The 225,018-nt window shown below is 69.3% G+C and carries 206 protein-coding genes, 2 tRNA genes and 2 pseudogenes (1 of these 210 cut by a window edge); 107 read left to right on the top strand and 103 right to left on the bottom strand.

Annotation, left to right across the window (positions count from 1 at the left end; genetic code table 11):
• The first annotated feature begins 98 nt into the window (after window positions 1-98).
• Complete coding sequence (gene rho, locus V6S85_RS04995) at window positions 99-1,544, top strand: transcription termination factor Rho (protein WP_334348227.1); 1,446 nt, start codon at window positions 99-101, stop codon at window positions 1,542-1,544.
• Window positions 1,545-1,808: 264 nt separating this feature from the next.
• Here the strand turns inward: rho and V6S85_RS04990 are convergent, their stop codons facing one another.
• On the bottom strand, window positions 1,809-2,774 hold the full coding sequence (locus tag V6S85_RS04990) for a quinone oxidoreductase family protein (protein ID WP_334348226.1): 966 nt from the start codon (window positions 2,772-2,774) through the stop codon (window positions 1,809-1,811).
• Window positions 2,774-3,466 (bottom strand): dienelactone hydrolase family protein, encoded by a 693-nt coding sequence (locus tag V6S85_RS04985; RefSeq protein WP_116569339.1) that lies wholly within the window; start codon window positions 3,464-3,466, stop codon window positions 2,774-2,776. The genes V6S85_RS04990 and V6S85_RS04985 overlap by 1 nt, the downstream gene beginning before the upstream one ends.
• Window positions 3,467-3,581: 115 nt before the next feature.
• On the opposite strand from V6S85_RS04985, the gene V6S85_RS04980 reads away from it, so the two are divergent.
• The 6 genes from V6S85_RS04980 (at window position 3,582) to V6S85_RS04955 (ending at window position 9,669) form a co-directional block, all read left to right on the top strand.
• Window positions 3,582-3,827 carry a DUF6489 family protein gene (locus V6S85_RS04980; RefSeq protein ID WP_101720421.1) on the top strand — a complete coding sequence of 82 codons (246 nt, stop codon included), beginning with the start codon at window positions 3,582-3,584 and terminating at the stop codon, window positions 3,825-3,827.
• 4 nt (window positions 3,828-3,831) lie between these two features.
• A complete protein-coding gene (mnmE, locus tag V6S85_RS04975; RefSeq protein WP_334348225.1) occupies window positions 3,832-5,169 on the top strand; it encodes a tRNA uridine-5-carboxymethylaminomethyl(34) synthesis GTPase MnmE in 1,338 nt (445 codons plus the stop codon).
• A 172-nt stretch (window positions 5,170-5,341) separates the two neighbouring features.
• The gene (mnmG, locus tag V6S85_RS04970; protein WP_334348224.1) at window positions 5,342-7,210 is read left to right on the top strand and encodes a tRNA uridine-5-carboxymethylaminomethyl(34) synthesis enzyme MnmG; all 1,869 of its coding nucleotides are present in this window, start codon (window positions 5,342-5,344) and stop codon (window positions 7,208-7,210) included.
• Window positions 7,210-7,875: a 16S rRNA (guanine(527)-N(7))-methyltransferase RsmG gene (rsmG, locus tag V6S85_RS04965; RefSeq protein WP_334348223.1), complete on the top strand. Its 666-nt coding sequence runs from the start codon at window positions 7,210-7,212 to the stop codon at window positions 7,873-7,875. Before mnmG ends, rsmG begins: the two co-directional genes overlap by 1 nt.
• Window positions 7,859-8,665 (top strand): ParA family protein, encoded by an 807-nt coding sequence (locus tag V6S85_RS04960; RefSeq protein ID WP_058347086.1) that lies wholly within the window; start codon window positions 7,859-7,861, stop codon window positions 8,663-8,665. The genes rsmG and V6S85_RS04960 overlap by 17 nt, the downstream gene beginning before the upstream one ends.
• 101 nt (window positions 8,666-8,766) lie before the next feature.
• Window positions 8,767-9,669, top strand: a complete 903-nt coding sequence (locus tag V6S85_RS04955; protein ID WP_334348320.1) for a ParB/RepB/Spo0J family partition protein — start codon at window positions 8,767-8,769, stop codon at window positions 9,667-9,669.
• A 248-nt stretch (window positions 9,670-9,917) separates the two neighbouring features.
• Here V6S85_RS04955 and V6S85_RS04950 read toward each other — a convergent pair whose 3' ends face one another.
• On the bottom strand, window positions 9,918-12,740 hold the full coding sequence (locus V6S85_RS04950) for a [protein-PII] uridylyltransferase (RefSeq protein WP_334348222.1): 2,823 nt from the start codon (window positions 12,738-12,740) through the stop codon (window positions 9,918-9,920).
• A 78-nt stretch (window positions 12,741-12,818) separates the two neighbouring features.
• Window positions 12,819-15,521 carry a DNA mismatch repair protein MutS gene (mutS, locus tag V6S85_RS04945; protein ID WP_334348221.1) on the bottom strand — a complete coding sequence of 901 codons (2,703 nt, stop codon included), beginning with the start codon at window positions 15,519-15,521 and terminating at the stop codon, window positions 12,819-12,821.
• A 98-nt stretch (window positions 15,522-15,619) separates the two neighbouring features.
• Here mutS and V6S85_RS04940 point away from each other — a divergent pair, with 98 nt between their 5' ends.
• Window positions 15,620-16,405 carry an energy transducer TonB family protein gene (locus tag V6S85_RS04940; protein WP_334348220.1) on the top strand — a complete coding sequence of 262 codons (786 nt, stop codon included), beginning with the start codon at window positions 15,620-15,622 and terminating at the stop codon, window positions 16,403-16,405.
• A 69-nt stretch (window positions 16,406-16,474) separates the two neighbouring features.
• Here the strand turns inward: V6S85_RS04940 and dnaJ are convergent, their stop codons facing one another.
• From dnaJ to V6S85_RS04925, 3 genes are all read right to left on the bottom strand, one after another.
• Window positions 16,475-17,629, bottom strand: a complete 1,155-nt coding sequence (gene dnaJ, locus V6S85_RS04935) for a molecular chaperone DnaJ (protein WP_116569348.1) — start codon at window positions 17,627-17,629, stop codon at window positions 16,475-16,477.
• A 158-nt stretch (window positions 17,630-17,787) separates the two neighbouring features.
• Window positions 17,788-19,695, bottom strand: coding sequence for a molecular chaperone DnaK (gene dnaK / locus V6S85_RS04930; protein ID WP_116569349.1), 1,908 nt, complete (start codon window positions 19,693-19,695; stop codon window positions 17,788-17,790).
• Window positions 19,696-20,008: 313 nt separating this feature from the next.
• Window positions 20,009-22,648, bottom strand: a complete 2,640-nt coding sequence (locus V6S85_RS04925) for a M1 family metallopeptidase (RefSeq protein ID WP_334348219.1) — start codon at window positions 22,646-22,648, stop codon at window positions 20,009-20,011.
• A 92-nt stretch (window positions 22,649-22,740) separates the two neighbouring features.
• On the opposite strand from V6S85_RS04925, the gene V6S85_RS04920 reads away from it, so the two are divergent.
• Window positions 22,741-23,358, top strand: coding sequence for an alpha-ketoglutarate-dependent dioxygenase AlkB (locus V6S85_RS04920; protein ID WP_334348218.1), 618 nt, complete (start codon window positions 22,741-22,743; stop codon window positions 23,356-23,358).
• 202 nt (window positions 23,359-23,560) lie between these two features.
• Here the strand turns inward: V6S85_RS04920 and dnaA are convergent, their stop codons facing one another.
• From dnaA to mutM, 5 genes are all read right to left on the bottom strand, one after another.
• Window positions 23,561-25,048: a chromosomal replication initiator protein DnaA gene (gene dnaA, locus V6S85_RS04915; protein WP_116569352.1), complete on the bottom strand. Its 1,488-nt coding sequence runs from the start codon at window positions 25,046-25,048 to the stop codon at window positions 23,561-23,563.
• 428 nt (window positions 25,049-25,476) lie between these two features.
• Window positions 25,477-25,752 (bottom strand): 30S ribosomal protein S20, encoded by a 276-nt coding sequence (gene rpsT / locus V6S85_RS04910; protein WP_116569353.1) that lies wholly within the window; start codon window positions 25,750-25,752, stop codon window positions 25,477-25,479.
• Window positions 25,753-25,890: 138 nt separating this feature from the next.
• Window positions 25,891-26,676: an enoyl-CoA hydratase gene (locus V6S85_RS04905; protein ID WP_116569354.1), complete on the bottom strand. Its 786-nt coding sequence runs from the start codon at window positions 26,674-26,676 to the stop codon at window positions 25,891-25,893.
• Window positions 26,677-26,708: 32 nt separating this feature from the next.
• On the bottom strand, window positions 26,709-27,569 hold the full coding sequence (locus V6S85_RS04900) for a TraB/GumN family protein (RefSeq protein ID WP_334348217.1): 861 nt from the start codon (window positions 27,567-27,569) through the stop codon (window positions 26,709-26,711).
• Between the two features lie 49 nt (window positions 27,570-27,618).
• Window positions 27,619-28,482, bottom strand: coding sequence for a bifunctional DNA-formamidopyrimidine glycosylase/DNA-(apurinic or apyrimidinic site) lyase (gene mutM / locus V6S85_RS04895; RefSeq protein ID WP_116569356.1), 864 nt, complete (start codon window positions 28,480-28,482; stop codon window positions 27,619-27,621).
• 83 nt (window positions 28,483-28,565) lie between these two features.
• On the opposite strand from mutM, the gene V6S85_RS04890 reads away from it, so the two are divergent.
• The gene (locus V6S85_RS04890) at window positions 28,566-29,324 is read left to right on the top strand and encodes a class I SAM-dependent methyltransferase (protein WP_116569357.1); all 759 of its coding nucleotides are present in this window, start codon (window positions 28,566-28,568) and stop codon (window positions 29,322-29,324) included.
• Between the two features lie 24 nt (window positions 29,325-29,348).
• Here V6S85_RS04890 and V6S85_RS04885 read toward each other — a convergent pair whose 3' ends face one another.
• Window positions 29,349-30,032 (bottom strand): sulfotransferase family 2 domain-containing protein, encoded by a 684-nt coding sequence (locus V6S85_RS04885; RefSeq protein ID WP_334348216.1) that lies wholly within the window; start codon window positions 30,030-30,032, stop codon window positions 29,349-29,351.
• 222 nt (window positions 30,033-30,254) lie between these two features.
• Between V6S85_RS04885 and ubiB the strand changes: the two genes are divergently transcribed.
• Window positions 30,255-31,736: a 2-polyprenylphenol 6-hydroxylase gene (ubiB, locus tag V6S85_RS04880; protein WP_442885642.1), complete on the top strand. Its 1,482-nt coding sequence runs from the start codon at window positions 30,255-30,257 to the stop codon at window positions 31,734-31,736.
• A 61-nt stretch (window positions 31,737-31,797) separates the two neighbouring features.
• On the opposite strand, the gene V6S85_RS04875 is transcribed toward ubiB, so the two are convergent.
• Together V6S85_RS04875 and V6S85_RS04870 are read right to left on the bottom strand one after the other, a co-directional pair.
• Complete coding sequence (locus V6S85_RS04875; protein WP_334348214.1) at window positions 31,798-32,223, bottom strand: HIT domain-containing protein; 426 nt, start codon at window positions 32,221-32,223, stop codon at window positions 31,798-31,800.
• On the bottom strand, window positions 32,216-33,262 hold the full coding sequence (locus tag V6S85_RS04870) for a MaoC family dehydratase (protein WP_334348213.1): 1,047 nt from the start codon (window positions 33,260-33,262) through the stop codon (window positions 32,216-32,218). Before V6S85_RS04870 ends, V6S85_RS04875 begins: the two co-directional genes overlap by 8 nt.
• A 132-nt stretch (window positions 33,263-33,394) precedes the next feature.
• On the opposite strand from V6S85_RS04870, the gene mdh reads away from it, so the two are divergent.
• On the top strand, window positions 33,395-34,357 hold the full coding sequence (gene mdh, locus V6S85_RS04865; protein WP_116569362.1) for a malate dehydrogenase: 963 nt from the start codon (window positions 33,395-33,397) through the stop codon (window positions 34,355-34,357).
• Between the two features lie 235 nt (window positions 34,358-34,592).
• Here mdh and V6S85_RS04860 read toward each other — a convergent pair whose 3' ends face one another.
• Together V6S85_RS04860 and V6S85_RS04855 are read right to left on the bottom strand one after the other, a co-directional pair.
• On the bottom strand, window positions 34,593-35,024 hold the full coding sequence (locus tag V6S85_RS04860) for a CBS domain-containing protein (RefSeq protein ID WP_116490873.1): 432 nt from the start codon (window positions 35,022-35,024) through the stop codon (window positions 34,593-34,595).
• 91 nt (window positions 35,025-35,115) lie between these two features.
• Window positions 35,116-36,006, bottom strand: coding sequence for an NAD(P)H-binding protein (locus V6S85_RS04855; protein WP_334348212.1), 891 nt, complete (start codon window positions 36,004-36,006; stop codon window positions 35,116-35,118).
• A 174-nt stretch (window positions 36,007-36,180) separates the two neighbouring features.
• Here V6S85_RS04855 and V6S85_RS04850 point away from each other — a divergent pair, with 174 nt between their 5' ends.
• Both V6S85_RS04850 and V6S85_RS04845 read left to right on the top strand, forming a co-directional pair.
• On the top strand, window positions 36,181-36,567 hold the full coding sequence (locus V6S85_RS04850; protein WP_116490871.1) for a winged helix-turn-helix transcriptional regulator: 387 nt from the start codon (window positions 36,181-36,183) through the stop codon (window positions 36,565-36,567).
• 208 nt (window positions 36,568-36,775) lie between these two features.
• Window positions 36,776-37,282, top strand: coding sequence for a DUF1993 domain-containing protein (locus V6S85_RS04845; RefSeq protein WP_116490870.1), 507 nt, complete (start codon window positions 36,776-36,778; stop codon window positions 37,280-37,282).
• Window positions 37,283-37,614: 332 nt separating this feature from the next.
• On the opposite strand, the gene V6S85_RS04840 is transcribed toward V6S85_RS04845, so the two are convergent.
• Together V6S85_RS04840 and V6S85_RS04835 are read right to left on the bottom strand one after the other, a co-directional pair.
• Complete coding sequence (locus V6S85_RS04840; protein ID WP_334348211.1) at window positions 37,615-38,490, bottom strand: bifunctional helix-turn-helix domain-containing protein/methylated-DNA--[protein]-cysteine S-methyltransferase; 876 nt, start codon at window positions 38,488-38,490, stop codon at window positions 37,615-37,617.
• A 53-nt stretch (window positions 38,491-38,543) separates the two neighbouring features.
• A complete protein-coding gene (locus V6S85_RS04835) occupies window positions 38,544-39,020 on the bottom strand; it encodes a DUF2244 domain-containing protein (protein WP_334348210.1) in 477 nt (158 codons plus the stop codon).
• 52 nt (window positions 39,021-39,072) lie between these two features.
• On the opposite strand from V6S85_RS04835, the gene nth reads away from it, so the two are divergent.
• On the top strand, window positions 39,073-39,783 hold the full coding sequence (gene nth / locus V6S85_RS04830; protein ID WP_334348319.1) for an endonuclease III: 711 nt from the start codon (window positions 39,073-39,075) through the stop codon (window positions 39,781-39,783).
• Window positions 39,784-39,787: 4 nt separating this feature from the next.
• On the opposite strand, the gene V6S85_RS04825 is transcribed toward nth, so the two are convergent.
• Complete coding sequence (locus V6S85_RS04825) at window positions 39,788-40,966, bottom strand: MFS transporter (RefSeq protein WP_334348209.1); 1,179 nt, start codon at window positions 40,964-40,966, stop codon at window positions 39,788-39,790.
• 85 nt (window positions 40,967-41,051) lie between these two features.
• Between V6S85_RS04825 and V6S85_RS04820 the strand changes: the two genes are divergently transcribed.
• Window positions 41,052-41,564 (top strand): MarR family winged helix-turn-helix transcriptional regulator, encoded by a 513-nt coding sequence (locus tag V6S85_RS04820; protein ID WP_243410640.1) that lies wholly within the window; start codon window positions 41,052-41,054, stop codon window positions 41,562-41,564.
• Window positions 41,565-41,575: 11 nt separating this feature from the next.
• On the opposite strand, the gene V6S85_RS04815 is transcribed toward V6S85_RS04820, so the two are convergent.
• The 5 genes from V6S85_RS04815 to V6S85_RS04795 all read right to left on the bottom strand — a co-directional run bounded on the left by V6S85_RS04815 (window position 41,576) and on the right by V6S85_RS04795 (window position 45,089).
• The gene (locus tag V6S85_RS04815) at window positions 41,576-41,917 is read right to left on the bottom strand and encodes a DUF2218 domain-containing protein (RefSeq protein ID WP_116569366.1); all 342 of its coding nucleotides are present in this window, start codon (window positions 41,915-41,917) and stop codon (window positions 41,576-41,578) included.
• A 28-nt stretch (window positions 41,918-41,945) separates the two neighbouring features.
• A complete protein-coding gene (locus V6S85_RS04810; protein WP_058347114.1) occupies window positions 41,946-42,527 on the bottom strand; it encodes a PadR family transcriptional regulator in 582 nt (193 codons plus the stop codon).
• An 89-nt stretch (window positions 42,528-42,616) separates the two neighbouring features.
• A complete protein-coding gene (locus tag V6S85_RS04805) occupies window positions 42,617-43,117 on the bottom strand; it encodes a hypothetical protein (protein WP_116569367.1) in 501 nt (166 codons plus the stop codon).
• 87 nt (window positions 43,118-43,204) lie between these two features.
• Window positions 43,205-44,101 (bottom strand): hydrogen peroxide-inducible genes activator, encoded by an 897-nt coding sequence (locus V6S85_RS04800; RefSeq protein WP_116569368.1) that lies wholly within the window; start codon window positions 44,099-44,101, stop codon window positions 43,205-43,207.
• Window positions 44,102-44,222: 121 nt separating this feature from the next.
• A complete protein-coding gene (locus V6S85_RS04795; RefSeq protein ID WP_334348208.1) occupies window positions 44,223-45,089 on the bottom strand; it encodes an ATP-grasp domain-containing protein in 867 nt (288 codons plus the stop codon).
• Window positions 45,090-45,210: 121 nt separating this feature from the next.
• Here V6S85_RS04795 and V6S85_RS04790 point away from each other — a divergent pair, with 121 nt between their 5' ends.
• From V6S85_RS04790 to V6S85_RS04765, 6 genes are read left to right on the top strand one after another with little or no spacing between them, the layout of a single operon-like run.
• Window positions 45,211-46,200: an adenosine kinase gene (locus tag V6S85_RS04790; RefSeq protein WP_334348207.1), complete on the top strand. Its 990-nt coding sequence runs from the start codon at window positions 45,211-45,213 to the stop codon at window positions 46,198-46,200.
• Between the two features lie 36 nt (window positions 46,201-46,236).
• Complete coding sequence (gene hisB, locus V6S85_RS04785; RefSeq protein WP_334348206.1) at window positions 46,237-46,827, top strand: imidazoleglycerol-phosphate dehydratase HisB; 591 nt, start codon at window positions 46,237-46,239, stop codon at window positions 46,825-46,827.
• 10 nt (window positions 46,828-46,837) lie between these two features.
• A complete protein-coding gene (hisH, locus tag V6S85_RS04780) occupies window positions 46,838-47,479 on the top strand; it encodes an imidazole glycerol phosphate synthase subunit HisH (protein ID WP_334348205.1) in 642 nt (213 codons plus the stop codon).
• A complete protein-coding gene (gene hisA, locus V6S85_RS04775; RefSeq protein WP_165799427.1) occupies window positions 47,467-48,201 on the top strand; it encodes a 1-(5-phosphoribosyl)-5-[(5-phosphoribosylamino)methylideneamino]imidazole-4-carboxamide isomerase in 735 nt (244 codons plus the stop codon). The genes hisH and hisA overlap by 13 nt, the downstream gene beginning before the upstream one ends.
• Window positions 48,201-48,983: an imidazole glycerol phosphate synthase subunit HisF gene (gene hisF / locus V6S85_RS04770; RefSeq protein WP_334348204.1), complete on the top strand. Its 783-nt coding sequence runs from the start codon at window positions 48,201-48,203 to the stop codon at window positions 48,981-48,983. The genes hisA and hisF overlap by 1 nt, the downstream gene beginning before the upstream one ends.
• Window positions 48,980-49,303 (top strand): phosphoribosyl-ATP diphosphatase, encoded by a 324-nt coding sequence (locus tag V6S85_RS04765; RefSeq protein WP_334348203.1) that lies wholly within the window; start codon window positions 48,980-48,982, stop codon window positions 49,301-49,303. Before hisF ends, V6S85_RS04765 begins: the two co-directional genes overlap by 4 nt.
• A gap of 78 nt (window positions 49,304-49,381) precedes the next feature.
• On the opposite strand, the gene V6S85_RS04760 is transcribed toward V6S85_RS04765, so the two are convergent.
• The 3 genes from V6S85_RS04760 to timA are packed head-to-tail and all read right to left on the bottom strand — an operon-like array spanning window position 49,382 to window position 51,724.
• On the bottom strand, window positions 49,382-49,957 hold the full coding sequence (locus V6S85_RS04760; RefSeq protein WP_116490856.1) for a Smr/MutS family protein: 576 nt from the start codon (window positions 49,955-49,957) through the stop codon (window positions 49,382-49,384).
• Between the two features lie 4 nt (window positions 49,958-49,961).
• The gene (gene mltA / locus V6S85_RS04755) at window positions 49,962-51,122 is read right to left on the bottom strand and encodes a murein transglycosylase A (protein ID WP_334348202.1); all 1,161 of its coding nucleotides are present in this window, start codon (window positions 51,120-51,122) and stop codon (window positions 49,962-49,964) included.
• Window positions 51,122-51,724 carry a TIM44-related membrane protein TimA gene (gene timA, locus V6S85_RS04750; RefSeq protein ID WP_116569376.1) on the bottom strand — a complete coding sequence of 201 codons (603 nt, stop codon included), beginning with the start codon at window positions 51,722-51,724 and terminating at the stop codon, window positions 51,122-51,124. The genes mltA and timA overlap by 1 nt, the downstream gene beginning before the upstream one ends.
• A gap of 165 nt (window positions 51,725-51,889) precedes the next feature.
• Here timA and secB point away from each other — a divergent pair, with 165 nt between their 5' ends.
• Window positions 51,890-52,384: a protein-export chaperone SecB gene (secB, locus tag V6S85_RS04745; protein ID WP_101720463.1), complete on the top strand. Its 495-nt coding sequence runs from the start codon at window positions 51,890-51,892 to the stop codon at window positions 52,382-52,384.
• A gap of 79 nt (window positions 52,385-52,463) precedes the next feature.
• Here secB and V6S85_RS04740 read toward each other — a convergent pair whose 3' ends face one another.
• A complete protein-coding gene (locus V6S85_RS04740) occupies window positions 52,464-53,150 on the bottom strand; it encodes a response regulator transcription factor (protein WP_058347127.1) in 687 nt (228 codons plus the stop codon).
• 66 nt (window positions 53,151-53,216) lie between these two features.
• Between V6S85_RS04740 and V6S85_RS04735 the strand changes: the two genes are divergently transcribed.
• On the top strand, window positions 53,217-53,729 hold the full coding sequence (locus tag V6S85_RS04735; RefSeq protein ID WP_334348201.1) for a L,D-transpeptidase family protein: 513 nt from the start codon (window positions 53,217-53,219) through the stop codon (window positions 53,727-53,729).
• A 148-nt stretch (window positions 53,730-53,877) separates the two neighbouring features.
• On the opposite strand, the gene V6S85_RS04730 is transcribed toward V6S85_RS04735, so the two are convergent.
• A complete protein-coding gene (locus V6S85_RS04730) occupies window positions 53,878-54,522 on the bottom strand; it encodes a YggS family pyridoxal phosphate-dependent enzyme (protein WP_334348200.1) in 645 nt (214 codons plus the stop codon).
• Between V6S85_RS04730 and V6S85_RS04725 the strand changes: the two genes are divergently transcribed.
• Entirely contained in the window at window positions 54,521-55,147 is a 627-nt protein-coding gene (locus V6S85_RS04725) for a thiamine phosphate synthase (protein WP_334348199.1), read from the top strand. The two genes, V6S85_RS04730 and V6S85_RS04725, sit on opposite strands and share 2 nt — an antisense overlap.
• Before the next feature lie 184 nt (window positions 55,148-55,331).
• Here V6S85_RS04725 and V6S85_RS04720 read toward each other — a convergent pair whose 3' ends face one another.
• Window positions 55,332-55,754, bottom strand: a complete 423-nt coding sequence (locus V6S85_RS04720; protein ID WP_243410642.1) for an NtrZ family periplasmic regulatory protein — start codon at window positions 55,752-55,754, stop codon at window positions 55,332-55,334.
• 252 nt (window positions 55,755-56,006) lie between these two features.
• Between V6S85_RS04720 and V6S85_RS04715 the strand changes: the two genes are divergently transcribed.
• From V6S85_RS04715 to V6S85_RS04660, 12 genes are all read left to right on the top strand, one after another.
• Entirely contained in the window at window positions 56,007-56,534 is a 528-nt protein-coding gene (locus V6S85_RS04715) for a DUF3576 domain-containing protein (RefSeq protein WP_116569381.1), read from the top strand.
• Window positions 56,535-56,770: 236 nt separating this feature from the next.
• Window positions 56,771-59,362 (top strand): leucine--tRNA ligase, encoded by a 2,592-nt coding sequence (gene leuS / locus V6S85_RS04710; protein ID WP_334348198.1) that lies wholly within the window; start codon window positions 56,771-56,773, stop codon window positions 59,360-59,362.
• Window positions 59,363-59,365: 3 nt separating this feature from the next.
• Window positions 59,366-59,860 (top strand): LPS assembly lipoprotein LptE, encoded by a 495-nt coding sequence (gene lptE, locus V6S85_RS04705; protein ID WP_116569383.1) that lies wholly within the window; start codon window positions 59,366-59,368, stop codon window positions 59,858-59,860.
• A gap of 10 nt (window positions 59,861-59,870) precedes the next feature.
• Window positions 59,871-60,920, top strand: coding sequence for a DNA polymerase III subunit delta (holA, locus tag V6S85_RS04700; protein WP_334348318.1), 1,050 nt, complete (start codon window positions 59,871-59,873; stop codon window positions 60,918-60,920).
• A gap of 223 nt (window positions 60,921-61,143) precedes the next feature.
• Window positions 61,144-62,778 (top strand): murein biosynthesis integral membrane protein MurJ, encoded by a 1,635-nt coding sequence (gene murJ / locus V6S85_RS04695; RefSeq protein ID WP_334348197.1) that lies wholly within the window; start codon window positions 61,144-61,146, stop codon window positions 62,776-62,778.
• Between the two features lie 173 nt (window positions 62,779-62,951).
• Entirely contained in the window at window positions 62,952-63,995 is a 1,044-nt protein-coding gene (gene trpS, locus V6S85_RS04690; RefSeq protein WP_334348196.1) for a tryptophan--tRNA ligase, read from the top strand.
• A 218-nt stretch (window positions 63,996-64,213) separates the two neighbouring features.
• The gene (locus tag V6S85_RS04685; RefSeq protein ID WP_116569557.1) at window positions 64,214-64,786 is read left to right on the top strand and encodes a NifU family protein; all 573 of its coding nucleotides are present in this window, start codon (window positions 64,214-64,216) and stop codon (window positions 64,784-64,786) included.
• Between the two features lie 111 nt (window positions 64,787-64,897).
• Window positions 64,898-65,485 carry a malonic semialdehyde reductase gene (locus V6S85_RS04680; protein WP_334348195.1) on the top strand — a complete coding sequence of 196 codons (588 nt, stop codon included), beginning with the start codon at window positions 64,898-64,900 and terminating at the stop codon, window positions 65,483-65,485.
• 70 nt (window positions 65,486-65,555) lie between these two features.
• The gene (locus V6S85_RS04675; protein ID WP_334348194.1) at window positions 65,556-66,227 is read left to right on the top strand and encodes a DUF1131 family protein; all 672 of its coding nucleotides are present in this window, start codon (window positions 65,556-65,558) and stop codon (window positions 66,225-66,227) included.
• Between the two features lie 2 nt (window positions 66,228-66,229).
• Entirely contained in the window at window positions 66,230-66,874 is a 645-nt protein-coding gene (gene tsaB / locus V6S85_RS04670) for a tRNA (adenosine(37)-N6)-threonylcarbamoyltransferase complex dimerization subunit type 1 TsaB (RefSeq protein WP_334348193.1), read from the top strand.
• The gene (locus V6S85_RS04665) at window positions 66,871-67,323 is read left to right on the top strand and encodes a GNAT family N-acetyltransferase (RefSeq protein WP_334348192.1); all 453 of its coding nucleotides are present in this window, start codon (window positions 66,871-66,873) and stop codon (window positions 67,321-67,323) included. Before tsaB ends, V6S85_RS04665 begins: the two co-directional genes overlap by 4 nt.
• A gap of 47 nt (window positions 67,324-67,370) precedes the next feature.
• Complete coding sequence (locus tag V6S85_RS04660; RefSeq protein WP_101720476.1) at window positions 67,371-67,778, top strand: Fur family transcriptional regulator; 408 nt, start codon at window positions 67,371-67,373, stop codon at window positions 67,776-67,778.
• A gap of 55 nt (window positions 67,779-67,833) precedes the next feature.
• Here the strand turns inward: V6S85_RS04660 and trmB are convergent, their stop codons facing one another.
• The 9 genes from trmB to ppa all read right to left on the bottom strand — a co-directional run bounded on the left by trmB (window position 67,834) and on the right by ppa (window position 76,416).
• Window positions 67,834-68,514: a tRNA (guanosine(46)-N7)-methyltransferase TrmB gene (gene trmB / locus V6S85_RS04655; protein ID WP_334348191.1), complete on the bottom strand. Its 681-nt coding sequence runs from the start codon at window positions 68,512-68,514 to the stop codon at window positions 67,834-67,836.
• A gap of 114 nt (window positions 68,515-68,628) precedes the next feature.
• A complete protein-coding gene (gene metK, locus V6S85_RS04650) occupies window positions 68,629-69,852 on the bottom strand; it encodes a methionine adenosyltransferase (RefSeq protein WP_101720478.1) in 1,224 nt (407 codons plus the stop codon).
• Window positions 69,853-70,015: 163 nt separating this feature from the next.
• Window positions 70,016-70,441 (bottom strand): helix-turn-helix domain-containing protein, encoded by a 426-nt coding sequence (locus V6S85_RS04645; protein WP_116569391.1) that lies wholly within the window; start codon window positions 70,439-70,441, stop codon window positions 70,016-70,018.
• Between the two features lie 33 nt (window positions 70,442-70,474).
• Window positions 70,475-72,073 (bottom strand): apolipoprotein N-acyltransferase, encoded by a 1,599-nt coding sequence (gene lnt / locus V6S85_RS04640; RefSeq protein WP_334348190.1) that lies wholly within the window; start codon window positions 72,071-72,073, stop codon window positions 70,475-70,477.
• Entirely contained in the window at window positions 72,070-72,972 is a 903-nt protein-coding gene (locus V6S85_RS04635; protein ID WP_334348189.1) for a hemolysin family protein, read from the bottom strand. Before V6S85_RS04635 ends, lnt begins: the two co-directional genes overlap by 4 nt.
• Window positions 72,973-72,984: 12 nt before the next feature.
• Window positions 72,985-73,458, bottom strand: a complete 474-nt coding sequence (ybeY, locus tag V6S85_RS04630; protein WP_334348317.1) for an rRNA maturation RNase YbeY — start codon at window positions 73,456-73,458, stop codon at window positions 72,985-72,987.
• A gap of 11 nt (window positions 73,459-73,469) precedes the next feature.
• On the bottom strand, window positions 73,470-74,417 hold the full coding sequence (locus V6S85_RS04625) for a PhoH family protein (protein WP_101720481.1): 948 nt from the start codon (window positions 74,415-74,417) through the stop codon (window positions 73,470-73,472).
• Window positions 74,414-75,766, bottom strand: a complete 1,353-nt coding sequence (gene miaB / locus V6S85_RS04620) for a tRNA (N6-isopentenyl adenosine(37)-C2)-methylthiotransferase MiaB (protein WP_334348188.1) — start codon at window positions 75,764-75,766, stop codon at window positions 74,414-74,416. The genes V6S85_RS04625 and miaB overlap by 4 nt, the downstream gene beginning before the upstream one ends.
• Window positions 75,767-75,882: 116 nt before the next feature.
• Window positions 75,883-76,416: an inorganic diphosphatase gene (ppa, locus tag V6S85_RS04615; protein ID WP_058347149.1), complete on the bottom strand. Its 534-nt coding sequence runs from the start codon at window positions 76,414-76,416 to the stop codon at window positions 75,883-75,885.
• Window positions 76,417-76,709: 293 nt separating this feature from the next.
• On the opposite strand from ppa, the gene rimP reads away from it, so the two are divergent.
• The 8 genes from rimP (at window position 76,710) to V6S85_RS04575 (ending at window position 87,017) form a co-directional block, all read left to right on the top strand.
• The gene (gene rimP / locus V6S85_RS04610; RefSeq protein WP_334348316.1) at window positions 76,710-77,399 is read left to right on the top strand and encodes a ribosome maturation factor RimP; all 690 of its coding nucleotides are present in this window, start codon (window positions 76,710-76,712) and stop codon (window positions 77,397-77,399) included.
• A 2-nt stretch (window positions 77,400-77,401) separates the two neighbouring features.
• Window positions 77,402-79,081, top strand: a complete 1,680-nt coding sequence (gene nusA / locus V6S85_RS04605) for a transcription termination factor NusA (protein WP_334348187.1) — start codon at window positions 77,402-77,404, stop codon at window positions 79,079-79,081.
• 53 nt (window positions 79,082-79,134) lie between these two features.
• Window positions 79,135-79,785, top strand: a complete 651-nt coding sequence (locus V6S85_RS04600) for an RNA-binding protein (RefSeq protein ID WP_116490831.1) — start codon at window positions 79,135-79,137, stop codon at window positions 79,783-79,785.
• Between the two features lie 206 nt (window positions 79,786-79,991).
• Window positions 79,992-83,075 carry a translation initiation factor IF-2 gene (gene infB / locus V6S85_RS04595; protein WP_334348186.1) on the top strand — a complete coding sequence of 1,028 codons (3,084 nt, stop codon included), beginning with the start codon at window positions 79,992-79,994 and terminating at the stop codon, window positions 83,073-83,075.
• A 164-nt stretch (window positions 83,076-83,239) separates the two neighbouring features.
• Entirely contained in the window at window positions 83,240-84,358 is a 1,119-nt protein-coding gene (locus V6S85_RS04590) for a hypothetical protein (RefSeq protein WP_334348185.1), read from the top strand.
• A 54-nt stretch (window positions 84,359-84,412) separates the two neighbouring features.
• Complete coding sequence (locus V6S85_RS04585) at window positions 84,413-84,925, top strand: DUF2939 domain-containing protein (protein WP_334348184.1); 513 nt, start codon at window positions 84,413-84,415, stop codon at window positions 84,923-84,925.
• A complete protein-coding gene (locus V6S85_RS04580) occupies window positions 84,922-85,482 on the top strand; it encodes a hypothetical protein (RefSeq protein WP_116569401.1) in 561 nt (186 codons plus the stop codon). The genes V6S85_RS04585 and V6S85_RS04580 overlap by 4 nt, the downstream gene beginning before the upstream one ends.
• 269 nt (window positions 85,483-85,751) lie before the next feature.
• A complete protein-coding gene (locus V6S85_RS04575; protein WP_334348183.1) occupies window positions 85,752-87,017 on the top strand; it encodes an aminotransferase-like domain-containing protein in 1,266 nt (421 codons plus the stop codon).
• Window positions 87,018-87,244: 227 nt separating this feature from the next.
• Here the strand turns inward: V6S85_RS04575 and V6S85_RS04570 are convergent.
• A tRNA-Ala gene (locus tag V6S85_RS04570) sits at window positions 87,245-87,320 on the bottom strand.
• A 210-nt stretch (window positions 87,321-87,530) separates the two neighbouring features.
• Complete coding sequence (locus tag V6S85_RS04565) at window positions 87,531-88,001, bottom strand: TIGR02300 family protein (RefSeq protein WP_116569403.1); 471 nt, start codon at window positions 87,999-88,001, stop codon at window positions 87,531-87,533.
• Window positions 88,002-88,118: 117 nt separating this feature from the next.
• On the opposite strand from V6S85_RS04565, the gene aroA reads away from it, so the two are divergent.
• The 6 genes and pseudogenes from aroA to mscL all read left to right on the top strand — a co-directional run.
• Window positions 88,119-89,459 (top strand): 3-phosphoshikimate 1-carboxyvinyltransferase, encoded by a 1,341-nt coding sequence (aroA, locus tag V6S85_RS04560; RefSeq protein ID WP_334348182.1) that lies wholly within the window; start codon window positions 88,119-88,121, stop codon window positions 89,457-89,459.
• Window positions 89,460-89,462: 3 nt separating this feature from the next.
• Complete coding sequence (gene cmk, locus V6S85_RS04555; protein ID WP_334348181.1) at window positions 89,463-90,095, top strand: (d)CMP kinase; 633 nt, start codon at window positions 89,463-89,465, stop codon at window positions 90,093-90,095.
• 150 nt (window positions 90,096-90,245) lie between these two features.
• Window positions 90,246-91,955 carry a 30S ribosomal protein S1 gene (rpsA, locus tag V6S85_RS04550; RefSeq protein WP_101720493.1) on the top strand — a complete coding sequence of 570 codons (1,710 nt, stop codon included), beginning with the start codon at window positions 90,246-90,248 and terminating at the stop codon, window positions 91,953-91,955.
• Window positions 91,956-92,094: 139 nt separating this feature from the next.
• On the top strand, window positions 92,095-94,059 hold the full coding sequence (locus tag V6S85_RS04545) for a DUF3857 domain-containing protein (RefSeq protein ID WP_334348180.1): 1,965 nt from the start codon (window positions 92,095-92,097) through the stop codon (window positions 94,057-94,059).
• An 87-nt stretch (window positions 94,060-94,146) separates the two neighbouring features.
• The gene (locus V6S85_RS04540; protein WP_058348974.1) at window positions 94,147-94,428 is read left to right on the top strand and encodes an integration host factor subunit beta; all 282 of its coding nucleotides are present in this window, start codon (window positions 94,147-94,149) and stop codon (window positions 94,426-94,428) included.
• An 81-nt stretch (window positions 94,429-94,509) separates the two neighbouring features.
• A pseudogene (gene mscL / locus V6S85_RS04535) lies at window positions 94,510-94,920 on the top strand (large-conductance mechanosensitive channel protein MscL); the annotation flags it as partial.
• 283 nt (window positions 94,921-95,203) lie between these two features.
• Here mscL and V6S85_RS04530 read toward each other — a convergent pair.
• Window positions 95,204-95,440, bottom strand: coding sequence for a DUF1674 domain-containing protein (locus V6S85_RS04530; protein ID WP_334348179.1), 237 nt, complete (start codon window positions 95,438-95,440; stop codon window positions 95,204-95,206).
• 190 nt (window positions 95,441-95,630) lie between these two features.
• On the opposite strand from V6S85_RS04530, the gene V6S85_RS04525 reads away from it, so the two are divergent.
• The 3 genes from V6S85_RS04525 to V6S85_RS04515 all read left to right on the top strand — a co-directional run bounded on the left by V6S85_RS04525 (window position 95,631) and on the right by V6S85_RS04515 (window position 99,389).
• On the top strand, window positions 95,631-96,914 hold the full coding sequence (locus V6S85_RS04525; protein ID WP_116569407.1) for an RsmB/NOP family class I SAM-dependent RNA methyltransferase: 1,284 nt from the start codon (window positions 95,631-95,633) through the stop codon (window positions 96,912-96,914).
• Window positions 96,915-96,983: 69 nt separating this feature from the next.
• Window positions 96,984-97,643, top strand: coding sequence for a ribulose-phosphate 3-epimerase (rpe, locus tag V6S85_RS04520; RefSeq protein WP_334348178.1), 660 nt, complete (start codon window positions 96,984-96,986; stop codon window positions 97,641-97,643).
• A gap of 9 nt (window positions 97,644-97,652) precedes the next feature.
• Complete coding sequence (locus V6S85_RS04515) at window positions 97,653-99,389, top strand: heparinase II/III family protein (RefSeq protein ID WP_334348177.1); 1,737 nt, start codon at window positions 97,653-97,655, stop codon at window positions 99,387-99,389.
• 141 nt (window positions 99,390-99,530) lie between these two features.
• Here V6S85_RS04515 and V6S85_RS04510 read toward each other — a convergent pair whose 3' ends face one another.
• The 5 genes from V6S85_RS04510 to V6S85_RS04490 all read right to left on the bottom strand — a co-directional run bounded on the left by V6S85_RS04510 (window position 99,531) and on the right by V6S85_RS04490 (window position 107,641).
• Complete coding sequence (locus V6S85_RS04510) at window positions 99,531-101,198, bottom strand: MFS transporter (protein WP_334348176.1); 1,668 nt, start codon at window positions 101,196-101,198, stop codon at window positions 99,531-99,533.
• 76 nt (window positions 101,199-101,274) lie between these two features.
• Complete coding sequence (locus tag V6S85_RS04505; protein ID WP_116569411.1) at window positions 101,275-103,944, bottom strand: PAS domain S-box protein; 2,670 nt, start codon at window positions 103,942-103,944, stop codon at window positions 101,275-101,277.
• A 199-nt stretch (window positions 103,945-104,143) separates the two neighbouring features.
• Window positions 104,144-106,498, bottom strand: coding sequence for a TonB-dependent receptor (locus tag V6S85_RS04500; protein ID WP_334348175.1), 2,355 nt, complete (start codon window positions 106,496-106,498; stop codon window positions 104,144-104,146).
• A 175-nt stretch (window positions 106,499-106,673) separates the two neighbouring features.
• On the bottom strand, window positions 106,674-107,453 hold the full coding sequence (gene cysQ, locus V6S85_RS04495; RefSeq protein WP_116489155.1) for a 3'(2'),5'-bisphosphate nucleotidase CysQ: 780 nt from the start codon (window positions 107,451-107,453) through the stop codon (window positions 106,674-106,676).
• Entirely contained in the window at window positions 107,450-107,641 is a 192-nt protein-coding gene (locus tag V6S85_RS04490) for a DUF3553 domain-containing protein (protein ID WP_101711171.1), read from the bottom strand. The genes cysQ and V6S85_RS04490 overlap by 4 nt, the downstream gene beginning before the upstream one ends.
• Before the next feature lie 138 nt (window positions 107,642-107,779).
• On the opposite strand from V6S85_RS04490, the gene chpT reads away from it, so the two are divergent.
• The 3 genes from chpT to V6S85_RS04475 all read left to right on the top strand — a co-directional run bounded on the left by chpT (window position 107,780) and on the right by V6S85_RS04475 (window position 109,793).
• Complete coding sequence (gene chpT, locus V6S85_RS04485) at window positions 107,780-108,466, top strand: histidine phosphotransferase ChpT (protein WP_243410645.1); 687 nt, start codon at window positions 107,780-107,782, stop codon at window positions 108,464-108,466.
• A 122-nt stretch (window positions 108,467-108,588) separates the two neighbouring features.
• Entirely contained in the window at window positions 108,589-108,966 is a 378-nt protein-coding gene (locus V6S85_RS04480; RefSeq protein ID WP_164467293.1) for a response regulator, read from the top strand.
• A complete protein-coding gene (locus V6S85_RS04475; RefSeq protein WP_116569414.1) occupies window positions 108,963-109,793 on the top strand; it encodes a CheR family methyltransferase in 831 nt (276 codons plus the stop codon). Before V6S85_RS04480 ends, V6S85_RS04475 begins: the two co-directional genes overlap by 4 nt.
• On the opposite strand, the gene V6S85_RS04470 is transcribed toward V6S85_RS04475, so the two are convergent.
• The 5 genes from V6S85_RS04470 to nepR form a co-directional block, all read right to left on the bottom strand.
• Entirely contained in the window at window positions 109,790-110,890 is a 1,101-nt protein-coding gene (locus tag V6S85_RS04470) for a hypothetical protein (protein WP_334348174.1), read from the bottom strand. The two genes, V6S85_RS04475 and V6S85_RS04470, sit on opposite strands and share 4 nt — an antisense overlap.
• Before the next feature lie 212 nt (window positions 110,891-111,102).
• Entirely contained in the window at window positions 111,103-111,240 is a 138-nt protein-coding gene (locus V6S85_RS04465; protein ID WP_116489159.1) for an entericidin A/B family lipoprotein, read from the bottom strand.
• A 66-nt stretch (window positions 111,241-111,306) separates the two neighbouring features.
• The gene (gene phyK, locus V6S85_RS04460; protein ID WP_334348173.1) at window positions 111,307-113,025 is read right to left on the bottom strand and encodes a sensor histidine kinase PhyK; all 1,719 of its coding nucleotides are present in this window, start codon (window positions 113,023-113,025) and stop codon (window positions 111,307-111,309) included.
• Entirely contained in the window at window positions 113,022-113,627 is a 606-nt protein-coding gene (locus V6S85_RS04455) for a sigma-70 family RNA polymerase sigma factor (protein WP_101720508.1), read from the bottom strand. Before V6S85_RS04455 ends, phyK begins: the two co-directional genes overlap by 4 nt.
• Before the next feature lie 2 nt (window positions 113,628-113,629).
• Entirely contained in the window at window positions 113,630-113,815 is a 186-nt protein-coding gene (nepR, locus tag V6S85_RS04450; protein ID WP_101720661.1) for an anti-sigma T factor NepR, read from the bottom strand.
• A 231-nt stretch (window positions 113,816-114,046) separates the two neighbouring features.
• Between nepR and phyR the strand changes: the two genes are divergently transcribed.
• The gene (gene phyR, locus V6S85_RS04445) at window positions 114,047-114,838 is read left to right on the top strand and encodes an anti-anti sigma factor/receiver protein PhyR (protein WP_116489161.1); all 792 of its coding nucleotides are present in this window, start codon (window positions 114,047-114,049) and stop codon (window positions 114,836-114,838) included.
• A 111-nt stretch (window positions 114,839-114,949) separates the two neighbouring features.
• On the opposite strand, the gene V6S85_RS04440 is transcribed toward phyR, so the two are convergent.
• From V6S85_RS04440 to V6S85_RS04425, 4 genes are all read right to left on the bottom strand, one after another.
• Window positions 114,950-115,222: a hypothetical protein gene (locus V6S85_RS04440; protein WP_334348172.1), complete on the bottom strand. Its 273-nt coding sequence runs from the start codon at window positions 115,220-115,222 to the stop codon at window positions 114,950-114,952.
• Between the two features lie 9 nt (window positions 115,223-115,231).
• A complete protein-coding gene (locus tag V6S85_RS04435; RefSeq protein ID WP_116569418.1) occupies window positions 115,232-115,432 on the bottom strand; it encodes a hypothetical protein in 201 nt (66 codons plus the stop codon).
• A gap of 294 nt (window positions 115,433-115,726) precedes the next feature.
• Window positions 115,727-116,197, bottom strand: a complete 471-nt coding sequence (locus V6S85_RS04430) for an OmpA family protein (RefSeq protein ID WP_116569419.1) — start codon at window positions 116,195-116,197, stop codon at window positions 115,727-115,729.
• A gap of 118 nt (window positions 116,198-116,315) precedes the next feature.
• On the bottom strand, window positions 116,316-116,657 hold the full coding sequence (locus V6S85_RS04425) for a glycine zipper domain-containing protein (protein ID WP_058348995.1): 342 nt from the start codon (window positions 116,655-116,657) through the stop codon (window positions 116,316-116,318).
• A 145-nt stretch (window positions 116,658-116,802) separates the two neighbouring features.
• Here V6S85_RS04425 and V6S85_RS04420 point away from each other — a divergent pair, with 145 nt between their 5' ends.
• Both V6S85_RS04420 and V6S85_RS04415 read left to right on the top strand, forming a co-directional pair.
• On the top strand, window positions 116,803-117,660 hold the full coding sequence (locus V6S85_RS04420) for a diacylglycerol/lipid kinase family protein (protein ID WP_334348171.1): 858 nt from the start codon (window positions 116,803-116,805) through the stop codon (window positions 117,658-117,660).
• Window positions 117,657-118,481, top strand: a complete 825-nt coding sequence (locus tag V6S85_RS04415) for a metallophosphoesterase family protein (protein ID WP_243410646.1) — start codon at window positions 117,657-117,659, stop codon at window positions 118,479-118,481. Before V6S85_RS04420 ends, V6S85_RS04415 begins: the two co-directional genes overlap by 4 nt.
• 60 nt (window positions 118,482-118,541) lie before the next feature.
• Here V6S85_RS04415 and V6S85_RS04410 read toward each other — a convergent pair whose 3' ends face one another.
• From V6S85_RS04410 to V6S85_RS04400, 3 genes are all read right to left on the bottom strand, one after another.
• Complete coding sequence (locus tag V6S85_RS04410; protein WP_116569421.1) at window positions 118,542-119,153, bottom strand: superoxide dismutase; 612 nt, start codon at window positions 119,151-119,153, stop codon at window positions 118,542-118,544.
• A 76-nt stretch (window positions 119,154-119,229) separates the two neighbouring features.
• Window positions 119,230-119,607: a hypothetical protein gene (locus V6S85_RS04405; protein ID WP_334348170.1), complete on the bottom strand. Its 378-nt coding sequence runs from the start codon at window positions 119,605-119,607 to the stop codon at window positions 119,230-119,232.
• Window positions 119,608-119,624: 17 nt separating this feature from the next.
• Window positions 119,625-119,975 carry a hypothetical protein gene (locus tag V6S85_RS04400; protein WP_116569423.1) on the bottom strand — a complete coding sequence of 117 codons (351 nt, stop codon included), beginning with the start codon at window positions 119,973-119,975 and terminating at the stop codon, window positions 119,625-119,627.
• Between the two features lie 230 nt (window positions 119,976-120,205).
• Between V6S85_RS04400 and V6S85_RS04395 the strand changes: the two genes are divergently transcribed.
• A complete protein-coding gene (locus tag V6S85_RS04395) occupies window positions 120,206-122,041 on the top strand; it encodes an HWE histidine kinase domain-containing protein (RefSeq protein ID WP_334348169.1) in 1,836 nt (611 codons plus the stop codon).
• A 100-nt stretch (window positions 122,042-122,141) separates the two neighbouring features.
• Here the strand turns inward: V6S85_RS04395 and V6S85_RS04390 are convergent, their stop codons facing one another.
• Complete coding sequence (locus V6S85_RS04390) at window positions 122,142-122,996, bottom strand: acyl-CoA thioesterase (protein ID WP_116569425.1); 855 nt, start codon at window positions 122,994-122,996, stop codon at window positions 122,142-122,144.
• A 93-nt stretch (window positions 122,997-123,089) separates the two neighbouring features.
• Here V6S85_RS04390 and V6S85_RS04385 point away from each other — a divergent pair, with 93 nt between their 5' ends.
• Window positions 123,090-124,040 carry a histone deacetylase family protein gene (locus V6S85_RS04385; protein WP_442885641.1) on the top strand — a complete coding sequence of 317 codons (951 nt, stop codon included), beginning with the start codon at window positions 123,090-123,092 and terminating at the stop codon, window positions 124,038-124,040.
• A gap of 8 nt (window positions 124,041-124,048) precedes the next feature.
• On the opposite strand, the gene V6S85_RS04380 is transcribed toward V6S85_RS04385, so the two are convergent.
• The 4 genes from V6S85_RS04380 to V6S85_RS04365 form a co-directional block, all read right to left on the bottom strand.
• Window positions 124,049-126,478, bottom strand: a complete 2,430-nt coding sequence (locus V6S85_RS04380; protein ID WP_334348167.1) for a TonB-dependent receptor — start codon at window positions 126,476-126,478, stop codon at window positions 124,049-124,051.
• Between the two features lie 284 nt (window positions 126,479-126,762).
• Window positions 126,763-126,861, bottom strand: coding sequence for a hypothetical protein (locus V6S85_RS04375; RefSeq protein ID WP_243410648.1), 99 nt, complete (start codon window positions 126,859-126,861; stop codon window positions 126,763-126,765).
• Between the two features lie 248 nt (window positions 126,862-127,109).
• Window positions 127,110-127,529, bottom strand: a complete 420-nt coding sequence (locus V6S85_RS04370; protein WP_058347561.1) for a PaaI family thioesterase — start codon at window positions 127,527-127,529, stop codon at window positions 127,110-127,112.
• Entirely contained in the window at window positions 127,526-128,026 is a 501-nt protein-coding gene (locus V6S85_RS04365; RefSeq protein WP_116569428.1) for a PaaI family thioesterase, read from the bottom strand. Before V6S85_RS04365 ends, V6S85_RS04370 begins: the two co-directional genes overlap by 4 nt.
• Window positions 128,027-128,052: 26 nt before the next feature.
• Here V6S85_RS04365 and V6S85_RS04360 point away from each other — a divergent pair, with 26 nt between their 5' ends.
• From V6S85_RS04360 to V6S85_RS04345, 4 genes are all read left to right on the top strand, one after another.
• Window positions 128,053-129,087: a ligase-associated DNA damage response exonuclease gene (locus V6S85_RS04360; RefSeq protein WP_334348166.1), complete on the top strand. Its 1,035-nt coding sequence runs from the start codon at window positions 128,053-128,055 to the stop codon at window positions 129,085-129,087.
• Window positions 129,087-130,694, top strand: a complete 1,608-nt coding sequence (locus tag V6S85_RS04355; RefSeq protein ID WP_334348165.1) for a cisplatin damage response ATP-dependent DNA ligase — start codon at window positions 129,087-129,089, stop codon at window positions 130,692-130,694. Before V6S85_RS04360 ends, V6S85_RS04355 begins: the two co-directional genes overlap by 1 nt.
• Window positions 130,695-130,856: 162 nt before the next feature.
• Complete coding sequence (locus tag V6S85_RS04350; protein ID WP_334348164.1) at window positions 130,857-132,566, top strand: type I secretion system permease/ATPase; 1,710 nt, start codon at window positions 130,857-130,859, stop codon at window positions 132,564-132,566.
• Window positions 132,563-133,912: an HlyD family type I secretion periplasmic adaptor subunit gene (locus tag V6S85_RS04345; protein WP_116569432.1), complete on the top strand. Its 1,350-nt coding sequence runs from the start codon at window positions 132,563-132,565 to the stop codon at window positions 133,910-133,912. The genes V6S85_RS04350 and V6S85_RS04345 overlap by 4 nt, the downstream gene beginning before the upstream one ends.
• 38 nt (window positions 133,913-133,950) lie before the next feature.
• Here the strand turns inward: V6S85_RS04345 and V6S85_RS04340 are convergent, their stop codons facing one another.
• The 4 genes from V6S85_RS04340 to V6S85_RS04325 form a co-directional block, all read right to left on the bottom strand.
• Complete coding sequence (locus V6S85_RS04340) at window positions 133,951-135,153, bottom strand: multidrug effflux MFS transporter (protein WP_334348315.1); 1,203 nt, start codon at window positions 135,151-135,153, stop codon at window positions 133,951-133,953.
• Window positions 135,154-135,300: 147 nt separating this feature from the next.
• A complete protein-coding gene (locus V6S85_RS04335; RefSeq protein WP_116569433.1) occupies window positions 135,301-136,185 on the bottom strand; it encodes a hypothetical protein in 885 nt (294 codons plus the stop codon).
• The gene (locus V6S85_RS04330) at window positions 136,185-136,955 is read right to left on the bottom strand and encodes a hypothetical protein (protein WP_116569434.1); all 771 of its coding nucleotides are present in this window, start codon (window positions 136,953-136,955) and stop codon (window positions 136,185-136,187) included. Before V6S85_RS04330 ends, V6S85_RS04335 begins: the two co-directional genes overlap by 1 nt.
• Before the next feature lie 67 nt (window positions 136,956-137,022).
• Window positions 137,023-138,183 (bottom strand): DegT/DnrJ/EryC1/StrS family aminotransferase, encoded by a 1,161-nt coding sequence (locus V6S85_RS04325; protein ID WP_334348163.1) that lies wholly within the window; start codon window positions 138,181-138,183, stop codon window positions 137,023-137,025.
• Window positions 138,184-138,452: 269 nt separating this feature from the next.
• Between V6S85_RS04325 and V6S85_RS04320 the strand changes: the two genes are divergently transcribed.
• Window positions 138,453-139,436, top strand: coding sequence for a mechanosensitive ion channel family protein (locus tag V6S85_RS04320; protein ID WP_334348162.1), 984 nt, complete (start codon window positions 138,453-138,455; stop codon window positions 139,434-139,436).
• Here V6S85_RS04320 and V6S85_RS04315 read toward each other — a convergent pair.
• From V6S85_RS04315 to V6S85_RS04270, 10 genes are all read right to left on the bottom strand, one after another.
• The gene (locus tag V6S85_RS04315) at window positions 139,363-140,538 is read right to left on the bottom strand and encodes a trans-sulfuration enzyme family protein (RefSeq protein WP_116569437.1); all 1,176 of its coding nucleotides are present in this window, start codon (window positions 140,536-140,538) and stop codon (window positions 139,363-139,365) included. The genes V6S85_RS04320 and V6S85_RS04315 overlap by 74 nt on opposite strands.
• Before the next feature lie 13 nt (window positions 140,539-140,551).
• Window positions 140,552-140,881, bottom strand: a complete 330-nt coding sequence (locus V6S85_RS04310) for a type II toxin-antitoxin system RelE/ParE family toxin (RefSeq protein WP_116569438.1) — start codon at window positions 140,879-140,881, stop codon at window positions 140,552-140,554.
• Window positions 140,882-141,145, bottom strand: a complete 264-nt coding sequence (locus V6S85_RS04305) for a type II toxin-antitoxin system ParD family antitoxin (RefSeq protein WP_334348161.1) — start codon at window positions 141,143-141,145, stop codon at window positions 140,882-140,884.
• A 60-nt stretch (window positions 141,146-141,205) separates the two neighbouring features.
• Window positions 141,206-142,618 (bottom strand): pyridoxal-phosphate dependent enzyme, encoded by a 1,413-nt coding sequence (locus tag V6S85_RS04300; RefSeq protein ID WP_116569440.1) that lies wholly within the window; start codon window positions 142,616-142,618, stop codon window positions 141,206-141,208.
• Window positions 142,619-142,704: 86 nt separating this feature from the next.
• The gene (locus V6S85_RS04295) at window positions 142,705-142,938 is read right to left on the bottom strand and encodes a hypothetical protein (RefSeq protein ID WP_334348160.1); all 234 of its coding nucleotides are present in this window, start codon (window positions 142,936-142,938) and stop codon (window positions 142,705-142,707) included.
• 152 nt (window positions 142,939-143,090) lie between these two features.
• Window positions 143,091-143,744: a fructose-6-phosphate aldolase gene (gene fsa, locus V6S85_RS04290; protein WP_101720534.1), complete on the bottom strand. Its 654-nt coding sequence runs from the start codon at window positions 143,742-143,744 to the stop codon at window positions 143,091-143,093.
• Between the two features lie 72 nt (window positions 143,745-143,816).
• Complete coding sequence (gene rfbA / locus V6S85_RS04285) at window positions 143,817-144,692, bottom strand: glucose-1-phosphate thymidylyltransferase RfbA (RefSeq protein WP_101720535.1); 876 nt, start codon at window positions 144,690-144,692, stop codon at window positions 143,817-143,819.
• Window positions 144,689-145,573 (bottom strand): dTDP-4-dehydrorhamnose reductase, encoded by an 885-nt coding sequence (gene rfbD, locus V6S85_RS04280; RefSeq protein WP_334348159.1) that lies wholly within the window; start codon window positions 145,571-145,573, stop codon window positions 144,689-144,691. Before rfbD ends, rfbA begins: the two co-directional genes overlap by 4 nt.
• Window positions 145,570-146,619 (bottom strand): dTDP-glucose 4,6-dehydratase, encoded by a 1,050-nt coding sequence (gene rfbB, locus V6S85_RS04275; protein ID WP_334348158.1) that lies wholly within the window; start codon window positions 146,617-146,619, stop codon window positions 145,570-145,572. Before rfbB ends, rfbD begins: the two co-directional genes overlap by 4 nt.
• The gene (locus tag V6S85_RS04270; protein ID WP_334348157.1) at window positions 146,616-147,164 is read right to left on the bottom strand and encodes a D-glycero-alpha-D-manno-heptose-1,7-bisphosphate 7-phosphatase; all 549 of its coding nucleotides are present in this window, start codon (window positions 147,162-147,164) and stop codon (window positions 146,616-146,618) included. Before V6S85_RS04270 ends, rfbB begins: the two co-directional genes overlap by 4 nt.
• Before the next feature lie 100 nt (window positions 147,165-147,264).
• Between V6S85_RS04270 and V6S85_RS04265 the strand changes: the two genes are divergently transcribed.
• Window positions 147,265-148,419: an AGE family epimerase/isomerase gene (locus V6S85_RS04265; RefSeq protein ID WP_334348156.1), complete on the top strand. Its 1,155-nt coding sequence runs from the start codon at window positions 147,265-147,267 to the stop codon at window positions 148,417-148,419.
• Here V6S85_RS04265 and V6S85_RS04260 read toward each other — a convergent pair.
• Window positions 148,403-149,722 carry a mannose-1-phosphate guanylyltransferase/mannose-6-phosphate isomerase gene (locus V6S85_RS04260; protein ID WP_334348155.1) on the bottom strand — a complete coding sequence of 440 codons (1,320 nt, stop codon included), beginning with the start codon at window positions 149,720-149,722 and terminating at the stop codon, window positions 148,403-148,405. The two genes, V6S85_RS04265 and V6S85_RS04260, sit on opposite strands and share 17 nt — an antisense overlap.
• Before the next feature lie 105 nt (window positions 149,723-149,827).
• On the bottom strand, window positions 149,828-151,855 hold the full coding sequence (locus V6S85_RS04255; RefSeq protein WP_334348154.1) for an NAD(+) synthase: 2,028 nt from the start codon (window positions 151,853-151,855) through the stop codon (window positions 149,828-149,830).
• A 201-nt stretch (window positions 151,856-152,056) separates the two neighbouring features.
• Here V6S85_RS04255 and tkt point away from each other — a divergent pair, with 201 nt between their 5' ends.
• Window positions 152,057-154,024: a transketolase gene (tkt, locus tag V6S85_RS04250; RefSeq protein ID WP_116569448.1), complete on the top strand. Its 1,968-nt coding sequence runs from the start codon at window positions 152,057-152,059 to the stop codon at window positions 154,022-154,024.
• A 45-nt stretch (window positions 154,025-154,069) separates the two neighbouring features.
• Here the strand turns inward: tkt and V6S85_RS04245 are convergent, their stop codons facing one another.
• Window positions 154,070-154,927, bottom strand: coding sequence for an FkbM family methyltransferase (locus V6S85_RS04245; RefSeq protein WP_334348153.1), 858 nt, complete (start codon window positions 154,925-154,927; stop codon window positions 154,070-154,072).
• Between the two features lie 386 nt (window positions 154,928-155,313).
• Here V6S85_RS04245 and fcl point away from each other — a divergent pair, with 386 nt between their 5' ends.
• The 8 genes from fcl to V6S85_RS04205 all read left to right on the top strand — a co-directional run bounded on the left by fcl (window position 155,314) and on the right by V6S85_RS04205 (window position 165,077).
• The gene (gene fcl, locus V6S85_RS04240; protein WP_101720543.1) at window positions 155,314-156,258 is read left to right on the top strand and encodes a GDP-L-fucose synthase; all 945 of its coding nucleotides are present in this window, start codon (window positions 155,314-155,316) and stop codon (window positions 156,256-156,258) included.
• Window positions 156,259-156,306: 48 nt separating this feature from the next.
• Entirely contained in the window at window positions 156,307-157,530 is a 1,224-nt protein-coding gene (locus V6S85_RS04235) for a hypothetical protein (protein WP_334348152.1), read from the top strand.
• An 8-nt stretch (window positions 157,531-157,538) separates the two neighbouring features.
• Window positions 157,539-159,065: a glycosyltransferase gene (locus V6S85_RS04230; RefSeq protein ID WP_116569451.1), complete on the top strand. Its 1,527-nt coding sequence runs from the start codon at window positions 157,539-157,541 to the stop codon at window positions 159,063-159,065.
• A gap of 12 nt (window positions 159,066-159,077) precedes the next feature.
• Entirely contained in the window at window positions 159,078-159,641 is a 564-nt protein-coding gene (locus V6S85_RS04225) for an NUDIX domain-containing protein (protein ID WP_116569452.1), read from the top strand.
• Between the two features lie 122 nt (window positions 159,642-159,763).
• On the top strand, window positions 159,764-160,603 hold the full coding sequence (locus V6S85_RS04220) for an FkbM family methyltransferase (protein WP_116569453.1): 840 nt from the start codon (window positions 159,764-159,766) through the stop codon (window positions 160,601-160,603).
• A gap of 69 nt (window positions 160,604-160,672) precedes the next feature.
• Window positions 160,673-162,490 (top strand): hypothetical protein, encoded by a 1,818-nt coding sequence (locus V6S85_RS04215; protein WP_334348151.1) that lies wholly within the window; start codon window positions 160,673-160,675, stop codon window positions 162,488-162,490.
• Window positions 162,487-164,136, top strand: coding sequence for a hypothetical protein (locus tag V6S85_RS04210; RefSeq protein ID WP_334348150.1), 1,650 nt, complete (start codon window positions 162,487-162,489; stop codon window positions 164,134-164,136). The genes V6S85_RS04215 and V6S85_RS04210 overlap by 4 nt, the downstream gene beginning before the upstream one ends.
• Window positions 164,137-164,180: 44 nt before the next feature.
• Window positions 164,181-165,077: a hypothetical protein gene (locus tag V6S85_RS04205; RefSeq protein ID WP_334348149.1), complete on the top strand. Its 897-nt coding sequence runs from the start codon at window positions 164,181-164,183 to the stop codon at window positions 165,075-165,077.
• A gap of 81 nt (window positions 165,078-165,158) precedes the next feature.
• On the opposite strand, the gene V6S85_RS04200 is transcribed toward V6S85_RS04205, so the two are convergent.
• From V6S85_RS04200 to V6S85_RS04180, 5 genes are all read right to left on the bottom strand, one after another.
• On the bottom strand, window positions 165,159-165,641 hold the full coding sequence (locus V6S85_RS04200; protein WP_334348148.1) for a hypothetical protein: 483 nt from the start codon (window positions 165,639-165,641) through the stop codon (window positions 165,159-165,161).
• An 80-nt stretch (window positions 165,642-165,721) separates the two neighbouring features.
• Window positions 165,722-165,916 carry a hypothetical protein gene (locus V6S85_RS04195; protein WP_334348147.1) on the bottom strand — a complete coding sequence of 65 codons (195 nt, stop codon included), beginning with the start codon at window positions 165,914-165,916 and terminating at the stop codon, window positions 165,722-165,724.
• Window positions 165,917-165,983: 67 nt separating this feature from the next.
• On the bottom strand, window positions 165,984-169,826 hold the full coding sequence (locus V6S85_RS04190; protein ID WP_334348146.1) for an FG-GAP-like repeat-containing protein: 3,843 nt from the start codon (window positions 169,824-169,826) through the stop codon (window positions 165,984-165,986).
• Window positions 169,827-169,996: 170 nt separating this feature from the next.
• Window positions 169,997-173,584, bottom strand: coding sequence for an FG-GAP-like repeat-containing protein (locus V6S85_RS04185; protein WP_116569460.1), 3,588 nt, complete (start codon window positions 173,582-173,584; stop codon window positions 169,997-169,999).
• A gap of 206 nt (window positions 173,585-173,790) precedes the next feature.
• Window positions 173,791-174,762, bottom strand: coding sequence for a GDP-mannose 4,6-dehydratase (locus V6S85_RS04180; RefSeq protein ID WP_334348145.1), 972 nt, complete (start codon window positions 174,760-174,762; stop codon window positions 173,791-173,793).
• Window positions 174,763-175,097: 335 nt separating this feature from the next.
• On the opposite strand from V6S85_RS04180, the gene gmd reads away from it, so the two are divergent.
• From gmd to V6S85_RS04135, 9 genes are all read left to right on the top strand, one after another.
• A complete protein-coding gene (gene gmd / locus V6S85_RS04175; protein ID WP_116569462.1) occupies window positions 175,098-176,132 on the top strand; it encodes a GDP-mannose 4,6-dehydratase in 1,035 nt (344 codons plus the stop codon).
• Window positions 176,133-176,228: 96 nt separating this feature from the next.
• Window positions 176,229-177,593, top strand: coding sequence for a glycosyltransferase family 4 protein (locus tag V6S85_RS04170; RefSeq protein WP_116569463.1), 1,365 nt, complete (start codon window positions 176,229-176,231; stop codon window positions 177,591-177,593).
• 1 nt (window position 177,594) lies between these two features.
• Window positions 177,595-178,815, top strand: coding sequence for a glycosyltransferase (locus V6S85_RS04165; protein ID WP_334348144.1), 1,221 nt, complete (start codon window positions 177,595-177,597; stop codon window positions 178,813-178,815).
• A 20-nt stretch (window positions 178,816-178,835) separates the two neighbouring features.
• A complete protein-coding gene (locus V6S85_RS04160; protein ID WP_116569465.1) occupies window positions 178,836-179,525 on the top strand; it encodes a hypothetical protein in 690 nt (229 codons plus the stop codon).
• 67 nt (window positions 179,526-179,592) lie between these two features.
• Complete coding sequence (locus tag V6S85_RS04155) at window positions 179,593-180,402, top strand: ABC transporter permease (protein WP_116569466.1); 810 nt, start codon at window positions 179,593-179,595, stop codon at window positions 180,400-180,402.
• Window positions 180,403-180,448: 46 nt separating this feature from the next.
• Window positions 180,449-181,123, top strand: coding sequence for a hypothetical protein (locus V6S85_RS04150; RefSeq protein WP_116569467.1), 675 nt, complete (start codon window positions 180,449-180,451; stop codon window positions 181,121-181,123).
• A complete protein-coding gene (locus tag V6S85_RS04145) occupies window positions 181,120-182,022 on the top strand; it encodes a hypothetical protein (protein ID WP_165829021.1) in 903 nt (300 codons plus the stop codon). The genes V6S85_RS04150 and V6S85_RS04145 overlap by 4 nt, the downstream gene beginning before the upstream one ends.
• Before the next feature lie 113 nt (window positions 182,023-182,135).
• Window positions 182,136-182,813 carry an ABC transporter ATP-binding protein gene (locus V6S85_RS04140; protein ID WP_334348143.1) on the top strand — a complete coding sequence of 226 codons (678 nt, stop codon included), beginning with the start codon at window positions 182,136-182,138 and terminating at the stop codon, window positions 182,811-182,813.
• Between the two features lie 77 nt (window positions 182,814-182,890).
• Window positions 182,891-184,093, top strand: a complete 1,203-nt coding sequence (locus V6S85_RS04135) for a threonine ammonia-lyase (protein ID WP_116569470.1) — start codon at window positions 182,891-182,893, stop codon at window positions 184,091-184,093.
• 173 nt (window positions 184,094-184,266) lie between these two features.
• On the opposite strand, the gene galU is transcribed toward V6S85_RS04135, so the two are convergent.
• Window positions 184,267-185,136, bottom strand: a complete 870-nt coding sequence (gene galU, locus V6S85_RS04130; protein WP_334348142.1) for a UTP--glucose-1-phosphate uridylyltransferase GalU — start codon at window positions 185,134-185,136, stop codon at window positions 184,267-184,269.
• Between the two features lie 172 nt (window positions 185,137-185,308).
• On the opposite strand from galU, the gene V6S85_RS04125 reads away from it, so the two are divergent.
• Entirely contained in the window at window positions 185,309-185,830 is a 522-nt protein-coding gene (locus tag V6S85_RS04125; RefSeq protein WP_116569472.1) for an FKBP-type peptidyl-prolyl cis-trans isomerase, read from the top strand.
• Between the two features lie 157 nt (window positions 185,831-185,987).
• Window positions 185,988-188,123: a TonB-dependent receptor domain-containing protein gene (locus V6S85_RS04120; RefSeq protein ID WP_334348141.1), complete on the top strand. Its 2,136-nt coding sequence runs from the start codon at window positions 185,988-185,990 to the stop codon at window positions 188,121-188,123.
• Window positions 188,124-188,181: 58 nt separating this feature from the next.
• Here the strand turns inward: V6S85_RS04120 and purU are convergent, their stop codons facing one another.
• On the bottom strand, window positions 188,182-189,024 hold the full coding sequence (gene purU / locus V6S85_RS04115; protein WP_116569474.1) for a formyltetrahydrofolate deformylase: 843 nt from the start codon (window positions 189,022-189,024) through the stop codon (window positions 188,182-188,184).
• A gap of 158 nt (window positions 189,025-189,182) precedes the next feature.
• On the opposite strand from purU, the gene argE reads away from it, so the two are divergent.
• Complete coding sequence (argE, locus tag V6S85_RS04110; RefSeq protein WP_334348140.1) at window positions 189,183-190,361, top strand: acetylornithine deacetylase; 1,179 nt, start codon at window positions 189,183-189,185, stop codon at window positions 190,359-190,361.
• Here argE and V6S85_RS04105 read toward each other — a convergent pair.
• Window positions 190,324-191,346 carry a glycosyltransferase family 2 protein gene (locus V6S85_RS04105; protein WP_334348139.1) on the bottom strand — a complete coding sequence of 341 codons (1,023 nt, stop codon included), beginning with the start codon at window positions 191,344-191,346 and terminating at the stop codon, window positions 190,324-190,326. The two genes, argE and V6S85_RS04105, sit on opposite strands and share 38 nt — an antisense overlap.
• A 69-nt stretch (window positions 191,347-191,415) precedes the next feature.
• Here V6S85_RS04105 and V6S85_RS04100 point away from each other — a divergent pair, with 69 nt between their 5' ends.
• Both V6S85_RS04100 and rfbC read left to right on the top strand, forming a co-directional pair.
• Window positions 191,416-192,651: a glycosyltransferase family 4 protein gene (locus V6S85_RS04100; RefSeq protein ID WP_334348138.1), complete on the top strand. Its 1,236-nt coding sequence runs from the start codon at window positions 191,416-191,418 to the stop codon at window positions 192,649-192,651.
• The gene (rfbC, locus tag V6S85_RS04095) at window positions 192,651-193,217 is read left to right on the top strand and encodes a dTDP-4-dehydrorhamnose 3,5-epimerase (protein WP_334348137.1); all 567 of its coding nucleotides are present in this window, start codon (window positions 192,651-192,653) and stop codon (window positions 193,215-193,217) included. Before V6S85_RS04100 ends, rfbC begins: the two co-directional genes overlap by 1 nt.
• Here rfbC and queG read toward each other — a convergent pair.
• From queG to V6S85_RS04065, 6 genes are all read right to left on the bottom strand, one after another.
• Window positions 193,205-194,287, bottom strand: coding sequence for a tRNA epoxyqueuosine(34) reductase QueG (gene queG, locus V6S85_RS04090; RefSeq protein WP_334348136.1), 1,083 nt, complete (start codon window positions 194,285-194,287; stop codon window positions 193,205-193,207). The two genes, rfbC and queG, sit on opposite strands and share 13 nt — an antisense overlap.
• The gene (gene fzlA, locus V6S85_RS04085) at window positions 194,268-194,954 is read right to left on the bottom strand and encodes an FtsZ-binding protein FzlA (protein ID WP_116569480.1); all 687 of its coding nucleotides are present in this window, start codon (window positions 194,952-194,954) and stop codon (window positions 194,268-194,270) included. The genes queG and fzlA overlap by 20 nt, the downstream gene beginning before the upstream one ends.
• 230 nt (window positions 194,955-195,184) lie before the next feature.
• A complete protein-coding gene (gene rfaE1, locus V6S85_RS04080) occupies window positions 195,185-196,639 on the bottom strand; it encodes a D-glycero-beta-D-manno-heptose-7-phosphate kinase (RefSeq protein ID WP_334348135.1) in 1,455 nt (484 codons plus the stop codon).
• Between the two features lie 206 nt (window positions 196,640-196,845).
• Window positions 196,846-197,733 carry a cation diffusion facilitator family transporter gene (locus tag V6S85_RS04075; protein WP_334348134.1) on the bottom strand — a complete coding sequence of 296 codons (888 nt, stop codon included), beginning with the start codon at window positions 197,731-197,733 and terminating at the stop codon, window positions 196,846-196,848.
• 38 nt (window positions 197,734-197,771) lie between these two features.
• Window positions 197,772-200,633, bottom strand: a complete 2,862-nt coding sequence (locus V6S85_RS04070; RefSeq protein WP_116569483.1) for a TonB-dependent receptor domain-containing protein — start codon at window positions 200,631-200,633, stop codon at window positions 197,772-197,774.
• A 171-nt stretch (window positions 200,634-200,804) separates the two neighbouring features.
• Window positions 200,805-201,899: a citrate synthase/methylcitrate synthase gene (locus tag V6S85_RS04065; protein ID WP_334348133.1), complete on the bottom strand. Its 1,095-nt coding sequence runs from the start codon at window positions 201,897-201,899 to the stop codon at window positions 200,805-200,807.
• A gap of 76 nt (window positions 201,900-201,975) precedes the next feature.
• On the opposite strand from V6S85_RS04065, the gene V6S85_RS04060 reads away from it, so the two are divergent.
• Window positions 201,976-203,124, top strand: coding sequence for a citrate synthase family protein (locus V6S85_RS04060; RefSeq protein ID WP_334348132.1), 1,149 nt, complete (start codon window positions 201,976-201,978; stop codon window positions 203,122-203,124).
• A 236-nt stretch (window positions 203,125-203,360) separates the two neighbouring features.
• Here V6S85_RS04060 and gltB read toward each other — a convergent pair whose 3' ends face one another.
• Both gltB and V6S85_RS04050 read right to left on the bottom strand, forming a co-directional pair.
• Complete coding sequence (gene gltB, locus V6S85_RS04055; protein ID WP_116569486.1) at window positions 203,361-207,884, bottom strand: glutamate synthase large subunit; 4,524 nt, start codon at window positions 207,882-207,884, stop codon at window positions 203,361-203,363.
• A gap of 18 nt (window positions 207,885-207,902) precedes the next feature.
• A complete protein-coding gene (locus tag V6S85_RS04050) occupies window positions 207,903-209,351 on the bottom strand; it encodes an NAD(P)-dependent oxidoreductase (protein WP_334348131.1) in 1,449 nt (482 codons plus the stop codon).
• 245 nt (window positions 209,352-209,596) lie between these two features.
• Here V6S85_RS04050 and V6S85_RS04045 point away from each other — a divergent pair, with 245 nt between their 5' ends.
• A complete protein-coding gene (locus V6S85_RS04045; RefSeq protein ID WP_334348130.1) occupies window positions 209,597-210,397 on the top strand; it encodes an undecaprenyl-diphosphate phosphatase in 801 nt (266 codons plus the stop codon).
• A 186-nt stretch (window positions 210,398-210,583) separates the two neighbouring features.
• On the opposite strand, the gene V6S85_RS04040 is transcribed toward V6S85_RS04045, so the two are convergent.
• The gene (locus tag V6S85_RS04040; protein WP_116569563.1) at window positions 210,584-211,555 is read right to left on the bottom strand and encodes a complex I NDUFA9 subunit family protein; all 972 of its coding nucleotides are present in this window, start codon (window positions 211,553-211,555) and stop codon (window positions 210,584-210,586) included.
• Between the two features lie 142 nt (window positions 211,556-211,697).
• Here V6S85_RS04040 and V6S85_RS04035 point away from each other — a divergent pair.
• The 9 genes from V6S85_RS04035 to ptsN all read left to right on the top strand — a co-directional run bounded on the left by V6S85_RS04035 (window position 211,698) and on the right by ptsN (window position 218,169).
• Window positions 211,698-211,784, top strand: a tRNA-Leu gene (locus tag V6S85_RS04035).
• Between the two features lie 150 nt (window positions 211,785-211,934).
• Window positions 211,935-212,552: a ribonuclease D gene (locus V6S85_RS04030; RefSeq protein WP_101720588.1), complete on the top strand. Its 618-nt coding sequence runs from the start codon at window positions 211,935-211,937 to the stop codon at window positions 212,550-212,552.
• A 13-nt stretch (window positions 212,553-212,565) separates the two neighbouring features.
• Entirely contained in the window at window positions 212,566-213,195 is a 630-nt protein-coding gene (gene lptC / locus V6S85_RS04025; RefSeq protein ID WP_334348129.1) for an LPS export ABC transporter periplasmic protein LptC, read from the top strand.
• A gap of 42 nt (window positions 213,196-213,237) precedes the next feature.
• Complete coding sequence (locus V6S85_RS04020) at window positions 213,238-213,768, top strand: LptA/OstA family protein (protein WP_243410651.1); 531 nt, start codon at window positions 213,238-213,240, stop codon at window positions 213,766-213,768.
• Window positions 213,769-213,776: 8 nt separating this feature from the next.
• On the top strand, window positions 213,777-214,538 hold the full coding sequence (lptB, locus tag V6S85_RS04015) for an LPS export ABC transporter ATP-binding protein (RefSeq protein ID WP_116569490.1): 762 nt from the start codon (window positions 213,777-213,779) through the stop codon (window positions 214,536-214,538).
• 193 nt (window positions 214,539-214,731) lie between these two features.
• Window positions 214,732-216,231: an RNA polymerase factor sigma-54 gene (gene rpoN / locus V6S85_RS04010; protein ID WP_116569491.1), complete on the top strand. Its 1,500-nt coding sequence runs from the start codon at window positions 214,732-214,734 to the stop codon at window positions 216,229-216,231.
• A 91-nt stretch (window positions 216,232-216,322) separates the two neighbouring features.
• Window positions 216,323-216,934 (top strand): exopolysaccharide biosynthesis protein, encoded by a 612-nt coding sequence (locus tag V6S85_RS04005; RefSeq protein ID WP_334348128.1) that lies wholly within the window; start codon window positions 216,323-216,325, stop codon window positions 216,932-216,934.
• A 52-nt stretch (window positions 216,935-216,986) separates the two neighbouring features.
• Window positions 216,987-217,616 (top strand): ribosome hibernation-promoting factor, HPF/YfiA family, encoded by a 630-nt coding sequence (gene hpf / locus V6S85_RS04000; protein WP_116569492.1) that lies wholly within the window; start codon window positions 216,987-216,989, stop codon window positions 217,614-217,616.
• A gap of 85 nt (window positions 217,617-217,701) precedes the next feature.
• Window positions 217,702-218,169, top strand: a complete 468-nt coding sequence (gene ptsN, locus V6S85_RS03995) for a PTS IIA-like nitrogen regulatory protein PtsN (RefSeq protein WP_334348314.1) — start codon at window positions 217,702-217,704, stop codon at window positions 218,167-218,169.
• Between the two features lie 6 nt (window positions 218,170-218,175).
• Here the strand turns inward: ptsN and V6S85_RS03990 are convergent, their stop codons facing one another.
• Together V6S85_RS03990 and V6S85_RS03985 are read right to left on the bottom strand one after the other, a co-directional pair.
• Complete coding sequence (locus V6S85_RS03990; RefSeq protein WP_334348127.1) at window positions 218,176-218,721, bottom strand: hypothetical protein; 546 nt, start codon at window positions 218,719-218,721, stop codon at window positions 218,176-218,178.
• 33 nt (window positions 218,722-218,754) lie between these two features.
• Window positions 218,755-219,147 (bottom strand): acyl dehydratase, encoded by a 393-nt coding sequence (locus V6S85_RS03985; RefSeq protein WP_116569494.1) that lies wholly within the window; start codon window positions 219,145-219,147, stop codon window positions 218,755-218,757.
• 123 nt (window positions 219,148-219,270) lie between these two features.
• On the opposite strand from V6S85_RS03985, the gene V6S85_RS03980 reads away from it, so the two are divergent.
• The 3 genes from V6S85_RS03980 (at window position 219,271) to V6S85_RS03970 (ending at window position 223,165) form a co-directional block, all read left to right on the top strand.
• A complete protein-coding gene (locus tag V6S85_RS03980; RefSeq protein WP_334348126.1) occupies window positions 219,271-221,469 on the top strand; it encodes a protein-disulfide reductase DsbD family protein in 2,199 nt (732 codons plus the stop codon).
• A 98-nt stretch (window positions 221,470-221,567) separates the two neighbouring features.
• A complete protein-coding gene (locus V6S85_RS03975; RefSeq protein WP_116569496.1) occupies window positions 221,568-222,167 on the top strand; it encodes a sulfotransferase family 2 domain-containing protein in 600 nt (199 codons plus the stop codon).
• 65 nt (window positions 222,168-222,232) lie between these two features.
• The gene (locus V6S85_RS03970) at window positions 222,233-223,165 is read left to right on the top strand and encodes a right-handed parallel beta-helix repeat-containing protein (RefSeq protein WP_116569497.1); all 933 of its coding nucleotides are present in this window, start codon (window positions 222,233-222,235) and stop codon (window positions 223,163-223,165) included.
• A 36-nt stretch (window positions 223,166-223,201) separates the two neighbouring features.
• Here V6S85_RS03970 and V6S85_RS03965 read toward each other — a convergent pair whose 3' ends face one another.
• Window positions 223,202-223,948, bottom strand: coding sequence for a DUF1353 domain-containing protein (locus V6S85_RS03965; RefSeq protein ID WP_165829026.1), 747 nt, complete (start codon window positions 223,946-223,948; stop codon window positions 223,202-223,204).
• A 190-nt stretch (window positions 223,949-224,138) separates the two neighbouring features.
• On the opposite strand from V6S85_RS03965, the gene V6S85_RS03960 reads away from it, so the two are divergent.
• Window positions 224,139-224,741, top strand: a complete 603-nt coding sequence (locus V6S85_RS03960) for a redoxin domain-containing protein (RefSeq protein WP_116569498.1) — start codon at window positions 224,139-224,141, stop codon at window positions 224,739-224,741.
• Between the two features lie 26 nt (window positions 224,742-224,767).
• A pseudogene (locus V6S85_RS26545) lies at window positions 224,768-224,915 on the top strand (hypothetical protein); the annotation flags it as partial.
• Window positions 224,916-224,933: 18 nt separating this feature from the next.
• On the opposite strand, the gene V6S85_RS03955 reads toward V6S85_RS26545, so the two are convergent.
• Window positions 224,934-225,018 carry the 3' end of a hypothetical protein gene (locus tag V6S85_RS03955; RefSeq protein WP_116569499.1) on the bottom strand. 407 nt of this gene lie beyond the right edge of the window, so the window shows 85 of its 492 coding nt (coding positions 408-492); the start codon falls outside the window, past its right edge — the gene reads right to left on this strand; the stop codon is at window positions 224,934-224,936.

Below are 225,018 nucleotides of genomic sequence, written 5' to 3'. Positions count from 1 at the left end.
CGCCGTCGTCATGGCGCGACCCCATCGCCGCCTTCGCTTGAAGCCGGCTGAATTTCTATCCAAGCCCGGATCGTATCCGGGCGACCGCGAGTCTATGCATGACTGAAGAAACCGATCCCCAAGCCCCGCTCGAGCTGGACGCCCCCGTGGACGCCCTTGGGGAAGCCACGGAAGAGGCCGCCGTCGAGATCGTGTCCGAGACCGATGCCGCCATCGAGGCGGGCGCTGACGACGAGGACGACAACGCCGAGATCACGGCGGCCATCGCCGCCATGGGCCTGACGCGCATGTCGCTGCAGGAACTGAAGGAAAAGTCCCCGGCCGACCTGCTGGCGTTCGCCGAGACCTTCGAGGTCGAGAACGCCAACTCCATGCGCAAGCAGGACATGATGTTCGCCATCCTGAAGACCCTCGCCGAGGAAGGCGTGGAGATCTTTGGTTCGGGCACCATGGAAGTGCTGCAGGACGGCTTTGGCTTCCTGCGCTCGCCGGAAGCCAACTACCTGCCGGGTCCGGACGACATCTACGTTTCGCCCTCGCAGATCCGCAAGTTCGGCCTGCGCACCGGCGACAGCGTCGAGGGCGCGATCCGTTCGCCGCGCGAAGGCGAGCGTTACTTCGCCCTGACCAGCGTCTCGAAGATCAACTTCGAGAGCCCGGAGAACGTGCGCCACAAGGTGCACTTCGACAACCTGACGCCGCTCTATCCCGAAGAGCGCCTGAACATGGAACTGCCCGATCCGACCATCAAGGATCGCTCGGGCCGCGTCATCGACATCGTCGCGCCGCTCGGCAAGGGCCAGCGCTGCCTGATCGTCGCCCCGCCGCGCGTGGGTAAGACGGTGATGCTGCAGAACATCGCCAAGTCGATCGAGACCAACCACCCCGAGTGCTATCTGATCGTCCTGCTGATCGACGAGCGCCCGGAAGAAGTGACCGACATGCAGCGCACGGTGAAGGGCGAGGTCATCGCCTCGACCTTCGACGAGCCGGCCACGCGCCACGTGCAAGTCGCCGAGATGGTGATCGAGAAGGCCAAGCGCCTGGTCGAGCACAAGCGCGACGTCGTCATCCTGCTGGACTCGGTCACGCGTCTGGGCCGCGCCTACAACACCACCGTCCCGTCGTCGGGCAAGGTGCTGACCGGCGGTGTCGACGCCAACGCCCTGCAACGTCCCAAGCGCTTCTTCGGCGCCGCGCGCAACGTGGAAGAGGGCGGCTCGCTGTCGATCATCGCCACGGCCCTGATCGACACCGGCAGCCGCATGGACGAAGTCATCTTCGAAGAGTTCAAGGGCACCGGTAACTCGGAAATTGTCCTGGACCGCAAGGTGGCGGACAAGCGCATCTTCCCGGCCATCGACGTGCTCAAGTCGGGCACCCGCAAGGAAGAGCTCATCACCCCGCGCGACCAGCTGCAGAAGACCTACGTGCTGCGCCGGATCCTCAATCCGATGGGCGCTTCGGACGCCATCGAGTTCCTGCTCGACAAGCTGCGCCAGTCGAAGACGAACGGCGATTTCTTCCAGAGCATGAATACTTAAGCTTGGTGTTTCACGTGAAACACGAGAAAGGCCCCGGAGCGATCCGGGGCCTTTTTTGTTGGTCGGTGGTGTCGAGATCCTCCCCTTTTGGGGGAGCTGGCCCGGAGGGCCGGAGGGGGACTTCCACGGTCGGCGAGCGGCCCTCGTCCTTCGACAAGCTCAGGATGAGGACCAAGGGCCAGCGTGGTGGAAACTTGGCGCCGTCGCCCCAGTCGAAAGCCTCGTCCTGAGCTTGTCGAAGGACGAGGCTTTCTCACCGTGGAGCTAGGGCGCCAACACCGTCGCCCCGGTCGTCTTCCGACCTTCCAGCGCCTCGTGCGCCGCGCGGGCCTCCGCCAGCGGGAAGCGCTGGCCGATCTCGATCTTCACCGCGCCCGAGGCCAGGACCTCGAACAGGGCCGCGGCGCTCTCGTCGAGCTCCTCGGTGGTGACAATGTAGTCGAACAGGCGAGGACGGGTGATGAAGGCCGACTTGGCGCCGAGCTCCAGCGGGGCGAAGGGCGGCACGGGCCCCGAGGCGTTGCCGTAGGTGACCAGCACGCCGCGGCGGCCAAGGCTCTTGAGGCTGCCCTGGAAGGTGTCCTTGCCCACGCCGTCATAGACGACCGGCACGCCGGCCCCGCCGGTGATCTCGGCGACCCGGGCCGCGACGTCCTCGTGGTCGTAGAGGATCACGTGGTCCGCGCCGAGCTCGCGAACGACCTGCGCCTTGGCCTCCGAGCCCACCGTGGCGATGACGCTGGCGCCCAGGGCCTTGACCCACTGCACCAGGATCTGGCCGACGCCGCCGGCGGCCGCATGGACCAGGACGGTCTGGCCAGCTTTCACGGGGAAGCAGCGGCGGACCAGGAACTCGGCCGTCATGCCTTTGAGCAGGACCGCGGCGGCGACCTCCAGCTCGACGCCTTCAGGAACCTTCACCGCTCTATCGGCGGGAACCACCGAGGCCTGCGCATAGGCGCCCATCGTGCCGTTGTAGGCGACGCGGTCGCCGACGGCGAAGCGGGTGACGCCCTCGCCGACCGCCTCCACGTGACCGGCAGCCTCCAGGCCGAGCACCTGCGGGTACTTCACCGGATAGAGGCCCGAGCGGTGATAGGTGTCGATGAAGTTCAGACCGACGGCCGCATGGCGGACGAGGATCTGGCCGGGGCCGGGCGAGGGGAGGTCGCGTTCGACGACCTCCAGCACCTCGGGGCCGCCGGCGGCCTTGGCTTCGACGGCCAGCATCAGGCGAGGGTCTTCTTGAAGAAGGCCAGGCTGCGGCCGTTGGCCAGGGCGGCGTCGGCGGCGTCATAGTGCTCGCCGCCTTCGCGGGCGAAGGCGTGGTCGCGGCCGGCATAGGTATGCAGCGTGATCTGCGGGTGATCCTTCAGGGCGGCGAAGATCACCTGCTGGGCTTCCTTGGGCACGAACTTGTCTTCCTCGGCCACGTGCAGCAGCAGTGGCTTTTCCAGCTTCTCGGCCTCGCCGACATGCTTCTCGAGGCCGACGCCGTAATAGGAGACCGAGGCGTCCGCGTCGGTGCGGGTGGCGGTCAGGAAGGCGAGCAGGCCGCCCAGGCAGTAGCCGACCGCGCCGACCTTGCCCGACGTCTGCGGGCGGATGGCGTCGATGGTCGCGTCGATGTCGGCGACGCCGGCGTCCACGTCGAACGCGTTGAACAGTTCGAAGGCCTTCTTCCACTCGGCTTCCGACTTGTCGGTGATGTCGATGCCGGGCTCGATCCGCCAGAAGAGGTCGGGGCACACGGCCAGGAAGCCTTCGCCGGCCAGCTTGTCGCAGATGTCGCGCATCACCTGGTTGACGCCGAAGATCTCCTGGATGACGACGATGGCCGGCGGATTGTCTCCCGTGGCGGGACGCGCCACATAGGCCGAGAAGTCGCCATCGGGCGTGTTGATCGTGAGGGTCTCGCTCATGGGGCTCTCCACATACAATAAGCCGTCGATGGGACTTTCGACCGAAGCGCTCTAACCTGCCCCGAGCAGTGCGCGGCGTCACAATCTCGTGGCCTGCCGCCAGGGAACTTTTTCGATGAAGATGACGATCGAGATCGACTGCACCCCGGTCGAGGCGCGGGCCTTCCTGGGCCTGCCCGACGTAAGCGGATTGAACGACCATCTCGTGAAAGAGATGCAGGCCCGCATGGACGCCAACATGGCGATGCTGGCGCCCGAGGAGCTGATGAAGAACTGGATGGCGTTCGGGGCCGGGGCCCAGGACAGCTTCCGCAAGCTGATGACGGCCGCGGCCGGAGCGGCGGTCGGCAAGCGCGACTGATCTGATGGTCGATACGATCTACGCGCCGGCGACGGCGGCCGGCCGCGCCGCCGTGGCGGTGATCCGCGTCTCGGGTCCGGCCAGCGGCGAGGCCGTGCGCGCCCTCACGGGAAACCTGCCCAAGCCGCGCCAGGCCGCCCTTCGCACCCTTCGCCATGACGGCGTCGCGCTCGACGATGCGCTGGTGTTGTGGTTCCAGGGCCCGGCCAGCTACACCGGCGAGGACGCTGCGGAGTTTCACGTGCACGGGGGCAGGGCGGTCGTCGAGGCCTTGCTCGGCGCGCTGTCGGCCCTGGGCCTGCGCCTGGCCGAACCGGGGGAGTTCACCCGCCGAGCCTTCCAGCACGGCAAGCTCGACCTGGCCCAGGCCGAAGCCGTGGGCGACCTGATCGACGCCGAGACCGAAGGCCAGCGCAAGCAGGCGCTCGGTCAGTTGGGCGGCGCGCTGGGGCGGCGGTACGACGCCTGGCGCGACCTGCTGGTCCAGGCCCTGGCCATGCTGGAGGCCGCCGTCGACTTCCCCGACGAGGAGCTTCCGGAAGACGTGGCGGCGCGGGCGCGGCCTGGCCTCGAGACCCTCAAGGCCGAGATCGACGCGGCCCTGGCGGACGTTGCACGTGGTCGCCGGGTGCGCGACGGCTTCCGCATCGCGCTGGTCGGCGCGCCCAACGCCGGCAAGAGCACCCTGCTCAACGCCCTGGCCGAGCGCGACGCCGCCATCGTCACCGCGACGCCGGGCACCACGCGGGACGTCATCGAGGTCCCGTTGGTGCTGGGCGGCTATAAGGCCTTGCTGGCCGATACCGCCGGAATCCGCGAGACCGCCGACGATATCGAAGCCGAGGGGGTGCGTCGGGCGAGGGTCTGGGCCGAGGAGGCGGATCTGCGATTGTGGGTCGTCGACGCCGGCGAGTTTCACGTGAAACATTCCGAACACCACGCAATCATCCGCTCGGGCGACTGGCTGGTGATCAACAAGACCGATCTGGTAGCGCCGACCGTGGTGGCGGTCATACGCGAGCAGACGGCCGAGCTCGGGTTGCACGTGGCGGCGCTGTCGGCGCGGGAGCAGGGAGCCGACCCGATCCGCGCTGTCCTGACCGATCACGTGGTCCAGGCGCTGTCGGGGGCGGAGTTTCCGGCCGCTACGCGCATACGCCACGCGGAGCGTCTTGGAGAGGCGAGGGCCTATCTCGAGCGCGCCTTGGCGGAAGTAGACGACGTGGAGCTGGCGGCTGAGGACGTTCGCCTCGCTTCCCGTGCATTGTCTCGGATCACAGGCCGCATCGATCCGGAAGACGTGCTTGACCGCGTCTTTTCAAGCTTCTGCATTGGGAAGTGAATGTTTCACGTGGAACAGGGTCTTGAACCGTCCACAGCCTGACCACAGATACGCGCACCGCGTTTCACGTGAAACGCCCCGGACTCGACTCGCCCACAGGGCGGCTTGAAGCTATAAGTCAGGCACGCGCTCGCTGGGTCGGGCGCGTTCCGCATTGAGGCGCGTTTCTCCCTTGTCCAGCTCTTCGCCCCAGTCCTGGGACGTCATCGTTATTGGCGGCGGTCACGCCGGTTGCGAGGCCGCGGCGGCCGCCGCGCGCACCGGCGCGCGCACGCTGCTGCTGACCCACAAACGTGAAACCGTCGGCGAGATGTCGTGCAACCCGGCCATTGGCGGCCTGGGCAAGGGCCACTTGGTGCGCGAGATCGACGCCCTGGACGGCCTGATGGGCCGCATGGCCGACAAGGCCGGCATCCAGTTCCGCATGCTGAACAGGTCCAAGGGCCCGGCCGTGCGCGGGCCGCGCTCGCAGATCGACCGCAAGCTCTATCGGCAGGCCATGCAGGCCGAGCTGTTCGCCTATGCCAACCTCGACGTGATCGCCGCGGCGGCCGAAGACCTGATCGTCGAGGACGGCCACGTGGCCGGCGCCGTGGACGGGGAGGGGACGATCTACCGCGCCCCGAAGGTGGTGCTGACCACCGGCACCTTCCTGAAGGGCGTCATCCACCAAGGCGAGACCCGCATCCCTGCCGGCCGCGTCGGCGACCAGCCGTCGATCGGCCTGTCGGACCGCCTCTACGGGCTGGGCTTCGACATGGGTCGCCTGAAGACCGGCACCCCCGCTCGCCTGGACGGCAAGACCATCGCCTGGGACCGCCTCGACATGCAGGCGGCTGACGAAGAGCCCGTGCCGTTCTCGTTCCTCAACGACAAGATCGAGGTCCCGCAGATCCGCTGCGGCATCACCTTCACGACCGAGGAAACCCACAAGATCATCGCCGAACGCCTGGGCGAGTCCGCCGTCTATGGCGGCCGCGCCACGGGGATCGGCCCGCGCTACTGCCCGTCGATCGAGGACAAGGTCGTCCGCTTCGCCGACAAGACCAGCCACCAGGTGTTCCTGGAGCCCGAAGGCCTGGACGACGACACCGTCTATCCGAACGGCGTCTCGACCTCGGTCTCGGCCGAGACCCAGCTGTTGTTCCTGCGCACCATCCCCGGCCTCGAGGCCGTGGAGGTGGTCCGCTACGGCTATGCGATCGAATACGACTATGTCGATCCGCGGGAGCTCTATGCCACGCTGGAGACCAAGCGCCTGCCGGGGCTCTACCTGGCGGGCCAGATCAACGGCACCACGGGCTATGAAGAGGCCGGCGCGCAAGGCCTGGTCGCCGGCATGAACGCCGCGCTCTCGGCGCTGGGCCGCGAGCCCGCCGTCTTCGCGCGCGACGAGGCCTATATCGGCGTGATGATCGACGACCTGGTCACCCGTGGCGTGACCGAGCCCTACCGCATGTTCACCAGCCGGGCCGAGTTCCGCCTCACCCTGCGCGCCGACAACGCCGACCAGCGCCTGACCGAGCGGGGCGTGCAGTTGGGCGTCGTCGGCGAGGTTCGCGCCGGCGCCTGGGCCGCCAAGAAGGCCGAGCTGGACGCCGTCCGCGCCCGCGCTCGCGCCCTGAACATGACCCCGGCCGAGGCCGTGAAGGCCGGCTTCAAGGTCAATGCCGACGGCCAGCGCCGTGACGTCCTGGCCATGCTGGCCTATCCGGACGTCGGCCTCGACGACCTGGTCCGCGTGTGGCCCGAGATCGCCGCATGGAGCCCGATGGCCCGCGAGCAGATCGAGATCGAGGCGGCCTATGCCGGCTATCTCGACCGCCAGCGCGCCGACGCGGAATCCCTGCGCAAGGACGAGGACCTGCGCCTGCCCACCGACCTGGACTACCGCGAGATCGGCAGCCTCTCCAACGAGGTGCGCGAGAAGCTGATCCGGGTGAAGCCCCTGACCCTGGGCCAGGCCGCCCGCATCGAGGGGGTCACCCCCGGCGCCCTGACGGCCCTGCTGGCCCACGTGCGACGGGGCCGGGCCGCCTGATGGCCGACGCTTTGTCTGAACTCGTCATCGAAACGCTCGACCCGGTCGACGCCGCGGCCTTCCAGGGGCTGACGGGGGCGACCGACGTTCAGGTCGCCGACCTGGCCCGCTACCAGCAGCTGCTGGCCGAATGGAACGCGGTGATGAACCTGGTCGGCCCGGCCTCGATGGCCGCCTACTGGAACCGCCACGCCTGGGACAGCGCCCAGCTGCTGGCCTTCGCGCCGCAGGCCAAGGTCTGGGCCGACCTGGGCGCCGGCGCCGGCCTGCCCGGCGTCGTGCTAGCCATCCTTCTGAAGGGTGTTCCCGGGGCCAAGGTCCACCTCGTCGAGAGCATGGCCAAGCGCTGCCGCTTCCTCGACGCCGTCTGCCGCGAGCTCGACCTGCCGGTCGAGATCCACAACGCCCGTGCCGAGAGCCTGGACCTGAAGGTGCAGGTGGTCACGGCCCGGGCCTGCGCGCCGATGCCGCGCCTGCTGGAATATTCGCAACCCTATTTCAAGCGCGGCGCGGTCGCCTGGTTCCTGAAGGGCCAGGAGGTCGCCGCCGAGATCGCTGAAGCCAAGAAGACCTGGAAGTTCGAGTCGGACGTGCGGAGCTCCAAGAGCGACCCGCGCGGCCATGTCGTGCAAATCAAGGGGCTGAGCCGTGTCCGCAAAGTCTGAGCTGAGAGTCCTGGCGGTCGCCAACCAGAAGGGCGGGGTGGGCAAGACCACCACGGCCATCAACCTGGGGACGGCGCTGGCCGCCTGCGGCGAGCGCGTGCTGTTGATCGACGCCGACCCGCAGGGCAACTGCTCGACGGGCCTGGGGATCGGGCGCCTGCAGCGCAAGAAGACGCTGTACGACGTCCTGATGGGCGAGGCCCCGGTGATCGAGGCCGCCGTGCAGACCTCGCTGCCGGGCCTGGACGTGATTCCGGCCGACGCCGACCTGTCGGGGGTCGAGCTGGAGCTGGGCCAGGTGGCGCGGCGCTCCTACCGCCTGCGCGACGCCCTGGAGCCTCTGCGGGCCAACGGCCCCTACACCTATGTGCTGATCGACTGCCCGCCGTCGCTGAACGTGCTGACGGTCAACGCCATGACCGCGGCCGACGCCGTGTTCGTGCCGCTGCAGTGCGAGTTCTTCGCGCTGGAGGGCCTGACCCAGCTGATCCGCACCATCGAGCGCGTGCGGGGCAGCCTGAACCCGCGCCTGGAGATCCAGGGCGTGGTGCTGACCATGTACGATCGCCGCAACAGCCTCTCCGAGCAGGTGGCCCGCGACGTGCGCGAGCACTTCGGCGACAAGGTGTACGACGCGGTCATACCGCGGAACGTCCGGGTGTCGGAGGCGCCGTCCTTCGGCAAGCCGGTGCTGCTCTACGATCTGAAGTGCGCCGGTTCGCAGGCCTACCTGCGGCTGGCCCGCGAGGTGATCAGCCGCGAGAGGGATCGCCAGGCCCAGGCCGCCTGATCCTTAAGGCCTACCCATTTGAGCGCCGACCTGAGGATACGGGTCGAAGTCATTATTGAAGTTGAAGTTTCGAGGAGACGGTCGTGGTCGGTGAAGCGGGGATGTCGGAAGGCCGTCGGGGTCTGGGTCGCGGTCTGTCGGCGCTGCTGGGCGAGGTCGAGGCCGCCCCGGCCCAGGCGCCGGGCGACAATACCGGCGGTTCGCGCGAGGCGCCGATCGAGCTCCTGAAGCGTAATCCCGAGCAGCCCCGCCGGACCTTCCGCGAGGAAGACCTGGTAGAACTTTCCAACTCCATCGCCGAGAAGGGCGTGCTCCAGCCCATCTTGGTTCGGCCCGCGCCGGGCGCTCCGGGCGAGTACCAGATCGTCGCCGGCGAGCGTCGCTGGCGCGCCGCCCAGCGCGCCGGCCTCAGGACCGTGCCGATCATCGTGCGCGAACTCGACGACCTGGCCGTGCTCGAGATCGGCATCATCGAGAACGTCCAGCGCTCGGACCTTAACATCCTCGAAGAGGCGCTGAGCTACCGCGTGCTGATGGACAAGTTCGGCCGCACCCAGGACGCCATCGCCCAGACGATCGGCAAGAGCCGCAGCCACGTGGCCAACACCCTGCGCCTGCTGGCCCTGCCGGAAGCGGTGCAGCAGCACCTGGTCACCGGCGCCCTGACCGCCGGCCACGCCCGCGCCATCGCCACCGCCGCCGACCCGGGCGCGCTGGCCCAGCAAGTCATCGACGGCGGCCTGTCGGTCCGCGAGACCGAGACCCTGGCCCGCGTCGCCCAGACCGGCGACGCGACCCCGCGCGCCAAGAATGGCGGCTCTGCGCCGCCGCGCGCGCCACGCGCTAAGGACACCGACACCCAGGCCCTCGAAGCCGACCTGTCGTCGGTCCTGGGCCTCGACGTCGAGATCGACCATCGCGGCGGCGCCGGCTCGATGATCGTCCGCTATGCGACGCTCGAGCAGCTGGACGACCTGTGCAACCGCCTGACGCGCGGCGTCTGATCGACCCGATTTTCGGGGTCTCCTGTGGCGCATGAAGAAGGGCGCGGCCGTATCCTGGGTCGCGCCATTCGCCACAGGCGAGGGCGGGAAGGGCGAAATTTTCGCCTAATCCCTTGTCCTGTAAGGAAAAACCTATGGCCGGGGCGCTGAGTTGAAAGCTCCGGCGGCGGAATTTTTCCACAAGCGGGTGACGCTGTCGTCGCCGAACTGTTTGACCGGGATCTCGAATCGCTTTCCGTGCGCCGTTCCTAGCGCGCGACGCTGGCCCGGGCGCGCTTGAGGCCCGGACGGGTGCTCGGGGCGCCGGCCTCGTTCTGCTCGAGCGCCGACAGCAGGTCGGCCTTCAGCGCCGAGACCTTGCGGCCGTCGGCCAGTTTCCCGCCCTCGGCCGTCTGCACGTAGAAGGCGTCGACCGCCCGCTCGCCATAGCCGTCGATGTGGGCCGACTGGATGGACAGGCCATTGTCGGCCAGCGTGCGGGCCAGGGCCTGCAGCAGGCCGGGGCGGTCTCGGCCCGAGGCTTCCACCACCGTGGCCTCGTGCGAGGCCTCGTTGTCGATGACGACGGTCGGGGCGATGGCGAAGGCGGCGGTGCGGGCCAGCTCGCCGCCGCGCCGGGCCTCGACATTGACGCCCTCGCCGCGACCGGCCGCTTCCAGGGCGTCGGCCAGGCGGCGCAGGGCGCGAGGGTTCTCGCAGCCCAGCGCCGAGCCGGTGACGTCCTGCACATAGAAGACGTCCAGCGCCTGGCCCTGGCGCGAGGTGAAGACCCGGGCGCCGACGACGTTGCCGCCCAGCGACGAGATGGCCAGGGCCAGGTCCGCGAACAGGCCGCGACGGTCTCGGGCGGCGACGACGATCTCGGCGGCGTTGGCGCCGGGATTGACCTTGCCCTCGGCGGCCGCGCCGCCCTGGATGGCGGCCCGGCGGGCCAGGGCGGCGTGGTCGAGCAGGTCCTGCGGACCGAAGGCGCCGAAATAGGCGTCCTCCATCGCCGCGGCCCAGCCCTTGGCGGCGGGGTCGGCGGCGATCAGGGTCTCGCGTGCGGCGGCCGCCGCGGCCTCCTGGTGGCGTTGGACGTTGGCGGTGGCGTCACTGCCCCGGCCGCCCCGGAAAACGGCCTCTGTGGCGTTGTAGAGCTCGCGCAGCAGCTGGCCCTTCCAGCCGTTCCACACGCCGGGCCCCACGGCCCGGATATCGGCCACGGTGATGACCAGCAGCAGGCGCAGGCGCTCGGGGTTCTCGACGATGCGTGCGAAGGCGGCGACGGTGCCGGGATCGGAGACATCGCGCTTCTGGGCGAAGTCGCTCATGACCAGGTGGTTCTCGACCAGCCAGGCGACCAGCTCGACCTTGCTGCGCTCGACCCCCAGGCGCTCGCAGGCGCTGCGGGCCGATCGGGCCCCGGCCTTCTCCTGGCCGCCCACGCCGCCCTTGCCGGTGTCGTGCAGCAGCATGGCCAGGAACAGGGCCTCGCGGTCCTCGATCAGCGGCATGATCGACACGGCCAGCGGATGGTCTTCCGACAGGCGCCCGGCGGCCATGTCGCCGATCAGGCCCACCGCGCGCAGGGTGTGCTCGTCCACCGTGTACGAGTGGTACATGTTGAACTGCATCTGGGCGACGACGCGGCCGAACTCGGGGATGAAGCGGCCCAGCACGCCGGCGTCGTTCATCAGGGTCAGGGTGCGATAGCTGCGCTTGCCGCGCGCCAGGAGGTCGAGGAACGCCCGGGTGGCCTCCGGATCGCGACGCACCTTCGAGGTGATCAGACCCAGGCGTCGGGTGACGGCCGTGAAGGCGTCGGGGTGCAGGTCGAGGTCGCGTTCGTCGGCGATCTTGAACAGGCGGATCAGGTTGACCGGATCAGTCTCGAAGACCTCGGGACCATCGATGTTCAGGCGGCCGCCGTCCTCGTAGAAGCCGGGCGCGTCCAGGGCCTTGCGCTTGGGCTTGGCGCCCGGAAGGAAGCGCGAGATGCCCTTGGGCTCGTTCTTGAAGTGCTCGGCCTCCAGCTTGGCCGAGAAGGCGCGGGTCAGCGCGCCCACTTCCTTGGCGATCAGGAAGTAGCGGCGCATGAAGCGCTCGACCGCCGGCGCGTCGCCGCGGTCGCCATAGCCCATGCGGCGGGCGATCTCGGGCTGCAGGTCGAAGGTCAGGCGCTCTTCGGGACGGCCGGTGGTGAAGTGCAGGTGGGCGCGCACGGCGTGCAGGAAGTCGAAGGCGCGGATGAAGGCCTTGGTCTCGCGGCCCGAGAACACCTCCATCTTGAAGACGTCCTCCGGCGCGTCGACCGGGTGCAGGTACTCGGCGATCCACACCAGGGTGTGCAGGTCGCGCAGGCCGCCCTTGCCCTCCTTGACGTTGGGCTCGACCATGTAGCGGCTGGCGCCGGCGCGGGCCTGGCGGTCGTCGCGTTCCTTCAGCTTGGCGGCCACGAACTGCTGGCCGGTGCCCTTCATCACCTCGTCGCGGAACCGCTTCTTGAGGTCGGCGGCCAGGCGCTCGTCGCCGGTCAGTCGCCGGGCCTCGAGAATCGAGGTGCGGATCGTGAAGTCTTCCTTCGAGAGGCGCACGCACTCCTCAATGGTGCGCGAGGCGTGGCCGACCTTGAACCCTAAGTCCCACAGCGCATAGAGCATGTATTCGATCACGCTCTCGACGTGCGGCGTCTGCTTGTAGGGCCGCAGGAAGAGGAGATCGATGTCCGAGAACGGCGCCAGGGTGGCGCGCCCGTAGCCGCCCACGGCCATCAGCGCCAGGCGCTCGCCCTCGGTGGGGTTGCGGGCCCGGAAGACGTGCACCGTCGTGAAGTCGTAGAGGGCGGTGATCACCTCGTCGGTGACGCCGCTGAGGAGGCGCGCGGTCTCGACGCCGCCGGCGCCGTTCTCCAGCCGCTCCTTGGCGATCATCCGGCCGCGGAACAGGGCCTGCTTGAGGATGTCGATGGCCCGGGCGCGCTGGGCGGCCTCGTCGCCGATGGCGTCCAGGGCGGCGGCCGACAGGCGCGCGCGCAGAGCGTGGCCGTCGACGACGTGTTCCAGGGGCGTAGGGCGAAGGCGGCGAGGCATGGCGGTTATATGGGTGTCCGAGACGGGCGGCCAAAGCGACCACCGGAACCGGCCGCCGCCATGCTCCTATGATTGATCCTAGGTCTTGAGCAGACCCTTAAGGCGATAAAGCGCTTCCAGGGCCTCGCGGGGGCTCATGCCGTCCACGTCCAGCTCCTTCAGCGCCCCATCCACGGCGCTGGGCGCCGAAACGACAGGCGCCGCCGCGATGGGGGCCGAGGCCGCGAACAGCGGCAGGTCGTCCAGCTTGGCCGGTGATTCGGTCTTGCTCTCCAGGCGGTCGAGCACCTCCTTGGCGCGAGCCACCACCTGCGGCGGCACGCCGGCCAGCTTGGCCACCTGCACGCCGTAGGAGCGGTCGGCCGGGCCGTCGGCCGCCTCGTGCAGGAACACCAGGTCGCCGTTCCACTCCTTGGCCCGCAGGCTGAGGTTGGAGACGTGCGCCATGCGCTCCTCCAACGTCGCCAGCTCGTGATAGTGCGTGGCGAAGAGGGCGCGGCAGCGATTGGTGTCGTGCAGCGATTCCGCGCAGGCCCAGGCGATGGCCAGGCCGTCATAGGTGGCGGTGCCGCGACCGATCTCGTCGAGGATGACGAGGCTGCGCGGGGTGGCCTGGGTCAGGATCGCGGCGGTCTCGACCATCTCCATCATGAAGGTCGAGCGGCCGCGCGCCAGGTCGTCGCCGGCGCCGACGCGGCTGAACAGGCGGTCGACCACGCCCAGCCGGAAGGTCTTGGCCGGCACGTAGCAGCCGGCCTGGGCCAGGATGGCCAGCAGGGCGTTCTGGCGCAGGAAGGTCGACTTACCGGCCATGTTCGGACCGGTGACGATCGACAGGCGGGCGGCGACCTCGCCGGCGGCGTCCAGGCGGCAGTCGTTGGGCGTGTAGGGGTCGCCGGCGCGGCGCACGGCGGCCTCGACCACCGGGTGGCGGGCGGCCCTGGCCTCGAAGGCCAGCGACTTGTCGACGACCGGGCGCACGGCGCCGGCGTCCTCGGCCCATTCGGCCAGGCTGGAGGCCACGTCCAGGCGGGCCAGGGCCTCGGCGGCGGCCTGGATCGGCTCGGCCAGGGCGCAGGCCTCGGCGCGCCAGTCCTCATAGGCGGCCACCTCCATGGCCAGGGCGCGTTCGGCGGCCTGGGCGATGCGGGCGTCGAGGTCGGCCAGCTCCACGGTGGTGAAGCGCACCTGGTTGGCCAGGGTCTGGCGGTGGATGAAGGTGGCGTTCAGCGGCGGCTGGAACAGCGGGTCGGCCTTGCCGGCCGTGGCCTCGACGAAATAGCCGAGCACGCCGTTGTGGCGGATCTTCAGCGGGATGCCGGCCTCTTGGATGAGGCGCTGTTCCAGGGCGGCCACCACCCGGCGGCTGTCGTCGCGCAGGGCGCGGGCCTGGTCGAGCTCGGGACGGATGCCAGGGGCCACGAAGCCGCCGTCGCGGGCCAGGGCCGGCAGGTCCGGGCCAAGGCCGGCCTCGAGGGTGTTCAGGATCTGCGAGACGCCCTGGTGCAGCGATGGCGTCAGGGCCGCCAGGGCGCCCTCCAGCTCGACCGGGGGCGGCGACAGCGGGTCGCCCGAGCCGCCGACCATGCCGGCCAGCTTCTCGCCGGTCTTCAGGCCGTCGCGCAGACAGGCCAGGTCGCGCGGACCGCCGCGACCCAGCGCCAGGCGGGCCAGGGCGCGGGCCATGTCGCCAGAGCCCTTCAGCTGTTCGCGCAGGCGCTCACGAAGGCTGCGGTGCTCGACGAACCACTCGACGGCGTCCAGGCGCTGGTCGATGGCGGCCGGGTCGAGCAGGGGGCGGGCCAGGCGCGAGGCCAGCAGGCGCGCGCCGCCGGGCGTGACGGTGCGGTCGATGGCCGCCAGCAGCGAGCCGTTGCGATCGCCGTTCTGGGTGCGGTCGATCTCGAGGCTGGAACGGGTGGCCGGGTCGATCGACATGACGTCGGCCTCGGCCGCGCGGCGCGGCGCGCGCAGGGCCGGCAGCTTGCCGGCCTGGGTCATCTCCAGGTGGGCGGCGATCAGGCCCAGGGCGCCGATCTCGGCTGGGGCCAGGCCGCCGAAGCCGTCCAGGGTGTCGACGCCGTAGAGGCGCTTGACCCGGGTCTCCGAAGCCTGCGGCTCCGACAGCGCCGAGGGCATGGGCTGGATCAGGCCGCCGCAGATCTTCAGGGTCTGGGCCAGGTGGTCGTCGGCCAGCAGGCGGTCGGCGACCAGGGTCTCGGACGGCGACAGGGCCGCCAGCAGGGGGCCCACGCCGTCCTTGCCGGTCGAGAAGCACTCGACCTCGCCGGTGGACAGCTCCACGGCCGCCACGGCCGCCTGGCCGGCGCGGATGGCCACCGCCGCCAGGCGATTGGCGCCCCGGGCGTCCAGCAGGCCGTCCTCGGTCAGGGTGCCCGGCGTCACCACGCGGACGATGTCGCGGCGGACCACCGACTTGGAGCCACGCTTCTTGGCCTCGGCCGGGTCTTCCATCTGCTCGCAGACGGCGACCTTGAAGCCCATCCGGATCAGCTTCGACAGATAGGCCTCGGCCGCGTGATGCGGCACGCCGGCCATCGGGATCGGCTGGCCGGCATGGGTGCCCCGGAAGGTCTGGGAGATGCCCAGGGCGGCCGCCGCGCGGATCGCGTCGTCGAAGAACAGCTCGTAGAAGTCGCCCATCCGGAAGAAAAGCAGGGCGTCGGGCTGCCGGGTCTTCATGTCGAAGAACTGCTGCATCACCGGCGTGGCGCCGGTGGCGTCGAACGTCTGGACGGGCGGAGAAACGGGGGCGTTCATCCCCAGGAATCTACAGAGCGTCGCCGAATTCGTTAAGCGAAAGCGACATTGCCCAGCTCGGGCGTCCCCAATAAATTCACCGCCAGCGTGGGGGCGTGATGATCGAGAACCAAGAGGGCGCGGCGGCCGCCGCCAAGGCCGCGCCGACGGCGTACAAGCCCGACTGGCTGCGCAAGCCGACCGGCCAGGACGTGGCCGCCTTCTTTCCCAAGGAAGCCGGCAGGCGCGGGGTGAGCGGCACGGCGACCATCACCTGCAAGGTGGTGGCCGAGGGCCGGCTCGGCGACTGCGAGGTGATCAAGGAGCGGCCCGCGGGGCTGGGCTTCGGCGAGGCGGCGCTGGGTCTTTCGAAGACCTTCCGGATGACCCCGCCGCCGCCGGGCCAGATCGGCGAGCAGAGCGTCTCCATCCCGTTCACCTTCCAGGCGCCGAGGATGGCGACGGCTCAGGATGGCGCCCCGCGCTACAAGCCGCAGTGGCTGCGCAGGCCGACCGAGGACGAACTCAACGCCTACTATCCCGAGAAGGCCCAGGACCGGGAGATCGGCGGCTCGGCCAGGCTGACCTGCAAGGTCGTGGAGGGCGGCAAGCTGTCGGGCTGCATGGTCACCGAAGAGACGCCGGTTGGCCTCGGTTTTGGCGAGGCGGCGCTGAAGCTCTCGAAGATCTTCCGCATGACGCCGCCGCCGCCCGGTGCGACCGGGGAGGTGACGATCCCGATCACCTTCAGCGTGCCGCCGAGCCTGGAAAGCCGTTTCTTCGACGGCGAGTGGCGTGAAGGCCCGGCGGGCGTCGCGGCCATCATCGTCGTCAGCCTGGCCCTGATCCTCGGCGGCCTCGTCCTGGCGCGGGCCCTGAGGGGAGACCGCCGGGTCGACCTCTAGACGCTTCAACCCGAAACGAAAAAGGCCCGCCGATGGGGCGGGCCTTTCGCGGTCGAATGCGAACCGGGTCTAGTTCCCCGTCACTTCTTCCCAGAAGCGCTTGGCCTTGCCGACGAAGTTGGCCGACTTGGGGTTCTGCTTGTCGTCGCACAGGCCGGCCAGCTCCTTGAGGAGCTCCTTCTGGCGGGCCGACAGGTGGGTCGGGGTTTCCACGAACAGCTCGACCACCAGGTCGCCGCGCTGGCGGTTGCGCAGCGACGGCATGCCCTTGCCCTTCAGGCGGACGGTCTTGCCGGTCTGGGCGCCTTCGGGAACCTTGACGCTGATGCGGCAGGTGCCGTCGCAGGTCTCGCCGCCCTTCAGGCACGGGGCCTCGATCTCGCCGCCGAGGGCGGCCACGGTCATCGGCACGGGCACGGTGCAGAGCAGGTCGAGGCCGTCGCGCTCGAACAGCTCGTGCGGGCTCACCGACAGGAAGAGGTAGAGGTCGCCGCGCGGACCGCCGCGCACGCCCGCGTCGCCTTCGCCCGCCAGGCGGATCCGGGCGCCGTCGTCGACGCCGGCCGGGATGCGGACCGACAGGATACGTTCCTTGCGGACCTGGCCATGGCCATGGCAGCCGGCGCAGGGGTCGAGCACCAGGCGGCCCGAGCCGCCGCAGCGGGGGCAGGCGCGCTCGACCGAGAAGAAGCCTTGGGTGGCGCGCACGCGGCCGGCGCCGCCGCACGAGCCGCAGACGGTGGGGCTGGTGCCGGGCTTGGCGCCCGAGCCGTCGCAGACCTCGCAGGTCATGGCCGCCGGAACGGTGATCTCGACCTCGGCGCCGGCATAGGCCTGCTCCAGCGAGATCTCCAGGTCATAGCGCAGGTCCTGGCCGCGCTGCGGGCCGTTGGACTGGCGGCGGCCGCCGCCGAACATCTCGCCGAAGACATCGCCAAACACGTCGCCGAAGATGTCGCTGGCGTCGAACCCGCCGCCCATGCCGCCGGGACCGCCCTGCGGGCCGTTGACGCCGGCATGGCCGAAGCGGTCGTAGGCGGCGCGCTTCTGCGGGTCGGAGAGGACGCTGTAGGCCTCGTTGATTTCCTTGAACCGGCCGCTCGCGTCCTCGCAACCGCCGTTGCGGTCGGGGTGGTGCTGCATCGCCAGCTTGCGGAAGGCGGATTTCAGGCCCGCGTCGTCGCAGGTCCGGTTCACGCCGAGAATTTCGTAATAGTCGCGCATCGTCAGCGTTCGGCGCCCGTAAGGCTCAACAGGACAAGGAGTGTCGTGAAAGAGGTGGGGGAGGGGGCGCCCCGCCGCAAGGCGTCAATCGGGCGCACCACAAAACGAGCGCGCCGGCGAACGGATCTCGAAGGATCGTTCGCCGGCGCGTCCATGGCTTAGGAAGCCGGCTTGTCGGCGCCGTCCACTTCCTCGAACTCGGCGTCGACGACGCCGTCGTCCGTGGCGGCCTCGGCGCCGCCTTCGGCGCCTTCACCACCTTGCTGCGAGGCGTACATGGCCTCGCCCAGCTTCATCGACGCCTGGATCAGGGCCTGGGTCTTGGCCTGGATGGCCTCGACGTCCTCGCCTTCCAGGGCGGTCTTCAGCTCGGTGACGCCGGTCTCGATCGCGGTCTTTTCGGCCGCGCCGACCTTGTCGCCGTGCTCGGCCAGGGCCTTCTCGGTCGAGTGCAGGATCGCCTCGCCCTGGTTCTTGGCCTCGACCAGCTTCTTCTTCTCTTCGTCCGCGGCCTTGTTGGCCTCGGCTTCCTTGACCATGCGCTCGATGTCGCTGTCCGAGAGGCCGCCGTTGGCCTGGATGCGGATCGAGTGCTCCTTGTTGGTCGCCTTGTCCTTGGCGTGGACCTGGACGATGCCGTTGGCGTCGATGTCGAAGGTGACCTCGATCTGCGGCACGCCGCGCGGCGCCGGCGGGATGCCGACCAGGTCGAACTGGCCGAGGATCTTGTTGTCCACGGCCATCGGGCGTTCGCCCTGGAACACGCGGATGGTCACGGCCGACTGGTTGTCGTCAGCGGTCGAGAAGGTCTGCGAGCGCTTGGTCGGGATCGTGGTGTTGCGCTCGATCAGCGGAGTGAACACGCCGCCGAGGGTCTCGATGCCCAGGGTCAGCGGGGTCACGTCGAGCAGCAGCACGTCCTTGACGTCGCCTTGCAGCACGCCGGCCTGAACGGCCGCGCCCAGCGCCACGACTTCGTCGGGGTTCACGCCCTTGTGGGGTTCGCGACCGAAGAAGTCCTGCACCGCCTGCTGGACCTTGGGCATGCGGCTCATGCCGCCGACCAGGATCACTTCGTCGATGTCGCTCTTCTTCAGGCCGGCGTCCTTGAGGGCCTGTTCGCACGGACCGATGGTGCGGGCGATCAGGTCGTCGACCAGGGCTTCCAGCTTGGAGCGCGACAGCTTGATGTTCAGGTGCAGCGGGCCCGAGGCGTTCATGCTGATGAACGGCAGGTTGACCTCGTACTGAGCCGTCGACGACAGCTCCTTCTTGGCCTTTTCCGCCTCTTCGCGCAGGCGCTGGAGGGCCAGTTTGTCCTTGCGCAGGTCGACGCCCTGCTCCTTCTTGAACTCGTCGGCCAGGTAGTCGACGATCCGCAGGTCGAAGTCCTCGCCGCCCAGGAAGGTGTCGCCGTTGGTCGACTTCACCTCGAACACGCCGTCGCCGATCTCAAGGATCGAGACGTCGAAGGTGCCGCCGCCCAGGTCGTAGACCGCGATCTTCTTGCCGTCGTTCTTGTCCAGGCCGTAGGCCAGGGCCGCCGCGGTCGGCTCGTTGATGATGCGCAGGACTTCAAGGCCGGCGATCTTGCCGGCGTCCTTGGTCGCTTGGCGCTGGGCGTCGTTGAAGTAGGCCGGAACGGTGATGACCGCCTTGGTCACCGGCTCGCCGAGGTGGGCTTCGGCGGCTTCCTTCATCTTCTGCAGGATGAAGGCCGAGACTTCCTGGGGCGAGTAGTCCTTGCCGTGGGCCTTGACCCAGGCGTCGCCGGTCGGGCCCTTGACGATCTCGTAGGGCACCATGCCCTTGTCCTTCTCGACCACCGGGTCGTTCGCGTTGCGGCCGATCAGGCGCTTGATGGCGAACAGGGTGTTGGTCGGGTTGGTCACGGCCTGGCGCTTGGCGGGCTGGCCGATCAGGCGCTCGCCGTCTTCCAGGAAGGCGACGACCGACGGCGTGGTGCGCGCGCCTTCGGCGTTCTCGATCACCTTCGGGTTCTTGCCGTCCATGATGGCCACGCACGAGTTCGTGGTGCCAAGGTCGATGCCGATAATCTTGCTCATGTGGTGTGCCTGCAGCTCCTCGAATGGCGGACGGCGGTGACAAGGGCCTTATCAGAAGCGCCCCGGTTTTTCTCGGTCCGTCCCCGTCTGGTCGCGTCTAGGGTTGATCCAAAATCCTGCCGCCTGGACGAACCAGGCGAAAGGAGAGGCTTCAATCGAAGTTGACGAGCCCGTCAACCCCGCTTCGATGCCCGATATGGGGGATACGCGTACAGTCGCAACCCCATTCCCGCAGGGAAAGAAGGGGAATCTGCAAGACAGAACGCCGCAGCGTCGGCCTGTCGACCTTGGCCGACGCCGCGGAAAAGTTCGTTCAGCCGGCCTTGGCGACCCAGGCGGTGATCGCCGGCAGGCGTTCGCGACGCACCTTGGCCCGGTATTCGATCGCCGAGACCGTCTTGTCGGCCTCCTTGCGCGAGCTCTCAGTGAGGTTGGCGCTGGCCCAGGCTTTCAGCTTTTCGGCCGTCTCCGGCTTGCCCGACGCCTTGGCGAGGCTGGGGATGAAGCGGGTGCGGGCGCTGTTGTCGACCTTGGCGTCGACCGCGTCGCGGTGGGTCGTGGCGAAGTCGAAGGCCAGGTCCGGATGGCGCGAGGCGACGGCCGAGATCATGCCGGCCGAGTTGGTCTCGCCCGGCTCGGCGGTCAGGGCCAGGTCCAGGGCCTTGCGGGCCAGGGCCTCGTCGTCGGCGGCGGCCAGCAGGTTGTAGAGCTGGGTGCGGACCAGGGGCGTCTTCTCGGCCTGGGCCTGGGCGTGGATGGCCTCCCAGGTCGCCGCGTCGGCGTTGACCGCCACGACGCCCAGGATCGCCTTGCGCAGCGGGCCGGGGATGGCGGTCGGATCAGTCCTGTCGGCGGCGTAGCGGCGGCGGGCCTCGGCGACCACGGCGCCGTCGCCCAGCTCGCCCAGGGTGGCGATCAGGTCGCCGCGCAGGATGGCGACGGGATCGGGCTCTCCGGCCTTGGCCACCCAGCCCACGCGGGCCAGCAGGGGCGACAGGCGGGCGACGGCCAGCTTGCGGAAGGCGGCGCGCTCGGCCTGGCCTTCGTAGTAGCCGTCGATGGCCGACAGCACGCCGGCGACCTTCGACAGCACCTGCGGGTCGGCGTCGGCCGGGGTGGCGGCGATCAGGGCCAGGGCGTCGGTCGGCGACTGCTGGCCGGCCGTGCCCATCGACCAGGCGTCCGACAGCAGGCCCAGCTGGTCGATCGGCGCCAGCTTGCCGAAGTCGGCGGCGAGCTGCTGGAACTGGGCCGGGGCGTAGAGGGTGCGGTAGTAGCCGCTCTGGCCGGCGTTGACGACGACCGGGCCGCAGCCCTCGACGGTCAGGCTGGCCTTGCCGCCCTCGACCACGGTCTTGGCGATCGTCGCGCCGTCCAGGGCCTTGGCGTTGACCGGCACGCGCCAGGACAGCGGCGTCTTGTCGGGGAAATCCTTGCTGAACTCGCCCTGGGTCAGGGTCAGCACCTGCTTGCCGGCCTGGCAGGCGCCGGCCTCGACGCGGATCAGCGGCACGCCCGGTTGCAGGGTGAAGTCGTGGGCGATGGCGGTGATCGGCTTGCCGGCGGCGGTCTCGACGGTCTTCCACAGGTCGTCGCTGACCGTGTTGCCGTAGGCGTGGGTCTTGATGTAGGCGCGCACGCCGGTGCGCCAGGCGTCCTCGCCGACATAGCCCTCGAGCATGCGGATGACCGCCTCGCCCTTCTGGTAGGTGATGGCGTCGAAGGCCTGGCTGGCCTGCTCGACGGTCTCGACGTGCTGCACGACGGGATGGGTGGTGACCAGGCCGTCCAGGCTCATGGCGTATTCGCGCCCGCCGACGGCGGCCAGGGCGGCGTTCCATTCGGGGTGGAACTTCTCGGTCGCCCGGCCTTCCATCCACGAGGCGAAGCCCTCGTTGAGCCACAGGTCGTCCCACCAGGCCATGGTCACCAGGTTGCCGAACCACTGGTGGGCGGTCTCGTGGGCGACGGTGGTGTAGATGTTCTGGGCGTCGCGCTGGGTCGAGATCTTGGGATCCATCAGCAGGGCGTATTCGAAGTAGAAGATCGCCCCCCAGTTCTCCATGGCGCTGAAGAACTGGCTGCGGCCCGGCGCGGCGATGTGGTCCAGCGCCGGCAGCGGGTAATTGACGCCGAAATAGTCGTTGTACCAGGCCGTCAGCGGACCGGCCGACTCCAGGGCGAACTTCGCCTTGGGCAGGTCGCCCTTCTTGGTCACCACGCCGATGTCGACGCCGGCGGTCTTGACGCTGGCCCGCTCGAACTCGCCCAGGCCGAAGAACAGCAGGTAGGTCGACATCTTCGGCGAGGTCGCGAAGGTCACGCGGGTCTTGCCGCCGCCGAGGTCGACGCTCTTGGCGATCGGCATGTTGCCCAGGGCCATCTGGCCGGTCGGTACGGTGGCCTCGACGCTGAACGTGGCCTTGTGGAACGGTTCGTCCCACGAGGGGATGAACCGGCGGGCGTCGGAGTTTTCGAACTGGGTGTAGAGGGCGCGCCTGGGGCCCTCCTCGGTGTCGTAGTCGAGGGCGAACAGGCCCGCGGCCTGGGTGTAGATCTTGCCGGCGTAGTCGATGGCCAGGACGTGCTTGCCCTTGGCCAGCGGGGCCTTGACCGTGAAGGCGGCGGTCTGGGCGTCCTCGTCGACCTTGATGGTCGCCGGCTTGCCGTCGATCGTGGCCTTGGCGAACGTCAGGTCGGCCGCTTGCAGGGTGATGGTCGCGGTCGGCTCGGTGACCTCGACGGCGATCTTCACTGCGCCGGTGAAGCTCATCTTCTGGGCGTCGGGCGTGAAGGCCAGGTCGTAGTGGGTCGGATGGGCGTTGCGCGGCAGCTGGGTGGTCACCGTGGCCGGCGTCGCGCCCTTGGAGCCGGCGACGGCCGGGGCGGCGAGGGCGGTTCCGGAGGCGAGAAGCAGCGTGACAGCGGCGGCGGTGGACAGAAGACGACGCATGAACGGCCCTGGTATGGAATGATCGTGCGGAGAAACCCGCGAGGGCGCGAACCAACACCCATCCGCTCGTCCACAGGCATTAATTCCGCGTAATGATGACCCCCGTCAGCCTCGTCCCCGGTTTCGATCTCTGGCCCGGCCTTCTGTCGCCCGACGCCCAGCGGGCGCTGGTCGAGGCCGTGCTGGCGGCGTCGGCGATCGCGCCGCCGGCCCACTACGCTACGCCCTACGGCAAGGCGATGAGCGTGGCGATGACCAGCCTCGGACCCCTCGGCTGGACTAGCGACGCGGCCGGCTATCGCTATGCCGACCGTCATCCCGGCACAGGGGCGGCATGGCCGCAGATGCCCCAGGCGCTGCTCGATCTCTGGGCGGTCCTGGGCGATCCCGAGGTTCCGCCCGACGCCTGCCTGGTGAACGTCTACGGCCCCGAAGCCCGCATGGGCCTGCACCAGGATCGCGACGAGGCCGACCCGCGCTTTCCGGTGCTGTCGATCTCGCTGGGCGACACGGCGGTGTTCCGCATCGGCGGGACCTCACGCAAGGATCCGACCCGCTCGGTGCGCCTGGCCTCCGGCGACGTCTGCCGGCTGTCGGGTCCCGCGCGGCTGGCCTTCCACGGCGTCGACCGCATCCTGCCGGGCTCCTCGCGCCTCGTGCCGGGAGGAGGGCGCATCAACCTGACGCTCAGGCGGGCGAGGGCGGGCTGAGGCGTCCCTCTCCCCTTGCGGGAGAGGGTGGCCCGCAAAGCGGGTCGGGTGAGGGGTCTCTCAGAACTATCGGACAGGGCTTTCGACCCCTCATCCGTCGGCCTTCGGCCGCCACCTTCTCCCGCAAGGGGAGAAGGAACATGATCAAACGAAAAGGGCCGCTCCTTGCGGAGCGGCCCTTTCGGTAGACCGTGAAGTCCGATCAGCCGCGCAGCTTGCGGGTGATGGTCTCCAGGTCCTGGCTCAGCACGGCGTCGTCCTGGCGCAAAGCCTCGATGCGGCGCACGGCGTGCAGCACCGTGGTGTGGTCGCGACCGCCGAAGCGACGGCCGATGTCCGGCAGCGAGCGGGTGGTCAGTTGCTTGGCCAGCCACATGGCCGCCTGGCGCGGACGGGCGATGGCGCGGTTGCGGCGCTCGCTGAGCAGGTCGGCCTGCTTCATGCCGTAGTGCTCGGACGTCGCCTTCTGGATGTCGTCGATGGTGATCCGCTTCTCGCCGCCGCGCAGGTGCGGGCGCAGGATCGCCTGGACCTCGTCGAGCGACAGGCGCGACAGGCGCTCGCCGGCGCGGGCGGTCAGGGTGTTGAGGGCCCCTTCCAGCTCGCGGACGCTGTCGGTGAAGCGGTCGGCCAGGAACTGCAGCACCTCGGGGCGCACCGAGCCGGTGAAGCCCTGGGCGCGGCCCAGCGCCTCGATCTTGCGCTCCAGGATGCCCAGGCGCAGCGAGCGGTCGGCCGGCTCCATGCCGCAGACCAGGCCCGCCGACAGGTGCGAGCGCAGGCGCGCGTCCATCTCGGTCATGGCCGAGGGCGGACGGTCGGCCGAGAACACCACCCGGCGGCCGTCCTCGACGAGGGCGGTCAGGGTGTGGAACAGCTCTTCCTGGCTCGACTGCTTGCCGGCGATGAAGTGCACGTCGTCGATGATCAAGAGGTCGGCGCCGCGCAGCTCGTCCTTGAAGGCCGTGGTCTGGCGATCCATGACCGCGCGGACGAAGGTCGACAGGAAGCGCTCGGCGGTCAGGTAGACCACGCGCTTGTTCGGGGCGGCGCGCATGGCCTCCCAGGCCAGGGCGTTCAGCAGGTGCGTCTTGCCGAAGCCGTAGGGGCCGTGGAACAGCACCGGGTTGAAGTGGCCGTCGGCCCAGCTGGCGACGCGGCGCGCCACGGCGTGGGCGAATTCGTTGGCGGGGCCCGGAACGAAGCTGTCGAAGGTGAAGCGTTCCTGCAGGCCCTGGATCGGCGAGGTCTTGCCGGCGGGGGTCGGCGCGGCGGCGGGAACGTCGCTGGAGACCGGCAGCACGATCTCGATCGGCTGCGGCTTGGCCTCGACATAGACGGCGCCGGTGGTGGCCGAGGCGGCGTCGGCCGAGGCTTCGAACTCAAGGCGCGACTTGAGGTCCATGCGACGGCCAACGGCGTCGCCGGCGGCCCACAGCTCGCCGATGCGGCGCCAGGCGCTGCGACGGATCCAGTCGCGAGCGATGCCGGTGGGGGTGACGAGCACGACGTCGCCGCCTTGCGTCTCGCGCAGGACCGCGGGTGCGATCCACGAACCGAAGGCGGCGTCGCCCAGTTCGCGTTTCAGGGAGACGCAGACTTTGTTCCACACGATGCCGGCAGGCTCGCGCGTGACGGCGGCATACGCCGCCGACAATTCCTGACTGGCCGCCCCGACCTTGATCGACATCAGTTCACCGCCTCGCGCCTGCATACACACAATTACAGATTGCCGGTCGCAAGCCCCCCATGGCGCACGACCGAACTCAGAAACTCTCCCCCCGCATTAATTGAAGACACACAGGGGCTTAACCGGCGAACGCATGGTGTCCGCCGCCGCCGCTGTCGTCACAAGACTGGGAGAGCGCTGAGACCTTTAAACTAGCTACCGGCCCGGGCCGGTCAAACGGAAAACTTGCGTCCGATCGCGGATATTTCTGTTGACTCGCGACACCGCCTCGCCCGTCAAGGGAAAGCCGTTTTGAAGACTTTCGTTCGACGAGCCGGGGGGCAGGTAAAGGAGTACATAGACAAAGCAAAAGCCGACCGAGTTGCCTCGATCGGCTTCTACAAGTCTTTGATTTCGCTGAACGAACGGCGTTCGTTCGCGATCTGGACTTAGGCGGCGGCCTTGTCCAGCTTCTTCAGACGGGCGGCCAGGCGCGACACCTTGCGCGAGCCCGTGTTCGGGTGAACGACGCCCTTCGAGACGGCGCGCATCAGCTCCGATTGAGCCTCGATGAACGCGGCCTTGGCGACGGCGACGTCGCCCTTGGCGACGGCGTCTTCGAACTTGCGCAGGAAGGTGCGCACGCGCGAACGGCGAGCGGTGTTCACTTCGGTGCGACGGGCGATCTTGCGGATCGCTTTCTTGGCGCCGGGATTATTGGCCATGGATAGGACCTTCAAACGGACGGCCGCGCGGGCGGCCGCGAAGCAGGTGAAATCAAGAGCGCGCGGATATACGGGAACCCCGCCGATGGGTCAATCCATCCACATGGGGATTCTTCGCCGGCCGACGGCGCGACGCCGTCACGAACCCTTGAACGCGGGTTTGCGCTTCTCGACGAAGGCGGCCATCCCCTCCTTCTGGTCGTCGAAGGCGAACAGCGAGTGGAACAGCCGACGCTCCAGCGCCACGCCCGTGGTCAGGGTGGTCTCGTAGGCGGCGTTGACCAGTTCCTTGTTCATCGCCGTGGCCAGGGGCGACTGGGAGGCGATCTTGGCGGCGACCTTCACGGCCTCGTCGACCAGCTGGTCGGCCGGGAAGATCCGCGACACGAGACCGGCGCGCTCGGCTTCCTCGGCGTCCATCATCCGGCCGGTCAGGATCATGTCCATGGCCTTGGACTTGCCCACCAGGCGGGTCAGGCGCTGGGTGCCGCCGATGCCGGGCGCGACGCCCAGGTTGATCTCCGGCTGGCCGAACTTGGCGGTGTCGGCGGCCAGGATGAAGTCGCACATCATCGCCAGCTCGCAGCCGCCGCCCAGGGCGTAGCCGGAGACCGCGGCGATGATCGGCTTGCGCACCGTCTCGATGGCCCGGGCCTGGGCCGTGAAGAAGTCGGCCTTGAACATGTCGGCGTAGGACTTGTCCGACATCTCCTTGATGTCGGCGCCGGCGGCGAAGGCCTTGGGCGAGCCGGTCAGCACGATGCAGCCGACCGTGTCGTCGCCCTGGGCCTGCGCCAGGGCCTGGCCCAGCTCGCTCAGCAAAACACTGTTGAGGGCGTTCAGCGCCTCGGGCCGGTTCAGGCGGATCAGCGCCACGCCCGGCGCGCTCGCGGGGCGTTCGACGATCAGGGTCTCAAAGGCCATCTGCGCTCGTTCCTTTCGCTCACTCCGGCCGTCTATCGCGGCCCTTCGACGTCGTAGCCCAGCGCGCGCAGGCGGGCCGGCAGGCCGTCGGGACCCAGAAGGTGTCCCGCGCCGACCACCACCACCGTCCGGCCGGAACCGGCCAGGCGCGCTTGCAGGGCGTCCATCCACCGTGCGTTACGCTCGACGATGAAACGGCGATAGAGGGCGGGCGAAGATTTCCGCATTCCGCCGACCACGGCGCGCTCCAGCGCCTTCTGATCGCCCTTCGACCAGGCGGCCACCAGCCGGCGATAGGCGCCGGGGTCCTTTTCCAGCTGCCTGACCGTGGCGTTCAGGGTCCGGACCTGGTCGGCCTCCGTCGCGCCGGCGAACAGGGCCATCTGTTGGTCGGGGGTCTCGAAGGCCTTGCGGACGACCTTGGGCGGCGCGGCCGCCTGCAACCGCCGCTCGACCCCGCCCTCGGCCAGGCCCTGGTCCTGGGCGAAGGCGGCCGTGGTCAGCCGCACCTCGGCCATCCACGGCTTGAGGCGCTCGATCTCGCTCATCGGCGCGTCCAGGCGGTCGGCCAGCTTGCGCAGCCGGGCGGCGGCGCGGGGCTTCAGCCGCGAGGTCAGGGTCTGGCCCGGCGGCAGCAGGCCGTAGGCGCCCGCCAGATCCTGCATCCGCCGGTCGGCGGCCGCGTCCATCGGGACCTCGAACCACAGGTCGTCGGCCTGGGCGAGGGCGGCGTCCAGCGCCGGCGGCTTCCAGTCGAGGTCCTTGGGCAGGACGTGCATCGAGCCGAACAGCACGATCTCGGAATCGGCGTCGCGCACCGTCCACACCGGCGGCGCGGCCAGGGCGGGCGCGGCCAGCAGCGTGGCCAGGGCGACGAGGAGGGAACGGAACATCACGCCAAACCGGAAAGCCGCGCTTCGACGTCGGGAAGCGCGGCCAGGGTCATTTCTGACAAACGGGGCAGAAGAAGGTCGAACGCCCGGCCTGCACCTCGCGGGCGATCACGCCCTTGCAGCCGGGGGTGGGGCAGGGCTCGCCCTCGCGGTCGTAGACCCGGAAGCGATGCTGGAAATAGCCCAGGGCCCCGTCGGCGGCGGCGAAGTCCTTCAGCGACGAGCCACCGACCTCGACGGCCTCGGCCAGCACGTCCTTGATGGCGGCGGTCAGCGGGCCCAGCCGCTTGCCGGCGATCTGGCCCGACGGCTTGAACGGCGAGATGCCCGAGCGGTGCAGGGCCTCGCAGACATAGATGTTGCCCAGGCCCGCCACGGTCTTCTGGTCCAGCAGCAGGGTCTTGGGGCCCTGCTTGCGGCCGCCGAAGGCCTTGACCAGCGTCTTGGCGTCGAAGGCGTCCGACAGTGGTTCTGGCCCCATGGTCGCGAACCACGGATGGCGATCGACCCGGTCGGTGGCGATCAAATCCATGAAGCCGAACCGGCGGGGGTCGTAATAGGTGACGGTCGCGCCCTCTTCGGTCTCGAACACGACGTGGGCGTGCTTGTCATCCGGCCTGACCTCGCGGGCGAAGTCGCCGGGCCGCACGCTTCCCTCCGGCGCGGCGATTTCGAACCTGCCGGTCATGCCCAGGTGCATCACCAGGGTGTCGCCGCGATCCAAAGGGGCCAGCAGATACTTGGCCCGCCGCTCCAGCCGCAGGATTCTCGCGCCGGTCAGCCGCTGGACGAAGCCGTCGGGCAGGGGAAAGCGCAGGTCGGGGCGATTGGCGCGCACGCGGATGAGGCGCGCGCCGGACAGGACGGGCTCGAGTCCGCGGCGGACGGTCTCGACTTCGGGCAGTTCGGGCAAGGAAGACCCCTTAAAACGATGACGCGGCGCGAGACGCGGTCTAATAGGCGAAGATCATATAGAGAGCCCGACCCGTAGACGTCATGAGCAAGCCCTCCGCCACTTTCGGATTCAAGGACGTGGACCCCGCTTTGAAGGCGGGCCTGGTGCGCGGGGTCTTCGACCGCGTCGCCAAGAACTACGACCTGATGAACGACCTGATGAGCGGCGGCGTGCACCGGCTCTGGAAGGACGCGGTCGCCGCCCGCCTCAACCCGCAGCCGGGCGAGGTGATCATCGACTGCGCCGGCGGCACCGGCGACATGGCCCGCCGCTTCGCCAAGCTTGCTCGGTCCGCCCAGCAGCGCCGCGGCGGTCCGGACGCGACCATCAACATCATCGACTACAACGCCGAGATGATCATGGCCGGGATCGAGAAGGGCGGCGAGCCCGAGATCACCTGGACCGTGGGCGACGCGCAAGCCCTGCCGCTGCCCGACGCCTACGCCGACGCCTATGTGATCTCGTTCGGCATCCGCAACGTCACCGACATCGACGCGGCCCTGCGCGAGGCGCGCCGGGTGCTCAAGCCCGGCGGCCGCTTCCTGTGCCTGGAGTTCTCGCGCCCGGCCACCGAAGCGCTCGCGAAAGCCTATGACGCCTACAGCTTCAAGGTCATCCCCCAGGTCGGCGAATGGGTCGCCAAGGACCGCGACGCCTACCAGTACCTGGTCGAGAGCATTCGCCGTTTCCCCGACCAGAAAACCTTCCTGTCGATGATCGAGGCCGCCGGCTTCAAGCGGGCGACCTACACCAACTTCACCGGCGGCGTGGCGGCCCTGCACCAGGGCTGGGCGCTCTAGGGCCAGGCGACGGCGCCTTCGGCGTCAGCCGCCGCAGCGGCGTACGACGTCCGCGTAAAGGGCCTCGTCGAGCGCGTTGTAGCGGGCGATCTTGCGGCGCAGTTCGTCGGGGATCGGCCGGCTGGCGTGATCCCCCGCCGTGACGTTGAGCCGCGAGAGGTTCACGCCCGCCATCTGGGGGAGGATATCCGCCAGCCGGGCCAGGTCTTCCTGCATCGCCTCCTGCCGGCCGATCCAGACACATTCGTCCAGCGTCGCCTTGGCGCGCTCGAACGCGTCCTGCATGTCCACGCCGGTGTTCAGGACATGGTCGCCCAGCTGGCGGACCTGGCGATTGTAGATGTTGCGAAAGACCGTCTCGACGTCGAGCGAGAAGAAGTCGTCGATGTCATGCGACAGGGCGGCCATCACGTCCGGATAGGGCGGCACGCCCACGCTGCGGACGAAGCGGTACCACGACAGGCAGCGCTCGACCGGGTCGCGCACGGCGGTGAGCAGCATGGCGTCGGGAAAGAAGCGCCGTGCGTCGGTGACGCTGATGTGGCCGAAAACGACCGAATAGCGTCGCAGCGCGTCGGCTTCGGCTTCGGTCATCTCGGAGGCCCCGAAGGCGGGGCTGACGGCGTCTTCGCCCAGGCCGCGGCAGAGGGTCTCGCGCAAGCTTGTGCCGGCCGTCTTCGGAATGTGCAGGAAAACGGCGCGGACCATGGGAGACTCACTTCACAAAACAACTACGGCAAGGATAGCCCATTCGCCGCGTGAGGGGACCCGTGGGGCCCAGGGCGAGGCGTGGACGGGCGATCGCGGCCTGGCCTCTTGACCTGCGGCCCGGGCCGGGCTTTGAGGCCAAGTCATGATGAAGCCCCCCTGCGACGCGTACGCCGCTCGCGCCTTCGCCGCGTGAACCGCTTGGCCGCCTTTCTGCGTCTGATGGGGGCCGGTTGGCGCCTGGTGCGCGCCGACGCCCTGGTTCCCAGGGAAGTCGAGCCGCTGTTGCCGCCGTCGGCGCGGCTGGCCGGCCGGCTCCTGCGCCTGTTCGCCGGCGGCAGGACCCGCAAGGGCCGTCCGGGCGAACGCCTGGCCCGCGCGCTGGAGGGCCTTGGCCCGGTGGCCATCAAGATGGGCCAGTTCCTGTCGACGCGAGCCGACATCTTCGGCGCGACCTTCGCCGAGGACCTGTCGCACCTGAAGGATCGCCTGGCGCCGTTCCCGACCGCCATCGCGCGGGCCGAGGTCGAGCGCAGCCTGGCCCGGCCGATCGACAGCCTGTACGCGACCTTCGGCGAACCGGTCGGCGCGGCCTCCCTGGCCCAGGCCCACGAGGCGACCCTGCTGGACGGTTCGAAGGTCGCCGTGAAGGTGCTGCGTCCCGGCATCGAGCGCCGCGTCGTCGAGGACAGCGCCACCCTGCGCCTGGCCGCCGACCTGGCCCATCGCCTGGTCCCCGCCGCCCGCCGCCTGCGTCCGCGCGAGTTCGTCGAGGTGGTGATCCGGGCGCTCGATCTCGAGATGGACCTGCGCTTCGAAGCCGCCGGCTGCGCCGAGCTGGGCGAGGCCATGGCGCTGGACACCCACATGCGCGCCCCGGCGGTGGTCTGGGACGGCGTCGGCAAGCGGGTGCTGACCCTGGCTTGGGCGCCGGGCGCGCCGCTGTCGGACCCTAGGGCGCTCGAGCAGGAAGGCCTCGACCGCAAGGCCCTGGCCGACAACGTCACGCGCGGCTTCCTGGCCCAGGCGCTGGACCACGGCCTGTTCCATGCCGACCTGCACGAGGGCAACCTGTTCGTCAGCGCCCCGGCCGCCATCACCGCCGTCGACTACGGCATCGTCGGGCGCCTGGGTCCGGCCGAGCGCAAGTACCTGGCCGAGATCCTCTACGGGTTCCTGAGCCGCGACTATGTGCGCGTGGCCAAGATCCACTTCGACGCCGGCTACGTGCCCGCCCACCAGGACATGGACGCCTTCGCCCAGGCCCTGCGCGCCGTCGGCGAGCCCGTGTTCGGCCGCGACGCCCGCCAGGTGTCGATGGGCAAGCTCTTGGCGCAGCTCTTCGAGATCACCGCCCTGTTCGAGATGGCCCTGCGGCCCGAGCTCGTCCTGTTGCAGAAGACCATGGTCACGGTCGAGGGCGTGGCCCGCCGCATCGACCCTTCCCACGACCTGTGGGCGGCCTCCGATCCGGTGGTCCGCCGCTGGATCGCCCGCGAGCTGTCGCCGGTGGCCCGGATGAAGGAGCTGGCCGACGAGGCCCTGCGCGCCCTCAAGGCCATGGCCCGCTACGCCGAACAGCCGCCGACGCCTCCGGCGGTGGTGGTCGAGAAGCGCGCCGCGTGGCCGTGGTTCCTCGCGGGCGCGGGTGCGATGGTCCTGGCCTTCGCCGCGGGGGTGGGCGTGTCGAGCCTGCTGGGCTAAGCCCACGCCCTCTTCCTCCCGTCATTCTCGCCACGAGGGCTGGAATGACGGGAAGCAGGAATTACAGCCCCAGCGCTTCCCGCGCCGCCGCGATCGCCGCGGCGCGCACCTGCTCGGGATAGGGAACCCCGGCGCTGTGGCCCCACACCGGACCCGGCCAGGCCGGGTCGCCGGCCCGCCGGCCCAGGACGTGGACATGCAGCTGCGGGGTGACGTTGCCCAGGGCGCCGACGTTCAGCTTGTCGACCGCCACGCCCAGCACCTTGGCCACGGCCCGCACGGCCGCGCCGACGGCGACGACCTCCTCGGTCAGGGCCGCGCGGCCCTCCGGCGACAGGTCCTCGATCTCGACCAGGCCGTCAGCGCGCGGGATCAGCACCAGCCACGGATAACGGGTGTCGTCGTGCAGGCGGACGTGGCAGAGCTCAAGCTCGCCGACCGCGTGCGAGCTGGCCGGAAAGGCCGGGTGCAGAGAAAAATCAGCCACGCTTGGGGACCCCCGCCCAGTAGTCGAAATCCAGGACCACCGACGGGTCGTAGGTTCCGTCGACGTCCTTGTCGGGGAAATCCTTACACGGCCTGTCCCGGGTGGCGACCAGCCGCAACCGCAGGGCGCCGATGGAGCCCAGATCCGCCTTGTCGAGCACCTGGCTCCAGGCGAACACGGTCGAGCCGGCGAAGAACGGCGCCACGTGGCGGCCGCCGTTGATCCCCAGGACCAGCCCGGCGTTCTGCAGGCCGTTGAACGACAGCGCCTTGGCCGTCGAGATCACCACCCCGCCGTAGACAAGGCGGCGGCCCGACGGGTCCTTGCTCCGCTCGAACTGGTTGAAGTGGACCTTGGCGGTGTTCTGCCACAGGCGCGTGGCCATCTGGTGCTCGGCTTCCTCCACCGCCATGCCGTCGACATGGTCGATCTTCTCGCCGACCGCGTAGTCCTCGAAGGCGTGCGGCGCGCCGGCCAGGGCCCAGTCATAGGCCGAGACATCGAGACCCTGCGGGACGACCAGGTCGCCCGGCGCGACCGCCTTGGCCAGGTCCGGAACCGACTGGCCCTCGACCACGGCGGCCGGGTCGCGCTTTCTCACCATCACCCAGCGGACATAGCTCAGCAGCGGCTCGCCGCGCTGGTTGGTCCCGGTGGTGCGGACATAGACGACGCCCGTCCTGCCGTTGGAGTTCTCCTTCAGCCCGATCACTTCCGACGTCGCCGCCAGGGTGTCGCCGGGAAACACCGGGGCCAGGAACCGGCCCTCGGCGTAGCCCAGGTTGGCCACGGCGTTCAGGCTGATGTCGGGCACGGTCTTGCCGAACACCACGTGGAAGGCGACCAGCGGGTCGACAGGGGCGGCGGCCAGGCCGCAGGCGCGCGCGAATTCGTCCGACGAGAAGAGGGAAAAGCGCGGCCCGTAAAGCGCCGTGTACAGCGCGACGTCGCCGGCCGTCACCGTGCGCGGCGTGGCGTGGACCAGCACCTGCCCGAGCCGGAAGTCCTCGAAAAAGCGCCCGGGATCGGTCTTGCTCACAGCGCCTCTCCTTGTGTTTGTTGTGATCGTTTTGCCGCAGCGCAGCGAAACGGGAAAGGGGGCTTGAGACTGAGCCGCGAGGGGCGTAGACCGCGCCCCGACATTTCCTGTCCACAGCCTGATGGAGACCCCATGGCTCGCGCGAAGATCGCCCTTATCGGCGCCGGCATGATCGGCGGCACCCTGGCCCACATCGCCGCTCGCGAAGAGCTGGGCGACGTGATCCTGTTCGACATCGCCGAAGGCACCCCGCAGGGCAAGGCGCTCGACATCGCCGAAGCCTCGGCCGTGTTCGGCAAGGACGTGGCCTTGAAGGGCGCCAACGACTACGCCGACATCGCCGGCGCCGACGTCTGCATCGTGACCGCCGGCGTGCCGCGCAAGCCGGGCATGAGCCGCGACGACCTGCTGGGCATCAACCTGAAGGTCATGAAGGCCGTCGGCGAAGGCATCAAGGCCCACGCCCCGAACGCCTTCGTCATCTGCATCACCAACCCGCTCGACGCGATGGTCTGGGCCCTGCAGCAGTTCTCGGGCCTGCCGAAGGAAAAGGTCATCGGCATGGCCGGCGTCCTGGACTCGGCCCGCTTCGCCTACTTCCTGGCCGAAAAGACCGGCGTGTCGGTCGAAGACATCCACGCCTGGACCCTGGGCGGCCACGGCGACGACATGGTCCCGATGGTCCGTCACTCGACCGTCGGCGGCCTGCCGCTGCCGGACGCCGTGAAGGCCGGCTTCCTGACCCAGGAAGAACTGGACGCCATCGTCGAGCGCACCCGCAAGGGCGGCGGCGAGATCGTCGCCCTGCTGAAGACCGGCTCGGCCTTCTACGCCCCGGCTGAAAGCGCCATCGCCATGGCCACCAGCTACCTGAAGGACAAGAAGCGCGTCCTGCCGTGCGCCACCTTCCTGACCGGCCAGTACGGCCTGTCGGACCTGTACGTCGGCGTGCCGGTGGTCATCGGCGCCGGCGGCGCCGAGAAGATCGTCGAGTTCGAAACCAACGACGCCGAGAAGGCGATGTTCGCCAAGTCGGTGGAGTCGGTCCAGGGCCTGATGGAAGCCTGCAAGGCCATCGACCCGTCGCTGGTCTAAGACCGGTTCGACAATCCGATACGACGAAGGGCGGCCCCGCAAGGAGCCGCCCTTTTTGTTTTCGCGTTCGTCGAACCTTCTCCCAGAGGGAGAAGGAGGGGCCCGCGCCGCAGGCGTGGGAGGATGAGGGGTTAAGGTGTTTGCCGGAGTGCCGGCACGCCGGTTGAGGCCGTCACCCCTCACCCTCCCAGGCTATCGCCTGGGCCCCTCCCTCTCCCCTCCGGGAGAGGGAAACTCAGTGCGCCGCCTCGCCGGGCTCCTGCGAGATCTCCTCCAGGGTCTTGCCGACCTGCTTGGCGCCGTAGTCCTTGGCCACGTCGCCCAGCGACAGGATGCCGGTCAGGCGGCCGGTGTCGTTCAGCACCACCAGGCGACGGACCTGGTTGTTGGCCATCTTGGCGGTGGCGTCGGCCAGGATGTCGTCCTCCTTGACCGACAGCACCTCGCCGTCGCTCATCACTTCCGAGACGGGGCTGTCGAAGCTGCGGCCCTCGGCGACCACGCGCAGGACGATGTCGCGGTCGGTGACCAGGCCCAGCACCTTGCCGTCCTCGACGACCGGCACCACGCCGCTGTCGACCTTGGCCATCACCTCGGCGACCTTGCGGATGCTGTCGCCGGGACGGGCGACCGAGACCTGGCTGGTCATGGCGTCGCTGACTTTCATGGGTCTTCCTCCTTCAGGGGGAATGGGAATTGGACCCGCTAGAAACCCCGCGACGCCGCAGACCGTTCCGCTTGTTCGCGGATGGGGCGCCTTAGGCCAGGGCCGCCTTCTGGCCCGCCAGGAAGGTCGCCACCGTGGTCGGCGCCTTGCCCGTCAGGCGTTCGACCGTGTCGGTGATCACCGCGTGGCGGCCCTCGGCGGCGTCGTGGTCGAAGGTCGCCAGAAGCTCCACATAGGGCGGCGGCAGGCCCGCGCCCGCCAGGCCCGCGCGCAGGGCGTCCAGCGGGATGGCCTGGTGCGCGAGCGGCTTGCCCGAGACCTGCGCCAGCAGGGCGGCCAGCTGGTCCTGGGTGATCGCCTCTGGGCCCGAGACCTCGAGGATCTGGCGGCCCTCCGCGCCCAGCAGGGCGGCGGCGTCGGCGCGGGCGCAGTCCTCGCGCGTGACATAGGCCCGGCCCTTGCCGGCCGTGGCGGTGTAGAGGGTCCCGCTGGCCAGGGCCTGGCCCGCGCCCATCAGGATCACCTCGGCATAGAGGTTGTGGCGCAGGATGGTCCAGTCGAGCGAGGCCTGCGCGAAGATCGCCGCCTCGGTCCAGAAGTGGTCGTCCAGGCCCTGGGCCTGCGGGCGCACGCCGGGGGCCGAGGTGTAGGCGACGTGCTTCACCCCGGCCTTGGCGGCCGCGGCGACGGCGGCGCGATGCTGGGCGATGCGCCGGCCGGGCTTGTCCAGCGCGTCGGTGCTGACCAGCAGCAGGCGGTCGACGCCGGCGAAGGCGCTTTCCAGCGAGGCCGGGTCGTCGAAGTCGGCGGCGCGCACGTCCACGCCCTTGGCGGCCAGGTCGGCCAGCTTGGCCGGATCGCGGGTGGTGGCGATCACGTGCGGGGCGCTGGCCTCCAGCAGCAGTTCGACCACGCGGCGGCCCAGCTGGCCTCCGGCGCCGGTCACCAGGAGGCGGTCGTTGAGGAAGGGCTTGGCGGTCATCGAGGTCGTCCTTTGCTGGTCTCTTTTCGAGACCAGGTGTAGATGTGAGACCGATCGTGCGCCGTAAAGACGGCAGTTTTCCGGGAGATAGGCACCTTGAAGGAACCACCGATCCTTTCGTCGGACGCCCTTTCACCGCAAGCCCTTTCGCCAGAAGCCCTTTCGCCAGAAGCGATGTGCGAGGCGATGGACGGCTGGCGCGACCAGGGCTTCACCAGCGCCGACTGCCCGGTGCGCGACGTCGTCGACCACCTGGGCGACAAGTGGAGCACGCTGATCCTGTCGCTGCTGTTCATCGGCCCCAAGCGTTTCGGGGCCCTGCGTCGCGCCGTGCCCGACATCTCGCAGCGCATGCTGACACAGACCCTGCGCGATCTTCAGCGCGACGGCCTGATCGAGCGCGAGGTGTTCCCCACCAAGCCGCCCAGCGTCGAATACAGCCTCTCGCCCCTGGGCATGTCGCTGCAGACGCCGCTGAACGCGCTGATCGCCTGGGCCGTGGAACATCACGGCGCGATCCGCGAGGCGAGGGCGCGCTACGACGGCGCCGAGGCGGCCTGAAAGATCCTCACCCTCCTGGGGGGAGGTGCCCCGGAGGGCCGGAGGGGGGGACGTTTTCAGCTTTCGAGGCGTCGGAAACTCATCGCCAACTCCCCCTACCGATCGCTGCGCGATCGCCTCGCCCAGAGGGGGAGGTTCGCAACACCGCGGGGCTGCGCTCGCCGCCGAACCACCCTACATCCAGCGCCCAAGCCTCACCGGAGCCCCCATGACCATCACCGCCCACCGCGTCAGCGTTCCCGTCTTCGTCCAGGGGCTGAAGGGCCTGTCGGGCGTGCTGGCCAAGGCCGCCGCCCATGTCGAAGAGCGCAAGCTCGACCCCGAGGCCCTGCTGAAGGCGCGGCTCTATCCCGACATGTTCCCGCTGATCCGCCAGGTGCAGATCGCCACCGACTTCGCCAAGGGCGCCAGCGCCCGCCTGGCCGGGCTCGAGGTTCCGGCCTGGGACGACGTCGAGACCAGCTTTGAGGACCTGTCGGCCCGCGTGGCGCGCGCCATCGCCTATGTCGAGGGCCTCGACCCGGCCGCCTTCGACGGCGCCGAGGACCGCACCGTGGCCCTGACCCGTCGCGGCGAGACCACCGAGCACAACGCCCTCGACTACCTGACCGGCCAGGCCCTGCCGAACTTCTATTTCCACCTTTCCACCGCCTACGCGATCCTGCGCGAGAACGGCGTGGTCCTGGGCAAGCGCGACTTCCTGGGCGCGGCCTGAGGCCTGACGAAACCTCGCCCTTCGACAAGCTCAGGGTGAGGTTTCGACTGCAAGGCCTGTGAAATGGTCCTCACCCTGAGCCTGTCGAAGGGCGAGGACCACCCACTGTCGGCGGCGCTTCAAGGCCGCCGCCGAAACGCCCACACCAGGCCGGCCAGCGCAGTCAGCACCCCCGCCGCGGCCGACAGCACGACCGCCAGCTCCTTCAGTACCTCCGGTTCCATTCGCTCCACCCGTTACTCGCCCCGCATCGCGGCTACGGGCCAGAGTGACTCGCTCCGACGTCGAGTTCGGACGTATGTTCTCTTTTTGTTCTCAAGGCGAATAGGCGTTCAAGCCACCTCGCGCGTCGCCACCGCTTCCAGGCCGAGGATCGCGGCCTTGCGGGCCAGGCCCCAGTGATAGCCGGTGAGCCGCCCGTCCTTGGCGATGGCCCGGTGGCAGGGGATCAGCAGCGAGATCGGATTGGCGCCGATGGCCCCGCCCGTGGCCTGGAAGGCCTTGGGCTTGCCGGCCCAGGCCGCGACCTGGCCATAGGTGGCCGTTCCGCCGGCCGGGATGCGCAGCAGCGCCTTCCACACCTGCACCTGATAGGGCGAGCCGATCAGCACCACGGGCAGGGGGCCTTCGCCGGCTCCGAAGGCCTTGAGCGCGGTGTCCCGCGCGGCCCCGTCGTCGCGCACCCATTCGGCGCCGGGCCAGCGGCGGTGCATGTCGGCGAAGCTGAAGTCGTCGTCGCCGTCCGAGAAGGCCAGGCCCGCCAGGCCGCGCTCGGCCAGCACGAACAGGCCGCGGCCGAACGGGGTGGGGGCCCAGCCCCAGCGCAGGGTCATGCCCGCCCCGCGCCGGCGAACGTCGCCCGGCGTGGCCGCCTCCTGGGCGATGAACAGGTCGTGCAGCCGCGAGGGTCCCGAAAGGCCCGCGTCATAGGCTGCGTCCAGAACGCTGGCCCCGGCCTCGAGCGAGCGGCGGGCCTCGGCGTGGGCGATGGCGGCCACGAAGGTCTTGGGGCTGACCCCGGCCCAGCGGGTGAAGATCCGCTGGAAGTGGAACGGCGACAGGCCCACGGCGTCGGCGGCCTCGTCCAGCGACGGCCGCTCCATCCAGCGTTGGGCCAGCCAGTCCAGGGCGGTGGCCATGCGGTGGTAGTCGGCCGAGCGTTCGGCTAGGCGCGCGAGGGTTTCCGAAGGCGAGACGTCGAGAGGCATGGGGAAAGTCTAGCGCGGGGAGGGCGGGGCGTCCGCCCGGTTCTTGCGCCCTTTCAGGCGTAGCGCTCGGCCCGCGCCGCCTTGATCGCCCGTTCCAGCGCGCGGGCGAAGGCCACCCGCTCGTCGGGGCTGAGCGCTCTCGCCAGGGTCAGGCGGCGGCGCGACATGAAGAGGCGCACGCGGCTCTCGTGCTCGCCCGGCTGGTCGAGATCCACGCGGGTGAAGGCCGTCGGCGAGGTCCAGACCACCCTGGCGCCCTTGGCGTCCTCGCGGCTGACGATGATCTCCTCGGCGGTGACCTTCACCCGTTCTGAGCGCGACAGGGCGCGGTTGCTGGCGCGCAGGGCCAGCCACAGGGCCAGGACGTCCAGCCCCAGGAATGGCAGCACCGGCGGCGCGCCGACCACCAGCAGGAACGCCGCGACCATCAGGTTGAAAGCGACGGCCACGCCCAGCACCACGGCCATGCCGGCGCGGCTCAGCGACCGGTTGGGGCGGATCACGGCGTCCATGTAGAGCGCGGCGGCCATGGACGAGGTCTACGCCCCTCGCGCCGCCTTGGCGAGCGGGCCGCATCACGGCATGGTCGCGCCGATGGCCGCCACCCAAAAGACCTCCAAGTCCCTCGTCAGGAAACGCCCAGCCGGCAAGCGGATCACCGCCGCCGAGCGTGAGCGCGTGCTCATCCTGTTCGAGCGCTTCGAGAGCCTCGAACTGCGGCCCAAGACCGAGCTGAACTACTCCAACCCCTACGAACTGGTGACCGCCGTCGCCCTGTCGGCCCAGGCCACCGACGTGCAGGTCAACAAGGCCACCGGCCCGCTGTTCCAGGTCGCCGACAGCGCCGAAAAGATGCTGGAACTGGGCGAGGACGGGCTGATCAAGTACATCGCCTCGATCGGCCTTTTTCGCACCAAGGCCAAGAACGTCATCGCCTCGGCTCATATCCTGGTGGACCGCTACGGCGGGCAGGTGCCGCTGAACCGCGAGGCGCTGGAAAGCCTGCCGGGCGTGGGCCGCAAGACCGCCAGCGTGGTGCTGAACGAGCTGGACGTCGAGCCGGCCATCGCCGTCGACACCCACGTGTTCCGCGTCTCGCATCGCCTCAAGCTGTCGGCCGGCAAGACGCCTGACGCGGTCGAGGACGACCTGATGCGCGTGGTGCCCGGTCCCTACCAGACCCGCGCCCACCACTGGCTGATCCTGCACGGCCGCTATGTCTGCGTGGCCCGCAAGCCCAAGTGCGAGATCTGCAAGATCGCCGACCTCTGCCCGTCGCTGGGGCTGTTCTAGCGGCTCAGACCCGCGCGCCCGGCTTGAACCGGGCGGTCATCGCCATCATCGCCACGACGCCGGCCGCCATCAGCAGCCAGGCGGCCGACAGGTCGGACGAGGCGTCGCGCACCCAGCCGGCGAAGAACGGCATGACGCTGGCCATGACGTAGCCGCCGCCCTGGACGAAGGCCATCAGGTCGCCGGCGCTGTCCGGGTCGCTGGCGTGGTCCAGCGTGACGATCAGCGACAGCGGGAAGATCGCGCCGATGCCCGCGCCCAGCAGGCAGACGGTCGGCAGCACCAGCCACGGCGCCAGCAGCAGGCAGGCGATGCCGGCCAGCAGCGAGGCCAGGGCCGCCGCCAGCAGCGGCCGGCGGTCGGGGCGGCGGGCGATGGCGGCCGAGACCGCAAGGCCGGCCAGCACCTCGCAGACCGTCAGCGCCGACAGGGCGTAGCCGGCCTGGTCGGCGGTCAGGCCGCGGCTGGCGTAGAACGGCGGAAACCAGGCCAGCACCAGGGTGTAGGCCCCGGTGCCGATGCCGAAGAAGGTCAGCAGCAGCCAGGCGCGGGGGCTCTTCCACATCGATGCTTGTCGCAGGACGACCGGGCCGCCGGCCGGGGCGGTCGTCTCGCGCCCCGCGGCGCGCATCCACAGCAGCAGGGCCAGGATCGCGGGGGCGGCCCACAGGCCGAACATCACCTGCCAGCCGGCCAGGCGGGTCACGCCCGTCGACATCGCGGCGGCCACGGCGGCGCCGGCCATGATGCCGGTGGTGTAGAGGCCCATCATCCGCGGCGCGCCAGCGCCCGAGGTCCGCTTGATGAAGCCCGGCATCAGGGCCTGTACGGCCGCGACGCCGACGCCCACCATGGCGGCGCTGGCGAGCAGGCCCGCGGTGGTCGGCCAGATCGCCCGCAGGCCGCAGGCGACGGCGATGGCCAGGAGGCCGATGGCCACGCCCATGCGCTCGCCCAGAGCCCGGCGCAGCGGCGCGGCCAGCAGGGCGCCCAGGCCCATCAGCAGGATAGGCAGGGTGGTCAAGAGGCCCGCCGCGGCCGAGGAGGCGCCGGTGGCGGCCTTCACCTGGTCGAGCACGGGGCCCAGCGCGGCCAGGGCCGGGCGCAGGTTCAGGGCCGCCACGACGATCGCCGCGATGGTGAGCAGGGCGCCGCTTTTGGCGGCACGAGCGGAAACAGACACGCTTTTACGCGCCTTGGCGTCTTCTTCGTAGGCGAGGACCACGATATATCTCGTCGGAAAGTATCTTGATGGCGAGATATATCCGATGACGGCGAAAGCCAAGCGTCATGACCGCGCAGGCGCGGCCTCGGTCCAGTGGCGGCGTGAGCGCCCGGACCTGGATCCGTTCCCTATGGAGCTGGTCGGACGCCTGTGCGAGGTGGCCGAGATCGTGCTCAAGGAGCGGCTGGCGCCGCTGTTTTCGGCCCATGGCCTGCAGCGCGGCGAGTTCGACGTCCTGGCTACCTTGCGCCGGGCAGGGGAGCCCTACGCCCTGACCCCGACCGACCTCTACGAGACGGCCATGGTCTCGTCAGGCGGCATGACCGCGCGGATCGACCGGCTGGAGAAGATGGGGCTGGTTCAGCGCCGTCCACATCCCAGCGACCGGCGCGGTACGCTGGTGGCGCTGACGGAGGAGGGCAGGGGGCTGCTGGATACGATCCTGCCCCTGCACATCGACAACGAACGGACGCTTCTGGCGTCGCTCGACGCCGGCGAGCAGCAAGCGCTGAGCGGCCTGCTCGCCAAGCTGCTGGCGGGCCTGGAGCCGGCGTAGGGGAGGGGGCGCTAGACCCCCAACCCCAGTCCGCCCCGCGCCTTGGGCGGGTCGATGTGGCCGGCCTCGCGGGCGCGGGTCCAGTTCAGCTTCTCGACGTTCTCGCGGAAGGCGAAGCGCAGGATGTGGTCGGCGACCACCTGTTCCAGCTTGGCCAGGGCTTCGAAGTCCTCGGCCTCGACAGTCATGTCCAGGCCTTCGGCGTCGGCGGTCATCCGGCACGGGCCCAGCGGCAGCGGGAAGAAGGCCGTGGTCTCGGTCAACTCGACCTCGAACTTGTGGCCCCAATGCTTTGCCAGCTGGGTCATGTAGCGGGCGGCCTTGTCGGTGACGAGGCGGGCGTGGCTCTGCATGCGATGTGCTCCTCTGTTCCGGCCCGGTTCAGACAGCTTCGATCTGCGTTGCGGCGTCGTCCAAAGCCTTGGCGATGGCGGCGATCTGCTCGGAGCTTAGGCTTCCGGCGTGCAGTTTCAACCGCAGGGCCGTCTTGAGGTTCTCGCGGGCCCGCAGGATCTGCGGCGCGAAGGCGGCGCTGCGCGAGGCGGCCTCGGCCATGCGCTCGAACAGGCCGTTCACCGGCTGGGCGTTGGTTTCCAGGAAGGCCTGGCCCTCGTCGGTGATCGTGTAGAGCTTCTTGCCGCCGCCGGCGTCGGTCGCGGCCACATAGCCGAGCTCTTCCAGCAGGGTCAGGGTCGGGTAGATCACGCCCGGGCTGGGGCTGTAGGCGCCGCCGGCCGCGGTCTCGACCGCCTTGATCAGTTCGTAGCCGTGGCTGGGCTTGTCGGCGATCAGCTTCAGCACGACCAGGCGCAGGTCGCCGTGGTCGAAGAAGCGGCCGCGCGGGCCGCCGCGGCCGAAGCCCCGTCCGCCCATGCCGCCATGCTCGCGGCCGTCGAAGCCGAACGGATGGCGGCTGTGATGACCGCCGTGGCGGCCGTGGTGGTGATGATGACGTCCAAACATATGTGCTCTTTCGATGCAGTTTCGTTATATCGAAATGATAGATATATCGAAACCGATCGGCGTCAAGAGCTATTTAGATATATCTGATGCTATCGGGTCGCGACGGCCGTCGGAAAGGCCTGGGCGCACAGTTCCTCGCCGAAGGCGTCGCTGAGCTGTTCCTCGGCCTCGCCCATCTTGATGACCGCCAGGCGCGAGCCGACGATGGTCTTGCCGATGGCGTAGTCGCCGACCACCCTGCCGGTGCGCACGTCGATCAGCCTGGCCTGGCTGCGCAGCACGTTGGCGCCGCCGACCAGGGCGGTCATGGCCGGATTGGCCTTGTCGAAGCGTTCGAGCTTCACTTCCAGCCGCAGCGGCCGCTGGCCCTTGGCGCAACCGTCGAGCTTGGCCTGCACCCGCTGCTTGAACAGGGTGTCGAAGCCGTCGGTGACCTTCAGCTCGCCGCGCGTCAGCCGCACTTCGGCGACACGGCTCTGGGCCTTCCAGTCCTTGGGCAGGTCCTCGACCGCGGCGCTGCGCGAAAGGCTTACGCAGCCGCTCGCCATCGCCGCCAGGCCCAGCAGGGCCGCCATCTTCGCCGCGTTCATCGCATCGCTCTCCCAATCCCCGGCCCTCAACGCGCCGAAGGGGGATTGGTCGCAAATTCGTGGAACGTCGGTATTGAAGAAAGGCGCTCAGGCGGCGCGCAGGGTCTCGGCCAGCAAACGGCCCTCGGCGGCGCGGCTGGAGCCGGCCCGCCAGGCCACGACGATCTCGCGGCTGGACTGGGCGGTGGCCAGCGGCCGCACCGTCACCGGCGCGTTCTCGGCCAGACCCGCCTGCACGGCCATGGCCGGCAGGAACGACACGCCCAGGCCCGAGCCGATCATCTGCACCAGGGTGGGCAGCGAGGTCGCCGCGAAGCTCTCCTCGTCGCCCACGCCCTTGGGCGGCTCCAGGCCGCAGGCGGCCAGGGCGTGGTCGCGCAGGCAGTGGCCATCCTCCAGCAGGATGACGTCCTGGCCCTCCAGGCTGGCCGGATCGACCCGGTCCTGCATGGCCATCGGATGGTTGGCGGGCGCGGCGGCCAGCAGTTCGTCGTGCTCCACATGGGCCCAGTCCAGGCCGGTCATGTCGTAGGGCAAGGCGATCAGGGCCGCGTCCAGCGAGCCGGCCTTCAGCGAGGCGATCAGCCGCTGGGTCAGGTCCTCGCGCAGGAACAGGCGCAGCTTGGGGAACTGGTCTCGCAGCATGGGCAGGGCGCGCGGCAGGAGGTACGGCGCCACGGTCGGGATCACCCCCAGTCGGAAGCGCCCGGCCAGCGGCTGGCCTGCGCCGCGCGCGGCCTGCACCAGGTCTTCGGTCTGGGCCAGGATCGAGGTCGCCCGGCGCACGGCCTCCTGGCCGGCGGCGGTCAGGATCACGCCCGAGCGCGCGCGGTCGACCACCGGGGCGCCGAGGATCTTCTCCAGTTCCTGGATGCCCGCCGACAGCGTGGGTTGGGTGACGTAGCAGGCCTCGGCCGCCCGGCTGAACGAGCCATGCTCGGACAGGAGCTTCAGGTACTGCATCTGGCGAAGGGTCGGGAGCATGGATCCGATATAGGCCGCCTCTATCGAATATCCAAAAGCAATCGAGCAGATCTCAGGGGCGGCCCGTCATGCCTCAAGTAGCCGAGGCTTCCGCCGGGATTACGAGGCTGGGTTGGTCGCCTTAAAGCGCCGCCTTCACCGCCGCCGCGAACGCCGCCCCGTGATCGTGGGCGTGCTGGAGGAAGAGATCCGGCTCGATGATCTCCAGCTCCATCAGCTGCGGGGTGTGGTCGAGGCCCCGGATCAGGTCGATGCGGGCGTAGGTCAACGGTTGGCCCAGCGCATCCAGGACCATGTGGGCGGCGTGCAGCGCCTCGGGCTCGGGCGCGATCTCCGAGACCTTGCCGCCATATTGCGGCTGCACCCGGAAGTCGCCGGGCACGGCCACCTTGGTCACCGCGTGGCTGAAGGCGCCGTCGAAGAAGAACAGCGACAGCTCGCCCTCCTCGCCCACCGCCGGCAGGAACGGCTGGATCAGCGCCGGACCGGTGGGAGCGTCGGAGAGATCGGGGTCGCGACCCAGCTTCACCGTGCGGTGCGAGCCGCCCGAGACCTGGGGCTTGGCCACCACCAGGTCGACCTGGAAACGCTCTCGCGCCTCGGCCACGGCCTCGGGCGTGACCTTGTCCAGCGTGATCGTCGGCACGACCGGCGCGCCCTTGGCGGCCAGTTCGGAGAGATAGGTCTTGGCGGTGTTCCAGCGCAGCAGGCCCGGCGGGTTGGCGGTGCGCACGCCGGTCGCCTCCAGGGCGTCGAGCCGCGCGTACCATTCCGGCTCGCGGTGGTGATAGCCCCACGACAGCAGCGGCAGGACGATCCCCTGCTCGCCGGCCTCGACCGGATCGGTCCATGGCCGCGAGGCCACGGTCAGGCCCAGGGCCCGCAGCGGCGCGGCCAGGCGTTCGAACAGCGGCGGCCAGCTCTGGGCGAAGCGCGGTTCGTCGGCGGCGGGAACCAGGATCAGGACGTCGGGCCGGTGCGTGCTCATCCCTTCGCGGTAGAACGCCGCAGGCCCGGCGGCAAGGCCCGCCTTGCCCAAGCCCTACGTTGCCAGGGCCCTCCCCTTCCTTTACTTGCGGTCGGTCAATCTTCCCGGAACCAGAGCAGACATGACCGCCCTCTACGACGTCGCCGCCATCGGCAACGCCATCGTCGACGTGATCGCCCAGTGCGACGACGCTTTCCTGGACGCCCAAGGGCTGGTGAAGGGCTCGATGGCGCTGATCGACACGGCGCGCGCCGCCAGCCTGTATGACGCCATGGCCGCCGGCATCGAGGCCTCGGGCGGCAGCGCCGCCAACACCCTGGCGGGCGTGGCCAGCTTCGGCGGCAAGGCCGCCTTCATCGGCAAGGTCGCCGACGACCAGTTGGGCCGGGTGTTCACCCACGACATGCGCGCCATCGGCGGCGTCTTCACCACCCCGCCGCTGACCGAAGGTCCGGCCACGGCCCAGTGCCTGATCAACGTCACTCCCGACGCCCAGCGCACTATGTCGACCTATCTGGGCGCCTGCGTCGAGCTGACCGCCGCCGACGTCGACCAGGCCATCATCGAGGGCGCGCAGTACGCCTATCTCGAAGGCTACCTGTTCGACCCGCTGGAAGCCCGCCGCGCCTTCGCCAAGGCCGCCGCCCTCAGCCACGGCTCCGGGCGCAAGATCGCCATCACCCTGAGCGACAGCTTCGTGGTCGATCGTCACCGCGAGGCCCTGTTGGGCTTCGTCGAGACCCAGTGCGACGTCGTCTTCGCCAACGCTTCGGAAGTTTGCGCCCTGTTCCAGACCGACGACTTCGACGCGGCCGTGAAGGAACTGGCCAAGCGGGTCGAGATCGCCGCCGTCACTCGGAGCGAAAAGGGTTCGGTGGTCGCCTCCGGCGAGCACTTCCACGAAATCTCGGCCTTCCCCGTGGAAAAAGTCGTGGACACGACGGGCGCGGGCGACCAATACGCCGCAGGTTTCCTCTACGGCCTCTCCCAGGGGCGCTCGCTGGCCGACTGCGGCAAGCTGGGCTCGCTGGCCGCCGCCGAGGTCATCGCCCACTACGGTCCGCGTCCGCAGGTCAAGCTGCGCGAACTGGCCGCCCAGAACGGACTCTAAACCCCAAGGTCCCGATCGGACCTTCAAGGACGAAGCATGGCCCGCACCGCTGAAGTGGTCCGCGAGACGAAAGAGACCCAGATCCGGGTCTGGATCGATCTCGACGGGACCGGCGCCTCGACGATCTCCACCGGCATTGGTTTCTACGACCACATGTTGGAGAGCTTCGCGCGCCACGGCGGCTTCGACCTGAAGATCGAGACCAAGGGCGACCTGCACATCGACATGCACCACACGGTGGAAGACACCGGCATCGTGCTGGGTCAGGCGATCAACAAGGCGCTGGATGGCTTCAAGGGCATCCGGCGCTTTGGCCACGCCTACATCCCGATGGACGAGACCCTGACGCGCTGCGCCATCGACCTGTCCAATCGCCCGTATCTGATCTGGAAGGTCGATTTCAAGCGCCCCAAGGTCGGCGAGATGGACACCGAGCTCTTCAAGGAGTTCCACCACGCCTTCGCCATGAACTGCGGCGCCTGCGTGCATCTGGAAACGCTCTACGGCGACAACACCCACCACGTGGCGGAGAGCGGCTTCAAGGCCCTGGCCCGCGCCCTGCGTCAGGCGGTGGAGTTCGATCCGAAGACCGGCGGCCTCGCGCCGTCGACCAAGGGCGTGCTGTAAGGCTCATACCATGCAGACCCTCGCCCTGATCGACTACGGGTCGGGCAACCTGCGATCGGCGGAAAAGGCCCTCAACGAGGCCGCCCGCCGTCGCGGCGTCGCCGCCGACATCGTCGTCACCGCCGATCCCGCCATCGTGGCCAAGGCCGACCGGCTGTTCCTGCCCGGCGTCGGCGCCTTCGCCTCGTGCCGCGCGGGCCTCGACGCCTCGGGCGTGTACGAGGCCATGAACGAGGCCGTACACCAGCGCGGCGCGCCGTTCATGGGCATCTGCGTCGGCCATCAGCTGCTGGCCACCGAAGGCCTCGAGTTCGGCGTCACGCCGGGCCTCGACTGGATCGGCGGCCAGGTGAAGAAGCTTCAGCCGTCCGATCCCTCGCTGACCATCCCGCACATGGGCTGGAACGCGATCGCCTTTTCGCGCGCTCACGCCCTGTTTACGGGCATCGAGGACGGCGCCCACATGTACTACGCCAATTCCTTCGCGCTCGACGCGGCCGACCCGGCCGATGTCGTGGCGACCAGCGACCACGGCGGCCCGTTCGTCGCGGCGGTGGCCAAGGGGAATGTCGCGGGCGTACAATTCCACCCTGAAAAATCACAAGCCGCGGGGCTCACCCTGCTCGCCAACTTCCTGGAATGGCGCCCATGATCCTCTATCCCGCCATCGACCTGAAGGACGGCCAGTGCGTGCGCCTGCTGCACGGCGACATGGACAAGGCCACGGTCTTCAACAACAGCCCGGCCGACCAGGCCCAGCGGTTCGTCAAGGACGGCTTCTCGTGGCTGCACGTCGTTGACCTGAACGGCGCCATCGAGGGCAAGTCGGTCAACACCGCCGCCGTGCAGTCGATCCTGGAGTCGATCTCGATCCCGGTGCAGCTGGGCGGCGGCATCCGCACGCTCGAAGGCATCGAGGCCTGGATCGAGGCCGGCGTGTCGCGCGTCATTCTCGGCACCGTGGCCGTCCACGACCCGGACCTGGTCCGCAAGGCCGCCCGCCTGTGGCCCGAGCAGATCGCCGTCGCCGTCGACGTGCGTGACGGCAAGGTCGCCATCGACGGCTGGACGGGCCTGTCGGACATCGACGCCATCAGCCTGGGCAAGCGCTTCGAGGATGTGGGCGTGGCCGCCCTGATCGTCACCGACATCAGCCGCGACGGCGCCCTGACCGGCGTCAATGTCGAGGGTGTGGGCGAACTGGCCGACGCGGTCTCGATCCCCGTCATCGCCTCGGGCGGCGTCGCCGCCGTGGCCGACATCGAACGCCTGAAGGCCCGCAAGGGCGTCGAGATCGCCGGCGCGATCCTGGGTCGCTCGCTCTACGCCGGCACGATCAAGCCGGCCGAAGCGCTGGTCGCGGCGGCAGCCTGATGCTGAAGACCCGGATCATCCCTTGCCTCGACGTCAAGGACGGCCGGGTCGTCAAGGGCGTCAACTTCGTCGACCTGCGCGACGCCGGTGATCCGGTCGAACAGGCCGCCGCCTATGACGCGGCCGGCGCCGACGAGCTGATGTTCCTCGACATCACCGCTTCCAGCGAAGGCCGCGGCCTGATCCTGGACGTGATCTCGCGCACCGCCGAGGTCTGCTTCATGCCCGTCTCGGTGGGCGGCGGCGTGCGCCAGGTGTCCGACATGCGCCGCCTGCTGCTGGCCGGCGCCGACAAGGTCTCGACCAACACCGCCGCCGTCGAGAATCCCGACCTGATCGCCGCCGGCGCCGACGCCTTCGGCGCCCAGTGCGTGGTCGTGGCCATCGACGCCAAGGCCCGCCCCGACGGTTCGGGCTGGAACGTCTGGACCTATGGCGGCCGCAAGGACACCGGTCTGGACGTGGTCGACTGGGCCGCCAAGGTGGTCGAGCGCGGCGCGGGCGAGATCCTGCTGACCTCGATGGACCGCGACGGCGCCAAGATCGGCTACGACATCCCCCTCCTCCAGGCGGTGACGGGCGCGGTCAATGTGCCGGTGATCGCCTCGGGCGGCGCGGGCAAGACCGAACACCTGGTCGAAGCCGCCCGCGACGGCCACGCCGCCGCCGTGCTGGCCGCCTCGATCTTCCACTTCGGCGAGATCTCGATCGGCGAGGCCAAGGCCGCCATGGCCGCCGCCGGGGTGCCGGTGCGCCTGGATCCCGTGAAGGCCGTCGCATGAGCCGCCTGTTCGGGGTCCTGCAGCGCCTGGCCGCCACGGTCGAGAGCCGCAAGGGCGGCGACCCGGCGGCGTCCTACACCGCCAAGCTGCTCAACGATCCGGCCCTGGCCGCCAAGAAGCTCGGCGAGGAAGCCGTCGAGACGGTCATCGCCGCCGTTTCGCAGGGCCCCGACGCTTTGGCCGCCGAAAGCGCCGACCTGCTCTATCACTGGCTCGCCCTGATGGCCGCCTCGGGCGTTTCGCTCGACGCGGTGGCCGAGAAGCTGGAAGCCCGTGAGGGAACCTCGGGTCACGCCGAGAAGGCGTCTCGGGGCGGCTGACCGGGATTTCCCAACATTCCGTCATTCCCGCCCTGTGGCGGGAATGACGGGAATTATGGGGCGGACCAGGCTCGCTTCCTACCCCTTGCGCTTCAGCGCCACGTAGAGCGCCCCCTCGCCGCCGTGCCGCTGATCCGCCTGCGAAACCCCGGCGATCATCTCGCGCAGGGCCGGATCGGCCAGCCATTCGGGCGTGCGCTGGCGCAGCACGCCATGGCCCACCTTCCCCTTGCCGGTGATCACCAGCACCGCCCGATGACCATCGTCGAAGGCGCGGCGGATGAACCGCTCCAGCGTGGCGCGGGCCTGGTCCTGGTCGAGGCCGTGCATGTCGAGCCGCGCCCCGATCGGGTCGTGGGCCTTGGCGATGCGGCGGCGGCGGTTGGGCTCGATGCCCTCGGGCGGCGGCTTGGGCGCGGGCTTGGGCTTCAGGGCCGGGATGTCGGCGGGATCGATGCGCAGGGGCGCCACCGAGGCCAGGTGCGTGGGCGGCTCGACGTCGGCGGCATGGGCCATGAGCTCGGCCTTGCCGGGCCGGATCCGGGCCTTGTCGCGCATCTTCAGCGCCTTCTCGGGCGCCCGGCCCGTCACCGTGGAGGCCACCAGCCGCCACAGGCGCTGGCCCTCGTCGTCCGGCGGCCGCCGCTTGCTCATCGGACTATTGCTGAACCTGGGGGACCAGCCGCCACAGGCGCAGGTCGTGGCGCACGCGGCCGGCCTCGGTCCCGGCCGCCTGGCCGGTGCCGATATAGAGGTCGGCGCGCACCTGACCCTTGATCGCCCCGCCGGTGTCGAGCGCCACGACGGCGCGGCGATAGGTCGGGAAGGCGCCGGCCAGCTTGGGAGCGCTGGCGTCGATCCAGTAGAGGCCGCCCATGGCGTGCTGGCTGGGGTCGACGGCGATGGCGCGGCCGGCCGGCAGCGGCACGTTGGCCGCACCGGTGGCCTGGCGGCCGTCGTCGGGCAGGGTCTGGAAGAACACGTAGCGCGGGTTCAGCTGCATGATCGCGTCAGCCTTGGGGCCGCGATTGGCCGCCAGCCAGCCGCGGATCGCCTCTCCCGAGGTGTTGCCGTCGGCCAGCAGGCCCTGGTCGCGCATGGCCGTGGCGATGCCGACGAAGGTCTTGCCGTTATGGGCGGCGAAGGCGGCGCGCACGCGGCGGCCGTCTGGCAGGGTCAGGACGCCCGAGCCCTGGATCTGCAGGAAGAAGAGGTCCTCGGGCCGCATCCAGGCCAGCGGCCGGTCCAGCGGCGAGGCCTCGATGGCGGCGCGGTCGTCATAGGGCACGAAGGTCCCGCCGGCGGCGCGGCCGACCACGGTCTTGCCCTTCAGGGTCGGGTCGAAGGCGCCCAGGTCGAGCATGGCCAGGTCGGCCGGCCGGCCGCGCATGGGGGCGCTGAACTCGGCCGAGCGCGACATCCGCGCCTCGTACTCCGGGGCGAAATAGGCGGTCAGCAGGCCCTGGCCGGAGACGGCCTCGGGACGGAAATTGGCTTCCAGGAACTGGCGGGCGCGGGCGTCGTCGACCGGGCCGGCGGCCTTGGCCTTGCGGCAGACCTCGACGGTGGCCGGATCCTTGGCGACGCCGCAGGTTTCGCGGAAGGCCTGCAGGGCCGCGGCGTGGTCCTCTTCGTTCCAGCCCAGCAGTGCCGAGAAGGCGGCGGGCGACGGCGTCGCGGGCTGGGTCGGTTGCGAAGGCTGCGGCGTGGTCGGAGTCGGGACCTGGGGCGTCGGGGCGACCGGAGGCGGCGGCGCGGTCGTCGTACAGGCGGCCAGCACCAGGGCGGCCGACGCGAGCGTCAGGACGGAACGCAGCATCAGGCTTCGGCGACCGCGACGCGCACCAGGGTCCAGTTGGGGTCGCGGCTCTTGAGGTCGCGCTCGAAGGTCCACAGGTCGGCCGTGCGGCGGTCGTCGACCGCCTCGCCGGCGGCGCTGGTCGAGCGGGTGCGCACCTCGGCGAGGATCCGCACCACGGCGCGGGCGGTGTCGCCCTGCACCTCGGCGCTATCGAGGTCCGTGCGCGGCTGGGCCAGGAGTTCGACGCTCTCGGTGCGGCCCTCGGCCTCGCGGGCGGCCATGGCGCCTTCGAAATTGGCCATCACGTCGGCGGCCAGCAGCGGCTTCAGCGTCTCGCGATCACCGGCGGCGAAGGCCTTGAGGATCATCTCGTAGGCGTAACGGGCGCCCGACAGGAAGCGAGCGGGGTCGAAATCGGGCTGGCGCGCGCGCAGGGCGGCCAGGCCCGTGGCGTTGACAGGGATCGCCGTCTCGGCGCTGTCGGCCGGGCGGGTGGCGGCCGGAGCGGCCACTGGAGCGGGCGTGTCCTCGGGCTGACGCCCCACTCGGCGACCGAGCGTGGCGTAGAGTTGGTAGAGGACGACGGCGGCGAGCACCGCGAAGACGATCAGTTCAAGCACGACAAGTTCCGCATCGGGGCCGTCGATTGAGACGACAGCCTTCCTATATAGGCCAAGCGACCGCCCGCGTCAGGCGCCTGACGTTGCACGGCGTTCTCCCGCATGTTAGCAGCGCCGCTCACGCCTAACGGCCGATATGCCGCGCCGAGTATGGAAAAACCCTTCATGACCGATACCAACGGCGCTCCGCCCGCCGCCCAGGACGACAACGAAGCGGCCGCCGCCGGCATCCGCATCGTCGCCCAGTTCGTTCGCGATCTCTCGTTCGAAAACCCGCTCGCGCCGGACTCGCTCCGCGCCTCGGCCACCCAGCCGGCCATCGACATGGGCGTCGAGATGAACGCGCGCGGTCGCGCCGACGGCCTGTTCGAAGTCGACCTGAAGCTGTCGGCCCGCGCCGAGCGCGACGGCCAGGCGGTGTTCCACGTCGAAGTCGTCTACGGCGGCCTGTTCCAGATCGCCGGCGTGCCGGAAGAAGCCCTCGAGCAGGTCCTGCTGATCGAGTGCCCGCGCTTCCTGTTCCCGTTCGCCCGTCGCCTGATCGCCGACGTCACCAGCGAAGGCGGCTTCCCGCCCTTCCTGATCGACCCGATTGACTTCGGCGGCGTCTACGCCGCGCGCAAGGCCCAGGCCGAAGCCGGCCAGGTCGGCAACGCCTGATCCAGGCTGATCCGCCCGAAAACGAAGAAGGCCCGGAGCAGCGATGCTCCGGGCCTTTCTTTTTGGGTCGCCTCGGGGGCTAAGGCTGAAGCCGGTAGCCGCCCGCCTCGGTGATCAGGATCCGCGCCGTGGCCGGATCGGGCTCGATCTTCTGGCGCAGGCGATAGACGTGGGTCTCCAGCGTATGGGTGGTGACGCCGGCGTTGTAGCCCCAGACCTCGGTCAGCAGCTCTTCCCGCGACACCGGCTTGGAGCCCGCGCGGTAGAGGTACTTCAGGATGTTGGTTTCCTTCTCGGTCAGCCGCACCTTCTTCTGCTTGTCGTCGACGAGGAGCTTGGCCGAGGGGCGGAACTCGTACGGACCGATGCGGAACAGCGCGTCTTCCGAGGCCTCGTAGCTGCGCAGCTGGGCGCGGATGCGGGCCAGGAGCACGCCGAAGCGGAAGGGCTTGGTGACGTAGTCGTTGGCGCCGGATTCCAGGCCCAGGATGGTGTCGCTGTCGCTGGCGGCGGCGGTGAGCATGATCACCGGCGCGGTGACGCCGTTCTTGCGCATCAGCCGGCAGGCCTCGCGGCCGTCCATGTCGGGCAGGTCGACGTCGAGCAGGATCAGGTCCGGCTTGATCTCGCGGGCCTGCCGCACGCCTTCGCCGGCGGTCGGGCACTCGGCCACGGCGAATTCCTCGTGCAGGGCGAGCTGTTCGGCCAGGGCGCCGCGCAGGTCGTCGTCGTCGTCGATGAGAAGCAGGGTCTTGCGTTGCGCCATGAGGCGGAACATGACCGCTACGAGGCCCGGCGCCAAGGGGCGCGGCTTGCGGGAGCGGGGTTTGCGATGATCTTCCGGGCGCATTCAGATGGAACCATCGACCTTGGCGACGGCCGCGTCGTACGCTGCGCCCTGGGCAAGGCCGGGGTGATCGCCGCCGCCGACAAGCGTGAGGGCGACAATCGGAGCCCCTTGGGAACCTGGACTATCCGCCAGGTGCTCTACCGCCCCGACGTCTATCCGGACGGTCCGGCGACGGCCCTTCCGACCGCGCCGATCGCCCCCGACGACGGCTGGTGCGACGCGCCCGGCGACCCGAACTACAACCGCCCGGTCAAGCTGCCCTATCCAGCCAGCGCCGAGCGCATGTGGCGCGACGACGGAGTCTACGACCTGGTGGGGATCCTGGCCCACAACGACGATCCGCCGGTTCCCGGCCTGGGCTCGGCGATCTTCCTGCACCTGGCGCGGGACGGATATCCCGGCACCGAGGGCTGCGTGGCCCTGGCGCGGGCGGATATCGAGGCGCTGCTGGCGAAGGCCGCGCCGGGGGATGCGATCGGGATCGCGGAGGGGTGAGACCTTTGAGGCGCTCCCCCTGAAGGGGGAGCTGTCGCGGAGCGACTGAGGGGGAAGCGAGAGATGACCGGCCGGCATCGCGGCAGCTGAAAACGGCCCCCCTCCGGCCCTCTGGGCCACCTCCCCCAGAGGGGGGAGGATCTTGGGATCACCGCGCCCCGAACAGCGCCGAGCCCACCCGCACCGAGGTGGCACCGCAGGCGATGGCCGTCTCGAAGTCGTCGCTCATGCCCATGGAGAGCCTGTCCAGTCCGTTGCGGGCGGCGATATCGGCCAGCATCCGGAAATGCGGCGAGGGATCCTCGTCGGCGGGCGGGATGCACATCAGGCCCTCGACCGTCAGCCCGTAGGCGCCCCGGCAGGCGGCGATGAAGGCGTCGGCCTCGTCGGGCGTCACGCCGGCCTTCTGCGGCTCCCGCCCGGTATTGACCTGGACATGGAGCCGCGGGGCCCTCCCCTGCGCCTGGACCTCGTCGGCCAGCACCCGGGCAAGCTTCTCGCGATCCAGGGTCTCGATGACGTCGAAGAAGGCCACGGCGTCGCGGACCTTGTTGGTCTGCAAGGGGCCGATCAGGCGCAGCTCGATCCGGTCGCGCAGCGGCGTCCAGCGCTCCTTGGCCTCCTGCACGCGGTTCTCGCCGAAAACCCGCTGGCCCCCGTCGAGCACAGGGGCGATATGGTCCCAGGGCTGCAGCTTCGACACCGCCACCAGCTGGACGGCGTCGGCGGGCCGGCCGGCCGCGAGCGTGGCGGCGGCGATGCGGGATCGGATGGCGTTCAGGGCTTCGGACATGGCGGACCAGGAAACGGATAGTCTGGAGACCCTCTCTAGAACGGCCGCGCGGCTTCGCCCATGGGCGTGGCCGGGGGATCCCCTGCCACGCCTGCTGTTTTTCACCGATCCGGCGCGGGTACCCGATCCCGAGGCCGTCGCCGAGCGCCTGCCGGCGGGCGCCGGGATCGTCTACCGGCCCTTTGTTGCACCGGACGCCATCGAGCGCGGTCTTCGGCTGTCGGTGATCGCCCGTCGCCGGGGTCTGCTGCTGCTGGCCGGCGCCGATCCGGCGCTGGCGCAGGCGATCAGTGCGGGGGGCGTCCACCTGCCCCAGCGCTTGGCGGACAACGCGGCCGACATTCGCAGGGCCCATCCGTCATGGCGGATCACCGCGGCGGCGCATGACGTCCTGGCTGTCCAGGCGGCGCAACTGGCCGGCGTCGAGGCGGTTGTGGTCTCGCCGGTATTTCCCAGCAACAGCCCCTCGGCCGCCGCGCCGCTGGGCGTCGAGGGCCTTGTCGAGATCACGGCGGGGGCGACTCTGCCGGTCTACGCCCTGGGCGGCGTCAATGCGAAAACCGCCGACGCGCTGGTTGGCGCGGGCGTCTACGGCCTGGCGGGGATCGAGGGATTTGGCGGCTAGGCCGCCTCTTCATCGCGTCATTCCCGCCCTTGTGGCGGGAAGCCCTGGTTCAGCTCGCACGTGAAGCGAAAGCCGGTCGCTGGCGATCCGCCTCATCCGCCCTTACGGCCGACAGAAGGGATCCCGCCACAAGGGCGGGAATGACAGGAGATAAGGATTTCCAGGATCGAGCCGGAGGCTCGGATCAGAACTTGAAGGCCGTTTCCAGCTTCACGCGCGGCGCGGGCTCGCGGGTTTCGTTCTTGCGGGCGGCGGCCACGGGGTTGTTCTCGCCCAGGGCCACGGCGCCGCCGACGCGGATCGACGGGGTGACCTTGTAGTAGGCCCCGGCCTGGACGTCCTTCAGCTCCATCTCGCGGCCCACGGGCTGGTCGAGGTCGAGCTTGAGGCCCCACTTGCCCTTGCGGGCGTCGAATTCGAGGGTCTTCTTGGGGTTCTGCGGGCTGAACGGCGCGCCTTGCGCCCCGGTGAAGTCGTTCTTCACCGTGAAGTCGGCGGTGGCCGGCGCGGTGCGGGTCTTGGTCTGGGCATGAGCCAGCGAAGCCGATCCCGTGAGGATCAGCGCGGCGGCGCCCGCCAAGACGAATTGCGTCGCGACCTTCGTCACTCGACACCCATTCCCCAAAAATAACCCCTGCCCGAACCCTATATAGGTACGGACACCCTGAAAGCCGAATAAAGGCCTTGGTACAACGCGGTCAACAGGGCTTGGATCACGCTGATCGTCGCAGGTTACGATTCAAGCGGCGCCTGTGGCGGTCATGTCACGCGATTCCTGTTTTGACGCAGCGCGGCCATGCTATAGACGCGTTCCGGCTGCGGGGGCGCGCCTGGGCTGCGCGCACGCGCCGGCAGATTTTTGGAGCGAGGTACTATGGCGTTTGAGCGTGGGTCCATGTTGCGCGGCGTCGCCGCCGGCGTGCTGGCGCTGTCGGTTCTCGGCGTGGCCGCATGCAGCAGCAACAAGCCGCCCAAGACCTTCACCAGCCAGAGCGAAGAGCCCGGTTTCCAGCCCTTCGGCCTGTTCAAGAAGAGCCCCAAGGCCGCCGCGAGCGAAGGCTCGATCGGCGTCAACGGCTTCCTGTGGCGCGCGTCGCTGGACACGCTGGCCTTCATGCCGCTGGCCTCGGCCGACCCGTACGGCGGCGTGATCGTCACCGACTGGTACATCAATCCGGAAAAGCCGGACGAGCGCTTCAAGGCCACCGTCTACATCCTGGACACCCGCCTGCGCGCCGACGGCCTGAACGTCACGATCTTCAAGCAGGCCAAGGACGCCTCGGGCGCCTGGGTCGACACGGCCGCCTCGGACCAGACGGCGACCGACATCGAGAACGCCATCCTGACCCGCGCGCGTCAGCTTCGCCTCTCGAACATCCGGAACTAAGGGCTCCAGTCCCGAAGGATCCGCGCGGGAGCCCCTCGTCTGGCGACAAGGGGCTCCCGTTCGCATATTTAGGCGCGCCCCGGCCGCGAAACCGCTTATGAGCATTGCGGAACGCGCCCCAGAGCCTGCGCAGCAGGCTCTGGAATCAAACATTGGAGCGCGCCCGGGCGGGTTAACCGCCTACACTTAACCCTAGCGCGCTCTCGCGCCCTGTCCGCAAGCACACTCTGGTTTCCATGGCCCGCTACAATCCCAAAGACACCGAGCCGAAGTGGCGCGCCGCCTGGGCGAACGCCAACACCTTCCTGACGCCGATCGCCCCCGACGCGCGTCCGAAGTACTACGTGCTCGAGATGTTCCCCTATCCGTCGGGGCGCATCCACATGGGCCATGTGCGCAACTACGCCATGGGCGACGTCGTGGCCCGCTACAAGCGCGCCCAGGGCTTCAACGTGCTGCACCCGATGGGCTGGGACGCTTTTGGCATGCCCGCCGAGAACGCGGCCATGGAGCGCGGCGTCCACCCCAAGGGCTGGACCTACGACAACATCGCCGCCATGCGCGAACAACTGAAGGCCCTGGGCCTGTCGGTCGATTGGTCGCGCGAGTTCGCCACCTGCGACCCGGAGTACTACGGCAAGCAGCAGGCCTGGTTCCTGCGCCTGCTGAAGCGCGGCCTGGTCTATCGCAAGGAAGCCTCGGTCAACTGGGACCCGGTCGACATGACCGTGCTGGCCAACGAGCAGGTCATCGACGGCAAGGGCTGGCGCTCGGGCGCGACGGTCGAGAAGCGCAAGCTGACCCAATGGTTCCTGCGCATCACCGACTACGCCGACGCCCTGATCGACGGCCTGAAGACCCTGGATCGCTGGCCCGAGAAGGTCCGCATCATGCAGGAGAACTGGATCGGCCGGTCCACGGGCCTGCGCTTCAAGTTCCAGTTTGAGGGCGAAGCGCCGGACGGCCTGGCCGAGGGCCTGGAAGTCTACACTACCCGTCCCGACACCCTGTTCGGCGCCAGCTTCGTGGGCATCGCCCCCGAGCATCCGCTGGCCGAGCAACTGGCTGTCGAGAACCCCGACCTGCAGGCGTTCATCGCCGAGTGCCGCAAGGGCGGCACCTCGGAGGCCGATATCGAGGGCGCCGAGAAGCTGGGCCGCGACACCGGCCTGCGGGTGAAGCACCCGCTGGACCCGTCGATCACCCTGCCGGTGTGGATCGCCAACTTCATCCTGATGGACTACGGCGCCGGTGCGATCTTCGCCTGCCCGGCCCACGACCAGCGCGACCTGGACTTCGCCCGCAAGTACGACCTGCCGGTGCTGCCGGTCGTGCTGCCGCCGGGCGCGGATGCGGCCGAGTTCACGGTCGGCAAGGAGGCCTATGTCGGCCCCGGCAAGATCTTCAATTCCGAGTTCCTGGACGGGATGGAGGTCGAGGCCGCCAAGACCGAGGCCGTGTCGCGCATCGAGGCCGCCGGCCAGGGCCAGGGCGCGACCGTCTATCGCCTGCGCGACTGGGGCGTCTCGCGCCAGCGCTACTGGGGCTGCCCGATCCCGGTCATCCATTGCGAGGCCTGCGGCCCCGTGGCCGTGCCGGAAGACCAGCTGCCGGTGACCCTGCCCGAGGACGTCACCTTCGACCCGAACAAGCCGGGCAATCCGCTGGTGCGGCACCCGACCTGGAAGCACGTCGCCTGTCCGTCGTGCGGCGCCCCGGCCGAGCGCGAGACCGACACGCTGGACACCTTCGTGGACAGCAGCTGGTACTTCGCCCGCTTCACCGACCCGACCGCCGCCGAGCCGATCGACAAGACCTGCGCCGACCACTGGATGCCGGTCGACCAGTATATCGGCGGCGTCGAGCACGCGGTGCTGCACCTGCTGTACGCCCGCTTCATCACCAAGGCGCTGAAGGACGAGGGCCTGCTGTCGGTGGACGAACCGTTCGCGGGGCTGTTCACGCAGGGCATGGTCACCCACGAGGCCTACAAGGACGAGGCCGGCGATTGGGTCGAGCCCTCCAACGTGGTGATCACCGCCGAGGGCAATGTCCGTACCGCCAAGCATGCCGAGACCGGCGCGCGGATCGTCATCGGCGACATCGAGAAGATGTCGAAGTCCAAGAAGAACGTCGTCGCTCCCGAGGACATCTTCGAGGCCTACGGCGTCGACTCCGCGCGCCTGTTCGTGATGAGCGACAGCCCGCCCGAGCGCGACGTGCAGTGGAGCAACGCCGGTGTCGAAGGCTCCTGGCGCTTCACCCACCGCCTGTGGAACGAGTTCGACAGCCAGCCGGCCGGCGACTTCGCCCACGACGACGCCGACGAGGCGGCCCTGGCCCTGCGCAAGGCGGCCCACAAGCTGATCGGTTTCGTCACCGACAGCATCGAGGGCTTCCGCTTCAACAGCGGCGTGGCGCGCCTGTACGAGTTCCTGAACGCCCTGAAGGCCGCTCCGGCCGAAGGTGCGAGCCAGGGCGTGCTGGCCGCCCGCGTCGAGGCGCTGGATATCCTGGCCCGCCTGGTGGCGCCGTTCACGCCTCACCTGGCCGAGGAGGCCTGGGTGCGCCTGGGTCGCGAAGGCATGGTGGTCGACGCGCCGTGGCCCAAGGCCGATCCGGCCCTGGCCGCCGACGACGAGCGCGTGCTGCCGATCCAGATCAACGGCAAGCGCCGCGGCGAGATCAAGGTCAAGGCCGGCGCCCCGGACGACGAGGTGCAGAAAATCGCTCTGGCGGATCCGGCCGTCATGGCCCACCTTGAAGGCGTCACGGTCCGCAAGGTGATCGTGGTCAAAGACCGCATCGTCAACATCGTGGCGAACTGATCCATGAAGCGTCTCCTGGCGGCCGCCGCCCTGCTTTCGACCCTGGCCCTGTCGGCCTGCGGCTTCACGCCCCTGTACGGCCAGCAGGGCGTCACCGGCGGGCTGGGCGCGATCGAGGTTGTGGCGGCCGAAGGCCGCGCCGGCTACATGCTGCGCGAGCAGCTGGAGGACGCTCTGGCGCGGAACCCCAACGTGCTGGCCTCGCACCGCCTGACCTACAAGGTCGAGGAAAAGCGCTATGCCCGCGGCGTGCGCGTCGACAACGTGGCCAACCGCTACGAGCTCAACATGAAGGTCGAGTGGAAGCTCACCGACACCACGACGGGCTCGGACGTGCGCAAGGGAACGACGACGGCGGTGGTCACCTACGACTCCGCCGACCAGCCCTACGCCGCCATCGCCGCCCAGCAGGACGGCCAGGAGCGCGCCGCCGCCGAGGTGGCTCGCAAGATCCAGCTGGAACTGGCCGCGTGGCTGGCCGGCAAGGCGCCCGCCTGACCTCGTGGCCATTCTTTCCAAGCGGCAGGATGTCGAGCGGTTCCTGAAGGATCCGACCCCCGACATCCGCGCCGTCGTCATCTACGGCAAGGACCGCGGCGTGGTGCGTGACCGCGCCACCCAGCTCGCCCACAAGGTGGTCGAGCGGCCGGACGATCCCTTCGACACCGCCCTGCTGACCGAGGGCGACCTCGACAGCCACCCCGGACGCCTGGAAGACGAACTGGCCGCCCTGTCGATGATGGGCGGCAAGCGCCTGGTGCGCCTGCGTCTGATGGGCGAGAAGGCCGGTCCCGACAAGCAGGCCGCCGAGGCCCTGACCGCCCACGTCGAGGGACGGCTCAATCCTGAAGCCTTCTTCCTGGTCGAGGCCGGGGCCCTGGGCCGCGACTCCACCCTGCGCAAGACGGCCGAGAAGGCCGGCGGCTGCTACGTCATCCCCTGCTACGAGGACGAGGTCGGCGACATGGCGCGCCTGACCCGCGACGCCCTTTCGCGCGACGGGGTCAGCCTGAACGGCGAGGCGCTGGACCTGTTCGTCAACCGCCTGCCCAAGGAGCGCGGCGTGGCCCGCGCCGAGATCGAGCGCCTGGCGCTGTACCTCGGCCCGGGCAGCGGCGTGGTCGCCACGCCCGCCGACCTGACCGACTTTCTCGGCGTCGAGCCCGAAGCCTCGCTCAGCGACGCGGCCGCCGACGCCTTTGGCGGCAAGATCGGCGCGGCCCACGCCGGCCTGCGCCGCGCGGCCCAGGAGGGCGAGGGCGGCCCCGCCGCCGTCCGGGCCATGGGCTACTATCTGGGCCGCCTGCGCCGCACCCTGACCCTGCACAAGAACGGCGTCGACCTGGGCGCCGCCGCCAAGGCCTCGGGCGTGTTCTGGAAGACCGAGCGCGAGTTCCTGCGCCAGGCTCGCGCCTGGACGCTGGAGCACCTGTTGACCGTGCAGCAGGACATCCTGGCCGCCGACAAGGCCTGCAAGACCTCGGGTTCTCCCGACCAGCTGATCGCCGAACGCCTGGCCCTGCAGATCGCCGGGCGGGCGCGGCGGCTGGGGCTGTGAAACGCGCCCCTCTCCCCTCGCGGGAGAGGGTGGCCTGCGAAGCAGGTCGGGTGAGGGGTCTCTCAGAACCGTCCGCGCGACCCCTCATCCGTCGGCCTTCGGCCGCCACCTTCTCCCGCAAGGGGAGAAGGGCCTACTGCCGACAATGCACTTTCCGTCAAACCTCGGTGCAGGCCGCGCGCGCCCGCTTGACGCCCTCACGCGCAGCGCCCAGAAGCCGGACGTGACCGACACCGCCGCGCCCGAACCGACGTCCGCCCCGCCCGCCAAGAAGGGCGGAGGCCTGCTCAAGTCGTCGATGATCTATTCCGGCCTGACCCTGGTCAGCCGGCTGATGGGCTTCGTGCGGGACCTGGCGATCTCCTACCGCATGGGGGCCAGCGCGACGCCGGCCGCCGACGCCTTCAACACGGCGCTGGCCTTCCCCAACCTCTTCCGCCGCTTCTTCGCCGAGGGCGCCTTCGCGGCCGCCTTCGTGCCGGCCTACGCCAAGTCGCTGCAGGAGGACGGCGAGGACAAGGCCGACGTCATGGCCGCCGACGCCATGGCCACCCTGGCGGCGGCGACCATCATCATCACCGTGATCTGCCAGCTGGCCATGCCCTGGCTGATGATGCTGATCAGCCCCGGCTTCGCCGCCGATCCGGCCAAGTACAAGCTGGCCGTGCTGCTGACCCAGATCACCATGCCCTACCTGCCGTGCATGGCCATCGTCGCGCACCTGTCGGGCGTGCTGAACGCCCGCGACAAGTTCATCCTGTCGGCCGGCGCGCCGGTGCTGCTGAACATTGCCACCCTGATCTTCATCCTGCCGCAGGCCGACGCCGTCTCGGCCGCCACCTGGGGCTCGGTCGGCGTGATCGTCGCCGGCGTCGCCCAGGCGGGCCTGCTGGTCTGGGGCGTCAACAAGTCCGGCGCCAAGGTCCACTGGCGGCTGCCGCGCCTGACGCCCGAGGTGAAGGCCCTGATCGGCAAGGCCATTCCCGGCGCGCTGGCGGCCAGCGCCACCCAGGTCAACATCTTCATTTCCGGCGCCCTGGCCAGCCATGTCCCTGGCGGCCGCACCTGGCTGGCCACCGCCGACCGCCTCTACCAGCTGCCGCTGGGCCTGGTGGGCGTGGCCATCGGCGTGGCCCTGCTGCCGCGCCTGGCGCGCGCCGTGAACACCGGCGACGGCGACGACGCCCAGAGCGCCATGGACCAGGCCATTGCTCTGGCCCTGGCGTTCACCCTGCCGGCCGCCGCGGCCCTGGTGGCCATGCCCGGCTTCCTGTCGGACGGCCTCTACACCCGCGGCGAGTTCACCGCCTTCGACGCCAGCCAGACGGCGGCGGCGCTGTTCTTCTACGGCCTGGGCACCCCGGCCTTCGTGTTGCAGCAGCTCTATTCGCGGGCCTTCTTCGCGCGGGGCGACACCAAGACGCCGATGCGGTTCGCCCTGATCTCGGTGGCGGTGAACATCGCCTTCGGCATCGTGCTGTTCAACCTGGTGGGCGTGAAGGGCATCGCCGCGGCGACCGCCATCGCCTCGTGGCTCAATGTTGGCCAGATGGCCTTCACCCTCTGGCGCAAGGGCCACTACGGCCCGTCGGGCCAGACCTGGTCGCGGGTGACCCGCATCCTGCTGGCCAGCGTCGGCATGGGCCTGGTCCTGGCCGCCGCCTCGCACTGGCGGCCGCTGATCGAGGCGCCGCTGGAGGCGCTGGGCCTGCGCGGCCGCGTCATCGGCGCCAAGGAAGTGGCCCTGGTCCTGACCGTGCTGGTCGGCGGCGGGCTCTATTTCCCGCTGCTGTTCCTGTTCGGCGGCGTCAAGCCCAGTGAGCTGAAGGCCGCCCTGCGGCGCGGCAAAGCAACCTAGAGCCTTGTCCGGCGCGCGCGGGGACGGTAACGAGCATGCCCATGGCTCCGATCGGTTCCCCCGCGCCGCGATGGCGCAGCTTCCGCTGAACCCGATCGCCGCGTCCCCGGACGCGGCCCGCGCCCTGGTGCGCGCCGCCATCCCGACCGTTTCCGACATCCAAGGCTGAAGCCATGACCGACCAAGCTCCCGTTCCGTACGCGGGTCCCAAGCGCATCCTGTCCGGGATCCAGGCCTCCGGGGCCCTGCACCTGGGCAACTACCTCGGCGCTCTGAAGCGCTTCGTCGACATCCAGGACGAAGAGCCCTTCATCTTCGTCGCCGACATGCACGCCATCACCGTCTGGCAGGACCCGGCGGTGCTGGCCCAGCAGACCCGCGAGATCGCCTGCGCCTACATCGCCGCGGGCCTGGACCCCAAGAAGGCGACGATCTTCCCGCAGTCGGCCGTGCCGGCCCACGCGGAACTCGCCTGGATCTTCAACTGCGTGGCGCGCCTGGGCTGGCTCGACCGCATGACCCAGTTCAAGGAAAAGAGCGGCAAGCACAAGGAGCGCAGCTCGGTGGGCCTCTACACCTACCCGGTGCTGCAGGCGGCCGACATCCTGCTCTACAAGGCCACCCACGTGCCGGTGGGCGAGGACCAGAAGCAGCACCTGGAACTGACCCGCGACATCGCCCAGAAGTTCAACAACGACTTCGGCGCCCCGGGCGGCCAGCCGGCCTTCTTCCCGGTCACCGAGCCGGTGATCGAGGGGCCGGCCACCCGCGTCATGAGCCTGCGCGACGGCACGGCCAAGATGAGCAAGTCCGACCCGTCGGACGCCTCGCGCATCAACCTGATGGACGACGCCGACGCCATCGCCGCCAAGATCCGCAAGGCCAAGACCGATCCCGAGCCGCTGCCCGAGACCGTCGAAGGCCTGGCCGAGCGTCCGGAAGCCCGCAACCTCGTGGACATCTACGCGGCCCTGTCGAGCACCACCCGCGCCAAGGTTATCGAGGACTTCGGCGGCAAGGGCTTCGGCACGTTCAAGCCGGCCCTGGCCGAGCTGGCGGTCGAGGTCATGAGCCCGATTGGCGCGCGCATGCGCGAACTGACCGGCGACCCGGCCCAGATCGACGCCATCCTCAAGGACGGCGCCGAGCGCGCCCGCGCCGTGGCCGAACCGGTCGTGGCCGAGACCAAGAAGCTCGTCGGCTTCTGGGGCGCCTAGAAAACCCTTCTCCCATAGGGAGAAGGAGGGGCCCGCCCCTCAGGCGTGGGAGGATGAGGGGTTGAGGCGTCGGCCGGCGTGCCGGCACGATCTTGGGGCAATTGGTGAGGGCGAAACCCCTCACCCTCCCACCGCTGCGCGGCGGGCCCCTCCCTCTCCCTCCGGGAGAGGTTCTTCAGGGCCTTGCCCTCCGCCCTCGCAAGGGCCACATGTCCGGCATGTTCATCCAGACCGAAACCACGCCCAATCCCGACGTGCTGAAGTTCCTCCCCGGCCGCGAGGTCCTGGTGGACGGCGCGCGGGAGTTCCGCACTCCCGAGGAAGGCGAGGCCTCGCCGCTGGCCGACGCCCTGTTCCGCCTCGGCGACGTGACGCGGGTGTTCTTCGGTCCGGACTTCCTGACGGTGACCAAGGGCGAGGACGCCCAGTGGCCGCACCTGAAGGCGCCGATCCTGGCGGCGATCATGGACCACTTCACCAGCGGCCGCCCGCTGCTGCTGAGCGAGGAAGCCGCCGGCGGCCACGACGAGGACGGCGTCTACGACGACGAGACCGCCCAGATCGTCTCCGAGATCAAGGAACTGCTCGACACCCGCATCCGTCCGGCCGTGGCCCAGGACGGCGGCGACATCGTCTTCAGCCGCTTCGAGCCGGCCACCGGCGTCGTCTGGCTGCACATGCGCGGCGCCTGCTCGGGCTGTCCCTCGTCTTCGGCCACGCTGAAGTCGGGCGTCGAGAACATGCTCAAGCACTATGTGCCGGAAGTGACCCGGGTCGAGCAGACGCTCTGATCTTCCCGGTCCCGGGGCGGGTTTTCGGCCCCGGGCGCCTTGCGCGATCCGCTGGGATCCCCATACTGTAACTACATAAGTTGCGATTATGGTTTCCTATAAGGATCGCTGATGTCCAAGCTCGACACCGCCGCTCTCGCCCAGCTGTTCACCGAGGCGCGCACGCGCAACGGCTGGAAATCCGACCCCGTGCCGGAAGCGGTGCTGCGCGAGCTCTACGACCTGGTGAAGTTCGGCCCGACCGCCGCCAACGCCAGCCCGGCCCGCTTCGTCTTCGTCACCAGCCCGGAAGCCAAGGAAAAGCTTGCCGCGCTGTCGTCGGGCTCCAACGGCCCGAAGATCCTGGCCGCCCCGGTCACCGTCATCGTCGGCTACGACCTCGATTTCCCCGAAACCCTCGACAAGCTGTTCCCGCACGCTCCGGGCGCCAAGACCTGGTTCAGCGACCCGGTCGCCAAGGAGTGGGGCGCGCTGCGCAACAGCTCGTTGCAGGGCGGCTACTTCATCCTGGCTGCCCGGGCCCTGGGCCTGGATGTCGGCCCGATGTCGGGCTTCGACAACGCCGGCGTCGACGCTGCGTTCTTTGCCGGAACCAACATCAAGAGCAACTTCATCGCCTCGATCGGCTACGGCTCCGACGAGGGCCTGTTCCCGCGCAACCCGCGCCTGGACTTCGAGGAAGCCGCCCAGATCCTCTGATCGGGTCCCATCGTCATCGCCTGGCATGCCGGGCGATGACGGCGAGGGGAGGGCGCGCTAGAACCACGGCATGACCCTCCGTCTCGCGCTCCTCGCCGCGCCGCTGGCCCTGCTGGCCGCCTGCGGCCCCGCCGAAAAGACCCCTGCCACGTCCTCGGGCAAGCCCGACGCGACCGCGCCGGCCGCCCCGGAGGCGGCGAGGCCGGCCGATGGCTCGGCCGTGATCAAGATCACGCCCTATGTCGGCGGCCCGCTGCAGGTGGCCGCCGCGGGCGTCGGTCCCATCACCGCCGCCACCGCCTTCGACCAGCCGACGATCCAGGCCCTGTTCCCCAAGGCCCAGGTCAAGGCCGCCTTCATCCACGTCGGCGATGGCCCGCCCGGACCGATCATCACCGTCGAGCAGGATAACGTCCCGCTGCTGGAGATCGGCAAGGGCGCAGACGGCGGCATCGCCGAGATCCGCCTGGCCGCCGGCGACGTGCGCGGTCCCAAGGGCGAGAGCCTGCTGGCCAAGTGGGCGGCCCTGGGATTCACGCGCGACCAGTGCCGGGCCGGCGAGGGCCGCACCGTCAACCAGACGATCTGTGTCCGCCCCGAGGCGCCGACCGTGTCCTACGTCTTCGGCGTGCCGGGCTGGACCAAGGGCGGCGTGCCCGACGAGGCGACGCTGAAGGCCAAGGGCCAGCTCAACGAGTTCGTCTGGCGTCCGGCCGAGACCGCCCAGGTCGGGGCCGCCTGATCTTGCGCGTTCTCTCCGTCGACACCTGCCTGGCGGCCTCGTCGGTCGCCGTGATCGAGGGCGGCCGCGTCCTGGCCGCCCGCAGCGAACCCATGACCCGCGGCCACCAGGAGCGCATCGCGCCCCTGGCCAAGGAGGTCGCCGCCGAGGCCGGTATCGTCTTTTCCGACCTCGACCGCATCGCCGTCACGGTAGGGCCCGGCTCGTTCACCGGCCTGCGCGTGGGCCTGTCCTTCGCCAAGGGGCTGGCCGAAGCCCTTTCGATCCCCTGCGTCGGGATCAACAGTCTGGAGGCCCTGGCGGCCTCCTCGGGGGCGTCCGGCTTCGTGGCCGCCGTGCTCGACGCCAAGATGGCCCAGGTCTACCTGCAGGTCTTCGATGGCGGCAAAGCGCTGATGGCCCCCGACGCCCTCGACATCGGCTCGGCGACCGCCCGCCTGGCCGAACTCTATTCCGGCGGCGCGGCGACCCTGGTGGGCTCCGGCGCGGTCCTGCTGGAGGGCGTGCTGCCCGAAGCGACCCGCCTGGACCTGGCCGCCGCCGACCCCGTCGCGATCGCCCGCCTGGCCGCTGCCCGGCCGGCGCCGACCCATTCGCCCCGGCCGCTCTATCTGCGCGCGCCCTACGCCACGGCGCCGACGCCATGAACCTGCGTCCCGTCGGATTGGAAGCGTGCTGGGACCTGGCCGACCTGCACGAGAGGGCCTTCGACCGGCCCTGGGCCCCGACCGAGTTCGAGGCGCTGCTGAACTCGCCCGGCGTCTTCGCCGTGCTGGGCTCCTCGGGCGAACCTGACGAGCCGCGCGGTTTCATCCTGTGCCGGGCGATCGCCGGCGAGGCCGAGATCCTGACCATCGCCGTCGATCCGGCCGCGCGTCGGCGCGGCTGGGGCGCGGCCCTGGTCGAGATGGCGGCCGGGATCGCGACCGAGGCCAAGGCCTTCGACCTGTTCCTGGAGGTGGCGGCCGACAATGTCGCCGCCATCGCCCTCTATGGGGCCACCGGCTTTTCGCAAGTGGGTCTCAGGAAGGGCTATTATCCCCATCCAGACGGCGCCAAGGACGCCGTCGTCATGCGGCGGGCGCTTAACACTTAGGTACCGATTGCCTATTGTGCCCGCGAATCCCCGACGGAGACGCCGCCTTGGACCGCCTTGAAAAGCTCTGCATCGAAAAAGGCATGCGCATGACCGACCAGCGTCGGGTCATCGCGCGCGTACTGTCGTCGGCCGACGACCATCCGGACGTCGAGGAACTGCACCGCCGGGCCCACGCCATCGACCCGCACATCTCGATCGCCACGGTCTATCGCACCGTGCGCCTGTTCGAGGAGAGCGGCATCATCGAGCGCCACGACTTCCGTGACGGCCGCTCGCGCTACGAAGAGACCCCGACCCATCACCACGACCACCTGATCGACATGAAGACCGGCAAGGTCGTCGAGTTCGTGGACGAGGAGATCGAGGCTCTGCAGCACGCGATCGCCAAGAAGCTCGGCTACAAGCTGATCGATCACCGCCTCGAACTGTACGGCGTGCCGATCGAAGAGTGATTGAGCAGGATCAAGGAAAAGGGCGCGGGTTCATCCCGCGCCCTTTTCTTTTGGATCAGGCCCGCACGAAGTCGAGGAACACCGGGGCGCAGTCGCCCAGCTTCTTTTCCTCGTAGCGGGTGGTCACGTGGTCGGCGGGGATGGCCTGGCGGTCGACCCCTTCCTCGGCGAAACGGAAGGCCGGATTGGCCAGCACCCGCTCGGTCGTCCACTCGGCGTAGTCGGCCCAGTCGGTGGCGAAGCGGAAGGCCGCGCCGGGCTTCAGCACGCGGGCGAGGTCGGCGACGAATTCCGGCTGGATGATCCGGCGCTTGTTGTGCCGGGCCTTGTGCCAGGGGTCGGGGAACATCACGAAGAGGCGGTCGATGCTGGCGTCCGGCAGCCAGCCGACCACGTCGCGGGCGTCGCCCTCGTGGATGCGGACGTTCGAGAGGGCCTGCTCCTCGACGTGGCGCACGGCGCTGGCCACGCCATTGACGAAGGGCTCGGCCCCGATCACCAGCACGTCGGGCCGGCGGCCGGCCTGGGCGGCCATGTGCTCGCCGCCGCCGAAGCCGATCTCCAGCCAGGTTTCCTTGGCTTCCGGCATCAGGTCGCGCGGCTGGAAGGCCTCGTGCGGCACGGCGATGGTCGGCAGCAGGGTGTCGAGCAGGGCCTGCTGGCGAGGCTTCACCGGCCGCGACTTCAGGCGGCCGAACGAGCGCAGCGGGCCGTGGGGCTGTTGGGGATTGGTCATGGGGCGGGTCTTTAGCCGTGATGACGGCCGGAGGCCAGCGGCGCACCCCGCAAACGAAAACGGGCCCCGGTCTGGCGACCGAGGCCCGCTTCGAATTCCCGAAGGATGCGAGGCTTACGCCAGGCCCTTCAGCTCCGACACCAGGTCGGTCTTCTCCCACGAGAAGCCGCCTTCGTTGTCCGGCGTGCGGCCGAAGTGGCCGTAGGCGGCGGTGCGGGCGTAGATCGGGCGGTTCAGCTGCAGGTGCTCGCGGATCGAGCGCGGCGTGGCGCCGCCGATCAGCTGCGGCAGGACCTTTTCCAGGACGGCCGGATCGACCTTGCCGGTGCCGTGCAGGTCGACGTGGAACGAGACCGGCTGGGCCACGCCGATCGCATAGGCGATCTGGATCGTGCAGCGCTCGGCCAGGCCCGAGGCCACGACGTTCTTGGCCAGATAGCGGCAGGCATAGGCGGCCGAGCGGTCGACCTTGGTCGGGTCCTTGCCCGAGAAGGCGCCGCCGCCGTGCGGGGCCGCGCCGCCGTAGGTGTCGACGATGATCTTGCGGCCGGTGATGCCGGCGTCGCCGTCCGGGCCGCCGATCTCGAAGCGGCCGGTCGGGTTGATCAGCCACTGGGTCTTCTTGGTGATCAGGCCTTCCGGGAAGATCGGCAGGATATGCGGCTTGATCAGGTCGAGCACGCGCTTGGAGGTCGGCGTCTTGCCGTCGATCTTCTTCTTGTGCTGGTGCGACACGACGATCGAGACGACGCGTTGCGGCACGCCGTTGCCGTCGTACTCCAGGGTCACCTGGCTCTTGGCGTCGGGCTCGAGCTCATGCAGCTCGCCCGAATGGCGCAGTTCGGCCAGGCGCTTGAGGATGTTGTGGCTGTATTGCAGGGTGGCCGGCATCAGCTCCGGGGTCTCGGTGCTGGCGTAGCCGAACATGATGCCCTGGTCGCCGGCGCCTTCGTCCTTCTTGTCGGTGGCGTCCACGCCCTGGGCGATGTGCGCCGACTGGCCGTGCAGATAGCAGGCGTACTTGGCCTTTTCCCAGTGGAAGCCCTTCTGGGCGTAGCCGATGTCCTTGATGGCCGCGCGGACCTTGGGCTCCAGGGACTTGATGATGTCCTTGGTCAGCTCCTTGTTGGCCTTCTTGTCGCCGCCCGGCTTGCCCGCGCGGACTTCGCCCGCCAGGACGACGCGGTTGGTCGTGACCAGGGTTTCGCAAGCCACCCGAGCTTCCGGATCGGCGCTCAGGAAGGCGTCGACGACGGTGTCGCTGATACGATCGGCGACCTTGTCGGGGTGGCCTTCGGAGACGCTTTCGCTGGTGAAGATGTAGGACGAACGGCTCAAGGTGGACGGCTCCGGCTTATAGTCCAGCGCCCACGCGGCAACCGGCCTCGCGAGCTTAGCGAGAACCATATAAAGATAAGTTTATGTCCGCAAGGCGGCCGGTCGCCTTTCCGGGTCCGACGGGCCGGGCGAGGCGCCCGGCCGTGGGGGCGGCTCGAAGGGGCTAGGCTTCTTCCTCGGCCATCGACCGAACGAGGTCGAGGATGCGGCGACGCACCGGCGAGCGGGTCAGGCGGGGAAACAGCGACGCCAGTTCCAGGCCCTCGGGCGTCATCAGGAACTCGTGCACCTGGTGGTCGTTGCGCGGCTCGCCGTCGGCCGGTTCGGACGGATCGGCCAGGCCCTCGAAGAAGTAGGCGACGGGCGCCTGCAGGCTGCGGGCGATCTCATAGAGCTTGCTGGCGCTGACGCGGTTGGCGCCGCGCTCGTACTTCTGCACCTGCTGGAAGGTCAGGCCCAGGCTCTCGGCCAGCTTTTCCTGGCTGACGCCCAGGATCTTGCGGCGCATGCGGATGCGGGCGCCGACATGAAGGTCGACGGGGTTAGGCGAACGCTCGATTTCGGCGGGGGATTCGATGGCGACGGTCATGCTTAGGCATAGACCTAAGATTACGGCTTTAGTTCAGCCCTTATCTTTCGCAGCGGCAAACTTCTGACCGCCGGTACGTGAAGTGCCGATACAGATCGCCACCGAGACGAGCAGCAGGACAGCCAGCGGCCAGTCGCCCAGGCGGGAGGCCGGCGTGTCGCGGCCGACGGCGGGCAGGCGGGCGTCGATGACCCCGCGGGCGCCCAGGTCCAGGCGCTGGCCCTCGACCACGCGCCCCTGGGCGTCGACCATGGCCGACACGCCCGTCGGGGTGGCGCGGATCATCGGCCGGCCGGCCTCGATGGCGCGATAGCTGGCCAGGTTCAGGTGCTGCAGGGGGCCTGAGGTGACCCCGAACCAGGCGTCGTTGGAGACGTTGACCAGCGCCCGCACGCCGGCGTCGGGGCGAGCCAGGCCTGGGAACAGGCTCTCGTAGCAGATCAGTGGCTGCACCTTCAGGTCCGGCGTCACGCTCAAGGGCGCCGGGCGCGGGCCGGTGGCGAAGCCGTCGCCCAGGTGGGCCATGCTCTTGAAGCCGATGGCGGTCAACAGGCCGTCCGCCGGCAGGTACTCGCCGAACGGCACCAGCCGGTGCTTGTCGTAGACCCCCACCATGACGAGGTCGCCGGGCTCGCGGCGCAGCGCCACCAGGCTGTTGTAGTAGACCGGCGCCTCGACCGAACCCTCGTAGCGATAGCCGCCGATCAGCAGCAGCTGGCCCGGTTGCAGCGAGTCCATGATCGCCTGGCGCACCCAGGTTCCGGGGGCCAGATAGTCGTTGATGGCGGCGGGCAGGGCGCCTTCGGGCCAGACCACGATGTCGGCCGGCTTGCCGTCGGCATAGGGCTGGGCGGTCAGGGCGGCGTAGTCGTTGACGATCGCCTGGAAGCTGGCGGCGTCCCATTTGGCCGACTGCTGGACGTCGGCCTGGACGATGCGGACCTTGGGAGCTGAGGCGGCGATCGGGCTCGGGGCGGCCTTCAGGGCGAGCCAGCCCCCGCCATAGAGGCCGACGAGCGTCGCGGCCGCGGCGCCGAGCGCGATCCGTCCCGAGCGTCCCTGGCGCCAGACGGCCGGAGCGGCCGCCACGGCGAGGGTGACGAAGGTCAGGCCATAGGCGCCGATCAGGGCCGCGGCCTGGGACGGCGCCGAGCCGGCCTTCCAGGTCTCGCCCGGCAGGTTCCAGGGAAAGCCGGTCAGTACGTGGCCGCGCACCCACTCCAGCGCCGACAGGGCGGCGGCGAAGGCCAGGACGCGCACCGCGCCGGCCGGACGCAGGCGGCGATAGAGCACGGCGCCCGCGCCCCAGAACAGCGCCAGGCCCGCGGCCATGGCGGTCACCGCGAACGGGGCCATCCAGCCCTGGTTGGCGGCGTCGACCAGGAAGGCCTCGCCGATCCACCAGGTGCCCAGGCCGAAATAGCCCAGCCCCGCCAGCCAGCCGCGCAGGAAGGCCGAACGCAAGGGCCTGGGCCCGTCGATCGCGTCCAGCAGCCACAGCAGCAGGGCGTAGCCCAGCAGGCCCGGCAGGATCCCGAACGGCGGGTGGGCCAGGGCCGCGGCCAGGCCCGCGACCAACGCCAGCGCGCGGTCGCGCCAGGGCGAAGCCGCTGTCAGGGCGGCAAGGCTCAAGGGGCGTCCACCGAGTCGAACGAGGTCTCCGCCCCGATCGGTTCCGGTGCGCGGCGCACCCGCACCTTCAGCACGCGGCGAGGGTCGGCCTCCAGCACCTCCAGGTCGAAACCGGCGGGGTGGCGAACGACCTGGCCCTGCTCGGGGACCTGGCCGGCAAGGGCGGCGACGAGACCGCCGACGGTGTCGACCTCCTCCTCGTGTTCAGGCGGGGCCAGGGTCTCGCCGACGGCGGCTTCCAGGTCTTCCAGCGGCGTGCGGCCCTCGGTCTCGAAGGCGCCGTCCGGCCGGGCCGTCACGGTGGCGACCTGGGCGTCGTCGTGCTCGTCGTCAATGTCGCCGACCACGCTCTCGATCAGGTCTTCCATGGTCACGAGGCCGTCGACCCCGCCGAACTCGTCGATGACCATGGCCATGTGAATGCGCTTGGTGCGCATGCGCAGCAGGAGGTCGGCCGCCCGCATCGAGGCGGGCACCAGCAGCATGTCGCGACGCAGCTGTTCCAGAACGCGGGCCTCGGGCTCCGGGCGCAGCGCGCCGTCGGCCAGCAGGCGGAAGACGTCCTTGACGTGGATCACGCCGATCGGCTGGTCCAGCGCCTCGCGGTAGATCGGCATGCGCGAATGGCCGGCCTCGACGAACTGGGCCACGACCACGGCGAAGGGGGTCTCGACCTCCACGGCGACCACGTCGGGGCGGGGGGTCATGACGTCGCCGACCTTCAGCGTCTTGAACGCCTCGGCCTGGTCGACAAGGTCGGGCGCGGCGACATGGTCGGGATCGACCGGGCGCGATCGCTTGACCGGCGCGGCGCGCCGCAATTCACGGAAGAACGCCCGCAGGCCCCGGCTGAAACGAGCCGGACCGGCGGGCGTGGAACTCTGGTCGTCGTCGGGCATGCCTTTAGGTCTTCACCCCAGGTTGGCCGAAGCATCGTCGGCGTAAGGATCGGGAACGTCCAGTCCCGCCAGGATCTCGCGTTCGAGCGCTTCCATGGCCTCGGCCTCTTCGTCGCCTTCGTGGTCGTATCCTAGAAGATGCAGCACCCCGTGCGCCACAAGATGTTGCAGGTGGTGGGCCAGGGTCTTGCCCTGCTCGGCCGCCTCGCGGACGCAGACGCCGTAGGCCAGGGCGATGTCGCCCATCTGGCCTTCCGGATTGGCTGTCGGGTCCTGCGGCGCGGGGAAGGACAGCACGTTGGTGGCGTAGTCCTTGTGGCGGAAGTCGCGGTTGAGGGTCTGCACGCTGTCGTCGTCGGCCAGCAGGATGACGATGCCCTTGCCCTCGACGTCCTCATGGGCGTCCAGCACGGCCTGGGCGGCGCGCCAGACCAGGGCCTCGGCTTCGGGTTCGGCCTTGGTCCAGGCCTCGTCTTCGATTTCGATATCGACGGTGATCATCGGGGAGTCGCCACCAGGGCCGCGTCGGCGTCGTAGGCCTTGACGATGCGCTCCACCAGCGGGTGGCGCACGACGTCGGTCGAGGTGAAGCGGGCCACGGCCACGCCCTCGACGCCGTCGAGGATCGACACCGCGTGGGCGAGGCCGGAGTCGCGGGGGTTCAGGAGGTCGATCTGGGTCGGGTCGCCGGTGACGACCATGCGCGCGCCTTCACCCAGGCGGGTCAGCACCATCTTCATCTGCAGGCGCGAGCAGTTCTGCGCCTCGTCGACGATGACGAAGGCGTGCGCCAGCGTGCGGCCGCGCATGAAGGCGATCGGGGCGACCTCGATCTCGCCCTTGTCGCGGCGGCGGCGCAGTTGCTCGGCGCCCATGATGTCGGTCAGGGCTTCCCAGACCGGGGCCATGTAGGGATCGACCTTTTCGTTCAGGTCGCCCGGAAGAAAACCGAGTTTCTCGCCCGCCTCGACGGCGGGGCGGGTGACGATCAGGCGGTCGACCTCGCCGCGCAGCAGCATGCCCGCGCCCTGGGCCACGGCCAGGAAGGTCTTGCCGGTGCCGGCCGGACCCAGGCCGAAGACCAGCGGATGCCGGGCCATCTGCTCCATGTAGGCGGCCTGGTTCTTGGTCTTGGGCGAGACGGCGCCGCGGCGCACGGCGCGCGGCGAGGCCTGGCCGCCGGCGCTGTGGGCTTCGCCCACGGCCACGCGGATGTCGGCCTCGACCACCTCATGGCCGGCGTCGGCGCGCTCGGCCAGGGCCAGCAGGGCGCGCTTGGCCGCCGAGCGGCCCTTGACGTCGCCGGTGATCTTCACCCCGCCGCCGGGCGTCTCGAGCAGGACCTTGAAGGCGTCCTCGATCAAGGCGGCATGGCGGCCGGACGGGCCGGTGACGGCGACGACGGCGTCGTCGGAAAGCGGCAGGAACTCGGGCGTGCGGCTCACGCGGTCTCCAAAGCGGGTTCGTTGGCGAGCACGCCGGCCAGGCTCATCTTGGCGGCGCTCTCGATACGGACGGGAACGATCGTCCCGATCAGGTGCTCCCCGCCCGAAACGTGGACGGCTTGCAGATAGGGGCTGCGGCCGACGATCTGGCCGGGGTGGCGGCCGGCCTTCTCGAACAGCACCGGCAGGGTCTTGCCCACCTGGCTGGCGTTGAAGGCCCGCTGCTGGTCGTCGAGCAGCTGGTTCAGGCGATCCAGGCGCTCGGCCTTCACGGCCTCGTCGACCTGGCCGGGCATTGCGGACGCAGGCGTGCCGGGGCGGCGCGAATACTTGAACGAGAAGGCGCTGGCGAAGCCGACCTCGCGCACCAGCTCCAGCGTCTTGTCGAAGTCGCCGTCGCGCTCGCCGGGGAAGCCGACGATGAAGTCGCCGCTCATGGCGATGTCGGGCCGGGCCGCGCGGATGCGCTCGATCAGCTTCACATAGCTCTCGGCCGTGTGGTCGCGGTTCATGGCCTTGAGGATCTTGTCGCTGCCCGCCTGCACCGGCAGGTGCAGATAGGGCATCAGCTGCGGCAGTTCGCCGTGGGCCTCGATCAGATCGTCGCCCATGTCGCGCGGGTGGCTGGTGGTGTAGCGGATGCGGTCCAGGCCATCGATCGTGGCCAGCTTGCGCACCAGCTTAGCCAGGGTCGAGCCGTCGCCGTCATAGGCGTTGACGTTCTGGCCCAGCAGGGTGACCTCGCGCACGCCGGCGCCGGCCAGGCGCTTGGCTTCTTCCACGATGTCGTTCACCGGGCGCGACCATTCGCCGCCGCGGGTATAGGGCACCACGCAGAAGGTGCAGAACTTGTCGCAGCCCTCCTGCACGGTCAGGAACGCGGTGACGCCGGTGACGTGGCGTTCGGCCGGCAGGGCGTCGAACTTCTCGTCGGCGGCGAAGTCGGCGGCCAGGCGCTCGCCGCTGGCCCGGTGGGCGCGGGCGATCAGCTCGGGCAGCTGGTGATAGGCCTGCGGGCCCACGACCAGATCCACCGCCCGCTGGCGGTTCATGATCTCCTGGCCTTCGGCCTGGGCCACGCAGCCGGCCACGGCGATGGTCATCTTGCCGCCGGCCTGGGCCTTGCGGTCCTTCATCTGCTTTATCAGGCCAAGCTCGGAATAGACCTTCTCGGTGGCCTTTTCGCGGATGTGGCAGGTGTTGAGCACGACGAGATCCGCGCCTTCGGGATCATCGACCACGCCATAGCCGAGCGGACGCAGGACGTCGGTCATGCGCTCGCTGTCGTAGACGTTCATCTGACAGCCGTAGGTCTTGATATAGAGGCGCTTTTGCGGGGTCTCGCTCATCCGGCGAGGTTATGGGGTCGAGCGGCCCCGCGCGCAAGGTCGCGAAGGTCACACCGGATGCTTGAAACCCCAAAAGAAAACGGCGCCGGAGCTGCCTCCGACGCCGTTGTCCGGTCTTAGTAGTTCTCGTCGTGGCGCTTGATCGCCGCGCGGATCAGTTCGGCGGTCTCGTCCGGGTCGGCCCAGCCGGTGATCTTGGTCGACTTGCCCTTTTCCAGGTCCTTGTAGTGCTGGAAGAAGTGGGCGATCTGCTCGGTCAGGATGGTCGGCAGGTCGCGCCAGCTGTTCACGCCCGTGTAGAAGGGGTGCAGCTTGTCGACCGGCACGGCCAGGATCTTTTCGTCCGACCCGGCCTCGTCGACCATCATCAGGGCGCCGATCGGGCGGCAGCGGATGATCGCGCCGGGCACCACCGGGGTCGGGCCCACGACCATGATGTCGGCGGGGTCGCCGTCGTCGGCCAGGGTGTGCGGGATGAAGCCGTAGTTGGCCGGATAGAACATCGCCGTGTGCAGGAAGCGGTCGACCATCAGGGCGCCGCTTTCCTTGTCGATCTCGTACTTCACCGGCTCACCGCCCTGCGGGATCTCGATGACGGCGTTCAGGTCGTAGGGCGGGTTCACGCCCACGGCGATCTTGGAGAGGTCCATAGTGACTCTTCGTTGTGGGAAGGTTCCCGCGGGGAGGCGGGCCTCAAGCGGCCGCCTGTATAGGCCACAAGTGTTGCGATGCGAAAGAGGGGGCGTGTCCGGCCCTCGACTTGCGCCCGCAAAAGCATCCGCCGTCTATGGCCGCGCTTGTCGAATGACCGTTAGAACAGCTTCGCGGGCTTGGCTTGCGGCGCTTGCGAAGGTCTCTCGCGCGAGGCGCGAGCCGTGTCCAGGAAGGGGGCTTCCACCCGATCCCCTATCGCGCTATATAGCTCCTACATCGTCCGTTAGCGCTGATTGGCGCTTTCGAGCGGCGGCCCGAAAGGCTGCCGCTTTTTCTTTGGTCGCTCGCCAGCTGGGCCTTTTGGCTAGGCGGAGCGTCCCACGAAGCTGAGAAGAGAACCGTGCGCGGCAAGACGCGAGAAGACCTGGACCTGATCGAGATGCTCGATCCCGTCGCCGAAGCCACCGGCTACGAGATTGTCCGCCTGCGCCTGATGGGCGGGGCTGAACAGCGCCGCCTGCAGATCATGGCCGAGCGCCCGTTGCTGGAAGACGGCAGCGGCGGCGACATGAACGTCGAGGACTGCGCCAAGCTGTCTCGTGCCATCTCCGAGGTGATGGACGCCGCCGACCCGATCGCCGGCGAATACACCCTGGAAGTCTCCAGCCCCGGCGTCGACCGCCCGCTGACCCGCCTGAAGGACTTCGAGACCTATGCCGGCCTCGAGGTGCGCATCGAGCTCGACCGCGTGGCCGAGGGCCGCAAGCGCTTCAAGGGCGAGCTCGCCGGCGTCGAGGACGACCAGGTCGGCCTCAACATCGAGGGCGAGGACGACGTCACCGTCTATTTCCCGTTCGCCTGGATCGTCGACGCCAAGCTCGTCCTGAGCGACGAGCTGATGAAGCGGGGCGCGGATGCGCGCGCCGCCCGCGTCGATGCAGAGAACGACAACGATTTGTCCGAAAGTGAAGAGGACTGACCATGGCCATCGGCATCGCCGCCAACCGGCTTGAACTGCTCCAGATCGCCGACGCGGTCGCCCGCGAAAAGGGCATCGAGAAGGAAGTCGTCATCGAGGCCATCGAGGACGCCCTGCAGAAGGCCGCCCGCGCCCGCTACGGCGCCGAGCACGACATCCGCGTCAAGATCGATCCGCGCACGGGCGAGACGACGCAGAAGCGCGTGATCGAGATCGTCTCCGACGACGCCGACCTGGAAGGCGAGATCGGCAAGGTTCACCTGACCTCGGCCAAGCGCACCTGGCGCGACGCCGAGATCGGCAAGGTCTACGAAGAAGCCCTGCCGCCGTTCGAGATCGGCCGCGTGCAGACCCAGATGGCCCGCCAGGTCGTCATGCACAAGGTTCGCGAAGCCGAGCGCGAGCGCCAGTACGAAGAGTACAAGGACCGCTCGGGCGAGATCGTCAACGGCAGCGTCAAGCGCGTCGAATACGGCAACGTCATCGTCGACCTGGGCCGCGGCGAAGGCATCATGCGCCGCGATCAGTCGATCCCGCGCGAGAACTTCAACGTCGGCGACCGCATCCGCGCCTACATCTACGACGTCCGTCGTGAGACCAAGGGCCCGCAGATCATGCTGAGCCGCGCCCATGGCGGCTTCATGGCCAAGCTGTTCGCGCAGGAAGTGCCGGAAGTCTACGACGGCGTCATCGAGATCCGCGCCGTGGCCCGCGACCCGGGGTCGCGCGCCAAGATGGCCGTCATCTCCAACGACAGCTCGATCGACCCGGTCGGCGCCTGCGTCGGCATGCGCGGCTCGCGCGTGCAGGCGGTGGTCGCCGAGCTGCAAGGCGAGAAGATCGACATCATCCAGTGGTCGGAAGACGAAGCCACCTTCATCGTCAACGCCCTGGCCCCGGCCGAAGTCTCCAAGGTCGTCATGGACGAGGAAGACGAGCGCGTCGAAGTGGTGGTGCCGGACGAGCAGCTGTCGCTGGCCATCGGCCGCCGCGGCCAGAACGTTCGCCTCGCCTCGCAGCTGACCGGCTGGCAGATCGACATCATGACCGAGAGCCAGGAGAGCGAGCGCCGTCAGAAGCAGTTCGCCGAGGCCACCGCCCTGTTCCAGGAAGCCCTGGACGTCGACGAGGTCATCGCCCAACTGCTGGTCACCGAAGGCTTCACCGCCGTGGAAGACGTCGCCTATGTCGACACCCACGAGATCGGTTCGATCGAAGGCTTCGACGACGAGACCGCCGAGGAACTGCAGGCCCGCGCCCGCGAATTCCTCGAGAAGGAAGCCGCCGCCCTCGACGCCAAGCGCGTCGAACTGGGCGTCCAGGACGAAGTGCTCGGCATTGAGGGCGTGACCCTGGCCATGGCCGTGGCCCTGGGCGAAGGCGACGTGAAGTCGATCGAAGACCTCGCCGGCCTGGTGCCCGACGACATGCGCGGCTGGTTCGAGAGCAAGAACGGCGAGCGCGTGCGCGAGCCGGGCATCCTCGAAAGCTTCAACCTGTCGCCCGACGACGCCGAAGCCCTGATCATGCGCGCTCGTATCGCCATGGGCTGGGTCGAGGCCCCGCCGGAGCCCGAGTACGAAGAGATCGAAGGTGAAGAGATCGAGGGCGAGGTCGAAGACGCCGCCCTGGTCGAAGGCGAGGAAGCCCCCGCCGCCGAAGAAGCCGCCGAAGAGCAGTAAGAGACAGAACCGGCCCTTCCGATCTTCGGAGGGGCCGCTTCCTTTGAAGACGCATGATCGACCAGACCGCTCCCAAGACCCACGCCGAAGCCAGCCGCGCGCGCAAGGACATCGTCCTGGGCGAGGTTGTCGACGAGGCGCGCCTGGTGCGGTTCGTGGCCGGGCCCGACGGCGTCGTCATCCCCGACGTGGCCCGCAAGCTGCCGGGGCGAGGCATGTGGGTGGCGGCCGACCGCGAGTCGATTGCCGCCGCCGCCAAGAAGAACGCCTTCTCGCGCTCGGCCAAGGCCAAGCTGACCGCCCCGGCCGACCTGGCCGATCAGGTGGAACGGCTGCTGGCCAAGCGGGTTCTGGACGGTCTGGGCCTTGCGCGGCGCTCGGGGAGCATTATCTCCGGGTTCGAAAAGGTTCTGGCGGCCCTGGCCTCGGGCAAGACCGCCTGGCTGATCGAAGCCGCCGACGGCGCCGATGATGGCCGCCGAAAGGTCTTTTCAGCCGTCCGCAAAGCGCCGAACACCCCGAGAATCCTCGGTATGTTCACATCCGACGAATTGGGTTTGGCCTTGGGCGGGGAGAATGTGATACACACGGCGCTCCTCGCGGGGCGAGGCACGGATCGCTGGACTTTGGACGTCGAGCGGTTATCAGGCTTCCGTCCTTTCACGCCGCCGGACTGGGTGGTGCGTCAGAACGAGGAGCCCTAGGCTTCGATACGTCCTCGGATGGCTTCATTCGGCGGCGAAAAGAGCCTAGAACCTGAATGTTGGAGCAAGCCGCCTAAGGCGTCGCGCTCTTGAGCGAAGGGCCGGGAAACGCGCTTCCTATTGGAGGTACGTCCGGGCCCCTTTCTCGTATGGATTGAACGGTTTTTTGGGCCGGGAACCCGCCCGGCGGAAGTACAAGCGAGCGCATGAGCGACGAGAACGATAACGGTCGGCCTGGTTCCAACCCCGGTGGGCGCGCGCCCATCACCCTGAAGCCCCGCCAGGGCTCGGTGAGCGCCGGCGTTGTGAAGCAGAGCTTCAGCCACGGCAGGACCAAGACGGTGGTTGTCGAGACGAAGCGCACGCGTCCGCATGCGCCGGCTTCCGGCAACCTCGCCGCGCCGTCCCAGGCCGAGCGCCGCCACGACGCGCCGCGTCCGCAAGGCGGTGGCGGCGGAGCCGCGGGCGGTCTGTCGCAGGACGAGATGCGCGCTCGCCAGCGCGCCATCGAGGCCGCTCGTGAAGCCCAGGAGCGCCAGGCCGCCGAGCGTCGCGCCGCTGACGCCCGCGCCGCCGCCGAGGCCGCCGCCGCTCGCGAAGCCGCCGCCAAGGCTGCTGCCGCGAAGGCCGCCGCCGAAGCCGCCGCCGCCAAGCCGGCTCCGGCCGCGCCGGCCCCGGCCGCCGCTGCTCCGGTCGCGCCGACGCCTGCTCCGGCTCCGGCTCCGGCCGCACCGCGTGTCGAGGCGCCTCGCGCCGAGGCTCCGGCTCGCGCCAGCACGCCGGGCCAGACCCGCACCTATGAACCCAGCCGTGAGCGCCGTGACGACCGTCCGACGACCACGACCTACCGGCCGACGCCGGGCGGCGACCGCCCGCAAGGCGATCGTCCCCAGGGAGATCGTCCGCAGGGCGACCGTCCGTTCAACCAGCGCGCCCCGCGCCAGGACGGACCGTACAACCAGCGTGCGCCTCGTCAGGATGGCCCGTACAACCAGCGCGCTCCGCGTCCGGATGGCGACCGTCCGCGCGGCCCGCGTCCGGAAGGCGGCGCTGGCGGCGGTGGTTACCGCTCGGGCGGCGACCGCCCGCAGGGTGATCGTCCGCAAGGCGACCGTCCGCAGCAGACTGTCCGCTACTCGGCCCTGGCGCCGCGTCCGGCGCCCGGCGGCGCCCGTGGCCCTGGCGGCCCCGGCGGTCCGCGCGGTCCGCGTCCGGGCGTTCCCGCCTCGGCTCCGGCCACGCCGGAAATCCAGCGCGCCACCCGCTCGGCCCCGCGGCCCGGCGGCGGCCTGACCGATCGCCGTCCGGACGAGGACGACGATCGCCGCAAGGCCAACAACGCGCCGAACAAGGCCGTGTCGCGCGCCAAGGGCGCTCCGCAGCGCCGCGAAGGCCGCCTGACCATCCAGGCCGTGGCCGGCGATGGTGAGTCCGCCGACCGCATGCGCTCGCTGGCCTCGGTTCGCCGGGCCCGCGAACGCGAGAAGGAAAAGCGCCGTGGCGGCGCGGTCGAGCAGGCGCGCGTCGCCCGCGAGGTCGTGATCCCCGACGTCATCACCGTGCAGGAACTGTCCAACCGGATGGCCGTGCGCGGCGTCGAGATCATCAAGTTCCTGATGCGTCAGGGCGTGATGCTGAAGATCAACGACGTCATCGACAACGACACCGCCGAGCTGGTGGCGACCGAATTCGGTCACACCGTGCGCCGCGTGTCGGAAGCCGACGTCGAAGAAGGCTTCATCGGCGCCGAGGACCTCGACGATCACCTGGAGGCTCGTCCTCCGGTCGTGACGATCATGGGTCACGTCGACCACGGCAAGACCAGCCTGCTGGACGCCCTGCGTTCGACCGACGTCGCCGCTGGCGAACACGGCGGCATCACCCAGCACATCGGCGCCTATCAGGTTCGCCTGAAGGACGGCCAGCGCGTCACGTTCCTCGACACCCCGGGCCACGCCGCCTTCTCGGCGATGCGCGCTCGCGGCGCCAACATCACCGACATCGTCGTGCTGGTGGTGGCCGGTGACGACGGCGTGATGCCGCAGACGATCGAGGCCATCAAGCACGCCAAGGCGGCTGAAGTGCCGATCATCGTGGCCGTCAACAAGATGGACAAGCCGGGCTCGGATCCGACCCGCGTGGTCAACGAACTGCTGCAGCACGAGATCGTCGTCGAGAGCCTGGGTGGCGACACCCAGATCATCGAGGTCTCGGCCAAGGCCCGCACGGGCCTGGACGACCTGCTCGACGCCATCCTGCTGCAGGCCGAAGTGCTCGACCTGAAGGCCAACCCCGACCGCACCGCCGATGGCGTGGTGATCGAGGCCAAGCTGGACAAGGGTCGCGGCGCCGTTTCGACCGTCCTGGTCAACCGCGGCACGCTCAAGCGCGGCGACATCGTCGTCGCCGGCGCCCAGTTCGGCCGGGTTCGCGCCCTGCTGAACGAGCGCAACGAGCAGCTGACCGAAGCCGGTCCGGCCACTCCGGTCGAGATCCTGGGCCTCGACGGCGTTCCCTCGCCGGGCGAAGCCTTCGCCGTGGTCGAGAACGAAGCCCGCGCCCGCGAGCTGACCGAGTACCGCATCCGCCTGAAGCGCGAGAAGTCGCTGGCCCCGGTGGGCGCCGGCGCTTCGATGGCCGACATGATGGCCAAGCTGCAGGACAAGAAGCTGAAAGAGCTTCCGCTGATCATCAAGGCCGACGTGCAAGGTTCGGCCGAGGCGATCATCGGTTCGCTGGACAAGATGGCCACCGACGAGGTCCGCGCGCGGATCATCCTGTCGGGCGCCGGCGCGATCAGCGAAAGCGACGTCATGCTGGCCAAGGGCGCCGGCGCGCCGGTCATCGGCTTCAACGTCCGGGCCTCGGCCCAGGCGCGGGCCCTGGCCGAACGCGAAGGTGTCGAGATCCGCTACTACGCGATCATCTACGACCTGCTGGACGACATCAAAGGCGTGCTCTCGGGCATGCTGGCGCCGATCCAGCGCGAAACCTTCCTTGGCAACGCCGAAGTCCTGCAGGCCTTCGACATCACCAAGATCGGCAAGGTCGCCGGCTGTAAGGTCACCGAAGGCGTGGTCCGCAAGGGCGCGAAGGTCCGGATCATCCGTCAGGACATCGTCGTGCTCGAACTGGGCACCCTGCAGACGCTCAAGCGCTTCAAGGACGAGGTCAACGAAGTCCCCGTCGGTCAGGAGTGCGGCATGATGTTCGCGGGCTTCCAGGACATCAAGGTCGGCGACACCATCGAGTGCTTCACCGTCGAGGAGATCAAGCGCCAGCTCGACTAAGGGCCGGCGACTTCGGTCACCGAAATGCGAAGGGCGCGGATCGAAAGATTCGCGCCCTTTTCGCATGCGCGCTCCCCAAAATGAGTCCCCGATGGATGGACGCCCGCCCGCGCCGCCCTAGGTTGTCGCCGACGGCGCGGTCGCGCGCCCCAGGGGGTCCATCCATGGCTGAGGCGCCGCTGCTCTACGTCATCCTGTCGGCCGCCAGCCGCGACTGGCCCACGCCCTGGGCGCTGACCGCGGCGGGGTCGGACGGCCTGGGAGCGGAGGCCCATTGGGACACGATGGACTGCCGCGTCGGGATCGCGCCGGCCGGCTACGGCGACAACCAGCTGTGGCGACGGACCGGCAAGGACGGGCGGTTCCGGCTGGAGGCCGTCGCGCTGAGCCATCCCGGCGGCGGCGTAGGCGGGGGCCTCCACTTCACCGAGGTGCAGGGCCGGGCGCCGGTGCGGGTGGTGATGTTCGACGAGAACGACAGGGGTTTCGACTGGAATCTCGATCCTCACCTGGAGACCACCCCGATCGTCGCGAGGCCGGGGGACCAACTGCTCGAGATTTCCGGCAACGGTCCCTATGACGCGCGCAGCCAGGTGCGGGTCTACGAGTACGACCGTCACAACCGCGCCCACCAGGAGTGGCGGTTCGCGCCCTATCGGCCCAGCTTCGGCCACCCGCGCATCGCCTATCGCCAGCGGTCCCTGGCGGCGGGCGGGGAGCTGCGCGGCACGGTCCATACCCTGGACAACCGGGGCTCCCGCGGCCCCCGCGTCTTTACCGTCGAACTGGCGGGGTCGGGCGTGTCGCAGCATCGCTGGCGCGCGGCGGCTGGGTCGCATTCGGCCCTGGAACGCCTGGCCGCCCTGGGGGGGAGCATCGGCGTCGACGAGATCGCCAGCTTCCGGCGCGAGCGCCTGCAGGCGGGCTCGGGGCTGGAGCCCAAATGGGTCGCCGCGCCGTCCGGGCTGGTCCTGGGCGCCGACACCAGCGCCGCCGTGACCGTCCGGGGCCAGCTCAGCCTGGAGATCGAGGTGCCCAACGACACCCGGCTGGAGGTCTCGCTCGAAGCCCTGTCGGCGACGTTCAAGGCCGACTGGCGCGCCGCGATCGATCGCCTGACGCCCGAGCGCGCGACCGCGGCGACCTACGACATCGAAGGCGGCTACGAGGTCTCCGGGGTCTATGACTTCGCCCTGCGGGTCGAGGAGCCGCTGGTCGGCGGCAGGAACCGGCGCGTGCGCAACATCGCCGACCGCGAGGAGGTGACGCTCAGCCGGGGCTGACGGCCAGGTCACGGGGGACTGGAATTCGCCGGAATTGAGCGCTAGCCGTTGTCCATGCGCATTCGAGCCCTTCTCGCCCTGACCGCGGTCGCCGCCTCCCTGAGCGCCTGCGCCACCGCCGATCGCTACGACGCCGCCGGCGACGTGCACGCCCTGCTGACGTCGATCCGCAACAACGACCGGGCGACCTTCGACAGCCTGGTCGACCACCGGGCCCTGACCGGCGCGGTCGAGGCCCGCCTGGTCGACGAAGCCCGCCGCTCGGGCCTGAAGGGCGGCTGGCAGGCGGCGATGATCGCCCTGGCCGGCCCGGCCGCCGACGTCGCCGGCGCCGCCCTGATCCGTCCCGAGGTGTTCCGCGCCGCGGCCAACTACTACGGCTACACGCCCGACAAGCCGATCCCGGGCCGCATCGCCATCGCTTCGGCCCTGCGTCCTGTCGGCGACGGGCGTGTCTGCGCCGCCAAGAAGGACGGCCCCTGCATGTTGACCTTCACCCGCGAGGGCGGAACCTGGCGGCTGTCGGGCTTCGACGCCCAGGCCGTGAACCTGCAGCTCAAGCGATGAAGCCTGGCCTGCCCCTGTTGCTGGCCGCCACGGCGCTGCTGAGCGCCCTGGCGGGGCCGGCCGCGGCCGAGCGGCGGATGTTCTCCTACGACCCGATCTCGCCCGACGCCAGGCGGCTGACGGGGGCGGGGGTGACCGTGCTGTTCGAGCAGGGCCTGCTGGGCGCCCGGCCGATCAAGGTGTTGGCCACCGGCGTGCCGGCCCAGGCCCTGCTGCGCAAGGGCAGCCAGAAGGACCTTGGCAAGGGCGGCCTGGCGTCCATGTCGGGCGTCGACGCCGACGCGGCCCTCTACGAGGTCGATGGCGGGGCCGAGCAGGGCAAGATCTATGTCCGCGCCTTCTGCCCGGGCTCCAAGCGCCTGTGGCTGAGCTTCAGCCGCATCGCCCTGCGCCACGACCTGCGCATCCAGGCCTTCGGCGATGATCCAAAGGCGCCCGGCCAGGCCCGGCTGTGCGGCACGCTGGACTTCTCCTATCGCGGGGAGTGGCGCCTGCCCACCGACGGCCCGCCCGACCCGAACGAGGACTGGACCGACAGCCTCAACGGCCCGCGCTGAGGCCTGCCGCCGGCCTCTTCAGGAAAAGCCGGGTTCCCTTGCACGGCCGGCGCCGCTAGGGTCGCGGCCATGATCGCGATCGCACGCGGGACCCGGCGCTTTCAGCGCCGCCGCTCCCTGGGCACGAACGGACTCGTAGGCAGCGCCTGACCGCTAGGGATCAGGCGTGGCGCTTATCTGCGCCCAGGCGACGGACCACCAGGCCGCCGTCGAACTCAGAAGACCGGCGGCCAAGGCCGCCGCACGACAGTCTCGACGAAGAAGACCACATGACCATCGACACCCAAGACCTGGCCAATCAAGCCGGGGCCAAGCAGGACTGCGCCAAGCAGGAGTGGGCCGCGCGCTTTTCCGCGCGCATGGCCGGCATTCGCGCCAGCGAGATCCGCGAACTGCTGAAGCTGCTCGAGCAGCCCGACATCCTGTCCTTCGCCGGCGGGATCCCCGATCCGGCGCTGTTTCCGGCCGGGCCGATCCGCCAGGCCTACGCCGAGATTCTCGGCGACGGCGCCCAGGCCGCCCAGGCCCTGCAATACACTGTCAGCGAAGGGCACGGGCCGCTGCGCCGCTGGATCGCCGAGCGCATGACCCGCGACGGCATGCCGTGCGAGCCCGAGAACGTGCTGCTGACCGCCGGCTCGCAGCAGGCGCTCGACCTCCTGGGCAAGCTGTTCCTGGACCCCGGCGCGCCCGTCATGGTGGCCCGACCGACCTATCTGGGCGCGCTGCAGGCCTTCAACGCCTACCAGCCGGCATATCTCGACCTGCCCGAGGGCGCTCTGGCCCGTGATCCGGCGGCCCAGAAGGCCGTGGAGGCCCGCAAGCCCCGCCTGGGTTACTTCGTGCCCGACTTTGCCAATCCCACCGGCGTCAGCCTCACCCTGGCCGAGCGAGAGGCCCTGCTGGACCTGGCCGACGCCGTCGACTTCCCGCTGGTCGAGGACGCCGCCTATCGCGAGCTGCGCTTCGGCGGCGAGGCCATCCCCTCGCTGCTGGCGCTGGACATCGCCCGCAAGGGCTCGATCGAGGCGGCGCGCACCCTGTTCTGCGGCACCTTGTCCAAGACCCTGTCGCCGGCCCTGCGGATCGGCTGGATCTGCGGCCCGAAGGCGGCGATCGAGAAGCTGGTGCTGCTCAAGCAGGGCGGCGACCTGCATGTCTCGACCATCAACCAGATGGTCGCCCACCGCGTGGTCGCCGAAGGCTATGACCAGCACCTGGGCAATCTGCGGGCCGTCTATGGCGGCCAGGCCCGGGCGATGCTGGCGGCGCTGGAGCGGCATATGCCCGCCGGCGTCTCCTGGATCTCGCCCGAGGGCGGCATGTTCGTGTGGCTGACCCTGCCGGAGGGAATCGACGGCAAGGCCCTTCTGGAGCGCGCCCTGGTCGAGGCCCGCGTCGCCTTCGTGCCCGGCGCCCCGTTCTTCGCCGAGTCGCCCGCAGCCAACACCCTGCGCCTCAGCTACTCCCTGCTGCCGCCCGAGCAGATCGAGGAGGGCGTGCGCCGGTTGGCGGGGTTGATCGCCGGCCGTTGATGTGGGGCCGCCTGACGGGCGGCTCCCGCCTTTCTTCCCGCTTCCCTCGCCCTTGTGGCGAGGGTCCATGTCGACGGCCGCTCAGGCGGCGCCCGTGTGCGAAAGGTATGAGCAGGCTGGGTCATGGATCCTGGGCGCAGGGCCCAGGAAGGCAAATTTGTTGGAAGGCCGCAGGCGGGGCGGGCTCCAAATGGAAACGGCCGCTCCCTTTAGGGAAGCGGCCGTTTTGGTGGAGCTAAGCGGAGTCGAACCGCTGACCTCTTGAATGCCATTCAAGCGCTCTACCAGCTGAGCTATAGCCCCAAGGCGCTCTGGGAAATCACGAAGACTTCCTGTCGAATTCCTTAGTCTCTTCGGCGGTTCCGAGTGGCTGTCCCCCGAAGAGGCGCGGAACCTATGCCGAGGTGTTTCCGGGATCAAGCCCCTCGACGCACTTTTTTTCGGGGTGCGACGAAACGCTGTGGAGAACCCGAAAGACCGGGGTCGGATCGCTCCGACCCCGGCGCATTCGTCTTACCGGTCGTCGTCTTCGTCGCCCGGCAGGCCTTCGATCTCGTCGCCGAGATCGTCCTCGTCCTCGTCTTCGAGGAAGGGGACGTCGTCGGTGTCCTCGTCGGCCAGATCCTCGTCCTCGGCGAAGTCGACGCCCAGGTCGTCGCCGGCCGGAGACGGTTCGGCGGTCGGGTCGCCGTCCTCGTCGTCGCTTTCGGCGACGTCAGCCTCGGCGGCCTCGTCGATTTCCGGGGTCTCGTCGACCTCGTCCTCGTAGCCGTCCTGCTCCTTCGGAGCAGGGGCTTCCTTTTCGTCCTCGGCGTCGTAGTCCGGCGTAATGGCGCGGGCGCGCACGCGGCGGGACTTCAGCGCCTCTTCCGGGTCGAACTGTTCGCCGCACTTGGGGCAAACGGCAGGACGACGGTTGAGGTCGTAGAACTTCGACTGGCAGTTGGGGCAGATTTGTTTTGCGCCCAAGTCGGGATTAGCCAAGGCGGCGACCCTTTGATCCTGATGGGAAAAGCGGCGGCTGACTTGCCATGACGGGAGGCCGCTGTCAAAAGCAAACCCCTTCGCGAAACACCTATGTTGCAAGGAGCCGGTTTCGGCATGACCACGGCTGGATTGAAGAGCGCCCCGGGCGGGAGCCTTCGCGGTACGGTTCGGGCGCCTGGCGACAAGTCCATTTCGCACCGTTCGATGATCCTGGGCGCGCTTGCGAGCGGCACCACCACCATCGAGGGGCTGCTGGAAGGCGACGACGTCCTGGCGACCGCGCGGGCCATGCAGGCCTTCGGCGCGCGCGTCGAGAAGGAAGGCGTCGGCCGCTGGCGCGTCGAGGGCAAGGGCGGCTTTTCCGAACCCTCGGACGTCATCGACTGCGGCAACGCCGGCACCGGCGTGCGGCTGATCATGGGCGCGGCGGCGGGCTTTTCCATGTGCGCGACCTTCACCGGCGACGCCAGCCTGCGTGGTCGTCCGATGGGCCGCGTGCTCGATCCGCTGGCCCGCATGGGCGCCACCTGGTACGGCCGCGACAAGGGCCGCCTGCCGCTGACCCTGAAGGGCGGCAGCTTGCGCGGCCTCGTCTACACCCTGCCGATGGCCTCGGCCCAGGTGAAGTCGGCCGTGCTGCTGGCCGGCCTGCACGCCGAGGGCGGCGTCGAGGTTGTCGAGCCGGAAGCCACGCGCGACCACACCGAGCGCATGCTGCGGGCCTTCGGCGCCGAGGTGCTGGTCGAGGACAAGCCCAGTGGCGACCATGTCGTTCGCCACGTGCGCCTGCCGGAAGGCCAGAAGCTGAAGGGCACGCACGTGCAGGTGCCGGGCGACCCGTCGTCGGCCGCCTTCCCGCTGGTCGCGGCCCTGATCGTCCCCGGCTCGGAAGTGACCGTCGAGGGCGTGATGCTCAACGTGCTGCGCACCGGCCTCTTCACGACCCTGCAGGAAATGGGCGCCGACCTGACCATCTCGAACGTCCGCGTCGAGAGCGGCGAGGAGGTCGGCGACATCACCGCCCGCCATTCGCAGCTGAAGGGCGTCGTCGTGCCGCCCGAGCGCGCCCCGGCGATGATCGACGAATATCCGATCCTGGCCGTCGCGGCCGCCTTCGCCGACGGTCCGACCGTCATGCGCGGCATCGGCGAGATGCGGGTCAAGGAAAGCGACCGCATCGCCCTGACGGCGGCGGGCCTGACGGCCTGCGGCGTCACGGTCGAGGAAGAGCCCGAGGGCATGACCGTGGTTGGCACGCAAGGCGGCAACCATCCGGTGCGCGGCGGCGGCAAGGTGATCACCCACGGCGATCACCGCATCGCCATGAGCCACCTGATCCTGGGCCTGGCCGCCGAGGAGCCCGTCGAGATCGACGAGCCGGGCATGATCGCCACCAGCTTCCCCGGCTTCGTGTCGCTGATGACGGGCCTGGGCGGCTCGATCGCCGAGGCCTGATCCATGGGTTTCGTGATCGCCGTCGACGGCCCCGCCGCCTCGGGCAAGGGCACAATCGCCTCGCGCCTGGCGGCCCATTACGGCCTGCCGATGCTCGACACCGGCCTGCTCTATCGGGCCGTGGGCGTGCGCCTGCTGGACGCCGGCGGCGACCTTGACGACGCGGCGGCGGCCGAGGCCTCGGCCCGAGGCCTGGACCTGGCCGAACTGGAGCGTCCCGAGGTGCGCACCCGCGCGGCCGGCGAGGCCGCCAGCCGGGTCGCCGTGCATCCGGGCGTGCGTTCGGCCCTGTTCGACCTGCAGCGCGCCTTCGCCGGCCAGCAGGGCGGCGCGGTGCTCGACGGGCGCGACATCGGCACGGTCATCGCCCCCGAGGCGCCGGCCAAGCTCTATGTCACCGCCAGCGCCGAAGTGCGCGCCGACCGCCGCTGGAAGCAGCTGACCGGGCAGGGCGAGAGCGTCACCTTCGACGAGATCCTGGCCGACATCAGAAAGCGCGACGAGCGCGACGGCGGCCGCAAGGACGCCCCCATGGCCCAGGCTGTGGACGCTATCTTGCTTGATACGTCGGAAATGACTATATCCCAGGCCTTCGATGCGGCTCTCCGCATCGTCGAGACGGCGCGCGCCCGGTGAGGAAACTCCAAGGGCTAATCTAACGCCCGCCTCGCCGCCGCTTTGGAAGCGCCGGATCGCATCAAAATCAACTTCACCCGGAATCCCGAGAACCGTCACCCGGCGGCGCTCATCGCAGGGCTTCCCACAACCCAGAGATCTTAGATCAGCATGGCTGACGATATGAGCTTCAACCCCACGCGCGACGATTTCGAAGCGCTCCTCAACGACTCCATGGGCGGCCGCGACTTCGCGGAAGGCTCCGTGGTCAAGGGCAAGGTCGTTGGGATCGAGAAGGACTTCGCGATCATCGACGTCGGTCTGAAGACCGAAGGCCGCGTCCAGCTGAAGGAATTCGGCGTCGACGAAGCCGGCAAGGCGACCATCAAGGTCGGCGACACCGTCGAAGTCTTCCTCGAGCGCCTCGAAAACGCCATGGGCGAAGCGGTGATCAGCCGCGAAAAGGCCAAGCGCGAAGAAGCCTGGACCCGCCTGGAAGGCGTCTACGCCAAGAACGAACCCGTCATGGGCGCGATCGTCGGCCGCGTGAAGGGTGGCTTCACCGTCGACCTCGGCGGCGCCTCGGCCTTCCTGCCGGGCTCGCAAGTCGACATCCGTCCGGTGCGCGACGTCGGCCCGCTGATGGGCAAGGAACAGCCCTTCGCCATCCTGAAGATGGACCGTCCGCGCGGCAACATCGTCGTCTCGCGTCGCGCCATCCTGGAAGAAGCCCGCGCCGAGCAGCGCACCGAACTGGTGTCGCAGCTGCAAGAGGGTGAAATCCGCGAAGGCGTCGTCAAGAACATCACCGACTACGGTGCGTTCGTCGACCTGGGCGGCATCGACGGCCTGCTGCACGTCACCGACATGAGCTGGAAGCGCGTCAACCACCCGAGCCAAGTGCTCGCCGTGGGCGACACCGTGAAGGTCCAGATCGTCAAGATCAACCCGGACACCCAGCGCATCTCGCTCGGCATGAAGCAGCTGCAGTCGGATCCGTGGGACGGCGTCGAAGCCAAGTACCCGGTCGGCGCCAAGTTCACCGGCCGCATCACCAACATCACCGACTACGGCGCCTTCGTGGAGCTGGAAGCCGGCGTTGAAGGCCTGGTGCACGTGTCGGAAATGTCGTGGACCAAGAAGAACGTCCACCCCGGCAAGATCGTGTCGACCTCGCAGGAAGTCGACGTCGTGGTTCTGGACGTCGATCCGTCCAAGCGCCGCGTCTCGCTGGGCCTGAAGCAAGCCCTGGCCAACCCGTGGGAAGCCTTCGTCGAGGCTCACCCGATCGGCTCGACCGTCGAAGGCGAAGTCAAGAACGCGACCGAATTCGGTCTGTTCGTCGGCCTCGACAACGACATCGACGGCATGGTGCACCTGTCGGACATCGACTGGAGCGTCGCCGGCGAAGAAGCCATGGCTCGCTACAAGAAGGGCGACGTCGTCAAGGCGAAGGTTCTCGATGTCGACATCGAGAAGGAACGCATCTCGCTGGGCATCAAGCAGCTGGCCGGCGACCCGATGTCGGGCGACACCTTCCGCAAGAACCAGACCGTGACCGTCACCGTCACGGAAGTCACCTCGGGCGGCATCGAAGTCCGCTTCGGTGAAGACGACGCCCCGATGACCGCCTTCATCCGCAAGTCGGACCTGTCGCGCGATCGTCAGGAACAGCGCCCCGAGCGCTTCGCCGTGGGCGACCGCGTCGACGCTCAGATCACCAACGTGGACAAGGCTGCTCGCCGCGTCTCGCTGTCGATCAAGTCGCTGGAAATGGCCGAAGAGAAGGAAGCCATCGAGCAGTTCGGCTCGTCGGACTCTGGCGCTTCGCTGGGCGACATCCTGGGCGCCGCTCTGCGCGAGCGCGCCACGAAGGACTAAGCTTCTGCCTCACGGCATGAGCTGAAGACAGGCGGCGGTCGGAGCAATCCGACCGCCGTTTTTCTTTTGCGCGTACTCTTGGCCGTGCGCCCTGGGATTGTATGGTCCCGCTTGTCTGAGTAGTTGGCAGGGGCGCCCCATGTTCAAGTCTTCCGCGCTGGTGGTTCCAGCCGCCGCCATGGCCGCCATGTGGGCCGGCCACGCCGCCGCGGCCGACAAGCCGGTCTACGCCGCGCCCGCCGCCTGGGTGGATGTCGCCGCCATCCCCGCCCTCCAGCCCGGACCCGAGACCCCCGCCACCCAGGTGCTGCTCGACGACAGCCAGACCCGGCTCGAGCGCTCGGGCGGGACCTTCTACAACCGCCGCGTCGTCCGCATCGTGAAGACCGAGGGCCTGTCGGGCTCCGGCTCGCGCTCGGTGTCATGGAACCCGACCGCCGAGACGGTCACCCTGCACACCCTGGCCATCCGTCGCGGCGACCAGGTCATCGACCTGCTGCAGGGCGGCAAGGACGTGCTGGTCATCCGCCGCGAGACCAATCTCGAACGCGCCATGCTCGACGGCCGCCTGACCGCGAGCATCCAGATCAAGGACCTGCAGGTCGGCGACGTGGTCGACTGGGCCTACACCGTCCACCGCACCGAGCCGCTGCTCGACAATCGCGGCCAGACGTTCGAGCGCATGGGCTGGGGCGACAGGATCGGCCGCTACCGCGTGCGCATCGAGTGGCCGCAGGACAATCCGGTGATCTGGAAGACCACGACCGGTTTTCCGCAGCCGACGGTCGCCAAGGCGGGCGGCTTCACCCGGCTGAGCGTCGACCTGAGCGACGCCGAGGCCCCCAAGGCCCCGGCCGGCGCGCCGCTGCGCTTCCTGCGGGTGGGCGAGCTGCAGGCCTCGACCTATGCCGACTGGGCCGAGATCTCCCGGCGGATGTATCCCCTCTACGACAAGGCAGCCGAGCTGGCGCCGGATTCGCCGGTGCGGGCCGAGATCGCGCGCATCGCCGCCCTGACCAAGGATCCCAAGGAACGCGCCTTCGCCGCGCTGCAACTGGTCGAGGACAAGACCCGCTACCTGGCGCTCAGCATGGGCGACGGCGGCTATCGTCCCGCGCCGGCCGACGAGACCTGGGCGCGGCGCTTCGGCGACTGCAAGGGCAAGACGGTGCTGCTGCTGGCCCTGCTGCGCGGCCTGGACGTCGAGGCCGAGCCGGCCATCGTCTCGACCTCCAGCGGCGACGGCATGGACGAGCGGGTCGCCGCCGCCGGCCAGTTCAACCACATCATCGTGCGCGCCCGCATCGGCGGGAAGAGCTACTGGCTGGACGGCACGCGCTCGGGCGACAAGGGCGGCCTCGACCAGCTGCGTCCGCCGAGCTTCCGCTGGGCCCTGCCGGTGCGCGCCAAGGGGGCGGGCCTGGAGCCGATCGAGCAGCCGCCGCTGAGCCAGGCCCTGACCGAGACCAAGCTCCACATCGACGCCTCGGCCGGCCTCGACAAGCCCGCGCCGGTGCGGGTCGAGATGCTGATGCGCGGCGACGCGGCCCGGGCCTTCAGCCGCTCGCTGGAGACCGCGCCCAAGGCCGACATCGAGCGGGCCCTCAAGCAGAGCATCTCCAAGACCTCCAGCTGGATCACGCTGGAGACCGTCGACTGGACGAAGGCCGAGGATGGCGAGCTGAAGGTCGTGATGAGCGGGACCGGCACGCCGGAGTGGCGGCTGAACGACGACCTCGGGGTCCGCGAGCTGAAGCTGGGCGGCGGCGAAGGCCGGGGAACGACCTTCCCGCGTCGCGAGCCGGGCCCCAACGCCGACGCGCCCTTCGTCCTGCGCTATCCGTCCTACACCCATGGGACGATGGAGGTGGTGCTGCCGAACAAGGGCGAGGGCTTCACCGTCAAGGGCGTCAATGGCGAGGACGCCGCCACCGGCTATCGGGTGACCAAGTCGGCCAAGGTGACCGACGGCGTCGCCCGCTTCGAGACGGTGACCCGCAGCGAGGCCCGCGAGCTGCCGTTCGCCCAGGTCGAGGCCGCCAACGCCGCCATCCGCAAGGCCGCCTACGACGTGGAGATCGTCAGGGCGCCGAAGGGTCTTTGAGGGACGGCCCGTAACCTTTTCCTTGAAGATTGCGGCCTGCTTGGGCAAAGGTCGCGGCGCGCCGCTCCCTCGGCGCAGGGGATACCGATGATCAAGTCCGAACTCATCGCCAGGCTCGCGAACGAAAACCCGCACCTGACGCAGAAGGACGTCGAGCGCGTGGTCGGCGTCATCCTCGAACGGATGATCAACGCGCTCGAGGCCGGTGGTCGCGTCGAACTGCGCGGTTTCGGGGCCCTGTCGGTGCGCTCGCGTCCCGCCCGCGCCGGCCGCAACCCGCGCACGGGGGAAACCGTCGACGTCCGCGCCAAGCACGTTCCGTTCTTCAAGAGCGGCAAGGAACTGCGCGCCCGCCTGAACGCCGAGTAGTCGGCCGGCCGACTCTCTTGCCCCTTGGGGCGAACCGGCTCAGCCTTTCGGCGTTCCGGTTAGCCACGAGGGGTTTTGCGCATGAGCATCGTCAAGGAATTCCGCGAGTTCATCGCCCGCGGCAACGTCATCGACCTGGCCGTCGGCGTCATCATCGGCGCGGCCTTCAACGGCATCGTCAAGAGCCTGGTCGACCAGGTGATCATGCCGCCGATCGGCCTGCTGACCGGCGGTCTCGACTTCTCGAAGCTGGAATGGGTGCTGCGGGCCGAGGATCCGGCCACCGAGGCGATCGAGAAGGTCGCCATCCAGTACGGCGCCTTCATCAACACCCTGATCCAGTTCTTCATCGTCGCGGCCGTGGTGTTCCTGCTGGTCAAGCTGGTCAACCAGATCCGCCGCGCCGACGCCGCCGAACCCGCGCCCGAGGCGCCGGCCGCCCCGACGCCGGAAGAAAAGCTGCTGACCGAGATCCGCGACCTGCTGGCCAAGCCGGCCGTGGCCGCCGTCGTCCCCGCCGCTGAAAAGCCCGCGCCGGTCGCCAAGGCCGCCGCCGCGCCTAAGGCTCCGGCGAAGAAGCCGGCCGCCCCGCGCAAGCCGAAGGGGTGAGATGAGAGGCCCTCTCCCGGAGGGGAGAGGGAGGGGCCCGCCGCGTAGCGGTGGGAGGGTGAGGGGTGACGCCGCCAACCGGCGTGCCGACACGCCGTCTTCAGTCCCTAACCCCTCATCCGGCGCTTCGCGCCACCTTCTCCCTTCAGGGAGAAGGAAGATATGGCTAGAAATCCACCGCCACGCCCTTGCGCTCCCAGTCGCCGAAGCGCGTGGGCTCGGGGCCGTCGCGGCCGCCCTTCTCGGTGGGCAGGGCCAGGGCCGCCTCGGCGTCGCGGCGGGCCGCGGCTTCTTCCAGGGCGCGCCGCGCCGCAGGGCTCAGGTCCTTGCCGGGCGCGGCGCCCAAGCGGGCCAGTTCAGGGTCCTGAACCTCGGAAAACGGGGAAGAAAGATCGTCGGACATGGTGTTTCATAGCACGCAAGCGCGGAAGGAGCACCCGGAGCGCGTCAGGCGAAAGTGTGGGCGGTTTCGCCGCCTGACGCGCTCCAACTCCCGAAAAATAGAGCCTTTTTGGACGCTTCAGGCGAGATCGCCTGAAGCTAAAAGGCTCTAGGGGCTTGCGCTCGCGCTCATTGCGGGGCACGGCGGGGCGGTGACTCAGGAACTGAACGACGGCCTTCCCGCACGGGAAGCGGCCCTCGCCCTACTCGACGCGGCTCTTTCGCGCCGCGGCGGCCTCGACGAGGCCGCGACGACCAACGCTTTCCGCGCCTTGGAGCCGCGTGAGCGCGCCTTCGCGCGCGCCTTGGCCATGGCCGCCCTGCGCCGTCTGGGACCCGTCGACCGGGCTCTCGCCGCCAAGCTCAGCAAGGAGCCGCCGCCGCGCGTGCGCAACCTGCTGCGCCTGGGCGCGACCCAGGCCTTCTTCCTCGACGTGCCCGCCTTCGCGGCCGTGGCGACCAGCGTCGAGCTGGCCGGCGCCAACAAGGCCAGCCGTCCGTTCAAGGGCCTGGTCAATGCGGTGCTGCGCGGCCTGCTTCGCGACGGCGCGCCGGCCGATGATCCCGCCGCCCTCGTGCCGCCGTGGCTGTTCGCCCGCTGGGTCAGCGCCTGGGGCCAGGACGACGCCCGGGCCCTGGCCGCCGTGGTGGCCGAGGAGCCGGCCACCGACCTTTCCGTTAAGCCGGGGACCGATCTGGCGCCGCTCGCCGAGGCCCTGGAGGCAGAGATCCTGCCGGGCGACACCCTGCGCACCCGCCGCCGCGGCGACGTGGCCGGCTGGCCCGACTTCGAGGCCGGGAGCTGGTGGGTGCAGGACGCCGCCGCCGCCATTCCCGCGCGCCTGCTGGACGTCAAGCCAGGCGAGACCGCCGTCGACCTCTGCGCCGCCCCGGGCGGCAAGACCCTGCAGCTGGCCGCCGCCGGCGCCAGGGTCGTGGCCGTCGATCGCTCGGCCGCCCGCCTCAAGCGCGTGGGCGAGAACCTCGCCCGCATGAGCCTGGAAGCCGAGGTCGTGGCCGCCGACGCCTCGACCTGGACCGACGAGCGCAGCTTCGACGCCGTGCTGCTGGATGCGCCGTGCTCGGCCACCGGCACCTTCCGCCGCCATCCCGACGTGCTGTGGGCCGCGCGCCCCGGCGACGTGGCCAGCCTGGCGACCGTGCAGTCGGCCCTGCTGGACAGCGCCGCCCAGCGCACCGCGCCCGGCGGCCGCCTCGTCTACTGCGTCTGCTCGCTGGAGCCGGAGGAGGGCGAGGCCCAGGTCGAGGCCTTCCTGGCCCGCCATCCGGAGTTCTCGCTGGACCCGATCTCGGCCGGCGAAAGCGGCGCGCCGGAGGCCAGCCTGACCGCCCGCGGGACGCTGCGCCTGCTGCCCCATCATCGCGAGGGCGGCCAGGACGGCTTCTTCGCGGCTCGTTTCGTGAAGGCCAAGTAGAGCGCGGGAGCCGAACCCGGCCTTCACTCGCTTGTAGCTTGAGCCTTTGACCGGTAATTCAGGGATACTATGACCGCGCCGATCATCGCCCCGTCGATCCTCGCCTCCGACTTCGCCAAGTTGGGCGCCGAAGTGGCCGCCATCGAGGCGGCCGGCGCCGACTGGGTGCACGTCGACGTCATGGACGGCCATTTCGTGCCGAACATCACGCTGGGCCCCGACATCGTCAAAGCCATCCGGCCGCACGCCAAGATCCCGTTCGACGTGCACCTGATGATCAGCCCGGCCGATCCCTACCTGGAAGCGTTCCGCGAGGCCGGCGCCGACATCATCAGCATCCACCCGGAAGCCGGGCCGCACCTGCACCGCTCGCTCAAGCGCATCCGCCAGCTGGGCGCCAAGGCCGGGGTGGTGTTCAACCCCTCGACCAGCCTCGACCACGTCGAATGGATCCTCGAGGACGTCGACCTGGTGCTGGTCATGTCGGTGAACCCAGGCTTCGGCGGCCAGAGCTTCATTCCGGGCCAGCTGCGCAAGGTCGAGGCCCTGCGCAAGCTGATCGACGCCCAGGGCCTGGACATCATCCTGGAGGTCGACGGCGGCGTGACCCCGGTCACCGCGCCGCAATGCGTCGCCGCCGGCGCCACGGCCCTGGTGGCCGGCTCGGCGGTATTCAAGGGCGGCCCGCAGGCCTACGCCGCCAACATCAGCGCCCTCAAAGGGGGCTGACGCCACGGCATGACCGGCGCGCCCGCTACGCCTTCCGCATCCAGGCCCGCCGGGCGTCCCCTGCGGCGCGGAGTCGTGTTGTCGCGGTCGATCGCCGCCTCGGCCCGCGCGGCCGTCGAGCGCGAGTGGTTCGGTTCACCGCCGCATCGGGCGGTGATCTCGGCCCCGCGCCCCGTCGGCCTGTCGGGCCGGCCGCACGATCCTCGTCCCGTCGACGCCCTGCGCGGCCGTCAGCTGCTGGACGGCGTGCTGACCCTGCATGACGAGAGCCTGAAGGTCGGGCCCGAGGGCGACCCCTTCGACACCCCCAGCCCCTCGCGCGCCTTCGCCGTGGCGTTGCACCGCTTCGATTGGCTGCCCGGCCTGCTGGTCCACGGTCCCGAGGGCGCGCGCCGGGCCTTGCGCCTGATCCAGGACTGGCGGCGGGTGTTCGGAACCTGGAACGCCTTCTCGTGGTCGGGCGAATGCCTGGAGCGCCGCACCTTCCACCTGGCCTGCGCCGCCAAGACCCTGTCGCCCGGCGCTTCGGACGCCGAGAGCGCCGCCCTGGCGCTGGACATCGCCCGCGGCGCCCGCCAGCTGATGAAGGCTTCGGACGCCCCCGATCGCGCCCTGGAGCGGGCGATCGTGGTGGCCGTGGCCGGCGCCGCCCTGGTGGGCAAGGCCGCCGACCGGTTGATGGCCGAGGGCCTGCGCCGCGTCGCCCGCGAGATCGACGCCATCGTTTTGGCCGACGGCGGCCACGCCACGCGTTCGCCCGAGGCGGGGCTGGAGCTCCTGTTCGACCTGCTCACCCTCGACGACGCCCTGGGCCAGCGCGGCCGGCCGACGCCTGAAGCGGTCAGCCGGGCCATCGACCGGCTGTCATCGGGCCTGCGTTTCTTCACCCTGGCCGACGGCAAGCTGGCGGCTTTCCACGGCGGCGAGACCGTCGAGCCGGCCCGCATCGCCGCCGCCCTGGCCCATGACGATCACGGCCCGCGTCCGCCGATGGACATGCCGCACGCCGGCTTCCAGAGGATGCAGGGCGGCGCGATCCAGGTGCTGGCCGACGCCGGCGCGCCGCCGATCGGCGCGCTCAGCCGCTCGGCCTGCGCCCAGCCGGCGGCGCTGGAGATCGTCTGCGGCAAGGACCGGCTGATCACCTCCAGCGGCTGGAGCCCCGAGGCGGCCAACGCCCAGGCCTTCCGCCTGTCGGACGCGGCCTCGACGGTGTCGGTGGGCGAAGGCTCGGCCGGCCGGCCGTTGTCGGGTTTCCGGGCCGCGGCGCTCGGCCCCTGGCTGGTCGACGGCGCGACCAGCGTCGAGTCCCGCCGCCATGACGGCGAGCAGGGCGTCTGGCTCGACATCGTCCACGATGGCTGGCGGCGCCTGGGCCTCAAGCACGCCCGCCGCCTGTTCCTGGATCTCGCCGCCGACGAGCTGCGCGGCGAAGACAGCCTGATCCCGATGGCCGAGGCCAAGGCCGACGGCCCTCGCCGCTATCACCCGTTCAAGATCAGCTTCCACCTGCACCCCAACGCCCGCGCCTCGCTGGCGCGCGACGGCAAGAGCGTGCTGATCAAGGGGCCTTCGAACGTCGGCTGGTGGCTGCGCAACGACGCGCCCGACGTCGCCGTCCTGGCCGCCCCGCACTTCGACCACGGCCACGCCCGCCAGGCCGGGGTGATCGTGCTGAAAAGCCAGGTCCGCGCCGAGAAGGGCGCCAAGATCCGCTGGAAGCTGGCCCGGGCGACGGATCACTAGAACCCGATCCTCCCCCAGAAGGGGGAGGTGGCCCGCAGGGCCGGAGGGGAAGTTTCTGCTGAGGTCGAGGGGGGCTGCTGGTGCAGCATCCACGTCCCCCTCCGTCGGCTTCGCCGACACCTCCCCCTTCAGGGGGAGGGGTCAGTCCAGCGACCTGTCCTTGGTCTCCGGCAGCAGGAACAGGGTGACCAGCACGCTGATCAGGGTGAAGAGCACCGGGTACCAGAGACCGGCATAGATATCCCCGACCGCCGCCACGATGGCGAAGGCGCTGAACGGCACGAAGCCGCCGATCCAGCCCGTGCCGATGTGATAGGGCAGCGACAGGGCCGTGTAGCGCACCCGCGTGGGGAAGAGCTCGACCAGGGCCGCGGCCAGGGGGCCGTAGAGGGCGGTGGCCCCGACCACGAACACCAAGAGGACGCCGAACACGCCCCAGAGGTTCATTCGCTCGGGATCGGCTGTGGTCGGATAGCCGGCCTTGGCCAGGGCAGCCTTGATGGCGGCCTCGCCGGCGGCCTTCACCGCCTTGGCCTCGGCGGCCGGCAGGCCCGTGGCGCTTTGGGAGACGATGCGGGTCTCGCCCACCTGGACGATCGCCTGCGAACCGGCCGGACCGGCGTGGTTGGCGTAGGAGACGCCGGCGTTGGCCAGGGCGCCCTTGGCGATGTCGCAGGACGACACGAAGGCGGCCTTGCCGATGGGATCGAACTGCAGGGCGCAGTCGGCCGGATCGGCGGTGACGCTGACCGGCGCCCTGGCCGAGGCTTCGGCCAAGGCCGGGTTGGCGGCGCGCTCCAGCAGGTGGAAGCCTGGGAAGTAGAAGGCCAGGGCCAGCGCCATGCCGCCCAGCATCACCGGCTTGCGGCCGATCCTGTCCGACAGGGCGCCGAACACGACGTAGAGCACCGCGCTGACCGCCGCGGCGGCCATCATCAGGGCGTTGATCGTGCCGGGCGAGACCTTGAGGAACTTCTCCATGAAGGTCTGGATGTAGAAGAAGGTCGTGTACCAGACCGCGCCCTGGGCCGACATGACGGCGAAGAACGCCAGCAGCACCAGCTTGAGGTTCTTCCACTGGCCGAAGGCCTCGGCATAGGGCGCCTTGGACGCCGCGCCTTCCTCCTTCATCTTGGCGAAGGTCGGGCTTTCGCTGAGCTTCAGGCGCATCCAGACCGAGACCGCCAGCAGGCCGATCGAGACGGCGAAGGGAATGCGCCAGCCCCAGGCGTCGAAGGCGTCCGGGCCGACCAGGGCGCCCAGCAGCCAACGGGTCGCCAGGATGACGAGAAGCGCCGCGAACAGGCCCAGCGACGCCGAGCTCTGCACCCACGAGGTGGCCCGGCCGCGCTGGCCGGGGGGCGAGTGCTCGGCCACGTAGATCGCCGCCCCGCCGTACTCGCCGCCCAGCGCGAAACCCTGCACGCAGCGCAGGATGATCAGCAGGATCGGGGCGATGATCCCCGCCTGCTGGAAGGTGGGCAGCAGGGCGATGGCGAAGGTCGCGCCGCCCATCAGCAGCACCGTGGCCAGGAACGCGCCCTTGCGGCCGGCCTGGTCGCCGATCTTGCCGAACACCAGGGCGCCCAACGGCCGGAAGGCGAAGCCGACCCCGAACAGCGCCAGGGCCGCCACGTAGCCGGCGGTGTCGGACAGGCCGGTGAAGAAGGTCTTGGAAATGACCTGGGCCAGGCTGCCGAAGATGAAGAAGTCGTACCACTCGAAGGCCGTGCCGGCCGACGAGGCCGCCACCACCGTGCGCATCGACGCGCCCTTCTTCTGCGTGGCGCCGGCTGTCGTGTCCGTCATGCGGATCCCCCTGGTTGGCAGGAGGATTAGACCGTAACGCCGGTCGCTGAAAAGGGCCGCCGATCTTGCGGGCTCGTCAGGCGGCGGCGGTCTCGGCGGCGCCGGCGGCCTCCGCCACCCGGACGATCTCGGCCAGCAGGGCGGTGGGCGAGATCGGCTTTGCCGCCACGCCGTTCATGCCGGCGGCCAGGTAGGTGGCCCGCTGGTGGGCCAGGACGTTGGCGGTCAGGGCCACGATCGGGGTGGCGCCGATCGGGCCGGGCAGGGCGCGGATGCGGCGGGCGGCCTCCAGGCCGTCGACGCCGGGCATCTGCACGTCCATCAGGATCAGGTCGAAGCCGCGCATCGCCGCCTCGACCCCGGACAGCCCATCCTCGGCCGTCTCGACGTCGGCGCCGAGCATTTCCAGGATCCGGCGGGCGACCATGCGGTTGGTGGGGTTGTCTTCCACCACCAGGACCTTGAGGCCCTCCAGCATCTTGTCGCCGGCGGCCTCGTCGCGCGGTGCGGTCTGCACCGGCGGGGCGCTGATCGACAGGCTGAAGGTCGAGCCCTCGCCCTCGACCGAGCTGAACTCGACCTCGCCGCCCATCATCTGGGCCAGGCGTCGGGTGATGGCCAGGCCCAGGCCCGAGCCGCCGAACCGCCGGGTGGTGCTGGCGTCGGCCTGCTGGAAGCGCTGGAACAGGCGCTGCTGGGCTTCCTGCGGGATGCCCACGCCGGTGTCGGAAACCTCGAACACCAGCTTGTCCCCCTCCGCCCGGCGCAGGCGCAGCGAGACCGAGCCCGACAGGGTGAACTTCACGGCGTTGCCCACCAGGTTGAACAGGGCTTGGCGCAGGCGGGTGGGATCGGCCAGCACGATGCCGTGGTCGGGGGCTTCGACCACCAGGGCCAGGCCCTTGTGCTCGGCCTGGGCGCGCAGCAGGCGCGCGACGCTGTGCGCCAGGTCGGCCGGGTCGATCGGTTCGGGGGCCACGTCCAGGCGTCCGGCCTCGATGCGCGAGAAGTCGATGATGTCGTCCAGCAGGGTCGACAGCATGCGGCCGCAGGCCAGGGCCTCGCCCAGCAGGTGGTCGGCTTCGGCCGACAGGCCCTGCCGCTTGAGCAGGTGGATCACCCCCAGCACCCCGTTCATGGGCGTGCGGATCTCGTGGCTCATATTGGCCAGGAACTGGGCCTTGGCCTCGTTGGCGGCCTGGGCGGCGCGCTCGGCCTCCACCAGGGCCAGCTCGGCGCGCTTCTGCTCGTCGATGTCGAGCACCAGGCCATAGGCCTTGCTGACCCGGCCCGCGGCGTCGCGGCGGATCTCGTGGAACAGGCGGATCCAGCGCTCCTCGCCGTTGGGGCGCACCACCCGGGCGTCGAAGGCCCGCTCGCCCCAGCGGCCGACGGCCCCGGCGGCGTAGACGGCCGCCACGTCCTCCGAGCGGATCATCGGCCAGATCGCCTGGCGCACGTCGTCGAAGGTGATGCGCTGGCCCAGGATCCGGTGGAACTCCGGCGAGCCCCAGAAGGTCTTCTCGGCGTGGTCGATCTCGTAGACGCCGGCCTGGGCCGCGCCGAGGGCGGTCTTCAGCCGTCGGGCGTTGGCGCGGGCCTCGCGGCGGGCCTCGGTCAGGGCGGTGACGTCGTCCATGTAGGTGATGACGCCGGCGATCGCGCCGGTGGCGTCGCGCCAGGGGCGGGCCTCCCAGCGCAGGCGATGCTCGCGGCCGTGGCCGTCGGTCAGGCTGTCCTCGCGGCGGACGACCGTATGGCCGGTCAGGGCCCGCTCGACGGCGGCGACGAAGCGCTTGCGCACGCCGTAGGTCAGTTCGTGCAGCGACTTGCCGATGACCTCGGCCTCGGTGGCCTGGAAGATGTCGAGGAAGCGGGGGCTGACCACGGTCAGGCGCAGTTCGCGGTCGTAGAGGGCGACGGCGAAGGGGGCGCCCTCGACCAGCTTGCGGGCCTTCTCCTCGCCCCAGCGGGCCAGGTCGCGGTCGCGGGCGACGTCGGTGATGTTCTGCGAGATGCCGCGCAGGGCGAAGACGCCGCCAGGACGCGGCTCGGTCTGGAAGGTGGCGCGGAAGGCGAACTTCTGGCCGGTGGCCCCGCGCATGTGGTGCTCGATCGTGCCCCCCTGGCCGGTGCGCACGGCGCGGGCGAAGGTGGCGCGCACGCGACCGCGCTCGGGCTCGTCGAGCCGGGCGTAGAAGGCCTCGGGCGTCGACACCTCCTCGGGGCGCAGGCCGGTCAGGCTGAGGATGTCGCTCGACCATTCGATGCGGTCGGCGACGGGGTCGAAGCTCCAGACGCCGACCCCGGCGGCCGAGGCCAGCATCTCGCGGGTGCGGCGGGAAACGGCCTGTTCCGCCTTGCGGGCCACCTCGGCCGAGACATCGCGCAGGGTGCCGACGATCTCGCCGGCCGGGCCCAGGCGCGCGTGGGCCTCGAGCCAGATGCGGCGGTCGTCCTTGCAGATCATGCGGACGCGGAACACCGCCCCGCCCATTCCCTGGATCACCTTGCCGGACTCCAACAGCTCCTGGTGGTCGGCGGGATCGACGAACTTCAGGGGCGACTGGCCGATCAGGTCGGCGGCGGTCCAGCCGGTCAGGCGGGTCCAGGCGGGATTGACGGTGGCGAAACGCCTTTCGGCCACGACCGCGAACAGGTCATGGGCGTTCTCGAAGAACCATTGCGCGCTCTCGGCCTGGCTCAGAGGCGCGGGCGGCGTGTCTGGCGAGGGCGGCGAGGACATCCCAGCTCCCGGAGGAAGGTGAGGCGGATTGTCGCGACCAAGGGTAAACTTAAGGTTGGCGTCAGCGCGCTGCGCGCGAGAAATCTCGCGCCGGTCGCGTCAGTCGGGATGAAAATCGCGTCGGCCGCCGCCCGCAAAGAAAAACCCCGCCCGGATCGCTCCGAGCGGGGTCATGTGATCGTTCGCCGAAGCGAAAGGATCAGTAGCGGACGTTCAGCGTCAGCATGGTCTGGCGGGCCGGCGCCGGGTCGGCGTGGTGCACGCCGTTGGTGCGCAGGATGTAGCGTTCGTCCGTCAGGTTCTGGACGTTCAGCTGCAGGTCGACCTTGTCGTTGATCTGGTACGAGGCGAAGGCGTCGTAGCGGGTGTAGGACGGGATGTAGATCTTGTTGGTCCCGCCGCCGGCGCCGCCCTGGTTGCCGCCGAAGGTCTTCGACACGTAGTAGGCGCCGCCGCCGATCGTCAGCGGGCGGAGCACGCGGTAGGTCGTGAACAGGCTGAAGCTGTTTTTCGGCGTGTTGGCCAGCGGGTCGCCGGTGTTGACGTTGATCGCGGTCTCGCCGGTGTTGGCGTTGACGACGGTCACGGCGCCGCGAACCAGTTCGCTGTCCATGTAGGTGTAGCCGCCGAAGACCTGCCACTTGGGCGTGATCTTGCCGGAGATGCCCAGTTCGAGGCCCTTCACCTGGGTCTCGCCGACCTGCTCGGACTTGTTCTGGGCGACGAGGATCAGGGCGTTCTTGCGCTCGGTCTTGAAGACCGCGCCCGACAGCGCCAGCTGGTCGCCGAACAGGTTCCACTTCGCGCCCAGCTCGATGCTGGTGGTGTCTTCCGGGTCCAGCACTTCCTGGGCCGCGGTGGCGGCGGTGTTCTGGTCGCCGCCCTGGATGGTCGGCGGCGTCGAAGAGGTGGCGTACGAGGCGTAGATGCTGCTCGACTGGGTCGGCTTGTAGTTCAGGCCGACCTGGTAGTTGAAGAAGTCCCAGCTGGCCTTGGGCAGTTGCAGCAGGGTGATCGAGGTGGCCACGCCGTTGCTGCTGGTCGCCACGGTCTGGTTCAGGCCGCGGGTCTCGTAGCTGTCATAGCGGGCGCCGACGTTCAGCAGCAGCTTCTCGGTGATGGTCACGGTGTCGAAGGCGTAGATCGCCGCCGACTTGGTGACCGAGTTCGAGACCGGGCCCTTGTTGATCACGCCCTGCCACGAGTCGTTCGGGTTCGGGGCGTACAGGCGGGTGCAGTCGCCCACGCCGGCGGTGGTCACGTTGTTGGTGAAGCCGGTCGGGCAGGCCGAGCCGTTGGTGGTGTAGATCAGGTAGCTCGAGTTCTCGTTCTTCTCGCGCGACAGCTCGACGCCGGCGTTGAAGCTGTTCTTGAGCGAACCGAGGTTGAACTGGCCGCTGATGTCGGTCACGGCCGCGATCGTGGTGGTCGGGTTCAGGCGCGACTTGGTGCCCCGCTTGATCCACCATTCGCCGGCCACGAACTGGGCCGCGCCGCCGTCGCCCGGGTTGGTGACGACATAGTCGTTGACCGTCTTGGAGTAGCGGACGGCCTGGCGGACCGACAGGTTGTCGTTGATCTTGTGGCGGATCGCCAGGGTGGCGATGTCGGCCTTGGTCTTCATGAAGTCGCGGTCGAGGCCGTAATAGGCGTCGCGCGAGACGTCGAGGATGCCGCTGGCCGGCTTGGTGCGGGTGTCGGTGCCGGCCACGCCCCAGGTGCGCTTGGTCGTCAGCGGGATGCCGTAGTCCGGATCCTGGTCGGTATCCAGGTGGTAGTAGCTGAGGGTCAGCTGGGTGTCGGTGTCGATGCCGAAGGCCAGCGACGGGGCGATGCCCCAGCGCTCGAAGCCGACCGCGTCGCGGCCGGGGGTGTCGCCCTTGGTGGCCATCAGGTTCAGGCGGAAGGCGGCGTTGTCGGCGAAGGTGTAGTTGGCGTCGGCCGTGGCGCGCAGATAGTTGTCGGTGCCGACGGCGGCCGAGCCGCTGGCGAAGTTGCGGGCCTTGGGCGACTTGGTCGACAGGTTGATGCTGCCGCCGCCCGAGCCGCGGCCGCTGTAGACCGAGTCCGGACCCTTGATGACCTCGACCTGCTCGAGGTTGAAGACCTCGCGGGTCTGGCCGCCCGTGTCGCGGATGCCGTCCACGAAGACGTTGTTGCCCGAAGCCTGGCCGCGGATGAACGGGCGGTCGGCCAGCGGCTGGCCGCCTTCGCCGGCGCCGAAGGTGATGCCCGGCGAGGTGCGCAGGATGTCCTGCAGCGAGGTGGCGGCGGTCTGTTCGATGATCTGGCTCGAGATCACCGTGATCGAGCGCGGCGTGTCGACCAGCGGGGCGGTGTACTTGGCCGACTGGACGTCGGTGGCCTTGCGGGCGTCGACGGCGACGCCGGAGACTTCCTGCACGTCGGCCGCGCCGGGGGCCGTGGCGACTGGCGCGTCGACGTCGGCGGCGAAGGCGGCGGGCGCCAGGGCGAGACCGGCGACGCCGGCGGCGCCCAGGGCGCGGCGAGCTTGGCTGCGAACGCCGGCGGCGGGCGAGGAAGGCTTATGCATCTTGTCGAGAGACCCCAGCTCGGGTCGCGGGGGAGGATCCGCGGCCCCTGTCCTGAAATTGCGAGGCGTTCTTATTTTCGCAATTGCCGGGGTGCAATAATAATCAGTCGCAGGAGGAGCACGGTCGCCGCTGCACGCGACAACCGTGACCATTATGCAACGTATCGCGCTCGTATCAGGCGCCGCGGGCGACGAACCAGCCGTTCCGGAAGCCCTGGTCGGCCTTGCCGTAGATGAAGGGCTCGCCTTCCGGCGTGGTGAAGCGGCCGCCGGCGGCGACGATCAGGGCATGACCGGCGGCGGTGTCCCACTCCATGGTCGGCCCGTGGCGCGGATAGATGTCGGCCGCGCCCTCGGCGATGCGGGCCAGCTTGATCGACGAGTCCATCGGCGCGCGCAGGGAAAAGCCGTACTGGTCGGCCAGGGCGGTGGCCTTGTCTTCCTTCATGGTGTGGCTGACCAGGGCCAGGGCCTGGCCCTCGGGCCAGGCGCGCGCCCGCACCGGCGTCTCGGCGCCGCTGGGCCCCTCGCGCTTGACCACGCCGCCGTCGGCCGTGAACCACACCTCGCCGGTGGCGGGGGCGCAGACGGCGCCGGCGACCGGCGCGCCGTTGTCGATCAGGCCGATGTTGACGGTGAAGTTGGGATCGCCGCGCACGAAGGCCTTGGTGCCGTCCACCGGGTCGACCAGGAAGAAGCGCGGGCCGATCTGGTCGGGCGTGCCGTACTCGCAGGCGTGCTCTTCGGAGATGGCGGGGATGTCGGGGTAGCGCTCGGCCAGCAGGGCCAGGATCACCTTCTCGCCGGCCCTGTCGGCCTCGGTCACCGGGCTCTCGTCGGCCTTGCGCACGACGTCGAGCTCGGTCCGCCAGAACGGCAGGATCACCTCGGCGGCGGCCTCGACGATCCTGGCCAGATCGCGACCGATGTCGGCCGGAAGGGGGGCGGAGCTCATGCTTGTCCTCGGGGGTCGTCGCCGACAAAGACCAGCCTCACGACGCGGGCGTCGATCGTCTGCTTGCCGGCCTCTTCGAAATTCACGGTGACGCGATGGCCGGTCACGGACTGCACCTGGCCAAGGCCCCAGTCGGGCTGGCCCGGATGGCGCACCAGCACGCCAGGTTCGAGAAACGGATCCATCACGGCTCCCTGATAGTGCCTGGCGCGCCAAAGTGTGAGCGGTTTTCGGCGCCGTCCGGCGGCGATCTGTGCGCGGCCTGGTTGAACCCGATTTCGCGGCGACGTTTGCCAAAGCCCCAAATCACGCCAAAGATCGCGCCCATGACCGACACCGCCGCCCCCGCCTCGCCCGCGCCCGCCGTCTCGCTGGACGTCAACGGCCCGGATTTCGCCGCCCTGGTGGCCGCGCGGCTGTGTCACGACTTCATCAGCCCGGCCAGCGCCATCGTCTCGGGCCTGGACCTGCTGGAAGACCCCAGCGCCCAGGACATGCGCGACGACGCCATGAGCCTGATCAGCAGCTCCGCCCGCAAGCTGGCCGACCTCCTGCAGTTCACCCGCGTGGCCTTCGGCGCCTCGGCCTCGGCCGAGTCCTTCGATTCCCGCGAACTGGAGCGGCTGGCTCAGCAGGGCGTCTTCGCCCACGTGCGGCCGAACCTGATCTGGGACATTGCGCCGCAGCCGCTGAACAAGGCCGCCTCGCGCGCCCTGCTCAACATCGCCCAGATCGCCGCCAGCGCCCTGCCGGCCGGCGGCTCGGCCACGCTGCGCGCCGTCGTCGCCGACGGCCGTACGGCGATCACCGCCGACGCGGTCGGCCCCCGCGCGCGCCTGCGTCCCGAAGTCCTGGCCGGCCTCAAGGGCGAGCCGCTGGGCGAGGGCCTGGGCGGTCCGTGGGTGCAGGCGGCCTATCTGTTCTCGGTGGTCCGCGCCGCCGGCGGCCAGATCGGCGTCGAGATCGCCGAGGAGCGCGTCAGCATCGCCGCCTGGACCCCGGCGCTCGACTGAACCGTACGTTTTTGCGCGCCGTCACCGCTCCTTAACCCGGATCGGCCAATCCTGTTCGTCTAGGATTTGAAGCGCGTCAGTCGGCGAAACCGCACACACTTTCGCCTGACGCGCTCGCCGATTTGGAGCGCGCCGTGAAGACCTGCCTCGTCGTCGACGACAGCCGGGTGATCCGCAAGGTGGCCCGCCGTGCGTTGGAGGACATCGGCTTCGAGATCGCCGAGGCCGCCGACGGCATGGAGGCGCTGGCCTGGTGTCGCGCGGCCATGCCCGACGCCGTCCTGCTCGACTGGAACATGCCGGTGATGAACGGCCTGGAATTCCTGCAGCGCCTGCGCCAGGAACCGGGCGGCGACACGCCGGTGGTGGTGTTCTGCACGGTCGAGAACAGGGTCGACAACATTCGGCTGGCGCTCGATCACGGCGCCGACGAGTACATCATGAAGCCCTTCGACGGCGAGATCATCGCCGCCAAGTTCGCCGAGGCGGGCCTGCTATGATCCCCGAGGACATGGACCTGCTGGCGGCCCTGGGCCGCGCCCGCGCCGGCCTGAAGGTCGAGACCGACAAGCACTACGTCGTCGAGAGCCGACTGGCGCCGCTGGCCCGTCGCGAAGGCTATCCGTCGATCGAGGCCCTGATGGCGGCCCTGCGCGCAAAGCGCGAGGAGCGGTTGATCTGGGCGGTGGTCGAGGCCCTGACGGTCAACGAAACCGCCTTCTTCCGCGACCGCGACACCTTCGCCTTCCTGCGCGACGTGGCGATGCCCGAGCTGTCGCGCCGCCGCAAGGACGGCTCGGTGCGGGTCTGGAGCGCGGCCTGCTCGACGGGCCAGGAGATCTATTCGCTGGCCATCGCCGCCGACGAGGCGCGGGGCCTGGAGCCGGGCGTGAGGTTCGAGTTCTTCGCCTCCGACCTGTCCGAACGCTGCCTGGAGAAGGCCCAGAGCGGGCTCTACACCCAGTTCGAGGTGCAGCGCGGCCTGCCGATCCGGCTGCTGATCAAGCATTTCGAGAACCAGGACGAGACCTGGGCGATCTCGCCGCGCATCCGCCAGGCCGTGCGCTGGCGGCGGATCAACCTGGTGTCCGACCTGTCGGCCATGGGGCTCTTCGACCTCATCGTGCTGCGCAACGTGCTGCCGGGCCTCGACCCGTCGGTGCGGGCGCGGATCATCGAGAGCATGGCCGCGCGCCTGACCGAGGACGGCCTGCTGGTGCTGGGCGAGGGCGAGAGCCTGGCGGGCGTCACCGACGCCCTGCACCCGCTGCCGGGGCGTCCCGGCCTGTTCGCCCGGGATCCGGCGTTCCGCGCCGCGGCCGCCTAGATTCTCGCCCGGCGTCGACGGCGCGGGACCAGGGTTTCCAGCGTTTCCGAGAGCCAGCCGGCCAGCCGCCGTCGCATGGAAGCCGGCGGCTCGGGCGCGTCGGCCATCGCCTTCGACAGCTTGGCGAACAGCAGGGCGGCCGGACCCGGCGCGGCCAGCGCCGCCCGCGCGTCGAGGGCGTCGATGACCTGTCGCGAGATCCGGCGGTAGGGCGCGGCCGGAACCGCGTCGTGGGCGGGCGGCGTGCGGCAGTCGGAGAAGTCGGGCGCCAGGCCGCAACCGGCCCGCAGGGCTTCGCCGATCCTCGCCGCGTAGTCGGCGTCCTGGCCCAGGCGATCGACGTCGATGACCAGGTCGGCCTGCGGCAGGGCCTTCAGGTAGGACAGCAGGTAGATCGCGAGAAAAGCGGTGAACGAAGTCCGCGCCGGGACCCGCTTCAGCCGCCGGCGGACGGCGGCGATGCGCTGGGCCAGCCCGCCGGCCTTGGGCGTCGGCAGGCCCAGCTGACGGGCCAGAGGCTGCGCCTCGGCCGCCTCCGACAGCAGGACGTACTGGCAAAGCTCGAAATAGGTCGGGCGGGGCCGTTTGCGCAGCGAGTGGAACGACAGCCACTGCTGCAGTGGATCGCGGATCAGCACCACGTGAAAGCCGCCGAACCGCCGCCGCAGCCAGTCGATGCGGCCCAGCGTCCGGCAGCAGGCCAGCACCGGCGTCTGGCCCCTGGCCTGGGCGTGGCCGACCAGGCCGGCGACATAGGCGGTCTGGGCCGCATCTTGCCGGCCCGCAGGCAGGAAATAGTCGTCGAGGGCGAAGCGCGGCTGGTAGCCGGCGACGCCGCCGCTAGGCGAGAGCAGGTCGGCGAATTCGGCGAGATAGGGAACGTCGTCCCCCGGATGGCGCAGTCCGCTGGCGCGCGGGGTCTCGCGCGCGATGCGTTCAGGCGTCAGGGCCGCCAGCTGCTCGTGCCAGGGCTCGTAATAGGCGCGCACGCCGGGCAGGGCGCGAAAGCGGCTCCAGACATAGGTGCTCGAGCAGCGCCAGCCGCTGTGCACGAAGACCGGGGGCAGGGCGGGATCGGGAAGGGCGACCGGGACCATCATGGGCGCCAGGATCGACGGCCCGATTGTCTGGCTTATCTCGCCGACGACAGGAAAAGCGGGGCGTTCTTGTCAGCGCCGCAACGCTTGATGCGCATCCGAGACGCGGCGGCGCCGGTTCGGCGCCATCGCCGCAACAGGAGGATCCTGAACGGCAAAGGGCCCGCCCCTGGTCGGAGCGGGCCCTGCGGTCCGGGCTGGGAGGCCCGTCCTTAGTTCTTGGCGTCGCGGGCGGTGTCGGTGACGGCCTTGCCGGCCGACGAGACGTCCTTGCCGGCGCCTTCGACGGTGTTGCAGGCGGCGACGCTGAGGCTGGCGGCGAGGGCGGCCAGGATGACGAACTTGCGCATGAGAGTTCTCCGGGGTTCGCCCTGACGGGCGTCGTGGATTGCCCAGAGCAAACGTGGCCGAGAGGCCTAGGTTCCGGCCTGATGCTGGGGCGGCGGCAGGGCCTGGGGGGTCGGAAACACCAGCCGCACAAGGAGGCCGCCCATCGGGCTGGCGTCGAACTTGACCTGGCCGCGCAGCTGTCGGGCGAATGCGGTCATCAGGGTGCGGCCCACCCCTTCGCCGGGGCCGGCCGGCGCGCCGGGGCCGTCGTCGCCGATGGCCAGCTCGGCTTCTTCCCCACGCACGAAAAAGTCGACGGTCAGCACCCCGCCGCGCTCGGAAAGGGCGTGCTTCTGGGCGTTGGTGATGGCCTCGACCGCGAACAGGGCCAGCGGCGCCAGGCGGTCCGGATCGATGACCAGCGGATCGGCGTGGACCTCGGTGCGCACGGAGCCCTGGCCGTTGATGTCGCCGGCCAGCAGCAGGGCGGTCAGTTCCTCGAGGAACGGCCTCAGGTCGACGCGCTTTAGGTCGGGGCCCTGGTAGAGGGCGCGATAGATCTGGGCCAGGGCGGTGATCCGCTGGCGGGTGTCGTTCATCGCCGTGCGCGCCGCCGGATCGGTCAGGGCGCGCTGCTGCATGTTCAGCAGCGAGGTGATGATCTGCAGGTTGTTCTTCACCCGGTGATGGATCTCGCGCATCAGCGAGTCCTTCTCGGCCAGGCTGTCGCGCAGCGAGGCGTCGCGCTGGACGATGCCGGCGGCCATGTCGTCGAGGGTCTTGGCCAGTTCGCGGATTTCCGGCGGGGCGCGTTCGGAGGCCTGGACCGGGCGGACGGTGAAGCGGCCCTTGGCGTAGATCGCCGCCACCCGGCGCAGATAGACGATCCAGCGGATCACCTCGCGCTCGGTGGTCCAGAACACGCCCGCGAGCGCCAGGGCGAAGGCCAGCAGCGGCAGCAGCAGGCGCGAGATCGGGCTGAGGGTCGCCCACGAGACCAGGCCGGGAGCGGGCGCCGACAGCACCACGAAGACGTCGTCCTCGACGAGCGGCGCGGCCGAGAACAGGCGTTGGCGCCCCTGCGTGTCCTTGCCTGACCACAGGATCGTCTTCTGACCGGCCTCGCTCTCTTCGCGCAGGTGCGTGTTCGAGGGACCGAAGGCGTTGGGATCGGTGGCCGAGAAGATGGCGCCGCGCGCGTCGGCCAGGCCGATCTCGGCGCCGTCGGGCAGGAAGCGGTTCGCGGTCTGGGGCTTGAGGCTGGACAGGGTCAGGACGGCGGCCATGGCCCCGTCGAACACGCCCGAGCCATCCTCGGCGCGGACGGCGGTCAGCACCGAGGGCTCGCCCGCATAGACCGCGCCCGGCGCCGGCGCGACCGCCAGGTGGGCGCCGGCCGCCAGGTCGAGGAACCAGGGCCGCTGGGCGCGCTCGGGGTCGCGAGGCGTGGTGCCGGCGGCGCAGGCCACGCGGCCGTAGGCGTCGAAGCGGATCAGGTTGGCATAGCCGGGCAGGCGCGATTTCACCGCGTCGAGCCGCCGGGCGCACTCCAGGCCGACCGAGCCGGGGCCCAGGGTCTGGAGCAGCACGCCGGCCGCTTCGATGCGGGCCCGGGCCGTGGCGGCGCTGTGGCCGGCGGCGAGCTCGAGGCTCTGCCGCCGGGAGTCGCCGTCGGAACGGAACGCTAGGTAGGACTGCACCACGCCGATGATGAGCACCGGCAGCAGGAAGACCACCAGCGTCAGACCGAGCCGGATCCGGATGGTGCCGACGACCTCCGCCGCTCGGCCGTACACGCGCTTCACCGCTGGGTGCTCAGGCGCTCCGCATCGGCCAGGATGGCGTGCATCGCGTCGCCCGCGGCGCCGCCATCGCGGTCATAGCCGCCCGACTCGAGGATGGCCTGCAGGGCGCGACGCGCCCGGCTGACCCGGCTCTTCACCGTGCCGACCGCGCAGCCGCAGATGTCGGCCGCTTCCTCGTAGGCGAAGCCGCCGGCCCCGACCAGGATCAGCGCTTCGCGCTGTTCGGGCGGCAGCATGGCCAGGCTCATGCGCAGCTCGTCCAGGGCCACGGGGGCTTCCGGATCGTCCACCGCCACCAGGGTCCGCTCGGCGGCTTCCTGGTCGAGCTGGCTCTGGCGCCAGGAGCGACGCTTCTCCGAATAGAACTGGTTGCGCAGGATCATGAAGGTCCAGGCCTTCATGTTGGTGCCCAGCTGGAAGCTGGCGCGCGCGTCCCAGGCCTTCATCATGGCGTCCTGGGCCAGGTCGTCCGCGGCCGTCGGGTCACCGGTGAGGGTGCGCGCGAAGGCCCGCAGGTGCGGGATGAGGGTGACGAGTTCTTTCTTGAAGATCCCGTCACGGGCCGGATCGATGGGCGATCGGCCGACTTGCGCTTCGCTCATGCTCAACGCTCTCCCGAAGGCTTGTCAGCCTTGCGTAGGATGTCGAGGAATTCGTCCGGGACGGGCTCGTTGACCACCTCGTCGAACATCTGCCGAAGCTTGACGCCGATGGCCTGCTGCCGAAGCCGCGCCTCGTCGAGCGAGGCGGCTCCCTTGCGTTGATCTTCCATGGGTACGTGTTCGATCATGTCCTCGACGCCGGTTGTGCGCAGCGTCCGCCCCCTGCGGCCGAATGTGTAAATGCTGGAGGTCAACGCCACATTCCGCATCGGGTTCCATAAGCTTGAGCATAGAGTGCCAAAATTCGGATCGGTGCGGAACCGCCCTCGCGCAGGGCACGTTATGCACTCGACTGAACGGCATAGCTTTGCCGTGACAGAAGGCCTTTTTTGTTTCGAAGACACTCTACGGGAGGGGTCATGAGTCTTCTTGCCCGACTGGCGCCGCACCTGCCTTACGTTCGCCGCTACGCCCGCGCCCTGACCGGGGACCAGACGACCGGCGACCACTATGTGCGGGTGGCGCTGGAGGCGCTGGCCGCCGGCGAGCGCTCGCTCGACGCGGCGCTTTCGCCGCGCGTGGCGCTCTATCGCGTCTTCCACGCCATCTGGCTGTCCTCGGGCGCCCAGCTGGAAGCGCGCCGCGACGATATCTCGGACGACGCCTCGCAGCGTCTGCTGCGGATCGCCCCGCGCTCTCGCCAGGCGTTCCTGCTGACCGCCCTGGAAGGCTTCACGCCGACCGAAGCGGCGCAGATCCTCGATTGCGACTTCGGCGAGGTCGAGCGGCTGATCGCCGACGCCCAAGCCGAGATCGACGCCGAACTGGCGACCGAGGTGCTGATCATCGAGGACGAGCCGGTCATCGCCGCTGACATCGAAGCCCTGGTGCGCGAACTCGGCCACGACGTGATCGATATCGCCGCCACTCGCGGCGAGGCGGTCGACGCCGTCGCCCGCAAGACCCCGGGCCTGGTTCTGGCCGACATCCAGCTGGCCGACGGCTCGTCGGGCATCGATGCGGTCAAGGACATCCTGGCCCGCCTGGACGTGCCGGTGATCTTCATCACCGCCTTCCCCGAGCGCCTGCTGACCGGCGAGCGCCCGGAACCGACCTTCCTGATCACCAAGCCCTTCCAGCCGGAAACGGTGAAGGCGGCGATCGGCCAGGCGCTGTTCTTCCACCCGCGCCGGACCCGCCAGGCCGCCTGACGGCCGGGATCGAACCTCGAACGACGAAGGCCCCGGCGAGCGATCGCCGGGGCCTTCTCTTTGGTGCGTTTCCGTCGGGCCTCTGGCGGGCCCTTCCCCAGTCCCGCGCGGCTAGTGGGCCGGCGCGGTCTGTTCCTGCGGGGCCTGCTTGGGCGAGGTCAGTTCGGTCGTGCCCTGCTGGGCTTCGGCCGGCGTGTTGGCGCCCCTGTTGCCCTCGATCGAGGCCAGTTCGCCCGAACGCATGCCCCAGCTGCCGAACAGGGCGATGGCGGCCAGCACGATCGAGATCACTAGGACCCAGAAGATGTGGCGGCCCCAGCGGCCCTGGCGGGCGGGGGTGGCCTTCAGGGTCGGCGAATGTTCGGTGTTGATGTCGGTCGCCATGGGCGCCTCCTATTTCGCGTCGTTCCACCCGGCCGGAGCCGTGCGGCCGGCGTCGAGCTGGGCGGCGGCGAAATGCTGGACGGTGCCGACCGCCAGCGCCATGCCCAGCACCGCCGCCACGGCGAGCAGGCGTGAACTCCGGGCTTGCCTGCGGCGACGCTGGGTTTCGAAGACCAGTCCGCCATGCGCGGCTTGATAGGCGCGGATCATCACGTCGCTCCCCAATCGCCCCGCGATGTCGCGGGATCACGAGAACAACGTTTCGCGCACGGCGCCGTTCCGAGCGCGCTCACGCATGTCCGGCGACGCGGTTCGCCGGTCAGGCGAAAAATTTTTCGAAAGATCGGGAACGCCGATCGGGGGAGGTCGTTCTATGTCTGCGGAGGCGGCGACGCCCCCCCGACTTGAGGCTGGCGATAGCCAGCCTGCCGTCTCCGCAACCCCCTTTTCTGTAGAGCCTCAAGGCGGATCGGATCACCGGCCCGCCTTTTCTGTACGTCAGGCTCAGGACTGGGGCTTGGCGGGCCCTTCCAGGTCGATGCGCACGTCGGCGCGACGGCGCAGGGGACGCGCCTCGCCGTCGCGGGTGATCGCCCCAGCGTCGCCGGCCGCGGTCACTTCGAACGACACCTGCCGGAAGCCGACCCGGGCCAGCGCCCCGGTCACGGCCGCGGCGCGCTTTTCCGACAGCGCCAGGTTGGCGTCGGGCGCCCCGACGGCGTCGGCCAGGCCCACGACGTGGACGTTCTTGGCCGTGCAGCCCTTGGCCATGTCGGCCGCGCCGCGCAGCACCTGCCGCGCCTCGCGGGTCACGGCCGCGGAATCGCGCTCGAAATAGATCGACACCGAAAAGTCCTCGCAGGCGGCCGGAACGGCCTCGATCTGCGCTCGCGACTTCGGCCAGGGGCTGCTCGCGCAACCGGCCGCCGCAACTCCGATCGCCGCCATAGCGATCCAAACGCCCGCCTTGCTCATCCGTCGCCCTCTTGTTGCACCCACTGTGTCGTCCTTGCGGACACGGGCCCCTCCGGACATGCCAAAGGCGGCCGACGCGCGCCGACCGCCTTCGAAATCCTGCTTGGACGAGGCCGCCTTAGCGGGGGCTGCCGTCTTCCCAGAAATAACGACCGCTGCGCGAGTCGTAGTAGTAATACCGTCCGGCGCGCTCGTCATAGTACTGGCGTCGATTCACGTTGGTGGCGCCGCAGCCGCCGTCCTCGCGGCAGCCCTTGATGGCGCCGGCGGTGCCGCCGATGGCCGCGCCGATGGCCGCCCCGGTCCCTGCGTCGCCCGCGCCGACATTGTTGCCGATCACGGCGCCGGCGAGGGCGCCGAGGGCCGCGCCGCCGGCGGCGTTGCGTTCGGTGTTGCCGGTGGCCGTACAGGCGGTGGCCAGCAAGCCGGCGGCCGCCACGGCGATCACTGTGGTCTTCATCTTGGCTCTCCGTTCGAGCGTGTCCCGGTCACTCAAACGGAGCATGAGCGGCGGAAGTTCCGGAGCGGGGCGCCGGGAACTCCGGCCAAGCGCCGCCGTTTGCTCCGCACGGGGGCCGCTTTCGGCCGCGCCGACGGGAGTTTTCATGCGCGTCGAACTGGTCGCCAACACCGCCTCGGGATCGGTGGGACGCGACGGTCCCGAGAGGGCCGAAGCGATCCTGGCCGAGCACGGCGTCGAGGCGACCGTACACGCCCCGGTCGGCGGCGAGCTCGAGCCCTGCCTCTCCGCGGCCTTGTCGCGAAAGCCCGACGCGCTCTTCGTGCTGGCCGGCGACGGCACCGCGCGGGCCGCCGCCGAGATGGCCGGGCCGGATGGCCCGCTGATCGCCCCGCTCCCCGGCGGGACCATGAACATGCTGCCGCGCGCCCTCTACGGCGAGCGCGCCTGGCCCGAGGCGCTGAAGGCCTGCCTGACGCACGGCGAGGAGCGGATGATCTCCGGCGGCGAGGTTGCCGGACGCCTGTTCTTCGTCGCCGCCATCCTGGGCAGCCCGGCCCTGTGGGCCGAGGCGCGCGAGGCCGCCCGCCAGGGGCGCGCGGACCTGGCCTTCATGCGCGCCCAGCGGGCCTTGCGCAGGGCCTTCTCCAGCCGCCTGCGCTACGTGCTGGACGGTCGGCCCAAGGAGAAGACCGAGGCCCTGACCCTGATGTGCCCGCTGGTCTCGACGGCGCTGGACGCCGACGAGCGGGCCCTGGAGGCGGCCGCCCTCGACCCCACCAACGCCCTCGACATCTTCCGCCTGGGGGTAAGCACCGTCACCGGCGCCTGGCGCGACGATCCGTCGGTCAGCGTCGGCCGTTGCCGGGTGGGCCGCGCCTGGGCGGGCGGGCGCATACCCGCCATTCTCGACGGCGAGCCGGTGCGGCTGGACGACCATGTCTCGATCCGATTCCGCCCCAAGGCCTTCCGCGCCCTGGCCCTGAAGGACGGGGCGCCGTGACCGGACCCGTCTTCAAGATGGTCCAGGTCTCCGACATCCACTTCGGCGGCGAGCATCCGGAGGCGGTCGAGGCGGCCGTGGAGTGCATCCACGCGGCCCGGCCCGATCTCGTGATCGGCGCCGGCGACCTGACCAAGGACGGCGCCCAGGTCGAGTTCGACGCCGCCCGCGCCTGGTTCGAGCGGCTGCCGCGTCCCCAGCTGCTGGCGCCCGGCAACCACGACAGCCCGTTCAAGGGGCCCGTGGAGGTCTTCGAGCGGCTGTTCATGCCCTGGCGGCGCTACGAGGCGCGCTTCGGCGAACCCGACGGCCTGGCCTTCCGCGACGAGCGGGCGGCGGTGTTCACCCTCAACTCGGCGCGCGGGGCGCAGATCCGCTGGAACTGGTCGAAGGGCGCGGTGTCGCGGTCGCAGACCAGGGCGGTCGCCAGGCGGCTGGCGGCCGAACCGCCCGGGCGGCTGAAGGTGGTGGTTTGCCACCATCCGCTGATCGAGATGATGGGCGGACCGATGACCGCCAAGGTGCGGGGCGGGCAGGCCGCGGCCCTGGCCTTCGCCAACGCCGGCGCCGATCTCGTGCTGACCGGCCACATCCACGCGCCGTTCGTGCACGCCTATCCCTATGCGGGCGGCTGCACCCAGGCGGTGGGCTCGGGCACGTTGTCGGTGCGCGAGCGCGGCGTGCCGCCCAGCTTCAACATCATCGAGGCCGACGAGGCCGAGATGCGCATCACCGCCATGGCCTTCGAGCGCACGGGTTTCGTCGTCTGGCGCACCTGGGCGGTGAACCGGCGGCCCAACTGCAAGACGCAGGAGCCCTGAACGCAAGAAGGGCGGGACCTTGCGATCCCGCCCTTCTCAAGGTCGGCCCTTGGTCGGTGCTTAGACCGGGTAGGTCCAGGCTTCGCCCTGGCCTTGCGCCGCGGCGTACTGGGCGTCGGCGAAGGCCCAGTTGGGCAGGGCGTCGAACCAGGCTTCCAGGAAGCCCTTACGGTTGTTCTGGTGGTCGAGGTAGTAGGCGTGCTCCCACACGTCGCAGACCAGCAGCGGGGTCACGCCCGGCTTGGTCATGGCGCCGTCGGCGTCGTGGGTCGAGATGAGCGACAGCTTGGCGCCTTCGGCGACCAGCCAGGCCCAGCCCGAACCGAAATGGCCGACGCCTTCGGCGACGAACTTTTCCTTCAGGCCGGCCAGGCCGCCGAAGGTTTCGTCGATGGCCTTGGCCAGGGCTTCCCCCGGGCCGGCGCTGGCCGGAGCCATGCATTCCCAGAAGAAGGCGTGGTTCCAGGCCTGGGCGGCGTTGTTGAACACCTTGCCGGGGCCGGCGTCGGCGATGACCGCTTCCAGCGAGCGGCTGTCGTCTTCCGGCAGCAGGCCGTTGAGCGCGTTGACGTAGGCGGCGTGGTGCTTGTCGTGGTGGAAGTGGAGGGTGTTGGCCGAAATGGTCGGTTGCAACGCCTCGTAGGCGTAGGGCAGGTCGGGCAGCTTGAACATGGTCACTCCATGGCGAAACGCCCCCGGAAGATGGGCCGGGGGCGGTTGAAAGCTAGGCGTTCGCGCCGAAAAAACTTCAGCGCTTGGGCGGTTGTCTCGAGGCCATGAAGGCCTGGGCGACGGCCGCCGTAAAGGTCGGGTTCTTGAGCGCGAAGACGCCGGCGGCCAGGGCCGCGCCGATAGACAGGATCGGGCGATCCTTGACGATGTCGACGATGCGCTCGGCGAAGCCGTTGACCTCCGGCGGCGGCGCATGGCGTGCGCGGCCGGCCTCGGCCCGGTTGGCGGCGATCAGCCCGGCCACCGCGACGACGAAGGCGGCCACGGCTGCCACCACCGCGGCCGCGCCGGCCGAGGTGAGGACCGGGGCCAGCACCGCGTACAGCGCGAAGGCGGCGGCGAACACGCTCACGGCAGCGGCCGCGGCGATCGCCGCGGCCGCTGCCAGCGTCATCAGGGTCTTTTCGAAGATCACTTGTTGTGGCTGCGGCTGCCGGCGAGCAGGAGGCCCAGGAGGACGCCGACGCCGAGGCCGGCCAGGGTAGCGGTGATCGGACGCTCGCGGACGCGCTCGGAGACGTACTTCTGGGCGTCTTCCAGCTGCTGGCCGGCGGTGTCGGTATAGGTGCGGCTCTGGGCGCGCAGGGTGTCGAAGCTGTCGACCAGATTCTTTTCCAGGCGCTTGGCGGCGTCGGCGAAGCTGGCCTTGGCGGCGCTGGCGGCCTCGGCGAAGGAGCGTTCGGCGTGCTCGGCGGCCGCGCCGGCGGCGGCCGTCGCCTTGTCGGCTTCACTCTGAGCGGTGTTCAAGGCGTTCGCGGGCATGTCTCGTCTCCGGTTCGCGGCAGGCTTTACGGGAAGTGCAGCTGAAGCTGCGTCCCGTCAACGCGGAGCCCGCACGGCCAGTTCCCACCTTAGCGCGACCGGAAAAGCTTCACCACAGGAGATCGCGCTGGAGCATCCGATCCCCGCTCGCGCCACGCGAGAAGCCGGTCTATGTTCGAATCATGGCGGACGCGGATGCAGAACGAGCATCGGACCAGGAGGCCCGCAGGGTGCGGGCGGCGACGGCTCTGGCCGGAGCGTGGAAGGACGCCGACGACCCGCGCCTTTCCCGGCTGACGCGGCTGGCCGCGCGCCTGTTCGACGCGCCTCGCGCCGCCCTGATGCTGATCGAGCCCGAGCGCATTCGCCTGGCCGGCCGCATCGGGCATGCGGCCGACTCCATTTCCCGCGACGCGCCGCTGGCCGATCTCGTGCTGCGCTGCAGCCGCTCGGCGCTGCATGCCGACGTCTCCGGGGCCGCCTTCCTGGCCTGCGCGCCGTTGCGCGATCCGCGCGGCCTGGTGGTCGGCGTGCTGGCCGTCGAGGACGACCGACCCCGCGCCAAGGTCGAGCCCGGGCTGCTGGAGACGCTTGGCGAGCTGGCGGACCTGGCCATCGAGGAACTGATCCGCGGCGCCGACCAGGCCCGGGCGGCGGCCGAGCGCCTGCTGGACGGCGAGCGGCTGGCCCTGGCGCTGGGGGCCGCGCGGCTCGGCGAGTTCGAGTGGCACGTCAAGACCGACCGCCTGCGGATCAGCGAGCGGATGGCCCGGATCAGCGGCATCCCCGCCGGCGAGATGCCCGCTCAGGAAGGCAAGGCCGTCTGGCCCTACGTCCATCCCGAGGACCGCGAGATCACCCGGGATGACCTGCGCGCCCAGCTGCGCGAGACCGGCCGCTACGAGGTCGAGTATCGCCGCGCCCAGGGCGTCGACGGCCACGAGCAGTGGAGCCGGGGCTGCGGGGTCATGGTGCTGGACGACGAAGGCCAGCCCGACCTGCTGATCGGCGTGGTGCAGGACATCACCGACCAGCGCGAGGCCGACGAGCGGCGCGACAACCTGGTGGCCGAGCTCGACCACCGCATCAAGAACCTGCTGGCGGTGGTGCAGTCGGTCGCCGCCCAGTCGGCGCGCAAGAGCTCGTCGCTGGACTCCTTCCTCAAGACCTTCGCCGCGCGGCTGAAGTCGATGAGCTCGGCCCACGACCTGATCAGCGCCGCCCGCTGGCGCGGGGCCACCCTGGGCCGCATCGCCGCCGCCGAGCTGGGCGGGCTGGCGCCCAACCAGACCCGCTGGGACGGGCCCGAGCTGTTCCTGACCCCGCGCGCCGCGGCCGCCCTGTCGCTGGCCCTGCACGAGCTGGCGGTCAACGCCGTCAAGTACGGTTCGCTGTCGACCGAGACCGGTCGGGTCGAGATCGTCTGGCGGCGCTCGCCCGACGGCGGCTTCAGCCTGGAGTGGCTCGAGACCGGCGGGCCGCTGACCAGCGAGCCGACCACGCGCGGCTTCGGCGCCACCCTGGTCGAGGACGTGGTCGGGCGCGAGCTGGGCGGCGAGGCCAAGATCGACTATCGCCGCAGCGGCGTCACGGCGATGATCCACGCCGCCGCCTCGGCCCTGGCCGACGCCCCCGAGCCCGAACCGGCGCCGGCCGAGCCCGAGCGCATCGTCGAGACCATCGGCGGCGGCGACGACAATTTCCGCGCCGGGGCCATCGCCGGCCTCAAGGTGCTGATCGTCGAGGACTCGCTGCTTTTGGCCATGGAGCTGGAGGCGGGCCTGGAGGACAGCGGCGTCGAGGTGGTGGGCTGCGCGGCCGAGCTGGGCGAGGCCCTGTCGATGCTGGAGCTGGGCTTCGACGCGGCCGTGCTCGACGCCGACCTCAACGGCCAGTCCGTGGCGCCCGTCGCCGAGGTGCTGCGCAAGGAAGGCCGGCCGTTCGTCTTCGCCACCGGCTATGCCGACAAGGCCGCCCCCATGGGCTTCGATGCCCCGATCGTGCGCAAGCCCTACAACGTCCACCAGATCGCCAAGGCCTTGGCCTCGGTGACGGGGCGGGGGTAGGGGCGCCGCGTCCTTCTCAACGAACCTTGGTCGTCATCCCGGCTCTTCGCCGCGCTACGGCCGGGATGACGAGCTTTAGTACGGCAGAGTAGCCAAGCGCCTACTTCCGGATCCGCATCAGGCATTCCTGCGCTACCGAGGCGACCAGCTTGCCGTCGCGGCTGAACATCTGGCCGCGCACCAGGCCCCGGCCCTGCGAGGCGCTGGGGCTGTCCTGCGAGAACAGGGTCCAGTCGTTGAAGTCGAAGGGGTGGTGGAACCACATGGCGTGGTCAAGGCTGGCGGCCTGCAGGCCCGGCGTCGTCCAGATCAGGCCGTGCGGACGCAGGGCGCTTTCCATGAAGGCCATGTCGGACGCATAGGCCAGGGCGGCCTGCTGCATGCGGATGTCCTCGCCCAGCGGGGCGACGGCGCGCATCCAGACCTGCTTCTCACCCGACTTCTTGACCGGGGCCACGGGGTTCTGCGGGTCGATCCAGCGCAGGTCGACGGGGCGCGGGCGCTCCATGAAGGCCAGCATCTTGGGATGGATCTGGTCGCCCAGGCCGCGCAGATATTCGGCCTCGGTCGGCAGGGTTTCGGGCGCGGGAACGTCCGGCGCCTCGAACTGGTGCTCCAGGCCGACTTCCGGCGTCTGGAACGAGGCGGCCAGGTTGAAGATCTGCTCGCCGTGCTGGATGGCGGCCACCCGGCGGGTGGTGAAGGTGCCGCCGTCGCGAGCCCGCTCGACCTCGTAGAGCACCGGGGCGTTCACGTCGCCGGGGCGGATGAAGTAGGCGTGCAGCGAGTGGCAGACCCGGTCGCCCACGGTCTGGTAGGCCGCCGTCAGGGCCTGGGCGATGACCAGCCCGCCGAAGATGCGCGGAAAGCCGTCGTTGGGGCTGACGCCCCGGAACAGGTTCACCTCGATCGGTTCGAGGGTCAGGATCTCGGCGAGGTTCTCGGGCGTCTGCATGGTGCGCTGCGATAAGCTTCACGGACGGCCAGGGCAAGGCTGCCCATAACGTCAGCCTTGCGCCGCATGGTCGCGGCTCCCATCCTTCGGGGCATGCCGCCCATCGTCCATCACCCCGCCTTCCGGGCCGAAATGCCGCCCGGCCACCGCTTTCCGATGGACAAGTTCTCCAAGCTGGCCAGCCTGCTGGAGGCCGAGGGCCTCCCCGGGCCGGCGGGCTTCCACAGGCCGGAGTTCGCGTCGCTCGACGTGCTGCGCCTGGCGCATACGGACGACTATGTGCGCGGCGTGGTCGAGCTGTCGCTGCCGCCCGACATCGTGCGCCGCATCGGCATGCCCAACAGCGAAAGCGTCGCCATACGCGCCCGCGCGGCGACCGGCGGCACGATCCTGGCCGCGCGGCTGGCCCTGGAGCACGGGATCGCCTGCAACACCGCCGGCGGCAGCCATCATGCCGAGGCGGCCTCCGGCGCCGGCTTCTGCGTGTTCAACGACGTGGCGGTCGCCGCCCGCCTGCTACAGGCCGAGGGGCGGATCTCGCAGGTGCTGGTCGTGGATCTCGACGTCCACCAGGGCGACGGCACGGCGCGGATCTTCGAGGGCGATCCCAGCGTCTTCACCTTCTCGATGCATGCGGAAAAGAACTTCCCGCACCGAAAGGCCGTCAGCGATCTCGATGTCGAGCTGCCGGACGGAACCGACGACGCAGCCTACCTGGCCCGCCTCGACGCGATCCTGCCCGACCTGATCGCGCGGGTGGAACCCGACCTCGTGTTCTTCAACGCCGGGGTTGATCCGCATGCGGACGACAAGTTGGGGCGCCTTTCCCTGACCAACGCCGGCATCGCCGCCCGCGAGGCGCGGGTGCTGGGCGCCTGCCTGCAACGCGAGATCCCGGTCGTGGGCGTGATCGGCGGCGGCTACGACCCCGACATCGACCGCCTGGCAGACCGCCACGCCATACTGCACCGCACGGCGGCGGCGCTCGCGCCGACGAAAGAGGGGCGGCCCGTCGCCGAGCCGCCCCTTCCTCACGCGATCTGAAGTCGGCCCTAGAAGGCCGTCCGCAGGCTGAGCACCGCCGCGCGCGGGGCGCCCACATAGGCGTAGGTGCGCGCGTAGCCCGGATCGCCCGGGGTGGCGCTGGTCTGGGTCCCCGACAGGTTGCCGTAGTAGAACTTGTCGAAGATGTTGGTGACGTTGAGCTGGAGGTACGACTTCTTCCAGCCGTCGCCGCCCAGGTCGTAGCGGACGTCGGCGTCCCACACCGTGTAGTGCGGCAGCTTCTGGTCGTTGACGTCGGTCATGTAGCGCTCGCCGATGAACTTGCCCTGCACGCCGATCTGGAACTTGCCGATGTCGTAGGTCAGGCGGCCGGCGAAGGTCCACTTGGGGGTCTCGACCACCTGCTTGCCGGCGGTGTCGGCATAGGTCGCCAGGCCCGTGGTCGAGCTGTAGCTGACGGCCAGGTCGTCCTGCAGCTTGGCGTCGGTATAGGCCATCGAGCCGTAGATCGTCAGGCTGTCGTCCAGGCGCCACTGGGCCTGGGCGTCGAAGCCCTGGATCTCGACGTCGCCGACGTTGCGGTCGATGTAGGTGCCGTCGTTCTGGTCGACCGTGGTGACGATCCGGTTCTGGATGTTGGTGTGATAGACGCTGGCCGAGGCCATCACGGTCGGCGTGCGGAAGCGGTAGCCGATCTCCGCCGTCTGTCCGGTCTCCGGCTCGACATTGCCCAGGGCCCCGGTGCTGGTCAGGGTGTAGAGGTTGTCTACCTTCGGGGCCGACATCTGCTCCGAATAGCTGCCGTAGACCGAATGGTTGGCGCCGATGCGGTAAGACAGGCCCACGTTCGGCAGCACGTCGTCATAGCTCTTCTTGGCCGAGAACGGCGAGAAGTAGGTCGCGCCGTTGACGGTGACGACCGAGGCCACCGCGCCGTCGGCCTTGGCGGCCGTCGCCGTCGGGGCCATCGACGAGCAGTAGTAGGTGGTCGAGCCGGCGCGCGAGTAGCAGTACTGGTTCAGCTCGCGATCCAGCGTGGGCAGGCGCACGCCGATGTTGGCGACCAGCTTCTCGTCCAGGAACTCGCCGCGGTACTCGACGCTGAACTGGTTGAAGGTGGCCACCGAGCTGCGGTTGCGCTTCTGGGCGATGTCGCCGGCGGCGGTCTGGACGGCCACGCCGTAGCCGTCCTTGCCGCTGAACACGTCGGTCGGGTCGCCGTTGCTGTTGAGGATGCTGTACTCGCCGGTCTGGCGGGTGTGGGCCTCGTCCCAGGCATAGGCGAAGCGCACGCGGTGGTGGTCGGCCACGTCCCAGATCAGCGAGGTGTTCAGGCCCCAGCGGCGGGTGTTGGTGTTGCTGGGCGAATAGACCAGCACGGTGTCGCCCGTGTCGCCGTCGCCGTTGAGGTCGACGCCCACGCCGGCGCTGTTCTTCAGCTGGATCGAGGTTTCCGACAGGCTGGTCGAGCCGCCGCCGTTGGCCAGGGTGTAGTTGAACGACGGGTCGACCGTCAGCTTCAGGTTCGGCAGCAGGGTGAAGCGCGACTGGCCGCGGATGGTGCCGGTGTTCGACGGGTTGATGCGCAGGCCGTAGTAGCTCGACGTGCCCGGCGTGGTGCTGAAGTCGTAGTCCTCGCCGTACGTCGCCACGTCGCCGGCCACCGAGGCGTCGGCGTTGGTCAGGTAGGGCGCGTAGTAGCTGCTGTTGCGGTTTTCATTGTAGTTGAAGTTCAGCGCCAGGAAGTCGCCGGGCTTGGCCAGGTCCTGCTCGATGCGGGCGTTGACCTGCTTCTTCTCGAGCGCGCCGGGGCCCTTGAACTTGTCGTACTTCTGCCAGCTGCCGGCGATCCAGGCGCGCGTGCCCAGCGGGCCGAACTCGCCGGTCTGCAGCAGGGCGAAGGCGCGGCGGAAGTTGTCGGTGCCGACGCCGGCCTTGGTGACGACGCCGAAGTCCTTGGTGGCGCGCAGGGTGGTGTAGTTGATGACGCCGGCGGTCGAGGAGGCGGTGACGGAGTCGGCGTCGGTCGAGCCGGTGTTGACGTTGGCCTGCTGGATCAGCTCGGCGTCGACCTGCTGGTTCGAATAGATGGCGTAGTTGCCGCCGTCGTTCAGCGGCACGCCGTCGACCAGGAAGCCGATGTGGGCGCCGTCCTGGCCGTGCAGGCGGATGCTGCCGCCCGACGAGCCGTAGGGGTCGCTGTTGGTGAACACCAGGCCCGGCACCAGGTTCAGCGACTGCAGCACGGTCTGGCCGTCGGCCTGACGGTTCAGGAACTCGTTGGTGACCGTGTACTTACCCTTGGGCGCCGTCTCGGCGACCATGGTCCCGTCCATCGTCTTGGGACCCGAGGCGGCGGTGACGACGACGGTGTCGAGTTCGGTGGTGGCGGTCGATTGGGCGTGGGCGCCGGCGGCCGAAAGCAGGCCGCCGAACAGCGCCGTCGTGGCCAGGCAGGCCAGCTTGGTTCTGTTCATCTCTAAGAATATCCCCTTGTCCGCAACAACTCCGCCGATATGCGAAGTAAAATCCTGCGGAAGCGGGATTTTTAGAGATCGTAATTCAATGTTTGATGACGATATTGGAGCGATTATGGGGTCGGAAATCGACGATATCGCTGCAAGTTAGCTGCAAAGGCAATGTTCTGATATCTACTGAAACAAGTAAGTTTCGAATTCTTTCCGATCTATTCTTTGGGGAGTGATTTCGCCAGGCGCCATGCTCCGCCGGGATCGGGCCGGCGGAGCTAAGCGGCGTTCACTTAGAAGCTCGGCGAGATGAAGCCGGCGATGACGACGAGGGGAAGCACGGCGAGCACCAGGCTGGCGAGCGAAGCGAAGGCGTTGTTCGAGAAGGTCATCGGTCTAGTCCCTGAGTTGTTTGCCCGGCGCGATGTCCGCGTCCGGTGAAAAGAGGTATAGGCGGGGTCAGGGATGAACACCCGTTACCTTTGCGTCATGACGCCATTTTAAGAAACTATCGGGCCTGTAATGTGCATTACATTGGATTAATGTGGGCGATTTGATCGGGTATTGAGAAAATTATTGCCGCATCGACTGGCCGGGCGGCGGGCGCGTCTTGCGCCGCGCCGCCGCAACCGGGGGAGGATCAGTCCTCGGCCCCGGTCAGCAGGAAGTGGCCGCGCAGGGCCGCGATCGGCGCCGCTCGTTGTTCCTGCCAGGCCTCGACATGGACGTTGGCGATGCGCCGGCCCACCTTCTTGATCTGGGCGCGGGCATAGGTGGTCAGCGGCCGGCCCGAGCGCAGGTACTCGATGGAGACGTCGATGGTGCGCGGCTGGCGCTTCAGGGTCTCGGCGATGGACAGCTGGGCCAGCGCCGTCATCTCCATGAACGCCCCCAGCACGCCGCCGTGGATGGCCGGCAGCATCGGGTTGCCGACGATCTCGGGCGAGAACGGCAGGATGGCGGTCATCTCGTCGCCGGCCAGTTCGGCTTTCATGCCGATGAAGCGGGCGTAGGGAATGGCGCCGAGCACGGCGACCAGACGATCCTGGGCTTCACTCATTGGCCGCCCTCCTTCTTGCTGGAACCTGGCGGCTTGAGATTGGCGCCCGCCTTCTTGCCGGCGCTGGAGTCCAGCATGAAGGCGGCCTGGGCGGCGGCGATCGGGTCTTCCGGATCGCTCTCGTAGGCCACGGCCCGCACGAAGGCGACCGAGCGGGTCAGCTTGTAGCAGTGGGCGCGGGCCAGGATGTCCTTCCCGGGCTCGGCCGGCCGCATGTAGTCGATGCGCAGGTCCAGCGTGGCGATCGAGGTCCAGCTGGTCATGGCCGCGTGCACCGCTTGCCCCGAAGCGTGGTCGAGCAGGGTGGTGACCACCCCGCCGGCGATGACGCCTGTCTCGGGATCGCCGACCAGTTCGGTGCGGTAGGGAACCTTCAGGATGGCGACGCCGTCGCCGATCTCCAGGGTCGAAAAGCCCAGCGCCTTGGCCTGGGGGCTGCCTTCGTTCATCGCCTTGGCGATGAGGCGGTGCTGTTCGCCGATATCCGTCTCGCTCATGAGGGATAGGCTTACAGGATCGCGCGTTGTCTTATCCAGCCGTGATCAAGCCCCAGGATCTTCTCTGTCCGAAGCCCGGAGGGCTCTACTGCCCGCCCGGCGACTTCTACATCGATCCGGTCCGGCCCGTGGACCGGGCGGTGATCACCCACGGCCACTCCGATCACGCCCGCGCTGGCCATGGGACGGTGCTGGCCACGCCGCAGACCCTGGCGATCATGGCCGAGCGTTACGGTGAGGACTTCGCCGTCGTCGGCCGCCAGCCTCTGGCCTATGGTGAGAGCGTCACGATCAACGGCGTCGAGGTCAGCCTCGTCCCGGCCGGCCACGTGCTGGGCTCTGCCCAGGCGGTGGTGCGCTGGAAGGGCATGACCATCGTCGTCTCCGGCGACTACAAGCGCCGCCGCGATCCCACCTGCGCGCGGTTCGAGCCGACGCCCTGCGACGTCTTCGTCACCGAGGCGACCTTCGGCCTGCCGGTGTTCCGCCATCCCGACGACGCGGGCGAGATCGCCGCCCTGCTGAAGTCGGTCGCGCAGTTCCCCGACCGCGCCCACATCGTCGGCGCCTACGCCCTGGGCAAGGCCCAGCGGGTGATCAGGCTGCTGCGCGAGGCCGGCTGGGACCGGACGATCCACGTCCACGGCGCCATGGAGCGGCTGAACCGTCTGTACGAAGTCCATGGCGTCGACCTTGGCCCGCTGGCGCCGGCGACCACCGAGCGCGGCAAGGCGGGCGACTTCGCTGGCGGCATCATCGTCGCTCCGCCCTCGGCCCTGGCCGACCGCTGGAGTCGGCGCTTTCCCGACCCGGTCGACTGCTTCGCCAGCGGCTGGATGCGGGTGCGGGCCAGGGCCCGCCAGCGCGGCGTCGAGCTGCCTCTGATCATCTCCGACCACGCCGACTGGGACGAACTGACCGACACCCTGTCGGAACTGCGCCCCGGCGAGGTGTGGATCACCCACGGCCGCGAGGAGGCTCTGGAGCGGTGGTGCGAGCTGGAAGGCATTCCCGCCCGCGCCCTGCGGCTGGTCGGCTATGACGAAGAGGACGGCGAGTAGTGCGCGCCTTCGCCCATCTTCTCGACCGCCTGTCGCTGACGGCCTCGCGCAACGCCAAGCTGACCCTGATCGAGGCCTTCCTGCGCAGCGTCCCCGATCCCGACCGCGGCTACGCCCTGGCGGCCCTGACCGGGGCCCTGTCGTTCGACGCCGCCAAGCCGGCCTTCATCAGGAAGGCGGTCGAGGCGCGGATGGACGCCCAGTTGTTCGCCTGGTCCTACGACTATGTCGGCGACCTCGCCGAGACCGTCGCCCTGGTCTGGCCGGCAAGGCCCGGCGCCAACCGCGAGCCGGAGCTTTCCGAGGTGGTCGAGGCGCTGAAGGCGACCTCGCGCGCCCGGGCCCAGGCGCTGATCGAGGGCTGGCTCGACGCCCTGGACGCCGACGGCCGCTGGGCGCTGCTCAAGCTGATGACCGGCGGCCTGCGGGTGGGGGTCTCCTCGCGCCTGGCCAAGCAGGCCTGCGCCAATCTGGGCGGTGTGCCGATCGGCGAGATCGAGGAGGTCTGGCACGCGATCGAGCCGCCCTATGGCGACCTCTTCGCCTGGCTGGAGGGGCGGTCCGACCGGCCCTCGCCCGACGCGCCGGGCCGCTTCCGGCCGGTGATGCTGGCCCAGGCCATCGACGAGGCGGTGGATTTCGCAAAGCTCGATCCGGCCGACTACGCCGCCGAATGGAAGTGGGACGGCATCCGCGTGCAGGCGGTCAGCGAGCGCGGCGAGCGGCGGCTCTACACCCGCACCGGCGACGACATCTCGGCGACCTTTCCCGATGTGCTTGAGGCGCTGGATTTCGAGGGCGCGTTGGACGGCGAACTGCTGGTCATGCGCGCCGGCGCGGTCGCCAGCTTCGGCGACCTCCAGCAGCGGCTGAACCGCAAGACCGTCGACGGCAAGCTGATGGCCGCCCATCCGGCCGGGATCCGCGCCTACGATCTGCTGCTCGATGGGGAAGAGGATCTGCGGGGCCTGCCCTTCGCCGAGCGTCGCAAGCGGCTGGAGGCTTTCGTGGCGCGGCTGTCGACCTCCCGCATAGACCTGTCGCCGCTGCAGCCGTTCGAGACCTGGGAGGCGTTGGCCGCCTTGCGCGCCGATCCCCCGGCCGGCGATCCGGCCATAGCCGAGGGCCTGATGCTCAAGCGCTGGGACAGCGCCTACGAGCCCGGCCGCCCAAAGGGGCCGTGGTTCAAATGGAAGCGCGATCCGCATCTGGTCGACGCGGTGCTGATGTACGCCCAACGCGGCCACGGCAAGCGGTCGAGCTTCTATTCCGACTACACCTTCGGCGTCTGGCGCGAGGACGAGACCGGCGATCGCAAGCTGACCCCGGTGGGCAAGGCCTATTTCGGCTTCACGGACGAGGAGCTGAAGCAGATCGACAAGTTCGTCCGCGATCATACCGTCGAGCGGTTCGGGCCGGTGCGCTCGGTGCGGGCCGACCTGGAGTTCGGCCTGGTCTTCGAGGTGGCGTTCGAGGGGTTGCAGCGCTCGACGCGGCACAAGTCCGGCGTGGCCATGCGCTTTCCGCGCATCAACCGCATCCGCTGGGACAAGCCGTCGCGCGAGGCCGACGAGCTTTCGACCCTGGAGCGCATGCTGGACGGGTGACCCTGCCGAAACGGACGCCGTCCACGTCGCCGGGCGGAGGTTCAACTTTCGAGGCTTGCCGACCCGCGCACTAGTCCCTTGCGCGTGACGCAAACTCAGCTAAGGCACTTGTCTTGCGCCGGGGCCGAGAACTTCGCTTCGGGGCAAGTATGGAGCAGGTTTGTGAAGTCGTTTTCCTTTCCGCTCGCCGACGTCCTGCGGGCCTGTCGCACGCACTTCGTGGCGACGGCCATATTCAGCGCGCTGCTCAACCTCCTCTATCTCGCACCGACGTTGTTCATGCTGCAGGTCTACGATCGCGTGGTGCCGACCAGCGGCCACCTGACCCTGCTGTACTTGACGGTGGTGGTGGCGTTCGCCCTGGGCACTCTGGCGGCGCTCGACCTGGTGCGCGCCCGGCTCATGACCCTGGCGGGCCTGCGTCTCGACCGGCTGCTCGCGCCCGTGATCCTGCGACGCCTGATCGCCAGCCGTGCGGGTTCCGCCCAGGGGATGCGGGACTTCGACCTTCTTCGCCAGGCCCTGTCGGGGCCGACCGCCCTGGCGATCCTCGACGCGCCCTGGGCGCCGATCTACGTCATCATCGCCTTCGTCGTTCACCCGGCGATCGGGGCCTTGGCGCTCGCCGGCTCGATCCTCCTGTTCGGCCTGGCCCTGCTCAACGAGAGAGCCACCAAGGCCTCGGCCAAGGGGGCGCTGGAATCCCAGGCCGCCGCCTACGCCGCCCAGGACGCCGCGGCGCGCAACGCCGAAGTGGTCCGGGCGCTGGGCATGCAGAGGGCCATGGAGGCTCGCCAGCTCGACCAGCGGTCGCTCGGCCTGGACCTGGCCGCCCGCGCCCAGATGGCGGGCGGGGGCTATACGGCCGTCACCAAGTTCGTGCGCCTGGCGTTGCAATCCCTGGCGTTGGCCCTGGGGGCCTGGCTGGCGATCGAACGGCAGATCTCGTCGGGCGCGATCATCGCGTCCTCAGTGCTGATCAGCCGCGCGCTGCAGCCGGTGGAGCAGATCGTCGGCGCCTGGGGCGTGGTCAACCAGGCCCGCAACGCGCTGTCGAACATCCTGGCCCTGCTGGACACCTCGGGCGACCGCCCCACGGGCACCACCCTGCCGGTCCCCAACGGCGACGTCCGGCTGGAACAGGTCATGGTCCGCAGCCGCGAGGGACAGTTCCTGTTGCGCGGCGTGTCGCTGAACCTCGTCCCCGGAGAGATTCTGGGCGTCCTTGGCCCCAGCGGCGCCGGCAAGACCACCTTGGCCAAGATCACGGCCGGCGCGCTGACGCCGGACGCGGGCACGGTCCGCATCGACCAGGCCAGCTACGCGGACTGGGAGCCCGACCGGCTGGGGCGCCTGATCGGCTATCTGCCGCAGGAGCCATCCCTGATGGCCGGGTCCGTGCGCGACAACATCTCGCGGTTCGCGGGCTCCATCGGGGATGATCCGGGCCTGATCGACACCGAGACGGTCAACGCCGCCAAGTCCGCCGGGGTGCATGAACTGATCCTGCGGTTGCCGCACGGCTACGATACTGAACTGGGACTGAGCGGGCGGGGGCTGTCGGCGGGGCAGGCCCAGCGCATCGCCCTGGCGCGGGCGCTGTACGGCGCGCCGCCGGTCCTGATCCTGGACGAGCCCAATTCGGCCCTGGACGGAGAGGGCGAGGCGGCGCTGGCGAACGCGCTGATCGACGCCCGCAAGCGTGGCTGCGCCATCATGATCATCGCTCATCGCAGCGGCATTCTCGGCATCGCCGACCGGCTGGCCGTGCTTCGCGAGGGCCAGATCGAGAAGGTGGGCCCCCGCGACAAGGTGATCGCCGAACTGAACGCCATGGCCGGCGTTCCCAAGCCCAAGGCGGTCAAGCCATGACCCGTTCCATCGCCGGTCCGCGCGACAGTTCGCGGACGATCTCGGACGATCCTCGCCGCATGGTCCTGGCCGGTTCGGCGATCGCGGGCCTGTTCTTCGTCGGCTTCCTGGGCTGGGCGGCGCTTACGCCGCTGGACGCCGGCGCCTATGCGCCGGGAACGATCGTCGTCGCCGGCAACCGCCAGGCCGTACAGCATCGCGAGGGTGGCGTCGTCACCGCGCTGAAGGTGCAGGAGGGCCAGGTGGTGACCCGGGGCCAGCCCCTGGTCGAGGTCTCCGACACCGACATCAAGGCTTCCGAGCGCGGCCTGGCCGGCGAGGTCCTGACCCTGCTGGCCCAGCGTGCGCGCCTCGTCGCCGAGCGCGATGGGCGGGGCGCCTTCGCCGCGCCGCCTGAGTTCGCGTCGTTGTCGCCGCAGGACAGGTCGCTTGCCAACGAAGCGATGTCGCTGCAGCAGCTGCAGTTTCGCGCTCGCCGGCAGGCGCTCGAAACCCAGCGCGGCGTGCTGGGTCAGCGCGTGCTCCAGCTCAACGAGCAGGCCGGCGGCGCCGAGCGCCAGCTCAAGGCCAATGTCGACCAGCAGCAGCTGATCCGCGAGGAGTACCAGGGCGTCAAGGAATTGGCCGACAAGGGCTATGCTCCCAAGACGCGCCTGCTGGCGCTCAAGCGCGCCGAGGCGTCGCTGGAAGGCGAGAACGGCGCCCATCGCGCCCAGATCGCCCGCTCCAGCGAAGCGGTGGGCGAGACGCGCTTGCAGATCATGTCGCTCAATCGCGAGCGCGCCGAAGAGGTGGCCGGCCAACTGCGCGACATCCAGGTGCGGCTCGACGACCTCCAGCCCAAGTGGGGCGCCGTTCGCGAGCAGTTGGCCCGCGCGGTGATCCGCGCCCCGGCGAGCGGCAAGGTCGTGGGCCTGTCGGTCTTCACCGTCGGCGGGGTGATCTCGCCCGGCCAGACCCTGATGGAGATCGTGCCCCAGGACCGCGACCTGGTGGTCGAGGCGCGGGTGTCGACGGCCGACGCCGATGATCTGCGCCTGGGCCAGCAGACCCAGGTGCGCTTCAGCTCGCTGCATGAGCGGAACCTGCCGATCCTCAGCGGCGTGCTGACCAAGCTTTCGGCCGACAGCTTCGCCGACGAAAAGTCCGAGACGCGCTACTTCCGGGCCGAGGTGAAGGTGCTGCCCAGCGAGATGGCCAAGATCACCGCCATTCGCGGCGTTCAGGCCGGAATCCAGCCCGGCCTGCCGGTCGAGGTGATCGTGCCGCTGCGCCGTCGCACCGCCCTCGACTATCTGGTCGAGCCGCTGGTGCAGACCTTCTGGCGGGCCGGGCGCGAGCACTGAAGGCACGGGGGACCGCCGGCGGGCTGTCCCCCTCGCGCCTAGGCGGGCGAACCCGGGCCGTTCTGGAACAGGCGGCCCCTTTCGGTGGCCAGTACGACCAGCAGGCCCGACAGGCCGAAGCCGAAGAACCCCAGGGTCAGCGGGCCGACGGTGCCGTCGAACAGCTGGCCGATCAGGAAGCCTCCCAGGGCGCCGCCGATGGTGGTGATGAAGCCCTGCAGCGAGGCGGCCGCGCCGGCGATGTGGCCCAGCGGCTCCATGGCGATGGCCCCGAAGTTCGACATGACGAGGCCGAAGCAGAACATCATCCCGCCCTGCAGCAGGGCGAAGGTCCACACCGTCTCGTGCTGGGTATGGGCGACGACGGCGTGCACGCCTGCGAAGGCGATGAAGCCCAGCAGGGCTGCGTGCGAGACCTTGCGCATGCCCAGGCGCTCGACGACGCGGGCGTTGACCAGCGAGGCCACGGCGATGCCGCCGGCGATCCCGGCGAAGATCAGGGTGAACCACTCGCCCGCGCCCAGGGCGTCGACGAACACCTGCTGGGCCGAGTTGATGAAGCCGAACAGGCCGGCCAGCACCAGGGTGGCGGCGATGGTGTAGCCCATGGCCACCCGGTCGGTCAGGGCGGTGCGGAAGGCGCCGAGGATCGCGCCGGGCGAGATCGGGGTGCGGTCTTCAGGATGAAGGGTCTCGGGCAGCTTCAGGGCGGTCCAGGCGATCACGGCGGCGCCGAACACGGCCATGACGCCGAAGATCCAGCGCCAGGGCGCGACCAGCACGATGGCCTGGCCGATCGACGGGGCGATGATCGGCACGGCCAGGAAGACGATGAACGACAGCGACATCACCTGGGCCATGCGGCGGCCCGAATAGCAGTCACGGACGATCGAGACCGCCAGCACCCGCGTCGCCGCCGCGCCGACCCCGGTCAGGGCCCGGGCGACCAGCAGCATCTCGAACGAGGTGGTCAGGGCGCAGGCCAGGCTGAAGAGGACGTAGAGGCCAAGGCCCGCCAGCAGCACCGGCTTGCGGCCGTAGCGGTCGGCCAGCGAGCCGTAGGCGATCTGGGCCGCGCCGAAGCCCAGCAGGTAGGCGGTGATCACCCACTGGCGCTGGTTGTCGGCGGTGAGGCCCAGGCTGGCGCTGATCTGCGGCAGGGCCGGCAGCATGGAGTCGATGGCCAGGGCGTTGGTGGCCATCATCGCCGCGATCAGGGCGACGAACTGGGCGAAGCCCATTCCCTGGTGGGGCGAGATCGAGGTTGGGGTCGTGTCGCGGGGCATGACGCGCTTTCTTTGGCCGGGACGCGCGAGGCGCCGGCCGGCGCGAAACGCAACGACCGGCATATAGGCCGCCGGTCGTTGTACGCCAACCGCCCGGGTCGGCTATTGCGCCATCTGGAACTGGATGCTGACCGTCTGGTCGTCGCCGCCCCGCGATGCGCCCTCCTGCGACTGGCCCAGGCTGGCGACGCGCAGCAGCGGCTGCGAGCCGGGCTGGTCGGCCGGCGCGCTGCGCAGCGCGCCTAGAACCGGCTGGGCGCCGGTCAGGGCCTGGTGGAAGGCGGCCGAACGCTTGAGCGCCAGGGCGGCGGCGTTCTGGCCTTCCGGGGTGAAGGCGTCGATGCTGGTCTGGCTGACCACGTTGACCAGCGCCAGCTTGGCCTCGCCCTCCGGGCAGGTGCTGGTCGTCGGGCCGCCGTAGGACAGGCAGGGCAGGCGCTTGGCCAGCGAGGCGGCGACGTCGTCGGCGATCTTGCGGCCGCCGGCCGACAGGGTCGCGGAGTTGGGCTCGAACAGCTGGTCGGCCCGGAAGTACAGCGTGCCGCCGGCCGTATCGCCGGCCAGCGGAGCGCCGGCGTCGCGCAGGTCGGCGTCGAGGAAGCGCATCAGCGTGCCCTGCGCCTCGCCGGCCGCCGCGGTCTTGCGCGTGGTCTTGGTGGGCGGGCCGAACGAGAAGCAGCGCCGATCCTGGCCCGCGCCGCCGATGACGGTTTCCGGCACGCACAGCACCCGGGCCTTCTCGTCGATCTCGACGGTGACGTCGCGCGGGGTGAGGGCCGTCGCCGTCTGCAGCAGGGCGGCCGTCTCGGGGTGCTTGGCCTCGGTCAGGGCCTGGGTCGACTGCCGGAATTGCAGCGCAAAGTAGCTCAGCATGATGATGAAGATGAAGATCACCCCCACCATCATGTCGGTCATCGAGACGTAGTAGCTTTCACCCTCTTCGAGGTCGGGCGTGCGGCGCCGGCGGGCGCGACCGAGGGCCGCCATCAGGCGAGGCTCTGCGCCGGAAGGGCCTGGGGCGCGCGGGCGTCGGCCAGGGCGGTCTCGATGCGCGACAGCACGGCCAGTTGCTCGAGCATGACCTTCTCGGGCGGGGCGAAGCGCACGCAGCCGTCGAGCTGGGCGAAGAAGTGGGCTTCCAGCGCCTCGATCGCCTGCCGGCGACGTCGCGCGACCAGGCGAAGGATGATGGAGCCGAGCACGCCTGCGATCGAGGTCCAGAACTTGGTCGCCGCCACGGCCAGCAGGCCCATCAGGGCGGTCTGCATGCCCGCGCCGCCTTGGCGCTGCATGGCGTCGACGGCCTCGGTCAGGGCGGCCACGATGCCCATGAAGGTGATGACCAGACCGATGGCGACCATCAGGTTGGCCCACCATTCCAGGCTGCGGGCCGGCGAGTCCGCATGCTCGAAGGCGTCGGAGGCATGGATCGAAGAGGCCAGGCGCCCGTCGCTGGTTTCCGCCAGCTGGCCGCGATAATTGGCCCAGCCCAGCTCCAGAGCCGGATGAGCCGCGCCGCCCAGTCGCTTGTCGATCTGCGCGAAGGCCTCGGCGAAGGCCTTCTGCCGGTCCGATCCGCCCAGTTCCGCCAGCAGGTCGCTGCGGCGGCTCAGGTCGTCCCGCAGCGGCGCGTACTCGAAATGGCCTGATTGGAAGATCAGGCCGATCGCCAGGGCCAGGATCGCCCCGGCCATGATCAGAGCGGCGCTGGGGGCGCTGAAGACGGCGACGACGAAGCTGGTGACGGGATCGTGCATGCGGGCCTTCTGCCTGGGTTTTGCGCAGCGCACAATGCCAGAAGTTGAGGCCTCAATGAGGCGCAGCTTAGCCGTTGAAGCCCCGGATCGCGTCGATGATCACCGCCTGGTCGGCTTCCGGCAGATAGGGGTGCATCGGCAGCGCCAGCACCGTTTCGGCCTTGGCCTCGGTGACCGGAAGACCGCCCGCGCCGCGCGGGAAGGCCGCGTACGGCGCCTGCACGTGCATCGGGACCGGGTAGTAGACGGCGGTCGGCACGCCCTTGGTCTTCAGGTGGGCGGCCAGGCCGTCGCGGTTCTCGTGCTCGATGACGTACTGGGCCCAGACCGAGACGCCGCCGTCGATGACCTTGGGGGTCGACAGCACCACGTCCTTGAGGCCATCGGCGTAGCGGTCCGCCACGGCCTGGCGCAGCTGGATCTCCACGGCGAAGATCGCCAGCTTCTCGATCAGGATCGCCGCCTGGATGGTGTCCAGCCGCGAGTTCATGCCGATGCGGGTGTTGAGGTACTTGGGGTCGTGGTCGAAGGTCTTGCCCTCGAGGTCCGGGCCGACCGCCTTGCCGTGGACGCGGTAGCTGTCCATCAGGTCCCAGAGCACCGGATCGTTGGTCAGCACCGCGCCGCCGTCGCCGTAACAGCCCAGCGGCTTGGCCGGGAAGAAGCTGGTGGTGGCCACGTCCGCCCAGTGCAGCGGATGCTTGCCGTGCAGGGTGCAGCCGAAGCCCTGGGCGCTGTCGGAGACCAGCTTGAGGTCTTCGCGCTCGCAGATGGCCTTGATGGCCGGATAGTCGGCCGGCTGGCCGAACAGGTCGACGGCGATGACCACCTTCGGGATCAGCCTGCCCTGCGCCTTCACGTCGGCGATAGCGGCTTCCAGCTTGGCCGGGTCGAGATTGTAGGTATCGGGCAGCACGTCGACGAACACCGGCGTGGCGTTGACCCACGGCACGACTTCCGGCGTCGCGGCGAAGGTGAAGGACGGGCAGAACACCGCGTCGCCCGGGCCCACGCCCCAGGCCATCAGCGGCAGGGCGATGGCGTCGGTGCCGTTGGCGCAGGACAGCGCCTTCTGCGCCTGGCCGAAGGCGGCCAGCTGGGCTTCGAACTCGCGGACCTGCGGGCCCATGACATAGGCGCCGCTGTCGAGAACGGCGGCGATCGCCGCGTCGATCTTGTCGCGGATCCGGCGCTGCTGCGCGGCGAGGTCGATGAAGGGCATGCTCATGGGCGCGGCTCTTAGAGTTCAAAGGCGGCGGTTTCGAGCCAATTGATGTAACCGACTGTTTCGCCAAATGCTCCCCCTGAAGGGGGAGCTGTCGCGGAGCGACTGAGGGGGAAGGCGTTGCTCGTCTGGCAGCCGCCTCGACCTCATCAGGAACTTCCCCCTCCGACCCTCCGGGCCACCTCCCCCTTCAGGGGGAGGATCATGACGCGGGAACGAACCTTGGCCGGGCGTCGTTGACCGGCCGGCGCGGGGGCGCCATCGAGAGTTTCATGAGCAAGCCGACCGTCGTACCGCAAGACCTTTCCCTGCCGTCCATCGCCAACATCAAGGCCGACGAGACCATGTTCGGGCATTTCCTGGATTGGCTGGGCAAGATCGCCGTCAACCTGGTGGTGGCCGCGATCATCCTGATCGTCACCTTCTGGGCCGCAGGCTGGCTGGCGGGGGTGGCCAAGAGGGCGCTGGGCCGGGTGCACCGGACCAATCCCGACCCGACCCTGGAGAGCTTCGTCTCATCGCTGGTCCGTTACGCCATCGTCGCCATCGGCCTGGTGGCGGTGCTGCAGCAGCTGGGCGTGCAGGCGACCTCGATCATCGCCGTGCTGGGCGCGGCGTCTCTGGCCATCGGCCTGGCCTTGCAGGGCGCGCTGTCGAACGTGGCCGCCGGGGTGATGATCCTGCTGTTCCGCCCCTACCGCGTCGGCGACGTCATCGAGACGGCCACCCGCCAGGGCACGGTCAAGTCGCTGGACCTGCTGTTCACCGAGATCTCGACCCCCGACAACGTCAAGGTGATGATCCCCAACAGCAAGGTGTTCGGCGACGTCATCCTCAACTACTCGACCCACCGCACCCGCCGGGCCGACGTGCTGTTCAAGGTGCCGCTGAAGACCGACCTCGTGCTGGTGCTGCAGAAGATGCGCGAGCGGGCCGAGAACGATCCGCGCGTGCGCAAGGAGCCGGCGCCGATGATCGAGGTCACCGACCTGTCGGAGGTGTTCGCCCAGGCCGCCATCCGCGTCTGGACCGCCAAGGAGGACTTCGGTCCGGTCAAGACCGACCTGATGCTGGCCGCCCACCTGTGGGCCGAGGACCCGACGCGGGAGCTGCCGCCCCCGCGCAAGTCGAACGCTCCGGACCCGTCGCCGTCCATGCCCGGCGACAAGGACCATCACCTGTTCAAGCTGAGAGCGCCGAGGAAAGGTCGGAAATCAGGTCCGAGCAGTCCTCAATCCCCACCGAAAGCCGGATGAGGGTGTCGCTGATCCCCAGCGCCTTGCGTTGATCGGCGGGGATCGAGGCGTGGGTCATGATCGCCGGATGCTCGATCAGGCTCTCGACCCCGCCCAAACTCTCCGCCAGCGTGAACAGGCGCGTGCGTTCCAGAACCCGCCGCGCCGTCGCCTCGTCGCCCTTCAGGTCCACCGAGATGATCCCGCCGAAGCCGCCGTGCATCTGGCGGCGGGCCAGGTCGTGCTGGGGGTGGCTTTCCAGGCCCGGATAGATCACCCGCTCGACGTCCTTGCGGGTCGCCAGCCACTGGGCGATCTCCAGCGCGCTGTCGCAGGCCCGCTGCATGCGCAGCGCCAGGGTCTTGACCCCGCGCAGGGCCAGGAAGCTGTCGAACGGCCCCAGCACCGCGCCGACGGCGTTCTGCAGGAACTTCAGCTTGTCGATCAGCTCGGGATTGTCGCCGACCACGGCCACGCCCGCGACCACGTCGGAGTGGCCGTTCAGGTACTTGGTGGCCGAGTGCATGACGATGTCGAAGCCCAGCTCCAGCGGCCGCTGCACGAAGGGGCTGGCGAAGGTGTTGTCGGCCACGGTGATCAGGCCGCGCTGCTTGGCCAGGGCCGCGATGGCCTCCAGGTCGGCCAGGCGCAGCATCGGGTTGGTCGGGGTCTCGACCCAGATCATCTTCGTCTCGGGGCGGATCGCCGCCTCGATGGCCGAGACGTCGCCCATGTCGACGAAGCTGAACGACAGGCCCGCCGAGCGCTTGCGCACCTTGTCGAACAGCCGGAACGAGCCGCCGTAGAGGTCGTCGCTGGCGATCACGTGGGCGCCGCTGTCGAGGATCTCCAGGATCGTCGAGGCCGCCGCCAGGCCCGAGGCGAAGGCGAAGCCGGCGGTTCCGCTCTCGAGATCGGCGATGGCCCGCTCGAAGGCGAAGCGGGTGGGGTTCTGGCTGCGGCTGTACTCGAAGCCCTTGTGCTCGCCCGGGCTCGACTGGACATAGGTCGAGGTGGCGTAGATCGGAACCATGACGGCGCCGGTGGTCGGGTCGGGGAACTGGCCGCCGTGGATCGCGCGGGTGGCGAAGGCCAGGCGGTTCTTGCCGGGAATGTCGGTCATGCGTGAAGGGCTTTCATGGGGCGCCGTCATCGGCGGACGGCAGCGTGCTCAGAATTTCCGGTAAGTCCTGGGATCCATGCAGGATGCGCATGATCACGGGTGGTCGGCGCTGGCAGTTGTAGACGAGGACATAGGGAGAGCCGGGCAGAAGCGAGAACCGATAGGGCTCGGGCGCATGCTCCGGGCGGCTCGCGCCGGTCATGGGGAAGCTTCCCAGCAGGGCCAGCGCCTCCCTCAATTCCATCTGGAACCGGCGTGAAGCCTTCGGGCTGTCTCCGGCGATCCAGGTGGCCGCCGCCATCATGTCGCGGCGAGCCGTGGCTGACAGCGTGGCGGGAGGCATCTATTCGGCGGCGTGGGCTTCGGCTGCCTCGATGATGGCGTCCAGATCCGCCATGACCTCTTCAAGCGTGAACACGTCTCCTCGGTCGGCTTCGTCCTCGGCGTCCTTGAGCGACTGGAGGAAGGCCTGCCGTTTCAGCTCTTGATGTTGCAGCAGGCGCAGGCTGGCCTCGACGACTTGGTTGACGTCGCCGAAACGTCCCTCCGCCACGCAATCCTCGGCGAACTTTTCCAAGGCGGGCGTCAGTTTCACCTGGATGGCCATGCGACCCTCGTCTCGATTTCGCTCACAGCATGCCTCGATGAGAACGTTTCCGCAACGCCCTCACGCCCCCAGCCGCAGGTGGTTGAGCAGGTCGACGCGGGTGATGACGCCGACGAACTCGTCGCCGTCGACGACCAGGGCCACCTCGTCGCGGTCGAACACCTCGGGCAGGGCCTCGACGCCCTGGTGGGCCTGCAGGGTGTTGATCTCGCGGGTCATGGCCTCGGCGACGGGTGTCTTGAAGCGGGCGCCGCGATGGTCCTCATGGTGCTCGTCGCCGCCCTCGACGGCGGCCAGGATGTCGCTTTCGTCGAGGATGCCCACGAGCTTGCCGTGATCGACCACCGGCAGCTGGCTGATGTCGGACGAGCGCATGCGGTTGTAGGCGGTCAGCAGGGTGTCCTGCGGTCCGATGGCGATCACCCCGCCGTCGGCGTAGCGCTTGGCGATCAGGTCGCGCAGGTCGCCGTGCAGCTCGCGCTGGTCGAAGCCGTGCGCCGCCAACCACATGTCGTTGAACATCTTGGTCAGGTACTTGGCGCCGGTGTCGCAGACCAGGGTGACCACCCGCTTGGCTTGCGTCTGCTCGCGGCAGTACTTCAGGGCCGCCGCCAGCAGGGTGCCCGACGACGAGCCGGCCAGCACGCCTTCCTTGCGCAGGAGGAGGCGGGCAGTGTCGACGCTCTCGCGGTCGCTGATGGAGTAGGCCTTGCGGACGAGGTCCATCTGGGCGTTGTCGGGGATGAAGTCCTCGCCGATGCCCTCGACGATCCACGAGCCGGCCTCGCCATAGGTTCCGGTGGCCACGTAGTCGCAGAGGATCGAGCCGACCGGGTCGGCCAGCACCATCTGCGTCTTGGGCGAATGGGCGGCCATGTAGCGGCCCACGCCCGTCAGCGTGCCGCCCGAGCCGACGCCCACCACCACGGCGTCGACGTCGCCGTCCATCTGCTCGAGGATCTCGGGTCCGGTGCCGGTCTCGTGGGCCCGGGGATTGGCCGGGTTGGCGAACTGGTTGACGTAGATCGCGCCGGGGATCGACTGGGCCAGGATCTCGGCCATGTCCTGGTAGTATTCCGGGTGGCCCTTGCCGACGTCGCTGCGGGTCAGGCGCACGTCCACGCCCATGGCCCGCAGGTGCAGGATCTTCTCGCGGGCCATCTTGTCGGGAACGACGAGGATCAGCTTGTAGCCCTTCAGGGTCGCCACCTGGGCCAGGCCAAGGCCGGTGTTGCCGGCGGTGGCCTCGACGATCGTCCCCCCCGGCTTCAGCGAGCCGTCGGCCTCGGCCGCCTCGATCATCGAGCGGGCCACGCGGTCCTTGATCGAGCCGCCGGGGTTCTGGTTCTCCAGCTTCAGGAACAGCCGGCAGGGACCGGTGTCGAGATTGCGCACCTCCAGCATCGGCGTGCGGCCGATCAGGTCGAGCGCGGAACCGGCGACCGGGGGAAGGGCGGATTTGGGGTCGTTCATGGCGCGACTCTGGGGCAGGGCGAAACGATCACCCTGTGTAACGCCCAAAACCCGAAACAGGAAACGCCGTTCTGAAAGCTTGGCTGTCAGGCCCCGGCCGCGGCCAGCCGGTCCATTCGCCACTCGCGGGCGAACTTCCTGCCAACGCCGACGTCCTCGAACACCACCTTGCGGCGCTCGGCGCCCAGCTCGGGGGTGTTGTGGATCATCACGAACGGGAAGCCGTTGCTGGCCAGGAAGTTCTGCACGAAGCGCGAGAAGCGCAGGGCTTCCTCGGCCGAGGCCAGGCAGATGTCGACGGCGATGTCGGCGGCTTTCATGGGCGCGCTCCTCAGAACTCGAGGTTTCCCGACCCTAACGCGCCAGTTCGCGTTTGCGAACCACCTTCGCAGTCGCAAAAAGAAACGGCCCCGGACGAATCCGGGGCCGCGCCTTGCGCCGCAATGGTTTGCGGCGATCAAAAAATCGCTGGCTACAGGATGGACTGGCCCGTGCTCGCCCAGTCCTTCAGGAATTGCTCGAGGCCCTTGTCGGTCAGCGGGTGCTTGAACATGTCGCCGAACACCGCCGGCGGGATGGTGACGACGTCGGCGCCGGCGATGGCGGCTTCCTTGACGTGGTTGGTGTTGCGCACCGAGGCGGCCAGGATCTCGGTCTCGTAGCCGTAGTTGTCGTAGATGGCGCGGATGTCGCGGATCAGGTCCATGCCGTCGAAGCCGTAGTCGTCGAGGCGGCCGATGAACGGCGAGACGTAGGTCGCGCCGGCCTTGCCGGCCAGCAGGGCCTGGGCCGGCGAGAAGCACAGCGTGACGTTGGTCTTGACGCCTTCGTTGGCGAAGTGGCCGCAGGCGATCAGGCCGTCGCGGGTCAGCGGCAGCTTGATCACGACATTGGGGGCGATCTGGGCCAGCTTGGCGCCTTCGGCGATCATGGCGTCGGCGGTGGTGGCGGCGACTTCGGCGCTGATCGGGCCGGGGACCAGGTCGCAGATCTCGGCGATCACCTCGAGCATCGGACGGCCCGACTTGGCGATCAGGGTCGGGTTGGTGGTGACGCCGTCGATCAGGCCGGTCGCGGCGAAGTCGGCGATGACCTTGGTGTCGGTGCTGTCGAGGAAGATCTGCATGGCTCTGCGCGGGGCCTTGTTGTGGAGAATTTGCAGCGGGTTTAGCCCCTCGGGGGCCGCCGCGCCAGGATTTCAGATTTCGCCGTCCGCCAGTTGGCGCAGATAGCGGTGATAGCCGGTCTTGGGGGTCTCGCCGGCCAGGGCGCGCAGCTGGTCGGCGTCGATGAAGCCCATCTGGAAGGCCACCTCCTCGACGCAGCCGATGCGGAAGCCCTGCCGCAGCTCGATGGCGCGCACGTATTCGGCGGCCTCCATCAGGGAGTCGTGGGTGCCGGTGTCGAACCAGGCGTAGCCCCGGCCCAGCCGTTCGACGGTCAGGTCGCCGGCGTCGAGATAGGCGCGGTTGACGTCGGTGATCTCCAGTTCGCCGCGAGCGGAGGGCTTCAGGCTCCTGGCGATGGCCGAGGCCTGGCCGTCGTAGAAGTAGAGGCCGGTCACGGCGTGGCGCGAGCGCGGCCTGGCCGGCTTTTCCTCGATGCTCAGCGCGCGGCCGTCGGGGCCGATCTCGACGACGCCGTAGCGCTGCGGATCGACCACGCTGTAGCCGAACACGGTGGCGCCGCTCTGGCGTCCGGCGGCCTTCTGCAGGAGGTCGGCGAAGCCGGCGCCGAAGAAGATGTTGTCGCCCAGCACCACGGCGCTGTCGGCGCCGTCGAGGAAGTCCTCGCCGAGAATGAGCGCCTGGGCGATGCCGTCGGGAGACGGCTGGGGCTTGTACTCGATACGCAGGCCCAGCTGCGAGCCGTCGCCCAGCAGGCGCCGGAACGCGGTCTCGTCATGGGGGTTGGTGACGATCAGGATCTCGCGCACCCCGGCCAGCATCAGGGTGGTCAGCGAGTAGTAGATCATCGGCTTGTCGTAGACCGGCAGCAGCTGCTTGCTGACGGCCAGGGTCAGGGGCGCCAGCCGGCTGCCAGAGCCGCCGGCGAGAATGATCCCACGCCTCATGTGTCCAGTCCTTCGGCGATGATTTGGTCGGCGGCGCGCGCCACGGCGCTCGTCCAGGGCTCGGCTTGCCAGCCGAAAACGGCGGAAACCCGACTGTTGTCGAGCGCGCCGTTGAGCGGCCGCGCGGCGGGCTCGGGAAAGTCGCGCTTGGCGATCGGCGACAGTCGCGCGCGGGTCCGCGGGTCGCGGGCCAGGGCGGCGGCGGCCAGGTCGTGACGCGAGGTCGCCCCGGCGTTGGTGAAGTGGAACAGGCCGAAGGCCGGATCGCCCGCGGCGGCGGCGGTCCAGCGCGGCGCCGCGCCCAGGATGAAGTCGGCCAGGGCCACGGCGTCGGTCGGGCAGCCGTACTGGTCGGCGACCACGCGCAGCTCGTCTCGGGCGCGTCCCAGCTCCAGCATGGTGCGGATGAAGTTGCGGCCGAAGCGCGAGAACACCCAGGAGACGCGCAGCACGACGCCCTTTTCCCAGGCCAGGACGGCGGTCTCGCCGTCGCGCTTGGTGGCGCCGTAGACCGACAGCGGGTTGGTCGCGTCATCCTCGCGATAGGCGCGGTCGAGGGCTCCGTCGAACACGCAGTCGGTCGACAGGTGGATCAGGGGCAGGCCGCGGGCGGCGCAGGCCCTGGCCATGGCGGCCGGCGCCAGGGCGTTGGCGGCGCGGGCCGCCTCGGGCTCGGCCTCGGCCTTGTCGACCAGGGTGAAGGCGGCGCAGTTGACCACGAGGTCGCAGTCGGCCCCCGCGATGGCCGCCTCGATCGCGGCTTCGTCGGCGAGATCCACGTCGTTGCGTGACAGCGGGACGAGAACGGCCCGGCCCGGCGCGGCGGCGATCATCGCCCGCGAAACCTGTCCGGTGGCGCCGAACTGCAGGATCCGGATCACGCGGACACGCCCAGTCGCTGGCCCGCGAAACCCTTGGCGCGCAGGGCGTCCCACCAGCCGTCGTTGTCGAGATACCAGCGCACGGTCCGCTCCAGGCCCTCCTCGACGGTCAGTGCCGGCGACCAGCCGAGATCGCGCTGCAGCTTGCCGGCGTCGATGGCGTAGCGACGGTCGTGGGCGGGGCGGTCGGTGACGTGGGTGATCAGGTCCTCGCGCGGGGTGTTGCCCGGGCGGATGCGGTCGAGCGCGGCGCAGATCGTGCGCACGAGGTCGATGTTGGCGCGCTCGGCGTCGCCGCCGATCAGGTAGGTCTCGCCAGGAGCGCCGGCTTCCAGCACCCGCAGCAGGGCGGCGGCGTGATCTTCCACGTGCAGCCAGTCGCGGACCTGGCGCCCGTCGCCGTAGACCGGGATGGGCCGGCCCGCCAGGGCGTTGAAGATCACCGTCGGGATCAGCTTTTCGGGATGCTGGCGCGGGCCATAGTTGTTCGAGCACGAGGTGACGATCACCGGCAGGCCGTAGGTGCGCCCCCAGGCCCGGGCCAGCAGGTCCGAGGCGGCCTTGCTGGACGAATAGGGCGAGGTCGGATCGATCGGCGAGCGCTCGTCGAACGGGGCGTCGTCCGGGCCGAGCGCGCCATAGACCTCGTCGGTCGAGACATGCACGAAGCGGAAGCGCGCGGCGCGGTCCTGGTCCATCCGGCCGTAGTGGGCGCGAGCGGCTTCGAGCAGCACGGCCGTACCCACGACGTTGGTCCGCACGAAGGCCAGCGGACCGTCGATCGAGCGGTCGACATGCGACTCCGCGGCCAGGTGCAGCACGGCGTCGGGGGCGTGGCGATCGAAGATCGCCGCCATGGTCTGGGCGTCGGCGATGTCGGCCTGCTCGAACGCGTAGGCCGGGTGGGTCGCGACTTCCACCAGGTTGGCGAGGTCGCCGGCATAGGTCAGGGCGTCGACATTGACGACCGCGTGGCCGGCGGCCAGGGCGGCCCGGACGAGCGTCGAGCCGATGAAGCCGGCGCCGCCGGTGATCAGGAGTTTCAAGCCGGGCCTCCCGGGCCGGCCGGGAAGCGCCGGCCGAGCTTGGTTCTGAGAAAGTGCAGCAAGTCGCCGCCCGTGAACAGGAAGCCTTCGACGCCGGCCCGTCGGGCGGCCTCGACGTCGCTGTCGTTGTCGCCGACCAGCACGCACGCCTCCGGCGACAGGCCGGCCTCGGCCAGTCCGCGCAGGATCATCCCGGGGTTGGGCTTGCGGTCGGGATGGTCGTCGCAGCGATAGGCCTCGACCACGGCGTCCTTGTGGAACGGGCAGTGATAGAAGGCGGAGACCTGGCCGCCAAGGCGTTGCAGGTCGCCCTGCATGTGCGCGTGCAGGGCGAGGACCGCGTCCTCGCCGTAATAGCCGCGCGCGACGCCGGACTGGTTGGTGACCACGATGCTGCGGACGCCCGCCGCGGTCAGGGCCGCGATCGCTTCGCGGGCGCCGGGGACCCATTCCAGGTCGGCCGGATCGTGGACGTAGCCCCGGTCGACATTGAGGACTCCGTCGCGATCGAAGAAGACGGCCTTCAAGGGGTTATGGTCATGCATCTTGTCTCGCCATTACGCGACGGCCCCGCCGGTCACAAGCCGAGGCTTGCGTAGCGGCGCCTGGGCGCTAGAAAACCGCTCGATCCTACTGGAGAACAGCATGACCGCTTCGGCCCGCATCGTCCGCCTTCGCGACCAGCTCAAGGCCTGGGCGCTGGACGACGCCTTCCCCCTGTGGTGGACCGTCGGCGCGGACCGCGAGAAGGGCGGCTTCTTCGAGAAGATCGCCCTGGACGGAACGCCGGTCGAAGCGCCGCGCCGCGCGCGCGTGCAGCCGCGCCAGATCTATTCCTACGCCGCCGCGGGCGCGCTCGGATGGGACGGGCCCTGGCGCGAGGCCCTGGCCCATGGCCTGGAATTCTATCTGGCGCGCTATCGTCGTCCGGACGGCTTCTTCCGCACGCTGGTGGCGTCGGACGGCTCGCCGCTGGACGACAAGGTCGACCTCTACGACCAGGCTTTCGGCCTGTTCGGTCTGGCCATGGCGAGCCAGGCGCTGCCCGAGCGCGAGGACCTGCCCCGCATCGCCGTCGAGCTGCGGGGCGCCCTGCAGGCGACGCTGAAGCATCCCGTGGCCGGTTTCGAGGAAAGCGTTCCGCGCATCCTGCCGCTGCTGTCCAATCCGCACATGCACCTCTTCGAGGCCAGCCTGGCCTGGATCGAGGCGGGCGGCGACGCCGGCTGGCGGGCGATGGCCGACGAGATCGCGGAACTGGCGCTGGCCAAGTTCATCGACCCCGCCAGCGGCGGCCTGCGCGAATACTATGACGGCGACTGGAACCCGGCCCCCGGCGTGGCCGGCCGCATCGTCGAGCCTGGCCACCAGTTCGAGTGGGCCTGGCTTCTGCTGCGCTGGAGCCAGCTGTCGGGGCGGGCCGACGCCCGCGCCGCGGCGTTGCGGATGATCGAGATCGGCAAGGGGCCGGGCGTGGATCCCGCGCGCGGGGTGGCCATCTTCGCCTTGCTCGACGACATGAGCGTGCACGACGACGTCGCCCGCCTGTGGGCGCAGACCGAATGGATCAAGGCCGGCGTGCTGGCCGCCCAGGTCACCGGCGACGACGCCTGGCTGGACGTGGCGGCCGACGGCGCCGAGGCCCTGCTCAAGTATCTCGACGTCGCCGTGCCGGGTCTCTGGCGAGACAAGCTCCAGGCCGACGGGACGTTCGTGGACGAGCCGGCGCCGGCCAGCTCGTTCTACCACATCGTCTGCGCGATCCTGGAGCTCGACAGGGTGATCAGCGCCAGACCGTGACGAGCGCGGTGCTGGCCTCGCCGGCGCGCACCATCACCGGCGAATGCAGGTCGGCGCGGGCGCCCTGGGCGTAGGTTTCGGTCTCGGCTTCGAGGGCTCCGTCCAGGACCTGGATAGAGCTGACCGGCAGGCTGGTCATCGCCCCGGCTTCAAAGCGCCACAAGGACACCTCGGCCTTGGCCGAACGGGTGACCGGCTGGCGCTCGATCCCGCCCGAGAAGGCGATGGCGTGACGGTGGGCGATATCGCGCCCACTGGCCTTCAGCACGTCGACGAGGGTCTTCACCGCCTGGGCGTCGTCGCGACGGCAGACCAGGACCGCGTCGCTCTCGGCGACGATCAGCAGGTCCTCGACGCCGATGGCGCCGACGAACGGTCCGTTCGAGCGCGCCAGCACGCCGCGGGTGTTGATCAGGTGGACGTCGCCGGTGGCGGTGTTGCCCGAAAGGTCCCGGATCGAGGCCTCCCAGATGGCGTCCCAGGCCCCGAGGTCGGACCAGGTGAAGGCGGCCGGCGCGACCGCCGCCTTGTCGGTGCGCTCCATCACGGCGTAGTCGAGCGACTTCTTGGTCGTGGTGGCGAAGGCGCCGGCGTCGAGGTGCAGGGTGATGCCGTCGCGAGACCCCTTCTCGACGGCGTCGATGGCGCCGTTGCTGATCGCCGGCTCGTAGGTGTCGAGTTCCTCGAGCAGGGTCTTGGCCGCGAAGGCGAAATTGCCGCTGTTCCAGTAATAGCCCTCGGCGAGATAGCGCTTGGCCGTCTCGAGGTCGGGCTTCTCGACGAAGGCGTCGATCGACTTGACGCCGCTGGGCAGGGCTTCGCCCGGCTTGATGTAGCCGAAGCCGGTGGCGGGGCTGGTCGGCTGGACGCCGAAGGTCACGATCAGGCCGGTGCGGGCGGCGCTCACGGCCGTCAGGGCGGCCTCGCGGAACACGTCCACCTCGGCGATGTGGTGATCGGCCGCCAGCATCAGGACGACGCCGTCCGGCGTCTTGGCGCGGACATAGGCGGCGGCGGCGGCGATGGCGGGCGCGGAGTCGCGGGCCTCGGGCTCGATGATCACCACCAGGTTGGCGCCGATCTCGCGGGCCTGGCGCTCGACCAGCTCGGCCATGTGGCGGCCCGTCACCACCACGATCTCGTGGGCGCCGGGCAGGTCCATCACCCGAAGGATGGTCTCCTGGAAGCTCGAGCGATCACCGATAAGCTTGAGGAACTGCTTGGGACGATCCGACCTCGACGACGGCCAGAGTCGAGTGCCCGACCCACCACAGAGAATGACCGGATAAATGGCGTCGACCAAAGGATTCCCCCCACAAACTCGCACGCGGATACGTTGCGCGACCTATAGGACATTGCCTTTTCGGTCTACGCCCAAGTCTACCTCATCGGCGCTGCGGCCGAAACGCTAGGTGGCTGTATTGGCTGCGAGTTCGGCCAGCCAGGCGTCCGCGCTCGCGTCCGAGGGCATCCGCCAGTCGCCGCGCGGCGACAGGGCGCCGCCGGACGAGATCTTCGGCCCGTTCGGCACGGCCGAGCGCTTGAACTGGTTGGCGAAGAAGCGCTTGAGGAACAGCTCCAGCCACTTTCTGATCTCGGGCAGGTCGTAGGCGCGGCGGGCCGTCTGCGGCAGGCCGACCGGCCAGCCGCCCTTGGCCGCGTCGTGCCAGGCGCTCCAGGCCAGGAAGGCGATCTTCGACGGCGCCATGCCGTAGCGGCTCATGTAGAAGAGGTTGAAGTCCTGCAGGGCGTAGGGCCCCACGAAGCTTTCGGTGGCCTGGGTCTGCTCGCCGGGCACCAGTTCGGGCGAGATCTCGGTGGCCAGGATGTCTTCCAGGAGGGCGGTGGTCGCCGCGTCGACGTCGCCCGAATGGGCCACGAAGCGGATCAGGTGCTGGATCAGCGTCTTGGCCGCCCCGCAATTGGGGTTGTAGTGGCTCATGTGGTCGCCGACGCCGTAGGTGCACCAGCCAAGCGCCAGCTCCGACAGGTCGCCGGTGCCCACGACCAGGCCGCCGTTGTGGTTGGCCAGGCGGAACAGGTAGTCGGTCCGCAGGCCCGCCTGCACGTTCTCGAAGGTCACGTCGTAGACCGGCTCGCCGCGTCCGAACGGGTGGTCGAGGTCCTTGAGCATCTGGGTCGCGGCGGGGCGGATGTCCAGTTCGGCGGCCGAGACGCCCATGGCCCGCATCAGGGCCCAGGCGTTGGACTTGGTGCGGTCGGAGGTGGCGAAGCCGGGCAGGGTGTAGGCCAGGATGTTGGCCCGCGGCAGGGAAAGCTGGTCCATGGCCTTGGCGGCCACCAGCAGGGCCTGGGTGGAGTCGAGGCCGCCGGAGATGCCGAGCACCAGCTTCTTGAGGCCCGAGGCTTCCAGGCGGCGCGCCAGGCCCTGGACCTGGATGTTGTAGGCCTCGTAGCAGTTCTCGCGCAGCCTGGTCGGATCCGATGGCGTGAACGGGAAGCGCTCGACCGCCCGCGCCAGGGCCAGATCGCCGGCCGGCGGGACGAAGTCGAACGGAACGATCCGGAACGGGACCGCCGAAGGCGAGAGCATCATGGCGTCGCCGAAGCTGCCCACGCGCATGCGCTCCTGGCGCAGGCGCTCGACGTCGATGTCGGCGAAGGTCCAGGTCGGGCCGGTCGAGAAGCGTTCGGTCTCGGCCAGCAGGGCGCCCATCTCGTGGATGTCGAGGTGGCCGTCCCAGGCGACGTCGGTGGAGCTCTCGCCCGCGCCGGCCGCTGAATAGACATAGGCGGCGATCGCCCGCGACGACTGGCTGGCGCACAGCAGGCGGCGGGTCTCGGACTTGCCGATGGTGATGTTGCTGGCCGACAGGTTCAGCAGGATCTCGGCCCCGGCCAGGGCCTGGGCGGTGCTGGGCGGGGTGGGCGTCCAGACGTCCTCGCAGATCTCGACGCCGACGGTGAAGCCGCTCGCGCGGAACAGGACGTCGGTCCCGAACGGAACCTGCTGGCCGGCCAGGCTCAGGGTCCTGCCGGTGACGCCGGCGCCGGGGGTGAACCAGCGGCGCTCGTAGAACTCGCGGTAGTTGGGCAGGAAGCTCTTGGGCGTGACGCCCAGCACGCGGCCGGCATGGATGGCCACGGCGGTGTTGTAGAGGCGTCCGCCGTCACGCAGCGGCGCGCCGACCACGAACAGCGGGCTGAGCGTCTTGCTCTCCTCGGCCAGGGTGGCGATCGCCGCCTCGACGGCGTCCAGCAACACGTCCTGCTGCAGCAGGTCGTCGATCGAGTAGCCGGTCAGGCCCAGTTCCGGGAACGCCATGACCGCCACGCCCTGGTCGTGGCCCTGGCGCACGAGGTCGAGCACGGCGCGCGCGTTGTGGGCCGGATCGACCAGCTTGACCTTCGGAACGGTGGCGGCGACCCGGACGAAGCCGTGGCGATAGGGGGAGAAGAACGACGGGCTACCCACGCGGTCGACCTTTCGAGGTTATGCTGAAAATGAGCATAAGTCTGCGTCCAGCTATATCCGGTCCGCGCGCCGTTGCATAGCGGCCTCAGCAGGCGGGCTATGTGCCCCGGTTGCTTGACCCTGGGGGCCTCGCATGTCACGTGCGGGCCGCGCAGGCGCCCCCCGCCGTCCACAGACATAAAAGCCGAAGAGCCAGAGCCCATGCCCGTCTCGCCGATCAAGATGGCCGACGCCATCCGCGTCCTTTCGATGGAGGCCGTGCACAAGGCCAAGTCGGGTCACCAGGGCATGCCGATGGGCATGGCCGACGTGGCCACCGTGCTGTTCAGCAAGTTCATGAAGTTTGATGCGGCAAAGCCCGACTGGGCCGACCGCGACCGCTTCGTGCTGTCGGCCGGCCACGGCTCGATGCTGCTCTACTCCCTGCTTCACCTGACCGGCTACAAGGCCGTGACGATGAAGGAGATCGAGAACTTCCGTCAGTGGGGTTCGCTGACCCCCGGCCACCCCGAAGTGCACCACACCCCGGGCGTGGAGACCACGACCGGCCCGCTGGGTCAGGGCCTGGCCACCTCGGTCGGCATGGCGATGGCCGAGGCCCACCTCGCCGCCGTCTACGGCAAGGACCTCGTCGATCACCGCACCTGGGTGATCGCCGGCGACGGCTGCCTGATGGAAGGCGTCAGCCATGAGGCCATCAGCCTGGCCGGCCGCCTGAAGCTGTCCAAGCTGACGGTGCTCTTCGACGACAACAACACCACGATCGACGGCGTGGCCACGATCTCCGAGACCGGCGACCAGGTGGCGCGCTTCAAGGCCGCCGGATGGGCCGTGAAGGTCGTCGACGGCCACGACCACGGCAAGATCGCCGCCGCCCTGCGCTGGGCGACCAAGCAGGACCGTCCGACCATGATCGCGTGCAAGACGCTGATCTCGAAGGGCGCCGGTCCCAAGGAAGGCGACCCCCACAGCCACGGCTACACCCTGTTCGACAGCGAGATCGTCGCCGCCCGCGCCGCCATGGGCTGGGACGCCGCGCCGTTCACCGTGCCGGACGACATCGCCAAGGCCTGGAAGAGCGTCGGTCGCCGCGGCGCCCGTGTCCGCAAGGGCTGGGAAGCCGCCGTCGCCGCCTCGGACAAGGGCGCGGAGTTCACCCGCGCGGTGGTCAAGGGCCAGCTGCCGGCAGGCGCCTTCGAGAAGCTCGAGGCCCACATCGCCGCCGCCGTCGAGAACAAGCCGGTCAACGCCACCCGCGTCCACTCGGGCTCGGCCCTGGACCAGCTGATCCCGGCCATCCCGGAGATGATCGGCGGCTCGGCCGACCTGACCGGCTCGAACAACACCCTGGTCAAGGGCATGGGCGCCTATGACACGCCCGACTACGCCGGCCGCTACGTCCACTACGGCGTGCGCGAGTTCGGCATGGCCGCGGCCATGAACGGCATGGCGCTGCATGGCGGCGTGATCCCGTACTCGGGCACCTTCCTGGCCTTCGCCGACTACAGCCGCGCGGCCATCCGCCTGGGCGCGCTGATGCAGGCCAAGGTCATCCACGTAATGACCCACGACTCCATCGGCCTGGGCGAGGATGGCCCGACCCACCAGCCGGTCGAGCACGTGGCCAGCTTGCGCGCCATTCCCAACCTGCTGGTCTTCCGTCCGGCCGACGCGGTGGAGGCCGCCGAGGCCTGGCAGGTGGCCCTGCAGCAGAACACCACCCCGTCGGTGATGTGCCTGTCGCGCCAGAAGACCCCGCACGTGCGCACCTTCGCCGGCGAGAACCAGGTCGCCAAGGGCGCCTACGAGCTGCTGGCCGCGCAAGGCGGTGAAGCGGCCGTGACGATCTTCGCCACCGGCACCGAGGTCGGCCTGGCCGTGGCCGCCCGCGAAGTGCTGCAATCGCAGGGCAAGCCGACCCGCGTGGTCTCGGTTCCCTGCTGGGAGCTGTTCGACCAGCAGCCGGCGGCCTACCGCAAGGCCGTGATCGGCTCGGCGCCGGTGCGCGTGGCCGTCGAGGCCGGCATCCGCCAGGGCTGGGAACGCTTCATCGGCGAGGACGGCAAGTTCGTCGGCATGACGGGCTTCGGCGCCAGCGCCCCGTTCGAGCGTCTCTATAAAGAGTTCGGCATCACCACCGAGGCGGTGGTGGAAGCGGCCGCGGGCTGATTGCGGCCCCCCCTCGGCGCGGTGCGCCGAGGGGGGGCTTGCGGCTCAGAGGTCGGCGATTTCCGAGCGGCGGCTCGGGTGGACCAGGAGCAGGTCCGTGAGCTTGCCCGTCTCGTAGCTGGCCGGCTGCAACGTCTCGGGGTTCAGCGGCTCGAAACCGAGGTCGCTGATGGCGTCGAACAGGTCGTTGTGGTCTTCCATGGTCGGAAACAGGTCGTACCATTCCACGAACAGGAAGGGCTTGTACTCGACGATCAGGTCCTTGGAGGCCCGCAGGATCTCCTTGTCGTAGCCCTCGCAGTCGGTCTTGACGAACGACAGCGTGGCGAGCTCGGCGTCGCTGTAGGTGCGCTTCAGCAGCGTATCCAGGCGGATGCCCTCGACCGTGGTGCGGACCTGGGCAAGGCCTTGCATCTGGGCCTGCAGGGCCTCGGAGAAGTTGGGGTCGATCAGGCCGCCGTTGCAGTTCTGGTTGCCGTTGTCGACCAGCTCGACCACTTCGCCGTCCTTCTTGGTGACGGCGTAGCGCGACAGGGTGAACTCGGCCCAGGACGTGTTCAGCGAGGTGTTGACCTCCAGGACGGGGTAGACGTCGCGGTTGGGCTCCACGGCCAGCACCTTGCCCGGCTTGCCTGTCGCGTGGTCGTAGCTGAAGACGCCGATCGGTACGGTCGTGTCGCCGCTGTGGGCGCCGACGTCGACGCACAGCGAGCCCGGCTTGATCAGGCGGTCCCAGTGGTAGGTCTGCGAATAGCGTCGCAGCAGTTCGCTGATCGGGGGTTCGTTGACCAGCGGATGGTTCCAGTCGCAGAAGGAGACCTCGCGGCCCTTCCAGTCGACGGTCTGCCGAGGTTTCACATAGCTCATGTCCAGGCCCTCTTCGGACGTCGGCAAATCGTGCATCACTGTTCCCTGGCTGAGACGCTCGCGCCCATGTTCCCGCTGTAGCCGAACCAGAATGCGACCGAAAGTATCAAAGCTCGGCGTCGATCCAAGCCGCGGCCTGTTTGAAGTTTTCCGGCGCTCCCTGTGTTTAACGGCTCTGGACGCTCGTCTCCGAATGTGGTGGAAGCGGGCTACGTGATCGTCCTCACGTTGCTTGTCGAGAAGCGGAAGCTGTAATTGTCGCGCGCGGTTATGCGCGCGACGAAGAAGCCCCAATCGGAACCGGCTGGGTCAGGATGGGCGCCCAGCCGCCGCATCACGTGGGGCGATGTGGGGCGCGTGGCTTTTCCACACGAGCGGTCCGCGCGTCCGCGAGTTTTGAGATTTTACGGGGAACGGCCGAGATGGCGGATTTGTCTGGAAAGCGGGTTTGGGTCTCCGGACATCGCGGCATGGTCGGTTCGGCGCTCGTTCGCCGCCTCGCCAGCGAGAATTGTGAAGTCCTCGTCGCCGACCGGGCGACGCTCGATCTGCGTGACTCCGGCGCCGTCCGGCGGTGGGTGCAGGAAAACCGCCCGGACGTGGCCCTGGTGTCCGCCGCCAAGGTGGGGGGCATCCTCGCCAACGACAGCTATCCGGCCGACTTCATCTACGACAACCTGGCGATCTCCACGAACATCATCCATTCGTGCTTCGAGGGCGGCGTCGAAAAGCTGCTCTATCTGGGCTCGTCGTGCATCTATCCGCGCCTGGCGCCGCAACCGATCCCGGAGAGCGCGCTGCTGACGGGCCCCCTGGAGCCGACGAACGAGTGGTACGCGATCGCCAAGATCGCCGGCATCAAGCTTTGCCAGGCCTATCGCAAGCAGCACGGCGCCGACTACATCTCGGCCATGCCGACCAATCTCTATGGTCCCGGCGACAACTACGATCTGAACTCCAGCCACGTCATGCCGGCCCTGATCCGCAAGATGTACGAGGCCAAGCGTTCGGGCGCGAGCAGCGTGGAAGTCTGGGGGTCGGGCAAGCCGCTGCGCGAGTTCATGTATGTCGACGACCTGGCCGACGCCTGCATCTTCCTGACCAAGTCCTATTCCGGCTACGAGCACGTCAACGTCGGCTCGGGCCAGGAGATCTCGATCGGAGAGCTCGCCCTGCTGGTGGCCAAGGTCGTGGGTTTCGAGGGCGAGATCCGCCAGGACGCCTCCAAGCCGGACGGCACGCCGCGCAAGCTGCTCGACACCAGCAAGCTGCAAGGGCTGGGCTGGACCGCCAAGCACGGCCTCGAAGAGGGCATCGCCCTGGCCTTCGAAGCCTTCCTTTCCGAAAGCGCGGCCAAGGCCGCCTGAGGGCGCGCCGATCCACGCTGCACAATTCGATTCCGGTCGGGTGATCCTATGGAAGATATGCTGACGGCTGGCCGTGTCGGTCGCAAAGCGTTGGTCTGCGACCCTGTCTGCGTGCTGCCCTATGGCCACGCGATGCCGGCGCTGAACCACTATCGACGCCTGCTGCTGCCGCGCTTCGAGGACGTCAGGTGCCTGGCTTCGAAGAGCTTCTCGCCGACGCTGGCGGCCGAGAACGACTTCGAGCAGGCCTTCACCTTCCTGTACAACAAGTACATCCCGGTGATGGGCGAGGCTCGCTTCAACGAGATGGTGAAGGCCCATCCGGCCTTTTCCGACGCCTTCGCCGATCCCTACGAGCGCGTCGCCACGGCCGACGCCGTCGAGATCCTCGGCCGCCACGAGATCGCGTCCGAGGACACGATCTTCATGCCCGGCGCCGACTTCTACGGCATCATCGGCTTCCTCAACGCCTGCGCGGCCCGGCCGGCGGCGCAGCGTCCCAAGATCTTCATCCGCCTGATCGGCGTGCTCGAGGCGGCGACGCCCTTCTACGACGACCCGATGGGCGAGCTTTGCCGTCGCATCCGCGCGGCCAGCGCCGCGGACGTGCGCCTCTATCTTTCGGCCGAGACGCCCGCCTATGCGGACTACGTCAACGAGCAGACCGGCCTGATCACCTACCTCACGCCCTATCCGGAGACGTCGGAGCGGCTGCCGCTGCCTGAAACCGACGATTTCAACGTGCTGTGCGCGGGCTCGGCGCGCCTGGACAAGGGTTTCCACCACCTGCTCGAGATCATGCAGGGGGTCCATGCCAATCCGCCGCGTCGCAAGGTGCTGCTGACGACCCAGACCCTGCCGGTCAAGGGCAGCGAAGCCTGGGACAGCTATACGTCCCAGCTCTACGCGACGTCGGGCGTGACCCTGCTGGAGCCGGTGATCTCCTCGGAGCTGATGCACGATCTCTACCGGGCCTGCGACATCGTCCTGCTGCCCTATGCCCAGGACGTGTACCGCATGCGCGGCTCGGCCGTGATGATGGAGGCGGCCGGCGCCGGGCGCCTGTGCCTGACGCTGCGCGGCACGGCCTTCTCTCGCCAGGTCGAGTATTACGGGCTCGGAGAGGTCGTCGACACGATCCAGGACATCCCCGACGCTATCCGCAAGATGGCCGCGATGCCGCGTGACAGGATGCAGGGCCGCATCGATCAGGCCCGCGCCCGGTTCTTCCTGGATATCAACGCGGCCTACGCCCACTGGCTCAGCCTGTGAGACCGAACATGAACAAGAAGATCGCCAAGAAGCGGTTGGTGTACGTCGGGCACCACTTCCACCTGAAGACCCGCTCGACCCAGTTCCTGGTCGAGGCGCTGAGCACCCGGTTCTCGGTCACCACGGTCGCGGTCGACCCGGAGAACCTGGCCGCGTCGAACCTGGGTTTCACGCGTGCGGAATGCGACATCGTGGTCGTCCTCCAGCTCGACTTCCTGGCGCCGATCTTCATCGCCCGGGGCATTCCCACGGTCGTCGTCCCGATGTTCGACGGCTCCGAGCACATGCCCGAGCTGCATTGGCAGTTCTCGCAGCAGGCCCGGTTCGTCTCGTTCTCGCGCCACCTGCACGTCAAGATCCAGCGGGCCGGCGGCCAGTCGCTGCTGGTCAAGTACTTCCCCGAGCCCGAGGCCCATGTCAGCGCCCGGAAGTATCGCGAACTCTCCGGCTTCTTCTGGGAGCGCCGTCCCGACAGCGGCGTCGACGCCAGCTTCATCGCCAAGCTGGTCGGTTCGCAGCTCGACCGCCTGCACGTCCACCAGGCCCGCGACCTGCCCCTGCCCCCCGGGCCGAACGTGAAGACCCTGTTCGGCGACACCGAGGTGACCACGTCCACCTGGTTCGAGAACCGTTCCGACCTCTCCGAACTGATGGCGCGGTCGAACATCTATTTCGCGCCCCGCCTCAGCGAAGGCATCGGCATGGGCTTCCTCGAAGCCATGGCGCAGGGCATGGCCGTGATCGCTCACGACGCCAGCACCCACAACGAGTACATCGCCAACTGGTCCAGCGGGGTGCTCTACTCCCTGCACGGCACCCGCGAGCTGGTTCTCAGCACCCAGAAGGTGGCCGAGATGGGCGAAGCCGCTCGCCAGTGCATCGCCGAGGGGCGTCCGGTCTGGCTTCGACAGATCGACCAGATGCTGGACTGGATCGACGGCTGTCCCGAACCCGACGTCGGCGACCTTCCCGCCGACTTCCTCGATACCGAGATTTCTCGCGCCTACACGGCGGGCTTCGGCGCCTACCGGCGCTTCCTGCGTCGCAACATCCACCTGCTCAAGGCCCTGGCGCCGAAGATGGAAACCGTCGCCAGCGGCAAGGGCAGCGTCATCGACGACAGCCCGGCCCTGATGCCGGCGTTGCGCGAAAGCACCATCGGCTTCGGCTCGGCCGACGCCCGCCAGTACATGGCCAAGGGCTGGTCGCATGACGAGCCCGGCTTCGTGTGGGTCGACGGCCCCTATGCGACCTTGAACTTCTCGGCGGTCGGCGACCTGGCCGCGGCGCGCAGCCTGACGATCCGCTGCCACGCCCCGCCGCTGCCGCACCCGCAGCGCCTGGCGATCGTGGTCAACGGCGCCTTCGCCGATGCGATCGAGGTGGGGGCGGACTCGACGGAGCACACCATCGCCCTGCCGGAAGCCGGTCTGGGCGCCCTGACCGAGATCGCGCTGTTCGCCGAGCAGACCTGCAAGCTGCCGGGCGAGGCGCGGCGGTTGAGCGTCGCTGTCAGCTCGATCTCGTTCCACTAGGGCGCTCGGGCGATGGACGAACGCGTCGTCGATGTGAAGCCCCTCTACGAGGGCTGGTCGTCGATGAGCCTCGTCGGCATGCGCCTGTCGTCGGGCGCGGTCGTGCCGCGCCATGTCGAGCACCACGGCCTCAGCGTCGGCGTGCTGCCGTTCGATCCGGTCCGGCGTTGCGCGACCCTGGTGCGCATGGCGCGGGCGCCGGTGCTCCTCGCGGGCCTGGAAGACGTCGTCGAGGTTCCCGCCGGCAAGATGGAGGGCGACGACCCGCAGGACACCGCGCGCCAGGAGGCGCTCGAGGAGGCCGGCCTGCGCCTGGGCGCGCTGGATCGCGTCGCGGAGTTCTGGAGCATGCCGGCCATTTCGTCGGAGCGCATCACGCTTTACCTGGCCGAGTACCGCGACACGGACCGCGTCGCGACGGGAGGCGGGCTGGAAGAAGAGGGCGAGGAGATCGAGGTCTTCGAGATGGGTCTCGACGCCCTATGGACGCTCGTCGCCCAAGGCGACAAGGTCGACATGAAGACAGCCGTGCTGGTCTACGCCTTGAGGCAGCGGCGGCCCGAGCTTTTTCCCTGACGTCTTATCGCCCATAGTCGCGGCCCTCTTTCCTTCCGTCGTTTCAAGGTTCCTGCGTGCCCCACAGTGTTCTTCTGCACCTGAGCAACATCAAGCGAGTGCGGGCAGGCTCCAGGGAGGCCATGCCGGAGGAGTTCCGTCTGCGGGCCGAGCATGTCGACGCGGTGCTGGCGGAGGGCAGGGACCCGGTCGCGCACATCCAGACGATCTTCGGCGCGCGAATGGAAGTCGACCTGCGCGAGGAGGTCTCGCGCAGCCTCTACGTCTACGGATCTTTCGAGGACGACCTTGTCGCCTCCTTCTCGCGCATGCTGCGCCCCGGGGCGGTGTTCGTCGACATCGGCGCCCACTACGGCTTCTTCTCGCTCTGGGCGGCGACGCTCGTCGGGGCCGAGGGGGCGGTGATCTCTTTCGAGCCCACGCCTGACACGGCCGATCGCCTGCGGCGCAACCTGGCTCCGTTCGAGACCGCGACGGTCAACGCCGCGGCGGTGTGGGACGCCGACGAGACGCTCTCGTTCAACACCTTCGACGTGTCGTGGTCGGCGTTCAATTCCTACACCTCGATCCGCGCGCCGGACGACATGGACACGCCGGCGCCGGTGGTGGTGCAAGTCCCGGCCTTGAGCCTGGACAGCTATTTCGCCGGGGCCGAACGCGGCCCTGACGTCATCAAGATCGACGCTGAGAGCGCCGAACTGAACGTGCTTCGGGGCGCCGAGGCGGTGCTGGCGGCCTACCGGCCGATCGTCACCATCGAGGTCGGCGACTATCCTCACCTCGTTGAGGCCGGCGTGCCCAACAGTTGCGAGATCCTCGGCTGGATACAGGATCGTGACTACGTCCTGCTCGAGCCCGGGCTGGAGGAGGACACGCCGCACGTCCTGCGAGGCCCGCTGGAGTACGGCTACCAGAACATCGTCTGCGTGCCCGCTGAGAGACTGGCGAGCCTGACGACGTGATTTGTCGCCGCATCGCCATGGTCCGTGATCGTACTCGTGGATCCAAGCAGGTCTCTCTATGGTGTAGTCATGGTTGAACCGTCGATCGTTCTGGATAGCTCGGATGTTCCGGTCGGAAAGGTTCTCGCGGACTCCCTGCGCCTGGTGATCCAGAGCGACTGCGTCGGTTCGGCGCTGATCCGCTTCACCATGGCCACGCGGCATTTTTCCAGCCAGCTGCCCTACAACGAGCGGATTTCGCACCGCCTGAACCTGGAATGGCTGGTCATCTCCGAGGACGCGGGCGAGGTCCTGGGCGTAATCAGCCAGAGCGACCACAGCTATCGGCATCCCGAGATCGTGCTCAGTCTGCCGCGCGACAGGACCCTGGTCCTCATTCCCAGCGCGCCGTACCTGTGCGACGCGGCTCTCGCCGTCGAGGCGGTGGCCATCCCGCTGGGCCTGGGCGAGCCGCGCTACCGCTACGAGGTCGAGGTCGGCGCGGCGGCGGACGCGGGCGTCATCGGCGGCCAGTGGTCCTATCGCGAAGGGCACCTGCCGTTCCAGCACTGGTTCCACAACAAGGCCTTCCGCTGGGGCTTCGACGGGGCGACCCTGCGGCTGCCGGCGGTCCCGGGCGCGGCGATGTGGGTCGCCGTCAACGCCCTGTGCCGAACCGAGATCGAGGTGTGGGTCGGTGACGTCCACCTGACGACCTTGGGCAAGATATCGGGGTCGGACCGCTGGCATGACGAGGCCTACGGCTTCGTGGTGCCCGCCGAGGTCGTCGTGGACGACGAGGTCGAACTGGCCTTCCGCTTCGCCAAGAGCCGGACGGTCCTGATCGACTTCAACCTTCGGCAGGACGTCCTGGCGATGTCGCGCGTCATTGTCGACGTTTTCGAGAAGGACTGCTCGGCCTTGCCCGAGCGGCTGGCGAGCCGCCTGTGGCGCGACCCTGTCGGCGCGACGCCCTCGTTGGGCGACGACCTGACGGATCCGGACGGCGACCATGGCCAGGCCCAGGCCGCGCTGTTGGCGGCGCCGATCGAGTTCAGCCTGGTTGGTCGATACTTCGCGCCGCACTCGCATTTCTGGACCACGATGCGCGGCGTGATCGCTGGCTTCCAGGCCAACGGCGTGACCATGAGCCTGCTTCCGGCGAACGCCCCGGCGGACGTGCTGGCCCGGTTCGAAAGCTGCGTCGTCGGGCCGATCCGCTTCGATCAGGCCTTGGGCGAACGGCTCCGAGGTGACCCCAGCCTCCACGCCGCTGTCGTTGCGCCGACCACCGGGTCGCTGGCGGCCCTTGGGTTCGCGATGGACGAGGGTCTGCTGTCCGCCTTCGGATACCGTGAACTGTTCGATGTCGCGCTGCCGGACGGCGGCAAGGGCAACTTCTGGGAGCTGGCGCTGGTGCGGCCGGGCTTCTGGTCCGAAGAGAGGCTCGGCTGGGGCGGTACGACGCTGATCGGCCGCGCCGTCGACACGCCCTGGACGCTGCTGGCGTCCGCCAGCGCGGAAGACTGGATGGAGATGGGCGACCCGGCTTCGCGCGCGGCGCTCGACGTGTTTGTCGGCGCGGCGAGCACGCCCCGGGCTGTCACGGCGGGCGGCCGTCCTTGCGGGCTGCTGGTCCGCGACGGCGCGCTGGTGCTGGTTGCGGCCGAGGCGCGGACGGCTCTTCGCGCCAGCGGCGGCGGCATCGCCAGGGGGTGGCCGGACATCGAGATAGACGCCGAGCTGTTCGACGAGCAGCGCCTGCCGGTTCTTCTGCACGGACGCGCCTTGCCCGCCTCGGGCGTGGTCGCGGAGGCCCTGCGCCAGGTCCGCGACCAGGTGGCGCGCGCGACCTTGACCTCCGGCCGTCACCTGCGGTTTCCGCTCCAGGCGCCGGAGGCTCCATGAAGATCAACATCCTGATCGACAACCACCTGCCGGTGGCCATCGAGAACTACGGCTTGGCGGAGCTCGACGTCGAGGCCATCCGCGGCTTCCTGCGGGAGATCGCGCCGGCGCGCCTGACGGCCTTCGCCTACGGCCATGACGGATGGGCGCAATATCCTTCGGCGCTCAACGCCGCGCCCCCCGGCATGCCCATGGACCTGCTGGGGCTGTGGAAGTCCCTCGCCGCCGAGATCGACGCCCAGTTCGCCATCTATGTCAGCACCTTGCGCAACGACCTGCTGCTCCAGGCCGAGCCCTACTGGCAGCGGTTCGCGCTGGATGGATCGGGCTCGTATCGCATCGATCATACCTCGCCCTACTGGGAAGCCTGGCTGAAGCCCGTGCTCGAGGAACTGATCTCGACCTATGAGCCGACCGGCTTCTTCTTCGACGGCGACTACTGGACCGTCGGGGAGAGTCTGGGGGGCTATCGGGGCGAAGCGGCGCGCGAGGTGTTTCCGGAACTGGGCGAGGATCCGCTGCCGGCCATGACGGCGGAGCAGCATCGCCGCCTGACCGTGGTCACCTACGAGCAGTACTTGGCCAAGCTGGCGGCCTTTCTGGCGCCGCGGGCCCCGGCCAGTTCGGTCAACCTGGCCTTCACCTTCCGCCATCCGGCGGTAAGGCCCGCGGGCCTGGACCTGATCACGAGCGACTTGCCGCCCTTCTTCGCCGCTCTCGACTGCTGGCTGGAGACCGCTGTCACGTCGGCCAAGGACGCCGAGCGCGAAGTCGTGGTTCCACTCTTCGTCGAGCCGGAAGGCGGCGGGCGCAAGCTGGTCAAACCCCTGCCTCAGCTCATCCACGAGGTCGCGCCGATCCTGGCCATGGGGGAGTCGCTGCACTTCTACTTCCCCCTGTCGGTGACGGGGCGTTTCGACGTCAGCTATGCGCCGCTCATCACCCGCCTGCGGGACGAGGTCCGGACGGTCGCGCCGCATTACGAAGACGCAGACTTCCTCTTCGCGCCGGATGTCTTCTGCCTGTCCGACAGCGAGCGGATCTGCGAGAGCCAGGACTTGGTGGCGCTCCGCGGCTCGGCGATGCTGGCCTCGCTGGCGGGGCTGAACTTCTGCATCGCCCCGACCAGCAGGTGCCTGGAGAGCCTGCCGGAGATGCGGCTTCTGATCGCTCCGCTCGAGCTTTCGCCATCGGCGGCGGCGTGCGTGGAGCAGGCCCGCGAGCGAGGCGTGCGGGTGCTCCAGCGAGACGACGCCGCGGCCAATATGAGAGTGACGCGCGCCGAGATAGACGCCCTGAAGGCCGCATATGCCGAGACGCCCGCAAACTGGTGGGCCGACTTCGACCTGGTTCGCCCGTTGAGCGCCTTCGTTCGCATATTCCGGAAGGAAAACGGCGACTGGCGGATCTTCGTCTACAATGGGTGCGAGATCGGGTCTCCGCTGGGACGGCGCGTGCTGAACGAGGGCGCGGGGTATGCCGGCCGGGTGAGCCTGACGGCGCCGGCGGGCGCCACCGTGAGCTTCGTCGAGGGCTACGTCACCGATCTGCAGATCGACGGCCCGTCGGTTTCGTTCGGGCTGGACGGCGCTTTCGCGATCATCGAAGGAAAGCTGGACGCTTCCCGAGCCCAAGACGCCGCCTAGGCGTCGGTTTCATCTTCACCCTTGTCATGACGAGTCCGACCCTGATGAGCGAACCAACCATCGTCTTCATCCAGCGCGGCTTCCCGCCGTTCCTGAAGTACTGCGTCGCCCAGGCGCAGGCGTGCGGCTACCGCACGATCGTCCTCGGGGACGAGGAGGTGGGCGCTGCGGTCGACTGCGAATTCTACAACATTGCCGACTACTTCGCCGACGCCAGCCGCTTCGCCGAGCGCTACATCCACATTGGCTCGAACAGTTACGACTACGAGCTGTTCTGCTTCCAGCGCTGGTATGCGCTGCGCGAGCTGGCCCGCCAGATCGGCGGGGAAATCTACTACGTCGATTCCGACGTGCTGGTTTTCCCGGGCTTGGACTACGCCAAGCATCTGATTGGCGGGAAAAAGCTGTTCAACGTGCCGTGGATAAACTACTTCCGCAGCCACGAAGAGATTTCGTTCTACATCGACTTCGTCGATAGATGCTATGAGTCGGAAGAGAAGATCCGGGCCATCTCCGAAAAGTATCTGTATCACGGCATCGCGCAGATGTCCGACATGTACCTGTTCTACGAGATCGGCAGTCAGTATCCGGACCAAGTCGTCAACTTCAAGGACTTCGGTCACTACCTCGGGTTCGACAACTGCGTGCGCGACATGGTGGGTTACCAAACCCGCCATCACCACAAGATCGTCAACTTCCGGGATGGGCTGCCCTACTGCCCGCGGGACGTCGGAGGGGAGACGCGGTTCTTCTCGCTTCATTTCCAGGGCATGAGCAAGCCGCTGATGCAGTTGCTGCATACGATCAGCGACCCCAAGGCGCTGGAGCGCCTCGACGATCTGACCTTCTGGTTCGATCTGCCCGGACACAGCGCGGCGCCGGGCTACGACGTCGTCAAGGCGGCTTTCGACGAACTCTCGGCCGCCTCGCCCAGCGCCTAGAGCGCGCCAGGTTTGGATTGGGCCATCCAAACCTGGTCACCCAGCTCCAGGTGATGACGGCGTCTCGCCTGGCCGCGGGCCTCAGAACTCGAAGGTGGCGAGCTGGCAGGCGGCCTTGTCGCCGTCCTGCAGGACCCAGGCCTGGATCTTGCCCTTGAGCAGCGGGCTGGCGGCCGACCAGCCGGTGTCCGGCGCGGTGACCGCCGGCATGTTCTGCGGGACATCCGGGCGCGGCCGCCCGCCTTCGCCCGCCCCGACGATGCGCCCGGCCTCGTTGGTCAGCAGGATGTGGTCGCCGCGCTTCTTGGCCACGCCGTCCCAGCCCCAGCCTTCGAAGCCCACGCCGGGCTTTGCGCCTTCGTAGCGGACCCGGGCCACGTCGATATAGCCGTTGCAGGTCTCGCCGACGGTGAAGCGCTCTCGGATGGGCTTGCCGATCATCGACGCGCTCCACGCCGGGGGAGGCGGCAGGCTGTCGTTCGAGAGCGGCACGCTGGCCGGTTGCTCGCAGCCGGAGACCATGAAGCCGAACGCGGCTCCGACAAAGATCGTCCGAATTCTCATGGCGTCCTCCGTTGGCCGACTCGTCGCCATCGGCAAACTAGCGCGCCGCATTGCTTTCGCGAGCCGTTATCTTGGATCGTTCAGCGCGACGGCGACGAGGCCGCGCCGATCGCCGGGCGGGGCGGCGACAGGCCGGACTCGGAGATGTCCTGGGCCCGTTGGCCATAGTTTGCCGCCCAGATCGCGGCGGCCAGCAGGCACGCCGCGATGACCAGGATCACCCACCAGTGCGGATGGGAGGAACGGAGGCGATTGAACTGCGATGACCACTGCATTGAGCTTCAACGCACGCCGGCGACGATGGCTGCGTCGCGGCGTGCCGAAGTTGGGTCCAGGTCAGGGTCAGACGATGATGAAGTCGCCGGCCGAAGGCGGGCTGTTGGGAGGGTTGATGATCCACTCCTTCACCTCGCCGGTGGCGGTGTTCAGCCACATGACGTCGTCGACGCCGTCATGGTTGAAATCGCCGACCGCGGCCACCGTCCAGCCCGCGGCCATCGAACCGGGATCGAACGAACCCGCCCAGTTGCCGTCGCGGATGGTCCAGATGTCCATCTGGCCCGTGAACTGCTGGCGCCACAGGATGTCGTCGGTGCCGTCGCCGTTGAAGTCGCCAATGCCGGCGAACTGCCAGTCGGTGTTGTAGAAGCCCGGCGAGTAGGAACCGGCCCAGGCGCCATTCTTCAGCAGCCACAGGTCGACCTGGCCGGTCTGCGGGTTGCGCCAGAAGATGTCGGCCGTGCCGTCGCCGTTGAGGTCGCCGATCCCCTGCACGCCCCATTCGAGGTTGTAGGAGCCCAGGGTGTAGGCGCCGGTCTGGACGCCGTTCTTCATCAGGACGGCCTGGGTGACGCCCGTCTGGCTATTGCGCCACAGGAAGTCGTCGCCGCCGTCGGCGTTGAAGTCGGCCGCGCCGAAAAGGGTCCATTCCGAGCCGGGCGCGATGATGGTCATGCTGCCCTGGTTGGGCACGCCGTCCTTGATGAAGCTGGCGAGGTAACCGCCGGCGTCGGTCCTCCAGACGACGTCGTCGACGCCGTCGCTGTTGAAGTCGCCCACCGCGACCACGCTGCTGGCGCCCGAGACGGTCAGGTTGAAGGCCCCGGCGTTGCGGCCGTCGCTCATCAGCCAGCCGGTGTAGGCGTTGCTGAACTTGTAGTCCCACAGCACGTCGATGGAGCCGTCGCCGTTGAAGTCGCCGGACAGGGCCGGCTTCCAGTCCGACAGCGCGCGGGCCGGGTCGTAGGAGCCTGTCCAGTTGCCGCTGCGCAGGCGCCAGGCGTCGGTCTGGCCCGTGGCGGCGTTGCGCCACAGCACGTCGGCGTTGCCGTCGCCGTCGTAGTCGCCAAGGCCGGCGACCTGCCAGGTGGTGTCGTAGAAGCCCGGGGAGAACGAGCCCGCCCATGCGCCGTTCTTCAGCAGCCACCCGTCGACCTGGCCGGTCGTCGGATTGCGCCACAGCACGTCGCTGACGCCGTCATTGTTGAAGTCGGCGATGCCGGCCACGTTCCAGGCGGTGCTGTAGGCGCCCGGCACGAAGCTGCCGGTCTTGACGCCGCCGCTCATCAGCCAGGCCTCGACCTGGCCGGTGGTGGCGTTGCGCCACAGGATGTCGGCGTCGCCGTCGCCATTGAAGTCGCCCGAACCGACGACGTTCCAGTCCAAGCCCTTGTTGTCGCCCGGCGTGAAGTCGCCCGTGAAGCCGCCGTTGCGCATCATCCAGCCGGCCAGCTGGCCGGTGGCGGTGTTGCGCCACAGGATGTCGGCGTGGCCGTCTTCGTTGAAATCGGCGACCGCGGCCACGGCCCATTCGGTGCTCCGGACCCCGGGCGAGGCCAGGGACGTCAGCGTGGAGCCGTTCAGCGTCCGGATCTCCATCGCGCCGGTGGCCGTGTCGCGGAAGAGGATGTCGTCCTTGCCGTCGCCGTTGAAGTCGCCCAGGCCCGCGATGGCGCGCCCGGTCATGTCGGCCGGGGCCATGGAGTCGAACGCCTGGAACCCGTCGATGGTCCAGGCCTCGTACAGGCTCTTGCCGTTGCGCCAGATCACGTCCTGCAGGCCGTCGCCGTTGAGGTCCGCCGAGCCGGCGGTGCTCCACTCCGAGCCGTAGGAGATCGGGCGTATGCTGCCGATCGACAGCGTCGCCGGCGACGACACCGTGGTCATACTGGCCCGGCCCAGCTGGGCGATGGCCACGGCGGCGCCCGCGCCCGAACCGTCGGCGTCCCAGTAGAGCGTGCGGTTGGAGGTGTCGTAGAAGAGCGTGCGGCCAGCGCCGGTGGCGGCCGAGCCGAGCTGGAAGGTGATGCCGGAATCGGCCAGGGTCGTTCCGGTCAGGGTTCCGAAATCGCCGCGGTCGAGGCCGATCTTGTCAACATTGACCACGAAGTCGGTGATGAAGTCCTTGCTGCCGGTCTGCAGCACGAAGGTGTCCGAGCCCAGGCCGCCGGTATAGGTGTCGCCCTGGGCGTTGCCCTTGAGGACGTTGTTCAGTTCGTTGCCGATCAGGATGTCGGCGCCGAAGCCGCCGATGGCGTTCTCGATCCACACGCCGGCGGCGATCGTCAGGCCGCCGTTCACCTTGCCCACGTAGGAGACGAAACCGCCGCCGCCCGGCGCGTTGAGCAGGGTCGCGGGGCGCAGGTCGATGACGGCCGCGTCGAGCGCGCTGGACGCCGATATCGTGTCCACGCCGCCTGTGTCCCAGATCGCCCGGTAATAGGCCGACGCCGTGATGTCCAGGATGGGAAGGGAATAGACGGTGTTGCCGGTGTTGGCCGCGACGGCGCCGTACTTGTCCTGCAGGGCCGCGATGTCGAGCGCCATCGGCCCGGCCTGGCCGCCGTAGCTGTAGGAGACGAACTTGCCGGCCGGGCCCGAGGGCCAGCCGTCGTTGTACGACATGATCGTGTAGACGCCCTGGTTCAGCCCGGCCGAACCGTAGGAGCCGAACTCGGACAGGACGCCTTCCATGACCTCCGACGAGCCGCCGGCGTCGTGCGGGTGCGCCAGGCCCAGGCCATGGCCGATTTCGTGCAGGATGGTGCTGTAGGCGATGCCGCCGATGTTGAGGCTTTCGGCGTTCCAGCTGGCCAGGGTCGGCGAGAAGACGCCGATCGCCGGCGACGAGGGCGGGGTCGTCATCATGCCGGCCACGCCGTCGTCGAGGCCGGAATCCAGCACCATGACCATCGTGGCCTGGCTGCGGTCGGTGACGACGGTGAACCGGACGTTGGCCACGGCCGAAATCGCCGAGGTGACGTTCATCACCGAGCGGATTTCCTCGTTCGTCCAGGCGCGATCGGCGGAATAGCCGCCGAAGGTCTGGCCGGCGCCGGCGAAGTAGATCCGGACCTCCGACGTGTTGAGCTTCGTGCCCCAGTCGATGGTGTCGACGGGGTCCTGCGGACCGATCTGCTGGGCCGTCAGGGTGTAGCGGCCGGTTTCGTCCGAGAAGGCCCGGGCGGTGACGTAGTAGACGCCGGCCGTCGTCGGGGTGAAGCGGACCTCGGAGTTCAGGCCGTTCGGACCGTCGTCGTTGGAGGCGACGATCTTGCCGCTGGCGTCGCGGATCTCGATGAAGGGGTCGCCGAGGCCGCCCGAGGTCGCCGCGTTCAGCGCGAACACATAGCCCTGGCCGCCGTTCAGCGTGATCCGATGCCAGTCGGTGTCGCTGGCGAAGTCGATCTGGCTGCTGACGCTGCCGCCCACCGTGAGCACCGAGGTGGTGGAGGTGGTGTCGGGAATGTTGTCGGTCGGGGTCGCCGCGCTGACCGCCAACAGTGAGTAGCTGCCCGGACGCCCGTCGGCGGAGCCGGCCGAGACGTAGATGTAGCCCGAACTGGTCGCCGTGTAGCTGTAGCGGGAATCGAGCGAGGTCAGCGAGTCGTCGTTCTCGCCGATCAGCAGGCCGCTGCTGTCGTAGATGCGCAGGTAGGGGTCGGGCAGCGAGGTTCCCGCCGCGTTGCCGCTCATCGTGTAGCTGGAGAGCGCGATCGTGTAGGTCCGCCCCGCCTCGACCTGCAGGCGATACCAGTCGGTGTCGTTCGCCGAGTTGATCCAGCCGAAGGTGACGCTGCTCAAGGTGAACGTCGTCGACGCGTTGCCCGGCACCGTGTCGGCGCCCTGGGTCTGGGCGATTTCCAGGAGAGGAGAGCCCAGACGCGCGACTTCGGAAGAGACCACGACGTCGAGCTCGGGGCTCTGCGTTCGGTAAGAAATCACATCAACTTGCACGTTAACCGCCACAACAAGCGCTACCTTTCGGTTGAAGCTTGTTGTGGCGGGCGTTGCAAGGCCAATGCTGCGGAAAATTGCGAATTCCGCGGCCGGGTTTCCGGTATGTCACATCGACGTCAGGCGATGATGAAGTCCCCGGCCGAAGGGGCCGTGTTCGGCGGGGTGACGATCCACTCCTTCACCTCGCCGGTGGCGGCGTTCAGCCACATGATGTCGTCGACGCCGTCGTGGTTGAAGTCGCCGACCGAGGCCACCGTCCAGCCCGCCGGCATGGCGCCGGGATCGAACGAGCCCGCCCAGTTGCCGTCGCGCAGGGTCCAGATGTCCATCTGGCCGCTGAACTGCTGGCGCCACAGGATGTCGTCGGTGCCGTCGCCGTTGAAGTCGCCGATGCCGGCGAACTGCCAGTCGGTGTTGTAGAAGCCCGGCGAATAGGAGCCGGCCCAGGCGCCGTTTTTCAGCAGCCACAGGTCGACCTGGCCGGTCTGCGGGTTGCGCCACAGGACGTCTGCGGTGCCGTCGCCGTTGAAGTCGCCGACGCCCTGGACCTTCCAGTCGAGATTGTAGGCGCCCAGGGTGTACGAGCCGACCTGCTGGCCGTTCGAGATCAGGCTTGCCTGGGTGACGCCGGTCTTGGCGTTGCGCCAGAGCAGGTCGTCGGTGCCGTCGGCGTTGAAGTCGCCGGCGCCGAACAGGGTCCAGTCCGCGCCCGGCGAGGCCGGAGCGAAGGCGCCCGCATAGCCGCCGGACTTGATGTACCAGCCGTCGAGCGCGCTGTTCTCGGGGCTGCGCCAAATCAGGTCGTCGGTGCCGTCGCCGTTGAAGTCGCCCACGGCCGCCACTTCGAACGCGCCATGGCCGCCGGTGTTGAAGCTGCCCGACTGGGCGCCGTTGCGCATGTACCAGCCGTCGACCGCGCCCGTGTAGTTGTTGCGCCAGATCAGGTCCTGGGTGCCGTCGGCGTTGAAGTCGCCGGTGGCCGCCAGAGCCCAGTCCGAGCCGTGCGTGCGCGGGTCGGAAGAGCCCGTCCAGTTGCCGCTGCGGAGGCGCCAGGCGTCGATCTGGCCGCTGCTGGCGTTGCGCCACAGCACGTCGGCGTTGCCGTCGCCGTTGTAGTCGCCCAGGCCGGCGACTTCCCAGCTGGTGTTGTAGTTGCCCGGCGAGAACGAGCCGGCCCAGGCGCCGTTCTTGAGCAGCCAGCCGTCGACCTGGCCGGTCGTCGGATTGCGCCACAGCACGTCGCTGACGCCGTCATTGTTGAAGTCGGCGATGCCCTGGACTTCCCACGCGGTGCTGTACGCGCCGGGCACGAAGCTGCCGGTCTTGACGCCGTTGACCATCAGCCAGGCCTCGACCTGGCCCGTGGCCGTGTTGCGCCACAGGATGTCGGCGTTCTTGTCGCCGTTGAAGTCGCCCATGCCGACGACTTTCCAGTCCGTGCCCTTGTTGTCGCCCGGCGTGAAGCCGGTCGAGAAGCCGCCGTTGTTCAGCAGCCAGCCGTCCAGCTGGCCGGTGGAGGTGTTGCGCCACAGGATGTCGGCGCGGCCGTCGTTGTTGAAGTCGGCGGTTCCGGCGATCGTCCAGCCGGCGCCGTGGCTGCCCGGATTGGTCGAGCCGGCCCAGGCGCCGTTGTTGAGGAACCAGATGTCGGCGGTGTTGGTCGAGGCGTTCCACCACAGGATGTCGTCGACGCCGTCGCCGTTGTAGTCGGCCGCGCCGGCCACGTCCCAGCCGGCGCCGTGGCTGCCCGGCGTGGTCGAACGGCGCCACTCCATGCCGTTGATGATCCAGAGATCGGTCTCGCCGGTATTGGTGTTCAGCCACAGCGCGTCGTCGGTGCCGTCGTGGTTGAAGTCGCCGGTGGCGGCGACCTTCCAGCCGGTGGTGTGGGTGGTCGGCGCGCCGTTGCCGATCGACCGGGCGGTCATCGGGTTGCTCTCGGCCACCCGCAGGGTCGAGGCGCCGATGCGGGCGAACTGGACCGCCGCGCCGGCGCCGGAGCCGTCGGCGTCCCACGAAATCGCGCCGGTGGCGGCGTTGTAGAGAATGGTCGGGGCGGTGGTCGTCGCGCTGGCGCCGACCACGAACGCCACGCCGGCCGTGGCCAGAGAGCCCGAGGCGCCCAGGCCGAAACCCGCGCGATCCAGGGCGATCTTGTCCTGGCCGGCCACGAAGTCGAGGATGGCGTCGACCGCGCCGCCGCTGCGGTTGAAGCCGAAGGTGTCCGCGCCCGCGCCGCCGTACAGGGTGTCCTGGCCCTCGTAGCCGGTGATCACGTTGGCGCCGGCGTCGCCGCGCAGCACGTCGGCGAAGTCCGAGCCGGCGAGGTTCTCGATCGAATAGTAGAGGTCGCCGGCCGCGTCGCCGGTGTTGTGGGACAGGTTGGTGAAGTCGACATAGACGCCGGTCGTGGCGCGCCGGAAGCCGGCGGTGTCCGAGCCGGCCCCGCCGTCCAGGCTGTCGCCGCCGCCGCCGCCCTCGATCAGGTCGTTGCCGTTCTGGCCGAGCAGGGTGTCGTAGCCGCCCAGGCCGTAGAGGCGGTCGTCGCCGTCGCCGGCCTGGATCACGGTGCCGCTCGCCGACCCGGTCAGGTTGTCGCCGAACGCGCTGCCGATGATGCCCTCGATGCTGGCGTAGGTGTCGCCCGCGGCGTCGCCGGTGTTGCGGGTGGGGTCGCTGAGGTCGACGGTCACGGCCAGGGCGTCGGCCACCGTCACCTTGGCGTAGGACACCCAGTCGAAGCCCGCGCCGCCGTCCATGAAGTCGGCGCCGCCCATGCCCGACAGGATGTCGTCGCCGCCTTCGCCGTAGAGGAAGTCGTCGCCGGTCAGGCCCAGGATGTTGTTGCCGTTGTCGTCGCCGTACAGCCGGTCGCCGCCGAAGAACGAGCCGGCCAGGTCGCGGAAGTTGACATAGGTGTCGCCGGCGGCGTGGCCGGTGTTGATCGACGGATCCTTCAGCGAGACCGTCAGCCCCGTGGGCGAGGTCTCGTAGTCGAGATAGTTGCCGCCCGCGCCGCCGTCCATGTAGTCGGCCCCGGCGTCGCCGATGATCACGTCGTAGCCGTCGCCGCCGAACAGCCGGTCGTCGCCCGCCAGGCCCCACAGCTGGTTGGCGTCGGCGTCGCCGTAGAGCGTGTCGTTGTAGTTGGTGCCGGTCAGGTTCTCGACGCTGGCGTCGTAGGTGTCGCCCGCGGCCCAGCCGGTGTTGATGCTGGAGTCGGCCAGCGACGCGATCAGGCCGGCGTTGGCCAGCTGGTAGCTGGCGATGTCGTCGTCGGCCCCGCCGTCGAAGTGGTCCACGCCCACGCCGCCGACCAGGTTGTCGTCGCCCGCGCCGCCATAGAGCCAGTTGGTGCCGGCGCCGCCGTAAAGGGTGTCGCCGCCGCCCAGGCCGTAGAGCTTGTTGTCGCCCGCGCCGCCATAGAGGCCGTCGTCGAAGTTCGAACCGATGATGTTCTCGATCGAGGTGAACTTGTCGCCATGGGCGTCGCCGACGTTCTGGCTGGGCGTGCCCTCGAGATAGACCTCGACGCGCGATCCGGCGGTCGCGTAGCTGACGGTATCCTCTCCGGCGCCGCCGTTCAGCTCGTCCGCGCCGCCCAGCCCCGAAAGGGTGTCGTTGCCGCCGCCGCCGTTGAGGATGTCGTCGCCTCCGGTGCCGACCAGATTGTCGTCACCCGCCGTGCCGTTGATGGTCGCCATCCAGCGCCTCCGCCTGTTCGCCGATCTTCCGTCGAGATACGCACGCCAATGCCAAGCCCCCCTGGAACGCGGCGCGTATCAGGAGTGACGCATATCCAACGAATTGGAAATTATTCGTTCTGTGCGATCGTTTTTTACAGTCGCCGCAGATTCGACCCGGACCAACGCGGCGGAAGGACGCAATCGACGGGCGTCGGCGCCCGTTTTCAGGCCGCCAGGCGCGTACGCCAGTAGTCGAGCAGGCGTTGCAGCGTGTCTTCGAACGCCATCTCGGGCCGCCAGCCGCAGGCCGCGTGAATGGCGGCGTTCGAGCCGCCCGCCCTGGCGATGGCCGAGGGGCGCAGGCGTTCGGCGTCCACCTCGACCGACACGTCGACGGAGGTCAGGCCGAGCATCGTGTCGAGCACCGAGCGGATCGATCGCGTCCGGCCGGAGCAGATGTTGAAGGTCGAGGCAGGATCCAGCGCGTCCGCGTTGCTCAGCAGCAGGTTCGCCGCGCGGACCATGTCGGCGATGTCGCAGAAGTCGCGCTCGGCCGACAGGTCGCCGACCTTGATCGTCGGCGGCGCCTCGCCGCGCTCGATGCGCGCCAGCTGGGCGGCGAACGAGGAGGTGACGAACCGCTCGTCCTGGCCGGGTCCGATCTGGTTGAACATCCGCAGTATAAGGTGGGGGCCTTTGTGGACGTCCCGGATCATGTACTCGGAGGCCGACTTCGAGCGGCCGTAGGCGTTGGTCGGCTGGAGAGGGGCGTCCTCGGTGACCTGGTCGTGGTCGAGGAAGGTGCGGCCGTAGCATTCGCCGCTGCTGGCGAACACGAAGAGCGCGTCCGGGGCGTGGCGGTGCAGGCTTTCGATCAGGTTGTAGGTGGCCAGGAAGTTGCCGCGCCACATGTCGAGCTGGGCGGAGGCGGCCAGGTGAACGCTCGACTGGGCCGCCAGGTGAATGACCGTGGTCGGGCGAAACGCCTCGATGACGGGGTCCACGGCCTGGTCCATGCACAGGTCGACGCAGGCAGTTTGTACGCGAGGGCCCAGGGCGGCGGCGTCGCCATCCCTGCGCGCGGTGGCCAGGAAGGCGGCCGACGGCCAGGTGTGCTGCAATTGGCCCAGCAGCGCCCGCCCCACGAAGCCGCCTGCTCCGGTGACGAGCACCCGTTGATCTTCCGGCTTACCCACGCATCCAACCCAGCTGCTGACATAGCGAAGCGCGCCAGGCCCTCGCCAGGGGCGGCGCCGCGTCTCCGCTCACGATGAAACGTCTCGCGACGGACGCCGCCGACCTCGCCCGCGAGTTCGGGGCGACCCCTTGCGTTCGCTCCTAGCTTATCCCGACGGGCCGCGCATCGATAAATTGCCGGGCGGACGAGGCGGCGCATGCGGCCTCCATGTGCATGGGGGAGTTCTTCAGCAGGCGCGGGCGGTTACAACTTGAAGGCATAATCGCTTGGATTCCGGCTTGGGCTATTGTACGCGCAGCCAGCATTGCTCCATTTCGAATCGCGGGGGTCCTTATGAAGACGGCATTGGTCACTGGCATTACCGGCCAGGACGGAGCCTACTTGGCGTCTAACCTCCTCGAGCGTGGCTATAAAGTCTACGGTACGTACCGTCGTGGCAGCTCGGTCAATTTCTGGCGGTTGTCCGAAGTCGGCGCCCTGGGGCACGAAAATCTCGAACTGGTCGAGTACGACCTGCTCGATATTGGCTCGGCCTTCCGTCTGATCGAGAAGTACCAGCCCGAAGAAGTCTACAACCTCGCCGCCCAGAGCTTCGTCGGCGTTTCGTTCGAGCAGCCGGTCGCCACCGCCCAGATGACCGGCGTGGGTCCGCTGAACCTGCTCGAAGCCATCCGGATGGTGAACTCCAAGATCCGCTTCTACCAAGCCTCGAGCTCGGAGATCTTCGGCCTGGTGCAGGCCGTGCCGCAGAACGAGGACACCCCGTTCTATCCGCGCAGCCCGTACGCGGCCGCCAAGCTGTTCGCCCACTGGCTCACGGTCAACTACCGTGAATCCTACGACATGTTCGCCTGCAGCGGCATCCTGTTCAACCACGAGTCCCCGCTGCGCGGCCAAGAGTTCGTGACGCGCAAGATCACCAACACCGCCGCCCAGATCGTCCTGGGCAAGGCCGACGTGCTGGAGCTCGGCAACCTGGACGCCAAGCGCGACTGGGGCTACGCGGCCGAATACTGCGAAGGCATGCGCCTCATGCTGCAGCATGACACGCCCGACACCTTCGTGCTGGCCACCAACCGCACCGAAACCGTCCGCAGCTTCGTCGAGATGACCTTCAAGGCGCTCGACATCGCCATCGAATGGAAGGGCGAGGGCGTCGACGAAGTCGGCCTGGACGCCAAGACGGGCAAGACCCTGATCAAGATCAACCCGCGCTTCTTCCGTCCCTCGGAAGTCGAGCTGCTGCTGGGCGACCCGGCCAAGGCCAAGGCCGCGCTCGGCTGGGAGCCGAAGACCTCGCTCGAGGAACTGTGCCGCATCATGGTCGAGGCGGACATGCGACGTAACAAGGCCGGCGCCTCCTTCTAAAGAGGCGTTCGGTTCGGACCAGGCGGCGCCCCTCGCGAGGCGCGGCCTGGTCAAGACGCCGAGCTGAATGCGGCGGTTCACTCCGGGGCGTTGTCTTTGAACAGCTATTTCGATCTTTCGACGTCCGCTCGCTGGTCCGGGCACGCCGTTGGCATCGTGCGCGTCGAGCGCGAACTCGCCCGCCGGGCCGCCTTGTCGGCCGACATGGGCTTCTGCGTCTACGACCGCGCGGAGCGGTGCTTCAAGCAGATCGATCCCAAGGCGGTCGCCCCGATCCTGGCGGGCGAAATCACGGTGTCGTTCGACCTGCCCGCCGAAGAGCTGCCGGCGCCGCCCGAGAGCTGGCGCTTCCGGGCGCGCGAGGCGGTGCTGCGGCATCCCAGGCTCTATCAGGCGGTGCAGCGCGTGCGCGGCCGCCGCTTTTCCCTGACCGAGATCGCCGATGTCCGGCGCTACGAGGCCGAGGCGCGCTCGGCGCCCAAGCCGAAGTCGACCATCGTCCCGCTGGCCGACGTCGTCATCGGGAAGATCGCGCTCGACGCCGACACCCGGATCATCTCCGGCGGCCTGGACTGGGAATACAAGGACCTTCGGGCGATCTACGAGCTGAAGAAGGTCCATGGCTTCTCCTACGCGGCGATCGTCTACGACCTGATCCCGCAGATGATGCCGCAGTTCGTCGTGCCGTCGTACGTGAACCTGCTGAAGGACTATTTCGGCGAGCTGTTCTGGGTCGCCGACGCCTGCATGTGCATCTCCGAGTCCACCCGCCGGGACATGATGCGCTATTGCGAGCAGTTCGGCATTCCCGCGCCCCGTTCGGACGCCTTCCCCCTGGGCTGCGACGTGGTCTCAGCCAAGCGCGAGTCCGGCGAGGCCGAGCCGCCCGCGGAGCTCCCGCCCGAGCTGGAAGGCAAGCGCTACGCGCTCTTCGTCTCGACGATCGAGCCGCGCAAGAACCATCGCACGCTCTACCAGGCCTGGACGCGCGCCATGGACGAGGGGCGCCTGGACCCGGCCAAGCACCGTCTGGTGTTCGTCGGGCGCAGCGGCTGGGCGGTCGGCGACCTGATCCAGGAGATGGACGCCAATCCGGTGGCGCAGGAAACCATCGTGCGGCTCTCGAACATTTCGGACGCCGAGCTCGACCTGCTCTACAAGCATGCCGACCTGGGCCTCTTCCCGTCGTTCTACGAAGGCTACGGCCTGCCCCTGGCCGAGATGCTGGGACACGGCAAGGCCTGTCTCTCCAGCCGTTCCGGCTCGCTCGAGGAGGTTGGCGGCGATCTGGTCGAGTACATCGACCCGCTCGACACCCTGGGCTGGTCGGAGGCGATCGTCCGGATGTTCAACGACAAGACCGCCCGCACGGCCCTGGAGCGGCGGGTGGCCAAGACCCACAAGCCGGTCACCTGGGACGCCGCCGCCGACCTGTTCTTCGCCCGGCTGAAGGATCTGTAGAATGCCGCGGGTTCTCAGCCTTTCGACCTATCCCGTCGTGCAGCCGATCCATGGCGGGCAGCGGCGCATCCACGCCTTCTCCCAGCGCCTGGTCGCCGGCGGCTGGGAGTTCGTCAATGCGTCGGTCTACGATCCCGACCATTATTCCGGCGCGGCGGTCGGCCCCAACGACCTGCCCCTGCGCTACCCGGGCATGGCGTGGCGCGGCCTGCCGCTGGTCGGCGACCTGCAGGCCGGCGAGTTCGCCGCCACCTCGCCTGAGGCCTATGCCCATTTCGCCCGCCTGGTGGAACGCCTCGCGCCCGACTTCATCCAGCTCGAGCAGCCGTTCCTGTGGCCGCTGGTCAAGCGGCTGCGCGCCGAGGGCGTCGCGGCGGACACGCCGGTGATCTACTCCTCCCAGAACTGGGAGGCCCCGCTGAAGCACAAGATGCTGGTCAAGGCCGGCGCGCCGGAGGCCAAGGCCCGCGAGGTCGCCGAAGCGATCACCGCGCTCGAGCGCGAGCTTTCGTGCGCCTCGGCCGCCATAGTCGCGGTTTCGGAGTCGGACGCCGAGCACTATCGCGCCGCGGCTCCCGACGTGCCGGTGTTCGTCGTTCCCAACGGGGTCTCGCGCCCGGTGACGCCGACGCCCGAGGACGAGCGCGCCTGCGACATCTACGAGGGTCGCAAGTATCTGCTGTTCGTCGGCAGCGCCTATCCGCCCAATATCGAGGGCTTCCTGCATCTGGTGCTGAAGAACGGGCTGTTCTTCTTCCCGCCCGAAAAGAGCGTGGCGATCTGCGGCGGGGTCTCCCACGGCATTTTCGGCAACGGCGTGTACCAGGCCCAGATCCACGCCAACAGCCGGCGCTGCCAGTTCTTCGCCGACGTCTCGGACGGCGAGCTCGAGGCGCTCAAGCGCGGATCCCACGCGGTGATCCTGCCGATCCAGTTCGGCGGCGGAAGCAACCTGAAGACCGCCGAGGCCCTGGCCTCGGGGCGCTGGGTCGTGGCCACCTCGATCGCGATGCGCGGTTTCGAGCGGTTCGCCAACGCCCCGGGCGTGCTGGTCGCCGACACGCCCGACGCGTTCCGCGACGCCATCGTCAAGGTGCTGGCCTCGCCGCCGCTGAAGCTGACCGCCGCCCAGGCCAAGGCGCGGGAGTCGGTCTATTGGGACCGCTGCTTCGACGCCGCCGGCTACATCGAATTCTTCGACCGGCAAGCCGTCGGCGCCTGAGCTCAAGAACCGTCGCCTTCATGGTCCACGTTCCTTACCCGCAGGGCAACTTCCTCGCCGAATACGCGTCGATCGTGAACGCGTTGACCGAGGGCCGCGCCTATGACGCTCGGCCTGCCGGGTTCTTCCACGGCGTGACGCCCGAGTACGACCGGCGATGGGAATACGAGCGCGCGCTGGCGGCCATACCGGTCGACCTCGGCCGGTCGGCGATCGAACTGGCGGCGCCGGAAAGCTTCTTCGGCCTGTTTGCGTCGGCCTACTACGGCGGTTTCACTGTCGCCGACGTCCTGCCGGCCGATCGGTTCGACCCCGAGGCGCGCCGAAACTGGGCCGAGGTCATGGCGACCTTCCCCGAGCGCCTGGCCTATGCCCCGGCGCTGCCCGGCCCGGTCGACCGGCTGTTCGACGCGGCGTTCGCCTTCCGCATCTTCGAGAACATACCCGACGATTTCGCCCTCATGGCGCGCCTTCGCGAGGTCCTCGCCCATGATGCGCATGTGGCGATCTCAGTGGCGTTCTCGCACGCCGGCGAGTTCGCGTTCGACGCCGGCGCGGGCTTCCGTGTGTACGGAGAAGAACGTCTCCGCGCTTTATTGGATGGTTTCCAGATTACCAGTTGGCAGCCCTTGGAAAGTGCATCAGAGGTTGCTACTTCGCCACGTCCGTTCGATCTGACCCTGCTGCACGTAGGCGCGAAACGGGTTTGAGTTCTCGCCGGCCGTGCTTTCCGGCGTTAAGGCTGACAGGCGCGCGACGCGTCCTGCTGGAGGTTTGATGATCGGCGCCGGCCCCTACATTCGTTTCCGCAATGGTTTCGAGGATTTGCTCGCGACGCCGCGCGATATCCGAGCCATCTTCGTCATGGCCTGGGACGATGTCACGGCCAAGTACAAGCGCACCATCCTGGGCCCGTGGTGGCTGGCCCTGGCCCACTTGGCCATGATGCTGGGCATCGGCTTCCTGCTTGGCGCGGTGTTCAAGCGCCCCTTCCTCGAGTACGTGGTCTATGTCGGCCTGGGCCTGACCTTCTTCACGCCGATCCTGGGCGCGCTGGCCGACGGTCCGAACGTCTTCCTCCGCTACAAGACCTGGATCCTGGGGAGCAGCTATCCGCTGGCCTCGTACGTGATCCGCAGCGTGCTGAACATGCTGGTGATCATGCTTCACCAGCTTCCGGCGATCCTGCTGTTCTGGGTGCTGGCCAAGCTGCCGCTGCATTTCCACATGCTGCTGTCGATCGTCGGACTGTTCCTCACCGTGCTGTTCGCGGTCGGGGTGATGCTGCTGCTCGGTCCGTTGGGCGTGCGCTTCCGCGACCTGGGTCCGGCCACCCAGGCGCTGACCTCGGTGCTGACCATCCTGACCCCCGTCTATTGGGACAAGGGCGCCCTGAACGGCGCCACCAATCCGGTCCTGGTCGCCAACCCGGCCTATCACCTGCTGCAGATCGTCCGCGGTCCGCTCCTGGGCGACTTCCCCACGACGCTGAACTGGGTCGCCGGCGGCGGCGCGGCGGTGCTGGTCTTCGTGCTCGGCGCCCTGGTGTTCAGCCGCTCCTACTGGCGGATCTCGGTCTCCCTGTGAGCGAAACGCGGGCAGGCAGGATCGATCGCGCCTCGAGGGTAGCGGGATGAACAGGCTTCCGGAAACGGTGCACGACGAGCGGGCCTTCTTCAACGCCGCGATCCGGATGCACGACGAGATCCTGCTCGCCGCGCCGTCCGCGGTGGCCGAGGAGACGAACTATCCGTTTCAGGGGCACGAACTCTGGGACAGCTATTTCGTCGGCCAGGCCCTGTCGTGCCTGCCGCGGCCGCGTCGCAAGATCCTGTTGTTCGCGCGCGCCAACCCGTTGCTGCTCGCGGCCCTGCGCGAGACCGGGGCCGAGGTCGTCGACTATGCGGCCACGCCGGCGCTGTCGCTGAAGGCCCTGCTGCCCAAGCGCTGGCGGAGCGCCGAGGGGCGACTGGCCGACATCGCCCGTTCCGGTCGCATCGGCGGCGCGGACACCGTGGTGATGGACACTATGATCAACGAGACCGCCGATCCGTTGGGCGTGCTGCGCAGCTTCGCCAACCTGGTCGGGCCCGAGGGTGCGGTGATCTGCGTTCTCCGCATGTCCACGGAGGGGCGCCACGACTATCATCGCGAGCTCGGTTTCGTGCTGCCGTCGCGAGACGACGTGCTGGCGCTGCATGCCGACGGCTTCGAGGTCGAGCTGGTCGCCAAGACCAGCCGCGAAAGCGACCATGAGGCCTGGCCGGGGTACAAGATCGTCGGCCTGCTCGTGAGGCCGCGGTCGTGATCATCGACGCCTGCACTTTCTACAACGAGTTCGGCCTGCTGAAGCTTCGGATGGCCACGCTCGCGCACGTGGTCGACAAGTTCGTCGTCGTCGAGATGGGCGTGACCCATTCGGGCGTGCGCAAGGGCTTCGTGCTGGAAGACTATCTCGACCAGCTGCCGGTCCCGCGCGAGCGCATCTGCTACGTCAAGCTCTGCGACTGGCCGCGCGTGAACCCGCGCCACGAGGCCGATCGCTGGGTTCTGGAGAACTTCCAGCGCAACGCCATCACCCGCGGCCTGGAGATGATCGGCGCGGGCAAGGACGACACCGTGATCATCTCGGATGTCGACGAGATTCCCGATCCCGCGGCGATCCCGGTGGCCGTCGCCGCGCTGCGGACCAAGCCGTTCGCCGTCCTGGTGCAAGTCTACCGCAAGCACTTCATCAACGGCTTGCCCCACGCCTACGTCAATTCCCCCCTCTGGCTGGGTTCGGTGCTCTGCCGGGTCGGCCAGCTGGATACGCTGGACGCGACCGCCTGCCGGCGCGGCGACGGCGACCGCGCGGCGTTCCTGTGGACCGACGGCGCCATGCGGGCGGACACGGCCTACATCACCCGCGGCGGCTGGCATCTGACCTACATGGGCGGCGTGGACGCCGTGCGCCTCAAGCTCGAGAGCATCGTCGAAGGCCTCGAGGCCCACCAGCCCAAGGCGTTCTTCGTGCCGCAAAGAAGCCGCCATAATTTCCGAGATGGCCGTACGCCGCAGGTCGAGCGGTGGCTGGCCGAAACGGACATCGGCATCGTGCCTCGACGGCCGCTGTCGACGCCCGAACTGAGATATTTGCCCGAGCCCGTCCTGACGGATCCAACCGAATGGGAATGGCTCTGGTGGTACGCACAAACGATCGACTGAACCGGCCGTCCTGGTCAGTCGAATAAGCCGAGGTAGTAGTCTTGACGATCGGTATCCACGCACACGGCCTGGAGGTCACGTTCCCGGTGTACGCATCGGGGCGGGAGATGTCCTTGTTCTACTCCCTGGCCCGTTCGGGGGCGCAGCGCTTCATGAAGAAGCAGGGCGCCGGACCCGTACTGGTGCAGGGCCTCAAGCGCATCTCGTTCTCGCTGAGCGAGGGCGACCGCATGGGGGTCATCGGCCGCAACGGTTCAGGCAAGTCCACCCTGCTGCGCACGGCCGCCGGCTATCTCAAGCCCTCGGGCGGCCGCCTGGAAGTGCAGGGCAGCATCGGCACCCTGATCGACCTGGGCATCGGCATCAACGGCGAACGCAGCGCCAAGGAGAACGTCCACTTCACCGGCAAGCTGGCCGGCCTGAACAAGGCCGAGATCCAGGCCTTCGACGAGGACGTCCAGACCTTCGCAGACATCGGCGCCTTCTACCACCTGCCGTTCGACACCTATTCGTCGGGCATGAAGCTGCGCATCCTGTTCGCGATGATCACGCACTTCAAGCGCGACATCCTGATCGTCGACGAAGTGTTCGGCGTGGGCGACACCCACTTCGCCGAGCGCGCCTACGAACGCATGACCGGCTTCGTCCACACGTCCAAGACCATGATGCTGGCGACCCACTCCGAAGGTCTGCTCCGGCAGTTCTGCAACAAGTGCATGTGGCTCGACAACGGCCAGATCCGGGCGCTGGGCACGCCAGACGAGGTGCTGGAAGCCTATCACGCCGGCTGAGCCTGGCGCGTGGCGGCGGCGACGCCGTCACGACAAAGGCTTGCGGACCTAGAGCGCCAGGGAGTACGGGCCTGCACATGACCCTCGACATCACCGCCATCCGCGCCGCCGCCGATCGTCTGGCCGGCCACATCGAGCGCACCCCGTGCCGCTATTCGCGGACGCTGTCGAAGATCACCGGCGCCGAGGTGTGGGTGAAGTTCGAGAACCTGCAGTTCACGGCCGCCTACAAGGAGCGCGGGGCGCTCAACAAGCTGCTGCTGCTGTCGGACGTGGAGAAGCAGCGCGGCGTCATCGCCGCCAGCGCCGGCAACCACGCCCAGGGCCTGGCCTATCACGCCGCCCGCCTGGGCGTGCCCGCAACTATCGTCATGCCCAAGACCACCCCCTTCGTGAAGGTGCAGCACACCCGCGACTTCGGGGCCACCGTGGTCATCGAAGGCGAGACCTACGACGACGCCAACGCCCACGCCCGCAAGCTGTGCGCCGAGCAGGACCTGACCTTCGTCCACCCGTTCGACGACTACGACATCATGGCCGGCCAGGGCACCATCGCCCTGGAGATGCTGGAAGACGCGCCGGACCTGGAGATCCTGCCGGTGCCGATCGGCGGCGGCGGCCTGATCAGCGGCGTGGCCACCGCGGCCAAGGCCGTGAAGCCCGACATCCGCATCGTCGGCTGCGAGCCGGCCATGTATCCGTCCTTCACCGCCAAGATGCGCGGCGTGCAGGCTCATTGCGGCGGCCAGACCATTGCCGAGGGCGTGGCGGTCAAGCAGGTCGGCGAGCTGACCTACGCCGTGGCCCGGCCGCTGATCGACGATGTGCTGCTGCTGGAAGAGCCGCACCTGGAGCAGGCCGTCTCGCTATACTGCAACGTCGAGAAGACCATCGCCGAGGGCGCCGGCGCGGCGTCGCTGGCGGCGCTGCTGGCCTATCCGGAACGCTTCCGCGGCAAGAAGTGCGGCCTGATCCTCTGCGGCGGCAACATCGACACCCGCCTGCTGGCCTCGGTGCTGACCCGCGAACTGGTGCGCGCCCAGCGCCTGGTGTCCCTGCGCATCGTCGGCGACGACCGCCCGGGCCTGCTGTCGACCGTCTCGCACGTCATCGGGACGATGGGCGCCAACATCATCGAGGTGAACCACAACCGCCTGGCGCTCGACGTGCCGGCCAAGGGCGCGGAGTTCGACATCACCATCGAGACCCGCGACGCCCAGCACACCCAGGAAGTCATCGACGCCCTGCGCGAGCACGGCTACCCGCCGCGCACGGTTTAGTCGGCTGGTTCCTGAATGAAGAAGGGCCCCTCTCCAGCCGGAGAGGGGCCCTTTCTGTTTGCGGTGCGTGGTCCTCGTCCTTCGACGAGCTCAGGATGAGGACCAGATCGCAAGCCGTGCATTCGAGAACCTCACCCTGAGCTTGTCGAAGGGCGGGGTTCTCGCGCCGTAGCCTACAACAGCGACGAGATCGCCTTGCGGGCCGCCTCGCCCAGGTCCGGGCGCTTCAGGGCCAGGGCGACATTGGCCTTCAGCAGGCCGATCTTGTCGCCGCAGTCGTGGGTGTCGCCTTCGTAGACATAGGCGTGGAAGGCCTGGTCCTGCATCAGCTTGGCCATGGAGTCGGTCAGCTGGATCTCGTTGCCGGCGCCCTTTTCCTGGCTGGCCAGCAGGTCGAAGATCTCCGGCTGCAGGATGTAGCGGCCGGCGATGGCCCAGTTCGACGGGGCCGTGCCCTTGGGCGGCTTCTCGACCATGCCGCTCATGGTGGCCAGGCGGCCCTCGACCTTGCTGGGGGCGACGACGCCGTACTTGTGGGTCTCGCTCTCGGGCACTTCCTCGACGCCGATGACGTTGCCGCCGCCGACCTGGTCATAGACCTCGATCAGCTGGCTCAGCGCCGACTTCGGGGAGTCGACGATGACGTCGGGCAACAGGACGGCGAACGGTTCGTCGCCGATGATGTCGCGGGCGCACCAGACGGCGTGGCCCAGGCCCAGCGGGGCCATCTGGCGCACGAAGCTCATCTCGCCCGGCTTGGGCAGTTCGTCGCGCAGCTGCTTGAGGATCTCGAGCTTGCCCTTGGCCTCGAGCTGCATCTCCAGCTCGACCTGGTGGTCGAAATAGTCCTCGATCGCGCCCTTGCCGCGGCCGGTGACGAAGACGAAGTGCTCGATGCCGGCGGCGCGGCCTTCCTCGACGATATAGGACAGGATCGGCCGGTCCACGACGTTGAGGAGCTCCTTCGGCGTCGACTTCGTCCCGGGCAGAACGCGGGTGCCCAAGCCGGCGACGGGAAGGACGGCCTTGCGGACGGGTTTCATGAGCACCTCGTTTCTGTGTCTCGGATGGACAGAGTTCTAGAGCGCGCCCCCGGAACGCGCCACCACCGTTGCGTGACAACGGTGTCGGGAATGCGTTCCAAGCACGGAATGATTGATGTTCGCGCCAGGCCTGCTAGCTCAGGACGCGGATTTGGCCATCGGAAACACTTTCATGCGCGCTCGGTTCCTTCTTCTCGCCGCCCTGGCCAGCGTTTCGCTGGCGGCCTGCGGTCCTTCCAAGGAAGACCTGGCCGCGCGGCAGGCGGCGGTGTCGGCCGCCAAGACCGCCGGCGCGGATTTCCTGGCCAAGAACGCCAAGGAGCCGGGCGTCGTCACCCTGCCCAGCGGCCTGCAGTACAAGGTGATCCGGTCGGGCCCGGCCGATGGCCTGCACCCGCGCCCGATCGACGAGGTCAAGGTCCACTACGAGGGCAAGCGCCTCGACGGCTTCGTGTTCGACAGCTCCTACGAACGCGGCGTGCCCGCCTCGTTCCCGCTGCGCGGCCTGATCCCCGGCTGGATCGAGGCGATGCAACTGATGCGTCCGGGCGACGAGTGGATGCTCTATGTGCCCGCCGACCTGGCCTATGGCGACAACCAGGCGGGGGCCGACATTCCGCCGGGCAGCACCCTGGTGTTCAAGATCGAGCTGATCGACGTGCTGCGCAGCAAGTTGCAGGCTCCCAAGAGCTGATCCGCAGGCTGACGGATGGGCCTGCACGCGGGCGCGATCCTTGCGCCTGCGTTGCTGGCTAGTTTCAAATCATTTCGGCGCGGTCAAAGCGCTTGGTTCTCCGGCTCGTCGGGCTGATAGCGACACTCACTCGCAAGAAGCTTGACTGGAGTTGGGGATGTCGCGCGTCACGTTTGCTTCCGTTCTGATGGGGTCCGCCGCGGCCCTGGCCCTGTCGGGCGCGGCCCTGGCGGCCGAACCCGCGCCGGACGCGGCCGACCTGGACGGCGTCGTCGTCACCGCCGCCGGCTTCGAGCAGAAGCTGGTCAACGCCCCGGCCAGCGTCACCGTCGTGCCGCGCGAGGAGTTGCAAGAGATGCGCGCGGCGAGCCTGGCCGAAGTGCTGACCAATGTCGAAGGCGTCGACGTCGGTTCGGCCGTGGGCAAGACCGGCGGCCTTAACATCAACATCCGCGGCATGGGCAGCGACTACACGCTGATCCTGATCGACGGCCGCCGCCAGAACACCGCCGGCAGCGTCACGCCCAACGGCTTCGGCGAGACCTCGACCAGCTTCCTGCCGCCGGTGGCGGCCATCGAGCGCATCGAGGTGGTGCGCGGCCCGGTCTCGACCCTCTACGGTTCGGACGCCATGGGCGGGGTGGTCAACATCATCACCCGCAAGGTCGGGACCAAGTGGAGCGGCACGGCCAGCCTGGACGGCACGCTGCAGGGCGACGACGAGTTCGGCAATCTCTACGGCGGCAACCTCTACGCCAACGGCCCGATCGTCCGCGACCTGCTGGGCCTGGCCGTGCGCGGCAGCTTCCTGAACCGCGAAGCCTCCAAGCTGACCTTCGAGAACGTCGGCGGCGTCGATGCGCCGATCACCGGTTTCGGCCGCAGCGCCACCAAGAGCGAGTTGCGCACCATCGGCGCGCGCCTGACCCTGACGCCGCACGCCGACCACGACCTGTGGCTCGACATCGACGAGTCCACCCAGTGGTACGACAACTCAGCTGGCCAGATGGGCACCAACACCACGGCCGGCGGCTACGCCAACGCCCTGGAGTTCAACCGTCGCCAGATCGCCCTGGCCCACAACTGGCGCCTGCCCTTCGGCCAGGTCGAGAGCAACCTCTCGCAGGCCAAGACCGAGACCATCGGCCGGATCATCCCCAAAGGCGTGGCCGGGGCTGGCGGCGCGCGTGACCTGGAGTCGACCAACACCATCTTCGACACCAAGCTCTATTCGCGCTGGAAGAACCACACCTTCACCATCGGCGGCCAGTACTGGGACGCCGAGATGAAGGACGGCGTCGCGCCGCAGCCGTTCGTGCACGAGCAGTGGGCCGTGTTCGCCGAGGACGAGTGGCGCTTCACCGAGGGCCTGGCCCTGACCCTGGGCGCCCGCCACGATGACCACAGCGTGTTCGGCGGCCACTTCAGCCCGCGCGCCTACCTGGTCTGGAACGCCAACCAGAACTGGACCTTCAAGGGGGGCGTGAGCCAGGGCTTCAAGACCCCGCGCCTTGAGCAGCTGGCCCCCGGCATCAACGGCTTCGGCCAGCAGGGCCGCCTGCCGCTGCTGGGCTCGCCGGGCCTGCAGCCGGAAACCAGCACCAGCACCGAGGCCGGCGCCTATTACGACAACCAGGACGGCTTCACCGCCAACGTCACGGTCTTCCACAACAAGTTCGAGGACAAGATCGCCTCGGGCCCGCCGGTGACCAACTGCGCCTTCGGCCTGACCCAGGCGCAGTACAATTCGGGCCAGGGCCGTCCGGCCGGCTGCGTCGACGTCGGCTTCTTCCCCAACGCGGCCACCTTCGGCCAGAGCATCAACATCGACGAGGCGGTGACGCAAGGGATCGAGGCGGCCGCGCGCTGGCGCTTCGCCGACGACTGGACGCTGGGCCTGAACTACACCTTCACCGACAGCGAGCAGAAGAGCGGGGCCGAGGCCGGCCGCAAGCTGACCGACACGCCCGAGCACATGGTCAACGGCAACCTGCGCTGGCGGGTGACCGACCGGGTGAACGCCTGGGTGCGCGGCGAATACCGCAGCGAGCGCTATCGCGGCGAGGGGCCCGCCCGCGTCGCCCTGGGCGACTTCAAGGCCTACAGCCTGTTCCACCTGGGCGGGTCGTTCAAGGCGACCGAGGCGGTCACCCTGAACGCCACGGTCTACAACCTGTTCAACAAGGACTTCGTACGCCAGTTGCCCTACGGGACGCCGGTGGCCTACGCCCCGGAATACACCAACAACCAGGAGCCCCGCCGCCTGTGGGTCTCGGTGCAGGTGGACTTCTAAAAGCGGAAGGGGCGGCTCTCGGGCCGCCCCTTTTTATTTCGCGCCGCTTTGTTTCGCCTCAGTCGGTGAACACCACCGTCTTGCGGCCGTTCAGCAGCACCCGGTCCTCCAGCCGCCAGCGCAGGGCGCGGGCCAGGACGCGGCGTTCGATGTCGCGGCCCTTGCGGACCAGGTCCTCGGGCGTGTCGCGGTGGCTGATGCGCTCGACGTCCTGCTCGATGATCGGACCTTCGTCGAGGTCGCCGGTCACGTAGTGGGCCGAAGCGCCGATCACCTTCACGCCGCGGGCGTGGGCCTGGTGATAAGGCTTGGCGCCCTTGAAGCCCGGCAGGAACGAGTGGTGGATGTTGATGCAGCGGCCTTTCAGCTTGGCCGCCAGGCCGTCCGACAGCACCTGCATGTAGCGGGCCAGCACGACGATGTCGGTCTGCGTCTCCTGGATCAGCTTCCAGAGCGCGGCCTCCTGCTCGAACTTGGTCTCCTTGGTCACCGGCAGGTGATGGAAGGGCAGGCCCGACAGGTCGACGTGGGTGTAGGTTTCGGCGGGGTGGTTGGCGACGATGGCGGTGACGTCCATCGGCAGCTCGCCGATGCGCCAGCGATAGACGAGGTCGGCCAGGCAGTGGTCGAACTTGCTGGCCAGGATCATCACCCGGTAGCGCTCGGCCGGGTCGCGCAGGGTCCAGCGCATAGAGAAGCCCGTGGCCAGAGTCTCGAACTCGCTGCGCAGGGCGGCGCGGTCGGCGCCGTCCGGATCGAAGACGACGCGCATGAAGAAGTCGCCCGTCTCCTGGTCGTCGAACTGCTGGGCGTCGAGGATGTTGCACCCGCGCTCGAAGAGGAAGGTCGAGACCTTGGCGACGATGCCGGGCTGGTCGGGGCAGGAGAGGGTCAGGATCATGGTCCGTCTCCTCTAAAGCTTGGCTCGGACGAAGAAAAGCCGTGGCGCAGCACGTTTGTTGCGCGCGGAGCGAGCTTTTCTCGGGCCGTTGCATGATCCTGCCTGGGGTGGTCCGCCCGGGCTTGGCGGGTCGGGGCGGCGCGGCCTAGGCTTGGCGGATGGTTTCCTCTCCCGAAGCGCTCTCCGCCCGCGCGGTCGATATCCTGGCCAGGCTGGTCTCGTTCGACACCACCTCGCGCGGCTCGAACCTGGCCCTGATCGAATGGGTCGAGGCCTATCTCTCGGACCTGGGCGTGGCCTCCCGGCGCGTGCCCAACGCCGATGGAACCAAGTCGAACCTGATGGCCAGCATCGGCCCGGCGGTAGAGGGCGGGGTCGTGCTGTCGGGCCATACCGACGTCGTGCCGGTCGACGGCCAGCCGTGGTCGAGCGACCCCTGGACCCTGACCGAGCGCGACGGCCGGCTCTATGGCCGGGGAACCTGCGACATGAAGGGCTTTCTGGCCCTGGCCCTGGCCGCCGCGCCCGATCTCGTGGCCGGCGACCTCAAGCGCCCCGTCCACCTGGCCTTTTCCTATGACGAGGAAGTCGGGTGCCTGGGCGCGCCCGACATGATCGAGGTCATCGCCCGCGACCTGCCCAGGCCGGCCCTCGTCGTGGTCGGCGAGCCCACCGACATGGTCGCCGTCCAGGCCCACAAGGGCATCGCCAGCTACTGGGTGACGGTGACCGGGCGCGAGGCTCATTCCAGCCTCACCCACCTGGGCGTCTCGGCCAACATGGTCGCGGTGAAGCTGATGAGCCATCTGGTCGAACTGTCCGAGCGGCTGGAGCGCCAGGCCGACCCGGCCTCGCCGTTCATGCCCAAGGGCGCGACCCTGACCATCGGCCAGGTCAACGGCGGCACGGCGGTGAACATCCTGGCCCGCCAGTGCCTGTTCGTCTTCGACCTGCGCACGCCGCCGGGCCTGGATCCGCAGGCGATCCTCGCCGACTTCTTCGCTCTCGCCGACAGGCTGGACGCCGAGGTCAGGGCCAAGGCCCCGGAAGGCGGGGTCAAGGTCGAGGTGCGCTCGCTGACCCCGTCCTTCGCGCCCGAGCCGAACGGCGTGGCCGAGGCCTTCGCCCGCCGCATGGCCGGCGACAACGGCCCCGCCCGCGTGGCGCCCTACGCCGCCGAGGCCGGGCAGTTCCAGGGCGCGGGCTTCTCAACCGTCATCTGCGGCCCCGGGTCGATCGACCAGGCCCACCAGCCCGACGAGTATGTCGAGATCGCCCAGATGGAGCGCGGCGCCCAGTTCATGCGGCGCCTGATCGACGACCTCGCCACGGCCTGATGACGATCCGGCGGCCGAAGAAGGCCACCGGGTCCAGGGCCATGGCCCGCAGGATGTCGATCGTCGGCGCCTTGCGGGCGGCCTGGATCTCGCGCCGCGAGGCCAGGATGGGATCGAGGTCGGCCTTCACGAAGGCGGCCTTGAAGCCCTTCCACACCGGACCGGCGTCGCGTCGGCGCAGGTGCAGCAGGAAGAGGCCGCCGGTGACCGCGAAGTGCAGCGGCGCGCTCCACCACAGCATCGGCCCGGGCGTGTTCTTCAGGAAGGTCCACACGCGGTTTCGCGTGCCGTGGAACAGGGCGAAGTCCGAGCGCACCCCCAGCGTCGCCGAGCCGACGTGCTCGACCTTGGCGTCGGGCGCCAGAAGGGTCGGCTCGCCGTCGAGCCGCAGGCGGTAGCCCAGGTCGACGTCCTCGCAGTAGCAGAAGAACCGCTCGTCGAAGCCGCCCAGGCGCAGGAACAGGTCGCGGTCCAGCATCATCGCCGCGCCGCAGGCCGAGAACACCTCGCCCTCGAAGACCTTGGCCGAAGCCTTGCGGCGATAGCCGCCGCGGAAGGGAATGCCGGCCGAGGTCATGACGTCGCCGGCCCCGTCCATCAGCTCGGGCTCGTCGGCGACCAGCTGCAACGAGGCGAAGCTGTTGACGTCCGGATGGCGCTCGGCGGCCGCCGCCAGCTTCTCCAGCCAGTCGGCATGCGGATAGGCGTCGGGGTTCAGCAGCACCAGCCAGCGCCCCCTGGCCTCCCGCGCCGCCAGGTTGTTGCCGGCCGCGAAGCCGGTATTGGCGCCGGGCTCGATCAGCCGGATCGACGGATCGGCCTTCGCGGCGGCCTGCGGCGCGCCGTCGGTCGAGGCGTTGTCGACCAGCAGCACCTCGAAGTCGACAAAGGTCTGGGCGGCCAGGCCCGCCAGACAGCGGGCCAGGGTCGGGCCGCTCTGGTAGGCGACGATGATGACGCTGAAAGCGGGGGAAACGATCGGCATGCCCAAATGCTTGGTTGAACGCGGCGCGACACTCGCTAACACAGGGGGCCCGGCAAAGGTACGGCGAAGGTGATCAAGCAGCTCAAGCGTATGGTCTGGCGCGCCCTGCCCGGGGCGGCGCATGCGGTTTCCCTACGCCTGCCTTATGTCCGCGCCTATCTTTTCTACGGCTGGAAGCGTCGAGGCGTACGCGTCGCGCCCGCCGACGCGCCGGTGATCGTCGCGGGGTTTCAGGGCGCGGTCCTTGGCCTGGGCGAGGCGGTGCGCGGGCTGACGCGCGCGGTTCGGCTCACCGGGCGGCAGGTCGTCGCCTGGGACATTTCCGAACGGCTCGGGCATGCGCGGCGCCTGGACGAGGGGGATCCAGCGGCCCCGGTCCGGGGTGCGGGCGTGATGATCGTCCAGGTCAATCCGGTCGAACTGATCCACCTGATCTCCCAGACCCGTGGCGCGCCCTTCGCCGGGCGCCGCACGATCGGTTGCTGGGCTTGGGAGCTGCCGCGCATCCCCAAGGCCTGGAGGCGCGCCTTCCGCTATGTCGACGAGGTGTGGGCGCTGTCGGAGTTCGGGGCCGACGCGATACGCCGAGACGCGCCGCGGCGCGTGAAGGTCAGGGTCGCGCCGCTGACGGTCGAGGTCGACCCGCAGGCGCCCGATCGGCCGCGTTTCGGCCTGCCGCCCGAGGCGGTGGTGGTGCTGTGCGCCTTCGACTTCCGCTCGTCGATCGCCCGCAAGAACCCGCTTGGCGCGCTGGAGGCCTTCCGCCGGGCGCGGGCCCTGACGCCGACACCCGCCGTCCTGGTGTTCAAGACGGTCGGCTCCGAGGCCGCGCCGGAGGCCCTGGCGTCGCTGCGCCAGGCGATCGGAGACGCCGATGACGTGCGCCTGCTCGTCGAGCCGATGAGCCCGGGGGACAAGGACCGCCTGGTCGCCAGTTGCGACATCCTGCTGTCGCTGCATCGCGCCGAGGGGTTCGGCCTGTTCCCGGCCGAGGCCATGGCGGCCGGCAAGGCGGTGGTCGCCACCGGATGGTCGGGGAACCTCGATTTCATGGACGAGCACAGCGCCGTCCTGGCGCCGTTCAGGCTGGTGGCCGTCGAAGACGCCCAGGGCGTCTATGCCGGGGGGCAGTGGGCCGATCCCGACCTGGATTTCGCCGCTCGCGCCCTGGCGCGGCTGATCGACGATCCGATCGAGCGCCGGGCGCTCGGCGAGCGCGCCCGACACTCGATCGCCGCGCGGCTTTCGCTGCCGGCCGTCGCCGCGCTGGTTGACGATGCGCTGAACAACAAGGACGCCGCGTGATGCAGATCACCCCCCTGGCCATTTCCGACGTCCTGCTGATCGCGCCCGTCCGCCACGGCGACGAGCGCGGCTGGTTCTCCGAGACCTTCCGCCAGTCGGCGCTGGAGGAGGTCGGCTTCAAGGGCGGCGCCTTCGTGCAGGACAACCACGTGCGCTCGACCACCCGCGGCGTCGTGCGCGGCCTGCACTTCCAGAAGCCGCCGCACGGCCAGGCCAAGCTGCTGCGCTGCGTGCGCGGCGTGATCTTCGACGTGGCGGTGGACATCCGCGAGGGCTCGCCCACCTACGGCCAGTGGGTCGGCGCGGAACTGTCGGCCGAAAACGCCCTGCAACTGCTGGTGCCGGAGGGCTTCGCCCACGGCTACTGCACCCTGACCGACGAGTGCGAGGTGCTCTACAAGGTTACCGGCTACTATGCGCCGCAGGCCGAAGGCACGCTGCGCTTCAACGATCCGGCCATCGGCGTCGACTGGACCATCCCAGGCGCCGACCTGACCGCCAACGCCCGCGACGCCGCCGCGCCGCTGCTGGCCGATCTGGTCAGCCCCTACGTCTACGAAACCTGAGCCGCCGCCAGCCGCGCCGCCGCCCAGTCGGCGGCGTCGCGGACGGTCTCGTCGGGGTCGCTTCGCAGCGGTTCGACCACGGTCATCAGGGCCGCATCGCCGCTGTTGCCGATGGCGTAGAGCACGTTGCGCACGAAGCGGTCGCGACCGATGCGCTTGATCGGGCTCTTGCTGAACAGCGCCCGGAACGACGGATCGTCCAGCACGGCCAGCTCCGCCAGCGGCGGGGTCTTCAGGGTCGCGCGGGCGTGGAACTTGGCCTCGGCCGACAGGCTGGCGAACTTGTTCCACGGGCAGGCCGCCAGGCAGTCGTCGCAGCCATAGATGCGGTTGCCCAGCATCGGCCTGAACTCGTCCGGGATCGGGCCGGAAAGCTCGATGGTCAGGTACGAGATGCAGCGGCGCGCATCCAGCCGGTGCGGCGCGGGGAAGGCCCCCGTCGGGCAGATGTCCAGGCACGCCCGGCACGAGCCGCAGCGGTCGAACTCGGCCTCGTCGGGCGGCAGGTCCAGTGTCGTCAGCACGCTGCCCAGGAACAGCCACGAGCCGAACTGGCGCGAGACGAGGTTGGTGTGCTTGCCCTGCCAGCCCAGGCCCGCCCGCTGGGCCAGGGGCTTTTCCATCAGGGGCGCGGTGTCGACGAACACCTTCACGTCGTTTCCCCAGCGCCGATGCATCCAGCCGGCCAGCTGCTTGAGGCGCTTCTTGACCACGTCGTGATAGTCGTCGCCCTGGGCGTAGACGCTGATGGCCGCGCGACCCCTGTGCTCCAGCTGGGTCAGCGGGTCGATGTCGGGGCCGTAGTTGACGCCCAGCACCACCGCGCTCTTCGCATCGGTCCACATGGCGGTGGGGTGGCTGCGCCGCTCGAGCGTCTCCTCCATCCAGCCCATGGCGCCGTGCAGGCCCTCGGCCACGAACTGACGCAGCCATTCGCCATTGGGCCAGGCGTCTGCGGCCGAGGCGAAGCCGCAGGCGTCGAAGCCCAGCGCGAGGGCTTCGCGGCGGATCTCGTCCCGAATGGCCAGAAAGCGATCTTGGGGCGTCAGGTCAGAAGTCGAGGTCGTCATAGTGCGCGGCCGGCGCGAGGCCGGGCCAGCGGTCGGCCAGGATGGGCCTGAAGCACGGCCTCGATTTCAGCTTCATGTACCAGGTGCGGACGGCGGGGAAGTCTTTCCACGGCACGTCGCCGAAATAGTCGATGACGGAAAGGTGCGCCGCGCCGGCGAAATCGCCCAGGCTCATGCGGCGGCCGGCCAGCCAGTCGCGCTGCTGCAGCAGGCTTTCCATGTAGCCCATGTGATTGCGCAGCGCGTCGCGGCCTTGGCGCAGGGCGCCCAGATCCGGCGCGCCCATCCGCAGCAGGCGCTTTTCCATCTTTTCGTGCAGCAGGAAGCCGTTGACCTCGTTGTCGAACTTGCGGTCGAACCACTGCATCAGGCGCCGCGCCTCGGCGCGCTCGCCGGCTTCGCGGCCCAGAAGGGCGGGCTCGGGTTCCTGCTCCTCGATGTGTTCGAGGATGGCGCGGCTTTCGCAGATCACGCTGGTGCGCTGGTGACGGGTCTCGACCAGCACCGGCGTCAGGCCCGACGGGTTCAACGCCGTGAATTCCGGCGGCGACTCCCAATAGCGCACCTGCACCTCGGAGAACGCCACCCGCTTTTCGCCCAGCGCGAGGCGCACCTGGCGCGAGGCCGGGTCCAACGGGAAATGGTGAAGAGTGCGTTCGACGCTCATGCCCACATGCGTTCAGGCTGCATCGTCTGATCGATGCGCCGCTTTGCTTAACAAGATATTGCCGGGCAAGGACTATTCGGCCGAATGAGCGTTTTTGGAACCTCCCCCTGTGGGAGAGGCGGCCGAAGGCCGGTGGGGGGAAGCTTTCAGCTTCCACGTCCTTGGCAGGTTTCGCAGATACGCCCCCCTCCGATCGCTACGCGATCGCCTCCCCCACAGGGGGAGGTTCCTCAAGGCGTATTCGCCCGCGCGATCAGCGCCGTGGTGCTCTGGCCCGCCTTCAGGTCCGCCAGCACCACGCGGCCGCCGTTGGCCAGCACCACGTCCGAGCCGACCACGGTCTCGACCGTATAGTCGGCGCCCTTGACCAGGACGTCGGGCTTGATGGCGGTGATCAGCTCCAGCGGGGTGTCCTCGTCGAACAGGGTGACCAGGTCGATGGCCGACAGCGAGGCCAGCACCGCGGCGCGGGCGTCTTCCTTCTGCACCGGGCGGGTCGGGCCCTTCAGGCGCTGGACCGAGGCGTCGGTGTTGAGGCCCAGCACCAGGCGGTCGCAGGCGGCCTTGGCCTGGGCGAGCAGCGAGACGTGGCCGGGGTGCAGCAGGTCGAAGCAGCCGTTGGTGAAGCCGACCTTCAGGCCGCGCGCGCGCCAGCCGGCGACGATCTCCAGCATGCGGTCGCGGGCCGCGATCTTCTCCTGGCCGGGGTCGCCGTGGGCGCCGGCCAGCACCGCCTTCAGCTCCGCGGCGGTGACGACGTCGGTGCCCAGCTTGGCCACGACCAGGCCGGCGGCGGCGTTGGCCAGGCGCGCGGCGGCGGCCAGGTCGGCGCCGGCGGCCAGCGACAGGGCCAGGGTGGCCGCCACGGTGTCGCCGGCGCCCGAGACGTCGAACACCTCCAGCGCGCTGGCGGGCAGGTGCACGTGGGCCGCGCCGCGCTGCGACAGGGTCATGCCGGCCGCGCCGCGGGTGACCAGGGCGGCGGCAAGATTGGGCGCGGCCTTCAGGATCGCCTCGCCGGCGGCCTCGGCGGCCTCGTCGCCCGCGCCGGTCACGCCCGTGGCCTCTGCGGCCTCGCGGCGGTTGGGCTTGATCACCGTCGCGCCGTCATAGCGGGCGAGGTCGCGGCTCTTGGGGTCGACGATCACGGGCTTGCCGGCGGCCCGGGCGGCGGCGATGGCGGCGGCCAGGACGTCGGCGGTGAGCACGCCCTTGGCGTAGTCGGACAGCACCACGACGTCGGCGGCGGGCAGGGCCTTCTCGAAGGTCGCCAGCACCAGGGCGGCGTCGGCGGGGTGACGGTCCTCGCGGTCGGCGCGCAGCATCTGGTGCGAGGCGGCGACATAGCGGGTCTTCTCGGTGGTGCGGCGGCCGGGATCGACGGCCAGGGCGCTGTCCAGGCCAGGCTCGCGCTCGACCAGGGCGGCCACCGCGCGACCAGCGTCGTCATCGCCGACCAGCCCCGCCAGCACCGCCTTGCCGCCCAACGCGGCGACGTTGCGGGCGACGTTGCCGGCCCCGCCCAGCATGGTCGTCTCGCGCTCGATGGCGATCACCGCCACAGGCGCCTCGGGCGAGATGCGGTCGACCGCGCCGTAGACGAACCGGTCGAGCATGACGTCGCCCAGCACCAGCACGGTCTTGCCGGAAAAGGCGTCGGGCAGGCGGGCCAGGGTGTCGTCCATGGAAGAGGGCTCGTCGGTGGGGGGAAGGCCGCTAATTGGGCGCATCAGGCGGAGAGGGCAAGAGGGCGGCGAAGATCCTTCCCCTCTGGGGGAGGTGGCCCGAAGGGCCGGAGGGGGGACGTTTTCAGCTTCCAGAGTGTTTGGCCGACCTGGCGCCTCACCCCCCTCCGTCGGCTGCGCCGACACCTCCCCCAGAGGAGGGAGGATCAATGCCTCGGATCGGGATGCAGCAGCACGTCGGCGGTCGGGAAGGCGGCCTTCACCCGCGCCTCGGCGGCGGTCATGATCGCGTGGGCCTCCGCAAGGCGCTGGCCGGCGGCGAGGTCCATGTGGCCCTGGACGTGGATGTGCGGGCCGGCGGCGCGGGTGCGCAGTTGGTGGACCCCGCCGATGCGCGGGTCGTCGACCAGCAGGGCCAGGATCTGCTCGCGCTCCTCGACGGGCAGTTCGTGGTCCATCAGCTGGTCGGCGGCCTGGCGCAGCACCCCGACCGCGCCCCACAGCAGCCAGGCGGCGACCACCAGGCCGGCGGCGGCGTCCACCCAGGTCCAGCCCAGCAAGGCGACGGCGGCGAGGCCGATCAAGGTGACGGCGTTGGAGGCGAGGTCGGCGGCGTAGTGGGCGTGGTCGCCGGCCACGGCCACCGAGCGCGTGCGGGCCATCACGGCGGCCTGGGCGCGGATCAGGGCCAGGGTCAGGACGATGGAGACGACCATCACGCCCACGCCCCAGACGCCGTGCTCCACCGGCTTGGGATGCAGCAGGCCGCCGATCGCCTCGCGCCCGATCAGGGCGGCGGAGGCGAACACCAGGCCCGCCTGGATCAGGCTGGAGAAGGCCTCGGCCTTGCCATGGCCGAAGCGGTGCTCGGCGTCCGGCGGCTCGGCCGCGTAGCGCACGGCGAAGAAGGTGATCAGCGAGGCGACGAGATCGAGGCCCGAATCCGCCAGCGAGGCCAGCATGGCCAGCGAGCCGCTGGCGATCCAGGCGCCGCCCTTGATGACGATTAGGATGGCGGCCGTCCCCACCGACAGGGTGGTGATCTTGCGGGTGAGAGCCTGGTGCTCGGCGGCGGAGGCGGCGGGCGCGGTCATGCTCCAAGCAGTAGCACGACCGCGCCCAAGTTCAGCCCCTACTGCCGATAGGTCAGGCGGAAGTAGAAGTAGCGCCCCGGCGCGTCATAGGCGTTGGGGTCGAAGTTGTTCAGGCCGCAGCTGATGCAGCCCGGCGGGTCCTTGTCGAACAGGTTGTTGACCCCGAAGGCCACCGCGGTGGTTTCGCCCAGGAAGTCGGGCTTCCAGCGCAGCTGGGCGTCGACATAGGTGCGCGAGGCCAGCTTGGCGTCGGCGGCCTGCGTTTCCTTGACCGACGACAGGTAGCGGGCCGAGGCGCTGGCGCCCCAGTTCTTCCAGTCCCAGTCGACGGTGAAGGTCGACTTGGTCTTCGGATAGGCCTGGTCGGGGCTGCCGCGTTCGGTTCCTTCGCGCGGGATCTCGGTGAAGCCGGTGGCCGTCGGCACGATCTCGGTGAACTCCAGCAGGAAGGTCGAGTACGACCGCACCGCCAGGCGCCCGAAGCTGTAGTCGGGCGAGGTCCACAACAGGTTCAGGTCGATGGCCCGGGTCTGGATGCCGCCGATGTTGATCAGCGGGTTGGTGATCGCCGCCACCTGGCCCGAGGCCGTGCGGGTGATGGTCGAGCAGGCCAGGGCGTCGGCCAGTTCGGCGCAGCGCGACAGCAGGCTTTCCCCGGAGAGGGCCTGGATCGCCGAGTCCAGCTCGATGTCGGAATAGGCCAGCTCGATCGAGCCGCCGCTGGCCCAGCTGGCCTCCTTCAGCGCCTTGGGCTCCCAGACGACGCTGAAGTTCTTGCTCTCGCTGGTCTCGGGCTTGAGCGTGTCGTTGCCGCTGGTGATCACCGACAGCTGCGGATTGAGCTGCACATAGGCGCCGCTGGCCGGCACGCCGGCGGCGATGCAGTTGGCGCGGACTGTGGCGCTGGCCGGGGTTCCGCCCGACAGGCCCAGCATGTCCGAGCAGGGGTCGGTGATCTCCTGGTCGAAGCGCGAGGCCGCGCCGTAGAGCTCGCCGATCGACGGGGCCCGGAAGCCCTGGCCCCAGGAGGCGCGCACCAGCACGTCTTCCGTCGGTCGCCAGTTGAGGCCGGCCTTGTAGATCGAGTCAGAGCCCGAGGTGGAATAGTCGAACCAGCGCCCGGCGCCCGAGATCTCCAGCCGGTGGATCAGCGGCAGGTCGGCCAGCAAGGGGGCGCGCAGTTCCAGATAGGCCTCGTCGACCTTGATCTCGCCCTTGGCCGGCTGGGCGGGGATGTCGGCCGACAGGCCGGCGGCGACGATGGCGTCGGGCTGGAAGTAGCCCTTGGTCTCGCGATGCTCGTAGCCGGCGGCGAAGGCCAGGGGCCCGGCCGGCAGCGTGAAGAGGTCGCCGGTCAGGTTGGCGGTGAAGTCGTGCAGCTCCTGCTGCGAGACGTCCTGCTGGGTGAAGCCGATGAAATCCAGCATCGCCGGCGTGATCGAGCCGACCCCGCCGAAGATGTTCAGCGGCACGCACGAGCCGGTGCAGCCCGAGACCGGCCCCAGGGCCTGCTGCACGCGCTGGGCGTTGAGGTTGCCGGTGAAGCTCTGTTCGGCGTGGTTGCGCGAGGCGGTGTAGCCGACGTCCCAGTACCAGCGCCGCGCGCCCACGGCCCAGTCGCCCGACAGGGTGGCGTTGACGTTCCAGGTGTCGACGGTCTGGGCGTAGTGGCGCGGCCCGGCCTCGATCATCCGGCGGCCGACGAAGGCGTAGGTGCCGCTGGTCAGGGTGAAGCCGAACGGGTTGTAGGGGTTGGTGGCGTCGATCGAGACGGTGTCGAGCAGGTTGCCGTTGCCGGCGTCGGGGCCGACGAACAGCGGGATCGGGGCGGCCTGGTTGGCCGACTTGCGCTGCACGTAGCTGCCGCGCACCTTCAGCTTGATGCTGTCGGTGAAGTCGTGGGTCACCGCGCCGAACAGGCTGACCCGCTCGGACGGGGTGACGATGTAGTTGTAGGGCTGGAAGTTGAAGCGGTCGGCGTCGCCGGCGAAGTTGCGGAAGCTGCTGCCCGCGCCGGTCGGATCCAGCGGCGTGTAGGTGGGCCGCACCCCGGCGGCCAGGGCCGCCTTCAGGGTCAGGTCCATGTCGCGGCCGGTATTGGGGTCGCTGACGATGAACCGGCCCAGCGGCGTGCCCGACGAGCAGCCGCCCGACAGGCACGAGGTCCCGTAGGGGCTGGGATAGAGCGAGATGTCGCGGTCGGCCGACAGCACGCTCTTCTGCTTGAAGTAGCCGCCGCCGACCACGATGCTGGTCTTGCCCTCCGAGGCCCCCCACGAGACGTTGTAGTCCTGCGAGAAGCCGTCGCCCTCGCCGTAGCCGCCCACCTGGGCCGACAGCTCCAGCCCCTGCTGGCGGTCGCGGGTGATGATGTTGATGACCCCGGCGATGGCGTCCGAACCGTAGATCGGCGAGGCGCCTTCCTGCAGGATCTCGACGTTGCGGATCATGGCGCTGGGGATGGTGTTGAGGTCAACGGCGCCCGGCACGCCCGAGGCCGAGGCCCCGCTGACCCAGCGCTGGCCGTCGACCAGCACCAGGGCCCGGCGCGAGCCCAGGTAGCGCAGGTCGATCTCGGCCGAGCCGGCGCCCACGCCGCCGCCGTCGGGCGGATTGCCGAAGTTGCCGGAGTTGTTGAACTTGGAATTGAGGCCGCCGCCGGCGGCCGGCACGCGCTGAAGCACGTCGACGATCGAGGTCAGGCCGGTCTTGGCGATCGCCTCCTGGTCGATCTGGAAGACGGTCTGGGTCTTGTCGAGCGGACTGACGCGGATGCGCGAGCCGGTGACCACGACGCCTTCGACGTCGGTGTCGGCCGGCGTCTGGGCGTGGGCCGCCAGCGGCGCGGCCGCGACGGAAGTCAGGAATAGCGAAAGAAGTCCTTGGCCGATGCGGTTCATGCCGTCCCTCTTGCTGCGACATCCGTATGGTCAAGGTTGAACTACGGATTCGCTCGCGCTGAAGGTGAATCGGCGGTCAAAAATGTGTCAAGTTCAGCGAACTTCGATATGTGCTTTCGCCCTCATGTGTGTCTTTCGCAACAATCTTGCGCAGCTGGGAAGCAGCGGCCGTCAGGCCGCCGCCCTGGGCCGGGGCCCGACATAGACCGATTGCGGACGAATGAGCTTGCCGCTGGCCTGCTGCTCGCGCGCGTGGGCGATCCAGCCGGCCGTGCGGCCCGCCGCGAACACGCAGGTGAAGGCCTCGGGCGGCAGGCCCAGCGCCTCCAGCAGCAGGGCGGTGTAGAACTCGACATTGGTCTCCAGCGGCCGGTCGGGCTTGCGACGGCGCAGGATGTCGAGGGCCGCGCGCTCCACCGCCTCGGCCAGGGCCAGGCGCCCGGGCAGGGCGCCGGCGCTTTTCGACAGCCGTGACAGGGCCGCCTTGAGGGCGTCGGCGCGGGGGTCGCGGACGCGGTAGATGCGATGGCCAAAGCCCATAAGCCGCTCGCCGGCGTCGAGCGCGGCCTCCAGCCAGGGGACGGCGTTGCCAGCCGTGCCGATGGCGTCGAGCATGTCGACCACCGGCCCGGGCGCGCCGCCGTGCAGCGGGCCCTTCAGCGTCGACAGGCCCGCCAGCACCGCCGAGCCCAGCCCCGCCCGCGTCGAGGCCGCCACACGAGCGGCGAAGGTCGAGGCGTTGAGGCCGTGGTCGCAGACCGTGACCAGATAGGCGTCCAGCGCGCGGGCCTCGCCGTCGGTCGGCGCCGCGTCCCGGATCATCCGCAGGACATCGGCGGCGTGGGGCAGGGCGGGGTCCGGCGCGACCGCTTCCAGCCCCTGGCGGCGGCGCAGCACGGCGGCGGTGAACACGGCCGGCGCCACGGCCAGCACCAGGGCGTCACGCAGGCTGTCGCCGTCGGGCAGGCGGGCCAGGAGGGCGCGCATGGCGTCATAGGGATCGCGGGCGGCCAGGGAGTCATCGAGAGCGGCGATCTCGGCGAAGGCCCGCGCTCGCGCTTCGCCCAGGGCCGGGGCCAGGTCTGCGAGAAGGTCGTCGAAGAAGCCGTCCAGCAGCAGGTGGACGGCGTCCTCGAAGCGGGCGTGGCCGGCCAGGTCTTCCACCGCCCAGCCGCGGATGGTCAGGCGGCCGGCCTGGCCGTCGACGTCTGAAAGCACGGTGGCGGCGGCGATCACGCCTTCGAGGCCGGTGGAAACTTGGACCATGACTGAGGTCTCCTTTCGCCGGTGATGATCGCTCCGACGGCTTGATCGTCAATCTTGATCAATATAATCAATATTCATGGCGGACGATTGGCTCGATGCGGACCAGGCGATGGCGCGGCTCGGCGTGCGGGCCCAGACGCTGTACGCCTATGTCAGCCGGGGGCGGATCGAGGCTCATGCCCATCCGGATGATCCGCGTCGCAGCCTCTATCGCGCCTCCGACGTGGCGGCGCTGGCCAAGCGCAAGGCGCGGGGCCGCAAGGCCGCCGACGTCGCCGCCGAAGCCATCGCCTGGGGCGAGCCGGTGCTGGCCTCGGCGATCACCACCGTGCGGGCGGGGCGCCTGTGGTATCGCGGTCGCGACGCCGTGCAGCTGGCCGGGACCGAGAGTTTCGAGGCGGTGGGGCGACTGCTGCGGGACGATGCGGCCGAGGCCGCCGTCGCCACCCATGCGCCGAGCGCCGCGCCGACCATCCGCGCCCGGCTGTTTGCGGATCTCGCCGCCCGCGCCGGCGAGGATCGTCCGGCCCGGGGCCGCGCGCCGCTGATGCTGGCGCAGGAGGCGGCGGGCCTGCTCGATCTGGTCGCCGACGCCGTGGCGGGGCGGGCGGGCGAGGGGCTGATCCACCAGCGGCTGGCCGCCGCCTGGGGCCTGGACGCGGCCGGCGGCGACCTGGTGCGCAGGGCGCTGGTCCTGCTGGCCGACCACGAGCTCAACGCCTCGACCTTCGCCGCGCGGGTCGCGGCCTCGACCGGCGCGTCGCTGTCGGCCGCGGCGCTGGCTGGGCTCTCGGCCCTGTCGGGACCGCTGCACGGCGGCATGGCCGCCCGGGTCGAGGCCCTGGCCCGCGAGGCCAAACGAGAGGGCGCCGAGCGAGCGGTCGCCGTGCGTCTGGACCAGGGCGCGCCGCTGCCGGGCTTTGGCCATCCGCTCTATCCCGACGGCGACCCGCGCGCGGCGGCCCTGCTGGCGGCCTTCGATCCCGCGCCGGACATGGCCGCCTTGCGCCAGGCGGTGGTCGTCGCCACCGGCCAGGCGGCCAACATCGACTTTGCCTTGGTCGCCCTGGCCCGGACCCTGAGCCTGCCCGAGGACGCCCCCTTCGCCCTGTTCGCGGTCGGCCGCACGGCGGGCTGGCTGGCGCACGCCCTGGAGCAGGCCAGGACGGGCCGGCTGATCCGTCCCCGGGCGCGCTATGTGGGTGATGCTTTCCCTCCCCCTTGATGGGGGAGGGGCAGGGGTGGGGGGGCTGACGAAGATGACGGGCGTCAGTGTTCGTCGGCCGGCGCTGTTGTCACCCCCATACCCGGCCCTTCCCCCATCAAGGGGGAAGGGAGGATCAAAACAACAAAGGGGAGCGCTCGGGCCGGAGCGCTCCCCTCGTCGTGCGGCGGGCTGGGAGGCGCGCCGCGCGGCCGTCGCCCCGGAAGAAGGCGACGGATCTCGTTGCGGGCGGACCCTCAGGCCCGCTCGTGAACCGCTTCCTCGGCCGCCAGCGGCTGGGGCAGGCGGCTGACCATCTCCTTCGGGCACACCTGCCAGAAGAGGTCGCGGGCGCGGTCCCAGTCGCGCAGCAGGCTCTCGGCGAAGGCCGAGTCCGTCTCGCGGGCGTGCTCGGCGATCAGCGAGCGCAGCACGCCTTCCCAGTAGGGCGAGGCCAGGCGCTGCACGATGATGCTCTCGGGGTTGTAGTTGGCCGAGAAGCGGTCGTGCTGGTCGAGCACGAAGGCCATGCCGCCGGTCATGCCCGCGCCGAAGTTGCCGCCCGTGGGCCCGAGGATCACCACCTGGCCGCCGGTCATGTATTCGCAGCCGTTGGCGCCGCAGCCTTCGACCACCGTGGTGGCGCCCGAGTTGCGGACGGCGAAGCGCTCGCCGGCCTGGCCGGCCGCGAACAGGCGGCCCGAGGTGGCCCCGAACAGCACGGTGTTGCCGATCAGGGTGTTGGTCTCCGGCGCCGCCAGGCCGCGCGGCGGCTTGATGGTGATCGTCGCGCCCGACAGGCCCTTGCCGACATAGTCGTTGGCCTCGCCGGTCAACTCGATGCGCAGGCCCTGCACCGCGAAGGCGCCCAGGCTCTGGCCGGCCGAGCCCTTGAGCTGGACGGTCAGGTGGCCGGCGGGCAGGCCCTTCATGCCGAACTTGCGGACGATGTGGCTCGAGGTGCGGGTGCCGATGGTGCGCGCCGTGCTGCGGACCGTGTAGGTCAGCTGCATCTTCTCGCCGCGCTCCAGCAGCGGAGCGGCGTCGCGAACGATCTGGGCGTCCAGCGTGTCGGGCACCGCGTTGCGACCGACGACCGTGTTGTACGGCTTGTTCGAGCCCGGATCGGCGCGAACCAGAAGCGGGTTCAGGTCGAGGTCGTCGAGGTGCTCGCCGCCGCGCGAAACCTGCGCCAGCAGGTCGGTGCGGCCGACGATTTCCTGCAAGGACTTGAAGCCCAGGCCCGCCAGGATCTCGCGCACTTCCTCGGCCACGAAGGTGAAGAGGTTGACGACCTTGTCCGGCGTGCCGGTGAACTTGGCGCGCAGCGCTTCGTCCTGGGTGCAGACGCCCACCGGGCAGGTGTTGGAGTGGCACTGGCGCACCATGATGCAGCCCATCGCCACCAGCGAGGCGGTGCCGATGCCGAACTCCTCGGCGCCCATCATCGCGGCGATGACCACGTCGCGGCCCGTGCGCATGCCGCCGTCGGCCCGCAGGACCACAGAGTGGCGCAGGTTGTTCAGCGTCAGCACCTGGTTGGCTTCCGACAGGCCCATCTCCCACGGACCGCCGGCGTACTTCACCGAGGTCTGGGGCGAGGCGCCCGTGCCGCCGACGCCGCCGGCGACCAGGATCACGTCCGCTTTCGCCTTGGCTACGCCGGCGGCGATGGCGCCGATGCCGGTGGCCGCGACCAGCTTCACCGTGACCCGGGCGATCGGGTTGATCTGCTTCAGGTCGTAGATGAGCTGGGCCAGGTCCTCGATCGAATAGATGTCGTGGTGCGGCGGCGGGCTGATCAGCATCACTCCAGGGGTGGAGTGACGCAGACGCGCGATCATCTCGGTGACCTTGAAGCCGGGCAGTTGCCCGCCTTCGCCGGGCTTGGCGCCCTGGGCGACCTTGATCTCCAGCTCGACGCACTGGTTCAGGTACTCGGCGGTGACGCCGAAGCGGCCCGAAGCCACCTGCTTGATGGCGCTGTTGGGGTTGTCGCCGTTCGGCAGCGGCTTGTAGCGGGCCGAGTCCTCGCCGCCCTCGCCCGACACCGAGCGGGCGCCGATGCGGTTCATTGCGATGTTCAGCGCGCCGTGGGCCTCGGGGCTCAGGGCCCCCAGGCTCATGCCCGGCGTGACGAAGCGCTTGCGGATCTCGTTGACGCTCTCGACGTCGTCGGTCGAGATCGGGTTGCGGTCCGAGCGCCAGTCGAGCAGGTCGCGCAGCTGGATCGGCTTCTGCGTGCGCAGGCCCGAGGACCAGCGGCGATAGAGCTCGTAGTCGCCGGTGTCGCAGGCGCTCTGCAGGGTGTGCATCAGGCGCGCCTCGAAGGCGTGGGCCTCGCCCGAGCGGCGCGACTTGTAGAGGCCGCCGACCGGCAGGGTCACCGCCGACAGCTCCCAGGCCTTGCGGTGCAGCTCGACGGTCTTGGTCTCGATGCCGGCCAGGCCGATGCCCGAGATGCGCGAGGGCATGCCGGGGAAGAACTCGGCGGCCAGAGCGCGCGACAGGCCGACGGCTTCGAAGTTGTAGCCGCCGCGGTACGAGGAGATGACGCTGATGCCCATCTTGGAGATGATCTTCAGCAGGCCGCCCTCGATGGCGCCTTTGAAGTTCAGGCACACGTCGCGCAGCGTCTTGTCGCCGGCCAGGCCGCGCTCCAGGCGGTCCTGGAAGCTCTCCTGCGCCAGGTAGGCGTTGACCGCCGTGGCGCCGACGCCGACCAGCACCGCGAAGTAATGCGTGTCCAGGCACTCGGCCGAGCGCACGACCAGCGAGACGTAGGAGCGCAGGCCCTTGGCCACGAGGTGAGCGTGCACGCCGCCGGTGGCCAGGATCATCGGCAGGCCGACGCGGCCTTCGTCGCTGGCCTCGTCGGTCAGGACGATGGCGCCGCAGCCGCGCAGCACGGCGTCCTCGGCCTCGGCGCGGATGCGGTCGAGGTTGGCGCGCAGGGCGTCGCCGGCGCGGGCCTCGGCCGCCGGCAGCGGCATGGTGCAGTCGATGACCGCGACGTTCTTCTCGCCCAGCAGCTCGCGGATGCGGATGTACATGCCGGTGGTCAGCACGGGGCTTTCCAGCACGTACACGTCGGCCTGGGCGGCGTCCTGGGCCAGGATGTTGCCGAGGTTCTTGAAGCGGGTCTTCAGGCTCATGACGCCGGTCTCCCGCAGGGGGTCGATCGGCGGGTTGGTCACCTGGCTGAAGTTCTGGCGGAAGTAGTGCGACAGCGGGCGGTACTTCTCCGACAGCACCGCCAGCGGCGTGTCGTCGCCCATCGAGCCGACGGCTTCCTTGCCGTCCTCGACCATCGGGGCGAGGATCATCTCCAGGTCTTCGAGGCTGTAGCCGGCGGCGGCCTGGCGGCGGGTCAGCTCCTCGCGGCCGTAGCTGCGCGGCTCGGGGCCGGGCGCGATCTCCTTCTCGAGATCGACCATGTTGCCCAGCCACTCGGTGTAGGGGTGGCGGCCGGCCAGTTCGTCGACGATCTCGTCCTCGCCGTAGAGCTTGCCCTCGTTCAGGTCGATGGCGATCATCCGGCCCGGCGCGATGGCCAGCTTGCGGGTGATGCGGCTTTCCTCGACGCCGCACATGCCCGCTTCCGAGCCCATGATGACCAGGCCGTCGTCGGTATAGGCCACGCGCAGCGGGCGCAGGCCCGAGCGGTCCTTGCCGGCCACGACCCAGCGGCCGTCGGTGGCGCACAGGGCGGCCGGACCGTCCCAGGGCTCCATCACGGCGTTGCAGTAGGAATAGAGCGCCTTGTGCTCGTCGCTCATGTTGGGGTTGGAGGCCTCGGGCACCAGCAGGGCCTTGGCCATCGGCGCGTCGCGGCCGGCGCGGACCAGCACCTCGAAGGTGTTGTCCAGGCTCGCCGAGTCCGAGCCGCCCGGCTGGATCACCGGCTTCACGTCGTCCCCGAACTCACCGAAGGCGTCGGCCGCCATCTTGATCTCGTGGGACTTCATCCAGTTGATGTTGCCCTTGATCGTGTTGATCTCGCCGTTGTGGGCGAGCATCCGGAAGGGCTGGGCCAGGCGCCACTGCGGGAAGGTGTTGGTCGAGTAGCGCTGGTGGAAGATCGCCACGGCGGCGGCGAAGCGCTCGTCCTTCAGGTCCGGATAGAACTCGTCGATCGACTCGGCCAGGAACATGCCCTTGTAGATCAGCGAGCGGGCCGAGAACGAGCAGATGTAGAAGTCGCTGATGTTCTGGGCGTGCACGCGCTTTTCGATGCGCTTGCGGCACAGGAACAGGGCGCGCTCCAGCGCCTCGCCCTCCAGGCCGGCCGGACCGGCCAGCATGATCTGCTCGATTTCCGGACGCGTGGCGTTGGCCTTCTCGCCGATCACCGAGGTGTCGACGGGCACCTGGCGCCAGCCGTAGATGTAGAAGCCGAAGCGCAGGGCCTCGGCCTCGACGATCGTGCGGCAGGTCTCCTGGGCGCCCAGGTCGGTGCGCGGCAGGAAGATCTGGCCGACGGCGATCGGACCTTGGCGCAGGGCGTGGCCGGTGCGGCGCACCTGGTCGATGAAGAAGTCCTGCGGGACGCTGACGAGCACGCCGGCGCCGTCGCCGGTCTTGCCGTCGGCGTCCACCGCGCCGCGGTGCCACAGGGCCTTCAGGGCCTTGATCGCCAGTTCGACGACCTCGCGGCGCGGCTGGCCGTCGATGGCGCAGACCAGGCCGACGCCGCAGGCGTCGCGCTCGGTGGTCGGGTCGTAGGCGTGGCCGTCGATGAGGGCCTGGCGGTTCTTCAGATAGAGGTCGATCTGGCTCATGGTCTGATCTCTCTTTCCTTATTCCGCCGCGATCAGCGCGGGAGCGCCGGCCTTGGCCTTCAGGTAGCGGTGGATGGCGGCGGCGGCGTCGCGGCCGTCCTTGATCGCCCACACCACCAGCGAGGCGCCGCGGACGATGTCGCCGGCGGCGAAGACGCCGTCGAGGTTGGTCATCTGGTTGCGGACGTCGGCCTTCACCGTGCCCCAACGGGTGGTCTTCAGGTCGGGCGCCGACCAGGTCTGCGGCAGGTTCTCGGGTTCGAAGCCCAGGGCCTTGACCACCAGCTGGGCCGGACGGTCGAAGTCGCCGCCAGGGATCTCTTCGGGGCTGCGGCGGCCCGAGGCGTCCGGGGCGCCCAGGCGCATGCGGATGGCCTTCACGCCGGTGACGGCGTCGGCGTCGCCCGACAGGGCGCGCGGGGCGGCCAGCCATTCGAAGGTGACGCCTTCTTCCTCGGCGTTGGCCACTTCGCGCAGCGAGCCGGGCATGTTGGCCTTGTCGCGGCGATAGAGGCAGGTGACCGAGGTCGCGCCCTGGCGGATGGCCGTGCGCACGCAGTCCATGGCGGTGTCGCCGCCGCCGACCACGACCACGTCCTTGCCTTGGGCGTTCAGCTCGCCGCTGTCATAGGCCGGCACGTCGTCGCCCAGGGTCTTCTTGTTGGAGGCGATCAGGTAGTCGAGCGCGGGCACCACGCCCTTGTCGCCCGAGCCCGGAACGGTCAGGTCGCGCGCGGCGTAGACGCCGACGGCGATCAGCACGGCGTCATGCTGGGCGCGCAGGTCTTCCAGGGTGGCGTCCTTGCCGACCTCGAAGCCGAGCTTGAAGGTGACGCCGCCGTCGGCCAGGCGCTGGGTGCGGCGCTCGACGACGTCCTTTTCCAGCTTGAAGCCGGGGATGCCGTAGATCAGCAGGCCGCCGGCGCGGTCGTGGCGGTCGTAGACGGTGACGGCGTAGCCCTGCTCGCGCAGCTTCTCGGCGGCGGCCAGGCCCGCGGGCCCGGCGCCGACGACGCCGATCGACTGGCCGCGGTCGGCGGCGGCCACGAGCGGCTTCACCCAGCCCATCTCCCAGGCCTTGTCGGTCAGGTAGCGTTCGACCGAGCCGATCGTCACGGTGCCGTGACCCGACTGCTCTATGACGCAGTTGCCTTCGCAGAGGCGGTCCTGCGGGCAGATGCGGCCGCAGACTTCCGGCATCGAGTTGGTGGCCTGCGACAGGGCGTAGGCTTCCTCCAGCCGGCCTTCGGCGGTCATCCGCAGCCAGTCGGGGATGTTGTTGTGCAGCGGGCAGTGGGTTTGGCAGTAGGGCACGCCGCACTGCGAGCAGCGCGAGGCCTGCTCGTTGGCTTTGGCGTCGATGAAGTCGGCGTAGATCTCGTGAAAGTCGCCGTTACGCTCTTCGGCCGCCCGCTTTTCAGGCGTGCGACGCGCGACGGTCGTGAATTTCAACATGCGCTCGGCCATGCGCCTTCCCTCGCCCCCGCTGCCGGGGAAAAATTTGCTTGCGAGGGCCTCATACGGACTCTTCAGGGCAATAAGAATGCGGTGGTAAAATTAGTGTACGAATATATCCGGGGCGCCGCCATGGTCATTGCGAGCGACTCGCAGCTATGCCCTAAATTGGTCCACTTTTTGGATAAACCCTTTCTTTACCGTGTCGGGCGCACGCCCGTTTCCGCTCGTAAGGGCCTGTTACACAAGGGAATGACATGCCGGATTGGCTGATCGCGATCGTGCTGGGCCTGATCGAGGGCCTGACCGAGTTCATTCCCGTCTCGTCGACTGGGCACCTGCTGCTGGTCGGCCACTTCCTGGGCTTCCACAGCCCGGGCAACACCTTCCAGGTGCTGATCCAGCTGGGCGCTATCCTGGCGATCACCAGCGTCTATTTCGGGCGGCTGTGGGGCCTGTTGACGACCCTGCCGACCAATCCGGGCTCGCGCCGGTTCGTGATCGGCATCCTGCTGGCCTTCCTGCCGGCGGTGTTCGTCGGCGTGCTGGCCCACGACTTCATCAAGACCGTGCTCTACGAGAGCCCCACGCTGGTCTGCGCCACCCTGATCGTCGGCGGTTTCATCCTGCTGGGTCTGGACCGCATGAAGTTCGAGCCCAGGCACACCGACGTGGCCGACTATCCGCTGAAGACGGCCTTCATCATCGGTCTCTTCCAGTGCCTGGCCCTGGTGCCCGGCGTCTCGCGCTCGGGGGCGACCATCGCCGGCGCCCTGCTGCTGAAGTGCGACAAGCGCTCGGCCGCCGAGTTCAGCTTCTTTCTCGCCATGCCGACCATGGCCGGCGCCTTCGCCTACGACCTCTACAAGAACATCGACCAGCTCAGCACCAAGGACATGGGCATGATCGGCCTGGGCTTCGTGGCCGCGCTGATCTCGGGCGTGTTCGTGGTCAAGACGGTGCTGAACTTCATCACCCGCCACGGCTTCGCGCCCTTCGCCTACTGGCGGATCGCCGTCGGCGTCGTCGGCCTGGCTCTGCTCTACATCCCGCGCTGAGCCGGCCGCGGCCCTTCTCCCCTGCGGGAGAAGGTGTCGGCGTAAGCCGACGGATGAGGGGTTTCTCAAAAGCAAAACGCCGCGACAGCCGATCAGCTGTCGCGGCGTTTTTCGTTGGTGCGACCCCTCACCCGACCTCCCTCCGGGAGGCCGCCCTCTCCCGCAAGGGGAGAGGGAAGGTTTGGATCAGAACGCGCCGGCCGGGGTCGGGGCGTACTGGCCGCCCTTGCGGTAGCGGTAGAGGTAGGACGGCACGACGGCCTCGACGGCGGTCGGGACGATCCCGAGGTCGGCCAGGCCCTTGGCGCCCGGCGCGACGACGTTGTCGCCGGCCTTCAGCAGGGCGACCTGGTCGGTGGTCAGAGGCGGGGCCAGCGGCAGGAGCGAGGCCTGGATGTCGCCCAGCTTGCCCACCAGGCCCGCGATCGGCCAGGGCAGGGGCGCCAGCACGCGGGCGCGGCCGGTCTCGGTCAGAACGAGCTCGAGCAGCTCCTTGAACGTGTAGACGGCCGGGCCGCCCAGCTCATAGGTCTGGCCCTGCGCGCCCGGGGTGGCGATGATCTTGGCGATGGCGGCGGCCACGTCGCCGACGAACACCGGCTGGAACTTGGTGGCGCCGCCGCCGACCAGCGGCAGGGCCGGGGCGGTCGCGGCCAGCTGGCCGAACTTGTTGAAGAACTTGTCTTCCTGGCCGAACACCACCGACGGGCGCACGATGGTGGCGGTCGGGAAGGCGGCGCGGACGGCGGCCTCGCCCTCGGCCTTGGTGCGGGCGTACTTGGCGTCCGAATCGGCGTTGGCGCCGATGGCCGAGACCTGCACCAGGCGCTTGACGCCCGCGGCGGCGGCCTGCTCGGCCACGGTCTTGGCGCCCATGGCGTGCAGGCTCTGGAACTGCTGGCGGCCGCTTTCCCACAGCACGCCCACCAGGTTGACGGCCGCCTCGGCGCCGTCCAGCGCGCGGGCCACCGAGGCCTCGTTGCGCACATTGGCCTGGATCACCTCGATCTGGCCGACATCGCCCAGCATGCGCATGCGATAGGCCAGATTGGGCTGACGCACGGCCACGCGCACGCGATAGCCCGACTTGGCGAGGGCGCGCACCACCTGGCTTCCTACGAAGCCCGAGCCGCCGAACACCGTGACCAGACCCTGCATCTTCATTCCTCGTCGCTGCGATGAAGGGGGGATTAGACGAGCCTGGGGATGTTCGCAAGAAAAGTGAGAAATGCGATTGACGCCGCCGGAACCTTTGCATAAACGTCCCGGCCTCGCAGCGGCCCAACGGGTTGCGCCGCGGGCCCAGGTGGCGGAATTGGTAGACGCGCTGGCTTCAGGTGCCAGTGACCGAAAGGTCGTGGAGGTTCGAGTCCTCTCCTGGGCACCACCCCTCTCGCAAGCATGCGAAGAGCGGGTGGCGCCAAGCTTTCCTTACAATAGATACTCCGTTCATCTGGCGTGCATCGCCGACGCTCCACTATAAGACGTCGGAGCGGCGCCGGTCGCGACGACGCCGACGCGTGGAGACGAAAGACACTTGGCCAGCTTTGTTCATGAAGGCGACCTGCCCGACGGCGTGTTCGCCGGGGCGACCGCGATCGCCATCGATTCGGAAACCATGGGCCTGCGCCTCGGGCGCGATCCGCTGTGCGTGGTGCAGCTGTCGTCCGGCGACGGCGACGCCCACGTGGTGCGCCTGGACCGCTCGACCTATCATGCGCCGAACCTGAAGAAGCTGCTGGCCGATCCGGCCGTGCTGAAGCTTTTCCACTTCGGTCGCTTCGACATCGCCATGTTCCTGCTGCATCTGGGCGTCATGACGGCCCCCGTGTACTGCACGAAGATCGCTTCCAAGCTCGCCCGCACCTATACCGACCGCCACGGCCTCAAGGACGTGACGCGCGAGCTGATGGGCGTGGAGCTGTCCAAGGCCCAGCAGAGCTCCGACTGGGGCGCTGATTCGCTGAGCCCCGAGCAGGTGGCCTACGCCGCCTCGGACGTTCTGCATCTGCATGGCCTGCGCGAGCGTTTGAACGCCATGCTGGTGCGCGAGGGCCGCATGGCCCTGGCCCAGGCCGCCTTCGACTATCTGCCCCACCGCGCCGCGCTCGACCTGGCCGGCTGGGAAGACGTCGACATCTTCGCGCACGCTTAAGGAGAGACGAGCCGTGGTGGACGTGGCGATGAGGGGCGGCTTCAAGCGCGATCTGCGGCGCTGGCGCCGTCGCTCGCGCCTGGTCCGCGGCGCGCGCCTGCTGCTGCCGGTGGCCATCCTCGCCCTGGTCGGCGCGTCCGTTGGCCAGGTGATCTGGCGCACGGTGACCGCCGCCGAGCGCGCGCCGGAAAGGCCCCAGGCCCAGATCCGCATGCTCAACCCGCGCTTCTACGGCCAGTCCAGCGAAGGCCGGGCCTTCCTGATCACCGCCCGCTCGGCGGTCCGCGACGACGCCGACCTCAAGCGCGTGCTGCTGGACGATCCGACCCTGACGCTGGGCACCGACGAGCCCAAGCCGACGCGGGTCACCTCCAAGAACGGCGTCTATCGCGAGGACACCCTCAAGCTCGTGCTGCGCGGCGACGTGCGCATGGACGACGGGGGCGGCTATCGCTTCGCGTCGGACGAGGCTTTCGTCGACACCAAGACCGGCGTGATCACCGGAGAAACCCTGCTGCAGGGCGAAGGCCCCACAGGACAGGTGAAATCCAACGCTTATTCCGTATATGACAAGGGCGACCGCATCGTTTTCCGGGGCGGCGTGAAAACGCGCCTGGACCGCGTCGACGGCGACGGGAACTAGAGGACGATGCGACAGATGAGGGCGAGGTCGATGAAACGAGCAATGGCGGTCGCTATCGCCGCGAGCCTCCTTGGGGGGCTTTCGGCCGCTCCGGCCCTGGCGCAGAACAGTTCCAGCGCGCCGGTCGACATCTCGGCCGACGAGCAGGAGACCATCTCCAGCCAGTGCAAGACGATCTTCCGCGGCGCCGTCGAGGTGCTGCAGGAGACCTCGCGCCTGCGCGCCGCCAAGATGACCCTCTACAATCAGAAGAAGGCCAAGAGCGGCGACGGCAGCGGCTGCGGCAACGTCGACCGGGTCGAGGCCGAGGGCGAGGTGTTCTACGTCACGCCCAAGCAGACCGTGCGCGGCGACCGGGCGACCTACGACTACGCCTCCAACACCATCGTCGTGACCGGCAATGTCATCGCCATCCAGGGCCAGGACGTGGCCCGCGGCGACCGCATGGTGGTCAACACCAAGACCAACGACGTGCGGATGGAATCGACCACCAAGGGCGCGGGCAAGAAGAACCGCGTGCGCGCCGTGGTCTATCCCAGCACCGCGGACGACGCCAGCAAGCCCAAGCCCTGAGAGCCGTGATGCAATTCAACTCCCTGGGCGGCGGTTCGACCGAGGACGGCCTCTATGTCGACGGCGTCGGCAAGACCTTCGGCGACCGGCCGGTCGTCAAGAACGTCTCGCTGCGCCTCAAGCGCGGCGAGGTGGTCGGCCTCCTGGGGCCCAACGGCGCCGGCAAGACCACGACCTTCTACATGGTCACGGGCCTGATCGCCGCCGACTACGGCTCGATCTATCTCGACGGCGAGGACATCACCGCCCAGCCGATGTTCCAGCGCGCCCGCCTGGGCGTCGGCTACCTGCCGCAGGAAGCCTCGATCTTCCGCGGCATGACGGTCGAGCAGAACGTCATGGCCGTGGTCGAGATGCGCCAGAAGAACCAGCGGGTGGCGCGCGAGACGGTGACCAGCATCCTCGAGGAGCTGCGGATCACCCACATCCGCAAGTCGCCGGCCGTGGCCCTGTCGGGCGGCGAGCGCCGCCGCGTGGAAATCGCCCGCGCCCTGGCCAGCGAGCCGTCGTTCATGCTGCTCGACGAGCCGTTCGCCGGCATCGACCCGCTGGCCATCTCCGACATCCGCGAGGTCGTGAACTATCTCAAGAACCGCGGCATCGGCATCCTGATCACCGACCACAACGTCCGCGAGACGCTGGACATGGTCGATCGGGCCTCGATCATCGCCGCCGGCGAGGTGCTGTTCGAAGGATCCCCCAAGGAGATCGTCGACAACCCCGAAGTGCGCCGGGTTTACCTGGGCGACAGCTTCTCCGACCGCGCATAAACGGTTCGGACATGATTGCGGCGCGGCGGCCTGCCGGGGCGACTGCGAAAAAGGCCTTGTCCCGCAAGGCCTTTTTCTTTTTCACGGACGGATGGTCGCACCGGCCCGATATTTGCAGGCGTTCGCGCCCCGTTAACCAGACCGGCCTTTCAATGGCGATCGTAACTTTCGTTCGATTTGCCAGGAGGGCGCGTTGGCGCTCAGCCCCAGACTCGATATCCGGCAGGGCCAGGGCCTTGTCATCACTCCGCAACTGCAGCAGGCGATCAAGCTTCTGCAGCTGTCGAACATCGAGCTGGAAGCCTTCGTCGAGGCCGAGCTCGAACGTAATCCGCTGCTGCAGCGCGACGACAGCGACCGCGAGGTCGAACGCGAGGGCGAGCCCGAGCGCGCCGTCGAGAACCTGGGCATGGAAAGCGTCTCCGACGCCTCGGCCAGCCGCGAGATGGACACGCCCGGCGACGACGTCTCGCCCGGCGAGCGCGCCACCGGCGACGGCGAGGACCATGGCGCCGAGCACGCCGGCGGGCAGATCGACTGGTCGCGCGCCGGCGGCGGCGGCAGCTTCGAGGGCGACGACAATTTCGAAGGCGCCCTGAACCGTCCCGAGACGCTGTCCGAACACCTGAACGGTCAACTGCTGCTGGCCGGCCTGTCGCCCGCCGACGAGGCCATCGCCGCCATCCTGATCGACGCCGTCGACGCGGCCGGCTACCTGCGCGCCGATCTCTGGGAGATCGCCGAGCGCCTGGGCTGCGAACTGGACCGCGTCGAGCGCGTGCTGAAGGTCGTCCAGGGCTTCGAGCCCTGCGGAGTGGCCGCCCGCGACGTGCGCGAGTGCCTGGAACTGCAGCTGCGCGACGTCAACCGCTACGATCCCGCCATCGCCGCCCTGCTCGACAATCTCGACCTGCTGGCGCGCCGCGACCTGGCCGCGCTGCGCAAGATCTGCGGCGTCGACGACGAGGACCTGCGCGAGATGATCGCCGAGGTCCGCGGCCTGACCCCGCGTCCGGGCGCGGCCTTCCACAGCGATCCGCCCCAGACCCTGGTGCCCGACGTGCATGTGCGCGAGGGCCTCGGCGGCATGTGGCACGTCGAGCTGAACACCGACACCCTGCCGCGCGTGCTGGTCGACCAGCGCTACCACGCCCGCGTCTCCAAGGGCGCGCGCAGCGACCAGGAAAAGACCTTCGTCTCCGACAGCTTCGCCACCGCCAACTGGCTGGTCAAAAGCCTCGACCAGCGAGCCAAGACCATCCTTAAGGTGGCCAGCGAGATCGTGCGCCAGCAGGACGGCTTCCTGGCCTACGGCGTCGAGCACCTGCGACCGCTGAACCTGAAGACCGTCGCCGACGCCATCGGCATGCACGAGAGCACGGTCAGCCGGGTCACCTCCAACAAGTACGTCGCCACGCCGCGCGGGGTGTTCGAACTGAAGTTCTTCTTCACCTCGGCCATCCAGTCGTCGGAAGGCGGCGAGGCCCACTCGGCCGCCAGCGTCCGCCACAAGATCAAGGGCCTGGTCGACGCCGAGAAGACCGAAAGCGACGTCCACTCCGACGATCGCATCGTCGAGATCCTGAAGACCGCCGGCGTCGACATCGCCCGCCGCACGGTGGCCAAGTACCGCGAGGCCATGCGCATTCCCTCTTCGGTCGAGCGCCGCCGCCTGATCAAGGAAAGCGCGTAGTCGTTCCCGCGCCGCGTCGAATAGCGACGTTTTCGCGCAAGCGATTTGCGCTCGTCCTGCGTTATACCTGCCTTGTGAACCAGGGCCGGGAATGAGCGACGAGAAGCTGTCAGACGTGATCGAGGGGTTCGGGGACGACCCGCGCCCGGTGCTGACCGTCAGCCAGATGCTGGAAGCCTTCGACAGCCGCGCCTTCGGGGCCACGCTGCTGGTGTTCGGCCTGCTCAACTGCCTGCCCCTGCCGCCCGGCTCCTCGACCCTGCTGTCGCTGCCGATCCTGCTGCTGGCGCCGCAGATCGCCTGGGGCGCCAACGCCCCCTGGCTGCCGCGCGGGGTGCTGGAAAAACCCTTTAAGCGCGACGACCTAAGGGGGCTTTTCCGGCGCATCACGCCGGTTCTGCGCCGCCTGGAAGTGGTGACGCGGCCCAGGCTCGGCTTCATGTTCGCGGCCGGCGGCGAACGCTTCATCGGCGTGGTCTGCACGCTGCTGGCCCTGGTGCTGGTGCTGCCGATTCCCCTTGGAAACCTTGCTCCAGGCGCGACCGTGGCCGTCCTGGCCCTGGCCCTGCTGCAGCGCGACGGCCTGCTGGCCCTGCTCGGCTACCTGATGGCGACCGCCAGCGCCGCGCTGCTGTTCCTCAGCGCTGGTGTCGTGACCGCCGCCGTCAAGAGGCTGATCGGGGTCTTTTCGGGACTCTTCTGAGGCCCTTTTGCTCCCGCTTGACACCGCCCCCGGACCGGCGCGTTGATAGGGCATGCAAGTCCAAATCTCCGGCAAGCATGTCGACGTTGGTGAGGCTCTGCGAGCGCGAGTCGCCGACGAAATCGCCCTGAGCATCGGCAAGTATTTCGACCGAGGCGGTGACGCCGACGTCGTGATCAGTAAGGAGGGCTACGCCTTCCGGGTCGATTGTTCGGTAAAGCTGGCTTCGGGCCAGCAGCTCATGAGCCACGGCTCTGGCGGCGACGCCCATGTGGCGTTCGACCAGGCCCTGGCCAAGATCGAGACGCGCATAAGGCGCTACAAGCGCCGCCTCAAGAGCCACACCGAGGCGGCCACCGCCAAGCAGGCCGAGAACGCGGCGTTCTACGTGCTGCGCGCCCCCGAGGACGAGCACGAGGACGAGGACTGGTCGATCGAGGAGGACCACCCCGCCGGCGCCCCGTCGGCCATGGTGATCGCCGAGACCCAGGCCTCGCTCAAGACGATGACCGTTTCCATGGCTGTCATGGAACTGGACTTGACCGAGTCCCAGGCAATCGTGTTTAGGAACGCCGCCCACGGCGGATTGTCGGTGGTCTACCGCCGGCCGGACGGAAATATCGGTTGGATCGACCCCGAGCGCACCAAGCCGCTGAACGGAAACGGCTCGACCTTGAGCTAGCTGGAGCCTAAGCGGTCCCGGCGCGTTTCGGGACCGCGGCGGCCGAGCTTTCGGCGGCCGGTATAGAGCGAGCTAGTTGAAGTCCATGACTATCGGCGATCTTCTGGACCACGGGGCGGTGACCCTGCGCGTCAGCGCCAAGGACAAGCGCCAGGTTCTCGGCGTCATCGCCGACTTCGCCGGCCGCGTGCTCGGCTTCGATTCCGACATCGCCCTCGACGGCCTGATCGACCGCGAGGGGGCCGGTTCGACCGGCGTCGGCCAGGGCGTCGCCCTGCCGCATGCCCGCGTGCCGGGCCTGGATCGCGTGCGGGCCGTGTTCGTGCGCCTGGAAACTCCCGTCGCCTTCGACGCGCTGGACGACAAGCCGGTCGACCTGTTCCTGGCCCTGTTCGCCCCGCCCGAGGCCAACACCCAGCACCTGCGGGCCCTGGCCCGCGTCTCGCGCATGTTGCGCCAGCCCGAACTGCGCGAGCAACTGCGCCAGGCCCGCTCGGCCGACGCCGTGCACGTGCTGCTGGCCCGCGAGACCGCGACCCCGACGGCGGCTTAAGGCCCCCTACAGCACCTCGATCTTGTAGCTGCAGCCGGCCAGCGTCTTGCCCGGATGCGTGGTCACGGTCGAGACGTTCAGCGTGATGCGGGTCTGCGTGGTCAGGCCGTCCGCGGACTCGGTCTTTTCCGAGATCACCCGCTCGCCCATGAACTTGGCCGGCACGTCGATCGCCGGCTCGATCTTCAACTGCTTGGCCAGCGGATGCGGATCGGCTTCGTCCAGCACCGCCAGGGGTCCCGAGCTGTTGAAGGCGATCAGGCTGGTCGTGCGGCCGAACACCTCGATCGGCCTGGCCAGACGATACTGCTTGAGCATGAAGTTGGGCGACTTCACCTCGGTCAGGCCGAAATGCCTGCGGGCGTCCGCGCCCTCCGTCCCCGCCAGCCAGAAGGCGACGGTATTGTAGCTCGGCACGTCGTAGGTCTCGCAGGCGATCAGCTTGGCCAGGTCCACGGTCTTGGGATCGATCTCGTCGTCCTGGGCCATGGCGGGGCCGACGCAGGCGAAGGCGAGGGCCAGCCCGCCGGCGATCAGCGTCTTGTTGATCATGGGTACGCTCCTACGGGAGGGCCAAGCGCCGCCTCAGCGGGCGAAGATGCTGCGGGTCAGGCACGAGAAGACCAGGCGCCCGGCCTCGTCGAGCAGGTCCTGCTGGGCGATGACGATGCCCTTGCCCTCGCCAACCGGATCCTTGCCCATCACCGTCATGCGGCCGCGCAGAAGTTCGCCGGCCGGCGGGTTGCGCAGCCAGCGCAGGGCGTCGACGCCCACGCGCTTGGTCTGGGGCCAGTCGGCCGAGGCTTCGCTGTCGAGGCGGGTCCAGATCGCGAAGACCATGGCGTCGGGCGCGCCCAGCGAAGGATCCCAGCCCGGCTGGAAGGCGGCGATGAAGACGTCCAGCGCCTTCTCGTCCACCACCGTCGCGCCCAGGGTCACCACCTGACCGATCTGGATGTCGTCGAAGGAAGCCGGCACGGGTGTTCTCCTGTCGATACGCCCGTCAAAGCGGACGAGCGACCTGACCACGGCGCCTTGAAGGTTGTCGAGAGCGCGCGCACGGGCCATGTGTCATCGCGAAGTTTCTTTGCAAGGTCGCCGATGCTGTTGCGCAGGTTGTTCGCCGCCGTCCTGGCCCCGCTGGCCCTTCTTGCCGCCGCCGCTTCCCCGGCGCGCGCCGAGGTGGTCAAGACCGGCCACATCGAGGTGGAGCTGGTTTCGCAGGAAGCCGCCGCCGTGCCCGGCTCGACGGTGTTCGTGGCCCTGCGCCAGAAGATCCAGACCCACTGGCACACCTACTGGCGCAATCCCGGCGACGCCGGCGACGCCACCAAGATCGTCTGGACCCTGCCCGCGGGCTGGACCGCCGGCGACATCGTGTGGCCGACGCCCGAGCGCGTGCGCGTCGGGCCGCTGCAGGACTACGCCTACAGCGGCGAGGTGTTGCTGCCGGTGCCGATCACCGTGCCGGCCTCGGCCAAGCCGGGCCAGACCGTGACCCTGAAGGCGGCCGCCGCCTTCCTGGTCTGCGAGGAGATCTGCGTGCCCGAGGACGCGGTGGTGACCCTGTCGCTGCCCGTCGTCGCCGGCCCCGCCAAGCCCGATCCCAAGTGGGGCGAGACGGTCGCCCAGGTGCTGGCCGCCGCCCCCAAGCCCGCCGGCCTGAAGGCCACCTGGAGAAAGGACGGCGAGACCCTGAAGCTGTCGGTGACCGGCGCCGCCCTGAAGGGCGCCGACTTCGCCGACGCCTACTTCTTCCCCTATTCGGGCAAGGCCATCGACCACGCCGCGCCCCAGGCGATTGAGCGCGGGGCCGAGGGCCTGACCCTTTCGCTGACCGCCGGCTTCGACTTCGGCCCGGAGGCGACGGAGGCCCCGACCGAGCTTTCGGGCGTGCTGGCCCTGAAGGGCGGCTCCTACGAGATCACCGCCACGCCCGGCGAGACCCCCGCGGGGTCTGTAGGGCTAGGCTCTCTGCCCGCGGCCGGCGCCGGTTCGACCGGCGGCGCGCAAGCCTCCGGAGGGACCGGTTCGGTCGGTTCGGCCTCCGGCGTCGGCGGACTGCCGGTCGCCCTGCTGTTCGCCTTTCTCGGCGGCCTGATCCTCAACCTGATGCCCTGCGTCTTCCCGGTGCTGTCGCTGAAGGCCGCCAGCCTGGCCGCCCACGCCCACGACCCCGGCAAGACCCGCGTCCAGGGCCTGGCCTTCCTGGCCGGGGTGGTCGCCACCTTCCTCGCCCTGGCCGGCCTGTTGATCGCCGTGCGCGCGGGCGGGCAGGCCGTGGGCTGGGGCTTCCAGCTGCAATCGCCGGCGGTGGTCGCCGTGCTGTCGCTGCTGATGCTGCTGGTGGCGCTGAACCTGTCGGGCGTGTTCGAGGTCGGCGCGGCCGTCCAGGGCGCGGCGGGCGGCGTCTCGGCCGGCTCGGGCCTGGCCGGCGCCTTCCTGACCGGCGCTCTGGCGGTGATCGTCGCCGCCCCCTGCACCGCGCCGTTCATGGCCGGCGCCCTCGGTTTCGCCCTGACCCAGCCGCCGGCCTTCGCCCTGCTGGTGTTCCTGGCCCTGGCGCTGGGCTTCGCCGCGCCCTTCGTCATCCTGGCCTTCGCGCCGGGGCTGCTGAAGAAGCTGCCCAGGCCCGGCGCCTGGATGGACGTGCTCAAGCACGCCCTGGCCTTTCCGATGTACGGCGCGGCCGCCTGGCTGGTCTGGGTGTTCAGCCAGCAGGCCGGCGGCGTGGCGCTGGCCCTGCTGCTGGCCGCCGCCGTGCTGGTCGCCTTCGCCGCCTGGGCCTATGGCCTGGGCGAGACGCGCCGGTTCGCCGGCAAGACCCCGCTGGTCGCCTTCGGCTTCGCTCTCGCCGGCCTGGCGGGCGGTGTTCTCCTGACGATCGGCGCCCTGAAGGCCCCGGTTCCCGCCGTCGGCGCGCAGGTCGCCGAGGCCGCCGGCCCGGGCCTGGCCGCCGAGCCCTGGAGCCCCGCGCGCGTCGCCGCCCTGCAGGCCGAGGGCAAGGTGGTGATGGTCGACTTCACCGCCGACTGGTGCGTGACCTGCAAGGTCAACGAGAAGACGGCGCTCGCCGGTCCGCGCCTGGCCGACGCCTTCAAGGCCCAGAACGCCGTCCTCTTGAAGGCCGACTGGACCAGGCGCGACGCGGCCATCGCCGCCGCCCTGGCCGAGCACGGCCGCGCGGGCGTGCCGCTCTATCTGGTCTATCCCAAGGGCGCCGGCGCGCCTGTCATCCTGCCCCAGCTGCTGACCGAGGGCCTGGTGATCGAGGCGGTTGAAAAGGCGGCGAAGGGTTGAGGCCGCGCGTCGCCCTCTAGCGCGCGACGTCTCCTATTGCGTATGCACGTGGTTTGGGGAAAAGGGGGCGGCTGGCGCCGGCTGGCCTAGAGGCCTCGATGATATCCCACCAGTATCGCTGCATCTTCGTACACATTCCGCGCTGCGCGGGAACCAGCATCGAGACCTGGATCGCCGGGGGTGACTGGTGGACGATAGACGCCGGCAGCAAGCATCTGCTCGCCAGCCAGGCCAAGGCCGCCTACGCCGAGTTCTGGGACGACTACTTCAAGTTCTCGATCGTCCGGAATCCCTACGACCGCATCATCTCCTGCCTCAAGTACGCCGAGCATTTCGGGCTGGTGCAGGGGGAGGACGGCCAGGTCGATTTCTCGACCTACCACGCCCGGTTCGGCGAAGCGGTGGTGATCGAGCACGACCATCGTTTCTTCGACCGCGCGCAACTGCTATCGCCGCGCCATCGGCCGGGGTCGGTCTACGGCAACATTCTCGACGAGGAGCTCGACTTCGTCGCGCGGTTCGAGACCCTCGCCGCCGACATGGAGGTCGTGCGCCAGGCCACGGGAATCGGCGAACCCTTCGGTCACCACGTGGAAAATTCGGAGCGGAAACGGCCAAGCCTGCCGCCCGAGACGATCCAGATCGTCAACAAAATCTACGATGCCGATTTTGACGCCTTTAACTACAACTTGAAATAGGTTAACCACTTCAAAGCGAAGTAGCTCGAGCGTCCGCTGTCCGTGAAAACATGAGGCAGAGACAAATGAAATCGCTTTTGAAGTTCGTCGTGATGGCTGTCGCCATCGGAGCTATGCCGCAACTAGCCGCGGCGCAGGCGACCCGAACCTGGGTCTCGGGTGTCGGAGACGACGCCAATCCGTGCTCTCGAACCGCGCCGTGCAAGACTTTCGCCGGTGCGATCAGCAAGACTGCCGCCGGTGGCCAGATCAACGTGCTGGACCCGGGCGGCTACGGCTCGGTGACGATTACCAAGGCGATCGCGATCATCGCCCCTGAAGGCACCGCGGGGATCACCAACACCGGCACCAGCGGGATCATCGTCAACGCCGGCGCCAACGACGCGGTCTATATCCGCGGCATCGAGATCATGGGGTCGAAGACCGGGACCTATGGCGTGCGGTTCCTCGCCGGCGGCTCCCTGACGCTCGACAGCGTAATCGTCCGCGCCCAGGGCGGGCCCGGCGTGTTCTTCGCGCCGAGTTCGGGTGTGGCGAAGCTGGCGATCGACAACTCGACGATCTCGGACAATGTCGGCATCGGCGTCCATGTGGCCCCGACCGGTTCGGCCACCGCGGTCGCCTCGATCTCCAACAGCTTCATGAACAACAACCAGGCTGGCGTGCGTTCGGACGCCAGCGCCAGTTCGGGCAACGCCGTCGTTTCGGTGGGCCGCAGCGAGATGTCGAACAACGTGGTGGCCGGCGCCGCCGCCTTCGACACCGCCGGCGGCGGCTCGTCGATCCTGGCGGTCAACCAGTCGATCATGTCGAACAACAACTTCGGCGCGGCGTCCAATGGTTCGGCGCAGGCGTTGATCACGGTCGCCGGTTCGACCGTCGTGGGCAACACCACGGGCTTCCACGAAGTGTCGGGCGGCCAGATCTTCTCGAACAGCAACAGCCTTCTGAACAACAACGGCAGCGACGGCACCTGGACGGTCCTGCCGCCGAAATAGCGGATCAGGCCCTCGCGCTTCGTCGCGAGGGCCGCGTTATTTCTTCCTGCCGCCCCAGGGCAGACGTTCCTTCACCCCGTCCATCGGCGTGCGGGTGGTCGTCACCGGCGGCGGGGCGACGACGACGGGCTTGGGCAGGGGATAGGCCCGCCAGCCGGTCTGGATCAGGGCCTCGAAGCCCTGGCAGCGCGGGATGATCCTGACCGCGCCGGTCCTGGGTTTGGCGAAGGGCGGCGGCTGGGCGACGGTCTGGCGGCGCGGATCGATGAACCGCCAGTCGCCGGGAAGGCCGTAGCCCTTCTCGCCGCCGGTCTTCACCGCCTGGTAGGCGATATTGGCCTGGAACGGCTTGACCCCGTACTTAAGCATCGCCCGCAGGAAGATGGCGTCGGCCTCGGCCCGCTTGTCCTTCTCGCCGATGGCGTACAGCCAGTCATGGACGATGGCGGCGCGGGCCGTAGGGCCCTGCGGGTCGACGAAGCCCTGGCCGTACCACGGCACGCTGGCGAAGTCGGTGACGTACCAGCGCGGCACGACGATGACCTTGCCGGTCTCGACGTCGCAGTAGGGGAACTCCGCCTCCAGGGTGAAGAGCTTGCGGCCCTCCTTGGACTGGTTGAACAGCATCACCGGCTGCGGCGTCAGCGAGCTGGGCGGCGTCGGCGCCACCACCGGCACGAAGACGGTCGTCTCCTTGGTCGTCGTGCAGCCGGCGACGGCCAGGCCCAAGGCGAGGCCCGTTGCGACCAGCGGGGCGAGCGAAAGCTTGGAGCGAAGCGTCATGATCGTGCGGGGCGGGAGGAAAACGGCGAAGCGATGCCGTCTTCTGGCGGCCGAAATGCGGCGGATCAAGCCTTCATGGCCAAGCTTTCGGCCGCAAGACAAAGGATTGCGCGCGCGCTGCGCTGTTCCACCGCAGGGCGATCCGTGAGAGTGTCTCGCAACACCGGCCATCCCGCTTCCGGAGGTTCCCATGATCACCCGTCGCCTGATCGTCGCCAGCGCCCCGCTGGTCGTGCTCGCGCCCAGTCTCGCCTTCGCCGCGCCGGCCCCGGCCTTCACCGCCAGGGACATCGACGGCAAGACCCGCTCGCTCTCCGAGTTCAAGGGCAAGACCGTCGTGCTCGAATGGGTCAACGAGGGCTGCCCCTATGTGAAGAAGCACTATTCGGGCAACATGCAGGGCCTACAGCAGGCCGCCACCGCCGACGGCGTGGTCTGGCTGAGCGTCGCCTCCTCGGCGCCCGGCAAGCAGGGCTACTTCGCCGACGGCGCCCAGGCCAAGACCTGGATGAGCGCCAAGGGCGCCAAGCCGACCACCCTGCTGCTCGATCCAGAGGGCGTGGTCGCCACCGCCTACAAGGCCAAGACCACGCCGCACATGTACGTCATCGATCCGGCCGGCCAACTGGTCTACCAGGGCGCCATCGACGACAAGCCGTCCAACAAGGTCGAGGACATCGCCACGGCCAAGAACTACGTCGCCGCCGCGCTTTCGGACCTCAAGGCCGGCCGCAAGGTGGCGGTTCCCGCCAGCCAGCCGTACGGCTGCGCGGTGAAGTACAAGGACGCGTAGTCGGAAGACCCTTTCCCTTTCTCCTTGCTCGTCATCCCGGAAGGCGCGCAGCGCTTATCCGGGACCCAGGGGACTGGACGCGGCTTCAAGTCAGCCTCCAAGGCGCTCGTCGGCGCAATGCGGCGGCCCCTGGGTCCCGGCTCTGCGCTTCGCTGCGGCCGGGATGACGGAGTAGGTGAGAGAGGGCGGTGCTCAAGCCGCGGGCTGCGGCGGCGCCGTGATGACCTCGACGTTGTCGTTCAGCAGGTAGACCATGTCGCGCAGGGCCTGGTCCTGG

The sequence above is a fragment of the Caulobacter sp. CCNWLW153 genome, assembly GCF_036889365.1.
In the GTDB taxonomy this organism is placed as follows: Bacteria; Pseudomonadota; Alphaproteobacteria; order Caulobacterales; family Caulobacteraceae; genus Caulobacter; species Caulobacter radicis.
Note: the sequence above shows the minus strand (reverse complement) of the source record. Positions and strands in the feature narration are given on the sequence as shown.

Coding starts and splice junctions, on each gene's coding strand:
- V6S85_RS04325 (WP_334348163.1), bottom strand. CDS start 138,183: ATGAGCATGCCCTTCATCGACCTCGCCGCGCAGCAGCGCCGGATCCGC.
- V6S85_RS03980 (WP_334348126.1), top strand. CDS start 219,271: ATGCTGTTGCGCAGGTTGTTCGCCGCCGTCCTGGCCCCGCTGGCCCTT.
- V6S85_RS04020 (WP_243410651.1), top strand. CDS start 213,238: ATGGCGGTCGCTATCGCCGCGAGCCTCCTTGGGGGGCTTTCGGCCGCT.
- V6S85_RS04400 (WP_116569423.1), bottom strand. CDS start 119,975: ATGCCCGCGAACGCCTTGAACACCGCTCAGAGTGAAGCCGACAAGGCG.
- V6S85_RS04215 (WP_334348151.1), top strand. CDS start 160,673: ATGGTTGAACCGTCGATCGTTCTGGATAGCTCGGATGTTCCGGTCGGA.
- V6S85_RS04985 (WP_116569339.1), bottom strand. CDS start 3,466: ATGAGCGAGACCCTCACGATCAACACGCCCGATGGCGACTTCTCGGCC.
- V6S85_RS04980 (WP_101720421.1), top strand. CDS start 3,582: ATGAAGATGACGATCGAGATCGACTGCACCCCGGTCGAGGCGCGGGCC.
- rpsT (WP_116569353.1), bottom strand. CDS start 25,752: ATGGCCAATAATCCCGGCGCCAAGAAAGCGATCCGCAAGATCGCCCGT.
- V6S85_RS03960 (WP_116569498.1), top strand. CDS start 224,139: ATGATCACCCGTCGCCTGATCGTCGCCAGCGCCCCGCTGGTCGTGCTC.
- V6S85_RS04740 (WP_058347127.1), bottom strand. CDS start 53,150: ATGGCGCAACGCAAGACCCTGCTTCTCATCGACGACGACGACGACCTG.
- V6S85_RS04575 (WP_334348183.1), top strand. CDS start 85,752: ATGACCATCGACACCCAAGACCTGGCCAATCAAGCCGGGGCCAAGCAG.
- rfbA (WP_101720535.1), bottom strand. CDS start 144,692: ATGAGGCGTGGGATCATTCTCGCCGGCGGCTCTGGCAGCCGGCTGGCG.
- V6S85_RS04380 (WP_334348167.1), bottom strand. CDS start 126,478: ATGAACAGAACCAAGCTGGCCTGCCTGGCCACGACGGCGCTGTTCGGC.
- V6S85_RS04885 (WP_334348216.1), bottom strand. CDS start 30,032: ATGGTCCGCGCCGTTTTCCTGCACATTCCGAAGACGGCCGGCACAAGC.
- argE (WP_334348140.1), top strand. CDS start 189,183: ATGGTTTCCTCTCCCGAAGCGCTCTCCGCCCGCGCGGTCGATATCCTG.
- V6S85_RS04730 (WP_334348200.1), bottom strand. CDS start 54,522: ATGTCCGAAGCCCTGAACGCCATCCGATCCCGCATCGCCGCCGCCACG.
- lptE (WP_116569383.1), top strand. CDS start 59,366: ATGAAGCGTCTCCTGGCGGCCGCCGCCCTGCTTTCGACCCTGGCCCTG.
- V6S85_RS04125 (WP_116569472.1), top strand. CDS start 185,309: ATGCGCGCTCGGTTCCTTCTTCTCGCCGCCCTGGCCAGCGTTTCGCTG.
- V6S85_RS04760 (WP_116490856.1), bottom strand. CDS start 49,957: ATGAGCAAGCGGCGGCCGCCGGACGACGAGGGCCAGCGCCTGTGGCGG.
- V6S85_RS04295 (WP_334348160.1), bottom strand. CDS start 142,938: ATGAAAGCCGCCGACATCGCCGTCGACATCTGCCTGGCCTCGGCCGAG.
- V6S85_RS04265 (WP_334348156.1), top strand. CDS start 147,265: ATGACCGCTTCGGCCCGCATCGTCCGCCTTCGCGACCAGCTCAAGGCC.
- V6S85_RS04735 (WP_334348201.1), top strand. CDS start 53,217: ATGATCTTCCGGGCGCATTCAGATGGAACCATCGACCTTGGCGACGGC.
- lptB (WP_116569490.1), top strand. CDS start 213,777: ATGCAATTCAACTCCCTGGGCGGCGGTTCGACCGAGGACGGCCTCTAT.
- rpe (WP_334348178.1), top strand. CDS start 96,984: ATGACCGCGCCGATCATCGCCCCGTCGATCCTCGCCTCCGACTTCGCC.
- aroA (WP_334348182.1), top strand. CDS start 88,119: ATGACCACGGCTGGATTGAAGAGCGCCCCGGGCGGGAGCCTTCGCGGT.
- V6S85_RS04210 (WP_334348150.1), top strand. CDS start 162,487: ATGAAGATCAACATCCTGATCGACAACCACCTGCCGGTGGCCATCGAG.
- V6S85_RS04470 (WP_334348174.1), bottom strand. CDS start 110,890: ATGGTCCCGGTCGCCCTTCCCGATCCCGCCCTGCCCCCGGTCTTCGTG.
- V6S85_RS04840 (WP_334348211.1), bottom strand. CDS start 38,490: ATGCCTCTCGACGTCTCGCCTTCGGAAACCCTCGCGCGCCTAGCCGAA.
- V6S85_RS04345 (WP_116569432.1), top strand. CDS start 132,563: ATGACCCGTTCCATCGCCGGTCCGCGCGACAGTTCGCGGACGATCTCG.
- V6S85_RS04375 (WP_243410648.1), bottom strand. CDS start 126,861: ATGACCTTCTCGAACAACGCCTTCGCTTCGCTCGCCAGCCTGGTGCTC.
- V6S85_RS04200 (WP_334348148.1), bottom strand. CDS start 165,641: ATGAGAATTCGGACGATCTTTGTCGGAGCCGCGTTCGGCTTCATGGTC.
- trpS (WP_334348196.1), top strand. CDS start 62,952: ATGACCGACCAAGCTCCCGTTCCGTACGCGGGTCCCAAGCGCATCCTG.
- V6S85_RS03965 (WP_165829026.1), bottom strand. CDS start 223,948: ATGACGCTTCGCTCCAAGCTTTCGCTCGCCCCGCTGGTCGCAACGGGC.
- V6S85_RS04950 (WP_334348222.1), bottom strand. CDS start 12,740: ATGCCTCGCCGCCTTCGCCCTACGCCCCTGGAACACGTCGTCGACGGC.
- dnaA (WP_116569352.1), bottom strand. CDS start 25,048: ATGTCGATCAAGGTCGGGGCGGCCAGTCAGGAATTGTCGGCGGCGTAT.
- V6S85_RS04890 (WP_116569357.1), top strand. CDS start 28,566: ATGAGCAAGCCCTCCGCCACTTTCGGATTCAAGGACGTGGACCCCGCT.
- V6S85_RS04585 (WP_334348184.1), top strand. CDS start 84,413: ATGCGCATTCGAGCCCTTCTCGCCCTGACCGCGGTCGCCGCCTCCCTG.
- V6S85_RS04675 (WP_334348194.1), top strand. CDS start 65,556: ATGACCCTCCGTCTCGCGCTCCTCGCCGCGCCGCTGGCCCTGCTGGCC.
- V6S85_RS04795 (WP_334348208.1), bottom strand. CDS start 45,089: ATGAGCACGCACCGGCCCGACGTCCTGATCCTGGTTCCCGCCGCCGAC.
- fcl (WP_101720543.1), top strand. CDS start 155,314: ATGGCGGATTTGTCTGGAAAGCGGGTTTGGGTCTCCGGACATCGCGGC.
- V6S85_RS04365 (WP_116569428.1), bottom strand. CDS start 128,026: ATGAGCGAGACGGATATCGGCGAACAGCACCGCCTCATCGCCAAGGCG.
- V6S85_RS04320 (WP_334348162.1), top strand. CDS start 138,453: ATGAGCAAGCCGACCGTCGTACCGCAAGACCTTTCCCTGCCGTCCATC.
- V6S85_RS04635 (WP_334348189.1), bottom strand. CDS start 72,972: ATGCCCGACGACGACCAGAGTTCCACGCCCGCCGGTCCGGCTCGTTTC.
- hisA (WP_165799427.1), top strand. CDS start 47,467: ATGGCGCCCATGATCCTCTATCCCGCCATCGACCTGAAGGACGGCCAG.
- rho (WP_334348227.1), top strand. CDS start 99: ATGACTGAAGAAACCGATCCCCAAGCCCCGCTCGAGCTGGACGCCCCC.
- V6S85_RS04680 (WP_334348195.1), top strand. CDS start 64,898: ATGTCCAAGCTCGACACCGCCGCTCTCGCCCAGCTGTTCACCGAGGCG.
- V6S85_RS04425 (WP_058348995.1), bottom strand. CDS start 116,657: ATGAAGACCACAGTGATCGCCGTGGCGGCCGCCGGCTTGCTGGCCACC.
- V6S85_RS04235 (WP_334348152.1), top strand. CDS start 156,307: ATGGAAGATATGCTGACGGCTGGCCGTGTCGGTCGCAAAGCGTTGGTC.
- V6S85_RS03990 (WP_334348127.1), bottom strand. CDS start 218,721: ATGATCAACAAGACGCTGATCGCCGGCGGGCTGGCCCTCGCCTTCGCC.
- V6S85_RS04465 (WP_116489159.1), bottom strand. CDS start 111,240: ATGCGCAAGTTCGTCATCCTGGCCGCCCTCGCCGCCAGCCTCAGCGTC.
- V6S85_RS04245 (WP_334348153.1), bottom strand. CDS start 154,927: ATGCACGATTTGCCGACGTCCGAAGAGGGCCTGGACATGAGCTATGTG.
- queG (WP_334348136.1), bottom strand. CDS start 194,287: ATGACGACCTCGACTTCTGACCTGACGCCCCAAGATCGCTTTCTGGCC.
- V6S85_RS04150 (WP_116569467.1), top strand. CDS start 180,449: ATGAACAGGCTTCCGGAAACGGTGCACGACGAGCGGGCCTTCTTCAAC.
- V6S85_RS04645 (WP_116569391.1), bottom strand. CDS start 70,441: ATGACCGTCGCCATCGAATCCCCCGCCGAAATCGAGCGTTCGCCTAAC.
- trmB (WP_334348191.1), bottom strand. CDS start 68,514: ATGACCAATCCCCAACAGCCCCACGGCCCGCTGCGCTCGTTCGGCCGC.
- hpf (WP_116569492.1), top strand. CDS start 216,987: ATGCAAGTCCAAATCTCCGGCAAGCATGTCGACGTTGGTGAGGCTCTG.
- V6S85_RS04855 (WP_334348212.1), bottom strand. CDS start 36,006: ATGACCGCCAAGCCCTTCCTCAACGACCGCCTCCTGGTGACCGGCGCC.
- V6S85_RS04540 (WP_058348974.1), top strand. CDS start 94,147: ATGATCAAGTCCGAACTCATCGCCAGGCTCGCGAACGAAAACCCGCAC.
- nth (WP_334348319.1), top strand. CDS start 39,073: ATGGTCGCGCCGATGGCCGCCACCCAAAAGACCTCCAAGTCCCTCGTC.
- V6S85_RS04220 (WP_116569453.1), top strand. CDS start 159,764: ATGCCGGAGGAGTTCCGTCTGCGGGCCGAGCATGTCGACGCGGTGCTG.
- mutS (WP_334348221.1), bottom strand. CDS start 15,521: ATGAACGCCCCCGTTTCTCCGCCCGTCCAGACGTTCGACGCCACCGGC.
- V6S85_RS04835 (WP_334348210.1), bottom strand. CDS start 39,020: ATGGCCGCCGCGCTCTACATGGACGCCGTGATCCGCCCCAACCGGTCG.
- purU (WP_116569474.1), bottom strand. CDS start 189,024: ATGATCCTGACCCTCTCCTGCCCCGACCAGCCCGGCATCGTCGCCAAG.
- dnaK (WP_116569349.1), bottom strand. CDS start 19,695: ATGAGCAAGATTATCGGCATCGACCTTGGCACCACGAACTCGTGCGTG.
- V6S85_RS04725 (WP_334348199.1), top strand. CDS start 54,521: ATGGCGGACCAGGAAACGGATAGTCTGGAGACCCTCTCTAGAACGGCC.
- V6S85_RS04920 (WP_334348218.1), top strand. CDS start 22,741: ATGATGACCCCCGTCAGCCTCGTCCCCGGTTTCGATCTCTGGCCCGGC.
- dnaJ (WP_116569348.1), bottom strand. CDS start 17,629: ATGCGCGACTATTACGAAATTCTCGGCGTGAACCGGACCTGCGACGAC.
- infB (WP_334348186.1), top strand. CDS start 79,992: ATGAGCGACGAGAACGATAACGGTCGGCCTGGTTCCAACCCCGGTGGG.
- V6S85_RS04390 (WP_116569425.1), bottom strand. CDS start 122,996: ATGCAGACGCCCGAGAACCTCGCCGAGATCCTGACCCTCGAACCGATC.
- V6S85_RS04665 (WP_334348192.1), top strand. CDS start 66,871: ATGAACCTGCGTCCCGTCGGATTGGAAGCGTGCTGGGACCTGGCCGAC.
- nusA (WP_334348187.1), top strand. CDS start 77,402: ATGGCCATCGGCATCGCCGCCAACCGGCTTGAACTGCTCCAGATCGCC.
- mdh (WP_116569362.1), top strand. CDS start 33,395: ATGGCTCGCGCGAAGATCGCCCTTATCGGCGCCGGCATGATCGGCGGC.
- V6S85_RS04860 (WP_116490873.1), bottom strand. CDS start 35,024: ATGAAAGTCAGCGACGCCATGACCAGCCAGGTCTCGGTCGCCCGTCCC.
- V6S85_RS04820 (WP_243410640.1), top strand. CDS start 41,052: ATGACGGCGAAAGCCAAGCGTCATGACCGCGCAGGCGCGGCCTCGGTC.
- rfbC (WP_334348137.1), top strand. CDS start 192,651: ATGCAGATCACCCCCCTGGCCATTTCCGACGTCCTGCTGATCGCGCCC.
- V6S85_RS04500 (WP_334348175.1), bottom strand. CDS start 106,498: ATGCATAAGCCTTCCTCGCCCGCCGCCGGCGTTCGCAGCCAAGCTCGC.
- V6S85_RS04135 (WP_116569470.1), top strand. CDS start 182,891: ATGACCCTCGACATCACCGCCATCCGCGCCGCCGCCGATCGTCTGGCC.
- tkt (WP_116569448.1), top strand. CDS start 152,057: ATGCCCGTCTCGCCGATCAAGATGGCCGACGCCATCCGCGTCCTTTCG.
- V6S85_RS03975 (WP_116569496.1), top strand. CDS start 221,568: ATGATATCCCACCAGTATCGCTGCATCTTCGTACACATTCCGCGCTGC.
- V6S85_RS04805 (WP_116569367.1), bottom strand. CDS start 43,117: ATGAACGCGGCGAAGATGGCGGCCCTGCTGGGCCTGGCGGCGATGGCG.
- V6S85_RS04050 (WP_334348131.1), bottom strand. CDS start 209,351: ATGGCCGAGCGCATGTTGAAATTCACGACCGTCGCGCGTCGCACGCCT.
- mltA (WP_334348202.1), bottom strand. CDS start 51,122: ATGCTGCGTTCCGTCCTGACGCTCGCGTCGGCCGCCCTGGTGCTGGCC.
- V6S85_RS04925 (WP_334348219.1), bottom strand. CDS start 22,648: ATGCGTCGTCTTCTGTCCACCGCCGCCGCTGTCACGCTGCTTCTCGCC.
- V6S85_RS04165 (WP_334348144.1), top strand. CDS start 177,595: ATGCCGCGGGTTCTCAGCCTTTCGACCTATCCCGTCGTGCAGCCGATC.
- V6S85_RS04045 (WP_334348130.1), top strand. CDS start 209,597: ATGCCGGATTGGCTGATCGCGATCGTGCTGGGCCTGATCGAGGGCCTG.
- cmk (WP_334348181.1), top strand. CDS start 89,463: ATGGGTTTCGTGATCGCCGTCGACGGCCCCGCCGCCTCGGGCAAGGGC.
- V6S85_RS04790 (WP_334348207.1), top strand. CDS start 45,211: ATGACCGCCCTCTACGACGTCGCCGCCATCGGCAACGCCATCGTCGAC.
- V6S85_RS04225 (WP_116569452.1), top strand. CDS start 159,078: ATGGACGAACGCGTCGTCGATGTGAAGCCCCTCTACGAGGGCTGGTCG.
- V6S85_RS04385 (WP_442885641.1), top strand. CDS start 123,090: ATGCCGCCCATCGTCCATCACCCCGCCTTCCGGGCCGAAATGCCGCCC.
- V6S85_RS04905 (WP_116569354.1), bottom strand. CDS start 26,676: ATGGCCTTTGAGACCCTGATCGTCGAACGCCCCGCGAGCGCGCCGGGC.
- V6S85_RS04440 (WP_334348172.1), bottom strand. CDS start 115,222: ATGGCGACCGACATCAACACCGAACATTCGCCGACCCTGAAGGCCACC.
- hisH (WP_334348205.1), top strand. CDS start 46,838: ATGCAGACCCTCGCCCTGATCGACTACGGGTCGGGCAACCTGCGATCG.
- V6S85_RS04815 (WP_116569366.1), bottom strand. CDS start 41,917: ATGCAGAGCCACGCCCGCCTCGTCACCGACAAGGCCGCCCGCTACATG.
- V6S85_RS04530 (WP_334348179.1), bottom strand. CDS start 95,440: ATGTCCGACGATCTTTCTTCCCCGTTTTCCGAGGTTCAGGACCCTGAA.
- leuS (WP_334348198.1), top strand. CDS start 56,771: ATGGCCCGCTACAATCCCAAAGACACCGAGCCGAAGTGGCGCGCCGCC.
- V6S85_RS04955 (WP_334348320.1), top strand. CDS start 8,767: ATGTCGGAAGGCCGTCGGGGTCTGGGTCGCGGTCTGTCGGCGCTGCTG.
- V6S85_RS04230 (WP_116569451.1), top strand. CDS start 157,539: ATGAACAAGAAGATCGCCAAGAAGCGGTTGGTGTACGTCGGGCACCAC.
- gltB (WP_116569486.1), bottom strand. CDS start 207,884: ATGAGCCAGATCGACCTCTATCTGAAGAACCGCCAGGCCCTCATCGAC.
- V6S85_RS04060 (WP_334348132.1), top strand. CDS start 201,976: ATGGCGGACGATTGGCTCGATGCGGACCAGGCGATGGCGCGGCTCGGC.
- V6S85_RS04590 (WP_334348185.1), top strand. CDS start 83,240: ATGGCTGAGGCGCCGCTGCTCTACGTCATCCTGTCGGCCGCCAGCCGC.
- fsa (WP_101720534.1), bottom strand. CDS start 143,744: ATGCAGATCTTCCTCGACAGCACCGACACCAAGGTCATCGCCGACTTC.
- V6S85_RS04545 (WP_334348180.1), top strand. CDS start 92,095: ATGTTCAAGTCTTCCGCGCTGGTGGTTCCAGCCGCCGCCATGGCCGCC.
- V6S85_RS04765 (WP_334348203.1), top strand. CDS start 48,980: ATGAGCCGCCTGTTCGGGGTCCTGCAGCGCCTGGCCGCCACGGTCGAG.
- V6S85_RS04300 (WP_116569440.1), bottom strand. CDS start 142,618: ATGAACGACCCCAAATCCGCCCTTCCCCCGGTCGCCGGTTCCGCGCTC.
- rsmG (WP_334348223.1), top strand. CDS start 7,210: ATGGCCGACGCTTTGTCTGAACTCGTCATCGAAACGCTCGACCCGGTC.
- V6S85_RS04335 (WP_116569433.1), bottom strand. CDS start 136,185: ATGGCGGCCCTCGGTCGCGCCCGCCGGCGCCGCACGCCCGACCTCGAA.
- V6S85_RS04205 (WP_334348149.1), top strand. CDS start 164,181: ATGAGCGAACCAACCATCGTCTTCATCCAGCGCGGCTTCCCGCCGTTC.
- V6S85_RS04305 (WP_334348161.1), bottom strand. CDS start 141,145: ATGGCCATCCAGGTGAAACTGACGCCCGCCTTGGAAAAGTTCGCCGAG.
- V6S85_RS04435 (WP_116569418.1), bottom strand. CDS start 115,432: ATGATCCGCGCCTATCAAGCCGCGCATGGCGGACTGGTCTTCGAAACC.
- V6S85_RS04185 (WP_116569460.1), bottom strand. CDS start 173,584: ATGGCGACCATCAACGGCACGGCGGGTGACGACAATCTGGTCGGCACC.
- V6S85_RS04370 (WP_058347561.1), bottom strand. CDS start 127,529: ATGAGTGAAGCCCAGGATCGTCTGGTCGCCGTGCTCGGCGCCATTCCC.
- ppa (WP_058347149.1), bottom strand. CDS start 76,416: ATGGACCTCTCCAAGATCGCCGTGGGCGTGAACCCGCCCTACGACCTG.
- V6S85_RS04040 (WP_116569563.1), bottom strand. CDS start 211,555: ATGCAGGGTCTGGTCACGGTGTTCGGCGGCTCGGGCTTCGTAGGAAGC.
- V6S85_RS04160 (WP_116569465.1), top strand. CDS start 178,836: ATGGTCCACGTTCCTTACCCGCAGGGCAACTTCCTCGCCGAATACGCG.
- mnmE (WP_334348225.1), top strand. CDS start 3,832: ATGGTCGATACGATCTACGCGCCGGCGACGGCGGCCGGCCGCGCCGCC.
- V6S85_RS04155 (WP_116569466.1), top strand. CDS start 179,593: ATGATCGGCGCCGGCCCCTACATTCGTTTCCGCAATGGTTTCGAGGAT.
- V6S85_RS04515 (WP_334348177.1), top strand. CDS start 97,653: ATGACCGGCGCGCCCGCTACGCCTTCCGCATCCAGGCCCGCCGGGCGT.
- V6S85_RS04340 (WP_334348315.1), bottom strand. CDS start 135,153: ATGGGCTTCGCCCAGTTCGTCGCCCTGATCGCGGCGATGATGGCCACC.
- V6S85_RS04940 (WP_334348220.1), top strand. CDS start 15,620: ATGATCGAGAACCAAGAGGGCGCGGCGGCCGCCGCCAAGGCCGCGCCG.
- V6S85_RS04105 (WP_334348139.1), bottom strand. CDS start 191,346: ATGCCGATCGTTTCCCCCGCTTTCAGCGTCATCATCGTCGCCTACCAG.
- V6S85_RS03970 (WP_116569497.1), top strand. CDS start 222,233: ATGAAATCGCTTTTGAAGTTCGTCGTGATGGCTGTCGCCATCGGAGCT.
- V6S85_RS04845 (WP_116490870.1), top strand. CDS start 36,776: ATGACCATCACCGCCCACCGCGTCAGCGTTCCCGTCTTCGTCCAGGGG.
- gmd (WP_116569462.1), top strand. CDS start 175,098: ATGAAGACGGCATTGGTCACTGGCATTACCGGCCAGGACGGAGCCTAC.
- rpsA (WP_101720493.1), top strand. CDS start 90,246: ATGGCTGACGATATGAGCTTCAACCCCACGCGCGACGATTTCGAAGCG.
- V6S85_RS04990 (WP_334348226.1), bottom strand. CDS start 2,774: ATGCTGGCCGTCGAAGCCAAGGCCGCCGGCGGCCCCGAGGTGCTGGAG.
- V6S85_RS04310 (WP_116569438.1), bottom strand. CDS start 140,881: ATGCCTCCCGCCACGCTGTCAGCCACGGCTCGCCGCGACATGATGGCG.
- V6S85_RS04315 (WP_116569437.1), bottom strand. CDS start 140,538: ATGACCGACATTCCCGGCAAGAACCGCCTGGCCTTCGCCACCCGCGCG.
- V6S85_RS04270 (WP_334348157.1), bottom strand. CDS start 147,164: ATGCATGACCATAACCCCTTGAAGGCCGTCTTCTTCGATCGCGACGGA.
- V6S85_RS04455 (WP_101720508.1), bottom strand. CDS start 113,627: ATGAGCGAAGCGCAAGTCGGCCGATCGCCCATCGATCCGGCCCGTGAC.
- secB (WP_101720463.1), top strand. CDS start 51,890: ATGACCGATACCAACGGCGCTCCGCCCGCCGCCCAGGACGACAACGAA.
- V6S85_RS04600 (WP_116490831.1), top strand. CDS start 79,135: ATGATCGACCAGACCGCTCCCAAGACCCACGCCGAAGCCAGCCGCGCG.
- V6S85_RS04410 (WP_116569421.1), bottom strand. CDS start 119,153: ATGTTCAAGCTGCCCGACCTGCCCTACGCCTACGAGGCGTTGCAACCG.
- V6S85_RS04070 (WP_116569483.1), bottom strand. CDS start 200,633: ATGAACCGCATCGGCCAAGGACTTCTTTCGCTATTCCTGACTTCCGTC.
- V6S85_RS04505 (WP_116569411.1), bottom strand. CDS start 103,944: ATGTCCTCGCCGCCCTCGCCAGACACGCCGCCCGCGCCTCTGAGCCAG.
- V6S85_RS04850 (WP_116490871.1), top strand. CDS start 36,181: ATGTGCGAGGCGATGGACGGCTGGCGCGACCAGGGCTTCACCAGCGCC.
- V6S85_RS04330 (WP_116569434.1), bottom strand. CDS start 136,955: ATGCACGATCCCGTCACCAGCTTCGTCGTCGCCGTCTTCAGCGCCCCC.
- hisB (WP_334348206.1), top strand. CDS start 46,237: ATGGCCCGCACCGCTGAAGTGGTCCGCGAGACGAAAGAGACCCAGATC.
- nepR (WP_101720661.1), bottom strand. CDS start 113,815: ATGATCGAACACGTACCCATGGAAGATCAACGCAAGGGAGCCGCCTCG.
- V6S85_RS04420 (WP_334348171.1), top strand. CDS start 116,803: ATGCGCGTCGAACTGGTCGCCAACACCGCCTCGGGATCGGTGGGACGC.
- V6S85_RS04065 (WP_334348133.1), bottom strand. CDS start 201,899: ATGGTCCAAGTTTCCACCGGCCTCGAAGGCGTGATCGCCGCCGCCACC.
- V6S85_RS04475 (WP_116569414.1), top strand. CDS start 108,963: ATGATCCCCGAGGACATGGACCTGCTGGCGGCCCTGGGCCGCGCCCGC.
- cysQ (WP_116489155.1), bottom strand. CDS start 107,453: ATGAGCTCCGCCCCCCTTCCGGCCGACATCGGTCGCGATCTGGCCAGG.
- rfaE1 (WP_334348135.1), bottom strand. CDS start 196,639: ATGGACGACACCCTGGCCCGCCTGCCCGACGCCTTTTCCGGCAAGACC.
- miaB (WP_334348188.1), bottom strand. CDS start 75,766: ATGAGCGAGACCCCGCAAAAGCGCCTCTATATCAAGACCTACGGCTGT.
- V6S85_RS04800 (WP_116569368.1), bottom strand. CDS start 44,101: ATGCTCCCGACCCTTCGCCAGATGCAGTACCTGAAGCTCCTGTCCGAG.
- V6S85_RS04685 (WP_116569557.1), top strand. CDS start 64,214: ATGTTCATCCAGACCGAAACCACGCCCAATCCCGACGTGCTGAAGTTC.
- V6S85_RS04075 (WP_334348134.1), bottom strand. CDS start 197,733: ATGACCGCGCCCGCCGCCTCCGCCGCCGAGCACCAGGCTCTCACCCGC.
- fzlA (WP_116569480.1), bottom strand. CDS start 194,954: ATGAGCGTCGAACGCACTCTTCACCATTTCCCGTTGGACCCGGCCTCG.
- V6S85_RS04510 (WP_334348176.1), bottom strand. CDS start 101,198: ATGACGGACACGACAGCCGGCGCCACGCAGAAGAAGGGCGCGTCGATG.
- ptsN (WP_334348314.1), top strand. CDS start 217,702: ATGACTATCGGCGATCTTCTGGACCACGGGGCGGTGACCCTGCGCGTC.
- V6S85_RS04120 (WP_334348141.1), top strand. CDS start 185,988: ATGTCGCGCGTCACGTTTGCTTCCGTTCTGATGGGGTCCGCCGCGGCC.
- chpT (WP_243410645.1), top strand. CDS start 107,780: ATGACCGACACCGCCGCCCCCGCCTCGCCCGCGCCCGCCGTCTCGCTG.
- hisF (WP_334348204.1), top strand. CDS start 48,201: ATGCTGAAGACCCGGATCATCCCTTGCCTCGACGTCAAGGACGGCCGG.
- V6S85_RS04195 (WP_334348147.1), bottom strand. CDS start 165,916: ATGCAGTGGTCATCGCAGTTCAATCGCCTCCGTTCCTCCCATCCGCAC.
- V6S85_RS04810 (WP_058347114.1), bottom strand. CDS start 42,527: ATGTTTGGACGTCATCATCACCACCACGGCCGCCACGGCGGTCATCAC.
- V6S85_RS04580 (WP_116569401.1), top strand. CDS start 84,922: ATGAAGCCTGGCCTGCCCCTGTTGCTGGCCGCCACGGCGCTGCTGAGC.
- ubiB (WP_442885642.1), top strand. CDS start 30,255: ATGGGGGCCGGTTGGCGCCTGGTGCGCGCCGACGCCCTGGTTCCCAGG.
- V6S85_RS04405 (WP_334348170.1), bottom strand. CDS start 119,607: ATGACGCTGGCAGCGGCCGCGGCGATCGCCGCGGCCGCTGCCGTGAGC.
- V6S85_RS04005 (WP_334348128.1), top strand. CDS start 216,323: ATGAGCGACGAGAAGCTGTCAGACGTGATCGAGGGGTTCGGGGACGAC.
- galU (WP_334348142.1), bottom strand. CDS start 185,136: ATGAAACCCGTCCGCAAGGCCGTCCTTCCCGTCGCCGGCTTGGGCACC.
- phyR (WP_116489161.1), top strand. CDS start 114,047: ATGAGTCTTCTTGCCCGACTGGCGCCGCACCTGCCTTACGTTCGCCGC.
- V6S85_RS04430 (WP_116569419.1), bottom strand. CDS start 116,197: ATGAGCAAGGCGGGCGTTTGGATCGCTATGGCGGCGATCGGAGTTGCG.
- V6S85_RS04900 (WP_334348217.1), bottom strand. CDS start 27,569: ATGTTCCGTTCCCTCCTCGTCGCCCTGGCCACGCTGCTGGCCGCGCCC.